Origin of the sequence: Streptomyces sp. NPDC093085 (genome assembly GCF_040683935.1) — a bacterium.
Lineage (GTDB): Bacteria > Actinomycetota > Actinomycetes > Streptomycetales > Streptomycetaceae > Streptomyces.
The window spans coordinates 402,357-631,562 of record NZ_JBFBFB010000001.1 but is presented as its reverse complement, the minus strand read 5'-3'; the positions used below and the strand labels follow the sequence as shown (position 1 = coordinate 631,562).

At 73.1% G+C, this 229,206-nt stretch carries 196 protein-coding genes and 3 pseudogenes (2 of these 199 running past the window's edge); 108 read left to right on the top strand and 91 right to left on the bottom strand.

The window, feature by feature from the left end:
* Positions 1-695: the 3' portion of an alpha/beta hydrolase-fold protein gene (locus AB0O07_RS02585; RefSeq protein WP_365625653.1), read on the top strand. It extends 601 nt beyond the left edge of the window; only the last 695 of its 1,296 coding nucleotides appear in the window; its start codon lies off the left edge, out of view; its stop codon occupies positions 693-695.
* On the opposite strand, the gene hydA is transcribed toward AB0O07_RS02585, so the two are convergent.
* The 5 genes from hydA to AB0O07_RS02560 form a co-directional block, all read right to left on the bottom strand.
* Complete coding sequence (gene hydA / locus AB0O07_RS02580) at positions 659-2,068, bottom strand: dihydropyrimidinase (RefSeq protein ID WP_365625650.1); 1,410 nt, start codon at positions 2,066-2,068, stop codon at positions 659-661. The two genes, AB0O07_RS02585 and hydA, sit on opposite strands and share 37 nt — an antisense overlap.
* Before the next feature lie 71 nt (positions 2,069-2,139).
* Positions 2,140-3,420: an aspartate aminotransferase family protein gene (locus tag AB0O07_RS02575; RefSeq protein WP_365625647.1), complete on the bottom strand. Its 1,281-nt coding sequence runs from the start codon at positions 3,418-3,420 to the stop codon at positions 2,140-2,142.
* Positions 3,417-4,259 (bottom strand): nitrilase-related carbon-nitrogen hydrolase, encoded by an 843-nt coding sequence (locus AB0O07_RS02570; RefSeq protein WP_365625644.1) that lies wholly within the window; start codon positions 4,257-4,259, stop codon positions 3,417-3,419. The genes AB0O07_RS02575 and AB0O07_RS02570 overlap by 4 nt, the downstream gene beginning before the upstream one ends.
* A 180-nt stretch (positions 4,260-4,439) precedes the next feature.
* A complete protein-coding gene (locus tag AB0O07_RS02565; protein ID WP_365625641.1) occupies positions 4,440-6,368 on the bottom strand; it encodes an ABC transporter ATP-binding protein in 1,929 nt (642 codons plus the stop codon).
* Complete coding sequence (locus AB0O07_RS02560) at positions 6,365-8,089, bottom strand: ABC transporter ATP-binding protein (RefSeq protein ID WP_365627934.1); 1,725 nt, start codon at positions 8,087-8,089, stop codon at positions 6,365-6,367. The genes AB0O07_RS02565 and AB0O07_RS02560 overlap by 4 nt, the downstream gene beginning before the upstream one ends.
* Positions 8,090-8,281: 192 nt before the next feature.
* Between AB0O07_RS02560 and AB0O07_RS02555 the strand changes: the two genes are divergently transcribed.
* Complete coding sequence (locus tag AB0O07_RS02555) at positions 8,282-9,103, top strand: helix-turn-helix transcriptional regulator (RefSeq protein ID WP_365625638.1); 822 nt, start codon at positions 8,282-8,284, stop codon at positions 9,101-9,103.
* Between the two features lie 30 nt (positions 9,104-9,133).
* On the opposite strand, the gene AB0O07_RS02550 is transcribed toward AB0O07_RS02555, so the two are convergent.
* On the bottom strand, positions 9,134-10,534 hold the full coding sequence (locus AB0O07_RS02550) for a hypothetical protein (RefSeq protein WP_365625635.1): 1,401 nt from the start codon (positions 10,532-10,534) through the stop codon (positions 9,134-9,136).
* A gap of 174 nt (positions 10,535-10,708) precedes the next feature.
* Complete coding sequence (locus tag AB0O07_RS02545) at positions 10,709-10,960, bottom strand: helix-turn-helix transcriptional regulator (RefSeq protein ID WP_365625632.1); 252 nt, start codon at positions 10,958-10,960, stop codon at positions 10,709-10,711.
* 108 nt (positions 10,961-11,068) lie between these two features.
* Between AB0O07_RS02545 and map the strand changes: the two genes are divergently transcribed.
* Positions 11,069-11,836 carry a type I methionyl aminopeptidase gene (gene map, locus AB0O07_RS02540; RefSeq protein WP_365625629.1) on the top strand — a complete coding sequence of 256 codons (768 nt, stop codon included), beginning with the start codon at positions 11,069-11,071 and terminating at the stop codon, positions 11,834-11,836.
* A 57-nt stretch (positions 11,837-11,893) separates the two neighbouring features.
* Here the strand turns inward: map and AB0O07_RS02535 are convergent, their stop codons facing one another.
* Both AB0O07_RS02535 and ggt read right to left on the bottom strand, forming a co-directional pair.
* Positions 11,894-14,863: a family 16 glycoside hydrolase gene (locus tag AB0O07_RS02535; RefSeq protein WP_365627931.1), complete on the bottom strand. Its 2,970-nt coding sequence runs from the start codon at positions 14,861-14,863 to the stop codon at positions 11,894-11,896.
* Positions 14,864-15,196: 333 nt separating this feature from the next.
* Positions 15,197-17,041, bottom strand: coding sequence for a gamma-glutamyltransferase (gene ggt, locus AB0O07_RS02530; protein WP_365625626.1), 1,845 nt, complete (start codon positions 17,039-17,041; stop codon positions 15,197-15,199).
* 138 nt (positions 17,042-17,179) lie between these two features.
* On the opposite strand from ggt, the gene AB0O07_RS02525 reads away from it, so the two are divergent.
* On the top strand, positions 17,180-17,965 hold the full coding sequence (locus AB0O07_RS02525; protein WP_365625623.1) for a hypothetical protein: 786 nt from the start codon (positions 17,180-17,182) through the stop codon (positions 17,963-17,965).
* 113 nt (positions 17,966-18,078) lie between these two features.
* On the opposite strand, the gene AB0O07_RS02520 is transcribed toward AB0O07_RS02525, so the two are convergent.
* The 15 genes from AB0O07_RS02520 to AB0O07_RS02450 all read right to left on the bottom strand — a co-directional run bounded on the left by AB0O07_RS02520 (position 18,079) and on the right by AB0O07_RS02450 (position 31,772).
* Positions 18,079-18,942: an amino acid ABC transporter permease gene (locus tag AB0O07_RS02520; RefSeq protein WP_365625620.1), complete on the bottom strand. Its 864-nt coding sequence runs from the start codon at positions 18,940-18,942 to the stop codon at positions 18,079-18,081.
* Positions 18,939-19,583 carry an amino acid ABC transporter permease gene (locus AB0O07_RS02515; RefSeq protein WP_365625617.1) on the bottom strand — a complete coding sequence of 215 codons (645 nt, stop codon included), beginning with the start codon at positions 19,581-19,583 and terminating at the stop codon, positions 18,939-18,941. The genes AB0O07_RS02520 and AB0O07_RS02515 overlap by 4 nt, the downstream gene beginning before the upstream one ends.
* Before the next feature lie 9 nt (positions 19,584-19,592).
* Positions 19,593-20,513, bottom strand: coding sequence for a glutamate ABC transporter substrate-binding protein (locus AB0O07_RS02510; protein ID WP_365627928.1), 921 nt, complete (start codon positions 20,511-20,513; stop codon positions 19,593-19,595).
* 38 nt (positions 20,514-20,551) lie between these two features.
* Positions 20,552-21,295 (bottom strand): amino acid ABC transporter ATP-binding protein, encoded by a 744-nt coding sequence (locus tag AB0O07_RS02505; protein ID WP_365627925.1) that lies wholly within the window; start codon positions 21,293-21,295, stop codon positions 20,552-20,554.
* Positions 21,296-21,456: 161 nt separating this feature from the next.
* Complete coding sequence (locus AB0O07_RS02500; RefSeq protein WP_365625614.1) at positions 21,457-21,894, bottom strand: DUF6278 family protein; 438 nt, start codon at positions 21,892-21,894, stop codon at positions 21,457-21,459.
* Between the two features lie 85 nt (positions 21,895-21,979).
* Entirely contained in the window at positions 21,980-22,759 is a 780-nt protein-coding gene (locus AB0O07_RS02495; protein WP_365625611.1) for an exodeoxyribonuclease III, read from the bottom strand.
* A 96-nt stretch (positions 22,760-22,855) separates the two neighbouring features.
* Positions 22,856-23,488, bottom strand: a complete 633-nt coding sequence (locus tag AB0O07_RS02490) for an MBL fold metallo-hydrolase (protein WP_365625608.1) — start codon at positions 23,486-23,488, stop codon at positions 22,856-22,858.
* A 91-nt stretch (positions 23,489-23,579) separates the two neighbouring features.
* Positions 23,580-24,875 carry a 4-carboxymuconolactone decarboxylase gene (gene pcaC, locus AB0O07_RS02485; RefSeq protein WP_365625605.1) on the bottom strand — a complete coding sequence of 432 codons (1,296 nt, stop codon included), beginning with the start codon at positions 24,873-24,875 and terminating at the stop codon, positions 23,580-23,582.
* A gap of 239 nt (positions 24,876-25,114) precedes the next feature.
* The gene (locus tag AB0O07_RS02480; RefSeq protein ID WP_365625602.1) at positions 25,115-25,912 is read right to left on the bottom strand and encodes an SAM-dependent methyltransferase; all 798 of its coding nucleotides are present in this window, start codon (positions 25,910-25,912) and stop codon (positions 25,115-25,117) included.
* Positions 25,913-26,044: 132 nt separating this feature from the next.
* Entirely contained in the window at positions 26,045-26,653 is a 609-nt protein-coding gene (locus AB0O07_RS02475; RefSeq protein ID WP_365625599.1) for a hypothetical protein, read from the bottom strand.
* The gene (locus AB0O07_RS02470) at positions 26,650-27,807 is read right to left on the bottom strand and encodes an ROK family glucokinase (protein ID WP_365625596.1); all 1,158 of its coding nucleotides are present in this window, start codon (positions 27,805-27,807) and stop codon (positions 26,650-26,652) included. Before AB0O07_RS02470 ends, AB0O07_RS02475 begins: the two co-directional genes overlap by 4 nt.
* A gap of 189 nt (positions 27,808-27,996) precedes the next feature.
* Positions 27,997-28,812, bottom strand: coding sequence for an ATP-binding cassette domain-containing protein (locus AB0O07_RS02465; protein ID WP_365625593.1), 816 nt, complete (start codon positions 28,810-28,812; stop codon positions 27,997-27,999).
* Positions 28,809-29,849 carry an ABC transporter permease gene (locus tag AB0O07_RS02460; protein ID WP_365625590.1) on the bottom strand — a complete coding sequence of 347 codons (1,041 nt, stop codon included), beginning with the start codon at positions 29,847-29,849 and terminating at the stop codon, positions 28,809-28,811. The genes AB0O07_RS02465 and AB0O07_RS02460 overlap by 4 nt, the downstream gene beginning before the upstream one ends.
* Entirely contained in the window at positions 29,846-30,862 is a 1,017-nt protein-coding gene (locus AB0O07_RS02455; RefSeq protein WP_365625587.1) for a sugar ABC transporter substrate-binding protein, read from the bottom strand. Before AB0O07_RS02455 ends, AB0O07_RS02460 begins: the two co-directional genes overlap by 4 nt.
* A 178-nt stretch (positions 30,863-31,040) precedes the next feature.
* A complete protein-coding gene (locus AB0O07_RS02450) occupies positions 31,041-31,772 on the bottom strand; it encodes a GntR family transcriptional regulator (protein ID WP_365627922.1) in 732 nt (243 codons plus the stop codon).
* 190 nt (positions 31,773-31,962) lie between these two features.
* Between AB0O07_RS02450 and AB0O07_RS02445 the strand changes: the two genes are divergently transcribed.
* Positions 31,963-32,979 carry a Gfo/Idh/MocA family oxidoreductase gene (locus AB0O07_RS02445; RefSeq protein ID WP_365625584.1) on the top strand — a complete coding sequence of 339 codons (1,017 nt, stop codon included), beginning with the start codon at positions 31,963-31,965 and terminating at the stop codon, positions 32,977-32,979.
* 70 nt (positions 32,980-33,049) lie between these two features.
* Here AB0O07_RS02445 and AB0O07_RS02440 read toward each other — a convergent pair whose 3' ends face one another.
* The 4 genes from AB0O07_RS02440 to allB all read right to left on the bottom strand — a co-directional run bounded on the left by AB0O07_RS02440 (position 33,050) and on the right by allB (position 37,796).
* Complete coding sequence (locus tag AB0O07_RS02440; RefSeq protein WP_365625581.1) at positions 33,050-33,742, bottom strand: response regulator transcription factor; 693 nt, start codon at positions 33,740-33,742, stop codon at positions 33,050-33,052.
* Entirely contained in the window at positions 33,739-34,971 is a 1,233-nt protein-coding gene (locus AB0O07_RS02435) for a histidine kinase (protein WP_365625578.1), read from the bottom strand. The genes AB0O07_RS02440 and AB0O07_RS02435 overlap by 4 nt, the downstream gene beginning before the upstream one ends.
* Positions 34,972-35,232: 261 nt before the next feature.
* Complete coding sequence (gene alc / locus AB0O07_RS02430; RefSeq protein ID WP_365625575.1) at positions 35,233-36,441, bottom strand: allantoicase; 1,209 nt, start codon at positions 36,439-36,441, stop codon at positions 35,233-35,235.
* Between the two features lie 2 nt (positions 36,442-36,443).
* The gene (gene allB / locus AB0O07_RS02425; protein ID WP_365625572.1) at positions 36,444-37,796 is read right to left on the bottom strand and encodes an allantoinase AllB; all 1,353 of its coding nucleotides are present in this window, start codon (positions 37,794-37,796) and stop codon (positions 36,444-36,446) included.
* A 312-nt stretch (positions 37,797-38,108) separates the two neighbouring features.
* Between allB and AB0O07_RS02420 the strand changes: the two genes are divergently transcribed.
* Positions 38,109-38,918, top strand: coding sequence for an IclR family transcriptional regulator (locus AB0O07_RS02420; RefSeq protein ID WP_365625569.1), 810 nt, complete (start codon positions 38,109-38,111; stop codon positions 38,916-38,918).
* Between the two features lie 231 nt (positions 38,919-39,149).
* Here the strand turns inward: AB0O07_RS02420 and AB0O07_RS02415 are convergent, their stop codons facing one another.
* Positions 39,150-39,470: a DUF5955 family protein gene (locus tag AB0O07_RS02415; protein ID WP_365625566.1), complete on the bottom strand. Its 321-nt coding sequence runs from the start codon at positions 39,468-39,470 to the stop codon at positions 39,150-39,152.
* 268 nt (positions 39,471-39,738) lie between these two features.
* Between AB0O07_RS02415 and AB0O07_RS02410 the strand changes: the two genes are divergently transcribed.
* From AB0O07_RS02410 to AB0O07_RS02395, 4 genes are all read left to right on the top strand, one after another.
* A complete protein-coding gene (locus AB0O07_RS02410) occupies positions 39,739-40,443 on the top strand; it encodes a nucleotidyltransferase family protein (RefSeq protein ID WP_365625563.1) in 705 nt (234 codons plus the stop codon).
* 113 nt (positions 40,444-40,556) lie between these two features.
* The gene (aceB, locus tag AB0O07_RS02405; protein WP_365625560.1) at positions 40,557-42,188 is read left to right on the top strand and encodes a malate synthase A; all 1,632 of its coding nucleotides are present in this window, start codon (positions 40,557-40,559) and stop codon (positions 42,186-42,188) included.
* A gap of 63 nt (positions 42,189-42,251) precedes the next feature.
* Positions 42,252-42,860 (top strand): TIGR03086 family metal-binding protein, encoded by a 609-nt coding sequence (locus AB0O07_RS02400; RefSeq protein ID WP_365625557.1) that lies wholly within the window; start codon positions 42,252-42,254, stop codon positions 42,858-42,860.
* Between the two features lie 270 nt (positions 42,861-43,130).
* Positions 43,131-43,889: a chitosanase gene (locus AB0O07_RS02395; RefSeq protein WP_365627919.1), complete on the top strand. Its 759-nt coding sequence runs from the start codon at positions 43,131-43,133 to the stop codon at positions 43,887-43,889.
* A gap of 66 nt (positions 43,890-43,955) precedes the next feature.
* Here the strand turns inward: AB0O07_RS02395 and AB0O07_RS02390 are convergent, their stop codons facing one another.
* From AB0O07_RS02390 to uraD, 3 genes are read right to left on the bottom strand one after another with little or no spacing between them, the layout of a single operon-like run.
* Positions 43,956-45,344, bottom strand: a complete 1,389-nt coding sequence (locus AB0O07_RS02390) for an 8-oxoguanine deaminase (RefSeq protein ID WP_365625554.1) — start codon at positions 45,342-45,344, stop codon at positions 43,956-43,958.
* Positions 45,345-45,403: 59 nt separating this feature from the next.
* Entirely contained in the window at positions 45,404-46,414 is a 1,011-nt protein-coding gene (gene pucL / locus AB0O07_RS02385; RefSeq protein ID WP_365625551.1) for a factor-independent urate hydroxylase, read from the bottom strand.
* Between the two features lie 5 nt (positions 46,415-46,419).
* Positions 46,420-47,331 (bottom strand): 2-oxo-4-hydroxy-4-carboxy-5-ureidoimidazoline decarboxylase, encoded by a 912-nt coding sequence (uraD, locus tag AB0O07_RS02380; RefSeq protein ID WP_365625548.1) that lies wholly within the window; start codon positions 47,329-47,331, stop codon positions 46,420-46,422.
* Between the two features lie 281 nt (positions 47,332-47,612).
* Between uraD and AB0O07_RS02375 the strand changes: the two genes are divergently transcribed.
* Positions 47,613-49,016 (top strand): glycoside hydrolase family 43 protein, encoded by a 1,404-nt coding sequence (locus AB0O07_RS02375; protein WP_365625546.1) that lies wholly within the window; start codon positions 47,613-47,615, stop codon positions 49,014-49,016.
* Between the two features lie 24 nt (positions 49,017-49,040).
* Here the strand turns inward: AB0O07_RS02375 and AB0O07_RS02370 are convergent, their stop codons facing one another.
* The 4 genes from AB0O07_RS02370 to AB0O07_RS02355 all read right to left on the bottom strand — a co-directional run bounded on the left by AB0O07_RS02370 (position 49,041) and on the right by AB0O07_RS02355 (position 51,089).
* Positions 49,041-49,397: a helix-turn-helix domain-containing protein gene (locus tag AB0O07_RS02370; RefSeq protein ID WP_365627916.1), complete on the bottom strand. Its 357-nt coding sequence runs from the start codon at positions 49,395-49,397 to the stop codon at positions 49,041-49,043.
* A 71-nt stretch (positions 49,398-49,468) separates the two neighbouring features.
* Positions 49,469-49,783 (bottom strand): thiamine-binding protein, encoded by a 315-nt coding sequence (locus tag AB0O07_RS02365; RefSeq protein ID WP_365625543.1) that lies wholly within the window; start codon positions 49,781-49,783, stop codon positions 49,469-49,471.
* A 118-nt stretch (positions 49,784-49,901) separates the two neighbouring features.
* Positions 49,902-50,405: a peptidylprolyl isomerase gene (locus tag AB0O07_RS02360; RefSeq protein ID WP_365625540.1), complete on the bottom strand. Its 504-nt coding sequence runs from the start codon at positions 50,403-50,405 to the stop codon at positions 49,902-49,904.
* 225 nt (positions 50,406-50,630) lie between these two features.
* A complete protein-coding gene (locus AB0O07_RS02355; RefSeq protein ID WP_365625537.1) occupies positions 50,631-51,089 on the bottom strand; it encodes a MarR family transcriptional regulator in 459 nt (152 codons plus the stop codon).
* 282 nt (positions 51,090-51,371) lie between these two features.
* On the opposite strand from AB0O07_RS02355, the gene pcaH reads away from it, so the two are divergent.
* From pcaH to pcaC (AB0O07_RS02335), 4 genes are read left to right on the top strand one after another with little or no spacing between them, the layout of a single operon-like run.
* Entirely contained in the window at positions 51,372-52,094 is a 723-nt protein-coding gene (gene pcaH, locus AB0O07_RS02350) for a protocatechuate 3,4-dioxygenase subunit beta (protein ID WP_365627913.1), read from the top strand.
* A complete protein-coding gene (gene pcaG, locus AB0O07_RS02345; RefSeq protein ID WP_365625534.1) occupies positions 52,094-52,714 on the top strand; it encodes a protocatechuate 3,4-dioxygenase subunit alpha in 621 nt (206 codons plus the stop codon). The genes pcaH and pcaG overlap by 1 nt, the downstream gene beginning before the upstream one ends.
* A complete protein-coding gene (gene pcaB, locus AB0O07_RS02340) occupies positions 52,711-54,165 on the top strand; it encodes a 3-carboxy-cis,cis-muconate cycloisomerase (protein ID WP_365625531.1) in 1,455 nt (484 codons plus the stop codon). Before pcaG ends, pcaB begins: the two co-directional genes overlap by 4 nt.
* Positions 54,162-55,466: a 4-carboxymuconolactone decarboxylase gene (gene pcaC / locus AB0O07_RS02335; protein ID WP_365625528.1), complete on the top strand. Its 1,305-nt coding sequence runs from the start codon at positions 54,162-54,164 to the stop codon at positions 55,464-55,466. Before pcaB ends, pcaC (AB0O07_RS02335) begins: the two co-directional genes overlap by 4 nt.
* A 12-nt stretch (positions 55,467-55,478) precedes the next feature.
* On the opposite strand, the gene AB0O07_RS02330 is transcribed toward pcaC (AB0O07_RS02335), so the two are convergent.
* On the bottom strand, positions 55,479-55,979 hold the full coding sequence (locus tag AB0O07_RS02330) for an Lrp/AsnC family transcriptional regulator (RefSeq protein WP_365625525.1): 501 nt from the start codon (positions 55,977-55,979) through the stop codon (positions 55,479-55,481).
* A 125-nt stretch (positions 55,980-56,104) separates the two neighbouring features.
* On the opposite strand from AB0O07_RS02330, the gene AB0O07_RS02325 reads away from it, so the two are divergent.
* From AB0O07_RS02325 to AB0O07_RS02315, 3 genes are all read left to right on the top strand, one after another.
* Positions 56,105-56,992, top strand: a complete 888-nt coding sequence (locus AB0O07_RS02325) for a TIM barrel protein (RefSeq protein WP_365625522.1) — start codon at positions 56,105-56,107, stop codon at positions 56,990-56,992.
* Between the two features lie 248 nt (positions 56,993-57,240).
* Positions 57,241-58,077 (top strand): hypothetical protein, encoded by an 837-nt coding sequence (locus AB0O07_RS02320; protein WP_365625519.1) that lies wholly within the window; start codon positions 57,241-57,243, stop codon positions 58,075-58,077.
* A 77-nt stretch (positions 58,078-58,154) separates the two neighbouring features.
* On the top strand, positions 58,155-58,712 hold the full coding sequence (locus tag AB0O07_RS02315; protein ID WP_365625516.1) for a GNAT family N-acetyltransferase: 558 nt from the start codon (positions 58,155-58,157) through the stop codon (positions 58,710-58,712).
* A gap of 35 nt (positions 58,713-58,747) precedes the next feature.
* Here AB0O07_RS02315 and AB0O07_RS02310 read toward each other — a convergent pair whose 3' ends face one another.
* Entirely contained in the window at positions 58,748-59,722 is a 975-nt protein-coding gene (locus AB0O07_RS02310) for an NmrA family NAD(P)-binding protein (RefSeq protein WP_365625513.1), read from the bottom strand.
* Between the two features lie 99 nt (positions 59,723-59,821).
* Here AB0O07_RS02310 and AB0O07_RS02305 point away from each other — a divergent pair, with 99 nt between their 5' ends.
* A complete protein-coding gene (locus AB0O07_RS02305; RefSeq protein WP_365625510.1) occupies positions 59,822-60,433 on the top strand; it encodes a helix-turn-helix domain-containing protein in 612 nt (203 codons plus the stop codon).
* Between the two features lie 81 nt (positions 60,434-60,514).
* Here the strand turns inward: AB0O07_RS02305 and AB0O07_RS02300 are convergent, their stop codons facing one another.
* Positions 60,515-62,269, bottom strand: a complete 1,755-nt coding sequence (locus AB0O07_RS02300; protein ID WP_365625507.1) for an AMP-binding protein — start codon at positions 62,267-62,269, stop codon at positions 60,515-60,517.
* The gene (locus tag AB0O07_RS02295; protein ID WP_365625504.1) at positions 62,266-64,038 is read right to left on the bottom strand and encodes an AMP-binding protein; all 1,773 of its coding nucleotides are present in this window, start codon (positions 64,036-64,038) and stop codon (positions 62,266-62,268) included. Before AB0O07_RS02295 ends, AB0O07_RS02300 begins: the two co-directional genes overlap by 4 nt.
* 104 nt (positions 64,039-64,142) lie before the next feature.
* On the opposite strand from AB0O07_RS02295, the gene AB0O07_RS02290 reads away from it, so the two are divergent.
* Positions 64,143-65,009, top strand: coding sequence for a helix-turn-helix transcriptional regulator (locus AB0O07_RS02290; protein WP_365625501.1), 867 nt, complete (start codon positions 64,143-64,145; stop codon positions 65,007-65,009).
* 41 nt (positions 65,010-65,050) lie between these two features.
* Here AB0O07_RS02290 and AB0O07_RS02285 read toward each other — a convergent pair whose 3' ends face one another.
* From AB0O07_RS02285 to AB0O07_RS02265, 5 genes are all read right to left on the bottom strand, one after another.
* Positions 65,051-65,467: a DegT/DnrJ/EryC1/StrS family aminotransferase gene (locus AB0O07_RS02285; protein ID WP_365625498.1), complete on the bottom strand. Its 417-nt coding sequence runs from the start codon at positions 65,465-65,467 to the stop codon at positions 65,051-65,053.
* A complete protein-coding gene (locus tag AB0O07_RS02280; protein WP_365625495.1) occupies positions 65,464-66,627 on the bottom strand; it encodes a hypothetical protein in 1,164 nt (387 codons plus the stop codon). Before AB0O07_RS02280 ends, AB0O07_RS02285 begins: the two co-directional genes overlap by 4 nt.
* A 241-nt stretch (positions 66,628-66,868) precedes the next feature.
* A complete protein-coding gene (locus tag AB0O07_RS02275; protein WP_365625492.1) occupies positions 66,869-67,552 on the bottom strand; it encodes a YdcF family protein in 684 nt (227 codons plus the stop codon).
* Between the two features lie 39 nt (positions 67,553-67,591).
* Positions 67,592-67,810: a DUF397 domain-containing protein gene (locus AB0O07_RS02270; RefSeq protein ID WP_365625489.1), complete on the bottom strand. Its 219-nt coding sequence runs from the start codon at positions 67,808-67,810 to the stop codon at positions 67,592-67,594.
* Entirely contained in the window at positions 67,803-68,606 is an 804-nt protein-coding gene (locus AB0O07_RS02265; RefSeq protein ID WP_365625486.1) for a helix-turn-helix transcriptional regulator, read from the bottom strand. The genes AB0O07_RS02270 and AB0O07_RS02265 overlap by 8 nt, the downstream gene beginning before the upstream one ends.
* Positions 68,607-68,750: 144 nt before the next feature.
* Between AB0O07_RS02265 and AB0O07_RS02260 the strand changes: the two genes are divergently transcribed.
* The 3 genes from AB0O07_RS02260 to AB0O07_RS02250 are packed head-to-tail and all read left to right on the top strand — an operon-like array spanning position 68,751 to position 69,849.
* A complete protein-coding gene (locus tag AB0O07_RS02260; protein WP_365625483.1) occupies positions 68,751-68,918 on the top strand; it encodes a hypothetical protein in 168 nt (55 codons plus the stop codon).
* A complete protein-coding gene (locus AB0O07_RS02255; RefSeq protein ID WP_365625480.1) occupies positions 68,915-69,349 on the top strand; it encodes a hypothetical protein in 435 nt (144 codons plus the stop codon). The genes AB0O07_RS02260 and AB0O07_RS02255 overlap by 4 nt, the downstream gene beginning before the upstream one ends.
* Positions 69,346-69,849 carry a hypothetical protein gene (locus AB0O07_RS02250; RefSeq protein ID WP_365625477.1) on the top strand — a complete coding sequence of 168 codons (504 nt, stop codon included), beginning with the start codon at positions 69,346-69,348 and terminating at the stop codon, positions 69,847-69,849. The genes AB0O07_RS02255 and AB0O07_RS02250 overlap by 4 nt, the downstream gene beginning before the upstream one ends.
* 18 nt (positions 69,850-69,867) lie before the next feature.
* Here the strand turns inward: AB0O07_RS02250 and AB0O07_RS02245 are convergent, their stop codons facing one another.
* From AB0O07_RS02245 to AB0O07_RS02235, 3 genes are all read right to left on the bottom strand, one after another.
* Complete coding sequence (locus tag AB0O07_RS02245) at positions 69,868-71,253, bottom strand: hypothetical protein (protein WP_365625474.1); 1,386 nt, start codon at positions 71,251-71,253, stop codon at positions 69,868-69,870.
* 252 nt (positions 71,254-71,505) lie between these two features.
* Positions 71,506-72,393: a hypothetical protein gene (locus AB0O07_RS02240; RefSeq protein WP_365625471.1), complete on the bottom strand. Its 888-nt coding sequence runs from the start codon at positions 72,391-72,393 to the stop codon at positions 71,506-71,508.
* On the bottom strand, positions 72,393-73,679 hold the full coding sequence (locus AB0O07_RS02235; RefSeq protein WP_365625468.1) for a VWA domain-containing protein: 1,287 nt from the start codon (positions 73,677-73,679) through the stop codon (positions 72,393-72,395). The genes AB0O07_RS02240 and AB0O07_RS02235 overlap by 1 nt, the downstream gene beginning before the upstream one ends.
* A gap of 214 nt (positions 73,680-73,893) precedes the next feature.
* Between AB0O07_RS02235 and AB0O07_RS02230 the strand changes: the two genes are divergently transcribed.
* Positions 73,894-74,940, top strand: a complete 1,047-nt coding sequence (locus AB0O07_RS02230) for a LacI family DNA-binding transcriptional regulator (RefSeq protein WP_365627911.1) — start codon at positions 73,894-73,896, stop codon at positions 74,938-74,940.
* A gap of 409 nt (positions 74,941-75,349) precedes the next feature.
* Here the strand turns inward: AB0O07_RS02230 and pucD are convergent, their stop codons facing one another.
* From pucD to AB0O07_RS02215, 3 genes are read right to left on the bottom strand one after another with little or no spacing between them, the layout of a single operon-like run.
* On the bottom strand, positions 75,350-77,908 hold the full coding sequence (pucD, locus tag AB0O07_RS02225) for a xanthine dehydrogenase subunit D (protein ID WP_365625465.1): 2,559 nt from the start codon (positions 77,906-77,908) through the stop codon (positions 75,350-75,352).
* Positions 77,905-78,522, bottom strand: a complete 618-nt coding sequence (locus AB0O07_RS02220; RefSeq protein WP_365625462.1) for a (2Fe-2S)-binding protein — start codon at positions 78,520-78,522, stop codon at positions 77,905-77,907. Before AB0O07_RS02220 ends, pucD begins: the two co-directional genes overlap by 4 nt.
* Positions 78,523-78,524: 2 nt before the next feature.
* Entirely contained in the window at positions 78,525-79,424 is a 900-nt protein-coding gene (locus AB0O07_RS02215) for an FAD binding domain-containing protein (protein WP_365625459.1), read from the bottom strand.
* Between the two features lie 284 nt (positions 79,425-79,708).
* Here AB0O07_RS02215 and AB0O07_RS02210 point away from each other — a divergent pair, with 284 nt between their 5' ends.
* On the top strand, positions 79,709-81,721 hold the full coding sequence (locus tag AB0O07_RS02210) for a PucR family transcriptional regulator ligand-binding domain-containing protein (protein ID WP_365625456.1): 2,013 nt from the start codon (positions 79,709-79,711) through the stop codon (positions 81,719-81,721).
* Positions 81,722-81,778: 57 nt separating this feature from the next.
* On the opposite strand, the gene AB0O07_RS02205 is transcribed toward AB0O07_RS02210, so the two are convergent.
* Positions 81,779-81,916, bottom strand: coding sequence for a hypothetical protein (locus AB0O07_RS02205; RefSeq protein ID WP_365625453.1), 138 nt, complete (start codon positions 81,914-81,916; stop codon positions 81,779-81,781).
* Between the two features lie 236 nt (positions 81,917-82,152).
* Here AB0O07_RS02205 and AB0O07_RS02200 point away from each other — a divergent pair, with 236 nt between their 5' ends.
* Complete coding sequence (locus tag AB0O07_RS02200; RefSeq protein ID WP_365625450.1) at positions 82,153-82,929, top strand: hypothetical protein; 777 nt, start codon at positions 82,153-82,155, stop codon at positions 82,927-82,929.
* A gap of 112 nt (positions 82,930-83,041) precedes the next feature.
* On the opposite strand, the gene AB0O07_RS02195 is transcribed toward AB0O07_RS02200, so the two are convergent.
* Positions 83,042-84,913, bottom strand: a complete 1,872-nt coding sequence (locus AB0O07_RS02195) for an ABC transporter ATP-binding protein (protein ID WP_365625447.1) — start codon at positions 84,911-84,913, stop codon at positions 83,042-83,044.
* Positions 84,910-86,736, bottom strand: coding sequence for an ABC transporter ATP-binding protein (locus tag AB0O07_RS02190; RefSeq protein ID WP_365625444.1), 1,827 nt, complete (start codon positions 86,734-86,736; stop codon positions 84,910-84,912). Before AB0O07_RS02190 ends, AB0O07_RS02195 begins: the two co-directional genes overlap by 4 nt.
* A 634-nt stretch (positions 86,737-87,370) precedes the next feature.
* Here AB0O07_RS02190 and AB0O07_RS02185 point away from each other — a divergent pair.
* The 7 genes from AB0O07_RS02185 to AB0O07_RS02155 all read left to right on the top strand — a co-directional run bounded on the left by AB0O07_RS02185 (position 87,371) and on the right by AB0O07_RS02155 (position 93,536).
* Positions 87,371-88,567, top strand: a complete 1,197-nt coding sequence (locus AB0O07_RS02185) for an ATP-binding protein (RefSeq protein WP_365625441.1) — start codon at positions 87,371-87,373, stop codon at positions 88,565-88,567.
* Entirely contained in the window at positions 88,564-88,974 is a 411-nt protein-coding gene (locus tag AB0O07_RS02180; RefSeq protein ID WP_365625438.1) for a roadblock/LC7 domain-containing protein, read from the top strand. The genes AB0O07_RS02185 and AB0O07_RS02180 overlap by 4 nt, the downstream gene beginning before the upstream one ends.
* Positions 88,971-89,351 (top strand): DUF742 domain-containing protein, encoded by a 381-nt coding sequence (locus AB0O07_RS02175; protein ID WP_365625435.1) that lies wholly within the window; start codon positions 88,971-88,973, stop codon positions 89,349-89,351. Before AB0O07_RS02180 ends, AB0O07_RS02175 begins: the two co-directional genes overlap by 4 nt.
* Complete coding sequence (locus tag AB0O07_RS02170; protein WP_365625432.1) at positions 89,326-89,916, top strand: ATP/GTP-binding protein; 591 nt, start codon at positions 89,326-89,328, stop codon at positions 89,914-89,916. Before AB0O07_RS02175 ends, AB0O07_RS02170 begins: the two co-directional genes overlap by 26 nt.
* 12 nt (positions 89,917-89,928) lie before the next feature.
* Positions 89,929-91,302, top strand: a complete 1,374-nt coding sequence (locus tag AB0O07_RS02165) for a cytochrome P450 (RefSeq protein WP_365625429.1) — start codon at positions 89,929-89,931, stop codon at positions 91,300-91,302.
* Between the two features lie 414 nt (positions 91,303-91,716).
* Positions 91,717-92,649 carry a cytochrome P450 gene (locus AB0O07_RS02160; RefSeq protein WP_365625426.1) on the top strand — a complete coding sequence of 311 codons (933 nt, stop codon included), beginning with the start codon at positions 91,717-91,719 and terminating at the stop codon, positions 92,647-92,649.
* Between the two features lie 119 nt (positions 92,650-92,768).
* Positions 92,769-93,536: an enoyl-CoA hydratase/isomerase family protein gene (locus tag AB0O07_RS02155; protein ID WP_365625423.1), complete on the top strand. Its 768-nt coding sequence runs from the start codon at positions 92,769-92,771 to the stop codon at positions 93,534-93,536.
* Here the strand turns inward: AB0O07_RS02155 and AB0O07_RS02150 are convergent.
* Positions 93,494-94,300, bottom strand: coding sequence for a GntR family transcriptional regulator (locus AB0O07_RS02150; RefSeq protein WP_365627908.1), 807 nt, complete (start codon positions 94,298-94,300; stop codon positions 93,494-93,496). The two genes, AB0O07_RS02155 and AB0O07_RS02150, sit on opposite strands and share 43 nt — an antisense overlap.
* Before the next feature lie 283 nt (positions 94,301-94,583).
* On the opposite strand from AB0O07_RS02150, the gene AB0O07_RS02145 reads away from it, so the two are divergent.
* Positions 94,584-95,432, top strand: coding sequence for a (2Fe-2S)-binding protein (locus AB0O07_RS02145; protein WP_365625420.1), 849 nt, complete (start codon positions 94,584-94,586; stop codon positions 95,430-95,432).
* Positions 95,433-95,643: 211 nt separating this feature from the next.
* On the top strand, positions 95,644-96,696 hold the full coding sequence (locus tag AB0O07_RS02140) for a DUF2637 domain-containing protein (protein WP_365625417.1): 1,053 nt from the start codon (positions 95,644-95,646) through the stop codon (positions 96,694-96,696).
* Positions 96,697-96,900: 204 nt separating this feature from the next.
* On the opposite strand, the gene AB0O07_RS02135 is transcribed toward AB0O07_RS02140, so the two are convergent.
* Positions 96,901-97,293, bottom strand: a complete 393-nt coding sequence (locus AB0O07_RS02135) for an ATP-binding protein (RefSeq protein WP_365625414.1) — start codon at positions 97,291-97,293, stop codon at positions 96,901-96,903.
* A gap of 233 nt (positions 97,294-97,526) precedes the next feature.
* On the opposite strand from AB0O07_RS02135, the gene AB0O07_RS02130 reads away from it, so the two are divergent.
* The 3 genes from AB0O07_RS02130 (at position 97,527) to AB0O07_RS02120 (ending at position 102,605) form a co-directional block, all read left to right on the top strand.
* On the top strand, positions 97,527-100,661 hold the full coding sequence (locus tag AB0O07_RS02130) for a glycoside hydrolase family 38 C-terminal domain-containing protein (RefSeq protein WP_365625411.1): 3,135 nt from the start codon (positions 97,527-97,529) through the stop codon (positions 100,659-100,661).
* Positions 100,662-101,001: 340 nt separating this feature from the next.
* Complete coding sequence (locus AB0O07_RS02125; protein WP_365625408.1) at positions 101,002-101,997, top strand: helix-turn-helix domain-containing protein; 996 nt, start codon at positions 101,002-101,004, stop codon at positions 101,995-101,997.
* Between the two features lie 125 nt (positions 101,998-102,122).
* Complete coding sequence (locus AB0O07_RS02120) at positions 102,123-102,605, top strand: DUF456 domain-containing protein (RefSeq protein ID WP_365625405.1); 483 nt, start codon at positions 102,123-102,125, stop codon at positions 102,603-102,605.
* Positions 102,606-102,750: 145 nt separating this feature from the next.
* On the opposite strand, the gene rsgA is transcribed toward AB0O07_RS02120, so the two are convergent.
* Positions 102,751-103,863, bottom strand: coding sequence for a ribosome small subunit-dependent GTPase A (gene rsgA / locus AB0O07_RS02115; RefSeq protein ID WP_365625402.1), 1,113 nt, complete (start codon positions 103,861-103,863; stop codon positions 102,751-102,753).
* 370 nt (positions 103,864-104,233) lie between these two features.
* On the opposite strand from rsgA, the gene AB0O07_RS02110 reads away from it, so the two are divergent.
* The 3 genes from AB0O07_RS02110 to AB0O07_RS02100 all read left to right on the top strand — a co-directional run bounded on the left by AB0O07_RS02110 (position 104,234) and on the right by AB0O07_RS02100 (position 108,619).
* A complete protein-coding gene (locus AB0O07_RS02110) occupies positions 104,234-105,115 on the top strand; it encodes a hypothetical protein (RefSeq protein WP_365625399.1) in 882 nt (293 codons plus the stop codon).
* A 170-nt stretch (positions 105,116-105,285) separates the two neighbouring features.
* Positions 105,286-107,187: a family 43 glycosylhydrolase gene (locus AB0O07_RS02105; protein ID WP_365625396.1), complete on the top strand. Its 1,902-nt coding sequence runs from the start codon at positions 105,286-105,288 to the stop codon at positions 107,185-107,187.
* A 1-nt stretch (position 107,188) separates the two neighbouring features.
* A complete protein-coding gene (locus AB0O07_RS02100; RefSeq protein ID WP_365625393.1) occupies positions 107,189-108,619 on the top strand; it encodes an RICIN domain-containing protein in 1,431 nt (476 codons plus the stop codon).
* A 156-nt stretch (positions 108,620-108,775) separates the two neighbouring features.
* Here the strand turns inward: AB0O07_RS02100 and AB0O07_RS02095 are convergent.
* A pseudogene (locus tag AB0O07_RS02095) lies at positions 108,776-109,000 on the bottom strand (helix-turn-helix domain-containing protein); the annotation flags it as partial.
* Between AB0O07_RS02095 and AB0O07_RS02090 the strand changes: the two are divergent.
* A pseudogene (locus tag AB0O07_RS02090) lies at positions 108,999-109,818 on the top strand (NAD(P)-dependent alcohol dehydrogenase). The pseudogenes AB0O07_RS02095 and AB0O07_RS02090 sit on opposite strands and share 2 nt — an antisense overlap.
* A gap of 43 nt (positions 109,819-109,861) precedes the next feature.
* On the opposite strand, the gene AB0O07_RS02085 reads toward AB0O07_RS02090, so the two are convergent.
* The 3 genes from AB0O07_RS02085 to AB0O07_RS02075 all read right to left on the bottom strand — a co-directional run bounded on the left by AB0O07_RS02085 (position 109,862) and on the right by AB0O07_RS02075 (position 112,315).
* Positions 109,862-111,580 carry an alpha-amylase family glycosyl hydrolase gene (locus tag AB0O07_RS02085; protein WP_365625390.1) on the bottom strand — a complete coding sequence of 573 codons (1,719 nt, stop codon included), beginning with the start codon at positions 111,578-111,580 and terminating at the stop codon, positions 109,862-109,864.
* A gap of 55 nt (positions 111,581-111,635) precedes the next feature.
* On the bottom strand, positions 111,636-111,929 hold the full coding sequence (locus AB0O07_RS02080) for a YkvA family protein (RefSeq protein ID WP_365625387.1): 294 nt from the start codon (positions 111,927-111,929) through the stop codon (positions 111,636-111,638).
* A gap of 92 nt (positions 111,930-112,021) precedes the next feature.
* The gene (locus AB0O07_RS02075) at positions 112,022-112,315 is read right to left on the bottom strand and encodes a hypothetical protein (RefSeq protein ID WP_365625384.1); all 294 of its coding nucleotides are present in this window, start codon (positions 112,313-112,315) and stop codon (positions 112,022-112,024) included.
* 65 nt (positions 112,316-112,380) lie between these two features.
* Here AB0O07_RS02075 and AB0O07_RS02070 point away from each other — a divergent pair, with 65 nt between their 5' ends.
* From AB0O07_RS02070 to AB0O07_RS02055, 4 genes are all read left to right on the top strand, one after another.
* Positions 112,381-112,914: a CGNR zinc finger domain-containing protein gene (locus AB0O07_RS02070; RefSeq protein WP_365625381.1), complete on the top strand. Its 534-nt coding sequence runs from the start codon at positions 112,381-112,383 to the stop codon at positions 112,912-112,914.
* 177 nt (positions 112,915-113,091) lie between these two features.
* Positions 113,092-114,258: a serine hydrolase domain-containing protein gene (locus AB0O07_RS02065; RefSeq protein WP_365625378.1), complete on the top strand. Its 1,167-nt coding sequence runs from the start codon at positions 113,092-113,094 to the stop codon at positions 114,256-114,258.
* A gap of 787 nt (positions 114,259-115,045) precedes the next feature.
* Positions 115,046-115,963: a S1 family peptidase gene (locus tag AB0O07_RS02060; protein ID WP_365625375.1), complete on the top strand. Its 918-nt coding sequence runs from the start codon at positions 115,046-115,048 to the stop codon at positions 115,961-115,963.
* A gap of 240 nt (positions 115,964-116,203) precedes the next feature.
* A complete protein-coding gene (locus AB0O07_RS02055; RefSeq protein WP_365625372.1) occupies positions 116,204-116,650 on the top strand; it encodes a VOC family protein in 447 nt (148 codons plus the stop codon).
* A 15-nt stretch (positions 116,651-116,665) separates the two neighbouring features.
* Here the strand turns inward: AB0O07_RS02055 and AB0O07_RS02050 are convergent, their stop codons facing one another.
* Positions 116,666-117,448 (bottom strand): helix-turn-helix domain-containing protein, encoded by a 783-nt coding sequence (locus AB0O07_RS02050; RefSeq protein ID WP_365625369.1) that lies wholly within the window; start codon positions 117,446-117,448, stop codon positions 116,666-116,668.
* A gap of 101 nt (positions 117,449-117,549) precedes the next feature.
* Between AB0O07_RS02050 and AB0O07_RS02045 the strand changes: the two genes are divergently transcribed.
* From AB0O07_RS02045 to AB0O07_RS02030, 4 genes are read left to right on the top strand one after another with little or no spacing between them, the layout of a single operon-like run.
* Positions 117,550-117,975 (top strand): CU044_2847 family protein, encoded by a 426-nt coding sequence (locus tag AB0O07_RS02045; RefSeq protein ID WP_365625366.1) that lies wholly within the window; start codon positions 117,550-117,552, stop codon positions 117,973-117,975.
* Positions 117,972-119,900: a trypsin-like peptidase domain-containing protein gene (locus AB0O07_RS02040; protein WP_365625363.1), complete on the top strand. Its 1,929-nt coding sequence runs from the start codon at positions 117,972-117,974 to the stop codon at positions 119,898-119,900. Before AB0O07_RS02045 ends, AB0O07_RS02040 begins: the two co-directional genes overlap by 4 nt.
* A gap of 58 nt (positions 119,901-119,958) precedes the next feature.
* On the top strand, positions 119,959-120,990 hold the full coding sequence (locus tag AB0O07_RS02035) for a MoxR family ATPase (RefSeq protein ID WP_365625360.1): 1,032 nt from the start codon (positions 119,959-119,961) through the stop codon (positions 120,988-120,990).
* Positions 120,977-124,840, top strand: coding sequence for an SAV_2336 N-terminal domain-related protein (locus AB0O07_RS02030; RefSeq protein ID WP_365625357.1), 3,864 nt, complete (start codon positions 120,977-120,979; stop codon positions 124,838-124,840). The genes AB0O07_RS02035 and AB0O07_RS02030 overlap by 14 nt, the downstream gene beginning before the upstream one ends.
* Here AB0O07_RS02030 and AB0O07_RS02025 read toward each other — a convergent pair.
* Positions 124,837-126,078, bottom strand: a complete 1,242-nt coding sequence (locus tag AB0O07_RS02025) for a YihY/virulence factor BrkB family protein (protein WP_365625354.1) — start codon at positions 126,076-126,078, stop codon at positions 124,837-124,839. The two genes, AB0O07_RS02030 and AB0O07_RS02025, sit on opposite strands and share 4 nt — an antisense overlap.
* 17 nt (positions 126,079-126,095) lie before the next feature.
* Between AB0O07_RS02025 and AB0O07_RS02020 the strand changes: the two genes are divergently transcribed.
* The 3 genes from AB0O07_RS02020 to AB0O07_RS02010 all read left to right on the top strand — a co-directional run bounded on the left by AB0O07_RS02020 (position 126,096) and on the right by AB0O07_RS02010 (position 130,044).
* Entirely contained in the window at positions 126,096-127,733 is a 1,638-nt protein-coding gene (locus AB0O07_RS02020) for an acyl-CoA dehydrogenase family protein (protein WP_365625351.1), read from the top strand.
* A 286-nt stretch (positions 127,734-128,019) separates the two neighbouring features.
* Positions 128,020-129,351, top strand: coding sequence for a GAF domain-containing protein (locus AB0O07_RS02015; RefSeq protein ID WP_365625348.1), 1,332 nt, complete (start codon positions 128,020-128,022; stop codon positions 129,349-129,351).
* Positions 129,352-129,471: 120 nt separating this feature from the next.
* Positions 129,472-130,044 (top strand): GNAT family N-acetyltransferase, encoded by a 573-nt coding sequence (locus AB0O07_RS02010; protein ID WP_365625345.1) that lies wholly within the window; start codon positions 129,472-129,474, stop codon positions 130,042-130,044.
* Positions 130,045-130,161: 117 nt separating this feature from the next.
* On the opposite strand, the gene AB0O07_RS02005 is transcribed toward AB0O07_RS02010, so the two are convergent.
* From AB0O07_RS02005 to AB0O07_RS01990, 4 genes and pseudogenes are all read right to left on the bottom strand, one after another.
* Complete coding sequence (locus tag AB0O07_RS02005; protein WP_365625342.1) at positions 130,162-131,370, bottom strand: methyltransferase domain-containing protein; 1,209 nt, start codon at positions 131,368-131,370, stop codon at positions 130,162-130,164.
* Positions 131,367-131,468: pseudogene (locus AB0O07_RS02000) on the bottom strand (ATP-grasp ribosomal peptide maturase); the annotation flags it as partial. The gene AB0O07_RS02005 and the pseudogene AB0O07_RS02000, both read right to left, overlap by 4 nt.
* A 407-nt stretch (positions 131,469-131,875) precedes the next feature.
* Complete coding sequence (locus tag AB0O07_RS01995; protein WP_365625339.1) at positions 131,876-132,106, bottom strand: DUF397 domain-containing protein; 231 nt, start codon at positions 132,104-132,106, stop codon at positions 131,876-131,878.
* Positions 132,099-132,980 (bottom strand): helix-turn-helix transcriptional regulator, encoded by an 882-nt coding sequence (locus AB0O07_RS01990; RefSeq protein WP_365625336.1) that lies wholly within the window; start codon positions 132,978-132,980, stop codon positions 132,099-132,101. The genes AB0O07_RS01995 and AB0O07_RS01990 overlap by 8 nt, the downstream gene beginning before the upstream one ends.
* 234 nt (positions 132,981-133,214) lie before the next feature.
* Between AB0O07_RS01990 and AB0O07_RS01985 the strand changes: the two genes are divergently transcribed.
* The 13 genes from AB0O07_RS01985 (at position 133,215) to AB0O07_RS01925 (ending at position 145,053) form a co-directional block, all read left to right on the top strand.
* Positions 133,215-133,637, top strand: a complete 423-nt coding sequence (locus tag AB0O07_RS01985) for an ATP-binding protein (protein ID WP_365625333.1) — start codon at positions 133,215-133,217, stop codon at positions 133,635-133,637.
* Positions 133,638-134,913: 1,276 nt separating this feature from the next.
* Positions 134,914-134,997: a putative leader peptide gene (locus tag AB0O07_RS01980; RefSeq protein WP_365627905.1), complete on the top strand. Its 84-nt coding sequence runs from the start codon at positions 134,914-134,916 to the stop codon at positions 134,995-134,997.
* A 119-nt stretch (positions 134,998-135,116) separates the two neighbouring features.
* Positions 135,117-136,814 carry a nitrite/sulfite reductase gene (locus AB0O07_RS01975; protein ID WP_365627903.1) on the top strand — a complete coding sequence of 566 codons (1,698 nt, stop codon included), beginning with the start codon at positions 135,117-135,119 and terminating at the stop codon, positions 136,812-136,814.
* A complete protein-coding gene (locus AB0O07_RS01970; RefSeq protein ID WP_365625331.1) occupies positions 136,811-136,990 on the top strand; it encodes a hypothetical protein in 180 nt (59 codons plus the stop codon). The genes AB0O07_RS01975 and AB0O07_RS01970 overlap by 4 nt, the downstream gene beginning before the upstream one ends.
* Entirely contained in the window at positions 136,987-137,703 is a 717-nt protein-coding gene (locus tag AB0O07_RS01965; protein ID WP_365625328.1) for a phosphoadenylyl-sulfate reductase, read from the top strand. The genes AB0O07_RS01970 and AB0O07_RS01965 overlap by 4 nt, the downstream gene beginning before the upstream one ends.
* Positions 137,688-138,329 (top strand): adenylyl-sulfate kinase, encoded by a 642-nt coding sequence (cysC, locus tag AB0O07_RS01960; RefSeq protein ID WP_365625325.1) that lies wholly within the window; start codon positions 137,688-137,690, stop codon positions 138,327-138,329. Before AB0O07_RS01965 ends, cysC begins: the two co-directional genes overlap by 16 nt.
* A complete protein-coding gene (gene cysD, locus AB0O07_RS01955) occupies positions 138,326-139,264 on the top strand; it encodes a sulfate adenylyltransferase subunit CysD (RefSeq protein WP_365625322.1) in 939 nt (312 codons plus the stop codon). The genes cysC and cysD overlap by 4 nt, the downstream gene beginning before the upstream one ends.
* A gap of 2 nt (positions 139,265-139,266) precedes the next feature.
* Positions 139,267-140,646 (top strand): GTP-binding protein, encoded by a 1,380-nt coding sequence (locus AB0O07_RS01950; protein WP_365625319.1) that lies wholly within the window; start codon positions 139,267-139,269, stop codon positions 140,644-140,646.
* The gene (locus tag AB0O07_RS01945) at positions 140,646-140,780 is read left to right on the top strand and encodes a hypothetical protein (RefSeq protein WP_365625316.1); all 135 of its coding nucleotides are present in this window, start codon (positions 140,646-140,648) and stop codon (positions 140,778-140,780) included. The genes AB0O07_RS01950 and AB0O07_RS01945 overlap by 1 nt, the downstream gene beginning before the upstream one ends.
* Positions 140,781-140,962: 182 nt before the next feature.
* The gene (locus AB0O07_RS01940) at positions 140,963-142,072 is read left to right on the top strand and encodes an aliphatic sulfonate ABC transporter substrate-binding protein (RefSeq protein WP_365625313.1); all 1,110 of its coding nucleotides are present in this window, start codon (positions 140,963-140,965) and stop codon (positions 142,070-142,072) included.
* A gap of 176 nt (positions 142,073-142,248) precedes the next feature.
* A complete protein-coding gene (locus AB0O07_RS01935; protein WP_365625310.1) occupies positions 142,249-143,049 on the top strand; it encodes an ABC transporter ATP-binding protein in 801 nt (266 codons plus the stop codon).
* Between the two features lie 304 nt (positions 143,050-143,353).
* Positions 143,354-144,205 carry an ABC transporter permease gene (locus AB0O07_RS01930; RefSeq protein WP_365627900.1) on the top strand — a complete coding sequence of 284 codons (852 nt, stop codon included), beginning with the start codon at positions 143,354-143,356 and terminating at the stop codon, positions 144,203-144,205.
* The gene (locus tag AB0O07_RS01925) at positions 144,205-145,053 is read left to right on the top strand and encodes a sirohydrochlorin chelatase (RefSeq protein ID WP_365625307.1); all 849 of its coding nucleotides are present in this window, start codon (positions 144,205-144,207) and stop codon (positions 145,051-145,053) included. Before AB0O07_RS01930 ends, AB0O07_RS01925 begins: the two co-directional genes overlap by 1 nt.
* 27 nt (positions 145,054-145,080) lie before the next feature.
* On the opposite strand, the gene AB0O07_RS01920 is transcribed toward AB0O07_RS01925, so the two are convergent.
* On the bottom strand, positions 145,081-146,097 hold the full coding sequence (locus AB0O07_RS01920; protein ID WP_365625304.1) for a 2-dehydropantoate 2-reductase N-terminal domain-containing protein: 1,017 nt from the start codon (positions 146,095-146,097) through the stop codon (positions 145,081-145,083).
* Between the two features lie 185 nt (positions 146,098-146,282).
* Here AB0O07_RS01920 and glnT point away from each other — a divergent pair, with 185 nt between their 5' ends.
* The 8 genes from glnT (at position 146,283) to AB0O07_RS01880 (ending at position 159,072) form a co-directional block, all read left to right on the top strand.
* The gene (glnT, locus tag AB0O07_RS01915; RefSeq protein WP_365625301.1) at positions 146,283-147,965 is read left to right on the top strand and encodes a type III glutamate--ammonia ligase; all 1,683 of its coding nucleotides are present in this window, start codon (positions 146,283-146,285) and stop codon (positions 147,963-147,965) included.
* Positions 147,848-148,717 (top strand): glutamine amidotransferase, encoded by an 870-nt coding sequence (locus tag AB0O07_RS01910; RefSeq protein ID WP_365627897.1) that lies wholly within the window; start codon positions 147,848-147,850, stop codon positions 148,715-148,717. Before glnT ends, AB0O07_RS01910 begins: the two co-directional genes overlap by 118 nt.
* The gene (locus AB0O07_RS01905; RefSeq protein WP_365625298.1) at positions 148,705-149,484 is read left to right on the top strand and encodes a glutamate synthase; all 780 of its coding nucleotides are present in this window, start codon (positions 148,705-148,707) and stop codon (positions 149,482-149,484) included. Before AB0O07_RS01910 ends, AB0O07_RS01905 begins: the two co-directional genes overlap by 13 nt.
* 151 nt (positions 149,485-149,635) lie before the next feature.
* Entirely contained in the window at positions 149,636-150,961 is a 1,326-nt protein-coding gene (locus tag AB0O07_RS01900; protein ID WP_365625295.1) for an FMN-binding glutamate synthase family protein, read from the top strand.
* Positions 150,958-152,196 carry an FAD-dependent oxidoreductase gene (locus tag AB0O07_RS01895; RefSeq protein WP_365625292.1) on the top strand — a complete coding sequence of 413 codons (1,239 nt, stop codon included), beginning with the start codon at positions 150,958-150,960 and terminating at the stop codon, positions 152,194-152,196. Before AB0O07_RS01900 ends, AB0O07_RS01895 begins: the two co-directional genes overlap by 4 nt.
* A gap of 163 nt (positions 152,197-152,359) precedes the next feature.
* Positions 152,360-153,781 carry an ammonium transporter gene (locus AB0O07_RS01890; RefSeq protein WP_365625289.1) on the top strand — a complete coding sequence of 474 codons (1,422 nt, stop codon included), beginning with the start codon at positions 152,360-152,362 and terminating at the stop codon, positions 153,779-153,781.
* A 106-nt stretch (positions 153,782-153,887) separates the two neighbouring features.
* The gene (locus tag AB0O07_RS01885) at positions 153,888-154,490 is read left to right on the top strand and encodes an XRE family transcriptional regulator (protein WP_365627894.1); all 603 of its coding nucleotides are present in this window, start codon (positions 153,888-153,890) and stop codon (positions 154,488-154,490) included.
* A gap of 298 nt (positions 154,491-154,788) precedes the next feature.
* Entirely contained in the window at positions 154,789-159,072 is a 4,284-nt protein-coding gene (locus AB0O07_RS01880; RefSeq protein WP_365627891.1) for a molybdopterin-dependent oxidoreductase, read from the top strand.
* A 90-nt stretch (positions 159,073-159,162) separates the two neighbouring features.
* Here the strand turns inward: AB0O07_RS01880 and AB0O07_RS01875 are convergent, their stop codons facing one another.
* Positions 159,163-160,560 carry an aspartate aminotransferase family protein gene (locus AB0O07_RS01875; protein ID WP_365625286.1) on the bottom strand — a complete coding sequence of 466 codons (1,398 nt, stop codon included), beginning with the start codon at positions 160,558-160,560 and terminating at the stop codon, positions 159,163-159,165.
* Positions 160,561-160,646: 86 nt separating this feature from the next.
* Entirely contained in the window at positions 160,647-161,123 is a 477-nt protein-coding gene (locus AB0O07_RS01870) for an NUDIX domain-containing protein (RefSeq protein WP_365625283.1), read from the bottom strand.
* 207 nt (positions 161,124-161,330) lie between these two features.
* Between AB0O07_RS01870 and AB0O07_RS01865 the strand changes: the two genes are divergently transcribed.
* On the top strand, positions 161,331-162,131 hold the full coding sequence (locus AB0O07_RS01865; protein WP_365625280.1) for an ATP-binding cassette domain-containing protein: 801 nt from the start codon (positions 161,331-161,333) through the stop codon (positions 162,129-162,131).
* Positions 162,132-162,263: 132 nt separating this feature from the next.
* Complete coding sequence (locus tag AB0O07_RS01860; RefSeq protein WP_365625277.1) at positions 162,264-163,265, top strand: helix-turn-helix domain-containing protein; 1,002 nt, start codon at positions 162,264-162,266, stop codon at positions 163,263-163,265.
* Positions 163,266-163,406: 141 nt separating this feature from the next.
* On the opposite strand, the gene AB0O07_RS01855 is transcribed toward AB0O07_RS01860, so the two are convergent.
* Positions 163,407-163,931 (bottom strand): hypothetical protein, encoded by a 525-nt coding sequence (locus tag AB0O07_RS01855; RefSeq protein ID WP_365625274.1) that lies wholly within the window; start codon positions 163,929-163,931, stop codon positions 163,407-163,409.
* A gap of 230 nt (positions 163,932-164,161) precedes the next feature.
* Between AB0O07_RS01855 and AB0O07_RS01850 the strand changes: the two genes are divergently transcribed.
* A complete protein-coding gene (locus tag AB0O07_RS01850; RefSeq protein WP_365625271.1) occupies positions 164,162-164,725 on the top strand; it encodes a WHG domain-containing protein in 564 nt (187 codons plus the stop codon).
* 44 nt (positions 164,726-164,769) lie between these two features.
* On the top strand, positions 164,770-165,966 hold the full coding sequence (locus tag AB0O07_RS01845; RefSeq protein ID WP_365625268.1) for a GDSL-type esterase/lipase family protein: 1,197 nt from the start codon (positions 164,770-164,772) through the stop codon (positions 165,964-165,966).
* 58 nt (positions 165,967-166,024) lie between these two features.
* On the opposite strand, the gene AB0O07_RS01840 is transcribed toward AB0O07_RS01845, so the two are convergent.
* Positions 166,025-166,579: a DUF1697 domain-containing protein gene (locus tag AB0O07_RS01840; protein WP_365625265.1), complete on the bottom strand. Its 555-nt coding sequence runs from the start codon at positions 166,577-166,579 to the stop codon at positions 166,025-166,027.
* Between the two features lie 115 nt (positions 166,580-166,694).
* On the opposite strand from AB0O07_RS01840, the gene AB0O07_RS01835 reads away from it, so the two are divergent.
* Complete coding sequence (locus AB0O07_RS01835; RefSeq protein WP_365627888.1) at positions 166,695-167,573, top strand: aminoglycoside phosphotransferase family protein; 879 nt, start codon at positions 166,695-166,697, stop codon at positions 167,571-167,573.
* 100 nt (positions 167,574-167,673) lie between these two features.
* Here AB0O07_RS01835 and AB0O07_RS01830 read toward each other — a convergent pair whose 3' ends face one another.
* The gene (locus AB0O07_RS01830) at positions 167,674-168,420 is read right to left on the bottom strand and encodes a 3'-5' exonuclease (RefSeq protein ID WP_365625262.1); all 747 of its coding nucleotides are present in this window, start codon (positions 168,418-168,420) and stop codon (positions 167,674-167,676) included.
* A gap of 145 nt (positions 168,421-168,565) precedes the next feature.
* Positions 168,566-169,798: an SAV2148 family HEPN domain-containing protein gene (locus AB0O07_RS01825; protein ID WP_365625259.1), complete on the bottom strand. Its 1,233-nt coding sequence runs from the start codon at positions 169,796-169,798 to the stop codon at positions 168,566-168,568.
* Positions 169,799-170,176: 378 nt separating this feature from the next.
* Here AB0O07_RS01825 and glgX point away from each other — a divergent pair, with 378 nt between their 5' ends.
* The 4 genes from glgX to AB0O07_RS01805 all read left to right on the top strand — a co-directional run bounded on the left by glgX (position 170,177) and on the right by AB0O07_RS01805 (position 176,877).
* Positions 170,177-172,297, top strand: a complete 2,121-nt coding sequence (gene glgX / locus AB0O07_RS01820; RefSeq protein ID WP_365625256.1) for a glycogen debranching protein GlgX — start codon at positions 170,177-170,179, stop codon at positions 172,295-172,297.
* An 87-nt stretch (positions 172,298-172,384) separates the two neighbouring features.
* Complete coding sequence (locus AB0O07_RS01815; RefSeq protein ID WP_365625253.1) at positions 172,385-173,227, top strand: GNAT family N-acetyltransferase; 843 nt, start codon at positions 172,385-172,387, stop codon at positions 173,225-173,227.
* A gap of 79 nt (positions 173,228-173,306) precedes the next feature.
* Positions 173,307-175,649 (top strand): malto-oligosyltrehalose synthase, encoded by a 2,343-nt coding sequence (gene treY / locus AB0O07_RS01810; protein WP_365625250.1) that lies wholly within the window; start codon positions 173,307-173,309, stop codon positions 175,647-175,649.
* 148 nt (positions 175,650-175,797) lie between these two features.
* A complete protein-coding gene (locus tag AB0O07_RS01805) occupies positions 175,798-176,877 on the top strand; it encodes a lytic polysaccharide monooxygenase (RefSeq protein WP_365625247.1) in 1,080 nt (359 codons plus the stop codon).
* A 222-nt stretch (positions 176,878-177,099) separates the two neighbouring features.
* Here AB0O07_RS01805 and AB0O07_RS01800 read toward each other — a convergent pair whose 3' ends face one another.
* Positions 177,100-177,648 (bottom strand): DUF1707 and FHA domain-containing protein, encoded by a 549-nt coding sequence (locus AB0O07_RS01800; protein ID WP_365625244.1) that lies wholly within the window; start codon positions 177,646-177,648, stop codon positions 177,100-177,102.
* Between the two features lie 303 nt (positions 177,649-177,951).
* Here AB0O07_RS01800 and treZ point away from each other — a divergent pair, with 303 nt between their 5' ends.
* Positions 177,952-179,739: a malto-oligosyltrehalose trehalohydrolase gene (gene treZ, locus AB0O07_RS01795; RefSeq protein WP_365625241.1), complete on the top strand. Its 1,788-nt coding sequence runs from the start codon at positions 177,952-177,954 to the stop codon at positions 179,737-179,739.
* 23 nt (positions 179,740-179,762) lie between these two features.
* Here treZ and AB0O07_RS01790 read toward each other — a convergent pair whose 3' ends face one another.
* On the bottom strand, positions 179,763-180,746 hold the full coding sequence (locus tag AB0O07_RS01790; RefSeq protein WP_365625238.1) for a hypothetical protein: 984 nt from the start codon (positions 180,744-180,746) through the stop codon (positions 179,763-179,765).
* 230 nt (positions 180,747-180,976) lie between these two features.
* On the opposite strand from AB0O07_RS01790, the gene AB0O07_RS01785 reads away from it, so the two are divergent.
* On the top strand, positions 180,977-181,363 hold the full coding sequence (locus tag AB0O07_RS01785; RefSeq protein WP_365625235.1) for a VOC family protein: 387 nt from the start codon (positions 180,977-180,979) through the stop codon (positions 181,361-181,363).
* Between the two features lie 127 nt (positions 181,364-181,490).
* On the top strand, positions 181,491-183,992 hold the full coding sequence (locus AB0O07_RS01780; RefSeq protein WP_365625232.1) for a GTPase-associated protein 1-related protein: 2,502 nt from the start codon (positions 181,491-181,493) through the stop codon (positions 183,990-183,992).
* Between the two features lie 112 nt (positions 183,993-184,104).
* Here the strand turns inward: AB0O07_RS01780 and msrB are convergent, their stop codons facing one another.
* The 4 genes from msrB to AB0O07_RS01760 all read right to left on the bottom strand — a co-directional run bounded on the left by msrB (position 184,105) and on the right by AB0O07_RS01760 (position 187,612).
* On the bottom strand, positions 184,105-184,512 hold the full coding sequence (msrB, locus tag AB0O07_RS01775) for a peptide-methionine (R)-S-oxide reductase MsrB (RefSeq protein ID WP_365625229.1): 408 nt from the start codon (positions 184,510-184,512) through the stop codon (positions 184,105-184,107).
* Between the two features lie 28 nt (positions 184,513-184,540).
* The gene (gene murC, locus AB0O07_RS01770) at positions 184,541-185,947 is read right to left on the bottom strand and encodes a UDP-N-acetylmuramate--L-alanine ligase (RefSeq protein ID WP_365625226.1); all 1,407 of its coding nucleotides are present in this window, start codon (positions 185,945-185,947) and stop codon (positions 184,541-184,543) included.
* Between the two features lie 60 nt (positions 185,948-186,007).
* The gene (locus AB0O07_RS01765) at positions 186,008-186,457 is read right to left on the bottom strand and encodes an indole-3-glycerol phosphate synthase (protein WP_365625223.1); all 450 of its coding nucleotides are present in this window, start codon (positions 186,455-186,457) and stop codon (positions 186,008-186,010) included.
* Positions 186,458-186,730: 273 nt separating this feature from the next.
* Entirely contained in the window at positions 186,731-187,612 is an 882-nt protein-coding gene (locus tag AB0O07_RS01760; protein WP_365625220.1) for a pyrimidine reductase family protein, read from the bottom strand.
* A 37-nt stretch (positions 187,613-187,649) separates the two neighbouring features.
* On the opposite strand from AB0O07_RS01760, the gene zapE reads away from it, so the two are divergent.
* From zapE to AB0O07_RS01740, 4 genes are all read left to right on the top strand, one after another.
* Positions 187,650-188,759: a cell division protein ZapE gene (gene zapE / locus AB0O07_RS01755; protein WP_365625217.1), complete on the top strand. Its 1,110-nt coding sequence runs from the start codon at positions 187,650-187,652 to the stop codon at positions 188,757-188,759.
* Positions 188,760-188,897: 138 nt separating this feature from the next.
* Positions 188,898-189,323: an OsmC family protein gene (locus AB0O07_RS01750; protein WP_365625214.1), complete on the top strand. Its 426-nt coding sequence runs from the start codon at positions 188,898-188,900 to the stop codon at positions 189,321-189,323.
* A gap of 191 nt (positions 189,324-189,514) precedes the next feature.
* Complete coding sequence (locus AB0O07_RS01745) at positions 189,515-190,882, top strand: alkaline phosphatase PhoX (protein ID WP_365625211.1); 1,368 nt, start codon at positions 189,515-189,517, stop codon at positions 190,880-190,882.
* Between the two features lie 113 nt (positions 190,883-190,995).
* Positions 190,996-191,853, top strand: coding sequence for a polysaccharide deacetylase family protein (locus AB0O07_RS01740; protein WP_365625208.1), 858 nt, complete (start codon positions 190,996-190,998; stop codon positions 191,851-191,853).
* 24 nt (positions 191,854-191,877) lie between these two features.
* Here the strand turns inward: AB0O07_RS01740 and AB0O07_RS01735 are convergent, their stop codons facing one another.
* Genes AB0O07_RS01735 through AB0O07_RS01725 form a run of 3 tightly spaced genes read right to left on the bottom strand, consistent with a single transcriptional unit; the run spans position 191,878 to position 194,307 of the window.
* Complete coding sequence (locus AB0O07_RS01735) at positions 191,878-192,549, bottom strand: ABC transporter (RefSeq protein ID WP_365625205.1); 672 nt, start codon at positions 192,547-192,549, stop codon at positions 191,878-191,880.
* Positions 192,546-193,607 carry an ATP-binding cassette domain-containing protein gene (locus AB0O07_RS01730; protein ID WP_365625202.1) on the bottom strand — a complete coding sequence of 354 codons (1,062 nt, stop codon included), beginning with the start codon at positions 193,605-193,607 and terminating at the stop codon, positions 192,546-192,548. The genes AB0O07_RS01735 and AB0O07_RS01730 overlap by 4 nt, the downstream gene beginning before the upstream one ends.
* Positions 193,608-193,629: 22 nt before the next feature.
* Complete coding sequence (locus AB0O07_RS01725; protein WP_365625199.1) at positions 193,630-194,307, bottom strand: AIM24 family protein; 678 nt, start codon at positions 194,305-194,307, stop codon at positions 193,630-193,632.
* 162 nt (positions 194,308-194,469) lie between these two features.
* Between AB0O07_RS01725 and AB0O07_RS01720 the strand changes: the two genes are divergently transcribed.
* Complete coding sequence (locus AB0O07_RS01720; RefSeq protein ID WP_365625196.1) at positions 194,470-195,255, top strand: peptidyl-tRNA hydrolase; 786 nt, start codon at positions 194,470-194,472, stop codon at positions 195,253-195,255.
* Positions 195,256-195,274: 19 nt separating this feature from the next.
* Here the strand turns inward: AB0O07_RS01720 and AB0O07_RS01715 are convergent, their stop codons facing one another.
* A complete protein-coding gene (locus tag AB0O07_RS01715) occupies positions 195,275-196,645 on the bottom strand; it encodes an MFS transporter (RefSeq protein ID WP_365625193.1) in 1,371 nt (456 codons plus the stop codon).
* A complete protein-coding gene (locus tag AB0O07_RS01710; protein ID WP_365625191.1) occupies positions 196,642-197,958 on the bottom strand; it encodes an ATP-grasp domain-containing protein in 1,317 nt (438 codons plus the stop codon). Before AB0O07_RS01710 ends, AB0O07_RS01715 begins: the two co-directional genes overlap by 4 nt.
* Positions 197,959-198,320: 362 nt before the next feature.
* Between AB0O07_RS01710 and AB0O07_RS01705 the strand changes: the two genes are divergently transcribed.
* From AB0O07_RS01705 to AB0O07_RS01665, 9 genes are all read left to right on the top strand, one after another.
* Positions 198,321-199,913, top strand: a complete 1,593-nt coding sequence (locus AB0O07_RS01705) for an FAD-dependent oxidoreductase (protein WP_365625189.1) — start codon at positions 198,321-198,323, stop codon at positions 199,911-199,913.
* The gene (locus tag AB0O07_RS01700; RefSeq protein ID WP_365625187.1) at positions 199,910-200,179 is read left to right on the top strand and encodes a phosphopantetheine-binding protein; all 270 of its coding nucleotides are present in this window, start codon (positions 199,910-199,912) and stop codon (positions 200,177-200,179) included. Before AB0O07_RS01705 ends, AB0O07_RS01700 begins: the two co-directional genes overlap by 4 nt.
* A 103-nt stretch (positions 200,180-200,282) precedes the next feature.
* On the top strand, positions 200,283-204,485 hold the full coding sequence (locus AB0O07_RS01695; protein ID WP_365625185.1) for an amino acid adenylation domain-containing protein: 4,203 nt from the start codon (positions 200,283-200,285) through the stop codon (positions 204,483-204,485).
* A gap of 132 nt (positions 204,486-204,617) precedes the next feature.
* Positions 204,618-204,851, top strand: coding sequence for an MbtH family protein (locus AB0O07_RS01690; RefSeq protein WP_365625183.1), 234 nt, complete (start codon positions 204,618-204,620; stop codon positions 204,849-204,851).
* A gap of 27 nt (positions 204,852-204,878) precedes the next feature.
* Positions 204,879-206,459, top strand: coding sequence for an amino acid adenylation domain-containing protein (locus AB0O07_RS01685; RefSeq protein WP_365625180.1), 1,581 nt, complete (start codon positions 204,879-204,881; stop codon positions 206,457-206,459).
* An 85-nt stretch (positions 206,460-206,544) separates the two neighbouring features.
* Complete coding sequence (locus AB0O07_RS01680) at positions 206,545-208,422, top strand: DUF885 domain-containing protein (protein ID WP_365625178.1); 1,878 nt, start codon at positions 206,545-206,547, stop codon at positions 208,420-208,422.
* 251 nt (positions 208,423-208,673) lie between these two features.
* Positions 208,674-209,528 carry a DUF4142 domain-containing protein gene (locus AB0O07_RS01675; protein WP_365625175.1) on the top strand — a complete coding sequence of 285 codons (855 nt, stop codon included), beginning with the start codon at positions 208,674-208,676 and terminating at the stop codon, positions 209,526-209,528.
* 314 nt (positions 209,529-209,842) lie between these two features.
* A complete protein-coding gene (locus AB0O07_RS01670; protein WP_365625172.1) occupies positions 209,843-211,216 on the top strand; it encodes a DUF692 domain-containing protein in 1,374 nt (457 codons plus the stop codon).
* 196 nt (positions 211,217-211,412) lie between these two features.
* A complete protein-coding gene (locus AB0O07_RS01665) occupies positions 211,413-213,185 on the top strand; it encodes an alpha/beta hydrolase (protein ID WP_365625169.1) in 1,773 nt (590 codons plus the stop codon).
* On the opposite strand, the gene AB0O07_RS01660 is transcribed toward AB0O07_RS01665, so the two are convergent.
* From AB0O07_RS01660 to hemG, 3 genes are all read right to left on the bottom strand, one after another.
* Complete coding sequence (locus AB0O07_RS01660; protein WP_365625166.1) at positions 213,137-213,718, bottom strand: snapalysin family zinc-dependent metalloprotease; 582 nt, start codon at positions 213,716-213,718, stop codon at positions 213,137-213,139. The two genes, AB0O07_RS01665 and AB0O07_RS01660, sit on opposite strands and share 49 nt — an antisense overlap.
* A gap of 326 nt (positions 213,719-214,044) precedes the next feature.
* Positions 214,045-214,761: a hydrogen peroxide-dependent heme synthase gene (gene hemQ / locus AB0O07_RS01655; RefSeq protein ID WP_365625163.1), complete on the bottom strand. Its 717-nt coding sequence runs from the start codon at positions 214,759-214,761 to the stop codon at positions 214,045-214,047.
* Positions 214,758-216,299, bottom strand: coding sequence for a protoporphyrinogen oxidase (gene hemG, locus AB0O07_RS01650; protein WP_365625160.1), 1,542 nt, complete (start codon positions 216,297-216,299; stop codon positions 214,758-214,760). The genes hemQ and hemG overlap by 4 nt, the downstream gene beginning before the upstream one ends.
* A 224-nt stretch (positions 216,300-216,523) precedes the next feature.
* On the opposite strand from hemG, the gene AB0O07_RS01645 reads away from it, so the two are divergent.
* Positions 216,524-217,567: a DUF4349 domain-containing protein gene (locus AB0O07_RS01645; RefSeq protein WP_365625157.1), complete on the top strand. Its 1,044-nt coding sequence runs from the start codon at positions 216,524-216,526 to the stop codon at positions 217,565-217,567.
* 63 nt (positions 217,568-217,630) lie between these two features.
* Entirely contained in the window at positions 217,631-219,010 is a 1,380-nt protein-coding gene (locus AB0O07_RS01640) for an FAD-dependent oxidoreductase (RefSeq protein ID WP_365625154.1), read from the top strand.
* A gap of 146 nt (positions 219,011-219,156) precedes the next feature.
* Here AB0O07_RS01640 and hemE read toward each other — a convergent pair whose 3' ends face one another.
* Complete coding sequence (gene hemE / locus AB0O07_RS01635; protein WP_365625151.1) at positions 219,157-220,221, bottom strand: uroporphyrinogen decarboxylase; 1,065 nt, start codon at positions 220,219-220,221, stop codon at positions 219,157-219,159.
* Between the two features lie 91 nt (positions 220,222-220,312).
* Between hemE and AB0O07_RS01630 the strand changes: the two genes are divergently transcribed.
* The 5 genes from AB0O07_RS01630 (at position 220,313) to AB0O07_RS01610 (ending at position 226,930) form a co-directional block, all read left to right on the top strand.
* Positions 220,313-220,981: a DUF3000 domain-containing protein gene (locus AB0O07_RS01630; protein WP_365625148.1), complete on the top strand. Its 669-nt coding sequence runs from the start codon at positions 220,313-220,315 to the stop codon at positions 220,979-220,981.
* A 388-nt stretch (positions 220,982-221,369) separates the two neighbouring features.
* Positions 221,370-222,029 (top strand): response regulator transcription factor, encoded by a 660-nt coding sequence (locus AB0O07_RS01625; RefSeq protein WP_365625145.1) that lies wholly within the window; start codon positions 221,370-221,372, stop codon positions 222,027-222,029.
* Between the two features lie 130 nt (positions 222,030-222,159).
* Entirely contained in the window at positions 222,160-223,449 is a 1,290-nt protein-coding gene (locus AB0O07_RS01620; RefSeq protein ID WP_365625142.1) for a ribonuclease D, read from the top strand.
* A gap of 137 nt (positions 223,450-223,586) precedes the next feature.
* Complete coding sequence (locus AB0O07_RS01615; RefSeq protein ID WP_365625139.1) at positions 223,587-224,807, top strand: acetyl-CoA C-acyltransferase; 1,221 nt, start codon at positions 223,587-223,589, stop codon at positions 224,805-224,807.
* Positions 224,804-226,930, top strand: coding sequence for a 3-hydroxyacyl-CoA dehydrogenase NAD-binding domain-containing protein (locus AB0O07_RS01610; protein WP_365625136.1), 2,127 nt, complete (start codon positions 224,804-224,806; stop codon positions 226,928-226,930). The genes AB0O07_RS01615 and AB0O07_RS01610 overlap by 4 nt, the downstream gene beginning before the upstream one ends.
* Before the next feature lie 187 nt (positions 226,931-227,117).
* Here the strand turns inward: AB0O07_RS01610 and AB0O07_RS01605 are convergent, their stop codons facing one another.
* A complete protein-coding gene (locus AB0O07_RS01605; protein WP_365625133.1) occupies positions 227,118-228,164 on the bottom strand; it encodes a hypothetical protein in 1,047 nt (348 codons plus the stop codon).
* Between the two features lie 99 nt (positions 228,165-228,263).
* Between AB0O07_RS01605 and AB0O07_RS01600 the strand changes: the two genes are divergently transcribed.
* Positions 228,264-228,653, top strand: coding sequence for an NTP pyrophosphohydrolase (locus tag AB0O07_RS01600; RefSeq protein WP_365627886.1), 390 nt, complete (start codon positions 228,264-228,266; stop codon positions 228,651-228,653).
* Positions 228,654-228,717: 64 nt separating this feature from the next.
* Here AB0O07_RS01600 and AB0O07_RS01595 read toward each other — a convergent pair whose 3' ends face one another.
* Positions 228,718-229,206, bottom strand: the final stretch of a protein-coding gene (locus AB0O07_RS01595; RefSeq protein ID WP_365625130.1) for an amino acid permease. 1,011 nt of this gene lie beyond the right edge of the window; only the last 489 of its 1,500 coding nucleotides appear in the window; the start codon falls outside the window, past its right edge — the gene reads right to left on this strand; the stop codon is at positions 228,718-228,720.

Here is a 229,206-nt window from a genome sequence, read left to right as displayed (position 1 = left end):
AGGGGCGGATGCAGCCGACCGTCATGGTGATGATCAGGCCGACGATCGCCCCGCCCCGGGACACCGAGTGCGTCAATGTGCCGGGCGGGCCGCAGACCGAGACCTTCCTCGCGAAGGACCTCCCGGAGGCCCTGAAGTCCGCGTACCGGGTGGGGCGCGACGCCAGTGCCTGGGGCGTCATGGGGTACTCCTCCGGGGGCAGTTGCTCCCTCCAGCTCACCCTGCGCGACCCGGGGGTGTATACGACGGCCGCCGCGCTCTCCCCCGACTACAAGGTGACGGACGACCCGACGACCGGTGATCTCTTCGGCGGCGGCCCCGGGCGGGCGCTCCGGGTCCGGGAGCACGATCTGATGTGGCGTCTGGGGCATCTGCCCGTGCCCCGGGTCTCCGTGCTGGTCGCCAACAGCAAGCACGGCGAGCGGGGTTATCCGCAGACCCGGGCGTTCATCAGGGCCGTGAAGCCGCCGATGCGGGTCGTGTCGATCCTGCCCGACCAGGGCAGCCACAACTTCCCGACCTGGGTACGGGAGATGCCGGCCGCCCTGACCTGGCTGGGCGGCCAGCTCACCTTCCCGCAGGATGTCGTGCCGCTCCACCGCCCGCAGGGGCAGGGGGGTCCCGGTGGGGCGGCCGCGAGTGCGGCGCCGGCGGGTGCTCACCCCGTGTACTGGCAGAGGCCGCGCGGCAGATAGGTCCCATGGCCCGGACTCCCCACGTACGTACGGCTGTCGATGACGGGGACGCCGCGCGAGAGCACCGTCTCCACCCGGCCCCGGACCCGCTTGCCCTCGTACGCCGAGTAGTCGACGTTCATATGGTGCGTGGCGGCGGAGATGACCTGCTCGGCCTCCGGGTCGTAGACGACCAGGTCCGCGTCGGCGCCCGGGGCGATCGTGCCCTTCTGCGGGTAGAGGCCGAACATCCGGGCCGGGGCGGCGCAGGCGAGGTCGATCCAGCGGCGGCGGCTGATCCGGCCCTCGACCACGGCCTGGTGGAGCAGGTCCATCCGGTTCTCCACCCCGGGCAGGCCGTTGGGGATCTTCGAGAAGTCGCCCCGGCCCAGCTCCTTCTGGCCGGTGAAGCAGAACGGGCAGTGGTCGGTGGAGACCACCTGGAGGTCGTCGGTGCGCAGCCCGCGCCAGAGGGCGGTCTGATGGTCCTGGGGGCGCAGCGGGGTGGAGCAGACGTACTTGGCGCCCTCGAAGTCCGGCTCCGCCAAGTTGTCGGTGGAGAGGAAGAGATACTGCGGGCAGGTCTCGCCGAAGACGGGGAGCCCCTTGTCGCGGGCGGCGGCGAGTTCGGCGAGGGCCTCCTCGGCGGAGACATGGACGACATAGAGCGGCGCCCCCGCGACCCGGGCGAGCTGGATCGCCCGGTGCGTGGCCTCGGCCTCCAGCAGGGCCTTCCGTACCTCGCCGTGGTAGCGGGGGTCGGTGTGCCCGGCGGCCAGGGCCTGCTCGACCAGGACGTCGATGGCGATGCCGTTCTCGGCGTGCATCATGACCAGGCCGCCGTTGTGCGCGGCGCGCTGCATGGCACGGAGGATGCGGCCGTCGTCGCTGTAGAAGACGCCCGGGTACGCCATGAAGAGTTTGAAGCTGGAGACGCCTTCCTGGACGAGGAGGTCCATCTCCTTGAGGGAGCTCTCGTTGACGTCCGACATGATCATGTGGAAGCCGTAGTCGATGGCGCAGTTGCCGTCGGCCTTGGCGAACCAGGCGTCGAGCCCTTCCCTGAGCGACTGCCCCGGGGACTGGATGGCGAAGTCGACGATGGTGGTGGTGCCGCCCCAGGCGGCGGCGCGGGTGCCGGTCTCGAAGGTGTCGGCGGCGAAGGTGCCGCCGAACGGCATCTCCATGTGGGTGTGCCCGTCGACGCCGCCCGGGATGACGTACTTGCCGGTGGCGTCGATCGTACGGGCGGCCGTCCATCCCGCCGCGAGGCCGGAGCCGTGCGCGGCGAGGGCGACGATCCTGCCGTCCTCGGCCAGCACATCGGCGTGGAGCTCGTCCGCGGCGGTGACGACGAGTCCGCCGCGGATCAGGGTGCGGGTGCTGCTGCTCATGGCGGTGGCGCTCCCTTGCGTACGGTCGGTGGTCCGGCGGCACCGGGCCCTGGCGGTCCGGCGCGGCGGAATCAGGCGGTGCGCAGGGCCTGTTCGAGGATGGCGGCGCCTTCCTCGGCCTCGGCGACGGTCAGGGTGAGGGGCGGGGCGATCCGGAGCACGCTGGTGTTGTGGCCGCCGCCCTTGCCGAGCAGCAGCCCGCCCTCGCGGGCCGCTTCGAGCACCGCGGCGGCGGTCTCCGGCGCCGCCGCTCCGGTCAGCGGGTCGACCAGCTCGATGCCGATCATCAGCCCCCGGCCGCGTACCTCGCGTACCGCGTCGACCCCGGCGCCGATCGCCCGCAGCCGCTCGATGAGGAGACCGCCGACCCGGCGGGCGTTGCCCTGGAGGTCGTGTTCCTGGAGATACGACAGGTTGGCGAGGCCGGCGGCCATGGTGACGGGGCTGCCGCCGAAGGTCGAAAGGGAGTTGGCGTCCAGGCAGTTCATGATGTCCGCGCGGGCCACCACGCCGCCGACGGACATGCCGTTGCCGATGCCCTTGGCGAAGGTGAGCAGGTCGGGCGGCCCGTTCTCGGCGTGCGCCTGCCACCCCCAAAAGTGGTCGCCGGTGCGGCCCCAGCCGGTCTGCACCTCGTCGCTGATCCACAGGATGCCGTGCCGGCCGAGGACTTCGCGGAACGCGGCGTACAGGCCGTCCGGCGGCGCGGTGAACCCCCCTACGCCCTGCACCGGTTCGGCGATCAGCGCGGCGGGGGTACGGGTGTGGCCGAGCAGGTCCTCCAGGTCGGCGACGCACGCCTCGATGAACCGCTCGTCGGTGAGGCCCGCGTACGGGCCCCGGTTGCGGACGCCGCCGTGCACATAGAGCGTCTGGAGCGGGGAGAGCCCGGTGGGCGACCAGCTCCGGTTGCCGGTGATGGAGACGGTGGAGAAGGACCGGCCGTGGTAGCTGTTGCGCATCGCGAGGATCTGCGAGGAGCCCCGGTGGGCGGTGGCGAGCAGCAGCGCGGTGTCGTTGGCCTCGGTGCCGGAGGTGGTGAAGAAGACCCTGGCGTCCGGGATGCCGGACAACTTGGCGATGCGTTCGGCGAGTTCGACCATCGGGCGGTTGAGGTAGAGCGTGGAGGAGTGGATGATCCGGCCCGCCTGCTCGCTCACCGCCTTGGTGACCTCGGGGAGCGCGTGGGCGGTCATGGTGGTGAGGATGCCGCCGAAGAAGTCGAGGTAGCGGTTGCCCGCCGCGTCCCAGACATGGCGGCCCTCGCCGTGGGTGATCTCGATGGGTTCGGCGTAGTAGAGCGCGAGCCAGTCGGGGAGGACGGCGCGGTGCCGGTCGAAGAGGTCGCTCATGGCCGCACCAGCCCCTCGTACGCGTCGGGGCGCCGGTCCCGGTAGAACGCCCACTGTTGTCGCACCTCGTCGATCAGCCCGAGGTCCAGGTCCCGTACGACGAGTTCCTCCGACTTGTCACTGGCGGGCTCGCCGACGAACTGTCCGCGCGGGTCGACGAAGTAGCTCGTGCCGTAGAAGTCGTTGTCGCCGTACTCCTCCTGGCCGACGCGGTTGATCGCGGCGACGAAGTACTCGTTGGCGACGGCGGCGGCGGGCTGTTCGAGCTGCCAGAGGTAGCTGGAGAGTCCGCGCGAGGTGGCCGACGGGTTGTAGACGATCTCCGCGCCGTTCAGGCCGAGTTGGCGCCACCCTTCGGGGAAGTGGCGGTCGTAGCAGATGTAGACGCCGACCTTGCCGACGGCGGTCTCGAAGACCGGCCAGCCGGCGTTCCCCGGCTTGAAGTAGTACTTCTCCCAGAACCCCTTGACCTGCGGGATGTGGTGCTTGCGGTACTTGCCGAGATACGAGCCGTCGGCGTCGATCACCACGGCGGTGTTGTAGTAGAAGCCGGAGCCCTCGATCTCGAAGACCGGGACGACGAGCACCATCCCGGTCTCCCTGGCCAGCTCGCGCATCCTGGTGACGGTCGGCCCGTCGGGGACGGGCTCGGCCCACCGGTAGTGCTCCGGTTCCTGCACCTGACAGAAGTAGGGGGCGTTGAAGACCTCCTGGAATCCGATGATCTCCGCGCCCTGCCGGGCCGCCTCACGGGCGTGTTCCTCATGTTTGGCGATCATGGATTCGGTCTCGCCCGTCCAGGTCGCCTGGACGAGCGCGGCACGTACGACTCGGGCCACGGGCTGCTCCTTCCGCGGGTGCTTCGGCGGGTGCTCCCGGCCGTCTCTACGCACGTAGAGACGGCACGTAGGAGGAGAACGTAGGCCGAGGTGCACACGGGGGCAAGACCATCGCCGTTAACCCGCAGAGTCGATCAAGTTTCATACCCGAGCGGTCGATATCGGACAGTTGCCCGGTGCTCAGGCCCGGTCCGGGGCGGCCGGTTCCGGGGTACGGCTCGACCAGGCCGACCAGAGTGCGGCATACCTCCCTCCCGAGGCGAGCAGCCGCTCGTGCGGGCCCTCCTCCACGATCCGGCCCGCCTCCAGCACGATCACCCGGTCCGCGGTGGCGGCCTGGGCCAGCCGGTGGGCGACCACCAGCGCCGTACGGCCGCGCAGCACCTCGCGCGCCGCCGTCTCCAGACCCCGCGCGCCCTCGCTGCCCGCCTCGGCCGCCGCCTCGTCGAGGACGGCGACCGGCGGATCGGCGAGCACCAGCCGGGCCAGGGCCAGTTGCTGCGCCTGTACGGGGCCGAGCGGCGTCCCGGCCGGGCCGAGCACCGTGTCCAGTCCGCGCGGCAGCGCCTCCGTCCAGGCGAGCGCGCCCGCCCGGTCCAGCGCCCCGCGCACCGCGGCCTCGTCCGCGTCGGGCCGGGCCAGCCGGAGGTTGCCCGCGACCGTATCGGCGAACACATGGGTGTCCTGGTCCAGCAGCAGTACGGCCGGCCGCCCCGCCGCTCCCCCGCCGTCCGTGCCGTCCCGACCGCCCCCGCCGCCCTCGCCGCCCGTGCCTTCCCGCGCCGCGATCCGTATCTCGCCCGCCGTCGGGGCGACGGCCCCGGCGACGATCCTGGCCAGCGTGGACTTGCCCGCCCCGCTGGCGCCGACGAGGGTGACCTGTTCGCCGGGGGCGATCCTCAGGTCCACCCCGTGGAGGACGGGGTGGCCGGGGCGGTACGCGTGCCGCACGTCCAGCGCGGAGACGGCGTACGGGGAGTCGGGGCACGGGGAGTCGGGGGCTTCCGGGGCGCGCGGGGCGGGGGACACGTCCGGCGCCGTATCACCGTCCCCCGGGGCGAGTTGGGCCACCCCGACCAGGCGGGCCAGGCCCGCCCCGGCCTCCTGGGCGCTGCCGGCCAGGGCCAGCAACAGGTTGACAGGATCGAAGAGACGGGTGAAGAGCAGCGCGGCGGCGGTGGCCTCACCGAGCCGGGCCCCGCCGGAGCCGACCAGGAGGTAACCGGTCAGCAGGATCAGCGAGAGCCCGGTGAACTCCGCGACATTGAGCCGCCCGAAGAACTTCGACCGCAGCACGGTGGCGCGGATCGCGAACTCCATGGCGGCGGCGGAGCGTTCGGAGATCCGCCGGGTGTGGTCGGCGGTCAGCCGGAAGGCCCGGACCGCCTCGGCGCCGGAGAGCGACTGGAGGATCTGCCGGGTGCGTTCCCCGCCCGCGACGCGCTGCGCCGCGTACAGCGGGGTGGAGTGGCGCAGATACCAGCGGAGCGTGGCCGCCTGGACGGGCAGCGCGCAGAGCCCGGCCAGCGCGAACCGCCAGTCCAGCGTGGCGAGTCCGAGCACCGTGAAGCCGATGGTGAGCCCGGCCCCCGCGATGCTCGGCACCGCCCCGCGCAGCGCCGTGGCGACCAGGGCCGCGTCGTCCCCGACGCGCGCCGCCAGGTCCCCGGCGCCGGCCGCTTCGACCCGCTGGGCGGGGAGCGCGAAGGCCCGGGCGATCACCCGTTCCCGCAGCTCGGCGAGGGCGCTCTCGCCGACCCGGGCGGTGAGGGCGCGCCCGGCCACCGTCAGGGCCGCCTGGACCAGGGCGGCGGCGAGCAGCACGGCGGCGGCCACGGTGACCGGGCCGCTCCCCCGCCCCCGCTGTACCGCGTCGACGATCCGGCCCAGCGCCAGCGGCCCCGCGAGGCCGACGGCAGCCTCGGCGACGAAGACCCCGGCGGTCACCAGCGCGAGGGCCCGCCGGGGGCGGAGCAGCGCGAGGGCGGCACGGGCGGTGGCGGCACCGGAGGCCGTGGGGAGCAGTTCGGGGGCGGCGGGCGGCTCGGGGGCGGGCGACGCGGTGGCGGGAATCCCGGAGGCGGGCAGCGGCCGGGGCGCGTCGGTCACGCGAACACCACCGCCCGGTAGGCGGCGTCCCGCGCGGCGAGCACGGCGTGCGGCGCGTCGGCCGCGACCTCCCCGTCCACCAGGAGGACCACCCGGTCGCAGGCGGCCAGCAGGGCCGGGGAGGAGGTGACGAGGAGGGTGGTCCGTCCGGTGCGCAGGGCTCTGACTCCTTCGGCGATACGGGTCTCGGTCACCGCGTCCACGGCGGTGGTGGGTTCGTGCAGCGCGAGCACCGGCGGCTCCGCACGGAGCGCGCGGGCCAGGGCGACCCGCTGGCGCTGACCGCCGGAGAGGAAGACCCCGCCCTCCCCGATCCGGGCGCCGGGCCCGCCGGGGAGCCCGTCGAGGACCTCGTCGGCCGAGGCGGCGCGCAGGGCCCGCAGGTCGGCGCCGTCGTCCGGGGCGGAGTGCGCGGTCCGTACGTTGTCGAGGAGGGTGCCGTCGAAGAGGTACGGGTGGTGCGGCGCGACCAGGAGCGCCGCCCTGGCCGCCGCCAGGGGGAGGTCGGGCAGCGGGGTCCCGTCCAGCCGTACGGTGCCGCGCTCGGGCTCCGCGTCCCCGTTCAGGCAGCTCAACAGGGCCCTGGCGGTGGCGGGTTCGGGGGTGACCACGCCCAGGTGCTCGCCCGGCGCGACGGTGAGGGAGAGTCCGCGGAGCCCCCTCGGCCCGCCGTACGCGACCTCGTGGAAGCGGAGTTCGCCGCGTACGGCACCCGCCGCCGGTGCGGCGTCCCCGGTCCCCGTGGTCTCCGTGGTCCTTGTGCTGTCCGCGCCCCCGGACCCGCCCGGTACCGGTGTGTCCAGCAGTGCGGCGACCCGTCGGGCGGAGGCGCGGGCGCGGGCGAGGTCGGGGCCGATCGCCATCAGGGTCTGGGCCGGGCCGATCAGGAACTGGCAGAGTCCGGCACAGGCGATCAGATCCCCGAGGCCGATCTCCCCGGCGACCGCGAGCCGCCCCGCCACCAGCGCCACCGCCGTGACCAGCACCCCGGCGAGCAGCACAGCGCCGCCGTCGAGCAGCGCCTCGGAGCGGGCCGCGGCGACGGTGGCGCGCAGACTCGCCCGGTTGGCCTCGGCGTACCGCGCGTAGGCGGGGCGTTCGGCGCGCAGGCCCTTGAGGACCCGTAGCCCGGCGACGAAGTCGACCGCGACCCCCGCCGCCCGTGCCGCCGCGGCCTGTTCGGCGGCGCCGCGCCGCTCCAGCGGACGGCCCAGGCGGTTCATGACCAGCAGCACGGCCGGCGCCCCGAGCAGCACGAGCAGCCCGAGCGGTACGGACATCCGGAGCAGGAGTACGGCGGCGAGGACGAGCGCGGCGAGCGCCCCGGCCGCCCCGGCGAGGGTGGCGTGGAACCTGCCGACCTGCTGGGCGTCGGAGGTGGCGACGGAGAGCAGCTCGCCCGGCAGCCGGTCCCGGCCCGCACCGCCGTCGGGTGCCAGCAGCCGGGCGGCGAGGGAGACCCGCAGGGTGTGCGCGGAGCGCTCGATCGCGGTGGCGGTGGCCCGGGAGCCGAACCGGAAGCAGAGCGAGAGCGCGGCGAAGTCCAGCGCGAGCGCCGCCAGCCAGAGCAGCAGCGACCCGCCGGACCCACCGTCCAGCGCCCGGTCCACGACGACCCCCACCAGCACCGGCACCAGCGCCTCGCACCCCTGGTGGCCGCTGATCAGGAGCACGGAGACGGCCAGCCGCCCGGCGACCTGGCGGGCCGCCCGGGCCAGCAGCGCGTCGGGGCTGGTGGCGGGCGGGGCGGTGGCAGCGGCGGCGGCGGTGTCCGCCGCCGTGGCCGTGGCGTCGGGTCTGGGCAAGGGGGACCCCTTTCGCGGCGCGGGGCAGGGGGGGCGGGGCGGCGGGAGGCCGTCGTCTCGACGCTAGGCGGCGTACGCCGTGACGTACATGCGATACGGTGCCGTTCCATGTCGCTGAACGGCCAACCTTCCGAGGGCGCTTCCGCCGGGGGCGCTTCCAGCGGAAGCCGGAGCGGGAACGGGGCCGGGGCGCTGCGGGTGCTCAACTTCGGCATGAGCCGGGGCCAGCGCTTCGGGGAGCACGAACACACCGTCCACCAACTGACCTGGGCCCCGGCCGGCGTGCTGACGGTCTCCGTGGCGGACGACTCCTGGGTGCTGCCGCCGACCCTCGCGCTCTGGATCCCCTCCCGGGTTCCGCATACGATCCTGGCCACCCGTCCGGCGCTGATGCGGAGCGTCTATCTGCCGCCCGAGGGCTGCCCGGTCCGCTGGGCCGAGCCGACGGTGGTGGCGGTGGGGCCGCTCCTGCGCGAGCTGGTGACGCATCTCGCGGCCCCGGACCCGGCCCTCGCCCCGGACCCGGCGGCCAGGGCGCGGGCGGAGGCGGTCCTCTTCGATCTGCTGCGGCCGGTCACGGTGACCACCGTCGAGCTCCCGATGCCCGCCGACCCGCGCGCCCGCCGGGTCGCCGAGGCGCTGCTCGCACACCCGGCCGACCGGCGTTCGCTGGCGGAGTGGGGGCGGGAGGTGGGCGCGGGTTCCCGTACGCTCGCCCGGCTGTTCGACGCCGGGACCGGGCTGTCGTTCGGCCGCTGGCGCACCCGGGCCAGGCTCCGCGCGGGGCTGGAACACCTGGCTGCGGGGCGGCCGTTGACGGCGGTGGCCCACCATGCCGGGTACGCCACGGCCAGTTCCTTCGTCGCCGCGTTCCGCCAGGAGACCGGCCGCACCCCGGGCGCCTACCTCACCGGCCGGCCGTCCCCGTAGGCCTCCTGGGTCTGCCGGCCGGGGGCGCGCTCACTCCGGCGCGATGCCCGCGACCCGCAGCGCGTGCACCACGGCGCGCTCGTGGGAGGTGGATACGGTACGGGCCGCTTCGAGGAGGTACGGGACGAGCCGCCGGGGGTCGCCCGCCGCCAGCCGGGCCGCGTCCTGGGCCGTACGCGCCTGGACGAAGGCGCCGAGCAGCGCCCGCGCCTCGTGTGCCAGGCCCGCGTCCCGCAGGGCGCCGGCCGCGTCGGCGATCTCCTCGGCGGGCCGTGCGACGCCCTGGCGCAGGAGCTGCCCGCAGTCCCCGTCCCGGCCGGCGGCGGCGAGCGCCCCGGCCGCTGCGGCGAGCTGGACGGGCGGCAGGAAGGCCGCCTCCCAGAGCAGCTCGGCCCAGTCGGCGCCGAGCCCGGCCCGGTCGAGCGCGTCGGCGAGCGGCGGAAGCTGCCGGGGCTGGCGCCGGGCGGCCTCGCAGAGGACGACATGCGCCTCACCGGTCCGCCCGGCGGCCCGCAGCTCGCGCAGGGCGGCGACGGTCTCGGCGGCGGCCCGGTGATCCTCCGGCGACGGCCCGGAGGGTACGGGGGACGGCGCGGCGGGACCGGTGGGGGCGCCGCCGAACCGGGCGCCGCGCGGGGCGGCGGGGGCTGCGTACACGGGGAGTACGGACGCGGGGGCGGGCGCCGTGACCTCCGTACGTACGCCGCCCCCGGTGCCCCCGGTGCCCCCGGCAGCCCCGTTCGTCCCCGCCGTTCCCGCCGTCCCTTCTGTCCCCGCCGTTCTCTCCGCCTCCTCCGTCTCCTCCGCCTCGTCGATCTCCAGACCGGCGAAGCGCGCCCCGCGCGGCCTGCGCTTCTTCGGCCGGGGCGCGGGCGCAGGGGCGGCCTCCCTCGCCTCCCCCGCCTCCCCCGCCTCCTCGCCCGGGTCCGGCAACGCCGCCAGCCGCGCGCCGAGTTCGGCGCAGCGGGAGGTGGCGCGGGCGAGGTCGTCCCGGGTCCAGGCCAGCTCGTGGGTGAAGCGCCGCTCGTCGGCCGAGCCCTCGGGGACGGTACGGAGCAGCCGTACCAGTTCCTCGGCCCGGCGCGCCGCCCGCAGCCGCTCCTGGTCCATCAGCCGCAGCCGGTCCTCCACCGCCCGGTGCCCGCCGGGGAGCCGGTCGGTGGCGGCGGCCGACGCCGTGTACAGCCGCCGGGCCCGCTCGGCCTCCTCGGCGACGGGGCCCCGGGCACGCCCGGCGGCGTAATCCTGGAGCAGGGACTCGACCACGTCCCAGGGCGGGATCTCGGTGCCGTCCAGGCAGGCCCGTAACCCCTCGGGGTCGCGGTGCAGGAAGACTCCGTACCAGCCGGCCCCGGGGTCGAGCAGTGCCGTCAGACCGGTCAAGTATCGCGCGAACGTCCCGGTCTCCACCGGGAGTTGCCGCACCGCCATCGCTGTCCCGCTCCTCCCGTTCCGAAGAGAACGCTTCGGTCCGAGGCATTTGACAGCAGTCGTGTTACAGGACGAATACGGAGAGTTTTCCGGGAGGGTGCGATGCCCTCATAGAACTCCCTTCCGTACCACCACAATTGACGGTACGTCAGAGTGAAATCGCCGGGCCGGACGTCAGACCGGTACGGGCGCGCAGCTCGCGGCGATCCGGTCCATCGACAGGCCCAGCGCCTCGGCGAGCGCCGCGACCGTGAAGAAGGCGGGGGTGGGGGCACGGCCGGTCTCGATCTTGCGCAGGGTCTCCGGGGAGATTCCGGCGGCGGCGGCGATCTCGACCATGCTGCGCGGGCCGCGCGCCTCGCGGAGCAGCCGGCCGAGCTGCTCGCCGCGCTCACGCTCTTCCGGGGTGAGGGGGGTCCGTACCATTCCGTCATTGTAATACCGCCCGGGAGATTCCCGGCCCGGCCGGAACCCGTCCACCGGTCCCTCGCCGGAGATTCCTGCACGCACCACTGACCGGTAAAGTTATTGGGCATGGTGGAGATCAAGAGCGACGCTTCCCTGGACGCCATGCGGGCCGCGGGCCGGGTCGTCGCCCAGGCGCTGGCGGCCGTGCGCGAGGCCGCCGCCGTGGGGGTCCCCCTCCGCGCGCTGGACGAGACCGCGCGGGCCGCCCTCCGTGCGGCGGGGGCGGGGTCGCCGTTCCTGGACTACCACCCGCACTGGGCGCCCACCCCGTTCCCCGCCGTCATCTGCGCCTCGGTCAACGACGCGATCGTGCACGGCATCCCGGGCTCCTACCGGCTGGCCGACGGCGACCTGGTGTCGATCGACTGCGGCGCGGTCCTCGACGGCTGGGTCGGGGACTCGGCGGTCAGTTTCACCGTGGGCCGGGCCCGCCCGGACGACCTCCGGCTGATCGACACGTCGTACGAGGCGCTGGCGGCGGGTATCGCGGCGGCCCGGGTCGGCAACCGGATCGGGGACATCGCGCACGCGGTCGGCCGGGTCTGCCGCGCGGCCGGGTACGGCATCCCCACCGGGTTCGGCGGGCACGGCGTGGGGCGCACGATGCACGAGGACCCGGGCGTCCCCAACGAGGGACGCCCGGGGCGGGGGCTGCTGTTACGGCACGGGATGGTGCTGGCGATCGAGCCGATGGTGACGAGCAGCGGTACGGACCGCAGCTTCACCGCCCGCGACGGCTGGACGCTCCGTACCCTCGACGCCAGCCGCGCGGCCCACACGGAGCACACGGTGGCGATCACCGACGACGGCCCGCGGATCCTCACGGAGCTCTGAGAACCGCCCCGGGCCGCCGCCCTTCTCCTCCTTCTTGCTTGTTCCCGGTCCCTCCGGTCAGGTGCGCGGCTCGATCCAGAGGTTCCGGAAGCGGACCTTGTTCCCGTGGTCCTGGAGCCGGATCGCCCCCGTGGCCGCCGATTCGGCGTCGCCGCCGCCGGTCGGGCCGTCCACCGCCACGTTGTCGTGGACCTTCACGCCGTTCCACACCACGGTGATCCGGGCGTCCTCGGTCTTCCGGCCCTCGCTGTCGAAGCGGGCGGCGCGGAAGTCGATGTCGTACGTCTGCCAGGTCTCGGGCGCGGTGGCGGCGTTGGCGTCGGCGGCCTTCTTGTTGTAGATCGCCGCGGCCTCGTCCTTGCCGAGCTTCGCCACCCCGAAGGAGTCCAGGATCTGGATCTCGTACCGGTCCTGGAGGTAGATACCGCTGTTGGCGCGGTCCTGCCCGGTGACGTCGTCCGGCAGGTCCGGCAGCCAGAACTCGGCGTGCAGGGTGAAGTCGCCGAACCCCTGTTTGGTGCGGATGTCGCCGCAGCACACCTCGATGGAGTCCTCGGGGGTACGCGGCCAGGTGGCGCTGCGCCCGTCGGTGTGCTGCCAGGCGGTGGAGAGGCTGCCGCCGGAGAAGAGGTCGATCCGGGTGCCCGGTTTCCGTACCTCGATCATGTCGAGGTTGACATGGCCGGTGTCCTCGGGGCGATGGATGTACGTGATGGTGTTGCGCCCCTTGTTCAGGGTGAGCCGCTCGGTCTTGGTGGACCAGCGGTTCCAGGGGCCGGTGGAGGGCAGGCTGGTCTGTTTCGCCTGCCCGCCGTTGACGCTGACCCCGAGGGTCTTCGTCCCGGTGAAGGGGTTGGGCCCGTTGGCGTACCGCAGGCCCACGTCGTAGGCGCCCTTCGCGGGGGCGGTGACCTCGACGGTGACGGAGGCGCCCGCCGTACCGAAGCCGTCGACGAAGCCGCCGCCGGTGTACCCGGAGTGCTCGGTGGCGATGCCCGCGCCGCCGGCCAGCTTCCCCGACTCGGCGTCGTACGAGGTGACCGGCTCCTCGGGGCCCGGGCGCGCGTTCAGGGTGTACCAGGCCTCGGTGGACCAGAGTTCCTCACCGGCGGCCGAGGCGAACGGGCGCGGGGAGCGGACATGGACCACCCGGTCGGTCTTGAGCCCCGGGATGGTGAGCCGGACCTTCTTGCGGTCGGCGGAGAGCTTGGCCGCCGCGACGGGCAGCACCTCCTCGTCGATCTTGGGGCCGCCGTACGCCGGGGTGGGGACGTACCGCCACTGCTCCACCGAGTAGGCACCGTCGGCCAGTTCGGCGGCGGTCTCCTCCGACAGCGGCTGGGTGTAGGTCAGTTCGAAGCCGTCGCGGGTGGCGCGCATGGTCTTGATGTCGAACGGGTTCTTCCCGTTGGGCGTGAGCTTCTGGAGGCCGTACCGGAGTTTGCCCTCCTGCCCCCAGTTGCCCTCGGCACCGAGGCCGCCCGCGTAGATCGCGCCGTCGGGGCCCGTGCTGATCCGGGTGATGCCGGCTTCGAGGCCCTGGGTGTGGCGGAAGACCGCGCCCTGGTACTCGCCCTTCACCTTCTCCAGGTCGGCACGTTGGAGCCCGCCGTAGGTGACGTCGCCGAAGACCATCTGCCCGGCGAAGGGTCCCTTCTTCAACACCATCGGGGTGCTCGGAGAGTTGGCGATCTCGTTCTGCGGCAGCCAGAGCACCGGCTTGGTGACGGTACGGTCGTCGAAGGGTCCGGCCGGTTCGGTGTAGTGGCCGAAGAACCGGTCCTTCTTGACATGGAGCAGCTTGGAGGCGGGCAGCCAGCCGCCCTGGTTGTCGGTGACGAAGAGTTCACCGTCCGGGCCCCGGCCGATCCCGTTGGGGGTGCGCAGGCCGCCGGCGAGGTAGGTGACCTTCCCGGTCTTCCGGTTCACCTTGACGGTGGTGCCGCGGTTCTCCGCGGGCTGCGGGCGGGTGGTCGCGCCGCCGAGGTTGATGGCGACCGACAGGTTCAGATAGAAGTCGCCGCCCTCGTAGAGCAGCCCGAAGGCGAACTCGTGGAAGTTCTTGCCGTACGGCCACTCGGCTATCTTGCGCCGCTCCTCCGGAGGGTTGGGTCCGTCGAGCCGCGACAACTCGGTGAGCTGGTGCTTCTCCGAGACGTACAGCTTCCCCTCGACGTACTTGATCCCCATCGGCTCGCGCAGCCCTTCGGCGATCTTCGTGTACGTGACCTTCTCCGGGCTGGTCTCCCCGGTGACATGGTCGAGTACGTAGACCTCGCCCGCCAGGTTGTCGGAGCCGCCCCAGGTGGTGATGGCGAGCCGGCCGCCCGGCAGCCAGTCCATCGCGGATATCTGCGGCTGGAACCCGGCGGGGCGCAGGTCGGTGAGGTCGTAGCCGGGGTTGACCGAGGTCAGCGGCAGCCCGTCGCCCGGGGTGTCGAAGGTGCCCTCGCACTCCTTGCGGCCGGGGGCGGTGACCCGGACCACCCCGGCTTCGGTGGAGAGCACGGAGTTGGGGACGAGGGTGAACGTGTCGGCGCCCGGCGGCTTCCACTGGAGGGTGACCTGCTGTTCGCCGTACCGGTCGAAGTGGTCGATACGGAGCGGGTGGTAGCCGGCGGTGAGGACGATCTCGCCGTCCTTGGGCTCGGCGCCGTGGAGCCCGTCGTGGTCGATGACCCTCTGGTCGCCGAGGAAGAGGCGCGAGCCGTCGTCGCTGATCAGCCGGAAGGCGTACGTACCGTTCTCCGGAACGTTCAGGTTGCCGGTGATCTGCGAGACGAAGAGGTCGTCGAAGCCGAAGCCCTCGGTGGAGGACCAGTCGATCGTCGGGATCAGTTTGTCGACGTTGGGGGTCTGCGCCGGTTTGAGGTCGCAGAGCTTGCTCAGCGGCGTCTGGATGTCGAAGACCCGGAGGGTGACCCCGGGTTCCTGGGGCGGCAGGTCCCCGAAGGGTTTCTCGTCCGCCTGGGCGGCGGGCGCCGCGAGCCCGCCGGCGAGGAGGGCCGCGAGAAGCGTCCCGACGATTCTCCGGGGGCCTCTGCGCGGACCTCTTCGGCGGTCTCCGGGGGATCCACCGCGCTGTCCGGGGCTGCTCAGGTGCGTGCGGGGCGTCACTCTGCCTCCTGCTGTGCGCTGCGGCGCAGCGCGGGCCGGGGAGCGGTACCTACCGTGCGAGAGCGACGCCCAGCGTACGAAGAGCGCACCGGACCGTCCATACTTTGTCCACGACGAGTTCAAACTCGCCGGGGGGTGTGTACGGACGGCCCGTACAGGTGACGCCTACCGGCCGTGCGTACGGGACCGGTGCGGCCGGATCGGCGCACCGGGATCACCGCGTACGGGACCGGCGTGACCGGATCAGTGCGTGCGGCCCGGCGACGGCTGGACGACCATCGCGGAGCCGCCGCCCCTGCGCACCTTCTCGGCCGCCGCGAGCCAGCGGCCGTCCGGCAGCCGCTGCACCCCGGTTGCGGCGCCGATCTCCGGGTTCTGGGTGAACGTGTGCCCCAGCGCCTCCAGTCGGCCCCGCACCGGGCTGTTCCAGAGGCCCGGCTCCAGCTCCGTGGCGGCCGTGTTGCGCTGGCTGGCGCGCGGCGCCGCGATCGCGTCGACGAGCGGCATCCCCCGGTCCAGCCGGTTGGTGAGGGTCTGGAGCACGGTGGTGATGATGGTGGCGCCGCCCGGTGATCCCACCGCGAGGACCGGCTTGCCGTGGCGGTCCAGGACGATGGTGGGGGAGATCGAGGAGCGGGGGCGCTTGCCGGGGCCCGGCAGGTTCGGGTCGTGGACCGCCGGGTTGGCCGGGGCGAACGAGAAGTCCGTCAGCTCGTTGTTGAGGAGGAAGCCCCGCCCCGGCACGGTGATGGCGCTGCCGCCCGTCGACTCGATGGTCAGGGTGTACGCGACGACGTTGCCCCACTTGTCGGCGACGGTGAGGTGGGTGGTGTTCTCGCCCTCGAAGGTGGTCGGCGCCGAAGTGCCGCCGCGGTCGCACGGCTTGGGGTCGCGGGGGTCGCCCGGGGCGAGCGGGCTGGTGAGCGCCTTCTGGCCGGAGATCAGGCAGGCGCGCGCGTCCGCGAAGCGCCGCGAGAGCAGCCCTTGCACGGGGACGTCCTCGAAGGCCGGGTCGCCAACCCAGCGGCCCCGGTCGGCGAAGGCGATCCGGCTCGCCTCGATGTACCGGTGCAGATACGCGGCCTGCGAGGCCCGTGAAAGGTCGGTGCGGCCGAGGATGTTGAGCGCCTCGCCGACGGTGGTGCCGCCGGACGACGAGGGCGCCATCCCGTAGACGTCGAGCCCCCGGTAGGTGACCTTCGTCGGCGCCTCCCGCTTGGTGCGGTACGCGGCGAGGTCGCGCTCCGTCAGATCGCCGGGGCGTACCGTGCGGGTCGCCGCGGGGTTCACCGGGGGCGTACGGACCGTACGGACGATGTCGCGGCCGAGGGCGCCCCGGTAGAGCAGCCCGGTGCCCTCGCGGCCCAGTTCGCGGTAGGTGCGGGCGAGGTCGGGGTTCTTGAAGACCGAGCCCACGACGGGGAGTCGGCCGCCGGGCAGGAAGAGCTTGGCGGTGTCGGGGAAGTCCGCGAACCGGGCCTGGTTGGCCTGGGTCTGGGAGCGGAAGGTCTCGTCGACGGTGAAGCCGTCCTTGGCCAGCCGTTCGGCGGGCTTGAGCACCTCGCCGAGGGAGCGGCTGCCCCAGGCGCGGAGCGCGGTGTCCCAGGTGGCCGGGGTGCCGGGGGTGCCGACGCTCAGTCCGCTGGTGACGGCCTGGTCGAAGGGGAGCGGGACGCCGTTCTCCAGGAAGAGCGAGCGGTCGGCGGAGGCGGGGGCGGTCTCCCGGCCGTCGATGGTCCGTACCGTACGGGACGTGGCGTCGTAGGAGACGAAGTAGCCGCCTCCGCCGATGCCCGAGGAGTAGGGCTCGGTCACCCCGAGGGCGGCGGCGGTGGCGACGGCCGCGTCCACGGCGTTGCCGCCCTTCCTGAGTATCTCGATGCCGGCGGCGGAGGCGTCGGCGTCGACGCTGGCGACGGCTCCCCCGTACCCCTCGGCGACGGGCACCTTCGCCGGTGGGTGGGGGGTGGTCCGGCCGGTGGGCGCCGAGGGGGCCGAGACCGCGGCGGGCGGCGCTGTGCCACCGGTCAGGAGCACTCCGGCGGCGATGGCCACGAGCGAGGTGTTGCGCACTGCGGAGCGACGCATCTGGTACCTCCAGTCAGCGGGTGGAGCGGTCGGCGCGGGACCCGTCCCAGCGCTCCGTACGCAGCGTAACCGCGTGGCGGCGGCCCCGTCAGGACCGCCCGGGACACCGGTGGCGCCCGGCCGCTACGATGCGCGCCCATGAGTGACGACATACGCAACATCGTGCTCGGTGCGGTCGCCGCGGGGGTCGGTGCCGCGCTCGGCTGGATCGCGCGCACCTACCTCTGGCGGCGCAGGCTCCGCAGGAAGCAGAGGTTCTTCGGGCTGCCCGCCAACTCGGAGTCCCTGCTGGTCGTCGACCGGAAGGCGGGCGGCGACGGGGCCGTCCACCGCAACGATGTCTCCGCCCTGCTGGAACTCTCCGCACTGATCAAGGAGTGCGGTGCCCACGCCGAGATCGTCCAGCACGACACCGCGCGCCAGGGCTTCGGGGAGCGTACGGAATTCTGCCTGGGCGGCCCTTCCTCCAATCGGCGGATGGCGGCCCATCTCTCCTCCCTGCTCCCCGGCGTCCGGGTGAACACCGACGCCGAGCCGGTCTCCGAGCGGGGCGCCTTCCGGATCGGGACCGACCGCTATCGCGCGGAGCCCGGCGTCAGCGAGTACGTCCTGCTGGCGCGGCTGACCGCCGGGGAGGGGGCGCGCCCCGTCTTCCTCTGCTGCGGCCAGCGGTCGGTCACCAACCAGGCGGCCACCCGCTATCTCGCCCGCCACCACGAGCGGCTGGCCCGCAAGCACGGCGACGGCTCGTTCGTTCTGCTGCTGAAGGTGGTCAACTCGGAGGCGTACGGCCCGGATGTGGCGGAGCTGGTCGCGGAGGTGACCCGGATGGCCAGGACCCCGCTGCCGGAGCCCGCCCCCGGGTCCGGACCGGCCGGGAAGACGTCCTCGGCGAAGAGCACAACCCGACCGGCAGACGGCTGACCTTCCTCCCGTGCGCCGGTTCCGGCCGGTGGGCCGGGTACCGCCGCCGTACGAGAAGTGATCTCCGGCTGTCTGCCGGGCGGGCCACTGCCCTTTCCCCTTCTTTTACGCCGCTACTGCCCGCCCGGCAGCAGCGTCCCTGGTGCGGCCGGGGCGGCTCCCACGGCCTCGGTTCTCGGGTTGCGCCGCTGCCGCCCGGCCAGCCAGTGGGCGAGCCAGGAGAGCAGCATGCACATCCCGATGTAGATCGGCGAAATCACCATCACCACGGGGATGAACGGCAAATCGTAGTCGAGATTCGAGGCGATGAGCTTTCCGGCATGGAGGAACTCCTCGTAGGTGATGAGATAGCCCAGCGATGTGTCCTTGAGCGCGACCACCAGTTGGCTGACGATCGTGGGAAGCATGGCCCGGACCGCCTGAGGCACCAGCACATGGGTCATGACCTGGGTCTTGCGCATGCCGAGCGCGTACGCGGCCTCGCCCTGACCGCGCTCCACCGCGTGGATGCCGGTACGGAAGACCTCGGCGAGCACGGAGCCATTGTAGAGGGCGAGCCCCGCCACCAGCGCGGGGAGCGGCTGGACCTTGAGCGCCACGAAGATGAAGAAGATCATCACCAGCACGGGCATGGCGCGGAAGAACTCCACCACCACGGTGGCGGCCAGGCGGACGGGGCGGTGTTCGGAGAGCCGGCCGCAGGCGAGGAGCGCGCCGAGCGCGAGCGAGAGGACCGCCGCGAGGGCGAACGCCTTGAGCGTGTTGGCGAGACCGCGCAGCAGCAGGTCCTGGATGCCCTGGTAGGTGAAGGGGTTCCACTTGGTGGCGGTGAACTGGCCGCTGTCGAAGAGCAGCCGGAGCAGGAGCGCGAGCAGGGCGAGGAGCACCACCGTCGTCACCACCCCGTAGAGGCGGTGCCGGCGCAGGGTGCGGGGGCCGGGGATGTCGTAGAGGGCGGTGGAGGGTCCCGCGCTCATCGGGCGACCCCCCAGCGCTTCTCCATCAGATGGAAGAGGGCGCTGATGGCGAGGGTGATGACGAGATACCCCACGGCGATCCAGATGAACGACCAGATGATGTTGTAGCCCCTCTCGCTGAGGACCTTGTAGGTGCCGAGGAGTTCGGTGACGCTGAACGCGCCGGCGATCGCGGAGTTCTTGGCGAGCGCGATCAGGGTGGAGCCGATGGGCGGGATGACGGTGCGGAAGGCCTGCGGCAGGACGACGCCGCCGAGCGTCTGGCCGAAGGTCATCCCGAGGCTGCGGGCCGCCTCGCCCTGGCCCTTGTGGACGGTGTTGATGCCGGAGCGCAGCACTTCGCAGATGAACGCGGAGGTGTAGCAGCCGAGGGCGAGGACCGCGAAGAGCTGGAAGGGCAGGACGAGTCCGAAGCGCGGCAGTCCGAGGACGACGGCGAAGAAGAGCAGCGTCAGCGGGGTGTTGCGGAGCACGGTGACCCAGACGGTGCCCACCGCGCGCAGCGAGCGCACCGGCGCCACCCGGAACGAGGCCATCAGGAAGCCGAGCGCGAGCGCCAGCAGCGAGGCGTACACGGTCAGTTCGAGGGTGCCGAGGAAGCCCCTGCCGTAGAGGGCGAAGTTGTCGGTGAGTACGTCCATGGCGTGGCCTCAGCTCGCCGGGTAGCGGTCGATGGGCGGGGGTGGGGTCGCCTTGCGGCCGGAGAGGCCGAGGGTGGCGTCGTATGCCCGCTGCCAGTCGCCGTTCCGCTCGTGGACGGCGAGCGCGTCGTCGAGGGCGAGCCGCAGGGCGTTGTCGGCGCGGGGGACGCCGATGCCGTACGGCTCCTCGGAGAACGGCTTGCCGACGACCTTGAGTTCGCGGGGCGCCTTGGCGGCGTACCCCTGGAGGATGGTGTCGTCGGTGGTGACGGCGGCGACCTGATAGGTGAGCAGGTTGTCCACGCAGATCGAGTAGGTGTCGTACCCGACGAGCTGGATGCGCGGGTACTCCTGCTGGATGCGCTGGTACGGGGTGGATCCCGAGGCGGAGCAGACGCGCTTCCCCGCGAGGTCCCGGGGCCCGTCGATGCCGTGTTCGTCGGTCCGTACGAGGAGGGACTGTCCGGCCAGGTAGTAGGGGCCGGCGAAGCCGACGAGCTTCTTGCGGTTCTCGTTGATGGTGTAGGTGCCGACGTAGTAGTCGATCTGGCCGTTCTGGAGGGCGGTCTCGCGGTTGGCGGAGGCGATGGTGCGGAAGCGGATGGTCTTCGGGTCGAAGCCGAGGGAGGCGGCCATCATCTTGGCGATCTCGATGTCGAAGCCGGAGTAGACGCCGGTGGCGGGGTCCTTCTCGCCCAGGTACGGCTGGTCCTCCTTGGCCCCGACGACCAGGTATCCGCGGCGTTGGGCCCGTTCCCAGGTGGGCGAGGCGGGGAGCCGGAATCCGGTGTCGACGTGGTAGCGGGGCAGTGCCTCGGGCCGGGGGCCCTTCACGGGCGGGCTGCCGGGCCTGCCGCAGCCCGCGGCCGGGAGGGCGAGCAGGGCGGCGAGCAGCGCGACGAGAAGGGCCCGCGGGGCGGAGAGGCGGATACGGAGGCCGAGTGGATGTCTCACGGAGCGCGCCCCCGTCAGTGCTTGAGGATCTTGGAGAGGAAGTCCCTGGCGCGGTCGGACTCCGGGGCGGTGAAGAACTCCTCGGGGGTGCGGTCCTCGATGATCCTGCCGTCGGCCATGAAGACGACCCGGTGGGCGGCGGAGCGCGCGAAGCCCATCTCGTGGGTGACGACCACCATGGTCATGCCCTCGGCGGCGAGCTGCCGCATGACATCGAGGACTTCGTTGATCATCTCGGGGTCGAGCGCCGAGGTGGGCTCGTCGAAGAGGAGCGCCTGCGGGTCCATGGCGAGCGCGCGGGCGATGGCGACCCGCTGCTGCTGGCCGCCGGAGAGCTGGGCGGGGAGCTTCTCCGCCTGGTCGGCGAGGCCGACCCGGTCGAGGAGTTCGAGGGAGCGCCGGTCGGCCTGGGCCCGGCCGCGCCCCCGGACCTTGATCTGGGCGAGGGAGACATTGGCGAGCACGGTCCGGTGCGCGAAGAGGTTGAACGACTGGAAGACCATGCCGACTTCGGTACGGAGCCGGGCGAGCCCGCGCCCTTCGGCCGGGAGGGGGCTGCCGTCGATGGTGATCCGGCCCGAGTCGATGGTCTCCAGCCGGTTGATGGTGCGGCAGAGGGTGGACTTGCCGGAGCCCGAGGGTCCGATGACCACGACGACCTCGCCCCGGTCGACGGTGAGGTCGATGTCCCGCAGGACGTGCAGACTCCCGAAGTGCTTGTTGACATTCCGCAGCTCGATCAACGGATCGCCGGCCATACGCTGCCCCACCCACTCACTCTCGGCTGTGTCGAGGTCAGCGCAAACTATCCAGCCGGAAAAGGGACTTCACGCACGACACGCACATATGGGGCATAAGCCGTATTTACTGCGGAGTGCCGGGGTCCTGGTCCGGGCCGGCCAGGGGCCGGGCGGCCGGGTCAGCCCTCGGCGGCCTCCGCGTAGACCTGGGAGAGTTCCGGCGCCCCGGTGGCCGCCCAGGCGACCCCGGCCTCCACGACCTGGATCTCCCGGCCCGACGCCAGCCGGACGACGGGGTGGCCGCCCGGCCAGACGCGCCAGGCGGCGCCGGGGACGGTACGGACGATGACCGTGCCCAGATAGAGGCCCGCGTCGTTGCCGAGCCAGGGCAGCTCCTCGGGGTCGTCGCGCCAGCGCGGGGGCAGCTGGTCGAGCGCGGCCAGCGAGGCCGGGGAGTCGTCCAGTTCCAGCCCGTGCTGCCCCGCCCTGACCCGGAGCAGCTCGCACTCGGAGAGCAGTTCCGCCACGCCTTCCCGGTCGCCGGCGGCGGTGGAGAGCGTCACGGCGTCCGCGCCCTCGTGGCGCTTGCGCCAGTTGTCCAGAAAGGAGAAATTCATACCGCTCAGGGTGCCACTCCCCCGGGCGCTCCACCACAGGGCGCGCGGGGGCGGCGGGTCCCGGCGGGACGGCTCGGCGCGCGGCTCAGACGTCCAGGTCGACCACGACCGGGGCATGGTCGGAGGCGCCCTTGCCCTTGCGCTCCTCGCGGTCGACATAGCTGTCCTTGACCGCCCCGGCGAACGGCCCGTTCCCGTACACCAGGTCGATCCGCATGCCCTTGTTCTTCGGGAAGCCCAGCTCCCGGTAGTCCCAGTAGGTGTACGGGCGGTCGTACTTCAGCGGGCGCGGCACCACGTCGGTCAGACCGCGCTCGCGCAGCGCGGCCAGCGCGGCGCGCTCGGCCGGGGTGACATGGGTGGCGCCCTCGAAGCGGGAGAGGTCCCAGACGTCCTCGTCGGCCGGGGCGACGTTGTAGTCACCGAGGACCGCGAAGGGGCGGGGGCCCGCCGCGTCCTCGCTCACCGCGTCGCGCAGCGCCTCGAACCAGCGGAGCTTGTACGCGTAGTGGTCGTGGCCGACCTCCCGGCCGTTCGGCACGTACACCGACCAGAGCCGGACCGGGCCGCAGGTCGCGGAGATCGCGCGCGGCTCCTCGGCCCCCTCGTACTCGGGGCCCCCGGGCAGCCCCTTGACGACATCGGCGAGCCCGGCCCGGGAGATCAGCGCCACCCCGTTCCACCGCCCCGTGGCGTTGACCGCCGACTCGTACCCCGCCTCGGCGAGCTGCTCGAAGGGGAACTGCGCCTCGGCGCACTTGGTCTCCTGGACGCAGAGCACGTCCGTGCCGCTGCTCTCCAGCCAGGCCAGCAGCCGGGGCAGCCGGGCGGTGATCGAATTGACGTTCCAGGTGGCGATGCGCATGCGTGACAGCCTATCGGCGGGGTCCGACAGTCGGGGTACGGCGCCCTCGACGCCCCCCGGGCCCGGCTCCGGCCCCGGCCCGGCCCCGGCCCCGGGCTACAGGTCGGCCGAGGCGCCCGGGGCGAGCCGGGCGTGCTCCGCGCCGCCCAGGTTGCCGATGTGGGTGTCGTAGACGGGCCGGGCGAGGTCGGTGAGGAGCGCGTCGTGGACGTCGAAGGCCCGCACCGGCTTCACCTCCCGTACATACTCGATGACCTCGGAGATCTTGCTCCAGGGGGCCTGGACGGGCAGCAGCAGCGTGTCGACGGGGTGGTCGGGGACGGTGAGGGCGTCCCCGGGGTGGAAGACGGCGCCGTCCACCAGGTAGCCGACGTTCGTGACGCGCGGCAGATCCGGGTGGATCACCGCGTGGAGCTCGCCGTACACCCGTACGTCGAAGCCCGCCGCCGAGAACGCGTCGCCGTGCCCCACCGTGTGGACCCGTCCGGGGAAGGCGGCGGACATCCGCTCCGCGACACTGCGCAGCGTCCACAGCTCGGCGCCCGGGTTCCCGGTGAGCCCGGCGCGCAGCCGCTCCTCGCTGAAGTGGTCGGGGTGCTCATGGGTGACCAGCAGAACGTCGGCGTCCCGGACCGCGTCCTCCTCGGTGAAGACGCCGGGGTCGATGACGAGCGCCCGCCCGTCCTTCTCCAGCCGCACACACGCGTGGGTCTTCTTGGTGAGCCTCATCACTGCCTCCCGCGCCGAACCGAACCGAACCGCATCGAACCGAACCGCATCGAGCCGAGCCGACCGCTCCCCGCTCCCCCCGCCCATCCTCCTACGCCTCCGGCCGGGTCTCCTCCTGGACCACGGTCCTGGCCACCCGGAACGCGGTGTTCGCCGCCGGGACGCCGCAGTAGACGGCCGCCTGGATGAGGACTTCCTTGATCTCCGCCGGAGTGAGCCCGTTGCGGAGCGCCGCCCGGGTGTGGAAGGCGAACTCCTCCATATGGCCGCCGGCGACGAGCGCGGTGAGCGTCACGGCGCTGCGGGTACGGCGGTCGAGCCCCTCCCTGGTCCACACCTCGCCCCAGGCGTACCGGGTCAGCAGCTCCTGGAAGTCGCCGGAGAACTCGTCGGCGGTGGCCATGGCCCGGTCCACATGGGCGTCGCCGAGGACCTGGCGCCGTACGAGCATCCCCGCGTCGTACGGGTCGACGCGCCCGGCGGCCACCGGCTGGGGCTGCTCGGCGGGGGCGATCTCGGCGACCGGGCCGACCGTCGCCGAGACCGAGGGCCCGGCCATCCGGTCGGGCATCACGGTGAGCCCGGTCGCGGTGTCGGACGGGTTGTACCAGGCGGTGGCGAAGTGGGTCACCAGCAGATCGGTGACGGCGGCGGGCTGCTCGACCGGGGCGAGGTGGGAGGCGCCGGGGACCAGCGCGAGGCGCGCGTCGGGTATCCCCGCGACCAGGGTGCGTGCCTCGGCGGGCCCGGTGACCTGGTCCTCCGCGCCGACCAGAACGAGGGTGGGCACGGAGATACGGCCCAGCTCGGCCCGGATGTCGAAGGCGGCCAGCGCCTCGCAGGCGGCGATGTAGCAGCCGGGGTCGGTGGTACGGACCATCTGGACCGCCCATTCGACGATGGCCGGCTGGGCGGCGGCGAAGCCGGGGGTGAACCAGCGCTCGGGCGCGGTCCTGGCCATCGGGTCGAGGCCGTTGGCCCGGACGATTACCCCGCGCTGGCGGAACTCGTCGGCCGTACCGAACCGGGGCGAGGCCGCGACCAGCGCCAGCGAGGCGATCCGGTCGGGGCGGCGCAGCGCCAGTTCGGCGCCGATGGCCCCGGCGATGGAGCACCCCACATAGCCGAAGCGCTGGATGCCGAGCCCGTCGAGGGTGTCGAGCAGCCGGCGGGCCAGCTCGGGGACGCTGGTGGCGGGGTGGGCCGGGGCGCCGCCGTGACCGGGGAGGTCGTAGCGGAACACCCGCCACTGGCGGGCCAGCTCGGGGACCTGACGGTCCCACATGTGCCAGGTGGTGCCGAGGGAAGGCCCCAGAATCAGGACAGGGGCGTCCTCCGGACCGTCCATGCGGTACTGAAGGGTCTTGGGGGGCGTTGTCTCACTCACCCGCTCACGCTCCCATATCTCACGATTTCCCATGGGAGGGGGGCGGGGGACTCCGCCAGACCTCCTCATCCTGTCCGGCGTATGTCCGGCCCCGGAGGATGATCCTCCACATCCCCCGGGGCATCGTAGTGGGCCGGGCGGTCGGCGGTGGCCGAGCAGAGCGAAGCCGGGGGCTGCTTCGAGCCATTCCCCGGACCGTCCAGCGACCAGCGGGGCCGTCGGCGCGGGCGGAGGGGGCGTCAGCCGTTCTTGCGGGCCACGCCCGCGTAGATGCCGATCTCCTCGGAGTGGGGCGGCGGCGGGCCGTCCGGGCGCCAGAACGGGACCTGGACCAGCCCGGGTTCGATCAGGCCGAAGTCGCCGAAGAAGCCCTCGATCTGGGCGCGGGGGCGGAGGTTCAGGGTGGCGGAGGCGTTGTCGTAGACGGCCACGGCGTCGCGGCGGTCCTGGAAGTCGTTGGTGACATGGGACAGGACCAGGAAGCTGCCGGGCGCCAGGGCGTCGCGGAGGGCGGCGACGACCTCCTCGGGCTTCTCCTCGTCGGTGAGGAAGTGCACGACGGCGACGAGGAAGAGGGCGACCGGCCGGTCGAAGTCGATGACGCGGCGGATGTCCGGGTGGTCCAGCACGGCCGACGGGTCGCGCAGGTCGCCGAGGACGATGCTGGTCGTAGCGGAGTCGCTGAGCAGCGCGTCGGCGTGGGCGCGGACGATGGGGTCGTTGTCGACGTACGCGACCCGGACGTCCGGCGCCGCCTCCTGGGCGACCTCGTGCACGTTCGGGGAGGTGGGCAGCCCGGTGCCGATGTCGAGGATCTGGCGGACGCCGCTGTCGACCACATGGCGGACGGCGCGGCGCAGGAAGGCCCGGTTGGCCTTGAGGCCGATCCGTACCTCGGGCGCGGCGAGTGCGAGCCGTTCGCCGGCCTGCCGGTCTATGTCGTAGTTGTCCTTGCCGCCCAGCAGATAGTCGTAGATACGGGCAGGGTGCGCCCTGCTGGTGTCGATGTCCTCGGCGCGGAGGCCCTGCTCTGACACGCTGTGCTCCTTCCGGCGGACCGCCCGGGGGCGCCCGGCCCGCGAATCGGCAGGCGACAGCTTTCCATATCAACTTCTTTACGGGCGAGCCCAGTTCGCCGAGAGCCGACTCCTCGCGGAGGAGCCGCCGGCTCACGGGGTCGTCGTGGAGACCACGTACACCCTCGGGAACCCGGGGTCGGTCAGGTCCACGACGACGTCCTGGCTGGGGCGCGGGCCCGGCTGCCGGTGCTGGACGCCCGCCAGGTGGTGTCCTGGCTGATCGAAGTCCCACCCCACGGTCTGCCGGTCGCGGGGGGTGATGGGGAGGGATCCGTCCACCAGGGCCGAGCGGCTGGTGCCGAGGTCGGTGAGGAAGGCGTCGAGCCGCCCGGAGGTCACGTCGAACTGGACATAGAGCCTGCTGGTCTTCCAGTTGCTCGTCTCGAAGTACCGCACCCGGGTGGCGCCGGGCGGGACCGGCACCTCGAAGACGCGCCGCTTCATCTTGGAGGGACGCAGGTCCTGGAGCCCGGTCGCGGCCGACTCGATCTCTTTGTTGCGGCCGCTGTCCCGGCTCTGCTCCGCCGAGACCACGAGATACCCGGCCGGGATCCCGATGAGCAGCACGATGACGATCGCGGTCAGCCAGCGGCGCCGGTTGCGGTGGCGCCGGTCCTCGGGCGGCCTGGCGGCGGGCTCCGCGGGCCCCGGCCGGTCCGGGCCGGGTACGGAGGGGGGGTGCGGCCGGTCCATGGTCATGACGGCGGCTCCTGGCCCGGCCGGGCGGTCCTGATGGCCTGTGCGTACCGCTCGTACCGTTCATGGCGCTCCACCCGGCGGCGGTTGGCGCGCCGGAAGCGCCGGGCGACGAGACGGGCGAGGTCCGCGGCGCCGACCATGCCCGCCTCGGGGCCGAGCTGGGCCTTGGCGATCCGGGCCTCGGGGCGGTAGCCGCGCCCGGTGAGATGGCGGCGGAAGGCGTCCCTGGCCGGGCCGATGAGGAGGTCGTCGGCGGCGCTGACGCCCCCGCCGATGACGAAGCAGGACGGGTCGAGGGCGGCGGCGAGGTTGGCGATGCCGACGCCGAGCCACTGCCCGATGTCCTGGAAGAGTTCGACGCACATGGCGTCGCCGTCCCTGGCCAGCTCGGTGATGAGCGGCCCGGTGATCTCCTGCACGTTGCCCTTGACGTGCTCGATGATGTTGTACGCGACCGGGGAGTCCGCGGCGGCCAGCTCCCGCGCCTCCCGGACCAGGGCGTTGCCGGAGCTGTACTGCTCCCAGCACCCCCGGTTGCCGCAGGCGCACCGGTGGCCGCCGGGCACGACCTGCATATGGCCGAACTCTCCGGCGACCCCGAACTTGCCGCGCTTGACCCGGCCGTCCTCCAGGATGGCCCCGCCGATGCCGGTGCCCAGCGTGATCATGACGAGGTGGTCCTCGCCGCGCCCGGCGCCGAAGCGCCACTCGGCCCAGGCGGCGGTGTTGGCGTCGTTGTCGACCATGACCGGGACGGCGAGCCGGGAGGAGAGCGCGTCCCTGAGGGGTTCGTCGCGCCAGGCGAGGTGCGGGGCGAAGAGCACCTTGGAGCGGTCGGCGTCGACCCAGCCGGCCGCGCCGATACCGACGGCGTGCACGTCGTGCCGGTCGGAGAGATCGAGGACCAGCTCGACGATGGTGTCCTCGACGACCCGGGGACTCTTCGACTTGTCGGGCGTCTCGGTCCTGATCTTCTCCAGGATGTTGCCGTCCGGGTCGACCACCCCGGCCATCACCTTCGTACCGCCGATGTCGATGCCGACGGTCGGGACGCGGGGCGCGGTCAGCAGGGAGCGGCGCTCCCGGGTGCCGACGGTCCGCAGGACGGTGGCGCGGGCGGTGCCCCGGTGGGCGAGGTCCCGGTAGGTGCTCATCGGCCCGCTCCTCGGGTGTCGTCCGTCGGATCGGTCGGGCCGTACCGAGTGGGCCTGGGTGCTCGCACGAGTCGTGGTGTCCCTGGGGGTCGGGGGCCGCCGGTCCCGGTCGGGCGGCGACGGCGGACCGGTGTCCGCCCTGCCAGATTGTGCCATCCGGGGCAGACGGGGGCACCGTGCGCCCCGGGGTCACTTCTCGTCCGGGGTGTCCTTGCGGCGCAGGTCGGGGGCGGGGGTGCGGGCCAGCTCGTGGGTGAGTTCGGCCAGCTCGGAGCCGCCCGCCATCTGCCGGGTCAGCTCGTCCAGGGTGATCGAGTCCTTGGTGTGGCTGCCGGCCATGGTGCCCCGCTTGAGCAGGACGAAGCGGTCGCCCACCAGGTAGGCGTGGTGCGGGTTGTGCGTGATGAGGACCACGCCGAGCCCGGCGTCCCGCGCGGCGGCCACGTATTTCAGGACCACCCCGGACTGTTTGACGCCGAGCGCCGCCGTCGGCTCGTCCAGCACGAGGACCCGGGCGCCGAAGTGGACGGCGCGGGCGATCGCCACGCACTGGCGCTGGCCGCCGGAGAGGGTGCCGATGGGCTGGTCGACATCGCGCAGCTCGATGCCCATCCGGCGGAGCTCGGCGCGGGTGGTGGCGCGCATCCGGGCCACGTCGAGCCGTTTGAAGGGCCCGCGCCCCTTGCGGGGCTCGGAGCCGAGGAAGAAGTTCCGCCAGACCGGCATCAGGGGGACGACGGCGAGGTCCTGGTAGACGGTGGCGATGCCCCGGTCCAGCGCGTCGCGCGGGGAGCCGAGCGCGGCAGGCTCGCCGTCGACGAGGAAGTCGCCCGCGTCGTGCCGGTGGAGCCCGGCGATGATCTTGATGAGGGTGGACTTCCCGGCGCCGTTGTCGCCCAGCACACAGGTGATCTCCCCGGCGCGTACCTCCAGGGAGACGCCCTCCAGGGCGCGGACGGCGCCGTAGTCCTTGCCGACGCCGGTCAGTTCGACGAGTGCGGTCATCGGGACGCCTCCGCCCGTGCGCGTACCCATGCGTTGAGCAGGGTGGCCAGCAGGAGCATCGCTCCGAGGAAGAACTTGAACCAGTCCGGGTTCCACTCGGCGTAGACGATGCCCTTGCTCGTCATGCCGAAGATGAACGCGCCGACGGCGGAGCCGATGGCCGAGCCGTAGCCGCCGGTGATCAGACAGCCGCCGATGACGGCCGCGATGATGTAGATCAGCTCGTTGCCGACGCCTTCCCCGGACTGGACGACGTCGAACGAGAGGAGCAGATGCTGCCCGGAGATCCAGGCGCAGAAGGCCACACCCAGGTAGAGGCCGATCCGGGTGCGCCGCACCGGGACGCCGACGGCGCGGGCGGCGTCCGCGTTGCCGCCCACCGCGAAGATCCAGTTGCCGAAGCGGGTACGGAGCAGGATCCAGGTGGCGAGCGCGACCAGACCGAGCCACCACAGGATGGTGACCTTCAGCGTGACGCCGCCGAGGGTGAGCTGGGAGGCGAAGAGCGCGCGGGCCGAGGCGAAGCCCTCCATGTCGCCGATGGACTTGGTGGAGACGGTGCCGCTGAGCAGCTTCGTCACCCCCAGGTTGAGTCCGGTGAGCATCAGGAACGTGCCGAGCGTGATGATGAAGCTGGGCAGCCGGGTACGGGTGAGCAGGAACCCGTTGAGGAATCCGAACCCGAGCGTGACCAGCAGCGACACCGCCACGCCGACCCATACGTTCGCGGTCATCTGGTAGCTGAACATCGAGGAGACCAGCGCCGAGCTGGTCACCATCACCCCGGCGGACAGGTCGAACTCGCCGCCGATCATCAGCAGGGCCACCGGGACGGCCATGATGCCGATGGTGGAGGCCGCGTACAGGACGGTGCCGAGGCTGGCGAGGCGGAGGAACGAGTCGGCGGTGAAGGCGAAGAAGAGGAAGACCGCGGCGGCGCCGACGACCGAGCCCAGCTCCGGCCGGCCGAGCAGGGCGCGGAGCGTGGCGGCGGGCGCCGCCCGCTCCCCGTCGGCCGGCGGGGCGGTCGCGGTCACCGGGTGCCCCGCTCGGTGTAGGCGGTGAGGGCCGCCGCGTCCTTCTTGGTGATGATCTGGGGTCCGGTGAGCACCGGCCGGCCGCCGCCGAGCGTGTCGGCGTTGTAGCGGTGGAGCCAGAGCAGGTCGACCGCCTCGTACCCTTGGAGGTACGGCTGCTGGTCGACGGCGAAGCCGAGGGTGCCGGCGGTCAGCGCGGTGGCGACCTTGGCGTTGAGGTCGAAGGTGTCGATCTCGGCCGTGCTGCCTGCCGTCCGCTTGGCCTGGACGGCGGCGTCAGCGAAGGGCGCGCCGAGGGTGACGACGGCGTCGATGGCGGGGTCGGCCTGGAGCTTGGCCTCGATGGACGCCTGGACGTCGGGCATGTTGGTGCCGTCGACATAGAGGTTCTGGAGGGTGCCGCCGAAGGTCTTCTCCGCCCCGGCGCACCGCTGCTCGTGGCCGACGTTGCCCTGCTCGTGGAGGACGCAGAGCGCCTTCTTCCTGCCGCGCTTGTCCAGTTCCTCACCGACGGCCTCGCCGGCGATGGTCTCGTCCTGGCCGATGTGGGTGAGGGCGCCGAAGCTCTTCGACTCGGCGGCGCCGGAGTTCACGGTGATCACCGGGATGCCGGCCCGGACGGCCTGGGCGACGACGTCCTTCATGGCGTCGGGCTTGGCGAGGGTGACGATCAGCCCGTCGACCTTCTTGTCGATGTACGACTGGACGAGCTGGGCCTGCTGCTGGCCCTCGTCGCTGTTGGCGTAGAGGAAGTTGATGTTGTCCTTGGCGGCGGCCTGCTTCGCGCCGTTCTGGACGATGTCCCAGAAGGTGTCGCCGCTGCCCGAGTGGGTGACCATGGCCACGGTCCACCGGGGCGTGTCCACGGCGGCCCGTCCCTGGGCGGCGCTCTGGCGGGCCCGTTCCTCGGCGCGCAGGCCGCCCGTACTGCTACAGGCTGTGAGGGCCGAGGCCCCGAGCACCGCCGCCAGTACGGCGCCCAGCGCGCGTACCCCTGTCCGAACCCTTGCCACGACGCCGTGCCCTTCTTGCGGTACTCCTCGGTGCGGCCGGGCATGGGTGTCGAAGGCCCGGCCGACCGATTATCCGTCATGGCTGGTCAGCGGTGGTCGGCGGGGCCACGTACGGGCTGCGCGCGGGCCACGTACAGGCGGCGTACGGGTTACCGGCGGGGTGCGGGTCGGGTGCGGGTCAGGCGCGGACGAGGAGCTGGAACTCGAAGGAGTACCGCGACGCACGGTAGATGTGCGAGCCGAACTCGACCGCGCGCCCCGTGTCGTCGAAGGCGGTGCGCTCCATGGTGAGCAGCGGCGCCCCGGCGGGCTCCCCCAGCAGTTCGGCCTCCGCGTCGGTGGCGGCCCGTGCCCCGACCGTCTGGCGGGCGCTGTGCAGGGTGATCCCGGCGTCGCGCAGCATCCGGTAGAGGCCGGTGGTCTGGAGGGTGTCGGTGGCGCAGTCGACGACGTCGGTGGGGAGGTGGTTGCGGAGGTACGCCATGGGTTCGTCGTGCGCGTACCGCAGCCGCTCCACCAGGATCACCTGGGTGCCCTCGGGGACCCCGAGGGCGGCGGCGACCTCGGCGGGGGCGGGGCGCAGGACGTTGCGGAGGACGCGGGTGGCGGGGCGCTGTCCCGCCGCCTCCAGGTCGTCGTAGAGGCTGCTCAGCTCCAGGGGGCGTTTGACCTGGCTGTGCACGACCTGGGTGCCGACGCCCCGGCGGCGCACCAGCAGCCCCTTCTCGACCAGGGACTGGATGGCCTGGCGGACGGTGGGCCGGGAGAGCCCGAGCCGTCCGGCGAGCTCGATCTCGTTGCCGAGGAGGCTGCCGGGGGCGAGTCTGCCGCGCTCGATGGCGCCTTCGAGCTGCTGGGCGAGTTGGAAGTAGAGCGGTACGGGGCTGGCGCGGTCGACGCCGAGCCGCAGCGGCGGGGCGTGCTCCGGCGCCCGGGCGACGGGGTCGGCCGGGCCGGTGGTCTGCTGTCCGGTGCGGAGAGCTCTCGGCTGCTGGGGCACGGCCCGAGCGTAGTCGCATGGCCTGTTGACGGGAAGTAGGGAAGTCCGATTGTCAGGACATAGCCTTGACAGGGTGATCGACTGGGGCAACCTAGTGGCCATGCGCATCGGACTCATCGGCACCGGCCGGATCGGCACCTTCCACGCGGATGTACTCAACCGCCATCGCGACGTCGGCAACCTGGTCGTCGCCGACATGGAGCCGGCCCGCGCCGCGCGGGTCGCCGACCGGATCGGGGCGACGTTCGCGCCCTCCGTGAACGAGGTCTTCGCCTGGGGGGTGGACGCGGTCGTGATCACCTCGGCCACCTCGGCGCACGCCGAGCTGATCAGCCGGGCGGCCCGCGCGGGGCTGCCCTGCTTCTGCGAGAAGCCCATCGCGGTGGACCTGCCGGGCACGCTGGCCGCGCTGGAGACGGTGGACCGGGCGGGCACGGTGCTCCAGCTCGGCTTCATGCGCCGCTTCGACGAGGGGTACGTGGCCGCGCGCGAGCTGGTCCGCTCGGGGCGGCTCGGCCGGCTGCACACCGTACGGGCGGTCACCTCGGACCCGGCGCCGCCGCCCGCCGCGTATCTGCCGCTCTCCGGCGGGCTCTACCGGGACTGTCTGGTCCACGACTTCGACATCCTGCGCTGGGTGACCGGGCGGGAGGTGGCGGAGGTCTACGCGACGGGGTCGGACGCGGGCCCGGCGGTCTTCGCCGAGGCGGGGGACATCGACACGGCGGCGGCGGTGCTGACCCTGGACGACGGGACGCTGGCGACGGCGACGTCGACCCGGTGCAACGGGGCGGGGTACGACGTACGGATGGAGCTGGCGGGCGAGCGGGACCAGTTCGCGGTCGGCCTCGACGACCGTACGCCGATCACCTCGACGGAGCCGAAGGGCCCGCCGCCCTGCGACAACCCGTGGCCGGGGTTCCTGGAGCGCTTCGCCCCGGCGTACGAGGCGGAGCTGGACGCGTTCGTGAAGGTCGTCATGGGCGAGCTGGCCAACCCGTGCGACGGCCGGGAGGCGCTGCACGCCCTGCGCATCGCCGAGGCGTGCGAACTCTCCCGCGCGGAGCACCGCCCGGTACGGCTGGCGGAGATCCCCGGGGGTGCCCCGGGCGCGTGAACCGGGTAGGTGCCCCGGGCGCGCAACCCACGAGCGTGCCCCGGGCGCGTGAACCGGCTCCCGGAGCGGGCTACTCCTCCCCCGCCAGGCCCGCGTCATGGACCAGGAGGGCGATCTGGACCCGGTTGTTGAGGTCGAGCTTGGCCAGGACGCGGGAGACATGGGCCTTGACGGTGGGGACGCTCATGTAGAGCCCGGCGGCGATCTCCGCGTTGGAGCGGCCGTGTCCGACGGCGAGCGCGACCTCCCGTTCCCGCTCCCCGAGGACCGTGAGCCGGTCCGCCGCGCTCCGCCGCCGGCGCGCTGCACCGTCGCCCGGCGGGAACCCCGGCTCCGTACCGCCGCCCGCGACATGGGTCATGAGCTGCCGGGTGACGGCGGGCGAGAGCACCGGATCGCCGGCCGCCACCCGCCGTACGGCGGTGACGATCTCGGCCGGCGGGGTGTCCTTGAGGACGAACCCGGCGGCCCCGGCGCGCAGCGCCCGCACCACCTGTTCGTCGGCGTGGAAGGTGGTGAGGACCAGGACCTCGGGGGCGCCCGAGGTCCGCCGGAGCCGTTCGGTGGCGGTCAGCCCGTCCACCGCCGGCATCCGGATGTCCATGAGGACCACGTCCGGCGCGCACCGTGCGACCAGGTCGGGCACCTCACCGCCGTCGGCCCCCTCCCCCACGATCTCGATGTCGTCGGCCCCGCCGAGCATGAAGGTCAGCCCGGCCCGGACCAGGGGGTCGTCGTCCACGATGATCAGCCTGATGGTCATACCGCCCACGGTAGCCAAGCGCGGACGGCGAATCCGCCGTCCCCGGTCGGTCCGTGCTCGAACCTGCCGCCCGCCAGCGCGGCCCGCTCGGTCAGCCCGATCAGCCCCTGCCCCGAGGAGGGCACCTTGACGACCTCGCCGGTGGGCGCGGTGTTGCGGACCTCGACGGTGAGCCCGTCGCCGGGGCCGCCGCCGACCCGGACGGTGGAGCCGGTGCCGGGGGCGTGTTTACGGGCGTTGGTCAGCGCCTCCTGGGCGATCCGGTACGCGGTGCGGCCGACGGCGGCGGGCACGGCGGCCGGCTCGGCGACCCGGTTGTCGAGGGCGACGTCCATACCGGCCCTGCGGGACTCGGCGATCAGGGTGTCGAGCGTGGCCAGGGTGGGCTGGGGGTGTTCGCCGTCGTCGCCGTCCGGGGCGCGCAGCACCCCGATGATCATGCGGAGGTCCTGGAGCGCCTCATGGGCGCTGTCCCGGATCACCCCGGCCGCGCGGGCGATCTCGGGCGCGGGGGCGTCCGGGCGGAACTCCAGGGCGCCCGCGTGGACGCTGAGCAGGGTGAGCCGGTGGGCGAGGACGTCGTGCATCTCGCGGGCGATGGCCTCGCGGGCCAGCCGCTGGGCCTGCTCGGCGCGGAGCGCGGCCTCGGCCTCGGCCCGCTCGGCCCGCTCGCGGAGCGCGACGACGAGCTGGCGCCTGGCCCGTACGAGCATGCCCCAGCCGACCGGCAGCAGGGTCACGATCGCCGTCGCGACGAGCTGGAAGGTGAGCGATGTGCCGGGGTCGGGGCGGAGGTAGAGCTGGCCGACCCCGGCGGCCAGGCCCAGCCCGAAGACGACGGCGACCGGCCGGAAGGGCCGGTGCACGGCGACGGAGAAGAGCGCGACGGTGGCGGCGCCGCCGGCCAGCGGGGCCACCGCGCTGAGTACGGCGAGCGCCGCCCCGAGCCCGACCGGCCACCGCCGCCGCAGCCAGAGGGCGGCGCAGGCGAGGACGCCCGCGAGGATGTCGAGGCCCTGGGCGAGATCGGATTGGTCCGCCTTGGCGATCTGGCCGAGGGTGAGCGTCGCCATGCCGGCGGCGAGCAGGAAGAGACAGGTGTCGATGGCCCAGTCGCGCACGGTACGGCGCGGCGGCGCCTCGCCCCCGTCCCCGGGCAGGCGGGGGCCGCGCTCGCCGGCCAGTTCCGCGGGGAGCAGCCAGGGGTGGTCCGTACGGGTCGCACTCATACGGAGAACATAGGCGCCCGGGCCGGACACGGGACGCCCGCGCCCGGCGCCCGATACCAAAGTCACGGCTTTCCCGGCTTCGGTCGCGCGCGCCACGACTTTCGCCGGTGCCGGGCCGTGTCCGGAACCGGTGCCGGGCCCGGCGCCGGCTGAGGGAGGCCGGGGCCGGGCCCGTGGAAGGCCCTCCGCGCCGCCCCGCACGGTGGCGGTCGCGGTGGGCCCGCTGGTTCCCCGGGGCGCCCGGGGCCATCCGTCCCCGGGCTATCCGTTCAGCTCCTGGTGGCGGGCGGCGAGGCGGGCGGCGCCGCGCTCGGTGAGGGAGCCGAAGAGGCGGAGCCGGGAGATCCCGCCGTCGGGGTAGATGTCGATCCGTACGTCGGTCGCGACCACCGGCTCCGGCAGGACGAAGCGGTGGTTGGTGTCGGGCTGGAGCCGGGTGCGCGGCAGCACCTCGGTCCAGCCCTCCGCCTCCGTACCCCCGTCGCCCCCGGCGCCCGCGCCCCCGCCGTCGCCCGCGTCCCGTACCGACAGCCTGGCCCAGCCGGCCGCGTTGCCCTTGAGGTACGCCGTGTCGATCTCGACGGCGCGGATCTCGCCCTGCGCGGCGAGCCGGTACCGGATCCAGTCGTTCTCCAGGTCGCGGCGGCGCCGGGTCTCCCAGCCGTCGTCCATCTTCTGGGAGCGCCCCGGGCAGATGGTGTTGGCCGGGGAGGAGTAGAAGCGGTCGGAGGCGTCCTCGGCGGTGCCGCCGTTCTCCAGCGCGAGCAGGTCGAAGGTGCCGAGCGCGGTGAGCCACCCGGGGTCGGGGACGACCTCGCCGTGCACCCGGAGCCGGGCGATGCCGCCGTCGGGGTGCTGGTTGACCCGCAGGTGGGTGAAGCGGCGCTCGGTGTCGACCGCGAAGCCGTTGGCGGCGTGGCCGCCGACGGCGGTACGGGGCACCAGCACCGTCCAGGCGACGCCCGGGTCGAGCAGTTCCTCCGGGGAGGGCGTGCCGGGCAGCGCGACCGCCTCGATGGAGACGGACTGCGGGTAGTTGCCCCGGAAGTGCGCGGTGTCGACGACGATGCCCCGGATCACGCCGGGGGTGCCGAGCCGGACCAGCGCCCAGTCGTGGTCCTCGGCGCCGGGGTGCGGCGCCTTGGCGGCCGTGCCGCGCCGCCGCCGGGTCTCCCAGCCGTCCATGACCTTGCCCTTGTGGCCGAAGTGCTCCGGGTCGAACTCGGCGGGTCCGGGCTTCAGCAGGTTCTCCCGCTCGGCGAAGAACTCGTCGTTGGCCGCCACCACCCCGCCGCCGAGCCGCCGGTCGGCGAGGTCGGGGAGGTGGGTGAAGGGGAGGTCCTCGGAGCGGTGGTCGGCGTACGGGTCGCCGCCGGCGTAGGGGCGGGCGTCGCCGGTGAAGCGCGCTTCGGGGAGCCGGTCGGCTCCGGGGTGCTGGGCGGAGTCGGAGTGCTGAGGAGCGTCGGACACGGTCAGTTGTTCCTTTCGAGCAGTCGTCCTGAGGGGCCGGCGAGGACGCCGTCCCGGTGGATCGGGGTGCCGCGCAGCCAGGTGGAGGTGACGACGCCGTACAGCGTCCGGCCCGCGTACGCCGTCACCTGGTTGCGGTGGTGGAGCCCCGCCGGGTCGACGGTGAAGCTCCGGTCGGGCGCGAGGACGGTGAAGTCGGCGTCGCGGCCGGCCTCGATGGCACCCTTCCCGGTGAGCCCGGCGAGCGCGGCGGGGGCGGTGGACATCCAGCGGGCGACGTCCTCCAGGGTGTGGCCGCGCCGGCGGGCCTCGGTCCAGATCGCCGGGAGGCCGAGCTGGAGGGAGGAGATGCCGCCCCACGCGGTGGAGAAATCGGGGGTCTTGAGGTCGGTGGTGCACGGGGAGTGGTCGGAGACGACGCAGTCGATCGTGCCGTCCGCGAGCCCCTGCCAGAGCGCGTCCTGGTTGGCGGCCTCGCGGATCGGCGGGCAGCACTTGAACTCGGTGGCCCCGTCGGGGACCTCCTCGGCGGTGAGGGTGAGGAAGTGCGGACAGGACTCCACGGTGATCCGGACGCCCTCGCGCCTGGCCTCCGCGATCAGCGGCAGCGCGTCGCTGGAGGAGAGGTGCAGTACATGGACCCGGGCGTCGAGCCGCCGGGCCTGGGCGATCAGATGGGTGATGGCGGTGTTCTCGGCGGCGCGCGGGCGGGAGGCGAGGAAGTCGGCGTAGGCGGGGCCGCCCCGGGCGGGCGCGGCGGCCAGCTCGTGCGGGTCCTCGGCGTGCACGATGAGCAGCCCGCCGAAGCCGGAGATCTCGGCGAGGGAGACGGCCAGCCGCTCCTGGTCGAGTTCGGGGAACTCCTCGACGCCGGACGGCGAGAGGAAGCACTTGAAGCCGAAGACCCCGGCGTCGTGGAGCGGGCGCAGGTCCTTCACGTTGCCGGGTACGGCGCCGCCCCAGAACCCCACGTCGACATGGGCCTTGGGGCGGGCCACGTCCTGCTTGACCCGGAGGTGGGCGGCGGTCGTGGTGGGCGGCAGGGAGTTGAGCGGCATGTCGAGCAGGGTGGTGATCCCGCCGGCCGCCGCGGCGCGGGTGGCGGTCCAGAACCCCTCCCAGGCGGTGCGGCCCGGGTCGTTCACATGGACATGGGTGTCGACGAGCCCGGGGAGGACGACCTGGTCCCCGGCGTCCTCGACCACCGGGGCCGGGCCCGAGGCGCCGTGCGGGGGCTCCGCGTCGTACGGGAGTACGGCGGCGATGGCACCGTCCGCGACGGCGATGGTGGCGGGGCGCGTCCCCTCCGGCGTGACGACGCGCGTGCCCCTCAGCAGGAGGCTGACCTCGGACATCCGTACTCCTCACTGGCCCCGGGGGCCTCGCGGGACCTGGCAGAACAGGGCGGGACAGGGCGTAGCAGAGTGGAACAGGGGGCGGTACAGGGCGGAACAGGGTCTATCATTTCCGTAGCGTGAAATTTTCCTTCCGCCAGACAGAACACCCTACTCAGCCGGGACGGCCGCGCAACCCCCGGACACACACCACTTGACCGGCGGAGACGTCCGGAGCCGGGCGGGGACGTCCCCTCGCCCCGGCCATCCGCCGTTTCGGCGCGTCCGGTATAGGCTGCCCTTTCGTCCGCCCGCCCCGAAAGGACCGTTGACGTGCCGTCGTCCAGCGCCAGCAGCACCGACGCCGCCAGATCAGCCACCGGCGCCGGTGGCGTCCAGTCCCTTGAGCGCGCCTTCGACCTGCTCGAACGCATGGCGGACGCGGGCGGCGAGGTCGGGCTCAGCGAGCTGTCCACGGCCAGCGGCCTGCCCCTGCCCACCATCCACCGGCTGATGCGCACCTTGGTGGCGTGCGGTTACGTACGCCAGCAGGCGAACCGGCGGTACGCGCTGGGGCCCCGGCTGATCCGGCTCGGCGAGTCCGCTTCGCGGCTGCTGGGCACCTGGGCCAGGCCGTATCTGGCCCAGCTCGTCGAGGAGACCGGCGAGACCGCGAACATGGCACTGCTCGACGGCGACGAGGTCGTCTATGTCGCGCAGGTGCCCTCGAAGCACTCGATGCGGATGTTCACCGAGGTGGGCCGCCGGGTGCTGCCGCACTCGACCGGGGTGGGCAAGGCGCTGCTCGCGCACATACCGCCCGCCGAGGTGCGCGCCCTCCTCGCCCGCACCGGGATGCCGGCCGCCACCGAGAAGACGATCACCACGCCGGACGGCTTCCTGGCGGCGCTGGAGACGGTGCGCAGGACGGGGTACGCGATCGACGACAACGAGCAGGAGATAGGGGTCCGCTGCCTGGCGGTCCCGGTGCCCGACTCCCCGACCGCCGCCGCGATCTCCATCTCGGGCCCGGCGGGCCGGGTGACGGAGGAGGCCACGGAGCGGATCGTGCCGGTCCTGATGGAGGTGGCGCGGGACCTCTCGACCGCGCTGGCGAACACGTCGGCGGGGCAGCAGGGCTGATCACGGGGCGGGAACGCGGCCGGTCCCGGGGCAGCGGGCCGGCGAGGCGGGGCTGCCGGGCGACGGGGCCGCCCGGAGACGGGCCGGTCGGAGACGGGGGCCGCCCGGAGACGGGCCGGTCGGAGACGGGGGCCGCCCGGAGACGCGGCCGGTCGGCCGGGCCACCCGTACCACCGGCACCACCCGTACCACCGGCACCACCCGTACCACCGGCACCACCGGTGCCGCCGGTCAGCAGGGCGGGCGCGGGGCGGCACCGAAGAGGTCGACGGCGTCCCGTACCTCCATCAGCGCGGGCCCCAGGGCGCTGACCGAGCCGATCGACCCGACGATCAGCAGCAGCGAACGGCGCATCCGGGCGGTCTCCGGGCTGCCGCCCGCCACCATCGCCGCGAGCGCGGCGAGTTCGTCCTCGGCTATCGCCCGGTCCCGGAACTCCGCCGGGTAGACGGCGAGTTCACGCCGGAGCCGGGCCACGGCGGCCCGCAGCCCCTCGACTCTCAGCTCCTCGCCCCGCTCCGCCACCGGCGCTTTCCCCACGCTCCGCAACAACGCTCCCCCTCGCTCGACTGAGCAGCACTCCCTGCTCGACTGAGCAGCACTCTCTGGACGGTTCCCCCTCGGCGGTGGTCAATCGCCGGGGTTCGCGGGCAAGTTAACGCCATCGCGGAGGGTAGGCGCCACTCCACGGACCGAATACGGTGGGAAGAAGGCCGTCCTACGGAAGGATTTCCCGGTGATCGTCCGCGCACGCGGAAGCTTCACCGCGCGGTGGGGTGCGCGGGGGCGTGGGGGCGCGCGATCGGGTAAGCAGGGAACCATGCCGGACACCCACCCCGTACACCCCGTACACCCCGCACCCCCCGTACGCCCCGTGAGCCACTCCCCTGATACCGGCGCGGCCCCGCCGGCCGTCGCCGGGCTGCTGCTCGCGGCGGGCGGGGGCCGCCGGCTGGGCGGCCGGCCCAAGGCGCTGCTGGCCCACCGGGGCCGCCCGCTGGTCGAGCACGCGGCGCGCGTCCTGCGGGCGGGCGGGTGCGCCCCGGTCCATGTGGTGGTGGGCGCGGCGGCGCCGGAGGTACGGGAGCGGGCCGTGCTGCCGGACGCCGTGCTGGTCGACAACCCCGGCTGGGCCGACGGCATGGGCTCCTCGCTCCGCGCCGGACTCGCCTCGCTCGCGGGTACGGGCGCGGGCGCGGCCCTCGTCCTGCTCGTGGACCAGCCGGGGATCGGCGCGGCGGCGGTGGCCCGGCTGGTGGCCGCGTACCGGGGCCCCGGGACGCTGGCCTCGGCGGCGTACGGCGGGCGGCGCGGCCACCCGGTCCTGCTCGGCGCGGAGCGGTGGGCGGCGGTGGCGGCGGACGCGACCGGCGACCGTGGTGCACGCGGCTATCTGAAAGAGCACGAAGACGAGATCCTGCTCGTCGAGTGCGCGGACATCGCGGAGCCGTACGACATCGACACCGAGGCCGACCTGTCCCATCTGGAGCAGACAACCGCCCCCGACATTGAACTTCCACGATAAGGAAACTAGTATCCACAGGTCAGAAGCGCCCGGCTCCGCCGGCGCGCTCGTCGCTACGCCGGTCGCCACGGCGCCCCATGCCCGCCGGCGCCGCTCGTGAAGGAGTGACAGTCATGTCCGCACCAGCGTCCTCACCGCTGGCCATCGTCGACGCCGAACCCCTGCCGCGCCAGGACGAGGTACTGACCGAGGCGGCCCTCGCGTTCGTGGCGGAGCTGCACCGGCGGTTCACCCCACGCCGTGACGAGCTGCTGGCCCGCCGGGGCGAGCGGCGCGCCGAGATCGCCCGTACCTCCACCCTGGACTTCCTGCCGGAGACGGCCGCCGTCCGCGCGGACGACACCTGGCGGGTCGCCCCCTCCCCGGCGGCGCTCGACGACCGGCGGGTGGAGATCACCGGGCCGACCGACCGCAAGATGACGATCAACGCGCTCAACTCGGGCGCACGGGTCTGGCTCGCCGACTTCGAGGACGCCTCCGCGCCCACCTGGGAGAACGTGGTCCTCGGCCAGCTCAATCTGATGGACGCCTACCGGCGCCGTATCGACTTCACCGACCCGCGCACCGGCAAGTCGTACGCCCTCAAGGACGCCGCCGAACTGGCCACCGTCGTCATGCGCCCGCGCGGCTGGCACCTCGCCGAGCGCCATCTCGTGGTGGACGGCGAGCCGGTGCCGGGCGCCCTGGTCGACTTCGGGCTCTACTTCTTCCACAACGCCGGGCTCCTGACCGAGCTGGGCAAGGGCCCGTACTTCTACCTCCCGAAGACGGAGTCCCACCTGGAGGCGCGCCTCTGGAACGACATCTTCGTCTTCGCCCAGGAGTACCTGGGCATCCCGCAGGGCACCGTCCGGGCGACCGTGCTCATCGAGACGATCACCGCCGCGTACGAGATGGAGGAGATCCTCTACGAGCTGCGCGACCACGCCTCCGGGCTCAACGCGGGGCGCTGGGACTACCTCTTCTCCATCGTGAAGAACTTCCGGGACGGCGGCGCGAAGTTCGTCCTGCCGGACCGCAACGCGGTCACGATGACGGCGCCGTTCATGCGCGCGTACACCGAACTCCTCGTCCGCACCTGCCACAAGCGCGGCGCGCACGCGATCGGCGGCATGGCGGCGTTCATCCCCTCGCGCCATGACGCGGAGGTCAACAAGGTCGCGTTCGAGAAGGTCAGGGCCGACAAGGACCGCGAGGCCGCCGACGGCTTCGACGGCTCCTGGGTGGCCCACCCGGACCTGGTGCCGATCGCGATGGCCTCCTTCGACGCGGTCCTCGGCGAGCGCCCGAACCAGAAGGACCGGCTGCGCGAGGACGTCTCCGTCGCCGCGGGCGATCTGATCGCCGTCGACTCGCTGGACGCCCGCCCCACGTACGAGGGGCTGCGCAACGCCGTCCAGGTCGGCATCCGCTATATCGAGGCATGGCTGCGCGGGCTGGGCGCGGTCGCGATCTTCAACCTGATGGAGGACGCGGCCACGGCGGAGATCTCCCGTTCGCAGATCTGGCAGTGGATCAACGCGGGCGTGGAGTTCGAGCACGACGGGCGTACGGTCCGGGCCACCCCGGAGCTGGCCCGCGCCCTCGCCGCCGAGGAGCTGACGGCGATCCGCGCCGAGACCGGCGAGGAGGCCTTCGCGGCCGGCCGCTGGCAGCAGGCGCACGACCTGCTGCTCACGGTCGCGCTGGACGAGGACTACGCGGACTTCCTCACCCTCCCGGCCTACGAGCAGCTCCGCGGCTGAGCGATTCGGCCGGGCGATTCGGCCGGGCGATGAGTCCGGGCGGCTCCGGCGGTCTCTCTCTGTATGGACACCACAGAGGACATCAGGGACAGCACGCCGGAGCCGTTCGACCTCGCCCCCGTCTGCCGGGAGACGGCGCGGGTGGCGGCCGGGATCACCGAGGAGCAGTTGGCCGGGGCCACCCCGTGTTCCGCCTACGCGGTACGGGAGGTGCTGGCGCATCTGCTCGGCCTGAGCGTGGCCTTCCGGGACGCCGCGCGGAAGGAGCCGGGCCCGACGACCGACACCCCGCCCGGCGCCGCCCTGCCGGTGCTGGATCCGGAGTGGCGCGCGGCCCTGCCCCGTGGCCTCGACGCACTCGCCGAGGCCTGGCGGGCGCCCGCCGCCTGGCAGGGGGAGACCCGGGTAGGCGGGGTCGGCCTGCCCGGCGCGGTGGCCGGGGTGGTCGCCCTCAACGAGGTGCTGGTCCACGGCTGGGACCTGGCCCGCGCCACCGGGCAGCCGTACCATCCCGCCGAACCCGGGCTCCGGGCCTCGTACGGGCTGCTGGCGCCCGGCACCCTCGGCCCGGACGCGCCGTTCGGCCCGCCGGTGCCGGTGGCCGACGACGCCCCGCTGCTGGACCGGGTGATCGGACTGAGCGGCCGGCACCCCGACTGGCGCCCCGAGTGATCTCCGGGGCCTCCTGACCGCCGGCCCTCCCCGTACAGCGGCGCCCCGTACAGCGGCCCTCCGTACAGCAGCGCCCCGCACGGCAGCGCTCCGTACAGCAGCGCCCCGTACCGCACGGTGCGTACGCCGCCCGCCGACGGGGGCCGGCGGGCGGCGGGGCTCACGTAACCTCGGGCCAGGACGGTGCGCCACCGGGGGCACCAGGGGGAAAGGTCCGCTCACGTGTTCCAGGCGCTCCGCCGTGTGCTGCTCGCTCTCGTCCTGCCGGTCCTGGCGCTCGCTTCCGGCTGTACGGCCGCGTCGGGGGCCTCGGCGGACCTGGACGACCCGGCGAAGAAGGAGACGGCGATGCGGCTGGTCTCCAGCGCGGAGAACTCCTCGCTGGACTGGAGGGCCCAGTACCGCTACATCGAGGACATCGACGACGGCCGGGGGTACACGGCGGGGATCGTCGGCTTCTGCACCGGCTGCGGGGATCTGCTGCGGGTGGTCGAGCGGTACACCCGGGCGCGGCCGGAGAACCCGCTGGCCCGCTTCCTGCCCGCGCTCCGCGAGGTGAAGGGGAGCGACGCCCACGACGGGCTCGGCAGGAAGTTCACCGCCGCGTGGCGCGAGGCGGCCGGCGACCCACTGATGCGGGAGGCGCAGGACGCCGAGCGGGACCGGATCTACTTCGACCCGGCGGTGAAGCGCGCGAAGGCCGACGGCCTGGGCGCGCTGGGGCAGTTCATCTACTACGACGCCTATGTGATGCACGGGTACGCCGACGCGAAGGGCACCGTCGGCTTCCGCACCATCCGCGCCGAGGCGCTCGCGGAGGCGGACCCGCCCGCGCGCGGCGGCGACGAGACGGAGTATCTCGACGCGTTCCTGGACGCCCGGGTCGCCGCGATGCGCACCGAGCGGGGCCACCACGACACCAGCCGGATCGACACGGCCCAGCGGGCCTTCCTGGAAGCGGGCAACCTCGGGCTCCGGCCGCCGCTGTCCTGGAAGGTGTACGGGGACACCTACCGCATCGGCGGGTGAGCGCACGCGCGGCCCGGGGCCCGGGGCCCGGGGCCTGAGGCCTGAGGCCTGCGGTAGGGCCCCCGGTCACCCCCCGGCGGCGAGCGTGGCGAGCCGGCGGGCCTCGGTGCGGGTGACCCGGGCGAGTTCGTCCTCGTCCACGGTGGTCAGCCGGCCGTCCTCGACCACGGGCTTCCCGTCGACCAGGGAGAGGGTGACGGGCGCGGGGGCGCCCAGCACCAGCGCGGCCACCGGATCGGCGATGGACGCGTGGGCGAGGGTGTCCATCCGCCAGAGCACCAGATCGGCGAGCTTGCCCGGTTCGAGCGACCCCAACTGGTCCGCCCGGCCCAGGACCTGGGCTCCGCCGTACGTGCCGAGGCGGAGCGCCTGACGGGCCGTCAGGGCCCGTTCCCGGTGCGGACCCAGCCGGCTGACCAGCAGGGTGTTGCGCAACTCGGTGTGGAGTTCGCCGGATTCGTTGGAGGCGGTGCCGTCGACCCCGAGGCCGACCGGGACCCCGGCGGCGAGCAGGTCGGGGACGCGGGCGATCCCGGCCGCCAGGCGGGCGTTGGAGGAGGGGCAGTGGGCGACCCCGGTGCCGGTCCGGGCGAAGGCCGCGATGTCGGCGTCGTTCATATGGACACAGTGGGCCATCCACACATCGGGGCCGAGCCACCCGGTCGACGCGAAGTACTCCGTGGGCCCCATCCCGAACCGCTCCGTACAGAACCGCTCCTCCTCCACGGTCTCACTGCCGTGGGTGTGCAGCCGCACCCCCTTGCGGCGGGCCAGCTCGGCGCCCTCGCGGAGGAGTTCGGTGGAGACGGAGAACGGCGAGCAGGGCGCGACGGCGATCTGCGTCATGGCGTCGAAGGAGGCGTCGTGGTGGGCGTCGATGGTCTCCTCGGTCGCGGCGAGCGCGCCGTCCAGCGTCTCGACGGCGAAGTCCGGGGGCAGCCCGCCGGCCGAGACGCCGAGGTCCATGGAGCCCCGGGCGAGGGTGAACCGTACCCCCGTACGCGCCGCGGCGCCGATGATGGCGCCGGAGAGGTCGCCGGAGCCGCGCGGGTGGACGTAGTGGTGGTCCATGGCGGTGGTGACCCCGCCGCGCGCCATCATCGCGAGGGAGCCGCCGGCCGCCGCGCCCACCATCGGCTCGTCGATCCGGGCCCAGGTCGGGTAGAGCGCGACCAGCCAGTCGAAGAGGTGGTGGTCGGTGGCGAGGCCCCGGGTGAGCCACTGGTAGAAGTGGTGGTGGGTGTTGACCAGGCCTGGGGTGAGCAGATGGCCGGTGCCGTCGACCCGGCGGACGACCCCGGCCAGACCTGCGGGGGCGGGCCCGGCGCCGACGGACTCGATCCGGTTGCCCGCGACGACGACATGGCCCGAGGCGTACTCGGTGCCGTGCGCGTCGACGGTCGCGACGGCGCAGTGCTCGATGACGGTGCGTGCGGCCGCCACGGCGGTCTCCATGGCGGTCTCCTCGGGGGGCGCGGGCTCGTGCGGGCCCATGGGGTGGTTCACGGGGCGGCTCACAGGGTGGTCAGGTCGTCCGGTATGAGCTGCTCGGCGCCCTCGCGCAGCACGGTCGCCTCGATCAGGCCGTACGGGCGGTCGGCGGCGAGATAGACGGCGCCGTCGGCCGACTCGTTGGTCAGCCCGAAGGGGGTGAGGTCGGCGAGGAAGTGGTGCTTGTTGGGGAGCGAGAAGCGGATCTCGTCGATCTCCGGACGGTGCTCGATGACCCGGGCACCCATCTGGTACAGGGTCTGCTGGAGCGAGAGCGAGTACGTCTCGGCGAAGGCCCGCAGGATGTGCTCCCTGGTCCGCGCGTACGAGGCGTCCCAGTCGGGCGGGGTGCCTTCGGGCGGGGTGCCTTCGGGCCCGGTGCCGTCGCCGCCGGTCCAGGAGTGGCGCCAGCGGGCGGAGACTTCGGTGGCGAGGATCCGGTCGTACGCCTCCTTGAGGGTGGTGTACCGGTCCTTGGCGTACCCCCAGAACTCGGAGTGCGTCGAGTTCAGCACGGTCAGGTCCTTGAGCCCGGAGACCACCTCCCAGCGCGCGCCGTCGAAGGTGATCTGCGCGACCCGCGTCTCCTGCCCCTTCCGGACGAAGGAGTGCCCCGGCCCGCCCCCGGCCCGCTCCCACGCGTACTCCTCGATCCGGATGCGCGCCCGGTGGATGGGCTCCTGGCTGGTCACGAAGTGCCGGGCGAGGTGGATGCCGAACTGCTCGGCGGATTCGATGCCGTACTCCTTGGCGAACGCGTACACCGTGTTCTTGGTGGTGTCGGTCGGCAGGACATGGGTGTTGGAGCCCGAGTAGTGGACGTCGTCCAGGTCGCCGGAGAGCGAGACGGAGACGTTCAGGTCCTTGATGTGGTGGGTGTCGCCGTCCCGGACGATCCGGACGACGCGGTTCTCCGCCTTGCCGTACTGGTTGGAGCCGATGCGGGCGGCGGAGCCGGTGGGCCCGGTCCGGGGCACGGCGCCGGTGCGGGTCGCCGGGCGTGCCCCGCCGGAGGGGCCGGAGAGGTCGGTCATGGGCGCTAGCTCCCTCGGTATACGGAGTAGCCGAACGGGTTGAGGAGCAGGGGTACGTGGTAGTGCTCGCCCGGGTCCACGGCGAAGGCCGCCGTCACTTCCGGGAAGAACGGCGCGCCGCCGTCCCGGTGTGCGAGATACGGCCCGGTCGCGAAGGCGAGCCGGACGTGGGCGGTACCGGGCGGGGGCGCCGGCAGCCCCGTACAGCGGCCGTCGGCGTCCGTGACGGAGCCGCCGATGACGGACCACTCGGAGTCGTCCCCGTCGGTACGTACGGAGAGGGTGACGGCGACGCCGGCGGCGGGGCGCCCGGCGCTGGTGTCCAGGATGTGCGTGGATACGGTGCAGAAACTTTCGGCGGCGGCAGGGTCCTCCGCGTACTCCGCACCCTCCCCGTACTCCCCGCCCTCCGCGAGCAGCCCGGCGAGCCGGATCCGGTTGATCTTCCCGAGTTCCGTACGGGCCACCTCCCGCTCCCGGTCCGGCGGGTGGCCGAGCCGGGTGAGCAGGGCGTCCCGCATCTCCTCGGCGGTGGCACCGGTGGCGCAGATCAGGAAGACATGGCCGAAGCGTTCCTCGTACGCGGCGTTCAACTCGGCCATATCGGCCCTGAGCCGCGCGCCGGCCCCGGCCATCCCGCGCTGCTCCCGGGCCGAGCGGGCGTCGCCCGGGTCGGGGCGCCCTATCCGGGGGTGCCCGGCCAGGGCCTCGGTCAGTTCCGCGCCGGTGAGCCGGGCGGTCGCGGTGTCTCCGGCGGCGAACAGGGCGTCCTCGGTGGCGTACGGGCGCCCGGCGAGCACCGCCCGCCCCCACCCGGGCGCCGCGCACACCTCGCGGAGCGCGGCCAGGGCGGCGGTGTCGGGGGCGGTGTTGAACCGTTCGAGGCCCGGCACCGGCCGGGCGGGGGACGTGGTCACAGCGGGGCCTCCGTGGGGCGCGGGGGCGGTGCGGATGCCGTGCGGGCTGCGCCCAGCTAACGCCCTTCGGCGAGGAAGGTCAACACTTTGTTGAACCGGCCCGTGCGGCGCGTCCGGCCGAGGACCGTCCAAACGATTGACGTGGACACGGCCACCCCCTACCTTCCTTCTGATCGATTTCCCGAACCTGGTTCGATATTCCGAACAGGCCGGGATGTAACGGTCCCGAACGCCGTACGTCACTCACCCGCTCCGTGCCCGCACGCCACCTGGAGACCCCCATGAGTGCACGCCCCCAGCCCCAGCCCTCCCGCCGCACCGTCCTCGGCATGGCCGCCGCCACCCCGCTCGCCATGACCGGCGCGCTGACCGGCGCGCTGAGCCTCGCCGCCGGGACCGCCCACGCCGCCGACTCGGCGTACGTGATGTGCTACTTCACCGAGTCGCCGAACGGCGACGGCACCGACTACGGCCTCCACCTCGCCGTCAGTACGGACTCGCTCAACTGGTCGCCGCTCAACCAGAACAACCCCGTGGTGACCCCGACCTCGGGCGCCCTGGGCCTGCGCGACCCGTTCATCCTGCGGAAGCAGGACGGCACCTTCGTCGTCGTCGCGACCGACCTCAAGGGCACCGACTGGAACTACGTCAGCCAGTACGTCCATGTGTGGAACTCCACCGACCTGCGCACCTTCACCGGCTACCACCGCCTGAAGCTCCACGACATGAACACCCACTCCTGGGCCCCCGAGGTCTTCTGGGACGCGGGGCGCGGCCAGTACGCGCTGATCTACTCGGCGGTCAACAGCACCGGACACAACGTCATCATGGTGAACTACACCACCGACTTCGTGACGGCCTCCGCCCCGCAGGTCTTCTTCGACCCGGGGTACGACGTGATCGACGGAAACATGACGGTCGGCGTCAACGGCGTCAACTACCTCTACTTCAAGAAGAACCAGACGCTGGTGGGCGCGCGCTCGGCCTCCCTCGACCCGGGCAGCTTCGCCGAGTTCACCGCGGGGGTCGCCCAGGGCGGCACCGAGGCGCCGGAGGTCATCAAGTCGCTGACGTCCAACACCTGGTACCTCTGGGGGGACACGTACACCCCCAACGGGGTCTTCTACGCCTGGCAGACCACCAGCCTGGCCGCCGGCACCTGGAGCGCGCTCGACCAGCGGACGTACACCCAGCCGGTCAACTCCAAGCACTGCGGCATCGCGACGATCACCGCGACGGAATACAGCAACCTGCTCGCCGCGTGGGGCGCGCCGACCTGGAACCGGCTCAAGTCGTACAACTATCCGGCCCGTTACGTCCGCCACTCCAACAACGTGGGCCGGATCGACACCTACCCCTTCGACCCGTACGCGGACTCCCAGTGGCAACTGGTCCCGGGGCTCGCGGACGGCTCAGGGGTCTCGTTCCGGTCGGTCAACTACCCGGCGCGCTATCTGCGCCACTACAACTACCAGCTCCAACTGGACGCGAACGACGGGACGTCGACGTTCGCGGCGGACGCGACGTTCTACCGTACGGCGGGGCTCGCGGACTCCGGCTGGGCGTCCTTCCGCTCGTACAACAACCCGACCCGGTACCTCCGCCACTCCGACTACGTGCTGCGCATCGACCCGGTCTCGTCCACGGTCGACCAGCAGGACGCGACGTTCCGGGTGGGCTACTGACGGCTGCGGCGCGGGCCCCGGCCGTCACGGGGCGGGATCATCCGCCGCCCCGTGCTCGCGTGCCCTGGCCCGCTGTTCGTCGGCGTAGTTGAGGTAGTTGTAGACGGTGAAGCGGCTGACGCCGAGCGCGGTCGCCACCGTCTCGACACCGTGCCGTACGACGAAGGCGCCGCGCGCCTCCAGGCTCCGTACGACGGACTGCTTGGTCTTCCGGTCCAGCTCGGCGAGCGGCCGGCCGTGGCCGCGCTCCAGCGCCGCCAGGAGGTGGTCCAGGGATTCCGCGAGCCGCGGCAGCCGTACGGCGACGACGTCCGCGCCCTCCCAGGCGAGGACGACATCGTCGGGCCCGGCTTCCCCGACCGGCACCATCCGCCCGCCCATGGCATCGACCAGCGGCCTGACCGCCGCGACGAATTCCTGACCGCCCTGCCCCGCCTGCCCGGCCGCCCCGCTCACCGGCCACCGTCCGCGACGGCGCCGCCCTCCGGGGCACCCCCGCTCCCCGTCCCGGTCCCGCTCCCGGTCCCACCCCCGGCCACATTGACCTGGAGCGAGATCCGGGTGGCGCCGGCCGCGAGCGAGCGGCGCAGGAGGGTGTCCACCGCCGCTAGTACGGCGTCGGCGCCGCCCTCCGCGGTGGTGCCGAACGGGCCGACATCCACCGCGTCGAGCCGCGCCTCCTCGACGGCCTCGCGCGCCGCCACCGCGTGCGCGGGCGGCTCGTCGAGGTCGAAGGGCTCGGTCGTGAACTCCACCCTCAGGCGCACCGTGGACCCACCGCCTTCGCTGCCTTCACCGCGGAAAGCCCGGCGGGTCCCGCTGCGGCCGTTCGGGTGTCCCGGTGCCCGGTGCCCCGGGCACGTGCTCGGGAGACGACCTTAGCCGTTACGCGGCCGGGACGGCACCGGAGGCGGCGATGGTGATCTTGGCCGAGGTGGCACCGGCGCGGGAGCCCAGCGACTCGATCTTCTTGACCAGGTCCTGGCCCTCGACGACCTCGCCGAAGACGACGTGCTTGCCGTCCAGCCACGACGTCACCACGGTGGTGACGAAGAACTGCGAGCCGTTGCTGTTCGGGCCCGCGTTGGCCATCGAGAGCAGGAACGGCCGGTCGTGCTTGAGCTGGAAGTTCTCGTCGTCGAACTTGTTGCCGTAGATGCTCTTGCCGCCGGTGCCGTTGCCGGCGGTGAAGTCACCGCCCTGGAGCATGAAGTCCGGGATGACCCGGTGGAAGCTCGACCCGGCGTAGCCGAAGCCGTGCTCGCCGGTGGCCAGCTCGCGGAAGTTCTGGGCGGTCTTGGGAACGACGTCGTCGAAGAGACGGAAGACGATGCGGCCGGCCGCCTCGCCGTTGATCGTGATGTCGAAGTACACGTTGTCAGTAGTCATGGCCCCCATTCTGTCAAAAGCCTCACCGCCCACCCCGACCGCCTCCGCCCGGCCCCGGAACGCAAACCTCACGCGCCGCCCCCGCCACGGGCGGCGCGCCTTACGGACGATGCCCGTCGCAGACCGCGCGGTGGGGCAGCCCGGGGAGGTAGGTCTTCCATTCGGACGGTGACAGTCCGGTGCCGACACGCCGGCACACGGCGTCGTCCGCCTGCGCCGGGCCGGTCAGTAGACGGCCGGGGTCGTCGGGTTGCGGAGGGATTCGGCCGCGGTGGAGACGCGCTGGAGGAGGTCGAAGAAGACGGTCTGTTCGTCCGGGGTGAGCGGGGCCAGGAAGACCTGGTTCATGCGGGCCGCGCGCACGGCGAGTCTGCGGTGGGTCCGTACGCCCTCCTCCGTGGGGCGGAGCAGGGAGCGGCGGCCGTCCTGGGGGTCGCGCACCTTGTCGACCAGGGCGCGGCGGTTCAGCCGGGTGATCACCTCGGCGATGGTGGAGCGGTCCAGGCCCACCCGTTCCCCGGCGGTGCGCTGGTCCAGGCCCGGCTCCGCGACCAGGGCGTTGAGCACGGCGAACTGCGGCGAGGTGATCTCCTCGGAGACCATCGTGGTCCACAGCAGGTAGTGCGCCTGCTGGAGGCGACGGGCCAGATGCCCGGGGTGTGTGGTCAGGTCCACCGCGGCCATACGCGCTCCTGGTGATTTCGTTGGTGCACTGAACGATACCCCGCCGCATGCGCTCGCCGTGCACCCCTTGACGTGCAATGGCGCGGGTGGCAGCTTGAGTGAAGCTTTCCGCAGATAGTCAGTGCCCTGAGTATCAGGGTATCTTGCCTGTCCTGCGTTCCGCGTCCCGTACCGTACCTACGGAGCCGTTTCATGCCCCATGCGCCTCATACGTCCCCTGATCGCCCCGCTCTCCGTCCTCCCCTGCCCGACGGGCTGAGCCAGCGCGAGATCGACGCCGCGATGGCCACGGCGGCGGCCGCACCGGGCGCGTCCGGTGTGCGGCACCATCCGGCGCGCGACTATCCGCCGTACCGCAGCAGCCACCTCCGCCATCCCAGGCAGCCGCTGATACCGGTCCGGGACCCGGAGGCCGTGGAGCTGTCGGGGCCCGCGTTCGGGGTCACGGATGTCACGGCGCTCGACTCCGATCTCACCCGGCACCACCAGGGCGAGCCGCTGGGCGAGCGGATCACCGTCACGGGGCGGGTGCTCGACCGGTCGGGGCGGCCGGTGCGGGGGCAGCTCGTGGAGTTGTGGCAGGCCAACGCCTCCGGGCGGTACGCGCACCAGCTCGACCAGCACCCGGCCCCCCTCGACCCGAACTTCACCGGGTTCGGCCGCTGCCTCACGGACGACCAGGGCACCTACCGGTTCACCACCGTCAAGCCGGGCGCGTACCCGTGGCGCAACCACGTCAACGCCTGGCGCCCCGCCCATATCCACTTCTCGCTCTTCGGTACGGCGTTCAGTCAGCGCCTCGTCACCCAGATGTACTTCCCGGGCGACCCGATCTTCCCGTACGACCCGGTTCTCCAGTCGGTGACCGACGCGGCGGCGCGGGAGCGGCTGGTGGCGGCGTACGACCATGACCTCTCCGTCGCCGAGTGGTCCCTCGGCTACCGCTGGGACATCGTCCTCGACGGGCCCGGAGCCACGCTCTTCGAGGAAGGCGGCGACCACTGATGTCCGCACAGACCGAACAGAACGCACGGGCCGGAGACGGCGGGACCGGGGTGCTTCCGCCCACGCCGTCGCAGACCGTCGGGCCGTTCTACGGGTACGCCCTGCCCTTCGCGGGCGGCGGCGAGATCGCCCCGGCCGGACACCCCGACACGCTCACGCTGCACGGGTACGTGTACGACGGCGCCGGCCACCCCGTGCCCGACGCGATCGTGGAGACCTGGCAGCCCGCGCCCGACGGCTCGCGCACCGGGCGGCCGGGATCGCTGCGCCGGGACCCGGTCACGGGCCGGGCCGTCGGCCGCAACGGGGTCGACTTCACCGGCTTCGGGCGGGTCGCGACGGACGCGGACGGACACTGGGCGGTCCGTACGCTGCCGCCGGGCGGCGTCCCGTACATCAGCGTCCTCGTCTTCGCGCGCGGGCTGCTGCACCATCTCCACACCCGGGCCTATCTGGCGGATGCCCTCGAAGGCGCCGGGGGCGACGCGGTGCTCTCCTCGCTGGACGCGGAGCGGCGCGCCACGCTGATCGCCACCGCCGAGTCCGCCGCGCCGCGCACGTACCGTTTCGACATCCGCCTTCAGGGCGAAGGGGAAACGGTCTTTCTGGAGTTCCGGTGAGCGACGACATCATCTCCGGGCCGCTCGATGCCGGGCCGCTCGATGCCGGGCTGCTCGCGCCGGGGCGGGCCGGCTCCCCCGCCGAGGCCGCCACCGGGGACCCGGCGTTCCTGCGGGCGATGCTGGACGCGGAGGCCGCGCTGGTCCGGGCCCAGGCGGCGGTGGGGCTCGCCCCCGCCGAGGCGGCGCGGGCGGTGGGCGCGGTCTGCGCCGCGGCCCGGCCCGATGTACGGGAGCTGGCAGTGCGGGCCCGGAGCGGCGGGAATCCGGTGATCCCGCTGGTGGCCGATCTGACCGCCGCCGTGCCCGCCGCCCACGCGCCGTACGTGCACCGGGGCGCGACCAGTCAGGACATCCTGGACACGGCGGCGATGCTGGTGGCGGCCCGGACGCTGGGGCCGGTCCTCGCCGATCTGGAGCGTACGGAACGGGCGTTGGCCCGGCTGGCGGCGGAACACCGCGACACCGTGCTGCCGGGCCGTACCCTCACCCAGCACGCGGTCCCGACGACCTTCGGGCTGAAGGCGGCCGGCTGGCGCAGCCTGGTGCTGGACGCCCGTGACCGGCTCCGTACGGTACGGGCCGGACTCCCCGCCCAACTGGGCGGCGCGGCAGGGACGTTGGCCGCCTTCGACGCGTACGGCCCGGAGGCGGGGGCAGTTGACGCCGGTGATGCCGGGGGCGTCGGGGACAGTGGCGCGGGGGCGGACGCGATGCGGTTGCCCGGGGTCTTCGCCGCCGAACTCGGCCTGGCGGAGCCCGCGTTGCCCTGGCACACGCTCCGTACCCCGGTCGCTGATCTCGCCGCCGCGCTCGCCTTCACCACCGGTGCGCTCGGCAAGGCGGCGGCCGATGTGCTCACGCTCTCCCGCACCGAGATCGGCGAGGTGGCGGAGGGCGCCGGGGGCGGCTCCTCCGCGATGCCGCACAAGGCGAATCCCGTACGGGCCACGCTGATCGCCGCCGCGGCCCGGCGCGCACCCGCCCTCGCGGCGACCCTGTTCGGCTCGCTGGCCGCCGAGGACGAACGGCCCGCGGGCGCCTGGCACGCCGAGTGGGAGCCGCTGCGCGAACTGCTGCGGCTGGCGGGCGGCGCGGCCCGGGACGCGGCCGAACTCGCGGAGGGGTTGCGGGTGGACGCCATCGCTATGCGGCAACACCTTGAACTCACTGGCGGGTTGATCGTCTCGGAGCGGCTCTCGGCCGTGCTGGCACCGCTGTTGGGGCGCGCCCGCGCGAAGGCACTGCTCACCGAGGCGGCGCGGCGCGTCCGTACGGAGGGCGCCCCGCTCGCCGAAGTCCTCGCCCCAGCGCTCGGCCGAGCCCTCGCGGACGAAAAGGACCTCACGGGACGGGACTTCGGCGGGATCGACCTCGCCGCACTCACCGACCCCACCCGGTACACCGGCAGCGCCGGTGCCCTCACCGACCGTGCCCTGGAGCGACGTTGACGACTTCGGACCACCCCGCGCCCACCCCCGCACCCCTGCTCCACCACCGCGTCGAAGGCCCTCCGTCCGCTCCCCCGCTTCTGCTCGGTCCCTCGCTGGGCACCTCGATGGCGCTCTGGGACCGGGTGGCGCCCGAACTCTCCCTCACGCACCGGGTCGTACGGTGGGACCTGCCCGGACACGGCGGCTCCGACGCCTCGCTGGTCGGCCCGGGGGCGACCGTCGCCGACCTCGCGGGGCTCGTCCTGGCGCTCGCCGACGCGCTCGGGCTCGAACGCTTCGCGTACGCCGGGGTCTCGCTCGGCGGCGCCGTCGGACTCCACCTCGCGACGCACGCCCCGGAGCGGGTGGCGCGGCTCGCCGTGGTCTGCTCCTCGGCACACTTCGGGGGCCGGGAGCCGTGGGAGGAGCGCGCGGCCACCGTACGCCGGGACGGGATGGGCGGGATCGCGGAGAGCGCGCCGGGGAGGTGGTTCACCCCGGGGTTCCTGGCGGCAGAGCGGCAGCCAGGGCGGGGGCAGGCCGCCGCCCTGGCGGAGGGGCAGGCCGAGCCCCTGGCGGGGCGTCTGCTGGCCGACGTACGGGGGACCGACCCGGCGGCGTACGCGGCCTGCTGCGATGCGCTCGCCTCGTACGACCTGCGCGGCCTGCTCCCCACCGTCGCCGCGCCGACCCTCGTCCTCGCGGGCCGGCTGGACCCGGCGACGCCGCCCGCGCACGCCCGCGAGATCGCGGACGCGGTGCCCGGCGCCACCCTGGTCGAGCTGCCCGGCGCCGCGCATCTGGCGCCCGCCGAGTGCCCGAAGGCGGTGACGGCCGCGCTGCGCACCCACCTCGGGGGCGCGCCGGCCTCCGGGATGGCCGTGCGCCGCGCGGTGCTGGGAGAGGCGCATGTGGCACGGGCGCAGGCCGGGACGACCGCGCTCACGGCGCGTTTCCAGGACTTCATCTCGCGCTACGCGTGGGGCGAGATCTGGACGGACCCGACCCTCACCCGGCGCGAGCGCAGCATGATCACGCTGACGGCGCTGGTGGCGCACGGCCACTACGACGAACTGGCGATGCATGTGCGGGCCGCGCGCCGCAACGGGCTCACCCCGGAGGAGATCGGCGCGGTGCTCCTCCAGTCGGCGGTCTACTGCGGCGTGCCCGCCGCCAACTCCGCGTTCGCGGTGGCCAAACGGGTCCTGGCGGAGGAGCCCCCGGCAGAGGCCCCGGAAGCCCCGCACACCACGCGAACCCCGGAAGCCCCGGAAGCCCCGGAAGCCCCGGAAGCCCCGGAAGCCCCGGGGAACGCGTAACCCAGCGCTCGCTCAGCGGCCGGCGGTCTCCTCCGGGGGTGTGGCGGGGCTGCCGGCCTCCGGGCTGTTGGGCAGCAGATGGGTGAGGGCGATGAAGCTGTTGGTCCGGGTGACGAACGGCTCGGCCCTGATCCGCTCCAGCACCTCCTCGAAGTGGTCGATGTCGGCGGCCCGGATGTGCAGCAGGGCGTCCGCCCCGCCGGTCACGGTCACCGCGGCGACCACCTCGGGGTAGGTGCGCGCGACCTCGGCCAGCCGGCGGGGCGGAGCCGCGCCGTCGCAGAAGACCTCGACATACGCTTCCGTACGCCAGCCGAGCGCCGCCGGGCGGACGACGGTGGTGAAGCCGGTGATCACCTCGGTCTCCCGCATCCGGTCGACCCGGCGTTTCACGGCGGGCGCCGAGAGTCCGACCGCGTGGCCGATCTCGGTGAAGCTGGTACGGGCGTTGGCGACGAGCGCGGCGAGAATGCGCCGGTCGAGGTCGTCCAGGACCGGCTGCTGATAGGTCACCCGAGTCTCCGTCTCTGGCCGTGGCCGTGGATTCCTTGACAGCACGGAAGCACACGAGGCAGCATTCCACTCATTCCATTAAGCAGAAATCATATTTCGCGATGCGGAAGGGGCCCGGACTCTCCATGTCTCATATCTCCCCGCTCTGGAGCGGTACAGAGCAGCGATTCGATGTGAATCTGTCCATCCTCTTCACCGAACTGCCGCTGCTGGAGCGGCCGGCCGCCGCCGCGGCGGCCGGGTTCACCGCGGTGGAGCTGTGGTGGCCGTGGACCGACACGCCCACCCCGCCCCGCGCGGCCCTGGACGACCTGCGGAAGGCCCTGGACGACGCGGGGACCCGGCTCGTCGGCCTGAACTTCTACGCGGGCCTGCTGCCGGGGCCCGACCGGGGCGCGCTCTCCGTCCCCGGCGAGGAGTCCGAGCGGTTCCGGGCCAATGTGCCGGTCGCGGCCGAGTTCGCCGCCGCCACCGGGTGCCGGGCGCTCAACGCGCTGTACGGCAACCGCGTCTCCTGGGCGGATCCGGCGGCCCAGGACGCCCTGGCCCTGGAGAACCTGGCGCTGGCGGCCCGCGCCGCCGACGAGGCCGGTGCCACGCTGCTGATCGAGGCGTTGAACCGGCCCGAGTCGCCGGACTACCCCTTGGTCGACGCGGAGTCGGCGGTCGCGGTCGTGGACCGGGTCAACGAGGCCACGGGGCTGGACAACGCGCGGTTCCTGCTGGACCTCTACCACCTGTCGTACCTGGCGGGCCCGACAGGTACGACAGGCCCGACAGGTACGACGACGTACGGCGCGAACCTGCCCGAGGTGATCGACCGGTACGCCGCGAAGTCCGGCCATGTGCAGATCGCCGACAACCCGGGGCGGGGCGCGCCGGGCACCGGGACGCTCCCCCTGGAGGAGCTGGTCGGCCGGCTGCGCACGGCGGGATACGCGGGGTGGATCGGCCTGGAGTACAAGCCGGGCGACCGCCCGTCCGCCGAGTCCTTCGGCTGGCTCGGCCACTGACCGGCCGCCGGCATGCGGCAGACAGGCCGCTGACCGGTCCATCCCTGCCCCCGGCCCCCTGAACGCCGGACGGCGGCGGCGCCGACACCCGTACGGTCGCGCCCGGCCCGCCGCCGTCCGGTCATCCCTTCCACCGCCCGGTCACCCCTTTCGCCGCCCTGGCGCCCTTTTCCGGGCCAGGCCCTCCCCCCGTTCTCGCTCTTGGTGGACGATGAAACACTGAGCGCGACCGAACGGAGGGGATCGTCATGGGTGAGAGCGTTCCGGTGTCCTGTCCGTCCTGCGGCGACGGCCACACCTTCACGGTGTCGGTCTTCACCTGCGCCTGCGGGGCTCCGGTCGCCCCGTCGCTCGCCGTGGACGCGCCACCGGAGCGGGTCACGCACCGTACCTGGGCCGAGGAGTGGGTGACCGTACGGTGCCAGGAGTGCGGGACGGCGTGCGAGCTGCCCCGGCCCGAGATGGGCTGTCCCTGCGGCACGGTGGTACGGATCCCGGTACGCGCCCCGGGGCCGCCGGCCGTCACCCGGGCACCCGAGACATCCGAGTCACCTGAGCCGCCTGAGGCACCCCAGCCGGCCGTCACCGAGACACCTGAGCCGCCCGCGCACGCCGAACACCCCGAACACCCCGAGCACCCCACGCACCCCACGCACCCCGAACACCCCGCGCACATCCCGCTCCCCAGGACCGCCGCCGCCCCGCGCCCCGCCTTCCGGCCGCTGACCATCCGTACCTCCCACGACGCGGTGACGGCGGCCGGGCTGTATCTGCGCTGGCTGGGGTTCAAGGGCGTCGTCCAGGCGGACGAGCCGGCCGTCCCCGGGATCGACCTGCGCGGCCCCGATGTGATCGCCCAGGTCGACCCGACGATGAACCCGGCGTCGGTACGCGCCGTCGAGTGCCTCTGGCTCAACGGGCTCAGCGCGTCGGCGGTGAGCGTCTACTTCTCCCTGGCGGGGTACGCGGACGACGCGCGGGCCCGCGCCGACGACCTCGGCCTGCCGCTCTTCGTCATGGACCTCTCGGGCTCCCCGACCCCGGTCAACGGCCCGGCCGACGAACTGGTCTCCTCGGGCGCCTGAGCCGTCCACGAGCGCGCCGCACCCGGGGCGGCGTAAACCCGTACCACGCCCCGGCCCCGCCCCGGCATACTCACCGCATGCTGTCCCGCTCCCCCGCGCCCCGGCCCCTGGTGATCCGGCCCGCCGCCCATGCCGACCTGCCGGTTCTCCAGGAGATCGAGGGCGCGGCCGGCGAGGCGTTCCGGGCCCTGGGCATGGCCGGGATCGCCGACGACGCGCCGCCCTCGCTCGCCGTCCTGGAGGGCTACCGGAGCAAGGAGGGTGCCTGGGTGGCCGGGCTCCCCGGCATCGGCGAGGGTGCCGGCCGGCCCGTGGCGTATCTGCTGGACGAGCCGGTCGACGGCGCCGCCCATATCGAGCAGGTGTCGGTCCACCCGGACGCCGCGCGGCTCGGGATCGGCCGGGCGCTCATCGACCACCTGGCCGTACGGGCCCGGGGCGCCGGGCTCACCGCCCTCACCCTGACGACCTTCGCGGCCGTACCGTGGAACGCCCCGTACTACGCACGCCTCGGCTTCCGCACCCTCCCCGAGGACCGGCTCACCGACGGCCTCCGCGCGATCCGCCGAGCGGAGGCGGCCCACGGCCTGGACCGCTGGCCCCGGGTCTGCATGCGCCGCGAACTGCCGTCCTGACACCCGAGACTGCCCTGACGCCCGAGGCCGCCCCGTCAGGCGGTGGGCCGCATGTGCTCGCGCGCCCATTCATCGAAGCTGGTGAGGGGGATGCCGAGGTCCCTCGCGTACTGCGGGCGGGCCGGCTGGCCGGTCACGTTCAGCCGCTCGTGCGTGGCGCCCATCTGCGGCATTCCGGCGGCCAGGGCCTGCTCCTCGGTCATGTCCGGCGCGGAGAGCCGGATGTCCAGCGCGCGGGAGAGAACTTCGGCGATCTCCGTCATCGACAGGTAGTCGCTCGCCAGCTCCAGTTCGACGCCGTCGAATCGCTCCGGCTCGGCGATGGCGGCGGCCGCCGCCGCGCCGATGTCGTCCACAGCGGCCAGGGAGAGCCGGGTCCCGGGCTTCACCACGCTCACCAGGCCGCCCGCTGTGCCGCGCGGGAAGAGAAACGCCATGGACGGGAGGAAGTTCTCCATGAAGAAGCCCGGCTTGAGCAGCGTCCAGTGGGGGAACCCGGCCGCGCGGACCCGGTCCTGGATCGCGCTCTTGGCGTCCAGGGAGGGCGCCGCCGATGCCCAGCGGCCCTCGGCCCAGCCGGGGTCCTCGGTGTGCTGCCCGGCGCCGGTGACGGAGGTGTGCACGAACTGCGGTACGCCGGCGGCCTTCGCGCCCTCGACGAGGTTGACGCCCTGGGCCACCTCCCCCTCGAAGTCGAAGCCTTCGGCGGTGATGGCGGGCATCTGCACGGAGAAGACGGCGCGGGCCCCCTGGGCGGCCCGGATCACGGAATCGCGGTCGTGGAGATCGCCGGTGACCAGCTCGGCGCCGCGCGCCTCGATGGCCTTGGCCCGGTCGGTGGCCGGATCGCGCACCAGGGCGCGGACCGGGACACCCGCCGCGAGCAGCGCACGGGCGGTGGCGCCGCCCTGCCTGCCGGTGGCGCCGGTGACCAGGACGGGCGCGGGTTGCGCGGAAGAACGTACAGAGGAACGTACGGCGGAAGGACGTACAGACGGGTGGGCGGACATGGCACTCCCTAAGGGTCGAGCATAAACGGCGGGGCCCGCCGTTTATGCTCGGCTACGATATGGCGGAGCCCGCCACTTATCAATCCCGGAGGTGATCCGATGCCCGAGCACCAGCGCGCGGATGCCCGGCGCAACTACACGCGCATCCTCGCCGTGGCGGAGGAGGAGGTGGCCGCCCAGGGCGCCGACGCCTCCCTGGAGCAGATCGCCCGCACCGCGGGGGTGGGCTCCGCGACCGTGCGCCGGCACTTCCCCACCCGCCGCGCACTGCTGGAGGCGGTCTCCAAGAACCGGATCGACGCCCTGTGCGCCCGCGCCCGGGAACTGGCCGAAGGCGCGCAGGAACCGGCCGACGTCCGGAAACCGGCCGACGTCCAGGAACCGGCCGGCAAGGACGGCAGCCGGGACGCGCTCCTGGAATGGCTCACCGACCTCACCGCCTACTCCGTCTCCGCCCGGGGGCTGGCCGCCGCGCTGGCCTACGACGGCCCGGTGCACGAGAACAGTTGCTCGGCGGTACTGGAAAAGGCGGCGGACCCCCTGGTGCGCCGCGCCGTACAGGACGGCGCGCTGGCGGCCGACGTCACCGTCGCCGATCTGATCACCCTGGTCGTCGGCATCGCCCTCGCCACGGAGCACTACCCCGACCCCACCGCCCAGGCGGACCGGCTGTTCCGGCTGGCCGTGGCGGGCCTCAGCCCACGGAGCTGAGCCCCCGGAGCCGAACAGGGCTCACGCCGACGAGAACAGGACTCACGCCGAGGACAGGACTCACGCCGACGAGGACAGGGCTCACGCCGAGAAGCGCTCCCGCAGCTCGACCTTCCGCACCTTCCCGCTGACCGTCATCGGAAAGCCGTCCACGATCTCCACCCGGCGCGGGATCTTGTAGTGCGCGAGCCGTTCCCGGCAGTACGCCCTGATCTCCTCCGCCGAGGGCGGCGCCGCCGGGTCGCGGGGGATGACGCAGGCCACGATCTCCTCCCCGTACCGTTCGTCGGGCACCCCGACCACCTGTATGTCGGCGACCTGGGGGTGGCCGTACAGAAACTCCTCGATCTCCCTCGGGTAGACGTTCTCGCCGCCCCTGATGATCAGGTCCTTGATCCGGCCGACGATCTGCGCGTATCCGTCCTCCCTGATCACCGCGAGGTCCCCGGTGTGCATCCAGCGCCCGGCGTCGACCACTTCGGCCGTGAGGGCCGGCTCGTCCCAGTAGCCGAGCATGACGCTGTAGCCGCGCGTGCACAGCTCGCCGGGGGTGCCGCGCCCCACGGTCACCCCGGTGGCCGGGTCGATCACCTTGACCTCGATGTGCGGGAGGGCCCGCCCGACGGTGCCGGTGCGGCGTTCCAGGTCGTCGTCGCGGCGGGTCTGGAGGGAGACCGGGGAGGTCTCCGTCATGCCGTAACAGATGGACACCTCCCGCATGTTCATCCGTTCGACGACCCGCTTCATCACCTCGACCGGGCAGGGCGAGCCCGCCATGATCCCGGTGCGGAGGGAGGTGAGGTCGTACGTGGTGAAGCCGGGGAGGTCCAGCTCGGCCAGGAACATCGTCGGTACGCCGTAGAGGGAGGTGCAGCGTTCGCGCTGGACGGCGTCGAGGGTCGCGGCGGCGTCGAAGGACGGGGCGGGGATGACGACGCAGGCGCCGTGCGAGGTGGCGCCCAGGTTGCCCATGACCATGCCGAAGCAGTGGTAGAAGGGGACGGGCAGGCAGATCCGGTCTTGTTCGGTGTAGCCGACCGTCTCCCCCACGAAATAGCCGTTGTTGAGGATGTTGTGGTGGGAGAGGGTGGCGCCCTTGGGGAATCCGGTGGTGCCGGAGGTGTACTGGATGTTGATCGGATCGTCGCAGGAGAGCCCGGCCGCGCGCGCCGCGACCTCCTCCGCCGCGACCCGTCCGCCCTCCGCCAGCAGCCGGTCCCAGCCCGGGTCCCCGAAGTAGTGCACGGAGCGCAGCCCGGGACACTCCCCGCGCACCTGCTCGACCAGGGCGCGGTAGTCGCTGGAGCGGTGGCCCGGCGACGCGAAGAGGACGGAGATCCTCGACTGGTTGAGGACGAACGCGACCTCGTGCGCGCGGTACGCGGGGTTGATGGTGACCATGATCGCGCCGATCCGGGCGGTGGCGTACTGCACGAGCACCCACTCGGGGCAGTTGACCGCCCAGATCCCGACCCGGTCGCCCTTGGCCACCCCGCGCCCGAGCAGCGCCCGCGCGAGCGTGTCGACGTCGGCGCCGAACTCCGCGTACGTCCAGCGCCGTCCGGAGGGGACGTCGACCAGCGCCTCGCGGTCGGGGAAGGCGGCGACCGTACGGTCGAGATTGCCGCCGATGGTGTCGCCGAGCAGCGCGGTGTCCCCGGTGCCGTGCACGTACGACGGCACGGGGCCGGCGCCCGCCACCCCGGAGCCACCCCCCGCCACCGGCACGCCCGCCCCGGGACCGCCGCCCGCCACCGCGTTCACCGGCCCAAGGCCGTCCCCCGCCACCGGCACACCCATCTCGGGACCGCCCGCCCCGGGACCGCCGCCGGTCACCGGAGTTCCCCCTCGTCGTACTCCCCGGCCCCGGAGCCCTCCGCCGTCAGCCGGCGCAGCTCGATGCGGCGGATCTTGCCGGAGACCGTCTTGGGCAGGTCGGCGAATTCCAGCTTCCGGATCCGCTGGTACGGCGCGAGCACCGCGCGCGAGTGGGCGAAGAGCGCCTTCGCCGTGCCGGGCCCCGGTTCCCACCCCTCCGCGAGGACCACGTACGCCTTCGGGACGGCGAGGCGTACCGGGTCGGGGGCCGGGACGACGGCGGCCTCGGCGACCGCCTCGTGCTCCAGCAGGGCGCTCTCCAGCTCGAACGGCGAGATCTTGTAGTCCGAAGACTTGAACACATCATCGGATCTGCCCACATACGTGATGTACCCGTCGGCGTCCCGCGAGCCGATGTCACCCGTCCGGTAGTAGCCGCCCGCCATGGCCCGCTCCGTCAGCTCCGGGTCCCCGTGGTACCCCGTCATCACCCCCACCGGCCGGTCCGCGAGCACCAGCGAGATCTCGCCTTCCCGCGCCCCCGGCTCGCCCGTCACCGGATCCAGCAGCTCCACCCGGAACCCGGGCGTGGGCCGCCCCATGGAGCCCGCCTTCAGCAACTGCCCCGGCGAGTTGGCGACCTGCACCGCCGTCTCGGTCTGCCCGAACCCGTCCCGGATCGTCACCCCCCACTCCCGCCGTACGGTCTCGATGACCTCCGGGTTCAGCGGCTCGCCGGCCGCGACCGCCTCGCGGGGCGCGGAACGGAGCAGGGAGAGATCGGCCTGGATCAGCATCCGCCAGACGGTGGGCGGCGCGCAGAAACTCGTCACCCCGGCCGCGTCCATCTCCGCCATCAGCCGCCCCGCGTCGAACCGGCCGTAGTTGTGAATGAACACGGTCGCCTCCGCGTTCCAGGGGGCGAAGAGATTCGACCAGGCGTGCTTGGCCCATCCGGGTGAGGCGATGTTGAGATGGACGTCGCCGGGGCGCAGCCCGATCCAGTACATCGTGGCGAGGTGGCCGACCGGGTACGAGACATGGGTGTGCTCGACCAGTTTGGGGCGGGCGGTGGTCCCGGAGGTGAAGTAGAGCATCAGGGGGTCGCTCGCGCGGGTGACACCGTCCGGGGTGAAGTCGACGGACCGCTCCCGGGCGTCCTCGTACGCGCACCACCCGTCCGGCGCGCCCCCCACCGCGATCCGCGTGAAGTCGCCGGGCACTTCCGCGAACTTGCCGGTGTCGACGGACCGGACGAGAACATGCCGGGCCCGCCCCCGTTCCACCCGGTCCCGCAGGTCGGCGGGGCCGAGGAGAGGTGTGGCGGGGATGACGACGGCCCGCAGTTTCATGGCGGCAAGGGCGGTCTCCCAGAGCTCCGCCTGATTCCCGAGCATGACGACGATACGGTCCCCGGCCCGCACCCCCACCTCGCGCAGCCAGTTGGCCACCTGGTTGGAGCGGGCGGCCATCTCGGCGTATGTGACGCGGGTACGGCTGCCGTCCTCCTCGACGATATGGAGCGCGAGCCGCGCGTTCCCCCGCCCGTCGGGCCCTTCGGCGACCCGGTCGAACCAGTCCAGCGCCCAGTTGAAGAACGCGGGGCGCGGCCAGCGGAACCCGTCGTACGCGGCCTGATAATCCTCCCGGTGAGCCAGAAGAAAATCCCGGGCGCCCCGGAACTCCTCGGTGGCGCCACCTACAGCAGCCCCGTCACGCCCCCTCACCCCCCTCGCCCCGCTCGGGCCACTCACCCCGCTCGACCCGGCGGATGTCCTTGCCGTCATGTGTCCTCCTCATTGCGCCACCGTTCACTAGCATCGTGTAATCAGTGACGCAGGTCTCACCACCCCCGAACGGGGGTAGTGGCGACGCGGCGGAGGGAACGGGCATGGCCGAAGAGCGCGGAGCCGGGGGTGCCGAACCGGCGGAGGCCGTGGAAATGCGGGCCGCACTAGGACAGCTCCGCCGAGCCACCGGGCTGCCGGTGGCCTTCGGCGGCCTCCTCCCCGAAACGGGAAACCTCCGGATCGCGGAGCTGAACGGCACGGCGACCAGCGCACTGCGCTCCCTGGCGATCTCCACGGGGAACGGCCTGGGCGGCAAGTCCATGGCCCTCTCCCGCCCCTGCGCGGTGACGGACTACACGACGGCCCGGCACATCAGCCACGAGTACGACGCGGCGGTGTCGACGGAGGGCCTGCGCTCCGTCCTGGCGGTCCCGGTGGTGGTACGGCGCAGAGTGCGCGGCGTACTGTACGGCGCCCTCCGCACCGCCCTGCCGATCGGCGAACGCACCTTCGACGCGGCGGTGGCGGCGGCGCGCGACGTGGAGCAGGCCCTGGTGGTACGGGACGAGGTGCGCCGCCTGCTCACGGTCACCCGGGAACCGGCGGCCGGCCCGGGCGCCTGGGAGGAGGTCCGCGCGGCCCACAGCGAACTCCGCGCCCTGGCCCCCCGGATACTGGACAAGGCCCTGCGCCAGGAACTCCTCACGGCCTGCGCCCGCCTGGCCCAAGCCGCGCCCCCACCTTCCCCTGGCCCCCCGGGCCGCCTCCCCACCACCGCCCTGGCCCCCCGCGAACTGGACGTCCTGGCCTGCGTGGCGGCCGGCGCGACCAACGCCAGAGCAGCCGCCCTCCTGGGCCTCCGCCCGGAAACGGTGAAGGGCTACCTCCGCTCGGCCATGCGCAAACTGAGCACCCACACCCGCCTGGAGGCGGTGGTGGCGGCGCGCCGGGCGGGGCTGCTGCCGTAACGAAGCCGGACCTCCGGGCGGGAGCGGGCTCGCTCCCGGGCTCAGCCCCGCAGAACCGGCAGTTCAGGCGGTCCGCCCCCGACGCCACACCGCCAGAGGGCCGCGCACATCCGCCCTGCGCTGGCCGCCCGCCCGGTCGGATACCCCTCAAGCCGGGGCAGTTGGGCAGGGGAGAGGGCGGCGGCCAGCGGGGGGATGCGTAACTTCAGCACCATTCCGGTGACGGCGTAGGGCGCGAGCGCGTGGCCGGTGGAGCCTACCGCCCGCCCGTCCCAGGTCGCGCCGAAGGCGTGCGAGCCGTCTTCCAGCAGCTTCAGTCCGTGGCGCCCGGCGAAGGCGGTGAGCCTGTCGGTGTCCTCCGGCACTCCCCACAGGTGGACGGCGACGACAGCCTTCGTACGGAGGGTGACGCGGCACCAGGCGTCCTCCATCGAGCCGGCCTGCCTCGTCGGCCTCACCGCGCGGCATACGTTCCCGGGTCGTCCGGCTGGTCGCCCCCGTGAACACGATCAGGACCAGTGCGCATGTGGTGCGCGAGGATCTCGCGCAGCCACGGGCTGCGGACGGTCGGCAGCCGGACCAGAACGCGCCAGAACACTTCCGGGTCGGCCCGGAACAGGTGACGGGGGCGCGGCGCGGGCGGGTCGAAGTCGTCGCGGAGGACGCCGATGGGCAGGGCGCCGGACCTGGGGACGGGCAGGTCGGCGTCGGGGAAGGCCAGCCATAGCCACACTCCGAACGGCAGCGGCACCAGGTACGGTGCCGGGTCGGCTGGGGCCCAGGTCTTCCCCGTCTGAGGATGGGACGGCACGAGGAGGATGGAGACGTCTACGCTGGGAGCCGGCAATCCCGGGCCGGCCAGAACGGCGCACCGCGCCTGCGGACCCGCGGGCAACAGAGCATCGAGCGCGCGTTGGAAGACCTCCCCGACCAAGCCGTCCGGGACGAGCACTGGTTGGCCCTCCGAAGCCGCCAGCAGGTGGGCGAGCGCTTGGCCCGCCGCAGCCTCCCACTGCGGGCTCCACGACCACCAGTAGTTGGACCAGTGGCCCGCCGCCATACGCGACCCCCATGCGGCGATCGGCTCAAACGGGGGCGTGCCCATGCCTTCCGCCATCAGTTGGGACCAGGAAAGCGGCGCGGCGCCGAGGCCGGCGATGGGAAGGCGGCGTACGGCGTTCGGGGCGAGCCACATCGCCTGCCAGAGCGAGCAGTCGTCGATCCGGCTCGCCACAGGCAGGGCACACTCCGCGCAGGCCACGTTCGGGCCGTCAGCACCGTCGAGGCCACAGCAATAGCCGCCTCCGTGATTTCCCGGGATCAGCACCGTGCCGCTGGCGTCGCCTGGTGCGATGACGATCGCGCCAGGCGCGCCGTCGGAGAGGGCGTACACCGGCGCGTAAACACCGCGGGCGGTCGCCTCGTCCGGCGGGATCTCCTCCCACCTCCGCCACGGCGGCCCCCAAGGCTCCGGGTCCACGGCGAACGTGCCCGACTCCATGAGCACCGGGAGCTGGACCCCGTTCCCGTACTTCTGATGAGCGTGGGCCGGCAGCGCGACCTTGGACAGCGGGATGGTCAGCCTGGCGCCACAACCAGCACACACGAAGACGAACAAACATCCTCCGTAAGACAAGCGGAGGGCATCGTCGCAGCTCAGAGGTGGACCAGCCAACGTTTTTTTCACCCGCTGCGCGAGACCGTGTCGCCGATGATGCGAGCGAGGGCCCGGTGGCGCGGGCGTGGAGGCTGGGCAGATCCTCCCGCCGGACAGCGTCGAGCCAGGCCGGCAGGTGTTCGCCTTGGCGCTGGGCGAGCATGACCGCGAAGGAGCGGACGTGTCGGTGAGGGCGTCGAGCTCAGGACAGGGCCGCTCGGGTTCCTACATCCCCGTCCCCACCGAGGAGCCGGCTCGTGAAGCCGCGCGACACGAGCCGCCCGTATGCCCGCGTCACGTCATCGGGCACGTCCTGCGGGATCGTGAAGCCCTGCGCCGGGTAGAGCAACAGGCGTTGCAGGGAGCCCACCAGCATGTCGACTACGAGTCGCGGGTCCCCGATCGTGGCGACGTAATCGGGGAGCGTCATCGGGGTCGAAGCGCTGACGAACTCCACCCCGGGCCAGAGCTTCCGGGCGGTGGCGCAGGCCCGCCGTTCCTCGTACGGCTTGCTGATCAGCAGCACCGAGTCCACCGCGAACCCGCGCGCTTCGAGAAGGGCGCGGGACAGGGCGATGTTCTCCCCGGTGTTGCGTGCGCGCGGCTCCACGAGGACGGCGTCCGCCGGAACGCCCAGTTCGAGCGCGCGCGTCCGGTAGTGCTCGGCCTCACCGCGCGGCATACGTTCCCGGGTCGTCCGGCTGGTCGCCCCCGTGAACACGATCAGGGGCATCATGCCGCGCCGGAACAGGCTCACGGCCGTATCGGCCACGCCCAGGTCGTGGCTTCCCAGCCCGATACCTACGGAACAGGGGCGAGGTTCATGGCCCATCCGCTGGTACGCCCAGAGCAGCCGGGCGTCCGCCCAGTCCTGTTCCGCGATCACGCCGAGCCGTCCTCGTGCTTGCCGTGGCCCCCGCCCGCCTCAGGAGAGGAAGCCACCCTGCTGGACACCACCGACAAAGCCCGCCCACGCGCCCGGCGCGAACAGGAGGGCGGGTCCGTGCGGAACCTTGCTGTCACGGACGGGCACGGCCCCGGCGTAGCCGTCCGTGACCTCCACGCAATCGCCCTGTTGCGCGCCACTGAAGGAGGACTTCCGCCAACCGCTCAGCGTGGACGCGTCCTTGATGCGTTCAGCCATGATTCCTGTGTTCCTTCGCTATTTCCCGCAAGCGGGCTACGGACACCTGAAGCGGCAGCGCCTCACCTAGAGCAAGATCGTAAGCCCCCTGGATCTCTTCGACCACGGCAGGGGAGTCGTGAACCTTACCCATGCGCATCCCCTCCGCGTACGCGATCGGTGGCTGGTCCTCGAACCACATCAGTTTCAGATAGCCGTCCAGCAACGGGTGCGGCCCCGCGCTGAACGGTACGATGTGCACGCGGATACGTCCCGACTCGGCAAGCGCGGCGATGCGGTCCAACTGATCGGCCATGACCGCATGGCCCCCTATGGGCCGGTGCAGCACCGCCTCGTCCATCATCGCCCACACTGCCGGGGTGAGCGGGTTCTCAAGCAACTTGGCCCGCTCCAGCCGTGTCACCACGGCTCTTTGACGCTCCTCTTCGCTCTCCCGTGGGTATCCGGAGTCAATAACCGCCGTTGCGTAGGCCTCGGTTTGCAGGATGCCGGGCACGTATGACAAGCCGTACTCACGGATCATCGTGGCCTGCTGCTCGAACTCGCGCGCCTTTTCGAACCAGTAGGCAACCGGCTTGCCGTTCCGATTTTGGCCCGGCCTGAAAGTGACCAGCACGGTTCCCGTATCCAGCGCCAGGTCAAGACGCTTCGCGTCCTCTTCGCTGGGGTAGCGGGAACCGTTCTCAATGGCCGCGATGAGAGAGCGCGACATGATCGCGGTGTCCGCTAGCTGCTGCTGTGTCCAGCCCTTCGTTTGGCGAGCCTCCTTCAACCACTCGCCATAAGTCATAGCCAAAGCTCAACGCTCCCTTGTCACGTTGTCCTTGTGACAAGGATGCCAGTAGCGAGGGCTGCTGAAGCCGCCGTTACCTGGGAAAGGAGCGAATCAACCACGGACGGCGGACAGATGGCCAACACCAGCGCACGGAATGACGAGCACTTGACGTACCCCCCGACCGATTCCGCCCCGTCGCCCGGGTGCGACCTGTGCGACTGGTGGCGTCGGCGTCGGGAGAACGCCCTGCGCGGGATCGCCGCCGCCACCCCCGAGGAGTGCGCCCGGGAGATCGCGGCGCATCCTCATCGGCGGGCCGGTGGTGCCGTATGACGCACGGACTCCGGCTCGGCATGGCCGTGTTCGACCGCAGGACGGACATGCCGGGGGTGATCAGGTCGTTCGCCGGGGACCTGGTGCTCCTGGTCCGGCCCTCGGGGCACATCTGGCAGGCGTCCCTGTACTCGGTACGGCCCGCGACCGAACGGGAACAGCTTCAGCTCCGCGCCCTCGCGCGGCTCCACCGGCAGCAGCGGCGCCCGCGAGATCGCCCGGCCGAACACCCGTCGCCGGAGCGCCAGTCGTCGGAGCGCCCGAAGGGGGAACGGGCCGCGTCGGAGCGACCGCACGAGCGCCCGGCGAGGGAACGGGACGAGACGGAACGCCCCGCGCCCGAGCGCCCCGCGACGGACGCGGCCCCGTCCGGACGCGCACCCGCCCAGCGGCCCCCCGCGGGCCGGCCCGTCGGCCGGTGGTGGCGATGAGTGCGCGGCGGTATCAGGTGACCGTCCTCGGCGAGGGCCCGGTCAACGGAACGTGGGCCCGGGTCGTGCTCGCCACGCGGGAGACGGTGTCGCCCGATGACGCCCTGCTCTTCCTGCGCCGCCAGGCCCGCCGTATCGCCAACGGGCTCGACCCCGGACCTTGTTCGGGCTGGTTCCCGCCGGGCGCGTCGGCCCGTATCGAGGAGCGCGGGCCCGACGCGCCGACCCAACTGCGGCTCTGGTGCACGGACTCCGCCGCGCAGGAGGCGGCCCGGAGCAAGCTGGTCGCGGGAACGGACTTCACCCTGACGGCAGCCGACGCCGAGGGGCACTTCACCCTCCGGGCGGTACCGATCGCCCCGTACATCCCGCACCGCATACCGCGCCTCCCCGCCCCCGAGAGGGCCGCACCCGCGCTGCGCACGGGCCTGGTCGTCGCCGCCACCCTGGCCGCCTACGCCGTACTGGGCTGGCTGCTGGCCGTACCACCGCCCCGGTAGAACCCGGGCCGGGCCCCCTCACCCCCAGTCGGTGTCCGCGGGGGACCGGTGGGGAGGTGCGGGGCGTGGGGCGCCGAGTGAGCGGTAGTGCCAGGTGAAGCCGATCACGATGGACGTGACGACCAGCACCGCGTGCTGGAGGAAGTCCTGTGTGCCCATGGTCCGGCTCTGCGTCAGCATCGGGAGCGACACGAACACCGCGCAGCCGAGCAGCAGGGCGACCCTCGGGTGGACGTGCGGGCGGTAGCGGCTGTAGCGGATCTCCCGGACCCGGCGCTCGGGGGCGGACTGGGCCATGCGGCGGTGCGGGTGGCGCTCCAGGTGGTCCACGACATGGCCAAGGGGGGTGGCGCACCAGAGGAGTTCGTCCTTGTCGGTGACGAAGACCAGTCCGTACGGTTCCTTGTCCGGCCCCCGCCAGGTCCGCTCCCAGAACAGCCAGCCCTCCTGGCCCGCCAGGTCCAGGCCGGCATCGCGGGCGTCGGTGTGGGCGGGGACGGCCACGTCGATCTCCTGGGCCGGGCCGGACACCGGGACCAGGCGCAGACAGTGGTGCGGGGTGTCGCGTCGCTGCCGGAGGAGCGAGTCCTTGTCGGCCGGGGCAGCCGCGACCCGGCATCGCAGGCCCACCACATGTTCCGGGCGGGCGGCGGAGCGGCGCAGCGGTGCGGTCCTGCGCGCGGTGACCCACGGCCGGTACAGGAGGCTGATGAGACCCGTGGGGATCAGGGCCATCAGGATGAGGAAGATCGCAATACCCCCGTTCGCATCCCAGTCCACGGGGTCCTTCGGCTCCCTGACCACGCCCAGCCCCGGCTGGTCCGGGGCGTAGAGGATCTCGGTCGTGTCGCCGACCTGCGGGCGTTCCCGCATCACCTGTGCCGCGAGACGGACGGTCCGCGCTCCGCCGGTGTAGGGGACCTCCACGGTGATGTCGCTCCGCCAGTAGGAGCGGTTCTGGCGGCCCTCCCGGCGCTCGAACCGGGTCACCGGCCCCAGTTCGGTGATGGGCAGGTTCCGGGTGACGCCGCCGGCCCGGGTGATCCGGACGACCGGGTCGTGGACCGGGTCGGGCGGTGCGACGGGAAGCGTGGCCATCGTGAACAGGTACAGCACGGTGAGCGCGACCCTGACACAGCGCGCGAACCCGAAGTGCCCTGGAACGCGGGGCAGTCGGGCCGGGATCAGCGGCCGGAGGTACTGGCCCCCGAGGACGCCGCCCGAGGGCGTCTCCACGCGCCGGTGGTAGAAGCGCATCCAGGCCAGGCCGAGGAGGGCGGTCACCGCCAGCGGTACCAGCACGTCCCATCGGGGCGCCGGGGCGAAGAATTCGACGTTCTTGGTCCCCAGGGTCACCACCGCTCCGGCGATGGTGGCCCAGCCGAGCCAGGTGCCCTGCCGCACGGCCCGCCGGTACGGAAATCTCCCCGCTCCGGCTCCCGTTCCCCAGGAACCCCTGGATCCGTCAGATCCGTCGAATCCGTCGTATCCCCCGGATCCGTCGTATCTCCCGGGTCTCCCGGCCGTCCCTCGTCGCTCCATACGCTCCCCCCGAGGCGTCTGTTGTCGCGCGCACAGCATAGGCCGGGAACGAAGAGGGGCGGCCCGGGGTGTGTCCCCGGGCCGCCCCCGTCGTCGGGTCGTGTGCGGCGTGCGTTACGCGGACCCGCTCCGGGCCGGGCGGGCCAGGGTGTAGCCGGCTATGCCGGTGAGCGCGGCGATGACCGCGCCGGCCAGGGTCCAGAGCCAGCGGTCGGTCCACCAGCCGCCGGACCAGCCGCCCTCGGGTTCCACGCCGGAGGCGGCGAGTTGGGCGCCGGCGGTGGAGGCGTTGCCGTCCGCCTGGGAGACGGTGGTGCGGCCGGGGGTGAGGGGAACCGACAACTTGCCGTCGACGGCGTGGGCGCCTCCCTGGTCGGGGGTGTCGGCCTCGATCTCGGCGGAGATCGGCAGGCCCAGGTCCTCCTTCTGCGCGTTGAGGACCGTGAGGCGGACGAAGTAGCTGCCGGGCAGGGGGTCGTTGGACCAGGGTTCGGCCCAGGACCGTACCGTGCGGAGGACACAGCGGACCTCGACGGTGTCGGCCTCGGCGGCGAGCGCCTTCGTCTGCGTGCCGTACACGCAGGGCTGGCGGCGGCGCAGGCCGTCGTAGATGTCGACCTGCCACGTGGTCGAACCCTTGCGCGCGGCGGCCGACTTGGCGATCTTCACCTTGGCGGTGACGGCGGCGCGCTGGCCCGCGTCGACCGGGAAGACCCAGTAGAGGTAGTCACCGGAGGACCCCTCGGCCGTGGCGCGCTGGCCGGGGCGGAACGCCGTGGCCGTACGGAACGAGGTGCCGGCCTCGGTGGGGGCCTGCGCCTCCTCGTCGTCCGTGGCGGTGGCCGAGGGCGAGGGGGTCTCGTCGGCGGTGGCGGGGGTCGCCGTACCGAGGAGGGCGGAGGCCGCCAGGAGCGCCGCCGCCAGGAGGGTGCGGACCGCTGACCCGCCGGGGGCTCCGGTGCGGGGCGCGGCCGAGCGGTCGAATATGCCTGTTATACGCATCAGTTGGTGCTCCAGACGATCCGCAGCCGCGAGATCCAGCCCCACAGCAGGCCGGCCAGCAGACCGGCGACGGCCAGCGTGCCGAGGAACCACCAGCCGCGTCCCAGGCCGAAGGCGGCCGGGTCGGCGGCGGCGCTCGGGGCGTCCACGAGGTCGACGGTGAGTTCGAGGGGGAGGCCCGGGGTGGTCTTGACGCCCGCCGGGGCCGAGAACGCGTTGCTGACCTGGAGACAGACCGTCTCGGCGGCCGGTTCGCCGACGTCACTCGAACTGTCCCCGCTGTCCTGCTCGGGCTTCGGGTAGCGGATGCCGGACGAGATCACGTCCGTACGGCCGTCGCCCGACTCCGCGCCACGGACGATCTCCCGACCGTGGACGGTCAGGGCGCGGAGCAGGACGCCGTAGTCGCGGTCGACGGCGCGGTCGGCGCCGACGCTCACCGAGGCGCGCAGCTCCTGGCCCGGCAGGACGTCGACCCGGTAGAAGCGGTGCTCGGAGAACTTCTCACGGTCGCTGTAGAGGCCCGGCTTGATCGACGGGGCGTCGGCGCAGCGCGCGGCGCCCTCGGTCGCCACGGGGGTGACGACGGGGTCGGCGGCGCGGTCCACCAACTGGGTGACGCGGCGGGAGAGGTCCTTGGTGTGGCGTACGGAGGTGAAGGTGCCGCCGGTCGCCTCCGCGATGCAGGTGAGCTGCGCGCGGGTCTTCTCGTCGGGGACGAGCCCCAGGGTGTCGATGGTGAGGTGGATGCCCTGGGCGGCGATGTCGCGGGCGACCTCGCAGGGGTCGAGCGGGGCGCAGGTGTCCTCGCCGTCGGTGATCAGGACGATGCGGCGGGTGGCCTCCTCGTCCCCTTCGAGGTCCTTGGCGGCGGCGATGAGGGCGGGACCGATGGGCGTCCACCCCGTGGGGGCGAGGGTGGCGACCGCGGTCTTGGCCTCGGTGCGGTCCAACGGCCCTACCGGGTAGAGCTGTTCGGTGTCCTCGCAGCCGACCTTGGTGTCCTTCCCCGGGTAGTTGGCGCCGAGCGTACGGATGCCCAGCTCCACCTCCTCGGGGACGGAGTCCAGGACGTCGTTGAACGCCTGCTTCGCGGCCGCCATCCGGGTCTGGCCGTCGATGTCCCGGGTCCGCATCGAACCGCTGACATCGAGCACCAGATCGACCTTGGGTACGGGCTGACCTGCTGGTTCATCGGCGGCGACAGCGGCTGAGGGGAGGAGCCCTACGGCCAGAGCGGCCACGAGAGCGCACACGGCGGCTGCCGGCCGTCTACTTATGATCATCGCCGGATGATAGTGATAACCCACCCGGGGGGACAAACGAAAGCTGACGGGCCGTCAAATCTTCTCTCATCAACTCTTCATAGCGATGTGATCCCAGGGGTGGGAGCGCTCCCAGAGATCGGGTGACAATGGGGACGACAGTGATTGGATGGCTGGAGCCCGTGGACCGCGCACCGATCGGACCGGGCTCAGGCTGACTGGAGGTCGCACGATGGTGACGAAGGCACGCACGGGCCAGCCCACCCTGGAGGAGGTCGCCGCGCTCGCCGGCGTCGGCCGGGGCACGGTCTCCCGCGTCATCAACAACTCCCCGCGCGTCAAGGAAACCACCCGGCATCTTGTCGAGCAGGCCATCGCCCAGCTCGGCTACATACCCAACCGCGCCGCCCGCGCCCTCGCCGGCAGCCGTACGGACGCGGTGGCGCTGGTCATCCCGGAGACCGAGAAGCGGTTCTTCGCCGAGCCGTACTTCTCCGACATCGTGCACGGCGTGGGCGACGGGCTCGCCGACACCGATCTCCAGCTCCTGCTCACCCTCGTCCGCACGGAGAGCGAGCGGCAGCGCTTCCTCCAGTACGCGCGGGCCCGCCGGATCGACGGCGTCCTGCTGGTCTCCGTGCACGGCAGCGACCCGCTCCCCGATCTCCTCGCGGAGATGGAGATGCCCACGGTGCTCAGCGGGCGGCGCTCCGCCGACGAGCCGGTCTCGTACGTCGACTCCGACAACGTGGGCGGCGCCCGCGCGGCCGTACGCCACCTCTGGGAGTCCGGGCGGCGGGCGATCGGCACGATCACCGGGCCGCTCGACATGTACGTGGCGCAGTGCCGGCTCCGGGGGTACGAGGAGGCCGTACGGGGGGTCGGAAACGGGGACGCCGGAGCCTCCGTCCCGGGAGCGGGGCCCTCCTGGGTGGCGCACGGGGACTTCACGGAGGAGAGCGGGCGCCGCGCGATGGCCGAACTCATGGCCAGGAACCCGGAGATCGACGCGGTGTTCGCCGCCTCCGACCTGATGGCGGTGGGCGCCCTGCACGCGCTGCGGGCGGCGGGCCGCCGGGTCCCGGAGGACGTGGCGGTGGTCGGGTTCGACGACTCCCCCGTGGCCCGCCACACCGACCCCCAGCTCACCTCCGTACGGCAGCCGGTGGCGGAGATGGGCCGCACGATGGCCCGGGTGCTGCTGGAGACGATCAACGACTCGTCCGCCGCCTGGCAGCATGTGGTGCTCCGGACGGAGCTGGTGCGGCGCGCCTCGGGGTGAGGCGCCCTCCGGCCGGCGCCCCCTGGCCGATTCGCGTACCGCCCGAACCGGCCCCGCCCGAACCGGCCCCGCCCGCACCGCCCTTGACAATGACCTGCGGCTCGACAAGGCTCATGGGAGCGCTCCCACATCGGAGAAGGCGGTGCCGACATCGCCGCCCCGCTCGGACCGCCGCACCCCGGCGCGGGAGCGCACCCCCGCCCACCAGGCGGGGCCGGGCCACCGCCGTGTCCCGCATCCGTGGGGGACGCGGGACACGGCGGCGGCCCGTCGAAGCCGCCGGAGCCCCGTGCGCCGGGGCCGCTGCGGCCGAGTCCGTTCCCGTACCGCCGGGGCCACCGGAGCCGCCCGGGCCGAGTCCGCCCCGTACCGCCGAAGCCCCTTTCACCGGCGGCGAGTTCGGCCCCGCTCAGCCCCCGGTGAGGTGTTCCGGCCGTACCGGTGTGCGGTTCAGCTCCAGCCCCGTCGCGGCCCGGATCGCCGCCAGGATCGCGGGAGTCGCCGAGAGGGTCGGGGCCTCGCCGACGCCGCGTACCCCGTACGGCGCCCGGTGGTCGGCGAGTTCGAGGAGGTCGACCGGCATGGACGGGGTGTCGAGGATGGTGGGGATCAGATAGTCGGTGAAGGACGGGTTGCGCACCCGCGCCGTGACCGGGTCGACCACGATCTCCTCCATCACCGCGATGCCCAGCCCCTGTGTCGAGCCGCCGTGGATCTGGCCGAGGACGGAGAGCGGGTTGAGCGCCTTGCCGACGTCCTGGGCGACGGCGAGTTCGACCACCTTGACCAGCCCGAGTTCGGTGTCCACCTCCACCACCGCGCGGTGCGCGGCGAACGAGTACTGGATATGGCCGTTCCCCTGCCCGGTCCGCAGGTCGAAGGGTTCGGTCCGGCGGGGCCGCCACTCGCGCTCCACCTCGACCGTCTCGTCCCCCAGCACCTCCGCGAGGTCCGCCAGCACCTCGCCGCCGTCGGTGACGACCTTCCCCCCTTCGAGCAGCAGCTCGGCCGTGGCCCAGGCCGGGTGGTACGTGCCGAAGCGGCGCCGCCCCAGCTCCAGGACGCGCTCCCGGACCTGCTCGCACGCGTACTTGACGGCGCCCCCGGTGACATACGTCTGGCGGGAGGCCGAGGTGGATCCCGCCGAGCCGACCCGGGTGTCGGCCGGGACGATGGTCACCTGGGCGACGCCGAGTTCGGTCCTGGCGATCTGCGCGTGGACGGTGACCCCGCCCTGCCCGACCTCGGCCATCGCCGTGTGCACGACGGCGACCGGCACCCCGTTGACCGCTTCGAGCCGGACCCGCGCGGTGGAGTAGTCGTCGAAGCCTTCCGAGAACCCGACGTTCTTGATGCCGACCGCGTAGCCGACGCCCCGGACCACGCCCTCGCCGTGGGTGGTGTTCGACAGGCCGCCCGGCAGCGCCCGCAGGTCCGGCTCCTCCCCCGCCACCAGCCACTGGCGCTCCGGCGGCAGCGGCCGGGCCTTGACCCGGCGCAGCAACTCCGCGACGGGCGCCGGGGAGTCGACAGGCTGGCCGGTGGGCAGCAGGGTGCCCTGTTCCATGGCGTTGATACGGCGGAACTCCACCGGGTCCATCCCGAGCGCGGCGGCCACCTTGTCCATCTGCGCCTCGTACGCAAAGCACGCCTGGACGGCGCCGAAGCCGCGCATCGCGCCGCAGGGCGGGTTGTTGGTGTAGAGCGCGAGCGCCTCGATGTCGACGTTCTCCACGGCGTAGGGACCGGCCGAGAGCGAGGCCGCGTTGCCGACGACGGCCGGGGAGGAGGAGGCGTACGCGCCGCCGTCGAGGACGATCCGGCACTTCATATGGGTGAGCCGGCCGTCCCGGGTCGCGCCGTGCTCATAGTGGAGCCGGGCGGGGTGGCGGTGGACATGGCCGAAGAAGGACTCGTAGCGGTTGTACACCATCTTGACCGGGCGGCCGGTGCGCAGGGCGAGCAGGCAGGCGTGGATCTGCATGGAGATGTCCTCGCGGCCCCCGAAGGCCCCGCCGACGCCGGAGAGCGTCATCCGGACCTTCTCCTCGGGCAGCCCGAGAACGGGCGCCATCTGTTCGAGGTCGGCGTGGAGCCACTGGGTGGCGACGTAGAGGTCGACGCCACCGTCCTCGGCGGGGACGGCGAGCCCGGACTCCGGGCCGAGGAACGCCTGGTCCTGCATGCCGAAGACATAGTCGCCGGTGACGATCACATCGGCGCGCTCGGCCGCGCGGGCCGCGTCGCCCCGTACCACCGGCTGCCGGTGCAGCACGTTGGGGTGCGGGACATGGGCGGCGTACGGGTCGGTGCGGGCCTCGTGGATCAGGGGGGCGCCGGGCGCGGTCGCGGACTCCTCGTCGGTGACGACGGGCAGCGGCCCGTAGTCGACCCGGATCTTCGCGGCGGCGCGGCGGGCGGTCTCGGGGTGGTCGGCGGCGACGAGGGCGACGGGCTCGCCGTGGTGGCGGACCCTGCCGTGGGCGAGGACGGGGGTGTCCCTGAACTGGAGGCCGTAGTGGGTGACGGCGGCAGGGAGGTCCTCGTACGTCACCACGGCATGGACGCCGGGGGTGGCCAGTGCCTCGGAGATGTCGAGGGCGCGGATCTCGGCATGGGCGGTGGTGGAGCGCAGGGTGTGGCCCCAGAGCATGTCGGCGTGCCAGAGGTCGGAGGCGTAGGCGAACTCCCCGGTGACCTTGAGGGTGCCGTCGGGGCGGAGGGTCGACTCTCCGATTCCGCCTCGGGTGGGGGACGCCTGGGTGAGGCTGGTGGGGGTGTTGAGGGGGGTGTTGACGGGGGTGGTCGTTTGGGTCTCGTCGGAGGCCTTGGCGGGTGTGGGGGCGGTGTCCGCTGTGGGGGCGGGTGTGGCGGCAGTGGCGATGACCGCTGTGGCGGCGGGGCTGGTGACCGCCGCGGGGCCGGGTGTGGCGGCCCGTACGGGGGCGGGGGTTTCCGGTGCCGTCATGGCCGGGCCCCTTCCGTACGGTCCCGTTCCTGTTCCTGCCGGGCGGCGGCGAGCCGGACGGCGTCGAGGATCTTCTCGTACCCGGTGCAGCGGCAGAGGTTGCCGGAGAGCGCCTCCCTGATGTCCCCGTCGCTCGGCGACGGCACCCGCTCCAGCAGCTCGTCGGCGGCGACCAGCAGCCCGGGGGTGCAGAAGCCGCACTGGACGGCACCGGCGTCGATGAACGCCTGCTGGACGGGGGCGAGCGGGGCGGGATCCGGCTCGGGGCCCGGGCCCTCCGGTGGGGCGGCGCCCACTCCCGGCCCCCCGCCCGGCCCCGTGTCCGCGCCCCCGCCCGGCCCACGCGTCGCCCCCCGCTCCCGCCGCCCCGCGTACGCCGCCAGCCCCTCGACGGTGAGGATGTCGCGCCCCTGCGCCTGGCCTGCGGCGACCAGGCAGGCGCAGACCGGGACGCCGTCGAGCCGTACCGTACAAGAGCCGCATTCGCCCTGCTCACAGGCGTTCTTGGGGCCCGCTATCCCCATCCGCTCGCGCAGCACGTACAGCAGACTCTCGCCCTCCCAGACGTCGTCGGCCTCCCGCACCCGCCCGTTCACCGTCCATCGCACGCGCATGATCAGGCCGCTCCTTCGCCTCCGCCGGCCAGCGGGCCGGCCTCCCGGTACCGTTCCCAGGCCCAGCCGAGCTGGCGGCGGGCGAGCACGCCGACCGCGCGCCGCCGGTAGGAGGCGGTGCCCCGGACGTCGTCGATGGGGTTGCAGGCGCCCTCCGCGAGCGCCGCGAACTGCCGTACGACGGACGGCGCGAGGGGCCGTCCGCTCTCCCAGTAGCCGTCCTCGTCGAGCGCGGCGGCCAGGAACGTCTCGGCGTCCCGGGCCCGCACCGGGGTGGGCGCGGCCGAGCCGATGCCCGTCCTGACCGTACGGGTGGCGGGGTGCAGCGCAAGACCGAAGGCGCAGACGGCGATGACCATGGCGTTGCGGGTGCCGACCTTCGCGTACTGCTGCGGCCCGTCCGCCTTCCGTATGTGGACCGCCCGGATCAGCTCGTCGGGCGCGAGCGCGTTCCGCTTCACCCCGGTGTAGAACGCGTCGATCGGGATGCGCCGGGTGCCCCGTACGGAAGCGGCCTCCACCTCCGCGCCGGCGGCGAGCAGCGCCGGGTGCGCGTCGCCCGCCGGGGAGGCGGTGCCGAGGTTGCCGCCGACGCCGCCCCGGTTCCGTATCTGCGGGGAGGCGACGGTGTGCGAGGCGAGCGCGAGACCGGGCAGCTCGGCGCGGAGGTACGCCATGATGTGGGCGTACGGGACGGCGGCGCCCAGCGTCACGCGGTCCGCGCCGATCTCCCACTCGGCGAGTTCGCCGATCCGGTTCAGGTCGAGGAGCTGGTCGGGGCGGCGGTGGTCGAAGTTGATCTCGACCATGACATCGGTGCCGCCCGCGATGGGCACGGCGGCGGGGTGCGCGGCCTTGGCGGCGAGCGCCTCGTCCCAGCTCGCGGGGCGTAGGAAGTCCATGCGTGGCTCTCTCCTCGACCGTCGTGATCATGCGTGATCATGGTTGGCCCCGTCGCCCCGTCCCCTCAGTACACAAGGGGCGGAGGGGGCGGGTGCAGTCACGGAAACCATGAAGAGTTGGCTGGCCCACCACTCAGTCTTGTAGATTCGAACGAATGATGGGGTTCCGGTAACCGAAAGGTCTTCCCATCGCAACGTAAGACATTTCCGGTGGGGCGGCAGCGGGGACCGCGCCGCTCTCCGGACCGGACGACGACGGACGAGATCGGCGGCGACACGACACGATGCGGCTGCGCGCACTGCTGAAGACCGACGCGCTGGGGCTGCGGCTGCTCGGTGGCGAGGACGAGCTGGACCGGACCGTACGCGGGGTGATGACCACCGATCTGCGCGACCCGAGCCGCTATCTCTCCGGCGGTGAGCTGGTCCTCAGCGGGCTGGCCTGGCGCCGGGAGGCCGCGGACTCGGAGCCGTTCGTACGGATTCTCACGCGGGCCGGGGTGGCCGGGCTCGCCGCGGGCGAGGCGGAGCTGGGCGTCATACCCGACGACCTGGTGGCGGCGTGCGCCCGGCACCGGCTGCCGCTCTTCGCGGTGCACGAGAAGGTCGCGTTCGCGACGATCACCGAGCATGTGGTGCGCCAGGTGTCCGGGGAGCGCGCCGGGGACCTGGCGGCGGTGGTGGACCGGCACCGCAGGCTGATGACCTCGGGCCCGGCGGGCGGCGGCCCCGAGGTGGTGCTCGACCTCCTCGGCTCCGACCTCGACCTGCGGGCCTGGGTGCTCTCCCCCACCGGCCGGCAGGTCGCGGGGTCCGGCGCCCCGCTGCCGCCCGCGCGGGCCGCCGTGCTCACGGGGGAGCACCTCGCGGCCGTACGGGCGGGGGTGCGGCCGCCGTACCGTACGGCCGTCGACGGTACGGCGTACGCGCTCTTCCCGGTCCACGCGCACCAGCGGGGCGAGACGTTCCGCCCGGCGCCGGGCGGGGCGGGGGCGCGCGGAGGCGGAGCGGCGCGCGGGGCCGGAGCGGCGCGCGGGGCGGCGCTGGCGGAGTGGCTGCTCGCGGTCGAGGCGGACGCGGAGGAGTGGCCGGAGGCCCGGCTCGACCTGCTCCAGGGCGTGACGCAACTGATCGCGGTGGAGCGCGAACGGCGGGACACGGCGCGTACGGTACGGCGCCGACTCGCCCAGGAGGTCCTGGAACTGGTACAGGCGGGCGCGGCCCCCGCGGAACTGGCGGCCCGGCTGCGGGTGGCGGCCCCGGTGCTGCTGCCGGGGGCGGTCGGGGCCGCGCCGTACTGGCAGGTCGTGGTGGCGCGGATCGAGTGGACGGAGCCCGGAGGCGGGGAGGCCCGGGAGGCCGACGGGTCCGGCGAAAGCGGGCGCGGGGGCGAGGGAGAGGGCGAGGGCGGAGGCGGCGTACCGGGTGCGCCGGTGGTCCAGGCGCTGCTGGAGGAGATCCTGACGGGCGCGGTGGGCGCCGGGGGCCCCGATCCGGCCGAAGGCCCGGCCGCCGCCGGGGACCGGATCGCGGTGGCCCATCTGGGTGACGAGGCGATCGCCCTGATCCCCCTGATACCGGAGCCGCCCGCCGAGCGGACAGAGGAGACGGGGGCCACCGGGTCCCTGGAAGCTGCTGGGTCCGGCCGTCAGGGGGTGGGGGCGACCGCCGGGAACACCGTGACCGGTGGGGCTGGTGGGGCTTCTGCTGCTGGGGCGGCTCCCATGCCCGGCACGGCCACCGTGCCCGGTGGGGCTCCCGTGTCCGGTGGTCCCGGTGGGGTCTCCGGCTCGTCGGGGCCCGGGCTGCACGCGGACGCGTTGCTGGCCGCTGTGCTGGGGCCGCTGGGTGCGGGGCTCGGGGACGAGGGGCGGCTGACCTTCGGGGTGAGCGCCGCGGTGCACTCGGCCGAGGGGCTCAAGGGCGCCCTGGAGGAGGCCCGGCACGCCCGCCGGGTCGCGAGCGCCCGGCCCGGCCGGGTCTGCGCGGCGGGCCACCACGAACTGGCCTCGCATGTCCTGCTGCTGCCGTTCGTCCCCGACGACGTGCGCCGCGCCTTCACCGCGCGGCTGCTCGACCCGCTCCGCGCGTACGACAGCCGGCACCGCGCCGAGCTGATCGACACGCTGGAGGCGTTCCTCGACTGCGACGGCTCCTGGACCCGGTGCGCGGCCCGGCTCCATCTGCATGTGAACACATTGCGGTACCGGGTGGGCCGGATCGAGCAGTTGACGGGCCGCGACCTGTCGCGCCTGGAGGACAAGTTGGACTTCTTCCTCGCCCTGCGCATGACCTGACGGCAGCGGCCCGGCCGGCCCGGCTCGGCTCGGCTCGATCCGGCCCTGTCCCCCGGTTCAGCCCCGGCGGAAGCTGTCCACCGGGCCGCCGAAGCCGCCCTCGGGCCCGGCCCAGTCGATGGCGAGGGCGTCCGCACCCTTCATCGTGACGCTGCCCGTGCCGCGCCCGCCGTCGTCGCCGCCCGCGCAGGTCAACAGCCGCTGGTCAGCGCCGTTTCCGTGGATCCGCCGGACGGTCCGTCAGCTTCGGTTGACCGCCGTCACCCGGCCGGATCCGGCGCCGTGCGCCCCCTCTTACCACCGGGAATCCCCCAAGCGATTGTGAAATTTTTCACCTGACCTATTGGCCCGGCGCGGTGATCCATGCTGAGATGCGTCCACACTCAGAGCACAATGGCGCGCTAGGGGAGGGCAATGTGGCGTTTACCGCCATGTCTGGTTCCGGAACCACCGCTGGTGACGACCCTCTCCAGACCGCCATATGGCGGCTGCGCTCGCGCGGTTGCTGGGTCGACGCGGCGGCCCTGCTCGTCCCCCATGCCGCCGTCCCCGCCGCCGCGCTCCAGCGGGCGGCGCTGCTCGTGGAGCGCTGTCTCTTCACCGGCGAGGGGTGGGCGGAGGCCGAGGAGGCGCTGAGGGCGGCGGAGGCCGCGGCCCGCGAGGACGCCGAACGGGGCGCCGCCGCCTGCGAACGCGGCCACCTCGCCTACGCGGCGACCGTGCTGGGCGTACGGGACCGGGTGGACGAGGCCCGCTCGGCGCTGGGCCGGGCGGCAGCGCTGCTGGAACCCACGGCACCGGACCGCGCCCTGCTCGACTTCCGGCGCGGGCTGCTCGCCGAGCATCTGTCGGACTCCCCGGAGTCGGCCCGGGCCGCGTACCGCCGTGCCCACGCCACGGCGACGGCCCACGGCCAGACTCTTCTGCTCTCCTTCACCTGGCGCCATCTTGCCGGGCTCGCCCTGCGGGAAGGAGAGATGGCGGAGGCCCGGCACGGCTTCGGCGAGTCGCTGCGGATCCGGGAGGAGCTGGGCTATCTGATCGGCACGGCTCCGGCGCTGGCCGCCCTGGCCGAGGTGGAGCCGGAGCCGGAGGCCACCCGGCTCCGTGCCGAGGCGACCCGGCTCTTCCGGCTGCTGGGCGGCGTCCCGAGCTGGCTGGCCGGCCAGCTCACCCCGTTACCGCCGCCCTCGGCCCCCGCGGTCTGAGGGCTCTTCACACCCTCCCCTCCCTCTCGCTTCCCTCCCTCTCACTCTTCGACTCCCCTTCCCCCCCGGCCCTCCCGCCGCCGCTCCACCGCTCCGTCTCCTGTCGCCCGTCTCACATCGCCCGTATTCCGTCGCCGGTCTCCCCGTGCCACGAGCGCCACAGCCGGGCATACGCGCCGCCCTCGGCCACCAGGGCGTCGTGCGTGCCGAGTTCGGTGAGGCGGCCGTCGTCCAGCACGGCGACCCGGTCGGCGTCGCGGGCCGTCTGGAGGCGGTGGGCGATGGCGATGACCGTACGGCCTGCCAGGACCGCCGCAAGGGCCCGTTCCGTGTGGCGGGCGGTCGTGGGGTCGAGGAGGGCGGTGGCCTCGTCGAGGATCAGGGTGTGCGGGTCGGCCAACACGACGCGGGCCAGGGCCAGTTGCTGGGAACGGGCGCCGTCGAGCACGGTGCCGCCCGGGCCGAGTCCGGTGTCGAGGCCGGCCGGCAGGCCGTCCGCCCAGTCGGCGCCGACGGCCGCCAGCGCCGCCCGTATCCGGGCGTCCGTGGCGTCGGGCGCGGCGATCAGCAGGTTGTCCCGGAGGCTGTCGAGGAAGACATGGTGCTCCTGGGTCACCAGGACGACCTGGCGGCGCAGTTGCTCGGGGGCGAGCGAGGCGATGGGGACGCCGCCGACCGTCACCGTGCCGGCGCGCGGGGGTTCGATGCCCGCCAGCAGCCGGCCGAGCGTGGACTTCCCGGCGCCCGACGGGCCGACCACCGCGAGCCGTTCGCCGGGCCGTACGGTCAGATCGACCCCGCGCAGCACATCGCGCCCGCCGTCGTACGCGTACCGCACACCGCCGACCTCGATCCGGTCGTCGGCCGGGACGGGGGCGGCGGGCCGCGCCCCGGGGGCCTCCGGGGCATTCGCGGCGTCACGGTCCGGCGCGATCCCCTCCACGCGGGCGAACGAGGCGCCGCTGCTCTGTAGTTGCTCCGTCCACCGCAGGATGTCGTCGAGCGGCTGGTCGAGCTGGCGCAGATAGAGCGCGCAGGCGACGACGGCGCCCAGGCTCACCGCCCCCTGGTCGTGCAGCGCGCCGCCGACAAGCAGCACGGCCACCACCGGGACGGCATACGAGGCGTCGACCACCGGGAAGAGCACGCTGCGCAGATGGAGCGTCCGGGTACGGGTACGGACGCACCGCCCGACGGCCGCCTCGCAGGTGTCGAGGCGGCGCCGCTGGAGCCCGAACGCCTCGACCGTACGGGCGCCCTGTGCCGTGGCGGAAAGCACCTCCGCCAGTGCCGAGTTGGCCGCGCCCTCCGCCAAGTACGCGCCGCGCGCGCGGCGCAGGTACCAGCGGGCGGCGAACCAGATGGCGGTCAGGCCGAGCAGTCCGCACGCGCCGAGCAGCGGGGCCACCAGGAAGACCGCGCCCACGACGAAGCAGACCTGGATCACCGCGATGAAGACATCCGGGCCCGCGTCGCGCAGCGTGGTGCCGACGGCGGTCACATCGGTGGTGCCGCGCGCCGTCAGATCGCCGGTACCGGCCCGCTCCACCACGGCGGTGGGCAGCCCGAGCGCCCGCTCGGCGAACTCTTCCCGGATCCGGGCCGAGGTCCGTTCCCCGAAGCGGTGCCCGATGAAGCGGGCGTACCGGGCCAGCAGGAGCTGGGCGAGCGCCCCGGCCAGGAGGAGCAGGGCGTACCGGTCCACGGCGGCCACCCCGCCGCCGGCCCGGACCGTGTCGACGATACGGCCGAGGAACCAGGGCCCGGCCAGTGCGGCCCCGGCGGCCAGCGCGTTGAGGAGGACGGCGGCGGCGAAGGCCCTGGGGTCCCGGCGCACCAGCCGCAGCGCGGCCCGGCGGACCTGTGCCGAGGAGGCGACGGGGAGCGCGTGCGCACCGCCGGTGCCGTCGTCCGCGCCGTCGCCCCTGCCGTGGTCCCTGCCGTCGCCCGTGCCGTCTGTCGTGTTCGTGGCGCCCGTGGTCATCGCACAACCTCCTCGGAGCGGCCCGGCTCACCCGGTTCGCCTGCCGCACCCGGCCCGCCCGGACTCGCACCCCCCGGGTCCTCCACGTCCTCCACGCCTTCCGCGTCCTCCACGCCGCGCGACACCAGGGCGCGGTATCCCGGCCGGTCCGCGAGGAGTTGGCGGTGGGTGCCGGTTGCCTCCGTACGGCCGTCGACCAGGTAGTGGACGGTGTCGGCGTGTTCCAGCATCAGCGGGGAGGTGCTGGTGACCAGGGTGGTGCGGCCCGCGCGGTGGGCGCGGATCCCGGCGGCGAGCGCCGCCTCCGTATGGGCGTCGACGGCCGAGGTGGGTTCGACGGTGATCAGCACCTCGGGGTCGGCGAGCAACGCCCGTGCCAGCCGGACCCGTTGGCGCTGGCCGCCGGAGAGATCGCGGCCCTGGCCGAGGAGTTCGGCGTCGAGTCCGCCGCGCAGGCCCAGCACGACGTCCCGGGCGCCAGCCGCGTCGAGCGCCGCCTCGACGGCGGACTCCTCGCGGTCCCAGCGGCCCTGGACCGCGTCGCGCAGGGTGCCCGCGAAGAGGTCGGCCTCGTTGTCGGCGACCAGGATCCGGTCGCGTACCTCGCCCAGCGCCACCGCGTCGAGCCGTACCCCGCCCCAGGTGGCGTCCGAGGCGGTGAACCTGCCGAGCCGGTCGGCGACTTCGGCGGCTTGCGCGGGGTCCCCGCTGACCAGGACCGTGAGGGACCCCGGCGCCACCTCGACCCCGGAGGCGGGGTCACGGAGCGGCGCGGGCGCCCCGGGAGCCGGTACAACGGCCAACTCCGCGCCGCCGTCAGCGAGTTCCCCCTGTTCGGGCGTCAGCTCCAGGAAGTGGAGGACGCGGCGCGCGCAGACCAGGCCGCGGCTCACGTCGTACGCGCCCTCGATGAAGAACCAGACGGGGACGACGAGGACGGCCGTATAGCCGTAGACCGCGACCAGTTCGCCCGGCGAGATCTCCCCGCGCGCCGCCGACCGCGCGGCCAGCCAGACCACGGCGGCCAGGAAGAGCGCGGGCAGCCCGACCCCGAGGGCGTCGATCCAACTGGTCACCGACCCGACCCGGTACCCCTCCTCCCGCAGCCGCCCGGAGTCCCGCCGGTAACGGGCCGCGTACGCCTCCTTGCCGCCGAGTCCGCCGAGCACCCGCAGCCCGCCGACGATGTCGGTGAAGCGCGCGGCCAGGGCGCCCTGCCGTTCCCGGTACGCCGCTTCCCTCCCCTGCAACCGCCCCAGCAGCGGGCCGAGGACGAGCGCGAGCAGCGGGACGCCGAGGAGCACCACCGCGGCGAGCAGTGGCTCCACGGCGAGCAGGAGCCCGGCGACGATGACATAGGCGACGACCGCGCCCACCCCGGGGCCGGTGACGGTGAGGGCCTGGCTCATGGCCATGACGTCGGAGAGGCCGATGGTGACGACCTCGCCCGCGGTGAGGTGGCGCGGCAGGGTGGCGCCGAGCCGGGTGGCCTGGCGGACCACGACCCGTACGGTGCGGAAGGTGGCGTCCATCCGTACCCGGGTCATGGTGCGGTGGCGGGCCAGGCCGACCAGCGCGTTGGCGAAGCCGACCGCGAGCAGGGCGCTGGTCCACCCCCACAGGGCGGTCCTGTTCCCCGGGGCGAGGCCGTCGTCGATCGCGCGGGAGAGGAGGTACGGCGGGAGGGTCAGCCCGGCCATCCAGGCGCTGCCCCAGAAGGTGCCCGCCGCCGCGCGTCCGCGCTGACTGGTGACAAGCCACCAGAGGTAGCGGGCCGCGCTCCGCCGGTCCGGGGTACCGGGATCGCTGTATATGTCAGCCATTCCCCGGAGCCTAACGAGCGGCGCACGGGCTTTCCTCTCCATTACGTACGGCCGGTTCGCCCGGCGCCGGCGCCGGTGCCGGGAGTGGCCTCGGGGCCCGGCCCCCACACCCGCCCACACTCCCCCACACGATTACTCGCGAACACACGCGCACGCACACACCCGCACAACCTCCCCACATCCTTATCGGCTCGTTACGCATGTGCCACGGGCACATGCACGGGGTTCGGAGCGAAAGGGGCGTCGCACCACAAGCGGGCACAGAACAGTGCCGCAGAGGCGGCCGAGGGCGACCACCTAACGATCATGAACGCACCCAAAAGGGATAGGCCGCTGAATTGGCGTCAGACGCCAGAAAGAGAGCAGAACGCCCTGGCCACCGGCACATGCCATGGTGCTAAGATCACCAAGCTTGCCAAAGTGGTGCCCAACCCGCTATGGCATAAAAGAAAGTCAGCGCATCGGCCCAGAATTCCGCCACCCCGGGGAGAACTATGCCATTAGCCGGGCCTTTCGAGGCATTCCGGCAGGCGAGCATGGGCGGCCGATCCCGTATGTCTGAGACCGCCGGCTCACCCCAACGCATTCTCCAGACATTCAGCACCCGGTGGCCCACTCGCCCGAAGAGAGCCTTATGACGCAATATCTCCAGGATCCAGCGGTGTGGGGTCTCATCGCCGGTACTCCTGTCGCCGCAACCGCGATCATTCGCGGCAGAAAGTCGATCGCCGAGCTGAAGAAGGAGAAACAGGAGCTCAAGGCGCATTACGCGAACCTTGAGGAGCATTACGCCGAGGCCGTCGAAGAGGCCAAGGACCGGGCGGAAGAAGACACGAAGACCGCGCTGAAGTCGGCCATGCGCACGCTTCAGGGTCTGGCCAGCGAACAGCAGCTCGCCATTACGAAGCTCCAGGACAAGTACGGGGAACTCCAGATTCTCCAGGATCTCCTGGACATCGACCACATGAACTCGCAGTTCGCCCGGCGTGCTCAGTCCATCGCCGTGCTCTGCGACGGCTGGCTGGGCCGGCAGCGCGCCGCCGCCTCGCTCTATGACGTGGTCCGCAGCGCCAAGGGCCGTATTCGCCACTTCACCCGTGTGGAGATCCGCGCCCAGAGTAATTTCGCCATCGTCAGCCGGGCCGTGGAGCCCGTCGCGCTCACGCTCGCGGAACTGCTCGACAACGCGACCAGTTACTCCGCCCCGGAAACGATCATCGAGATCAATATCCGGCCCGTTCCCAAGGGCGTCTGCATCATCGTCGACGACGCGGGTGTCGGCATGAACGAGGAGGAGAAGAGCCGCGCGGCCAAGCTCCTCTCGGCCGAGCGTTCGCCCGGTGTGTCGGGGCTCGGCAACCCGCCGCAGTTCGGCTTCACCGTGATCGGCGTGCTCGCCCAGCGGTACGGCTTCACCGTCTCGGTGGACTCCACCTCCCCCTACGGCGGCGTCCGCGCGGTCGTCCTGCTCCCCGACGAACTGCTCACCGCCATGCCGGAGCCCGAGGCCAAGCCCGCTCCCCGGGCGGCCAGGCAGCCCGAGCTCAAGCCCGCGCCCGCGCCCCAGCCCGAGCCCAAGGAGTTCCCCACCGTGGCAGCGTCCTCCCCGATGCCGCCCGAAGAGACTCCGGCGGCCCCTTCGACCACCTTCGGCGGCCTCCCCAAGCGCCGCCGCCGCGGGGCGATATCGATCGTGCCGACCGCCGAGACCACCGAGGCGCCCGTCCGCGACAGCGAGCAGGCCGCGTCCGTCATGGGTGCGTTCCAGCGCGGAACGCAATCCGGCCGTCGTTTCAACAACACAAGCAGTGAAGGGCATGAGAATCAGTGAATTACGATCTGTCATGGATGCTTGACAGTGCTCTGGAAGTGCCCGAAGCACGTCACGCGATTCTCGTATCCGCCGACGGCCTGCTCATGGCCCGTTCCAAGGAAGTCGGCAAGGATCACGCCGACACTGTCGCCGCCGCGATGAGCGGTATGCAGTCACTGAGCCGCACTCTGGCCGACTTCTGCGGCGCCCAGCCGGGCCACCGGGCCCAATGGCGGCAGACGGTGGTCGAATTCGACCACGGCTGGGTGTTTCTCATCTCCGCCGGCGAGGGCGCCTATCTGGGCGTCTCGGCAACGCTGGAAGTGGATATGGCCGAGGTCACCTTCCGTATGCAGCAACTCGTCGGCCAGCTCGGCAAGTCCTTGACCAGTCCCCCTCGCGAGATTGCTGACACGAAGGCATGACCACACCAGAAGAGCCGGATCAGGAACCAGAAGCCCCGCAATTAGTACGTCCGTACGTCATCACCAATGGTCGCAGTCTGCTCGAAGACCACGAGTTCTCGCTGATCACTCTGGTCACCATGGCTCCGGACGCCCCGAGGACGGGACATCTGGATCCTGAGAAGCGCGATCTTCTGGAGCTGTGCACGGGCGGTCATCTCTCCGTCGCAGAGATTGTCGGACATACCCACCTACCGGTCGGGGTCGTGAAAATCCTGCTGTCCGATCTCACGCAGGAGGGGTACGTGGTCACACGTGCCCCGATTCCCCCCGCGAAGCTGGTCGAACGGCACATACTTGAGGAGGTGCTGAATGGCCTTCAAGCCCGTTTTGGATGACGGCGCCTATCTTCGCGAGTCGGTACAGACCGCCGCGAAGATTCTTGTCGTCGGGCATTTCGCCGTCGGCAAGACCACATTCATCGGGACGATGTCCGAAATTCCTCCGCTGCGTACCGAAGAGGTGATGACGCAGGCGGGCGAAGGGGTCGACGACCTCAAGGGCACCCCCGGCAAGACCACCACGACGGTGGCGATGGACTTCGGCCGGCTCACCCTCAGCGAGCGGCTGGTCCTCTACTTGTTCGGGACACCGGGACAGCAGCGCTTCGTCCAGGTGTGGGAGGACATGTCCCGGGGTGCGCTCGGCGCCCTGGTCCTGGTCGACCCGGAGCGGCTCGAAGAGTCCTTCCCCGTGATGGACCTCGTCGAGCACTACGGGATCCCGTACGCGATCGCGGTGAACCGTTTCGACGACGGTGCCGACCATCCGGACCAGGAGATCCGGGAAGCGCTCGACCTGCTCCCCGAGACGCCGCTCATCACCTGTGACGCGCGCGACGAGCGTTCCTCGGCGAACGCCCTCATCTCGCTCGTCCGTTACCTTCAGTCACGCCTCAACTAGGAGCCCCGGCAGATGTCTTCCCCTTCGGACTTCCCCTCCCCCCCGCCGGGGTGCCCAGCGCACAACAGCGGCAAGGGCATCCCCATGTACACGCAGGAGTTCGCGAGGGATCCGGACGCCTTCTACGACTACATGAGGCACTTCGGCCCGGCCGCCCCGGTCGAACTCGCCCCGGGCGTGGAGGCGTCGCTGATCACGGATTACGCCGCGGCCCTGCACGTCCTCCAGAACCCCGACACCTTCGTCCGCGACTCGCGCCGCTGGAAGGCGCTGAACGAGGGCCGGGTCCCGCTGGACAGCCCCATCGTGCCGATGATGGCGTACCGCCCCAACTGCCTCTTCGCCGACGGCGCCGAGCACATGCGGGTGCGCCAGGCGGTGACGGAGTCGCTCGGCCGGATCGACTCCCACCGGGTCAGCCGCCATGTCGACCGCGTCGCCCGCTATCTGATCAGCCAGTTCACCAGCCGGGGCCGGGTCGACCTGGTCACGGACTACGCCCAGCTCGTCCCGCTGCTGGTCTTCAACGACCTCTTCGGCTGCCCGGCCGAGATCGGTGACCGGCTGGTCTTCGGGATCGCCAGTCTCATGGACGGCGTCGATGTCGAGAAGGCGAACGAGGTGACGACACAGGCGCTGATGGAACTGGTCTCCCTCAAGCGCTCGCAGCCCGGCGACGACATCACCTCCTGGCTGATGCAGCACCCGGCGCGGCTGACGGACGAGGAGATGATCCACCAGCTCATCACCCTCGTCGGGGCGGGCAACGAGCCCACCCAGAACGTGATCGGCAACGCCCTGCTCCTCCTGCTCTCCGACGACAAGTACGCCGGTGACCAGAACGGGTCGGGTCTGCTGGTCGAGGACGCCATCAACGACGTCCTGTGGAACAGCCCGCCGATCGCCAACTACGCCGTGCACTACCCGGTGTACGACGTGGACCTGTCCGGAAGCAAGCTGGACGCCGGCGACCCCGTGGTGATCAGCTTCGCGGCGGCGAACACCGACCCGAGCCTGTCGGTGAGCCGGCAGACGCTGAGCAAGCGGGCGCACCTGGCCTGGGGCGCAGGACCGCACGCGTGCCCGGCGAAGGACCTCGGGATGCTCATCTCCGTCCTGGCGATCGAGAAGCTCCTCAACAGCCTGCCCGACGTGGAACTGAGCGTGCCCGGCGAGAACCTGACCTGGCGTCCGGGTCCGATCCACCGGGCGCTCAATACGCTCCCGGCCCGGTTCACGCCCGTACGGAAAGAGGAGGCGCCGTCACCTTCCCGTAACACTTACGGGCGTCCGGGCCTCCCCGCCCCCCAGGTATCCGAACAGCAGCGGGGGCGTGGGCAGAAAAACGGTTTCTGGAGCGGCTTCCTCACGTGGTGGAAAGCGTGAGATTCGCTACACCGGCAAGTTACTGACTGCTGCATAGGCATTACTCAACGGGGGTAGACACGGCAGGCGAATCACGCGTGATCTCTTCGAGAAAGAGTCCTCATGGATCCCTCCCCGGTCGACCGCCGAGCCTTGACCTCTCTGTTCTCCCGGCTTCGCAAACCACGCGGACAAGCGAACCCCCTGCCCCTCTATTCGGAATTGAGGGGACTGGGTGATGTCATCTCCACCCCTTGGGGCGGACACCTGGTGACCTCGTACGATCTCTGCGACCAGGTGCTGCGGAGCCGGGAGTGGAAAGTCCCCGACGCCGCCTGGCGTGCCAGTCAGACAAACGACGCACGCTGGAACTCGCCCGCCTCACAACAGGCGGCCAGAACGCTCCCGATGCTGAATCCGCCGCACCATACCCAAATGCGGCAGTCCGCCGCCAAGCTCTTTGGACGCGGATTCCTCCAGGACATACGAATAACCATCGAGCGGACCGTCGAGGACCTTCTCGACGCGTTCGAGAAAGAGACACTTCAGGAGGGCTCGGCGGATTTCAACTCGCTCGTCGGCGAACAGCTCCCCATCATGACGATCGGCGGATGGCTTCAATTGCCTTCCGCCGATTACCCGTTGCTCAGGTCGCTCGTCAACAAGCAGGTCCTCACCCAGGAGTTCTTCCCGCAGCCCAGCGACATCGGCAATTCCGACAACGCGACCCAGCGGCTCCGGGACTACTTCGGCGAGGTGGTACGGGAGCGCCGCGCCGCCCCCGGGGACGACCCGGTCTCCCTCTGGATCCGCGCCTGGGACGAGATGGAGCCCGACCGGGAGAAGGCCGACGCGGCGGTCCACTCGCTGGCCTTCTTCGTCCTGGAGGCCGCCCTGGAGACCACGACGCACCTGCTCAACGGTGTCACGTTGATGCTGCTCAAGCGCCCCGAGCGGTACGCCTGGCTGCGCGCCCACCCCGAGCAGATACCCAACGCGGTGGAGGAGTCCCTCCGTTACGACGCGCCGATCCATATGATCAGCCGGATCGCGCCGGAGGATCTGACGCTCGGCGGAGCCCCGGTCCAGGCCGGCGAGATGGTGCAGCTCATGGTCGGTGCCGCGCACCACGACGAGCGCAGGTTCGAGGAACCGCAGGACTTCGACATCCAGCGCCAGCCGACCCACCTGGCCTTCAGCAGCGGAATGCACTACTGCCTCGGCGCGCCACTGGCCCGAATGGAGGGGGTGGCGATGCTCACCTCATTGCTCGCGCGTATGCCAGGACTCCGTATCGCGCAGTCGCCCACCTGGGCCGGACAGGTGACTTTCCGCCGGCTCACCTCATTCCGGCTCGCCCTCGACTGAAGCCGGCCGAGGAGAACACGGCACCCGCACACCCCGTCGTCACAGCATCGTTTCGGCCATTCGGCACCCACCTCTCCTGTCCCGTTCCAGCCATACGAAACACGTCACCAAGGACGTCCATGTTCGACGATCTCAAAGCCCTTCAGGTCATTCACGACGGACCGTCGCTCACGGTGCGGTTCAACGCCCCCGAGACCGGCAACGCCATTTCCGGCCTTCTTCTCGATGAACTCCTGGCCGTTCTCGGCGCGTTGGACGACCACCCGGACATACGGGTGCTGATACTCGCCGCCGCGGGGGACGACTTCTGCCTCGGCGGGGACCGGGCGGAATTCCCCTCGCTGATCTCCTCCCAGGAGGGCCAGGCGGCCATGCGCGCGCTCGGCAACAAGGCCCGCCGGGTCTGCGACCTGCTCGCGACCACCGGGGTGGTCACCATCGCCCGGCTGCACGGCGCGGTGGTCGGCGCCGGCGTCGGGCTCGCGGTCCTCTGCGATCTGCGGGCCGGGGCGGAGAACTGCCGGTTCCGCCTGCCCGAGCTGGGCCTCGGGGTCCCGCCGGCCTGGGGCGGGATCATGCCCCGGATGCTCTACGAGTCCGGTGCGGCGCGCCTGCGCGAGCTGGTCCTCACCGCGGAGAACTTCGACGCCCGCAAGGCGGCCGAACTCTCCATCCTCCACAAGGTCGTCCCCGAGGAAGAGCTGGACGCCACGATCGACCGCTGGACCAAGCCGCTGCTCCGCCGCTCCCCGGCGGCCCTGCGCACCGCGAAGGCGATGCTCAACTCCTACGCGGGCGCCCACCGGCTCGGCGACGGCACCCTGCTCGACACGGAGTTGCTGACCTACGCCGTCGCCGCCCGCGAGGTGTCCAGGTCACCCCGCTGACCCGTGATATGCCCGGTCGCCAGCGCCCCCACCCGTACGGGATCGCCCGCCGCCAGCGCGTCCAGCAGCGCCAGATGCTCGGCGGCGTGCGCCAGCAGCTCCGCGCGGCGGACGGCGGGGGCGCCGGCCGGGGGCCACTGGGCGCGGCGGTGTACGTCGTCCGCGACCGCGACAAGTTGCCGATTGCCGGAGAGGGCGAGGAGCGCACGGTGGAAGGCGCGGTCCGATTCGGCGTAAGCGGCGCGGTCGCAGTGGGCCGCCGCGGTGCTCGTGGCCTCCGCCAACGGGCGTATCTCCGCCCACCGTTCGGCGGGGACGGTACGGGCGAGCCGCCGCAGCACCGGCACTTCGAGCAGGGCCCGCACCTCGGTGAGTTCGGCGATCTCACCGGGGGTGCGCAAGGTCACCCGGAACCCCCGGTTGGGCACCGTCTCCACCGCGCCCTCCAGGGTGAGTTGCTGCATGGCCTCGCGTACGGGGGTGGCGGAGACCCCGAAGCGGGCGGCGAGCACCGGCGCCGAGTAGACCTCGCCCGGCACCAGTTCGCCGCCGACCAGCGCGTCCCGCAGGGCGGTGAGGATCTGGCCGCGTACCGAGTGCCGCCGTACGGAGGAGGCGGGGGCCCCGATCGGGTGGTGTTCGGCGGAGCCGGTGACGGTACGGCCCCGGGGCGGCGCCGGGGGCTGCCCGGTCGCTGGCTGGTCACTGTGCGTGTGCTCCCCGCGCGCCGGCTCGCGCGCGTCCGAACGCGCCTGCCCCGGCACCCGAGGGGCTCCGGACGCCCCCGCCTCCGCCCCGCGTACGGCGGCGCGCCGCTCGCTCTTCTCGGGTGCCGCCCCCCTGGGCTGGGGCGTTGCCGGCGCGGTGGCCTCACGCGCGCTGCCCTGCTCCACTCGGGTCCTCCTCGGCCGTCCGGTCAGCCCGGCGCGCGAGCGGGCCGGGTCCTCCCTGTGCACGATAGGCGGAACCGGGGCGCGGTTCACACCTCGATCACATCGGGTAAGGTAAGGCTTACCTGCAAACGATCCCGATTCGGTGGTCCCCTGCATGACCCTCCCCGCTGTGCTCCCCGGCCTTCTCGCCTCTCCCCTGACGGACGCCTACGCCCGTCTGACCGAGGTGTTTCCCGCGCTGAGCATCGAACTCCTCACCGAGGGTGAGCAGCCGCCCAGCGGCGGCGGCTGGGTGGGCGCCGCCGATCTGGCCGCCGGGGGCCCGGCCCTCGACACCTTCCTGGCCTGGGACGAGGCGCAGGTCCTGCGCGACTACGGGCAGCCGGCCCGGCCGGATGTGATCGCCAGCTTCGCCCTGCACCGCTACGCGTGGCCGGCCTGTCTGCTGATCACCGTGCCGTGGTTCCTCCACCGCCGGGTGCCCCGCTATCCGGTCGAGTCGGTCTCGTTCCAGCGGGCGCTGGGCCGGATGACCGTCCGGGTGCCGGAGTTCGCCTGTCTGCCGGGGGACCCCGCCGCCGCCCTGCCCGGCGCCCGGGTCGTACCGGACGAGGAGGCGCTCCGCACCGAGGTGCGGGAGGCCGTCGCCGAGCAGCTCGGGCCGGTGCTGGACGGGTTCGCCCCGCGCATGCGGCGCGGCCGGCGTGCGCTGTGGGGGATGGCGACCGACGAGATCGTCGAGGGGCTGTGGTACATCGCCCATCTGCTGGGCGAGGAGCGGCGGGCGATGGCGGAACTGGAGCTCCTGTTGCCCGGGGCGACCAAACCCTATGTCGGCGGTGCGGGTTTCCGGGAGTTGACGGGGGCTCGGGGCGAATCTTTGCCGACCCGTGACCGAGCGAGTTGCTGCCTTTTCTACACGTTGCGCCCCGAGGACACCTGCGTCACCTGCCCCCGTACCTGCGACGACGACCGGGTCCGTAAGCTCAGTACCACCGTCTGACCCTCCGTCACCCGTGGATTCCACGCCCCCCGCCGGGGTGATATTAATCGAACATGACAGCCACCTGCCGAACGGCAGCTCTAGCCGATCGTGCATATTTGTGTGCCACATCGCCTCGTTGGTGTTCTCTTGTCCCAAAACCCTCTGAGGGGCACCACGCTTCCGTCAAAATGGCGTCCCAAACGCCCTACTGCGATGCAAGGAACACCGCATGCGACTGACTGACATATCGCTGAACTGGCTGATTCCCGGCGTCGTGCTGATCGTCGGGGCCCTGGTGACGGTGGCGGTACTCGCCGGAGGCAAGCGCGCCAAGGAGAAGCCCGCCGTGGAGGACTCCTGGGAGCGGAGCGAGGAGCGCCGCAGGCGGAAGGAGGCCATCTACGGGATAGCCTCCTACGCGCTGCTCTTCTGCTGTGCCGCCGTGGCCGCCGCGCTCTCCTTCCACGGCCTGGTCGGCTTCGGCCAGGAGAACCTGAACCTCTCGGGCGGCTGGGAGTACCTCGTGCCGTTCGGTCTCGACGGCGCCGCGATGTTCTGCTCGGTGCTCGCGGTGCGCGAGGCCAGCCACGGTGACGCCGCCCTCGGTTCGCGTCTGCTCGTCTGGACGTTCGCCGGTGCCGCCGCCTGGTTCAACTGGGTACACGCGCCCACGGGTCTCGGCCACGAAGGCGCCCCGCAGTTCTTCTCCGGCATGTCCCTCTCGGCCGCGGTGCTCTTCGACCGCGCGCTGAAGCAGACCCGCCGGGCGGCCCTCCGCGAACAGGGGCTCGTCCCCCGTCCGCTGCCGCAGATCCGGATCGTACGGTGGCTCCGGGCACCGCGCGAGACCTTCGGCGCCTGGTCGCTGATGCTCCTCGAAGGCGTGCGCACGCTGGACGAGGCCGTCGACGAGGTGCGCGAGGACCGGCGCCAGAAGCAGCAGAGCCGGCACCGCAGGCGCGAGCAGGGGAAGCTGGAGCGGGCGCAGATCAAGGCGCTCAACCGGCAGCACCGCGCCTGGGGCCGCGGGCGCGGCGGCCGTCAGGTCGCCCTGCCCTCGGCGAACGCGGGGTCGGGTTCGCCGCCGGCCGTCGAGGCCGCAGCGGAGCCTGCCATAGGAGAGCAGCCGCAACTTCCCCAGCGTTCCCGGCTCTCTCTTCAGGCCGTGAAGGGTACTGAGGCCCGCACCGTGGACCTCACCGCCGAGGACGACACCCAGGCCCTGCCGAGGCTCGACTCCCTGGAGCGCAAGCTCAAGGAGATGGAGCGTCAGTTCGGCTGAGCGCCCGCCGCTCACCCCGGCACGACCCGCACCACCAGCACCACCCGTAGGACCCGCACCACAGGCGACGCCCGCGCAAGGCTGTGCAACGGCACCGTGAGGACCGGCGTGACGGACCCCCGTCGCGCCGGTCCTCCGCTGTCCGGGCCATGGTCCGGGCCGTACGTCGCCCCGTATCCCGGGCCGTGGTTCAGGCCGCACTCGCTAGGCCGCCTCGCACTTCAGCTCGAACCAGACCACCTTGCCCAGTGGCCTCGCCCGTATCCCCCAGTCGTCCGCCAGGCTCCGGACCAGGGCGAGACCCCGGCCGTGCGTGGCGTCGTCGGGGACCGGACGCGGCGGCTCCGGAGGCGCGACCGGGGCGGAGACGAAGTCCCGCACCTCCACCCGCAGCCGCGAGTCCGCTACCGTCGCCGTCACCACCGCTCCCGTCTCGGTGTGCACCAGCGCGTTCGTCACCAGTTCGCTCATCAGCAGCTCGGCCACCGCCGCGGAGTCCCCCTCCCGCCAGTGGACCAGCATCTCCCGTAACGCGTGCCTCGCCTCGGGGACGGCCGCCATGTCGGCGCCCGCCACTCTGAGCCGTAGCCCAGTCATCACCCTGTCCCCCCGCTCGTTCCGTCTGTCCCCCGCCGGAATGGCTCGCTGCGCATGCGTACAAGAGGTGTATTCCCCTTGCCGGAATCGGCCACTCATGGTGTTCGTCACGTGTTGCCTTCCCCGCCGCCGCCGTACGGGCGCCGTAGGGCATGACCGGCGCCCCGGGGGGTGCGCCCGCCCTGACCGGGGAAGTTTCGGGGGGAGCGATTCCGAGAGAGCGAGGAGCCCCGATGCACGACGACCGCACTCAGGTGGAAGGGCGGCTGGAGCGCGCGCTGCGCCAGTTCATCCGCCCCGCGCAGTACGCGGCGCGGCAGCCGCTGACGCTCACCGTCTGGCACGCCCCGGGCGAACCGGTCCCGGTGGAGCAGGCGTTGCGCGGTTCGTACGAGCCGTTCGCCGCCGGTACGGAGTGGGGTTCCCCGTGGTCGACGAGTTGGTTCCGGCTGACCGGCACGGTGCCCAGGGAGTGGGCGGGGCGCCGGGTGGAGGCGGTGATCGACCCCGGATTCACCGGTGAGGGGCCCGGGTTCCAGGCCGAGGGGCTGGTGTACGACGCGGCGGGCGTGCCGCTCAAGGGCATCCATCCGCGCAACCGGTACATCCCGGTGGCCGCGCCGGCGGCGGGCGGCGAACCTGTCGAACTGCTGCTGGAGGCGGCGGCCAACCCGGCGGTGCTCCACCACTTCGAGCCGACGCTCCTCGGGGATGTGCTGACGGCGGGCGACCGCCCCCTCTACCGCTTCGCCTCGGCCGAACTCGCCGTCCTGGACGAGGAGGTGTGGCATCTCGTCCTCGACATCGAGGTGCTCTCCGAGCTGATGGCCGAGCTGCCCGCCGACCGCTCGCGCCGCCACGAGATCCTGCGCGCCCTGGAGTCCGCCCTCGACGCGCTGGACCTGCACGACGTGGCGGGCACGGCGTCGGCCGCGCGCCGGGAGCTGGCGGAGGCGCTGGCCCGCCCCGCCTCGGCGAGCGCCCACCGGCTCTCGGCGGCCGGGCACGCCCATATCGACTCGGCGTGGCTCTGGCCGCTGCGGGAGACCGTACGGAAGGCGTCGCGGACCTTCGCCAATGTCACGGCGCTCGCCCAGGAGTATCCGGAGCTGGTCTTCGCGTGCTCGCAGGCCCAGCAGTACGCGTGGGTGCGGGACCATCAGCCGCACATCTGGCGCCGTATCAAGGAGGCGGTGAAGAACGGGACCTGGGCGCCGGTCGGTTCGATGTGGGTGGAGTCGGACGCCAACATGCCCGGCGGTGAGGCGCTGGCCCGGCAGATCGTGCACGGCAAGCGCTTCTTCCGGGAGGAGCTGGGGGTGGAGACGGAGGAGATCTGGCTGCCGGACTCCTTCGGATACACCGCGGCCTTCCCGCAGTTGGCGGAGTTGGCGGGGGTGAAGTACTTCCTCACGCAGAAGCTGTCGTGGAACCAGTCGAACAGGATGCCGCACCACACCTTCTGGTGGGAGGGCATCGACGGCACCCGGGTCTTCACCCACTTCCCGCCGGTCGACACCTACAACGCCCAGTTCCACGGCTCCGAACTGGCGCACGCGGAGCGGAACTTCGCCGACAAGGGGGTGGCGACGCGCTCACTGGTGCCGTTCGGCTGGGGCGACGGCGGGGGCGGCCCGACCCGGGAGATGGTGGAGAAGGCGCGCCGGCTGAAGTCCCTGGAAGGTTCGCCCCGGGTGGAGATCGAGCATCCGTCGGCGTTCTTCGCGGCGGCCTGGGAGGAGTACGGGCGGCGGGCGCCGGTCTGGTCGGGCGAGCTCTACCTGGAGCTGCACCGGGCCACGTACACCACCCAGGCCAAGACCAAGCAGGGCAACCGGCGGAGCGAACACCTGCTGCGGGAGGCGGAGTTGTGGGCCTCGGCGGCGGCGGTACGGGCCCGCCGCGCCCCGGGGGCGGCGCGCGGGACGCGGCGCGGATCGCGGCCGTACACCTACCCGTACGAGGCGCTGGACCGGATCTGGCGGACGGTGCTGCTCCACCAGTTCCACGACATCCTCCCCGGGTCCTCGATCGCCTGGGTGCACCGGGAGGCCCGCGCCACCTACCGGGCGGTGCGGGAAGAGTTGGAGGGGATCATCGCGGAGGCGGTCGCGGCGCTCGGCGGCGGTCGGCCCGCCGTGCTCAACGCGGCGCCGTTCGCCCGCCGGGAACCTGTCGAGTTCGCCCCGGCGGATGTCCCCGCCTCCGTACGGACCCAGCCGCTGGCGGACGGGCGGGTGCTGGCCGCCGCGTTCACCCGGTCGCTGGCGACGGGTTCCTTCACCGGCGCCCTGGACCGTTCGGGGGTCACCGCCACCGCCCAGGACGGCACGATCACCCTCAGGAACCAGGTGGTCGAGGTGGTGATCGACGCGGACGGGCTGCTCTCCTCCGTACGCGACCTGGTGGCGCGGCGCGAGGTGCTCGCCCCCGGCACCCGGGGCAATCTGCTCCAGCTCCACCCCGACCACCCCAACCAGTGGGACGCCTGGGACATCGACAAGCACTACCGGCACCGGCACACCGACCTCACCGCCGCCACCTCCGTCGAGCTGACCGAGACCGGCCCGCTGCGGGCATCGGTGCGTGTGGTACGGGAGTTCGGGGCGTCCCGGATCGTCCAGGAGCTGCGGCTCACGGCGGGCAGCAACCGGATCGACGTCCTCACCGACATCGACTGGCACGAGTCGGAGAAGGTGCTCAAGGCCGCGTTCCCGCTCGATGTGCACGCCGAACGCTCCACGGCCGAGATCCAGTTCGGCCATGTGCACCGGGCCACCCACGACAACACCGGCTGGGACGCTGCCCGGTTCGAGATCTGCGCGCACCGCTGGCTGCGGGTGGCCGAGCCGGGGTACGGCGTCGCGGTGCTCAACGACTCGACGTACGGCCACGATGTCACCCGGGTGCCGCACCGGGACGGCCTGGGCACGACCGTACGGCTGACCCTGCTGCGCGCCCCGCACTCGCCCGACCCGGAGACCGACCAGGGCCGCCACCGTTTCCGGTACGCGCTGCTGCCGGGCGCCACGGTGGAGGAGACCGTACAGGAGGGTCTTGCGCTCAACCTGCCGCTGCGGGTGGCGCCCGCGCCCGAGCTGGCGCCGCTGGTCGATGTCGACAACGCGGCGGTGACGGTGGAGGCGGTCAAGCTGGCGGAGGACCGGAGCGGCGAGGTGATCGTACGGCTCTACGAGTCGGCCGGCGGCCGGGCCGACGCCACGCTGCGGCTCGGCTTCCCGGTGGCGGCTGCGCGGGTGACCGACCTGCTGGAGCGGCCGCTGCACGACGCGGAGCGCGGCGAGGAGGGCGTACGGCTCCGGCTGCGCCCCTTCCAGATCCTGACGCTGCGCCTGACCCCGGCGTAACGGCAGGGAGCCGGGGCCCATGCTGCCCGGCCGTACCGGGGAATGAGTCCGCCGGGCGACCCCACCCCCCACGGGAAGGACGCCCGGCGAACGGCTCCGGGGACCCGGTCGGCCGCGCGCGGAGGCGGCGGGCCCGCGCCGGTGGGCGCATATGACCGGGACTGTTGCTGCTGTGATGGCGCCCACCATGACAGAGTGCCGGGCCTCCGGGGGATGATGTGCGCGGCGGGTTTACGCCGTGGCCGGTATCCGCCACGGCGGGCCGGGTACCCGTGCGTCCCAGGAGGTCGCGCGGGGTGAGCGCGGGGTGTACGGGGCGTGTGGGGAGGAGCCGGGCAGGATGCTGGGAGCGATAGGTCTTGACGAGAGACATGAGGCCGCCTATCGGGCGCTGGTGGCGATCGGCGCCGGGGAGGTGGCGGACCTGGCCCACCGGCTCGCCCTCCCCGAGCCGGAGACCGAACAGGCGCTGCGGAGGCTGGAGCGGCAGGGGCTGGCCGCCCAGTCCTCCTCGCGGGCGGGCCGCTGGGTCGCCGCGCCGCCCGCCGTCGCGCTGGGCGCGCTGCTGACCCAGCACCGGCACCGGCTCGAACAGGCGGAGCTGGCGGCGGTGCTGCTCGCCGAGGAGTACCGGGCGGAGGCGGCGGAGCCCGCCGTACACGACCTGATCGAGGTGGTGACCGGCGCCGACGCCGTCGCGCACCGTTTCCTCCAGCTCCAGCTCGGTGCGACGGAGGAGGTGTGCGCGCTGGTCACCGGCGAGCCGGTGGCCGTGACGGGCCAGGAGAACGAGGCGGAGGACCGGGCGGCGAGCCGGGGCGTCGGCTACCGGGTGGTGATCGAACGGGAGGTGCTGGCGGAACCGGCCGCGCTGGCCGAACTCTCCGCCGCGCTCGGCCGGCAGGAGCGGGTCCGGGTCACGGAGCGGCTGCCGACGAAGCTGGTGATCGCGGACCGCACCCTGGCGATGGTGCCCCTGACCGGGCGGGGGGCGGCTCCGGCGGCCCTGGTGGTCCACGCCAGCGGGCTGCTGGAGTCGCTGATGGGGCTCTTCGAGGCGGTGTGGCGGGAGGGGCTGCCGCTGCGGCTCGGCGCGGACGGCACGACGGTACGGGAGGACGGCGCGCCCGGCCCCGACGCCATCGACCTGGAGATCCTCTCGCTGCTGCTCGCCGGGATGACGGACGCGAGCGTCGCCAAACAGCTCGACCTGGGGCTGCGGACCGTACAGCGCCGGGTGAAGGGGCTGATGGAGCTGAGCGGGGTGACCACTCGGCTCCAGCTCGGCTGGCACGCGTACGAGCGCGGCTGGGTGGCCCGCACCCCCGGCACCTGACCCCCGCCGCTCCGGTACGGCCGCGCCCCTCCGGTGCTCCGGGCTCCGGGCCGCCGGCCCTCCCGTACTCCGGTACGGGCGCGGCGCGACCTGCGGGAACGGGGGGCGTCCTGCACAGTTGGCGGATGGAAGTGTGGCAGCTCGTGCTGGTCGCCCTCGTCATGGTGCTCGGACTGTTCGGCGTGCTCGTGCCCGGGGTGCCGGGCCCGGCGATCGTCTGGGCCGCCGTGCTCTGGTGGGCGCTGACGGACACCACGCGCACCGCGTGGGGCCTCCTGATCGGGGCGACCGCGCTGCTCCTCCTCAACCAGGCGCTCAGGCCGCTCCTCCCCGCCCGCCGGACGAGCCGGACGGGCGTCCCCCGCCGCACCCTGCTGACCGGTGGCGTCACCGCGATCGTCGCGTTCTTCCTGATCCCGGTGGTGGGCGGGATCCTGGGTTTCGTCGGCGGGTTGTACGGAGCGGAACGCGTCCGGCTGGGCAGCCACCGCGACGGCTGGGCCTCGACCCGCACGGTCCTCCGCACGGCCGGGGGCTCCCTGCTGGTCGAGTTGTTCGCCTGCCTCCTGGTGGTGGGCGCGTGGCTGGCCGTCCTGCTCTGGTCCTGACGGGGCGGGGCGGACCGGCACCCCGCCCGGCCCGGCCCGCCCCGGCCTCGTACGCGGCGCACGCCCGTACGCCCTTACGCCCGTACCGCCCGTACGACGCGAAGAAGCCCCGTCAGCGCGGCCCGTACAAGGCGCGCGAGCCCCGTCAGCGCGGCCGGCCGCCGCGCTTCGCCTCCATGGCGGCGCGCCCCTCCGCCCCCTTGCGCTTCCACTCGCGGCGGATCTCGCCGCGGAGCCGGGCGTCGGTCTTGGCGACGATGTACTGGTTCTCGCGGAGCAGCTTGCGGTAACTCGCCAACCGCCGTTCGGAGAGCGCGCCGTCCTCGACGGCCGCCAGCACCGCGCACCCCGGTTCCGCCGTATGGGCACAGTCCTGGAAGCGGCAGGCCTCGGCCAGCTCCTCGATCTCCGAGAAGACCTGGCCGACCCCGGTCCCCGCGTCCCAGAGCCCGACGCCGCGCAGCCCCGGGGTGTCGATGAGGACGCCGCCCCCGGGCAGGACGAGGAGGTTCCGGGTCGTGGTGGTGTGCCGGCCCTTGCCGTCCACGTCCCGCGTGGCCTGGACCTCCATCTCCGCCCTCCCCAGCAGCGCGTTGGCGAGCGTGGACTTCCCGGCGCCGGAAGCGCCGAGCAGCACGCTCGTACCGCCGGAGAGCACCGCGGAGAGCACGTCGACCCCGTCCCCGGCCGCCGCGCTGACGGCGAGGACCTGCACCCCGGGCGCGGCGTTCTGGACGTCCTCGACGAGATGGGCCCGGACGGCCGGGATGTCGACGAGGTCGCTCTTGGTGAGCACGATGACCGGCAGGGCCCCGCTCTCCCACCCGAGGGCGAGGAAGCGTTCGATCCGCCCCAGGTCGAGTTCGACCGCCATGGAGACGGCGATGACCGCGTGGTCGACGTTGGCGGCGAGGATCTGCCCCTCGGAGCGCTTGGAGGAGGTGGAGCGCACGAAGGCGGTACGGCGCGGCAGATACGCCCGGACGAAGCGCGGGTCGCCGTCCGGGTCGACCACGGCCCAGTCCCCGGTGCAGATGACCCGGAGCGGGTCGTGCGGGGTGACGAACTCCGTATCGGCCCGCACGACCCCGGCGGCGGTGGCCACGTCGCACTGCCCCCGGTCGACCCGGACGACCCGCCCGGGGAGCAGACCACGCTCCGCGTACGGAGCGAACGCGGCGGCCCAGCCGGTGTCCCACCCGTACGAGGTGAGCGGGTGCAGGGCGTGCGGAAGCGAAGACAAGCTGAGAGAAGACAAGGGAAACCCTTCAAAGGGTGGCCCCGGCACGCCCGCACGGGCGTGGAACAGCGAAGAGAGGTCAGCCGGAGGCCACGGAGGCGGAGGTGGGAGCGGAGGTGGGAATGGTGAGCTGCTGAAGCTGGGCGGCGCCCAGGACCGTGACCGTCATCAATGTCCTCACCTCTTACTCACGTGCTCTGCTCATGCTCTGCGGGCGCGCGTGCGGCGCGCCCAACGGCTGACGGAGTCACCATAACCGGGCCTCGGGAGAGGGTGCGAGCGAATTACGGGCGGGCCGTCGGAGCAACCTCTCGGGGGCCGGTGGAGACCTGGGGGTGGAGGGGGTGTGTGCCTCCTCTGTTCTTCACCCCCCACTGGAAGGGTCGTCATGGTGTTGCGTTCGATCCGAAGAGCCTTGGTCGCGCTGGTCGTCGGCGCGCTGGGTGTGCTCGGGCTCGTCACCCCCGCGGGTGCCGTGGCCGTGCCGCCGTCGGTTTCCGTGTCCGGCTCCGGGTCCGGGGTCGCGGCTGATTGGAATCCGCCCGCGCATCTGGTGCAGCCGCTCGACGAGGTGTGGCGGCATGTCGAGTCCACGTATCCGGACCTGTACGGGTTCCGCAACTACGGGTGGGACCAGGTGATGGCGAACTCCGGGCGGATCGCGTACTGCGTCCGCTGGGAGTCCGACCAGCCGGTCTCGGCGCAGTTGCGGGACGAGATCCATGCCGCGCTCAAGCGTCAGTCGAAGAAGTGGGCGGACACCGTCGCGGGCTTCGAGGGGTTCCCCTACCAGAACGTTCCGGTGGACATCGTCGGGTGGGCCGTCAAGGACCGGGCCACGCTCCAGTGGAGCGACAGCTCCGTGGACATCTACACCAATGTGCTGGACGGCGGGGGCGCGCCGCAGTGCGCGCCGGACTGCGGGCGTTTCTTCCATCAGAACGGTGACTACTCCCGGTGTCCCGGGGGTGCCGCGCGCCACTACGACCAGTCGCTCTGGCTGACCAAGGGGTTCCAGGGCGGCGCCGGCGGGGACTGGGGGCAGCGGATCGGCAGTGAGTACATGGTCGGCGCGCGGTTCCAGGAGGACATCCACATCCTGGAGCACGAGATCGGGCATACGTACGGGCTCGACGACTTCTACGACTGGACGCCGACCGGGGTCGGCGGCTTCCTGATGAAGGCGGGGAGCGCCACGTACATCACCGAGTTCGACATGTGGATGTACCGGGACTTCTGGCGGCATGTGAAGGGCCGGTACGGGCTCTGAGGAGATGACGGGGCGGGCGGAGGGGCCGGTTCAGGTTCGTCTCGTCCGCCCCGTTGACCTCCCTGTAACCCACCTCTACGGTTTCGGCGTTCGGAATCACAGATGGTGTTCGAGATCTCGTACGACGCGACCCTCTGTCCCGGAAAAGCCTTCCCGGAAAGGGAGACTGCATGAGCCGCAGTGATGTCCCCAGCCGCCGCACGCTGTTGAGAGGGGCGCTCGGTGCGGGCGCCCTCGCCGCCCTCCCCGGCACCGCCCTCCCCGGCACCGCCTTCGCCGCCCCGGCACCTTCGGGTGGTCCGGGCGAGCGGGGGGCCGTCGCCGCCGCGTACCGTAATCCGCTGGTGGAGCAGCGGGCCGATCCGTTCATCCACCGGCACACCGACGGCCGTTACTACTTCACGGCGACGGCGCCGGAGTACGACCGGATCATCCTGCGCCGCGCCACCACCCTCCAAGGGCTCTCCACCGCCCCGGAGTCGGTGATCTGGCGCCGGCACACGAGCGGCGACATGGGTGCGCACATCTGGGCGCCCGAGCTCCATCACATCGACGGGAAGTGGTACATCTACTTCGCGGCGGGGCGCACCGACGATGTGTGGAAGATCCGGATCTGGGTGCTGGAGAACTCCAACCCCGATCCCTTCCAGGGGAGTTGGACGGAGCGGGGGCAGATCACCACCGCCTGGGACACCTTCTCCCTCGACGCGACGACCTTCACCCACAACGGGACCCGCTATCTCGCCTGGGCCCAGCACGAGCCCGGGCTCGACAACAACACGGGTCTGTTTCTCTCGGCGATGGCCGATCCGTGGACGCTGCGAGGCCCTCAAATACGGCTCTCCACACCGGAGTTCGACTGGGAGAACGTCGGTTTCAAGGTGAACGAGGGGCCTGCGGTCATCCAGCGCAACGGCCGGGTCTTCCTCTCGTACTCGGCGAGCGCCACCGACCACCACTACTGCATGGGGCTGCTCACCGCCCGTGCGGGCAGTGATCTGCTCGACCCGGCCTCCTGGTCGAAGTCGCCCACCCCGGTCTTCGTCAGCAGTGAGGAGAACCGGCAGTACGGGCCCGGCCACAACTCGTTCACGGTCGCGGAGGACGGGCGTACGGATGTCCTCGTCTACCACGCCCGGCAGTACAAGGAGATCACCGGCGACCCGCTCGACGACCCGAACCGGCACACCCGGATCCAGCCGCTGGGGTGGCGGGCGGACGGGACACCGGAGTTCGGGGTGCCGGTGGCCGACGCGGCGGCGACGGCCGGCCCGGCGGCGGTGACGCGGTACACGATGACGGCGTTCACCAACTCCAGCGAGTCCAACATGTACGTGTACGAGTCGTCGGACGCGCTCGCGTACAACCTGCTGAAGGGGCCCGCCTACACCCCGCCGACCGGGCTGATCCGGGACCCGAGCCTGATCCGGCACACCGACGGGCTCTACTACATCGTGTACACCACCAACTGGACCGGGAACACGATCGGCTTCGCCCGCAGCTCCGACCGCGTCAACTGGCAGTACTACGGGCAGCACACGCTGCCGGTGGCCGGGCTCGCCCGTACCTGGGCGCCCGAGTGGTTCGTGGACGCGGACGGCAGTACGCATGTCATCGTCTCGCTCGACACGACGGACAACTACATCTTCCGGCCGCACCTGCTGACGGCCACCAGCTCTTCGCTGCTCAACTGGACGACCCCGACGCCGATTTCGGGGCTCGCCAACTCGAACTACATCGACACGTTCGTCGTACGGCACGGCGGCAAGTACCACGCGATCACCAAGCAGGAGACGACGAAGTATCTGGAGCACGCGGTCGCGGACCGGCTCGCGGGCCCGTACACCTTCACCGGCACCGGGAACTGGGCGGGCTGGGGCAGTTGGCGCGAGGGGCCCGCGCTGGTCCAGCTCGACAACGGCGGCTGGCGGATCTACTTCGACGGCTACGCGGAGGGGAAGTACTACTACAGCGACAGCCTGGACGGGCTGAACACCTGGACCCCGATCCGGGAACTTCCCGGACTCTCGGGCTTCGCACGGCACTTCACCGTCCTGAGGGAGAGTGTCTGAGATGGCCCGGCTCCGTACGTTCCTGGTCTCCCTGCTCGCCCTCTGTCTCTCCGCCGCCGGGCTCCTCCTCCCGGCGACGACGGCCACCGCCCTGGAGGCCGGGCCCGTCTCCGTCACCAACGGCGGCCAGTTCACCGACACCAGCGGCCAGTTGGTGCACGCCCATGGCGGCGGGGTCATCAAGGCCGGGTCGTACTACTACTGGTTCGGCGAGAACCGCAACGCCGACAACACCTTCCGGTACGTGTCGGCGTACCGCTCCACCGACCTGAAGACCTGGGAGTTCCGCAGACATGTGCTGACCCAGGCCACCGCTCCGGAGCTGGCCGCCGCCAACATCGAGCGCCCGAAGGTGATCTACAACGCGGCGACCGGCCGGTACGTGATGTGGATGCACAAGGAGAGCGCCACGGACTACAGCCAGGCGCGGGCCGCCGTGGCCACGTCCGCCACGATCGACGGCGACTACACCTGGCAGGGCAGCTTCCGCCCGCTGGACACGCACATGTCGCGGGACATCACACTCTTCACGGACACCGACGGCGCCGGGTACATGGTCTCGGCGGCCCGGGAGAACTACGACCTGCACATCTACCGGCTCACCGCCGACTACACGGGTATCGCGAGCCTGGTCGCCAACCCCTGGCCGGGCGGCCACCGCGAGGCGCCGGCGCTCTTCAAGCGCGGCAGTGTGTACTTCATGCTGACGTCCGGGGCCACCGGATGGAGCCCCAACCAGCAGCAGTACGCCACCGCGACCTCGCTCGCCGGGCCGTGGAGCGCCATGCGCAACGTGGGCGACTCGACGGCGTACAACTCCCAGACGGCGTACGTGCTTCCGCTCCAGGGCACGGCCGGCACCTCGTACCTGTACATGGGCGACCGGTGGGGCAACTCCTTCGGCAAGCAGGTCAACGACTCGCGGTACGTGTGGCTGCCGCTCTCCTTCCCGACCACCACCACGATGACCATGGAGTGGTACCCGGAGCTGACCATCGACACGACGGCCGGCACCGTGACGGGGTCCGGCGGCCCGTTCGAGACGCTGACGGCGCGGCACAGCGGCAAGTGCGCCGACATCCCCAACCAGTCGATCCTGGACGAGGTCGGGCTCACCCAGTACACCTGCAACGGCGGCGGCAACCAGCGGTTCTGGTTCCGTGACACCGGTGACGGCTATGTGCGGTTGATGGCCCGGCACAGCTCGCTCTGTCTGACGGAGACCTCCGCCGGGGTGGTGCAGCGCGCCTGCGGATCCACCACCGACCAGCAGTGGCGGGTGACGACGAACGCGAGCGGCTACACCACGCTGGCTGCGCGGGCGAGCGGCCAGTGCCTCGATGTCGTCTCGGCGTCGGCGGACAACTCGGCGCGCGTCATCACGTACACCTGCTCGGGCGCCACGAACCAGCAGTGGACGCGCGGGACATGACCGGACCGGAGGACGGACTGCCGTAGCCTCGCGGGGTCGTCGGGCTCAGGTGTCCGGGCTTACGGGTCCGGCTTACGGGTCCGGCACACGAGTCCGGGTTACGGGGCCGACGCGTCCCACGTGGCGCAGAGGCGGTCCAGGTCGAGCGGGGCCGGGGGCGGCAGCCGCGTCCACGACCGCGGCACAGTGCCCGAGCTGGTCCGCGAACGCCTCGGTGACCAGCGACTCCTTGGTCGGGAAGCGCCGGTAGAGGGTGGCGGCGCCGACCCCGGAGCGCCGGGCGATCACGGACATCGGTACGTCGAGCCCGCGCTCGGCGAAGGTCGCGCGGGCCGCCGCGACGATGCGCTGACGGTTCTCGCGGGCGTCGGCGCGGAGCATCCGAGAGGGTTCGGCGGCGCTGTACGACCGTTACGGACCCCCCGAGGTGCTCTATGTGGGCACGGTGCCCACCCCCGTCGCCGGGCCCGGCGAACTGCTGGTGCGGGTGCACGGCATCAGCGTGAACGGCGGCGAACTCGCCGCACGGGCCGGGAAGCTGGGCATCGTGGCGGGCCGGAAACTCCCCCGGCGCACCGGCGTCGACTTCACCGGTGAGGTCGCGGCGACGGACCCCGGCACGGCAGGGCCCGCCGTGGGCGCCCGGGTGTGGGGCATCCTGCCGCGCGGCGAGGTCATCCGGGGGACGGCCGGCAGCGCGGCCGAGTACGTCACCGTACGCCCCCGGCAGGTCTCCCTCGCCCCGGACGGCCTGGACCTGGTCGAGGCCGCCGCGCTGCCCGCCGTCGGTACGACGGCGGTCACCGCGCCGCGCGACAAGGCCGCGCTCCGGCCGGGCGAACGGCTGCTCGTCCGGGGCGCGAGCGGCGGGGTCGGCTCCGTCGCCGTCCAGCTCGGGAAGGCGTTCGGCGCCCGGGTCACCGCGCTCGCGGGCGCCAAGAACCGCGACTGGGTACAGGAGTTGGGCGCCGACAAGGCGTACGGCTACGCTCGCCTCCGTCGTCCACGGCCCCCGGCGCGTCCGGGCCTTCAGCGGCAACCCCCTGCACCAGGACTTCGTGGATCTGGCCGGCTATGTGAAGAGCGGGGCGATGCGCCCGCTGGTGGACACCGTGTTCCCGCTCGCGGAGATCGCGGCGGGGCACCGGGCGATGGAGGCCGGCGGGGTACGGGGCAAGCATGTCATCCGGGTGATCTGACGCCCCGTACCTCCATCCTCAACTCCCCCTGCGGAAGGGCCGCTCAGCCCCGCGCGTCGAGCCAGACGGCGGTGTCCGGGGCGAGCACCGGCGCGGCCCCGCCGTCCGTGCTGTGCGTGCCATCCGTGCCGGGCTCCGGCGCGCTCGACAGCAGCGGTACGGCGCCGGTGGGCAGCGGCAGCGGTACGCCGGAGAAGTTCACCCGGCACTCCAGCCCGGCGCCCTTGCGGAACGCCAACTCGCCCTCGGCCGACGGCAGCCAGCGGAAGCCCTCGTCGCCCCGGAACTCCCGGCGCAGGGCGAGCGCGGCGCGGTACAGCTCCAGGAAGGAGCCGGGGCGGCCGGTCTGCTCCGCCACCGCGTACCTCCCCCAGCCGGCCGGCTGGGGGAGCCAGCTCCCGCCGGGGCCGAAGCCGTACGAGGCGCCGGCCGCCGTCCACGGGAGCGGCACCCGGCAGCCGTCACGGCCCTTGACGGTGTGTCCGGTGCGCTCCCACATCGGGTCGCGCAGCGCGTCGGCCGGCAGGTCGGCGACCTCGGGGAGGCCCAGCTCCTCGCCCTGGTACAGGTAGGTCGTACCGGGCAGGGCGAGGGTCAGCAGCGCGGCGGCGCGGGCCCGCCGCCGCCCCCGCGCCTCGTCGGGCACGGGGGCCGGAGCGCCGTCTCCGCCGCTCATCAGCCAGCGGCGGGTGTCGGTGCCGTCGGGGAGCGCGTACCGGGTGAGGTGGCGGACCACGTCGTGGTTGGAGAGCACCCAGGTCGGCAGGGAGCCGGTGGGCGCGGCGCCGGTCAGGGAGGCGTCGATGACCTCGCGGAAGGCGTCGGCGCCCCAAGGGCAGCGCAGATGGAAGAAGTTGAACGCCTGGTGGAGTTCGTCGGGCCGGGTGTAGAGCGGCAGCCGGGCGGCGCTGACGCCCGCCTCCGCGACCATGATGCGGGGCGGCGCGTACGAGTCGGTGATCTTGCGCCAGGCGCGGTAGATGTCGTGGACCTCGTCGCGGTCCCAGAAGGGGTGGTCCTCGCCGCTGGGCGGGGCGTTCAGGGGCGCGGTGTCGCCGCCGCGCGTGTCGCGGAGCGGCGGGGTGAGGTCCTTGCGCAGTCCGTGCGCCACGTCGATCCGGAAGCCGTCGACGCCGAGGTCGAGCCAGAACCGCAGGGTGCCCTCGAAGTCGGCGATGACATCGGGGTTCTCCCAGTTCAGATCGGGCTGCTCGGCGGCGAAGATATGCATGTACCACTGGCCGTCGGGGACCCGGGTCCACGCGGCGCCGCCGAACTTGGACTGCCAGTCGGAGGGCGGCTCGGCCCCGTCGGGCCCGCGCCCGTCCCGGAAGACGAACCGGTCCCGTTCGGCCGAGCCGGGCCCGGCGGCCAGCGCCTCGGCGAACCAGGGGTGCCGGTCGGAGCAGTGGTTGGGCACGATGTCCACGATCGTACGGAGCCCGAGCTCGCGGGCGCGGGCGAGCAGCGCCCGGAAGTCGTCCAGGGTGCCGTGCCGGGGGTCGACGTCCCGGTAGTCGGCGACGTCGTACCCGCCGTCGGCGAGCGGCGAGGGGTAGAAGGGCGTCAGCCAGACGGCGTCGGCGCCCAGCTCCGCGATGTGCCCGAGGCGGTCGGCGATCCCCCGGAGGTCGCCCATGCCGTCGCCGTCGGCGTCGGCGAAGCTCGGTACGTAGATCTGATAGACGACCGACTCCCGCCACCAGTCGCCGCCACTGTCCGCTATCGCGTACGGGTTCTCCGGGGTCGCGTGCTGAGTCACTGGAGCCTCTCGTGCCGGGTGGTCACCAGGCTGAAACTCTAGTGGCGCGGTGCGATCAAGGGATGATCTTCTCTGTCTTCGGCAGCGCCTCCTCCGCCGAGTGCAGCGAGCGGAGCGCCATCAGCAGCACCCCGATGTCGTCGATGTAGATGGGGTCGGGCAGCACGTCGAACGGCAGGACCAGATAGGCGAGCGCCCCCCAGAACAGCCACTTCTTCGTCATCGGGACGCCCGCGTTCGTCAGTGCGGACCGCGCCTTGAACAGCCGCACGGCAAGGTAGATCGCGGTGCCCAGGGTGACGACCACCACGACGACGGCCACGGCGGTGAGTACCTGGAGTTCGCTCACGGCGCTCTCCTCCTCGGGGCTCGGGGGTTGGGCTGAGTACTCGGGGGCGTACGTTCCCCCTCCACCTGACCGGATACCCGCCCGGAGCCATGTCACCGCCGCCGCGCCAGGACCTTCGCCAGCCCGCCGTCGACCAGGATCACCACACCGCCGCAGGGGCAGGCGCAGTACTCGACCACCCCCTGCGAGGTCCGGTGCCGGGACAGCAGCGACCAGCGGGCCTCGTCCGCCGCGCCCGCCCGGTCGCACACCGCGCACCGGTCGGCGCACCGGTCACCGAACGGGTCACCGAACTGGTCACCAAACGGGTCACCGCCCGGGTCGTCGCCGCCGCAGCCGGCGCCACAGGGTTCACCGGGCCCACAGGATCCAAGGGGTCTCCGCATACCCCTCAGCCTGATGTCACGCCCTAGAGCAGTTCAACCCTTACATCCGGGGCTAGGGTGGCCCCATGCAGTTCACCCACTACGGCGGCGAGGCCGCGCTGCTCGCCGTGGACCTCGTCAACGCCACCGTCACCGGCGCGCCGTTCACCCCCGAGAGCCTGGCGCCGCTGCTCGCCGCCCACGGCACCGACCGGCGCCCGCTGACCGCCGGGGAGGCGGCCGAGGTGGCGGAGTGGAGCCAACGGCTCCGCCCCTGCTTCGGGCCGCAGGATCCGGCGGGGCGCCGCGACGCGGTCAACCGCCTGCTGACGGAGGCCGCCAGCAAGCCGTACATCACGGTCCACGACGGCCATGCCCCGCACCTCCACTACGCCGACCCCGCCCTCGGCCTGGTCGCCCATATCCGCGCCATCACCGCCGCCGCCCTGGCCCATGTGATCTGCTTCGCCGGCCAGAACCGCCTGGGCCGCTGCGCCCGCGCGCGGTGCGGCCTCGCCTTCGTGGACACGTCGCGCAACGGCCGGCGCGCCTACTGCTCCGTGCGGTGCGCGAACAACGACGCGGTTGCCCGTCACCGCAGCCGCGCCGGCGCCCCGTGAGCCCTGCGGAACCCATGAGGTCCAGGGGGTCCATATGACTTAAGAGACTCAAGGGACTGATAACCCCATAAGCCCCCGCACCGCCCTCTTCCCCTGGATACGCCCAGTCGTTACCTTTCTCGGCCTACCGGGTCACAGGGGGCATCCGGCGCCCCGCCCGGAAATCGGGGAGGCGTCATGGTGCGGGCCGTACCGGATGTGCAAGGCCACTGCGACCAGCGGTTCGACGCGGTGCGTGCCGCGTTCGAGGAGAACTTCCGGGCGCGGGGCGAGCTGGGCGCGGCCGTCACCGTGGAGGTGGCGGGGGACCGGGTGGTCGACCTGTGGGGCGGCTGGGCCGATCCCACGGCCACCCGGGCCTGGGGGCGCGACACCGTGGTCACGGTGTGGTCGACCACCAAGGGGGTGGCGGCGCTCTGCGCCCATCTGCTGATCGACCGGGGACTGCTCGACCCGGAGGCGCCGGTCGCCGCGTACTGGCCGGAGTTCGCGGCGGCCGGCAAGGAGTCCGTCACCGTACGGCAGACGCTGGCGCACCGAGCGGGGCTGGCCGGTCTGCGCGAGCCGCACTCGCTCGCGCAGCTCTACGACCGGGAGCTGACCACCGCCCGGCTCGCGGCCACGGAGCCCTGGTGGGCGCCGGGGACCCGGTCCGGCTATCACGCGGTGACGTACGGCTTTCTCGTCGGCGAACTGGTCCGGCGGATCGCGGGGGTGCCGCTCGGGGTGTTCCTGCGCCGGGAGGTGACCGGGCCGCTCGCCGTCGACTTCACCATCGGGCTGCCCGAGCCCGAGGCGTACCGGGCCGCCGAACTGGTCCGGCCGCCCGTCGAGATCACCCCGGAACTGGCGGCGAGATACGAACAGTTGACCCCGGTGGCACTGGCGGCGCTGGGCAACCCCGCGACGAGCGCGGCGGACGCGTACACCCCGGCGTGGCGGGCGGCGGAGCTCCCGGCGGTCAACGGGCACGGCACGGCGCGCGCGGTCGCCGCGCTCTACGGCATCCTCGCCGGACGCGGCCGGTACGGGGGCCGCCGCGTCCTCTCCCCCGGCACCGTCGAGCTGGTCCGTACGGGGCAGGGGCGCGGCCGGGACCTGGTGCTGGGTCCGCTCGTCGGGCGGGACACGGAGGCGGGCCTGGGGGTCTGGCTCAGCGGGCCCGACCGGATGTACGGGCCGAATCCGAGGGCGGTCGGCCATGACGGTCTCGGCGGCTCGTTCGGGCTCGCCGACCCGGAGGCGTCGCTTTCGATGGGGTACGTCATGAACCGGATGGGCCCGCACATCGCGGACGACCCACGGAAGACGGCGCTGATCGACGCGGTGTACGAGGCGCTGTAGGGCGCGGCGTACGGGGCACCGCAGGGGGCGTCGGCGCCGTAGGGGGCGTCGGCGCCGTAGGGGGCGTCGGCGCCGTAGGGGGCGTCGGCGCCGTAGGGGGTGTCGGGGCGCCGTAAGGGGGTGTCGGGGCGCCGCAGGGCATGGCCCCGCCCGCACCACGGAAACCCCACCGACGCAAGAGCGCCCCTCCGGCCACATCCGGGGGTGGCGCCGCGCCGTTCCACAGCCGCCTCCCAGGAAATCGAAAGGTTTCAGCCATGATCATCTGATGGGCATTTCATCGTACGCCGCCGCCAAACGGACGTTCTACGCGCAGAGATTCGAAGCTTTCGGCCGCGAATGCCGGGGAGCCGCGACCTGTTACGTCACCCATCCGCCACCCACCGTGAACCATGTGTGTTCGTGACGGCCTCCAGCGTGGCCGAATGCCGTCGCCTTCCCCATCTCCCCCGCTCAGCACGGGTGCTGACGTACCGTCACTCACTTCCTCACCCGCCGCGACGGCCTTTGCAGGAGTTCACCCGTCCGGGTCCGCCCGGCGCGCCGCGCCGACAGGGACTCCGCGCGGCGCCCGGCCGTTCCGCCGCCTCGGGCCGGGATCCGGGGCGGCGGAACAGTCCCGTGCCCCGGGTCCTGAAGTCGGCCTTGTCTCACCGGCGAACGCCCCCAAGGATGCTCAGCGTGCGTTGACAGGTTCACGATCAACACCGGTGGCCGTCGGACCTGCGCACATCAGCGGGCCGCAACCCAACGGCCCGCGAAGTTCCCCCACTCTCTGGAGGACGTAGTGACCATCAAGCGCTTTTCCCCCCTCGGCGCGGTGTCCAGACGAGCCCGGCTCCTCGCCGTCGCCTCGGGTCTGGCGACCGCCGTCGCGCTTGCGGCCCCGAGTGCCGTCGCCGCCCCGGCGCCGGCCCCCGCTCCTTCCGCCGCGCAGCTCACCGCCGCGAGCGAGGCGATCGGCGCCGCCGACATCGCCGGCACGGCCTGGTACACGGACAAGGCGTCCGGCAAGGTCGTCGTCACCGTCGACAGCCGGGTCTCCGACGCGGAGATCGCCGAGATCAAGCAGTCCGTGGCGGACGCCTCCGCGGACGTCACCATCAAGCACACCGAGGGCACCTTCAACAAGCTGATCGCGGGCGGCCAGGCCATCTACGCGAGCGGCGGCCGCTGTTCCCTCGGCTTCAACGTGCGCAGCGGTTCGACGTACTACGCGCTGACCGCGGGCCACTGCACCAACATCGGCTCCACCTGGTACACCAACTCGGCGAACACCACCGTGCTGGGCACCCGGGCCGCGTCCAACTTCCCGACCACCGACTACGGCCTGATCCGCCACTCCAACTCGGCGGCGGCCGAGGGCCGTGTCTCCCTCTACAACGGCTCTTACCAGACCATCACCTCGGCCGCCAACCCCTCGGTCGGCCAGTCCGTGCGGCGCAGCGGCTCCACCACCGGGGTCCACTCCGGCACGGTCACCGGGCTCAACGCGACCGTCAACTACGGCGGTGGCGACATCGTCTACGGCATGATCCAGACCAACGTCTGCGCCGAGCCGGGCGACAGCGGCGGCTCGCTCTTCTCGGGCAGCACGGCGCTGGGCCTGACCTCGGGCGGCAGCGGCAACTGCACCTCCGGCGGCACGACGTTCTTCCAGCCGGTCGTGGCGGCGATGAACGCGTACGGCGTGAGCCTCGCCTGATCCGGACCCGAGCCGGGCTGATCCAGGCCCGGATCCGGGCCCGAGCACCACTCCGGGCCTGACACGTCCCATCCGTACGACCGTATGAACCGCACGGGCGCCCCACCCCCGTGCAGGCACCACCGGTGACCGGCGGGCCGCGCAGCATCTGCGCGGCCCGCCGTGTCGTTTCCCGGCGGGCGGCGATCACGTCCGATTCGTTCAAGACCGGCCCGCCGTCCCCTTCCTAGGCTCGGCCCCATGACAAGCACCTCCAGCCCCAGCCCCACCTCCTCCGGATCCGCATCCGCCCCGGGGTTCGACGCGATCGGCCTGGTCGTCTCCGACATGGCCGCCTCCCTCGCCTTCTACCGCCGCCTCGGCCTCGACCTGCCCGCCGTCGCCGACACCGCGCCGCACGCCGAGGCGACCCTGCCGAGCGGGCTCCGGGTCCTCTGGGACACGGAGGAGACCGTACGGTCGTACGACCCGGGGTGGACCCGGCCCGGCGGCGGCGGGCGCGTCGGGCTGGCCTTCCGGTGCGCGGACCCGGCGGCGGTCGACGCCACGTACGCCGCGCTGACCGGGGCCGGCCACCGGGGGCATCTCCCGCCGTGGGACGCGGTGTGGGGGCAGCGGTACGCGGTGATCCTGGACCCCGACGGCTGCGAGGTCTCCCTCTTCGCGGACGCGGGGAACAGCGCCTGACCAGAGGCCCGACCATCAGCCCGTGGGGAACGCCCGCCGGTACGCCCGTACGTAGCCGCCCAGCGTGAGCCCGGTCAGCGCGCGCGTCTCCCGGGCCAGGTGCGCCTGGTCGGCGCAGCCCGCGGCGAGCGCGGCGGTCCCGTACGGTACCCCGCGCCGTACCAGCTCCAGCGCGCGCTGGAGCCGCAGCACCCGGGCGAGCGTCTTGGGCCCGTAGCCGAAGGCGTCCAGGGAGCGGCGGTGGAGCTGCCGGGCGCCGAGTCCGACGGCGTCGGCGGTGGCGGCGACCGGGCGCCCCGCGTCCAGCCCGGCGACGACGGCCCGCAGCAGCGGATCGGGCGGCGGCGCCCCGGCCGCGCACCGCAGCGCCGCCGCCTCCAGGCCGGCGGCCGGGTCACCGGTCGCGGCGGTGGCACGGGCGGTCAGCCCGGCGAGGGCGCGGGCCTTCGCCGGGGACCACAGGTCGGCGAGATCGACCCGCAGGTCGCGCAGTTCATGGGCCGGTACGCCGAGGAGCGCGGGCGCGGTGCCGGGCGCGAAGCGCACCCCTACGAGCCACCCCGGACGGTCCGGACCGTCCGGACCGTCCGGACTCTCGGGGAGGTACGCGTGGGTGTCGGGCCCGGCGACGAACAGCCGGTCGCCGGTCCACAGCAGGTCCATACAGCCGTCGGGGAGCACGGGGTACGGGTCCTCCGCCGTACCACTGTTCCGGTCCTCCCGGTCCGCCCCGCTTCCCGGGTCCCCCTTGCGCCAGACGACCGCGCCGTCCAGCCGCGACACCCGTTCCTCATACATACGAATGAGGCTAAAGCCTCGCCCCGCCGAGGGCCGCTGATCCAGAATGGACGGTCGCGGGGTGTCCGGACCGGGATACCGCGGGTTCTATCGCGGGGGCGATGATGACAGCACTGATGGAGTTCACCACGGACAGCGGGGCGACGGTCACGGTCGAGGTGGCGCAGGACGCGCCCGGGGCCCGGCCGGTCTCCCGCTCCAACTCCCTCACGCAGGCGAGCCGTACCTTCGACGCGGCCCTCCAGGGGATCCGGTCGGCGGCCGAATCGGCGCTCACGGTCTTCCGGGACGGTTCGCTCCGGCCGGACGCGGTGGAGCTGGAGTTCGGGGTGAAGATCATGGCCGAGGCGGGCGCGGTGATCTCCAAGACGGCCGGCGAGGGCCATCTCACGGTGAAGCTCTCCTGGAACCCGGGCGCGCAGGGCGCGACGGATCCGGAGCAGGGGTCCGGGGCGGCGGCACCGACACCGCCACCGGCACCGGCACCGGCCCCAGCGGGTGACACGCGGGCGGCGGGCGACCAGTGACGCGCTCGCCCGCCTGGCACGCCCGTATCGACATCGCGGGGGCGGCGGAGGGCTCGGGCTTTCTCGTCTCCGACCGTACGGTGCTGACCTGCGCCCACGTCCTGCTCCACCACGACCGGGCCGAGGCGGTCTTCCCCGGCGCCCCCGGGCTCGCCCCGCTGCCCGCCCGGGTGGTGGCCCGGGGCACCTGGGCCGGCGGCGACCGCGACCGGGGCGATCTCGCCGTACTGGAGCTGGAGCGGCCGGTGCCCATCGCGCCCGCGCGCTTCGCCGCGCCCGACGCGGCACACGGCACACCGGCGCGGAAGCTGGTGGCGTACGGCTTCCCCTACGGGTACGACGTCGAAGGCGTCCAGAGCGAACTCCTCGTCACATCAAGGCAGTTGATCGCCGACGAGTGGGCCCAGCTCGAATTCCCCCGGGGGCACGGACAGCAGACCGACCAGGGTTTCAGCGGCGCCGCGGTGATGGTGGAGGACGGTGGCACGGTGGCCGGGATGGTCGTCTCGCACGACCCGGTGACCCGCAACGGCCGGATGATTCCGGCGGCGGTGCTGGCCCGGCACTGGTCGCCGCTGGGCGAGCTCGTCCCCACCCCCGGCTATCCGGCCGAAGAGAAGCGCGGTCTGCGGCAGTTGGTCGACCGCTCGCCCGCCGTCCCCGCACCGCTGGGCCAACTGCTGCGGGACGCCGTGGGCCCGCTCTGGGCCGACCTGCCGCCGGAGCCGCGCTCGCTGTGGGAGGCGGTCTGGTACCTGCTGTCGGAGTCGAGACCGGCGGTGGGCATGCTGCCGCTGGCGGAGCTGACGGTACGGCTGAGCGGGCTGGTCGGCGACGAGGCGCTCGCCCGGGAGCTGCGGCAGTGGGCGCAGGCCCACCGGGCCCGGCACGACGCGCCGTGGAGCACGGGGACGGGCACAGGGACAGGCACGGCGGCGGGGATGGGGTCGGGCACGGGGTCGGGGACGGGACCGCCGACGGCGACGGCGACGGCGTTCACTGCGGCGGCCACGGCACCGGCCGTACGTACGCCGTACACCGCACGGGCGGTAGATACGGTCCCCGTACCGGCGACGGCGCCCACCCCTTTACCGATGCCGGTGCCGGTGCCGTCCGTACGCCGCTGGTCGCCCATCCTGGTCGAGATCAGACGCAGCGGCGCCGGGCGCAACGCGCTGCTGGTGGAGGTCTCGGCGTACCGGGACGGCAGACGCCGGCTGGTGGGTGAGGAGCGGCTGGCGGAGCGGGAGGTGCGCGCCTGGGTGCTCGACCGGATCGATGACGCGTTCGCGGAAATCGACACGGAGGGACGCGAGTTGATCGCGTTCGCCCTGCCGCGCTCCTGGCTGAACAGACCGGTCGACCAGTGGACGGGGCGCAAGGCGATGAGCACCCCGCTGGGGTGTGTGGCCCCGGTGGTGGTGATGGACCACGACCGGCGCGACAGCAACCGGCTCCAGTTCCGGCTGAGGAAGATGTGGGAAGTGCTCGACGGACAGCCGGGCTCCGCCGTGCACCGGATCTCCTGCGCACGGCCGGTCAGACCCGAGCGGCTTGCCGTACAACTCCAGGATGTGACGGGCCCGGTGGCGCTCACCCGGCCGCCGAAGGCACCGCGCGACCGCGCGCTGCACGGCGCGGTGCTGGACGCCCCGGCGCCGATCGTGCTCTGGCCGCGCACCGGGTGCCCGGGCGGCGCGGAGTGTGACGGCGGATGCCGCGGGGAGGATTTCCTGGACGCGCTGGCCGACCGTCTCGCGGCCCTGCCGCCGGGCGAACTGCCGGAGGAGGTCTTCACGTTGCGCAAATCGGCGTTCGCCCACGAGGGCCCCGAGCCGCACTGGGCGGCGGACCTGTCCCTCGTCTGGGAGGACCCCCGCTGGATCCCCGCCGTCCCCCGGCTGAGCGGAACGCCGGTGGCCTGATGACTCCCCGCTTCCTCCTCTCTCCGCCCTGACCCTCCCTACGAGCTGGAGCCCTCGCATGCCCCTGTGGCCGGTGTACACCGGAGCCGACCAACCGCACGACGGCGTACGGCAGTTGCCCGCGCCTCCGCCGTGGCGCGACTTCGACGGCGGCCCCGTCGTCGAGCCGCCGCCGGACGGCGAGGTCTCCTCACCGGACCGCGAGCACCGGGCGCGGGCGTACCGGGCGACGGAGGAGAGTGTCCAACTGGTCAACGCGGCCCTGTACTTGCGCCGCCCGCTGCTGGTGACGGGGCCGCCGGGCAGCGGCAAGTCGAGCCTGGCGTACGCGGTGGCACGGGAGCTGCGCCTCGGCCCCGTACTCCGCTGGAACATCACCAGCAGGTCCACCCTGAGCGACGGGCTCTACCAGTACGACCCGCTCTCCCGGCTCTACGCGGCGGGCCGGCAGGAACAACAGGGACAGCGGGGCGGCGGGGCCGGGGACACCGGACCGGGCGGGAATGTCGAGGACCACCTCCGGCTGGGCCCGCTGGGCACGGCGCTCCTGCCGTACGAGCGGCCGAGGGCGCTGCTGATCGACGAGATCGACAAGAGCGACCTGGACCTCCCCAACGACCTGCTGAACGTCATGGAGGAGGGCCAGTACGAGATCCCCGAGCTGGTCCGGGCCGCGCGGACGCGCCCCCGGTCGCGGGTGCTGACCGCCGATGCCGACCGGCCGGCGGCGGTGGAGCGGGGCCGGGTGCGGTGCCGGGCGTTCCCGTTCGTGGTGCTGACGAGCAACGGGGAGCGCGAATTCCCGCCCGCGTTTCTGCGGCGGTGTGTGACCCTGGAGCTGAAGCAGCCGGTCGCGTCCCATCTGGCGGAGATCGTCCGGGCCCACCTCGGCGAACTGGACCAGCAGGGGCTGGAGTTGGTCCGTACGTTCCTGGAGCGGAGCAGCGGCGGCGAGCTGGCGACGGACCAACTGCTCAACGCCATCTATCTGACCCGGGCTTCGGGGGTGGCGGGGGCGACCCGGGAACAACTGGCGGACCATCTCATGCGCTATCTGAGCCAGGCACCGGGCACCGATGACGACTTCTGACGCTTCCGGCTCTTCCGGCTCTTCCGGCGCCGGTACCGGCGGCGCGGAGGGCCACCCCGAAGCCTTCCCCGAACTGGACGCGCTGCGCGAGCTGTTGACGGCGGCGGGCACGGAGCCGCCCACCGGCCGGGAGCTGGCGGAACTGCTCTGGCTGGCCGCGCAGACGCACCCGGAGGCGGCACCCCCGGCGCCCGTGCCGGAGTCCCCTCGGGGCGCCCCGTCGGGGGTCGCCCCGGCGGGACCTCTGGCGCGGCATCCCGGGCACCCCGGGGAACGCCGGTCCTTCCCCTGGCACCCCCGCAAGGGGAAGGGCCCCCGCACCGTGCCCCCCGTGGTCCTGCGCTCCCCCGCCCCCGCGTCCGGCTACCCCCTGCCCGGCTCCGCCGCCGTACCCCCGCCCCCGGCGGAACCGGCCCCGGAACGGCCGCCCGAGGTGCTGGCGCCCGCGCCGCCGATGCTCTCGCGCCCGCTGACGCTCCAGCGGGCCCTGCGTCCGCTGCGCAGAACCGTGCCGTCGGTGCGCGAACGGGAGCTGGACGAGGCGGGTACGGCGTACCGCATCGCCTCGCTCGGCGCGCACCGCGACCAGTGGCTCCCCGAACTCCGCCCGACGCGCGAACGGTGGCTGCATCTGAGGCTGGTGGTGGACGAGGGGCCGACGATGGCCATGTGGCAGCCGCTGGCCCACGAGCTCTTCACGGCGTTCGGGCAGACGGGTGCGTTCCGTACGGTGGAGGTGGTGCCGCTGGGCGCGGACGGCATCGTACCCCCGCGCCCCTGGACGGCCGGGCGGACGCTGACCCTGGTCGTCAGCGACGCGATGGGCCCCCAGTGGCGGGAGGGTCCCGCAGGCCGGTGCTGGTACCGGACCCTGCGGGGGTGGGCCCGGCGGATGCCGGTGGCGGTGCTCCAGCCGCTGCCGGAGCGGATGTGGCAGCAGACCGCGCTCGCCCCGGTGCCGGGCCTGTTCACGACGCCGGGCCCCGGCGCGCCCAACACCGCGCTGCGCTTCGCACCGTACGACGGCCCCGCGTACGGCATCCCCGTACCGGTGCTGGAGCCGGCCGCCCCCTGGCTCACCCACTGGGCGGACCTGGTGGCCGCGCGGGGCGGGGGCCCGGTGCCGGGGGCCGCCGCGCTGCTGCCGCCCGGGGACGCGTACGCGCTCCCGGACGGCGGGGTCGACGACGACGCAGACACGTCAGAAGCGTCGGACGCGTCGCACGGGCTGCTCCCCGGGCAGGTCTCCGCCACCGACCTGGTCCTGCGGTTCCGCTCGGCCGCCTCCCCGCAGGCGGCCCGGCTGGCCGGGCATCTGGCGGTGGGCCCGGCGCATCTGCCGGTGATGCGGCTGGTCCAGGCGGCCGTCGAGGAGCATCCGCAGCCGCAGCATCTGGCGGAGGTGGTGCTGAGCGGCATGCTCCGCTCCGTACCGGGCCCGCCCGGCTCGTACGACTTCCGCCCCGGGGTCCGCGAGGTCCTGCTCAACACACTGCCCCGCACCAGCCTGGCCCGTACGGTGGGCCTGCTCGACCGGGTGGGCGCGGAGATCGAGTCGCGGGCGGGCGCCGCCCGGGGCGAGTTCCGGGCGCTGCTGGACGACGGGGCGGGCGGCGGGGCGGGCGGCGGTGTGGGCGGCGGCGCAGGCGGCGAGCCGTTCGCGCTGGTGAGCCGGGAGAGCCTGCGGCTGCTGCGGGGGCCGGAGGTGCCGGAGCGGGAGACGGGGCCGGTGTCGCCGCCCCCGATGCCGCAGACGGCGCCGCAGACGAAAGCGGCGCCCACGCCCGTACCCACCCCCGCCCCCACGCCCGTACCCACCCCGACTCCCCCTGGACGCAAGGTGGTGGCCGGCCGGTACGAGTTGCTGGAGGTCGTCGGGCGCGGCGGGAGCAGTACGGTGTGGCGGGCGTACGACAGGACGGAGCGCCGCTCCGTCGCGGTGAAGTGGATGCGCGGGCCCGGCGTGGAAGTCGACGCGGTCTCCACCCGGGCCCGGTCGCGGTTCCTCCACACGATGCGCGTGGTCGCCGAATTGCGGCACCCGAACATCATCGAGATCCACCATTTCGGTACGGACGACGACGGCGCCTCGTATGTGGTGATGGAGCTGGTGACGGGCCGCACCCTCGACGCGCCGGCGGCGGACCCCGACGACCACGGGCACCGCGCGCGGCTCTCCGTGGCCGAGATCGCCGTCATCGCCCGGCAGGTGATCGCCGCCCTCACCTACGCCCATGACCAGGGCGTCTGGCACCGGCATCTCTCACCGGCGAGCATCCTCCTGCGCGTGGACGGCGTCGTGAAGGTCGGCGGCTTCGGGCTCACGCGCACCGGCCTCGACTCCACGCGCACCTCGCAGGCGGTCCGCAGGCCCACGGCCGTGGGGACCCCCCAGTACATGTCGCCCGAGCAGATCGCCGGCGGCGAGGTCGACCAGCGCAGCGACCTCTACTCGCTCGGCTGCGTCCTGTACGAACTCGCCACCGGGGAACCGCCGTTCGCGTACCCGGACATCTGGCAGACGCTCACCGCCCACCGGCACGAGCGCCCCCGGCCGCCCGGGGAGCTGAGGGCCGACCTGCCCGCCGCGCTGGAGGACGCGATCCTGGATCTCCTGGCCAAGAACCCTGAGGAGCGCTGGCGCGGCGCGGACAGCCTGGCCTCGGAGATCCTTCCGGAGTCCACCTGGCAGTACGGCGTCCTGGGGCGGCTCCGGGCCACCCACGGCGGGCGGGACCGTACGCCGAGAACACCCGCCGGACGGGTTGTCCTCAGCAGACTTCTGCTGTCCGGTGGCACCACGGTCTCCGTCCGGGATCTGAGGCTGGCTCTGAGCGGCGATCCCTCGGTGCGGACGGATGTTCTGGTCACCGCAGGCATCGATGAACTTCTCGCGAGCGGACACAACATCGTGGAAGCCGAAGGCGGCTACCGTCTGCGGCACTTCTCGGAGTTGGACCTCATCACGGTCGAAGAACTGGCCCGGACCGCAGCGAACACACGTGACCTCAGGAAACTTGCCGTGTTGTATCAGGCGGCGCTGGATTACTGGCGCGGCGAACCACTCGCCAACGTCGAGGGCGCATGGGCCGAGCGGCAGCGCGAAGAACTGTCCGCGTGGAAGCGCTCGCTGGAGGCCGCGCGCGACATCGCTCGCGACGGGGCGGCCGCTCCCCTCCCCTCCCCCGGGAACGCCGTCCGCTCCCCCGGGAACGCCGTCCGCCTCACCATCGGCGGCGCCGAGTTGTACAGCGTGCCTCCGCGCGGCCGGCCCGCCGCCCAGGCCGTCTTCCTCCCCCTGCTCCGGCAGGCCTGCCGGGAGGCCTTCGGCTCGTCCGGCACCTTCGTCGGCCTCGGGGACCGGCCTCACCAGCCCACGATGACGTTCCGGGTGACGGCCGACCCCGCGTACACCGTGCCCGAAGTGCTGAACCGGCTCGCCGGCCCGTTCGCCGAGGCACTCACGGCAGGCATGTCGTCGCTCTTCTTCCCGCTGACCGTGCTGCTGACCGTGCTGGTCGACGTGGGAGAGCCCGAGGAGGCGGCCAGAGCGGTGGAGGGGCGTTTCCCGGCGCCCGTGGAGGTGGGCGGCTCCCGGCCCGGGAAGATCTCGATGATGGTGGGGATGCGCGACGAGGTGTACCGGCAGAGCGGCGTGCCCGGGGACTTCGTACGCCGGGACACGGAAGGGCCGGACGGCATCGCGCGCCCCGTCTGGTATCTGACCCTCGGATATCCGCCGGAGCCGCAGGCCCCGAAGGCGTCCTGGTTCCGCAGACTGCTCGGCGGTGGCGGCGGTGGCGACACGAACCCACCGGGGACGACACCACCGTCAGGCGGGCCGCGCTAACCCTCCGTCCCCGTCTCCGACCCCGTCCCCTTGGGATTCCCGCCGCCCCCAGTACCTCCCCCACCACTCCCGCCATTCACGCCTCCACCGTTCACGCCCCCACCCGGCTTCGTACGCGCCCGGGATCCCCGCAGCCCCCCCGCCATCCGCGCCTTGACGTCGTCCGGGGGCAAGAACTTGGACCAGCGTTCCGGGAACTCCGAGGGCATGTCCGGGTCGCCGTCGTCGTCGCGGGGCGGGTCGGTGGTGGCCCCCGCGCGGGCGACGAGTTCGGCGGCGTGGGCCGCGCGCAGGCGCTCGTTCGCGGCGCGGGCCGCCGCCGTGGAGACCGAGGGCCAGACCCGGTCGATCGCCGCGTTGACCGCCGCGCCCACCAGGACCGCGAACGCGGAGACGCCGATCCACAGGAGGACGGCGATGGGCGCGGCCAGCGAGCCGTAGATGGTGGGGCCCTCGACCGTGTTGGTGAGGTAGATACGGAGCAGGAAGCTGCCCAGCACCCACATCCCCAGGGCGACCAGCGCGCCCGGCATGTCCTCTATCCAGCGCGACCTGACCGGCACGGAGACGTGGTAGAGCGTGGTGAGGAAGGCGATGGACAGGACTATGACCACCGGCCAGTACAGGATGCTGACGACCTCCGTGCCCCACGGGATCCACTCGACCACCCGGTCGGGGCCGACCACCGCGAGCGGCAGCACCACCGCGCCGATCACGATCGCGACGACGTAGAGCAGGAAGGCGAGCAGCCGGGTGGCGACGATGCCGCGCCGCCCGTCGAGGCCGTACATGACCGTGATCGTGTCCACGAAGACGTTGACGGCACGCGATCCGGACCAGAGGGCGATGGCGAAGCCGATGGAGATGACGTCGGGGCGGCCCCCGTGGGTGATGTCCGCGAGGAGCGGTTTGGCGATCTCGTCGACGCCGCGCGCGGAGAGGACCGTACCGGCGGCGGCGAGGATGTTCCGTTCGATGGAGGCGACGGTGGTGGTGTCGGTCCAGTCGTCGACGTAGCCGAGCAGCCCGATCAGGCCGAGGAGCAGCGGCGGGAGGGAGAGCAGCGTGAAGAACGCCGCTTCGGCCGCCAGTCCGAGGATCCGGTATTCGATACACGAATTGACCGTGTCCTTCAGCAGCAGCCAGGCCATCTTCCGCTTGGATACGTTGCGGTAGAGGACCCGCGCTCGGTGGAGTCGGCCAGTCGGCCGCTCAGGTGTTTCTTTTGCTGCCTGCACCTCCTTACCGTATCGGCATGGCAGCCAGCACCCATACAGTGACCAACCAGGTTCCGCCCCTGGTGGGGTACGACGTCTTCCGCGCCGACCGGGCCCTCGGCGAGGCGGTGGAGCGGCACTCCACCCCCGCGCTGCTCGACACGGCGCGCACGGAGCTTTCGGCGCTCGGCCGGGCGGCCGGGTCGGCGGAGGTCCAGGAGTGGGGGGTACGGGCCAATGAGCATCCCCCGGCGCTGCGCACCCACGACCGGTACGGGAACCGGATCGACGAGGTCGGCTTCCATCCGGACTGGCACCGGCTGCTGGACCGGGCGGTGGCCGCCGGCCTGACGGACGCGTGGGGCGGACCGGACGGTCATGTGCGGCGCGCGGCCGGTTTCCTGGTGTGGAGCCAGGTGGAGGCGGGGCATCTCTGTCCGGTGTCCATGACGCACGCGGCGGTGCCGGCGCTGCGGGCGGATCCGGCGCAGGCGGCGGAGTGGGAGCCCCGGCTGACCTCGCGCACGTACGAGCCGGGGCTGCGGCCCGCCGCCGGGAAGGCCGGGGCGCTCTTCGGCATGGGCATGACGGAGAAGCAGGGCGGCAGCGACGTACGGACGAACACGACGGCGGCGGAGCGCCTGGCGGCGGCCGGGGAGTACGTACTGACCGGGCACAAGTGGTTCTGTTCCGCGCCGATGTCGGACGGCTTCCTGGTCCTCGCGCAGGCGCCGGGCGGCCTGAGCTGCTTTCTCCTTCCGCGCGTGCTGCCGGACGGGGAGCGGAACGTGTTCCGGATCCAGCGGCTCAAGGACAAGCTGGGCAACCGCTCCAACGCCTCGGCGGAGGTCGAGTTCGACGGGACGTGGGCCCGGCTGATCGGCGAGGAGGGGCGCGGGGTCCGTACGATCATCGACATGGTCGCGGCGACCCGGCTGGACTGTGTGCTGGGGTCGGCGGCGCTGATGCGGCAGGCGGTGGCGCAGGCGGTGCACCACGCGACGTACCGTACGGCGTTCGGCGGCGAGCTGATCGACAAGCCGCTGATGCGGAACGTACTGGCCGATCTGGCGCTGGAGTCGGAGGCGGCGACGACGCTGGCGGTGCGGCTGGCCGCCGCGTACGACGCGGAGACCGAGGAGGAGCGGGCGTTCGCGCGGCTCGCGGTGCCGGTCGCGAAGTACTGGGTGACGAAGCGGGCCGCGCCGCTCGCCGCCGAGGCGCTGGAGTGCCTGGGCGGCAACGGGTACGTGGAGGAGTCGGGGATGCCCCGGCTGCTCCGCGAGGCGCCGCTCAACTCGATCTGGGAGGGCTCCGGCAACGTACAGGCGCTGGATGTGCTGCGGGCGCTCCAGCGGGAACCGGCGGCGCTGAACGCGTTCCTCCAGGAGGTGGGGCGGGCGCGGGGCGCCGATCACCGGCTGGACGGGGCGATCAAGGACCTGCTGACCGAACTGGCGGACCTGGCCGGCATCGAGGCGCGGGCGCGGCGGCTGGTGGAGCGGATGGCGCTGGTGCTCCAGGGGTCGCTGCTGGTGCGGTGGGCGCCGCCGGAGGTGGCGGACGCGTTCTGCGCGTCGCGGCTGGGGCGGGAGTGGGGGACGGCGTTCGGCACACTGCCGCACACGCTCGACCTGGCGGCGGTGGTGGAGCGGGCGCGCCCGGTGCACGAGTGAGAGGGCCGGACGAGTCGGCCGGGGATCCGGGCGGACCGGGCGGGGATCCGGGCGGATCAACCAGGGACCAGGGCGGGGATCCGGGCGGGTCAACCAGGGACCAGGGCGGGGATCCGGGCGGGTCAGAGGTGGTGCCGCGCCGACACGGCGCCACCTCTGACTCCTGGTCACTTTTGCCTACCTGTCAGGGATCCGCCAGGGTTGCAGGCCGTTGCAGAAGAATCGATACGGCGCCTGGAGAATCGACACAGCGCCCCCAACACTCCTGGTGGGCGGGGAGACCCCGATGAAGGACACTCCACTGGACAAGCACAGCACCGCCGAGCCGAACCTCCCCCCACTCCCCCCACTTCCCCCACTCCCCCGGTACGCCAAGGCCGCCCCGTACGCCCAGGCCGCCCCGGCCGGCGAGCGGCCCCCGGCGGCGCCCCGCCCGGAGATCGACGCGTCGTGGCGGCGGGCGATCAGGATGGGGCTCGACCCCGGCCGTGGCCCGGCAGAGGGCGGGGAGTTACTCGACCGGGACGAGTTGGAGGAGCGGCGGCAGGCCTCGGAGCTGGGCGCGGTGTTACGGGCGCTCGGCGCGGGGCCGGGCGGTCAGGGCGGGATGGTGGACGCGTCGACGCAGATCATGGTGGTCAGCGATGACGAGGGCCGGGTGCTCTGGCGCGAGGGGGGCGCGGGGGTGCTGCGCCGGGCGGACGCGATCCGCCTGGAGGAGGGCGCCAACTGGTCGGAGCGGGGTACCGGGACCAACGCCATCGGTACGGCGCTGGCGCTGCGGCTGCCCGTACGGGTGCACTCGGCCGAGCATTTCGCGCACGCGCTGCGCGCCTGGACCTGCTCGGCGGCCCCGGTGCACGACCCGCGCGACGGGCGGCTGCTCGGGGCGATCGATGTGAGCGGTCCTGCGCCCGGGTTCCATCCCACGACGCTGGCGCTGGTCAGCTCGGTGGCCCGGCTCGCGGAGGGCGAGCTGCGCGAGCGCCATGGGCGGAGCGTGGACCGGCTGCGTTCGGTGGCGGCGCCGATCCTGTGCCGGGTGGGCGGGCGGGCGCTGGCGGTGGACCCGCACGGGTGGGCGGCGGCGGTGACCGGGATGGCCCCGGTGGACCGGCTGCCGCTGCCGAAGTCGCTCCGGCCGGGCCGGATCTGGCAGCCGTCGCTGGGCATGTGCACGGTGGAGCCGCTGCCGGGCGGCTGGCTGATCCGGGTGGACGAGGAGAGCCGCCAGGAGGAGGCGCGGGAGGGGGCGCCGGGCCGGGTGGTGCTGGATCTGAGCCACCCCCGGCGCTGGTCGGTGACGGTCTCGGGCCCGGCCGGCGACTGGACCCAGGCGCTCACCCCGCGCCACGCCGAGCTGCTGTACCTCCTGGCCACGCACCGCTCGGGGCGCAGCGCGGCGGAGCTGGCCCTGGACGTCTTCGGGGACCCGACCCGTACGGTGACGGTACGGGCCGAGATGTCCCGGGTACGCCGCCACCTGGCCGGGGTCCTGGCCCACCGCCCGTACCGCTTCACGGAGGAGATGGAGGTACAGGTGATCCCCCCGCCGGCCCCGGCCGACCTCCTCCCCCACTCGACGGCCCCGGCGGTGGTACGGGCCCGGGGCGCGTGAGGCGGGGCCGGTGCGCGTGAGGCGGGGCCGGCGGGCGCACCCTCAGGGACTGAGGGCCCCTGAGGGGCCCTGCGGGACCCGCCCCTCCTCCCCCTCCCACCCCTGTGTTCTCCTGACCCCATGAGCATCACCGTGACGACCTGGTCCCTGGAACAGACCTCCCCCGCCGACCTGCGCCCCGCCACCGGGTCCCCGGACGGGGTCGGGATCGTACGGGCGGCGACGCCGTCCCCTGAGTTCAGCCGCTTCCTCTATACGGCGGTGGGCGGGGACGTGGCCTGGACGGACCGCCTGCCGTGGACGTACGGCCAGTGGTCGGGCCATCTGTCCCGCCCCGGGGTGGAGACCTGGGTGGCGTACGAGCACGGCACCCCGGCGGGCTACCTGGAGCTGGAACCGCAGGCGGAGGGCGCGGTGGAGATCCTCTACTTCGGCCTCCTCCCCGCCTTCCGGGGCCGCCGCATCGGCGGCCACCTCCTCGCGTACGCCACCGCCCGCGCCTGGGACCTCCCCACCCGCTGGCCGGACCTCCCCCCGGTCAAGCGCGTCTGGCTGCACACCTGCACGAAGGACGGCGACCACGCCCTGGACAACTACCTGCGCAGGGGCTTCCGCCTCTTCGCCACAGAAACGGAGGAGGAACCGGAATCCGCACCCCCGGGCCCATGGCCGGGCGCACACCCGGCGGTCTGACAGCCCCGCGGGGCGGGAACCGAGGGTGGGAACCCAGGGTGGGCCGCTTCTTCGCCGTACGGCACGGGGCGGGCGGAGCCGAGCGACAGGAAACCGCACCAGTTATGCGGGCCTCTCTCAGAGATCCCAGCGCCATTCCCGCCCGTCCGGGGCCGTGTACGCGACCGTCTGCCGGTCCGGCGCGGCGTGGAGGGTGAACCACTCCCGGCGGGGCCGGTGCAGGCCGAGCCAGTGCGCGTGTGCCTTCTCGATCGGCTCCCACAGGTCCCGGCACCCCGAGGTGAGGACCGTGGCACCGGGGCCCGACGGGTGGTCGGTGACGCGCGCGTACGAGTTGTCGAGCGGGTCGAAGAGCACGGTGACGTGGGTGCCGTCCGGCCCCTGGCGGAACGAGCGCACCGTACTGGCCGACAGGTGCAGGTACGCGAAGAACGAGAACGTCCAGTCGTCCAGCACACTGCCCGAGAGCTCCGACACCCGACGCACACTGCCCACCTCGGCCTCCGGGACCTCCGGGGTTTCCGGAATCTCCGGGGGCGTCGGGGCGCTCTGCGGTCCGGTCAGCAGCGGCATGAACGCGGCCGGTGTGTGCAGGAACCGTCCCACGGCCGTCCCGTCGGCACGCTTCTGGAGCCAGGCGATCGCCCCTCCTGCGAGGGCCCCCTTCACCGGGACGACCATAAGCCCGCCGGGCGCGCACTGGTCGAACCAGGCCGCCGGGACCCGCCGTACCGAGCAGGTCGCGACGACCCTGTCGAACGGCGCCTCCTCCGGGGCACCTTCCGCACCGTCGGCGCATCCGACCGTGGGGGCCATCCCCAGCGCCTCCAGCCGGTCACGGGCCGTGTCGGTGAGCCGCTTCGAGCGGTCCACGGTGGTGACATGCGCTTGGCCCGCGAGCCGGCACAGCAGTGCCGCGTTGTATCCGGAGCCGGTGCCGATCTCCAGCACGCGCGTGCCCTGGCGCACATCCAGGGCGTCGAGCATGTCCGCCATCAGGCCCGGGGCGGTGGACGACGACGTGGGCACGCCCGTGACGGGGCCGGGCCCGGCGTCCTCGGCGTGGACACCGTCCACCTCCGTGATCAGGGAGTCGTCCGCGTACACCTGGGCCAGCCAGGCCTCGGTGTACGGCCGCGTACCGGCCCAGGGGCTGAACCGGTCCCCCTCCCTGCGGTAGAAGACGGGGACGAACGGTTCCCGGGGCACATTGAGGAACGCCTCGGCCATCCGGGCCGACAGCACGAGGCCGCCCCGCTCCATGCTCCGCACCAGGCCGACACGGGCCGCGAGAACCCGTTGCCGCTCCGCCGAGAGACCGGTCACGCCTCCCCCTCCAGGTAGTCGGCGATCGCGGCTGTAATGGGCAGGCCGGTCGCCACCTCGACAAACCCGTACTGCCCGGACGGATTCACCTCAAGAAACACCACCGGTGAGCCCGGCGCCGGCTGCCGGGCTCACTCCGTCGCCCCGCACGTCCGCAGCCTCCGGAAGGCATGTCGGCCGAGGCGAAGAAAGTCGCGGAGCGGGAAGCCCGGCAGGGCTTCGGCGGTCTGCTGAGGCGAGCGGGCCGGTCCCGTTCGCTTTTCGCTGTCCGGAGCCGGTGCGGTCAGCTCCGGCAGAACCTGAGCCGCGCCCTGCTCCAGCGGAAACCGGCCCTCCGGCCGCTGCAAGAGGGCGACATTCTCGGTGTACGCACAATCGCCGCGCGCTTCCACAGCCACGGCCCCTCCCGATCCTGCGATCCTGCGATCCCTGGAGACGAATGCCCGTCATCAGCGCTCTCTCCTCTGCCAGGGCGGGCGCCCCGGGGCGGTGGCCGAGGGCCCGGTCAGCTCCGGCCGAGGGCGTCGGCGGCGACGGCGGTGACGAAGGCGGACCAGGCGGCGCCGGAGACCCGGGCGGCGGGGAGGGCCCGGTCCTTGGTGTCGCGGAAGGCGAAGCCGGTGGCGGCGGGGAGGGGAGCGACCTCGACGCAGTTGCCGTTGCCAGCGGTGTAAGAGCTTGTGCGCCAGGCGGCACCCGCAAGGTCGACCGCGTGATGAACGGCCAGCTCATTCATTCAGGATCAGCTCTTTCTCGATGCTCTCGATCAGCTCGCGGCTATCGTCCTCCGAGAGCGCAGCATCGGACAAGTTCCTGAACAGACGGTTCAGACGCTTGAGCGTCAAAGGGTTGTCCTGGTACGCGGTGGTGTTCTCCGCCGACTCGATGAAGGCGACCTCGGCTTCGACGTCTCGTCCTGAGGCGAAGAGCAGAAAGGCACCCGTACTCGCTCCCTTCTCCCCTGCCCGGAAGGGGATGACCCTGAACCTGACGTTTTCGAGCCGGGAGACGTCGATCAGGTGCCTCAACTGCTCCCGCATCACCCGGACTCCGCCCACGAGCAGATGCAGGGCGGCTTCGGTGACGACCGCGTCGATCACCAGTGGTTCGTCCTCGCGCAGTCGTTGCTGCCGCTTCATCCGCACCTCGACGAGGCTGTCCACCTGATCAGGGCCGAGTGCCGTGAAGCCGGTACCCGTCACCGCCCGCGCATAGTCGGACGTCTGCAAGGGACCCGGAATCAGCAGAGGCTGGAACTCGTAGCACTCCACCGCCTCAGCCTCATAGGCAAGGAACTCCTCATAGTTGGCGCTGATCACGTCGTTGAACGCGTACCACCACGGGGGCACCCGCTGCCGCCCCTTGATCATCAGGGCCTTGAGTTCGGAGAGTCTGGGCTCCTCCACCCCGAACAGTTCCATGAGTCCGTCGAAGTCTTTCTTCGTGCAGGCCCGTTTGGCGTTCTCTATGCGGCTGACCTTGGAGTTGTGGCAGTTGAGATGCGCCCCCACCTCTTCGGTGGTCAGTGCGTGCTGGTCACGCAGCATCCGCAGGGCGGCACCCAGCCTTCGGCGTGCGGTGAGCGGGCTCACGCTGGCGACAACGGTCACGACGACTCCATCTCCCTTGTATGCGAATGCGGTTGAGAGTACCGCTTCGTCCCCCTTGTTCGATCAGGTCTCCCCGAACGGGGGATATCAGAGCATGATTCTGGCAATCTGCCACTCATCGGCTTGACCTAAAGATGTCGCCAGCAACATCATGCTGCCAGATACGCGGAGCAACCACTCCGCGACGGATCGTTGATCAACCCTGCCCCGAACACGAAGGGGCCTGGAGGCGACGTGACACCCCCACATACGCAACGCCCGGACCACCAGTACCGCTTACCACTGACCGTCCGCCCGTACGAACTGCCCCGCATCCGCAGCAAGACCGCCGACCGGCTGCGACTCTGGGGCCTGGAACACCTGGCCGACCACGCCTGCGTGATCGTCACGGAGCTGCTGGTCAACGTGTACCGGCACGCGGACGGCAGGGCGGTGCTCCTGCTCCAGGGGTGGCCGCCGGGCCGGCTCCTGATCACCGTCAGCGACCGTTCCGCCGCGCTGCCCGTCGCCAAGGAGCCGGACTGGGAAGCGGAATCCGGCCGGGGCCTCTGCATCGTGGAGGCCCTGGCCGACTGGTGGCGGGCCGAACCCACCACCACGGGCAAGGACATCACCGCGTCACTGATTCACCCGGGGCGAGCCCGGGCCCTGCCATGAGACTCCGGAGCAGCCAGAGCAGGAGAACCCCTGACCGTGCGACAGGCGATTGCCGTGACGCTCTGCGCCGCCCTCTGGATCACCGCCATAGCGATCGCCGCGAGCCGTCTATAGAGAGGGAGACGTGACATGCCGCCACAGCCCCCGGAGTACGCCCGGAACCGGCTGCGCATCGGAATGATCGTGTTCGATAGACGCCAGGACATGATCGCCCGGATCGTCGCTTTCTCCGGCCCCCTGGTCCACCTGATCCGCCCGTCCGGCCTCACCTGGCAAGCATCCGGTACATCTCTACGCCCGGGAACCCCATACGAACAACGCCAGTTCGCAGCCCTGGGCAAGCTTCACCGCCAACGGCGCCCGAGACCGCCGGAGCCGCACTGAAGCCCCTGGCACGCCACGATGGCCCCCGGCAATTACCTGGGCACAGCACTGGCCGCCCAAGAGCCAGGCCATTCCCCGCGCACGTGGGGCATCACCATCTCCCTTGCCCCGAATGCGAGGGCCAACCCCGCGTGCGCGGGGAGCGGTCCTTGCGCTTGGGCGAGGTGCCGTACTTCTCGGGGACACCCCCGCGTGCGCGGGGAGCGGTCCTCGGTGACCGTCGAGATCGAGTTCTCCCCGGGGACACCCCCGCGTGCACGGGGAGCGGGCGGTGATCGTCCCGTTCGGGAAGACCGCCACGGGGACACCCTCGCGGGCGCGGGGAGCGGCTGCATCGCCCCGCCCGGGATGAACTTCCGAAAGGGGCACCCCCGCGTATGCGGGGAGCAGTCGACCGCGGCGCCGGACCGTACGAGGTCGTTGGGGACACCCCCGCGCGTGCGGGGAGCAGCCTGGTTGGTCTGGGGCTTTGCTAGGCACAAAGGGGGGTTCTAGCAATCTTCAGCGATTCCGGCATATAGGACATAACACCTCCCCCATCTCGCCTCGCCCTCTCCGTGGCGGCCCCCCTGGCCGCACCAACGGCCCCACGTGCGGACCAGAGGGCGAGCGAGCGTCGCGGGCCGGTACGACCGTACTCGTGGTGAGGGGTGGGGTGGGATGGGGGATGCGCGATCGCCTACCTCCGTCCTCGCGTTCGATTCGGCGCCGAAGGGGCTGCGTGGTTGCGCTTGACGATCATGGGGGCGCGGCCGGCGATTGGTCGGCCGGATCAGGGGTTAAACCCCGACAGGCCGTGACAGACGACACACTGTCTTGCATAGTGGTACGTTATAGTCCACATACTGGATAACAGTGGACTGGCCTGAGATCTCCGTGCCACGCTTCCGTCATGTCCTGCTCTGGAATTGCCTTGGTGAGTCGGCGGCACGTCGATCTCTGCCGCATGTCCAGCGCCATCTGTCCGGCGAGCTGAGAGCCCCAGCACCCGCCGTTCTCCACTGATCGCTCCCCTCTGCCGCGCACCACCGTGCCCCTCGTGTGAGTGTGCTGCTCAGAGCCGCCCTCACGCATGTCTGAATGGACGTAACCGCCATGGCCGCCTCCCCGGAACAGCCGTCCCCCGCCACGCCCCGCCGCAAGGTGAGCCGTCACCGCGGCGAGGGGCAGTGGGCTCGGGGTCACTTCACTCCGCTCAACGGCAATGAGCAGTTCAAGAAGGACGACGACGGTCTCAATGTGCGGACACGCATCGAGACGATCTACTCCAAGGCCGGGTTCGACTCGATCGACCCGAACGATCTGCGGGGGCGGATGCGCTGGTGGGGTCTTTACACCCAGCGTCGGCCCGGGATCGACGGCGGGAAGACCGCCGTGCTGGAGCCTGAGGAGCTGGACGACGAGTATTTCATGCTGCGGGTGCGGATCGACGGGGGGCGGCTCACCACTGAGCAGTTGCGGGTCGTCGGGGAGATCTCGCGGGAGTTCGCCCGGGGGACCGCCGACATCACCGACCGGCAGAACATCCAGTACCACTGGATCCGGATCGAGGACGTCCCGGAGATCTGGCGGCGGCTCGAAGCCGTCGGGCTGTCCACCACCGAGGCCTGCGGAGATACGCCTCGGGTGATCCTCGGGTCGCCGGTTGCCGGGATCGCCGAGGACGAGATCATCGACGGTACGCCCGCCATCGACGAGATCCAGCGGCGTATCGTCGGCAATCCTGAGTTTTCGAACCTGCCTCGTAAGTTCAAGTCGGCTGTCTCCGGGTCGCCGTCGTTGGATGTGGCGCACGAGATCAACGACATCGCGTTCGTCGGGGTGAACCACCCCGAGCACGGGCCCGGCTTCGACGTCTGGGTGGGCGGCGGGCTCTCCACCAATCCCAAGATCGGGCAGCGGCTCGGGGCCTGGGTGCCGTTGGGGGAGGTGCCCGATGTCTATACCGGGGTCATTTCTATTTTCCGTGACTACGGGTACCGGCGGCTCCGTACGCGCGCCCGGCTGAAGTTCCTGCTCGCCGACTGGGGCGCCGCCAAGTTCCGCCAGATCCTGGAGGACGAGTACCTGGAGCGGAAGCTGATCGACGGGCCCGCCCCCGAGCAGCCCGTCGAGCGGTGGCGTGACCACGTCGGGGTGCACCGTCAGCGCGACGGGCGCTTCTACGTCGGGTTCGCGCCGCGCGTCGGGCGGGTCGACGGTACGAAGCTGGTCGAGATCGCCGCGCTCGCCGAGGCACACGGCTCGGGTCGGCTCCGTACCACCGCCGAGCAGAAGATGATCGTCCTCGACGTCGCCGAGGACCAGGTGGACTCCCTGGTCGCCGGCCTGGAGGCGCTGGACCTGCCGGTGCGGCCCTCGCCGTTCCGGCGTTCCACCATGGCCTGCACCGGCATCGAGTTCTGCAAGCTCGCCATCGTCGAGACGAAGGAGCGCGGCGCCACGCTCATCGACGAGCTGGAGCGCCGTATCCCGGACTTCGACGAGCCGATCACCATCAACATCAACGGCTGCCCCAACGCCTGCGCCCGCATCCAGACCGCGGACATCGGTCTCAAGGGGCAGTTGATCATGGATGCGGACGGTCACCAGGTGGAAGGTTTCCAGGTGCATCTGGGCGGCGCGCTCGGGCTGGAGGCCGGGTTCGGGCGCAAGGTGCGCGGGCTCAAGGTCACCTCCCAGGAGCTGCCCGACTATGTCGAGCGGGTCCTCGGGCGGTACGCCAAGGAGCGCGAGGACGGCGAGCGCTTCGCCACCTGGGTCGCCCGGGCCACCGAGGAGGCCCTGTCATGAGCGAGCGCGCGGCCCCCTTCCACTGCCCCTACTGCGGCGACGAGGACCTGCGCCCCGGCGAACAGGGCCATGGCGCCTGGGAATGCGGGGCATGCAATCGAGCCTTCCAGTTGAAGTTCCTCGGGCTCCTCGCCCGGGGGCTGACGCGTGGTGACGGAAGGGGAGAGACGGCATGACGACGGTTCGGACGGAGAACGCGGAAGCGGAAGTCGAGCGGCTCAAGGGACTTGCCGAGGCGGCCGGGCGGGAGCTGGAGGACGCCTCCGCGCTGGAGATCCTGAGCTGGGCGGTGGAGAACTTCGGCGAGCGGTTCTGTGTGACCTCCTCCATGGAGGACGCGGTGGTGGCCCATCTCGCCTCCCGGGTACGGCCCGGCGTCGACGTGGTCTTCCTCGACACCGGCTACCACTTCCCCGAGACCATAGGGACCCGGGACGCCGTCGACGCGGTCATGGACGTCAACGTCATCACGCTCACCCCCCGGCAGAGCGTCGCCGAGCAGGACGCCGAGTACGGTCCCCGGCTCCACGACCGCGACCCGGACCTCTGCTGCGCCCTCCGCAAGGTCGGGCTGCTCCAGGACGGGCTGACCGGGTACGACGCCTGGGCGACCGGGCTGCGCAGGGACGAGTCCCCGACGCGGGCCGGCACGCCGGTCGTGGGGTGGGACGAGAAGCGCCGCAAGGTGAAGGTCTCGCCGATCGCGCGGTGGACGCAGGAGGACGTGGACGCGTACGTGACCGAGCACGGCGTGCTCACCAACCCGCTGCTGATGGACGGGTACGCCTCCGTCGGCTGCGCCCCCTGCACCCGCCGGGTGCTGGCCGGCGAGGACGCGCGGGCGGGGCGCTGGGCGGGGCGGGCCAAGACCGAATGCGGGTTGCACTGATGACCATCGAGCAGGGCACTGGCCAGCGGGGAGAAGGAGTGGAGGAACGTTTGAGCGCGACGGAGGAGAGCGGCGTGGGACGGGGTGCTGTCGAGCGGGGGGCCACGGTCTGGCTCACCGGGCTGCCCAGCGCCGGCAAGACCACCATCGCCACCGCGCTCGCCGGGCGGCTGCGCGGCGAGGGCCACCGGGTGGAGGTGCTGGACGGCGACGAGATCCGGGAGTTCCTCTCCGCGGGCCTCGGCTTCAGCCGCGCCGACCGCCACACCAACGTGCAGCGCATCGGCTTCGTCGCCGAACTCCTCGCGGCCAACGGCGTCAAGGCGCTGGTCCCGGTGATCGCCCCGTACGCGGAGAGCCGGGAGGCCGTGCGCAAGCGGCACGAGGGCGAGGGCACCAGATATCTGGAGGTGCATGTCGCGACGCCGGTCGAGGTGTGCTCCGTACGCGATGTGAAGGGCCTGTACGCCAAGCAGGCGGCCGGCGAGCTGACCGGGCTGACCGGGGTGGACGACCCCTACGAGGCCCCCGAGGCGCCGGACCTGCGGATCGAGTCGCACCAGCAGTCCGTCGAGGAGTCCGCCGCCGCGCTCCACGCGCTGCTCACCGAGAGGGGTCTCGCGTGACCACCACCGTCGCCGCCGTCACCGAGGGCACGGACGCCCCGTACGCGCTGAGCCACCTGGACTCGCTGGAGTCCGAGGCGGTGCACATCTTCCGCGAGGTCGCGGGCGAGTTCGAGCGGCCGGTGATCCTCTTCTCCGGCGGCAAGGACTCCATCGTCATGCTGCATCTGGCGCTGAAGGCGTTCGCGCCCGCCGCGGTGCCGTTCGCGCTGCTGCATGTGGACACCGGGCACAACTTCCCGGAGGTGCTGGCGTACCGCGACCGCACCGTCGCCCGGCACGGGCTGCGGCTGCATGTGGCCTCCGTACAGGAGTACATCGACGCCGGGAAGCTGCGCGAGCGTCCTGACGGCACCCGCAACCCGCTCCAGACCGTGCCGCTCACGGAGAAGATCCAGGCCGAGCGGTTCGACGCGGTCTTCGGCGGCGGGCGGCGCGACGAGGAGAAGGCGCGCGCCAAGGAGCGGGTGTTCTCGCTGCGCGACGAGTTCTCGCAGTGGGACCCGCGCCGCCAGCGCCCCGAGCTCTGGCAGCTCTACAACGGGCGGCACGCGCCCGGCGAGCATGTCCGGGTCTTCCCGCTCTCCAACTGGACCGAGCTGGACGTCTGGCAGTACATCGCCCGGGAGGGGATCGAGCTGCCGGAGATCTACTTCGCCCACGAGCGCGAGGTGTTCAGCCGTAACGGGATGTGGCTGACCGCCGGGGAGTGGGGCGGCCCCAAGGAGTCCGAGCCCGTCGAGACGCGCCAGGTGCGCTACCGCACGGTGGGCGACATGTCCTGCACCGGCGCCGTCGACTCCGGCGCCACCACGCTGGACGCGGTGATCACCGAGATCGCCGCCTCCCGGCTGACCGAGCGCGGCGCGACCCGCGCCGACGACAAGATGTCCGAGGCCGCCATGGAAGACCGCAAGCGCGAGGGGTACTTCTAGCGATGACGACCACACCGACCCCGCACGCGGGGACCGCCGACGGGCCGCTCGCGGCCACCACCCTGCTGCGCTTCGCCACCGCGGGCTCCGTCGACGACGGCAAGTCCACCCTGGTGGGGCGGCTGCTGCACGACTCCAAGTCGGTGCTGACCGACCAGCTGGAGGCCGTGGAGCGGGTCTCGCTCGGCCGCGGCCAGGAGGCGCCCGACCTGGCGCTGCTCACCGACGGGCTGCGCGCGGAGCGGGAGCAGGGCATCACCATCGATGTCGCCTACCGCTACTTCGCCACGCCCCGGCGGCGGTTCATCCTCGCGGACACCCCGGGCCATGTGCAGTACACCCGGAACATGGTGACCGGCGCCTCCACCGCCGAGCTGGCCGTGGTGCTGGTCGACGCGCGGAACGGGGTGGTCGAGCAGACCCGCCGGCACGCGGCGGTCGCCGCGCTGCTGCGCGTCCCGCATGTGGTGCTCGCCGTCAACAAGATGGACCTGGTGGAGTACGCGGAGCCGGTCTTCGCGAAGATCGCGGAGGAGTTCACGGCGTACGCGGCCTCGCTGGGCGTACCCGAGATCACGGCCATCCCGATCTCGGCACTGGCCGGGGACAATGTCGTGGAGCCGTCCGCGCACATGGACTGGTACGGCGGCCCGACGGTGCTGGAGCACCTGGAGACCGTCCCGGTCAGCCATGACCTGACCGGCTGCCACGCCCGTTTCCCGGTGCAGTACGTGATCCGGCCGCAGAGCGCGGAGCACCCGGACTACCGGGGGTACGCGGGGCAGATCGCGGCGGGCACCTTCCGGGTCGGCGAGGAGGTGACCGTACTGCCGTCGGGCCGTACGTCGAAGGTCGCCGGGATCGATCTGCTGGGCGAGCCGGTGGACGTCGCCTGGACGCCGCAGTCGGTGACGCTGCTGCTGGCGGACGACATCGACATCTCGCGGGGCGATCTGATCGTGCCGTCCGGTGACGCGCCCGCCACCACCCGGGATGTCGAGGCGACCGTCTGCCATGTGGCCGACCAGCCGCTCGGGGTGGGCCAGCGGGTGCTGCTGAAGCACACCACCCGTACGGTCAAGGCGATCGTGAAGGAGATCCCGTCCCGGCTGACGCTGGACGACCTCTCGCAGCACCGGGCGCCGGGGCGGCTCGTCGCCAACGACATCGGCCGGGTCGTGGTCCGCACGGCCGAGCCGCTGGCGCTGGACGCGTACGCGGACTCGCGGCGTACCGGATCGTTTCTGCTGATCGACCCGGCCGACGGGACGACGCTGAGCGCCGGGATGGCGGGGGCGGCGTTCGCGGACGGTACGGGCGCGGGGGCGCAGGCTCCGGCCGGGGCCGCCGGGGCGGCCGACGACGGGGGCTGGGACTTCTGATGGCGGGGGTACGGGTGGGGGTGCTCGTGTACGCCTCCTTCGCGGACGTCTACGCGACCTTCGCCAAGGAGGGCGGCCGGGTGGGCAGCGGTGCGCTCGGCGCGGGTACGGGCGGGGTGGCGCGATGTGCGTGATGACGTACGCGCACCGCATGCGCGCCCTTGAGGTCCCCGGGTCCGTACGGGCCGTAGGACCCCGCCCGTACCGCCAGCTCCACCCGTACCACGCGTCTCATCGAAGATCTGCCGAACTCCCGGCCGCGCCCCCGTATCCGTAACAGGGCGCGAGCACCGGGCCAACGAGAGGAACCCCTCCCGTGTCTGCCTCCCGCACCGCCCCGCGCCGCCGGCTCGCCGCCCTGGCCGCCCTGCCGCTGCTCGCCGTCGTGCTCACCTCCTGCGGTTACGGTTCCGCCGCCGACTCCTCGAAGGAGTCGAGCGCCGCCCCCACCGGCAAGGCGCTCTCGGCGGACACGGTGCGCCTGGGGTACTTCCCGAACCTGACCCACGCCACCGCGCTGGTCGGCACCGAGAAGGGCATCTTCCAGCAGGAGCTGGGCGGTACGAAGCTCACCGCGACCACCTTCAACGCGGGGCCCTCCGAGATCGAGGCGCTCAACGCGGGCTCCATCGACATCGGGTACATCGGCCCCTCCCCCGCCATCAACGGCTACACCCAGACCGGCGGCAAGGGACTCCGGATCATCGGCGGCTCCGCGTCGGGCGGGGTGAAGCTGGTGGTGAACCCGGCGAAGATCAAGAGCCTGGCGGACGTCAAGGGCAAGAAGATCGCCACCCCGCAGCTCGGCAACACGCAGGACGTGGCGTTCCTCAACTGGATCTCCGACCAGGGGTGGAAGGTCGACGCGCAGTCCGGCAAGGGCGATGTGTCCGTCATCCGTACGGACAACAAGACCACCCCCGACCTCTACAAGTCCGGCTCGATCGACGGGGCGTGGGTGCCGGAGCCGACGGCGTCGAAGCTGGTCGCCGAGGGCGCCAAGGAGATCCTGGACGAGTCGACGCTCTGGCCCGGCCGGCAGTTCGTGATCACGAACATCATCGTGTCGCAGAAGTTCCTGAAGGAGCACCCGGATGTCGTCGAGGCGTTCCTGCGCGGCTCGGTGAAGACGAACGAGTGGATCCACGCGCATGACGCCGAGGCGAAGGCGACGGCGAACGAGGCGCTGAAGAAGCTCTCCGGCAAGGCGCTGCCCGCCGATGTCCTGGACCCGGCATGGAAGTCCATCAAGATCACCGACGACCCGCTGGCGGCGACGCTCCGCTCGGAGGCGGATCACGCGGTCAAGGCCGGGCTGCTGAAGAAGCCGGACCTGGCCGGGATCTACGACGTGGCGCCCCTCAACAAGGTGCTGAAGGCGGAGGGGAAGAGCGAGGTCGCGGACGCGGGGCTGGGGGCGGAGTAGGCCGTACGTACCCCGCCGTATCCGGGTCCCCTCGTGTCCCACGTATCGCGCGCCCCGTACGGCGCACTCCGTGCCTCGTGCCTCGCGCCGTGTCCAGCGAACAGACCGCACCACCGCCACCGCACGAAACGCCGTACCGACCACCGCACCCGCACCGTTCCCAGGAGGTGACGACCGTGGCATCCACTCTCGCCAAGGCCGCCGAGGCCGCCCAGGCCACCCCGGCGGTGGACCACGCCGCCCGTATCGCGCACGTCTCGAAGTCCTTCGAGACGCCCGCGGGACGGCAGCTCGTCCTGGACGACATCACGCTCGATGTCGCGCCAGGTGAGTTCGTCACCCTCCTGGGGGCCTCGGGGTGCGGCAAGTCCACGCTGCTCAACCTGGTCGCCGGGCTCGACAAGCCGTCCGCCGGGGAGATCGCGACGCCCGGCGGCCGGCCCGCGCTGATGTTCCAGGAGCATGCGCTGTTCCCGTGGCTGACGGCGGGCAAGAACATCGAACTCGCGCTGCGGCTGCGCGGCGTACCCAAGCAGGAGCGGCGCGGCGAGGCGGAGCGGCTGCTCGGCCTGGTCCGGCTGGACGGGGCGTACGGGAAGCGGGTGCACGAGCTCTCCGGCGGGATGCGGCAGCGGGTCGCGCTGGCCCGCGCGCTCGCCCAGGACAGCCAACTGCTGCTGATGGACGAGCCGTTCGCGGCGCTGGACGCGATCACCCGGGATGTGCTGCACGACGAGCTGACCCGGATCTGGCGGGAGACCGACCTGTCGGTGCTCTTCGTCACGCACAACGTACGGGAGGCGGTACGGCTCGCCCAGCGGGTGATCCTGCTCTCCTCGCGCCCCGGCCGGGTGGCCCGCGAGTGGCGGGTGGACATCCCGCAGCCGCGCCGTATCGAGGACACCGCGGTCGCGGAGCTGTCCGTCGAGATCACCGAAGAACTGCGTGGGGAGATCCGCCGCCATGGCCAGCACTGAGACGACGCGGGAGCAGCAGTCGGAGGGCGCGGAGGGTGCGCGGGGCTCCGGGGGCGGGACGGGCGCCGTGACGGGCGGGGCGTCCGGGGCGCCGGAGGCGTCTGCGACGCCCGGGACCGCGCCGGGTTCCGGGACCGCAGCCGCAGCCGCGACCACGACCACGAAGGGGTCGTCGGCACCGGCGTCCGGATCGGGATCGGCGTCCGGATCGGGATCGGCGTCCGGATCTGCGTCCGGATCGGGATCGGGATCGGCTTCGGGATCGGGATCGGCTTCGGGATCGCCGTCCGAGGGGCACGGCGATCTGGCCGGTCTGGAGGCCGGGCTCGACGCGCTGGAGACGACCGCCACGACCGGCCGGACGCCGCTGCGCCAGACCCTCGTGGGCAAGGTGCTGCCGCCGGTGATCGCCGTCGCGCTGGTGCTGGCGGTGTGGCAGGTGCTGGTGTGGGCCAAGGTGACCGACGGCTACAAGCTGCCCTCGCCGGGCGCGGTGTGGGACGAGGTCGCCGAGGCGTGGGTGCAGGGCACCCTGCTCGGCTATATCTGGACCAGCGTCTCGCGCGGTCTGCTGGGCTTCCTGCTGGCGCTGGTCATCGGCACCCCGCTGGGGCTGCTGGTCTCCCGGGTGAAGGTGGTACGGGCGGCGATCGGCCCGATCCTCTCCGGGCTCCAGTCGCTGCCGTCGGTGGCGTGGGTGCCGCCGGCCGTCATCTGGCTCGGCCTGAACGACTCGATGATGTACGCGGTGATCCTGCTCGGCGCGGTGCCGTCGATCGCCAACGGGCTGGTCTCCGGGGTCGACCAGGTGCCGCCGCTCTTCCTGCGCGCCGGGCGCACGCTGGGCGCGACGGGGCTGCGGGGCACCTGGCACATCGTCATGCCGGCCGCGCTGCCCGGCTATCTGGCGGGGCTGAAGCAGGGGTGGGCGTTCTCGTGGCGCTCGCTGATGGCCGCGGAGATCATCGCCTCCTCGCCCGATCTCGGGGTGGGTCTCGGGCAGTTGCTGGAGAACGGCCGTACGGTCGGCTCCATGCCGATGGTCTTCCTGGCGATCTTCCTGATCCTGATCGTGGGCATCGCCATCGATCTGCTGATCTTCAGCCCGCTGGAGCGGCGGGTGCTGCGCGGGCGCGGCCTGCTGGTGAAGGGCTGATGCCGGTGCGCCGCGTCGTCCTCCCCCGCCGCGCCGGGTCCGCCGCCGAGCACTCCGCCGGGCCCGCCCGCCCCGGCGCGCCGGTACGCCCGGTGCTGCTGGTCGTCGCGCACGGCAGCCGCGATCCGCGTCACGCGGCGACCGTGCACGCCCTCGCCCGGCGGCTGCGCTCGCTGCGTCCCGGGGTACGGGTGGAGACGGGCTTCCTGGAGTTCGACTCGCCGTCCGTGGCGAGCGTGCTGGACCGCCTCGCGCGGCAGGGCGTACGGGACGTGGTGGCACAGCCGCTGCTGCTGACCCGGGCCTTCCACGCCAAGACGGACATCCCCGGGGTGCTCCGCGCGGCGACCGGACGCCATCCCGCCCTGCGGATCCGGCAGGCGGCGGTGCTCGGCCCTTCACCGCTGCTGGGCGCGGCGCTGGAGCGGCGGCTGTACGAGGCGGGGCTGACGCCCGCCGACAAGCGCTCGACCGGGGTCGTCCTGGCCTCGGCGGGCTCCTCCGACCCGGAGGCGATCGCAGTGATCGCTGAAATCGCGCGGGAGTGGCGGCACACCGGTTGGTGCGCCGTGCGGCCTGCGTTCGCCTCCGCATCCCTGCCCCGTACCGAGGACGCGGTACGGGAACTACGGGCGGCCGGCGTCCGGCGGGTGGCGGTGGCCCCGTACGTCATCGCCCCCGGCCGCCTCCCCGACCGCATCGCGGCGGGGGCCCGGGAGGCGGGCGCGGACGTGCTCGCCGAGGTGCTGGGCCCGTCCCCCGAGGTCGCCGCGCTCCTCCTGCGCCGCTACGACCAGGCGGCCGAGGCCCCCGTACCGCCCCTGGGGCTGCTGGCGGGCCACGCGTAGGCGGCGGGGGCCGGCGGGGAGGGGCGTTCAGCCGGCGGCAGCGGCGGCCGTGTCCACCAGTGCCGTCAGGTCGGCCACGCTCATCGAGCCCGCCGTGCGGCGTTCGCGGGCGAAGAGGTTGGCCGTTTGCTGGAGTGTGGCGTTGACCGGGGTGGGGATCCCGTGGAGGCGGCCCAGCAGGGTGATCTCGCCGTTCAGGTAGTCCGCTTCGATCGTGCCCGTCCCCCGGCTGAGGCTCTGCCAGGACGAACCGCGCCCGCGCGGGAACCCGTTGGCCTCGGGGAAGGTGATGTGGTCGGCCCGTGTCTCGGCCTGCTCCTCCGGGCTCACATAGGGGATGCCCGCCGCTTCGAGCACGGCCGCGCCCTCCGCCGTGGCGCGGCGGACCAGCTCCCAGGTCGCCTCGCCGATCGGCCCCGCGACGGCCTCGACCGCGTTGGTCAGGTTGGCCAGCAGCTTGGCGTACTTCCAGCGCATCACATCCGCCACCACCGGGGCGAGCAGCCGGTCCGTGGTGAGCCCGGCTCCGATCGCCTCCGCCGTGGCGTCCGTGCCGGAGGGGTAGCGGCCGAGGTGGAGCATGCCGGTGTACGGGACGCCTCCGGCGCTCACCGCGCCCGGTTCGGCATAGGTCGCCGGCAGCCATACGCACATCCCGTACACCTGGCGGAACCGGCGCAGCGCGAGCCGCTCGCTCTCCACCCCGTTCTGCGCGCAGACCAGCGGCAGCGCCTCGCCCGCCGTGGCGCCGGAGCCGCCCGCGACCGGCCGGGCCGACCAGGCGTCCAGGGCCGCCGTGGAGTCCTGGGTCTTCACCGCGAGCAGCAGTACGTCGTCCGGGCGCAGCTCGATGTCCTCGGGCCCCTCGGCCACCGGCAGCCGGTGTGTCCGGGTGCCGTCCGGTGTGGTCAGCCGCAGGCCGCCCGCGCTCAGCGCCGCGTGGTGCGCGCCCCGGGCGACCAGGACCACCTCCTGGCCGGCCTCGGCGAGCCGGCCGCCGATACTGCCGCCGACCGCCCCGGCCCCGATGATGACGTAACGCATCCCGCCCCCCTTCCCGTGTCCGGCGCCCAGCATAGGCGAGCCCTCCGGCACCGCCCCAGGCCGCGAACCGGAGGGCCGCGCGCGTAACAGGACGCTGCCCCCGCCGAAACGGGGCCGCAACGCGAGGACTGTCTACTACGGGGCAACGTCGATTCACGCCATGAAACATCATGTCGGGAGTGCTCATGCCGATTGACACCGCCGCCGCCCCGCTCGCGGCCCTCGCCCCGGTCGCTCCACCCGTCCAGGCCCCGGCCACCCCCGTGCCGTCCGATGCCGCGCCCGCCCCGGAGCCGGCGGACCTCGCCGAGCTGGCCCGCGGGGACGGTGTCAGGTTCCTCCTGGCCGTCTTCGTCGATCTGGCCGGCAAGCCCTGCGCCAAGCTCGTCCCCGTCGAGGCCGTCGAGGAACTCCGCGACAACGGCGTGGGGTTCGCCGGGTACGCCGCCGGGCTGCTCGGCCAGCGCCCCAGCGACCCGGACGTCGTCGCCCGCCCCGACGTCTCCTCGTACACGCCGCTGCCGTTCGTACGTCCCGGACTCGCCCTGGTCCACTGCGACCCGTACGTCAACGGGGAGCCGTGGCCGTACGCCCCGCGCGTCATCCTGCGCGGTCTGCTGCGGCGGGCCGCAGAGCGGGGGCTGTCGCTCGCCGTCGGCGCGGAGATCGAGTACTTCCTGGTACGGCGCGACGCGGACGGCGCGCTGTCCGTCGCCGACCCGGGCGACACGGCGGCGCGGCCCTGTTACGACGCGCGGGGGCTGACCCGGATGTACGAGCACCTGACCGCCGTGTCCACCGCCATGAACGCGCTGGGCTGGGGCAACTACGCCAACGACCACGAGGACGGCAACGGCCAGTTCGAGCAGAACTTCGCCTACGCCGACGCCCTGACCACCGCCGACCGGGTCATCACCGCGCGGTACCTGATCTCCGTACTCGCCGAACAGCGCGACATGACCGCGACGTTCATGCCGAAACCCTTCACCGACCGGACCGGCAGCGGGATGCATCTGCACCTCTCGCTCTGGCGCGGCGCCGAACCGGCCTTCCCGGACGCCGCCGACCCGCGCGGGCTCGGACTCTCGCCGCTCGCCTACGCGTTCATCGGCGGCCTCCTGGAACACGCCGGCGCGCTCCAGGCCGTTCTCGCGCCGACCGTCAACTCGTACAAGCGGACCGGCGCCGTCTCGACCCGTTCCGGCGCCACCTGGTCACCGCGCAGGGCGGGTTACGGCGGCAACGACCGTACGCACTTCCTGCGCGTCCCGGACGAGCACCGCGTGGAGCTGCGCGGCGGCGACGGCTCCGCCAACCCCTATCTCGCCGCGGCGGCGGCGCTGGCCGCCGGTCTCGACGGCATCGAGCGCTCCCTCGACCCGGGCGAGCCCGGTGACGCGCGGGCCACCGCCCTGCGGCCCGAACTGCCGCCGACGCTGCTGCACGCGGTGGAGGCGCTGGCCGGCGACCCGGTGGTCAGCGGGGCGCTGGACGTGGCGCCGGGCCGGGGGTCGCCGCGTACTTCGGGGAGGCCAAGCGCGAGGAGTTCTTCACCTGGCACGGCACGGTCGGCCCCTGGGAGGTGGACCGCTATCTCACGGCGTTCTGACCCCACCCCGTTCTGGCCCCACACCGTTGCGGCCTCGCCGCTTTCCGGCCCCACCGCTTTCCGGCCCCATCCATCGGCATCCCCGAAGCACTTCCACGGACAAGGAGACAGGAACCCATGTGCGGAATCGTCGGGCTCCATCTGCGGGAGCCCGCCCTCCATCCCCGGCTCGGCGAACTGCTCACCGCCATGCTCGGCCAGGTCGTCGAGCGCGGCCCCGACTCGGCGGGCGTCGCGGTCTACGGCGACCCGGAGCTGACCCCGCCCGGCCGGGCCACGGTCTCGCTGCTCGACGCCGGGGACGATCCGCGCGCCGTCGAGGCGGCCCTGCGCGGGCGGGTCCCGGGGGCCGTGGCGATCGCCGCCGACGCCACCACCGTCGTCCACGCGCCGGTGGGCGCCGACGCGCTGACCGCCGCCGTCGGCGCGGCGCTTCCGGGGGCCCGGGTCATCGGCTCGGGCACGGACGTCGCCGTGCTGAAGGGCACCGGCCACCCGGACGCGCTGGCCGCCTCCTTCCGCCTCGCGCGGGTGCGGGGGTGGCAGGGCGTCGGGCACACCCGGATGGCCACCGAGTCCGCCGTGACGGCCGAGGGGGCCCATCCGTTCTCCGTCGGGCCCGACCAGTGCCTCGTGCACAACGGCTCGTTCGCCAACCACGCCACGATCCGCCGTGAACTGCGCGCCCAGGGCGTCGTCTTCGACAGCGACAACGACTCGGAGGTCGGCGCCCGGTTCGTCGCGCACCAGCTCGCCCAGGGCGTGGAGCTGGAGAAGGCGCTGCGCCTGCTGTGCGAGCGCTTCGACGGCTTCTACACCCTGCTCGTCGCCACCGGCGACTCCTTCGCCGTCGTCCGCGACGCCATCGCCTGCAAGCCCGCGCTGATCGCCGAGACCCCCGAGTGGGTGGCGATGGCCTCGGAGTACCGGGCGCTGTCCGTACTGCCCGGTGTCGCGTCCGCCCGCATCTTCGAACCCGAACCGGAAGAGGTGTACGTATGGCAGCGCTGACCGGAACCGTCCCGGACGCGCCGGACCCCACCCGCGCCCCGGCCCACGCGACCACCCGCGCCCCCGGCCGGGCCGGCCCCGGGCCGGCCCCGGCCACCGTCGTGGACCTGTCCGTCTCCTCCGTCCGCGCACTGAACCAGGCACTCCACGCGCCCGGCGCCGCCGCGCGCTGGCGGGTGCTGGAGCCGCGCGGCGCGCACAACGTCGCCTGTGGCATCGGCCAGGAGATGACCGTCGACATCGAGGGCCACGCCGGCTACTACTGCGCGGGCATGAACCAGCGCGCGAGCGTGACCGTGCACGGCAACGCCGGGGTGGGCGTGGCCGAGAACATGATGTCCGGCACGGTCCGGGTACGGGGCAGCGCCTCCCAGTCCGCCGGGGCCACCGCCCACGGCGGGCTGCTGGTCGTCGAGGGGGACGCGGCGGCGCGCTGCGGGATCTCCATGAAGGGCGTGGACATCGTGGTGGGCGGCAGCGTCGGCCACATGAGCGCCTTCATGGGGCAGGCCGGGCGCCTGGTCGTCTGCGGCGACGCGGGCGACGGGCTCGGGGACTCGCTCTACGAGGCCAGGATCTACGTCAAGGGCACGGTCAGGTCGCTGGGCGCCGACTGCGTCGAGAAGCCGGTACGGGACGAACACCTCCTGGAGCTGGCCGAGTTGCTGAAAGCGGCCGGTCTGGACGAGGACCCGGCCGCGTTCCGCAGGTACGGGTCGGCCCGCGAGCTGTACCACTTCCGGGTGGACAACGCCGGCGCCTACTGACCCGTCTCCGGTCGTCCCCCCTTCCCGACCACCCGTTCCCGACCACCTGTTCCCGACCACCTGTTCCCGACCACCTGTTCCCGTGCGGCCGCCCCCCGTCCCCGCTTCCGCACCCGTACGCGTACCACCCTCACCCCGTCCGGAGGACACCATGAACGACGACCTGTCGGCCCTCGGCCTGCGGGAGTCCGCCACGTTCGACCGCGCCGCCATCCACGCCATCCAGCGGGCCGCCGCCACCGGCGTCTACGACATCCGCGGCTGGGGCGCCAAGCGGCGGCTGCCGCACTTCGACGATCTGCTCTTCCTCGGCGCGAGCATGTCCCGCTACCCGCTGGAGGGTTACCGCGAGAGCTGCGGCACCGACGTCGTGCTCGGCACCCGCCACGCCAAGCACCCGCTCCGCCTCGACATCCCCGTCACCATCGCCGGGATGAGCTTCGGCGCGCTCTCCGCCAACGCCAAGGAGGCGCTGGGCCGAGGCGCCGACGCGGCCGGGACCTCGACCACCACGGGGGACGGGGGCATGACGCCCGAGGAGCGCGGCCAGTCCAAACGCCTCGTCTACCAGTACCTGCCGTCCCGTTACGGCATGAACCCCGACGACCTGCGCTCCGCCGACGCCATCGAGGTGGTCCTCGGACAGGGCGCCAAACCGGGCGGCGGGGGCATGCTGCTCGGGCAGAAGATCACGGACCGGGTGGCCGGGATGCGCACCCTGCCGGTCGGTGTCGACCAGCGCAGCGCGTGCCGCCATCCGGACTGGACCGGGCCCGACGACCTCGCCATCAAGATCCTCGAACTGCGGGAGATCACCGACTGGGAGAAGCCGGTGTACGTCAAGGTCGGCGCCACCCGGACGTACTACGACGTGAAGCTGGCCGTGCAGGCCGGTGCGGACGTGGTGGTGGTCGACGGGATGCAGGGCGGCACGGCCGCCACCCAGGACGTGTTCATCGAGCACGTCGGGATCCCCACCCTGGCCGCCCTCCCCCAGGCCGTCCGCGCCCTCCAGGAGCTGGGCGTCCACCGTGAGGTGCAGCTCGTCGTCTCCGGCGGCGTCCGGACCGGCGCCGATGTCGCCAAGGCGATCGCGCTGGGCGCGGACGCGGTGGCGATCGGCACCGCCGCGCTGATCGCGCTGGGCGACAACAGTCCCGCGTACGACGCCGAGTACCGGGCTCTCGGCTCGGCGGCCGGCCGCTACGACGATTTCCAGGACGGCCGCGACCCGGCCGGTATCACCACCCAGGACCCCGTACTCGCGGCCCGGCTCGACCCGGTGGAGGGCGGCCGGCGCCTCGCCAACTACCTGCGGGTCCTCACCCTGGAGGCGCAGACCCTCGCCCGCGCCTGCGGCAAGGCCCATCTGCACCACCTCGAACCGGAGGACCTGGTCGCCCTGACCGTCGAGTCCGCCGCCATGGCCCGGGTACCGCTGGCGGGCACCGCGTGGATCCCGGGAGCGGGGCTGTGACCCGCCGGACCGAGGTCGTGGTGGTCGGCGCGGGACTGATGGGCGCCGCCACGGCCTGGCAGCTCGCCCGGCGGGGCCACGGGGTGACGCTGATCGAGGCGTACGGGATCGGCCACCGGCGGGGCAGTTCGCACGGCACCTCCCGGATCTTCCGGCGCGCCTACGCCGATCCGTTCTACGTGGAGCTGACCGGCCGGGCCGAGGCCCGCTGGCGCGAGCTGGAGGACGATACGGGCACGGCCCTGCTGCGCACCACCGGCGGCCTCGATCTGGGGGCGGAGCGCGACCCGGCGGGGCTGGCGGCGGTGCTGGGCGCGGCCGGGGTGGAGTGTGCGCTGCTGGGCGCGTGGGAGGCGGCGGAGCGGTGGCCGTTCATCCACTTCGACGGACCCGCGCTGTACCACCCGCGGGCGGGGGTGATCGACGCGGACGCGGCCGTCGCTGCGAGCGTCCGGCGCGCCGCCGCGCTCGGCGCGGAGGTCCTCACCGGGACGCGGGTACGGGGGATCGCGGCCCGGGGCGACGGGCGCGCGGCGGTCCGTATCGGCGAGGGGGAGGCCGAGCGGGAGGGCGCGGGCAAGGTGCGGGGTGCGGGGCGGGAGGAGGCGGAGATCGTCGCGGACGCCGTGGTGGTCGCGGCGGGCGCGTGGCTGCCGGAGCTGGCGCCGGAGATCGGGGTACCCGGCGGTGGCGGGGGCGACAGCGGCGGCGGGGGCGGCGGGCTGGGGCTGCCGCCGCTGACCGTCACGCAGCAGCAGGTCTTCCACTTCGCGCAGCGCGACCCCGGCGCGGCCTGGCCGGTCCTGGTGGCCAAGGACGCCCTCCAGCTCTTCGGCCTGCCGTCGGGCGCGGACGGCGGTCCGGTGCCCGCCGTGAAGGTCGCCCAGCACAACGACGGCACCCCGACGAGCGCCACCGCGCGCAGCGGTGTCGTGGACCCCGTCTCCCGCGCGACGGTCGCGCGGTGGGTGGCCCGGTCGCTGCCGGGCCTCGATCCGCGTCCGGTCGCCGAGTCGACCTGTCTCTACACGACCACGCCGGACGAGGATTTCGTGCTGGACCGGGTCGGACCGGTCGTGGTGGTCTCGCCCTGCTCGGGCCACGGCGCCAAGTTCGCGCCGCTGATCGGCGCGATGGCCGCCGATCTGGCCCTCGGTGAGGCGCGGGCGCACCCGCGCTTCGCGCTGCGCCGAGGGCTTCAGCACGTACCCATTCAGTCGGAAACCAGGCGTTAACGCACAGCCGCGTACCACCGTAACGCCCCTTGAGTTCACTCTCGCGATATGGCGATTCCTCTCATGACACGCCTCAGGGCGCTCGTCCGGGCACTCGTCAGGGCACTCTCCTGAGCCGAGGGTGCCGGTCGCCGCCTCCCCTCTCTCCCCTCACGGAGCACCGATGGACTCTGGAAGCACCGCCTGGATCCTCGCCAGCACCGCCGCCGTCAGCCTGATGGTCCCCGGACTGGCCCTCTTCTACGGTGGCATGGTCACCGCCAAGAGTGTGCTGAACATGATCATGATGACGTTCGGCTCGGTCGCCGTCGTCGGCTGTATCTGGATCCTCTACGGATACTCGGCCGTCTTCGGCAACTCCCTCGGCGGCGCGGGCCTGCTCGGCGACGTCGGCGAGTACCTGGGGATGAAGGGCGTCATCGCGGACGATCCGCACGCCGTGATCCCCGCCGCCGTCTTCGCCGCGTTCCAGGCGCTCTTCGCGGCGCTGACCACCGCGCTGATCTGCGGGGCGATCGCGGACCGGATGAAGTTCCGGGCCTGGATGGTGTTCTCCGGCGTCTGGGTCACCCTGGTCTATCTGCCGGTCGCGCACTGGGTGTTCGCGTTCGACGGCAAGGGCGTGGTCGGCGGCTGGATCGTCAACAAACTGCACGCCGTCGACTTCGCGGGCGGCACCGCCGTCCACATCAACGCGGGGGCCGCCGCGCTCGCCCTGGTGCTCGTCCTCGGCAGACGCGTCGGCTGGCCGGCCCGGCTGTCCCGGCCGCACAACCTGCCGTTCGTGATGCTGGGCGCTGGCATCCTGTGGTTCGGCTGGTTCGGCTTCAACGGTGGCTCCGCTCTCGCGGCGGGCAACGCCGCCTCCGTTGTCGTGCTCAACACCTTCGCCGCCACCTGTTCGGCGCTGCTGGCCTGGCTGGCCGTCGAGAAGATCCGGGACGGCCATGCCACCAGCCTCGGCGGCGCCTCCGGCGCGATCGCCGGACTCGTCGCGATCACCCCCTCCTGCGGGGCGGTCTCCCCGGTCGGGGCGCTCGTCCTGGGCGCGATCGGCGGCGCGGTCTGCGCCCTCGCCGTCGGCCTGAAGTACCGCTTCGGCTTCGACGACTCGCTGGACGTCATCGGCGTCCACCTCGTCGGCGGGGTCGTCGGCACCGTGCTCATCGGGGTGCTCGGTACGGCGCAGGCGCCCAGTGGCCGCGACGGACTGCTGTACGGCGGCGGGCTCGCCCTGCTCGGGGAGCAGACCGTCGGCGCCCTCGCCGTGCTCCTGTACTCGTTCGGCGTCACCTGGCTGATCGCCAAGGCGCTCGACAAGGTGATGGGGGGCATCCGGGTCTCCCCGGAGACGGAGCGGGAGGGACTCGACATCCGGCTGCACGCCGAGAGCGCCTACGAGTTGACCGGCGCGCCGGGTACGGGCGCCGTGCCGCGCGAGGCACCGCACCCGGCCGGCGCGGTGGCGTCCACGGCCGGGGAGGGCGCGCGGGCGGGGGCCGTGCCCGCCGCCGGGGAGGGCGCCCCGGCGGGCGGCCAGGAGGGCTCCCCGGCGGGCGACCTGACCTCGGCGGCGCCCTCCTGAGCCGCCCTGATCCGGCCGCCGGGCGTCGGGCAGAATGACCGCCATGGCCACCGATGACGACCTCGACGACCTCCACCGGCGCGCTGTCGGTCTGCCGGAGCGCGAGATGGACCCCGGTCTCGCCCGGCAGCCGGTGGACCTGGAGGCGAGCATCGCCCGCCAGGTGCGGCGCTACCGCGTCGCGGCGGGGCTGTCCGTGGCCGAGATGGCCGCCCGCGTCGGCATCTCCAAGGCCATGCTCTCCAAGATCGAGAACGCCCAGACCTCGTGCAGTCTCACCACCCTCGGCCGCCTCGCGACCGGCCTCGACGTCCCGGTCACCGCCCTGTTCCGGGGCGTGGACGCCGAACGCGAGGCGGTCTACGTACCGGCGGGGCACGGCGCGCGGATCGTCCGGCGCGGCAGCCGGGTCGGCCACCTCTACGAGCTGCTCGGCGCGCTGCGCGGACCGCACAAGCGGATGGAGGCGGTGCTCGTCACGCTCACCGAGTCCAGCGAGGTCTTCCCGCTCTTCCAGCACCCCGGTACCGAGCTGCTCTACATGCTCGAAGGCACCATGGTCTACGGCCACGGCGAGGCCCAGTACACGATGCGGGCCGGTGACGCGCTCCAGCTCGACGGCGAGGGCCCGCACGGCCCCCAAGAACTGGTCGAACTCCCCATCCGCTTCCTGTCGGTGACGGCGTACGGCGACCACGGCGGCGAGTGACCCCTCGGGCGGCGAGCGCCCCCACCCGCGACGGGTGCCCCCTGTCCCGCACACTCACCCGCTCTCCCCGCACTCCCCTGCTCGCTCCCGCTCGCTCCGGCTCCTCACCGGGCCGCGCCGGCCGCTGTGTGACAGGCGTAACCCCTCGCGCGCGCCCGATGTGACGTGCGGGTAACGGGCGCTCCGTACCGTGGGGCTCCCCCGCCCCGCGCCCCCGTCGCGCCCCGGAGAGAGGCCGCCCGTGACCGCAGCACGACCCCACGACGACCCCACCGGCACCACCGCCACCACCACCCGGATGCGGACCGTCTGCTCGTACTGCGGTGTCGGCTGCGGGATGCTCCTCGACATCGGCGCGGGCCCCGATGGCGCGAGAACCGTCCTCAAGGCGTCCGGCGACCCGGCCCACCCGGCCAACCGGGGGCGGCTCTGCACCAAGGGCGCGACCTCCGCCGCCCTGCTCACCGCCCCGGGCCGGCTGACCACCGCGCTCGTACGGGAGGAGCGCGGCGAGGCGCCCGTACCGTCGCCGACCGAGGCCGCCGTGGCGGAGACGGCGCGGCGGCTGCGCGCGATCCTCGACCGGGACGGGCCCGACGCCATCGCCCTCTATGTGTCGGGGCAGATGTCGCTGGAGGCCCAGTACCTCGCCAACAAGCTCGCCAAGGGCTTCCTCCGCACCAACCGCGTCGAGTCCAACTCCCGGCTCTGCATGGCGAGTGCGGGCAGCGGCTACAAGCTGTCGCTCGGCGCGGACGGCCCGCCCGGCTCGTACGAGGACTTCGAGCACGCGGATGTCTTCCTGGTCACCGGCTCCAACATGGCCGACTGCCACCCCGTCCTCTTCCTCCGCATGATGGAGCGGGTCAGGGCGGGCGCCAGGCTGATCGTGGTCGACCCCCGGCGCACCGCCACCGCCGCCAAGGCCGGTCTCTTCCTCCAGATCCGGCCGGGCACCGATCTCGCCCTGCTCAACGGTCTCCTCCACCTGCTGGTGGAGAACGGCCGTACGGACCCGGAGTTCATCGCCGAACACACCGAGGGGTGGGCGGAGATGCCCGCCTTCCTCGCCGCGTACCCGCCCGCCGAGGTCGCGGAGATCACCGGCATCCCGGAGGCCGACATCCGCCGCGCCGCCGAGTGGATCGGGGACGCGGGCGCCTGGATGAGCTGCTGGACGATGGGGCTCAACCAGTCCACCCACGGCACCTGGAACACCAACGCCCTGGTCAACCTCCATCTCGCGACCGGCGCCATCTGCCGCCCCGGCGCCGGCCCGTTCTCCCTCACCGGCCAGCCCAACGCGATGGGCGGCCGCGAGATGGGGTACATGGGGCCGGGGCTGCCGGGCCAGCGCTCGGTGCTCGTGGCGGAAGAGCGGTCGTTCACCGAGGAGTTGTGGGGCGTGCCGCCGGGAACGATACGGCCCGACGGCTTCGGCGAGGGAACGGTGGACCTCTTCCGGCGCATGGCCGACGGCGACATCAAGGCGTGCTGGATCATCTGCACCAACCCGGTCGCCTCCGTCGCCCACCGCGCGACGGTCATCGAGGGGCTGGAGCGCGCCGAGTTCGTCGTCACCCAGGACGTCTTCGCCGAGACGGAGACCAACGCGTACGCGGACATCGCGCTCCCCGCCGCCCTCTGGGCCGAGTCCGAGGGCGTCCAGGTCAACTCGGAGCGCACCCTCACCCTGAGCCGGCGGGCCGTCGAGCCGCCGGGGGAGGCGTGGCCGGACTGGCTGATCATCGCGCGGGTCGCCTGCGCGATGGGGTACGAGGACGCCTTCGGCTACGGCAGCGCCGAGGAGATCTTCGAGGAGATCAAGCGCGCCTGGAACCCGAAGACCGGCTACGACCTGCGCGGGGTGAGTTACGAGCGGCTGCGCGGCGGCCCGGTCCAGTGGCCCAGCGCCACCGCCGACGGCCCCGACCGCAACCCGGTCCGCTACCTCAACGACGGCGTCAGCCAGAGCCTCGCCGTAGGGGCCGACGGCAGCCGCCCCCGGCTCGCCTTCCCCACCCCCTCCGGCCGGGCGGTCTTCCATCCGCGTCCGCATCTGCCGGCCGCCGAACTCCCCGACGACGACTTCCCGTTCGTCCTCAACACCGGCCGGCTGCCGCACCAGTGGCACACGCTGACGAAGACCGGGAAGGTCGCCGAGCTCAACAAGCTCGACCCCGGCCCCTTCGTGGAGATCCACCCCGACGACGCACGGGACCTGGGCATCGCGGAGGGCGACGCGGTGGAGGTGGCCTCGCGGCGCGGGCGCGCGGTGCTGCCGGCGGTGGTGACGGAGCGGGTACGGCCCGGCGGCTGCTTCGCCCCGTTCCACTGGAACGACCTCTTCGGGGAGTACACCTGCGTCAACGCGGTCACCAACGACGCGGTCGACCCGATCTCCTTCCAGCCGGAGCTGAAGGTCTGCGCGGTGTCGCTGACGCGGCTCGCGGCGGGGGCGGAGGGTGCGGCCGGGGGTGCGTCCTCCGGCGACGGCCACGACGCCCACGACGGTCACGACCGTCAAGTGGCCGCGCTGGCCGGGGTGTTCGGTACGGAGGCACCGCCTGTGCTCGGTCCGGAGGAACGCCGCTATCTGGCGGGGTTCCTCACGGGGCTGGGGGCGGGTCCTGGTGTGCGGGAGGCGCGCGGGGTGCCGGTGCTGCCGGTGCACGCGCCGTTCACCCCGGCGCACGCCCTGTGGGTCAACGGGGTGCTGGCCGGGATGTACTCCCGTACGGTCGCGGGGGCCGGGGCCGCCGAGGTGGCCGAAGTGGCCGAAGCGCGGGTCGCCGCCGGCGCTCCCGGGGGTGAGGTGGTCGTCCTGTGGGCCTCCCAGACCGGCAACGCCGAGGAGGCCGCCGCCCTGGTGGCCCGGCGGCTGACCGAGGAGGGCCACCGGACGCGGCTGCTCAGCATGGCCGAAGCGGCGGCCGACACGGTCGGGCAGGGCGCGGCCCTGCTGGTGGTGACCAGTACATACGGGGACGGCGAGGCGCCCGACAACGGCAGCCGGTTCTGGGAGACGCTGAGCGGACCCGGCGCGCCCCGGCTGGAGGGCGTACGGTACGCGGTCCTCGCCCTCGGGGATTCGTCGTACGACGACTTCTGCGGCCACGGCCGACGGCTCGACGCCCGCCTGGGCGAACTGGGCGCCGTACGCCTGGTGGAGCGCGCCGACTGCGAACCGGAGTACGAGCGGCCCGCCGGCGAGTGGCTCGACCACGTACGCGCGGCCCTGCGTACGGAGACGGGAGAGGGAGCGGGAGCAGGAGCGGGAACGGGAACGGGAACGGGAACGGGAACGGCGGAGGCAACGGGAGCGCCGAAGGAGCCGGGTGAGGCGGGTGAGGCGGCCGGTACGGACCCGGACCGTACCGGCGGTGCCCCGGTGTCCGTACGGTCCGTACCGGCCCCCGCCCTCTCCTCGGCCGCATCCTCCTCGGCCGCCTCTCCCCCGGCCGCTCCCCCGCCCGTCACCGCCCGTCTCACCGGCAACCGTCTGCTCAGCCTCCCCGGGGCCGCCAAGGAGGTGCGCGAGTTCACCTTCGACGCCTCCGACAGCCCCGTCCCGCTCCGGTACGAGGCGGGGGACGCGCTCGCCGTGCACCCCGTCAACTCCCCCGGTCTCGTGGCCGAATGGCTCGCCGTCACCGGGCTCGACCCCGCCTCCCCCGTCACGTTGTCCGGCCTCGGCCCGGTGGCGCTCGGGGAGGCCCTGCACCGGCATCTCGACATCGCGGCGGTCACCCCCGCCCTGCTCCGCCTCGTCCTGGACCGGACCCGCGACCGCACCCTCGGCAAGCTCCTCCGCCCCGACAACAAGGGCGAACTCGCCCAGTGGGCCTGGGGGCGCCAGGGTGTCGACGTGCTGGCCGAGTTCCCCGTACGGGCCACGGCGGAGGAATGGGCGGCCACCCTCAAGCGGCTGCGGCCCCGCCCGTACTCCATAGCGTCCAGCCCGCTCGCCGACCCGGGTCTCGTCCGGCTGACGGTCTCGGTGATCCGGTACGAGAACCGTCAGGGCCGCCCGCGGCAAGGCGTCGCCTCGGCGTTCCTCGCGGACGCGGCGCCCGGTACCCCCGTACCGGTGCGGGTACGGCGCTCTCCGCACTTCCGCCCGCCGGCCGACCCCGCGGCCCCGCTGGTGATGGTCGGCCCCGGTACCGGGGTGGCGCCGTTCCTCGGCTTCCTCCAGGAGCGGCGGGCCCGGGGCCACCGGGGGCCCAACTGGCTCTTCTTCGGCGAGCAGCGGCGCGCCACCGACTTCTACTACCGGGAGGAACTCGCCGCGCTGCGCCGTGACACCACCCTGACCCGGCTGGACACCGCCTTCTCGCGCGACCAGCGGGCCAAGGTGTACGTACAGGACCGGATGCGCGAGCACGGCGGCCGGCTCTGGTCCTGGCTCCAGGACGGCGCGTACTTCTCGGTCTGCGGCGACGCCTCCCGGATGGCCGGGGACGTGGACCGGGCGCTCCGCGAACTCGCCGTGGTGCACGGGGGGCTGGACGAGGAGGGGGCCGCCGCGTACGTCGAGCGGCTGGCGGCGGAGAAGCGGTACGTACGCGACGTCTACTGAGCGGGACCCCCCGCTCCGGGAGCGGAAGGCTCCCGGAGCCCCCGCCGAACCCCCGCGCCGCAAGCCCCCCCCGGGGCGAAGCCCCCCGCGTCAGCCTGCGGCGTGGGCCTCGCCGATCGCCTGGTCCAGGATGGTGAGGCCGAGGGAGAGTTCCTCCTCGGTCGCGGTCAGCGGCGGCGCGATCCGGAAGACCCCGCCCATGCCGGGGAGTTGGACGATGTTCATATGCAGTCCGAGTTCGAGGCAGCGCCGGGTGACCCGGGCGCCCAGCTCGTCCGAACTCTCCTTCGTCTCGCGGTCGGTGACGAGTTCGAGCCCGGCGAGCAGCCCCCGGCCCCGGATGTCGCCGACGACCTCGTGGCGCGTGGCGAGCTCCGCCAGGCCGTTCCGGAGGAACTCGCCGAGCGAGCGCGCGCGTTGGTCCAGCTTCTCGTCGGTCAGGACGTCCAGGACGGTGTTGCCGACGGCGGCCACCAGGGGGTCGGCGACATGGGTGGTGAAGAAGAGGAACCCGCGCTCGTACGCCTCCCGTTCGATCTCGGCGCTGGTGACCACGGCAGCGAGCGGCAGTCCCGCACCGAGTGTCTTGGAGAGCGTGAGGATGTCGGGGACGATGCCGTCGCGTTCGAACGCGTACCAGGTCCCGGTGCGGCAGAGGCCGGTCTGCGCCTCGTCGAGGATCAGCAGCATGCCGCGTTCCCGGCACTTGTCGCGCAGCGCCGCGAAGTACCCGGCCGGTGGTTCGATGATCCCGCCGGAGCTGAGAATCGGTTCGACCAGGCAGGCCGCCAGGCTGCCGGTCGACTGGGCGTCGATCAGGTCGAAGGCGAAGTCGAGCTGGCGGCGCCAGTCCAGCGCGCCGTCGGGCGTGGTGAAGTCGGGCCGGTAGGTGTTGGGGACGGGGATGGCGAAGTTGCCGGGCGCCGCGGGACCGTACCCCTTCCGTCCCGCGCTGTACGTGGCGGAAGCGGCGGCCTGCGTCATGCCGTGCCAGGAGCGGGCGAACGAGACGATCTCGTGCTTCCCGGTGACGAGCTTGGCCATCCGGATCGCGGCTTCGTTGGACTCGGCGCCGGTCGTCAGGAGCAGCGCCTTGTCCAGCGGGGCGGGCAGCGTGCCGGCGAGCCGCCGGGCGAGATCGACCACGGGGCGGCTGAGCATGCCGCTGTAGAGATGGTCGAGGGTCGCGACCTGCCGCTGGACGGTGGCGACGATCTCGGGGTGCGAGTGGCCGAGGATCGCGCTCATCTGGCCGGAGGTGAAGTCGAGGATCTTCCTTCCCTCCGCCGTGAACACGAAGCTGCCCGAGGCGCGTTCGATGATCTCGTGGGTGAACTCGCCGCCGTAGCGCACGAGATGCTTTCCGGCGTCGGACCAGAAGGTCTCGGCGGAGCGCGCCCCGGAGGTCGCGTCGGAGGAGACGGCGGAGGAGGACGTGGTCGCGCCGGAGGCGGTGGCCGGGGTCGGAGCAGAGGTCGAGGCTGTCATGGTCCCGACCGTAGGCCGGGGGCGGGGACACGTCCATCGGTGGCCTGGCCGCGGGCGCCGGCGACTGCGGCCGGGGACGGCCGTCCTCAGGGCGCCGCCGTGCCCAGCCGGAGCAGCGGCAGTACGTGGTCGCGTACGGCGGGGGCCAGCGTCAGGTCCTCCTCGTCGCCGGTCACCCAGCGCAGCGCGGCGAGTTCGGCGGCGGGGCGCGGGGTGCCGCTGATCCGGGTCTCGAAGACCGTCATCCGCAGGGGCACCCCCTCCAGCGCGGCGACCGACGCCACCTCCGCCAGGAACCGGGGCTCCTGCGGTACGACACCCAGTTCCTCGTCCAGCTCCCGGACCAGCGTGTCCGTCAGGGACTCGCCGGGATCGGGTTTGCCGCCGGGCAGACAGAAGACGTCCGGGGCCGCCTTCTTGCTGACGACCATCAGCCGGCCCGCTCCGACGATCACGGCGGCCACGACGGTCAGGGGCTCCGGCGCGGTCCCCGGCTCGGGCTCCCGGCCGGTCCCGGGCTCGCTCGCGGTCCCGGGACCGGTCGCGGATTCCTCTGCGGTCATGGGCGGCATTCTGCCAGCCGGTAGGATCAGGTGTATCGGCCATGAATACCTTTCGGCGCCGATCGGTTCGAGCGGGCACCCTCCCTGACCGGGACAGTTCGGTGCACGACGCTCGCCCTCTCCCCTCCCCCTCTCCCCTCTCTCCGCCCGCCGGAGCTCCGTTCCGCCGGGCCGACCTGCTCGAACTGCTCGAAGGAGTACCCGCTGATGACGGACGTGGTGGTACGCGCGGACGACGTGGATGTCGTACGGGACGGAAAGCTGCTGCTCGACTCGGTCTCCCTGACCGTGCGCGCCGGGGAGCACTGGGCGCTGCTCGGGGCCAACGGGGCCGGGAAGAGCACGCTGCTCGGAATGGTCGGCGCGGTCACACACCCGACGCGGGGCACGGTCGAGATCCTGGGCGAGACCCTGGGCCGGGTCGATCTGCGGGAGCTGCGGACCCTGCTGGGGCATGTGAACCCGCGCCATCCGCTCCGTTCGCCGCTGCGGGTGGGCGATGTGGTGCTGACCGGGCTCACCAACTCCGTGGAGCCGCTGCCGCGCTGGTCGGCCTCGGCCGAGGAGCGGGAGCGGGCGGGGCGGCTGCTGGCGATGCTGGGCATGGGCGGCAAGGAGGACGCGCGGTGGCCGACGCTCTCGCAGGGCGAGCGGGGCCGTACGCTCATCGCGCGCTCGCTGATGCCCCTGCCCCGGCTGCTGCTGCTGGACGAGCCGGCCACCGGGCTCGACCTGGCCGCACGCGAGCAGTTGCTGAGCGCCCTGGACGCGCTCAGGTCGGCCCATCCCGAGCTGGCGACGGTGCTGGTCACGCACCATCTGGAGGAGCTGCCCGCGTCCACCACGCACGCGATGCTGCTGCGCGCGGGGCAGTGCGTCGGGTCGGGCCCCGCCGACGACGTGCTCACCACGGACCAGGTCAGCAAGTGCTTCGACCACCCGGTCCGGATCTCCCGTACGGAGGGACGCTGGTCGGCCCGCGCGGACCGCGCCCCGGCACCGCTGTAGCCGCCGTTACGCCGCCATGACAGCCACCGTTATTCGGACAACCCTCCCCATCCCGGAACCGTCGGTCATCTCCGGCCCGTCTGCTTCAACGGTGTGTCACGGGGGCGGACGCGCCGCGGGGACGTGGGGGACATGCTGCGGATCGGCTTCGGCACGGACGATCTCAACCGGCTGCGGGTGGCGGCGGCCGGCGACTTCATGTGGGAGGTGGTCCTCAGCCTGCATCTGCTCCAGAACCGGCACGCGGCCCTGGTCTTCGACCCATGGCGGAGGCAGGTCCGCGAGGGGCTGGCGCGAGCCGGACTGCTCCGGACGACCCGGGCCCTGATGGAGGTGAACCCGTGCGCCTCCTACTTCCCGGACTTCCTCACCCCCGGCCTCGGCAGCCCCGACCCGGACACCGGAGTGGACGCGGTGCTCTCCACGCCCCGGCGGCGCTTACGGTACGAACTCGCCCGGCTCTACCCGGACCGGCCGATGCCGGCGGGCGTCCGCCGGATCGCCGAGGGCGGGAGCGAGGCGCTGCACCGGCTGGGGGCCGCGGTGCGCGCGTACCACGCGGTGGCGGTGGCGCCGTACAAGACGGTCATCGACCGGGCCATCGGCGCCGACCTGGCGTTACGCTCGGGCTCGGCGCTGGCGGCGGGGGCGGAGGGGCTGCTGGGCAGCTACCAGCCGGAGCTGCTGTCGTGGCGGGACGGCCGGCTCGAATGCGGCTACCCGTTCGACCGGGGCCTGGAGCTGAACGGCCGCCCGCTGACCCTGATCCCGTCCTTCTTCTGCATCCGGCAGCCGGTCGCCCTGACCGCGCCCGACCTCCTCCCCGTCCTGGTGTATCCGCTGCCGCTCGCACCGGGCTGTCTGACGGGGACCGGGCCGGGCGGCGCACCCGGTGGGCACTCCGTGGACCGGCTGCACCGGCTGCTGGGCCCCACCCGGGCCCGCGTGCTGGAACTGCTCGGCCGCCCGATGTCCACCAGCGGCATCGCCGCCGCCCTCCACCTCTCCCCGGCCAACGCCAGCCGCCATGCCACGGTGCTGCGGGAAGCGGGGCTGGTCGGCTCGTTCCGGGACGGGCACCGGGTGCTGCACCGGCGGACGGGGCTGGGCGAGGCGCTGCTGAACGGGCAGTGAGTGCGGGGGGCCAGTGGGTGCGGGGCAGCGAGGACGGGGCGGCGAGAGTGCGGGGCGGCGCGTGCGGCGCCGCACGCGCGAGCGCCCGCCTCGGGCCGGGCTGCGGCCGTGCGGCGGGCGCCATGTGGTGCGGCGTGCGGATCAGCAGTTCTTGATCTTCCAGATCGGGTCCCAGTTCCACCACGAGGGAGCCGTGTCGCGCGCGGTCGACGTGTAGTAGACCCCGCCACTCCCGTTGTAGAACGTGGCCACCGTGCCGGTGGTCTGGTAGTTGTAGAAGCCGCCGGTGCCACCCCAGTAGGACAGCGAGTAGGTGGCGCAGCGGTACAGGTCGAACACCTTGTACGTGCCGCGGGTCGGATCCCATACACGGGCGCACAGCCGACCGGTCGCGCAGTCGTAGGTGTTGCCGGATACGTACCGGATGTTTTCAGCGGCCGGCGAGATCGTCGGAGAGGTCGCCAGCACACCCGCTTCCGCCCGCGTACCCGCGTTCCGCTCAGTGGCGCCGACCGTCTGGGGCGCCGCCTGCGGAGCAGTGTCGGCCGCCTGCGCCGGCACCACGCCCAGCAGCGCGGTGAGCACCAGTCCCGCCGCCGCGGCCACCCCCGCCAGCCTTCGAGATCTCAGATCCATCCGGAACAACCGCATCGTGCTGCCCTCCATGTCCCATGTCCTGGTTTCACTCCGTAAAGCGGGTCATCCGCTCGCGCCCCATCGTGGTGCGGCCCGTGCGGGGCAAACGAAACATTCGACGAATACGCAATCAAGGCGGCGGATACGCCGGTTTCCGGACGGGCGCCCATCTCCCGGCTAAAGTGTTTTCGCATTTGCCTATAGGTTGTAGGCACATGCATAATCACTTCAGGCTGGGCGAACGAAGGGACCGGACGACCATGGCGCGCGTAGGACTGACGACGGAGCGGCTGGTGCGGGCGGGGGCCGAGCTGGCGGACGAGGCCGGGTTCGGCGAGGTGACCGTCTCGGCGCTGGCCAGGCGGTTCGGGGTCAAGGCGGCGAGTCTCTACGCCCATGTGAAGAGCTCGCACGACCTCAGGACCCGGATCGCCCTGCTCGCCCTGGAGGAGCTGGCCGACCGGGCCGCGCTCGCACTCGCCGGGCGGGCCGGCAAGGACGCCCTGATCGCCTTCGCCGACGTCTACCGGGGGTACGCCCGCGAGCACCCCGGGCGGTACGCGGCGGCCCAGTACCCCCTCGACCCGGAGGCCGCGGCGGCCAGCGCGGGCGGGCGGCACGCGCAGATGAGCCGGGCCGTCCTGCGCGGCTACGGCCTGGCGGAACCGGACGAGACACACGCCGTCCGGATGCTCGGCAGCTTCTTCCACGGCTTCGTCAGCCTGGAGCTGGCGGGCGGCTTCAGCCACAGCGCCCCCGGCTCGGAGGAGTCCTGGCGGTGGCTCCTGGACCGCATCGACGCCCAGCTACGCGCAGAGCGATAGACGAGCACGACCGGACAGACCCGACAGAACAGAAGCGAGAACTCATGCATCCCACCAGCCCCACCACCTCTGCCACCCCCCTCCGCACCACCCCCGTCACCGCCGAACTGCTGCGCGGCGCCATCGAGGTGGAGCGCACCGGGCGCGGCGGCGTCCTGCCGCACCGGCTGCCCGCGTGGGCCCGCGCGCAGTGCGCCGACGGACAGCTCGCGATGGCCGAGTCCCAGCCCGCCGGGGTACGGCTCGCCCTCCGCACCCCGGCCACCGTCCTGGAGCTGGACACCGTGCCCACCAAGCGGGCGTACGTGGGCGTGCCGCCCCGTCCCGACGGCCGGTACGACCTGTTCGTCGACGGCCGCCCCGCCGGGCAGGCGACGGCGGCCGGCGGGAACACCCTGACCATCGACATGTCGGCCGGAACCATGGAGACGACCACCGGCCCGGCCGCCACCGTCCGCTTCGACGGGCTGCCCGAGGGCGTCAAGGACATCGAGATCTGGCTGCCGCACGACGAGACCACCGAACTCCTCGCCCTGCGCGCCGACGCCCCTGTCGAGCCCGCGCCCGCGACAGGGCGCCGGGTCTGGCTCCACCACGGCAGTTCGATCAGCCAGGGCTCCAACGCCGCGAGCCCCAGCGGCACCTGGCCCGTCCACGCCGCCGCGCTCGGCGGGGTCGACGTGGTCAACCTGGGGTTCGGCGGCGGCGCGCTGCTCGACCCGTTCACCGCCCGTACGGTGCGCGACACGCCCGCCGATCTGATCAGCGTCAAGATCGGCATCAATCTGGTCAACGCCGATCTGATGCGGCTGCGCGCGTTCGGCCCGGCCGTCCACGGGTTCCTCGACACCATCCGCGAGGGCCACCCGGAGACCCCGCTGCTGGTGATCTCCCCGGTGCTCTGCCCGATCCACGAGGACACCCCGGGCCCCAGCGCCCCGGACCTGTCGGGGATCGCCGAGGGGCGGGTGGGGTTCCGGGCGACCGGGGACCCGGCGGAGCGCGCGCAGGGGAAGCTCACCTTGGGGGTCGTACGGGAGGAGCTGGCCCGAATCGTGGCGGCGCGGGCGGCCGGGGACCCGTATCTGCGGTATCTCGACGGCCGGGCGCTCTACGGCGAGGACGACTCCGCCGCGCTCCCGCTCCCGGACGACCTCCACCCGGACGCCGCCACGCACCGCCTCATGGGCGAGCGCTTCGCCGCACTCGCCTTCGCCCCGGAAGGCCCGTTCGCCGGCTGAGGCGAACCACGGGCCGGGGGCGCCGGTCAGGGGACGGCGCGGCCAGGGAGGGCGCCGGTCAGGGGGTGGCGCCGGCCATCTCGATCAGTTTGGTGACGGTGTTCCAGTTACGGCTGGTGACCGTCATGCCCCGGAAGAAAGCGGGCCTGCCGAGCGCCTCGCCCAGCTTGGAGCGGCCGAGGCCGTCGGGCGCGTACAGATAGAGCGCCCGGTCGCCGAGCCGGAACTCCTCCGGGAGGTATCCGGCCGGGTCGAGGGAGGCGAACCTCTCGGGGTCCGCGGGCCCGGAGAGGCAGATCAGATGGAGCTGCTTCCCCGCCAGTTCCCCGGCGGGGAAGGGGCAGGCGTCGGCCACGGCGCTCAGGTAGGCGGCGCTCCGTACAAGGCAGTCGACGGTGAACCCGAAGCGCTCCTCGATGGCCCGCTCCAGCCCGGCGGCGAGTCCCCGCTCGTCCTCGGAGTCGCTGGTGAAGACGGCGTTGCCGCTCTGGAGGTGGGTACGGACGGCCCCGTGCCCGAGGCCGGTGAGCAGCGCCCGGAGGTCGGCCATCGGGAGCTTCCGGTGGCCGCCGACATTGATCCCGCGCAGCAGCGCCACATAGGTCGTGGTCATGGGCCCACGATAGGACGGTGCCCGACGGCGGTCCCGGGCCGGGTGGGAGACTGCTCGGTGGCAGGGCGCGCGGCGGACCGCGCGCCGTGGGCGACCGGGAGTGAGTGAGCGGACGATGGACGAGGCGCGGGCACGGAGGGTTCTCGCCGCCGCCGGGCTGGCGCGCGGCACGGCGGAGCTGCTGGCCCTCGGCGAGAACGCGGTGTTCGGGACGGCGGACGGCCTGGTCGTCAAGGTGGGCAGGGACGCCAGGGACCACCCCGAGCTGCTGGCGCGGGCCCGGCGCGAGGTCGCCCTGTCCTCCTGGCTCGCGGAGTCCGGGGTGCCGGCGGTACGGGCGGCCGAGCCCGCCGCGCGGGAGGTGGAGGGCCATCCGGTCACCGTCTGGCACCGGCTGCCCGAGGCCGTACGCCCGGCGGCCCCGGCCGATCTCGCCGCGCTGCTCCGGCTCGTCCACGCACTGCCCGCGCCCGACCCCGCGGTGCTCACGCTGCCCCGGCGGGAACTGCTCGGCGGGGTCGAGCGGTGGCTGCGGATCGCGGGCGACACGATCGACCCCGCCGACGCCGACTATCTGCGCGGGCGCAGGGACGGCTTCGCCGAGGCCGCCGCCACCCTCACCCCCCATCTGCCGGTCGGCCCGATCCACGGCGACGCGCTGCCGCGCAACGTCCAGGTCGGCCCGGACGGGCCCGTCCTGGTCGACCTGGAGACCTTCTCCGCGGACTTCCGGGAACACGACCTGGTGGTCATGGCGCTCTCCCGGGACCGGTACGGGCTGGCCCCCGAGGCGTACGACGCGTTCACCGAGGGGTACGGCTGGGACGTACGGGCCTGGTCCGGCTGCCCGGTCCTGCGCGGCGCCCGCGAAACGGCGAGCTGCGCCTGGGTGGCCCAGCACGCCCCGGTCAACCCGAAGGCCCTGGCGGAGTTCCGCCGCCGGGTGGCCTCCCTCCGCGAGGACGACCCCGAGGTCCGCTGGTACCCCTTCTGACCGACAGCCCCAGCACCCCGGCACTTCCTCCCCCGTACGGGACCGGAACGGGACACCCCGTCGTACAGACCCCGTCGGACCGCCCCGGTCGGGCGCCCCGTCAGGAGGCCCGGGGCGCTGCCTCCGTCGTCGCGCCCGTCGCCGCCGTCCCCGTCGCCGCCGGCCCGCGCAGTGGCCACCCCGTGTCGACCACCGCGTCCTCGTTGCCCTTTCTCCGCAGGAAGCGCTGGAAGTCCGCCGCCCACTCCTCGTACCAGGTGATCTGACGCTCGTGCAGCTCCGCCGGGGTCAGCGCGGCCACCGAAGCGTGCCGCTCGGCTATCGCGGTGGCGACCCGCGCCGCGGCCAGCGCGTCCGCGCCCGCGTCGTGCGCCGCGTCCAGCACCACGCCGTACTCCCCGCAGACCGCCTCCAGATTCCGCTTGCCCCTGCGGTACTTGTCGACGGCCCGGTCGATCGTGTACGGGTCGATCACCGGGCCGACCGGGCCGAGCCCCGGCAGTCCGTGGCGGCGCAGCTCCGCGGCGAGCAGCGTGAGGTCGAACGGCGCGTTGTACGCCACGACCGGCACCCCGCGCGCCCAGTAGCCGCGCAGCGCCGCCGCGATCTCGCCGGCCACCTCGGGCGCCGGGCGGCCCCGTGCCGCCGCGTGCTCGCTGCTGATGCCGTGCACCGCGGAGGCCTGGGCCGGGATCCGGATGCCCGGGTCCGCGAGCCAGCTCCGCTCCCGTATCACCTCGCCGCGCCGTACCTCGACGACCGCCGCCGTGACGATCCGGGCCTCCAGCGGCTCCGTACCGGTGGTCTCCAGGTCGAATCCGACCAGCGGTTCCCCGTGCCAAGTCATCGTGTGGCCCTCCTTCGTGGTGCGGTGGTGCGTTCCCCCGCCTCCCCCGCGCGGTCTCCCCGTCGGAGTACCACCCTGACACGCGCCACTGACAACGCCCGGTCAGGAGGGCACCGGGAGAGCAGGGGAGAGCGCCGGGAAGCCGTCAGGAGACCGGCCGGGAGTCGGTCCAGACCGACTCGAACTCCTCGCGGTAGGTCTGGAAGAGCCCGGTCTCGGTGTCCTGCCCCGCCCGGACGACCTCACGCCCCCCGCCGCGCAGCACCAGCACCGGCGCCTCCATGCCGCGCGCGCGGCGCAGATACGACTGGACGACGGCGAGCCCGTCCGGGCCGTCCCCGTCGACCAGGTAGGCGGTGAAGCGGGGCGTCTCGTCGAAGACATGGATCTCGAAGGCGCCGGGGTCCCGGAGTTTGGAGCGCACCCGGCGCATGTGGAGGATGTTCATCTCCACGGAACGGCTCAGCTCCCCCTTGCGGAGCCCCAGCTCGCGCTCGCGGCGCTTGACCGCGCTGCTCGCCGGGTTGAGGAAGACCAGCCGGGTGCGGCAGCCGGACTCGGCGAGCCGGATGAGGCGCCGTCCGGAGAAGTTCTGCACCAGCAGGTTGAGCCCGATGCCGATGGCGTCGAGCCGCCGCGCGCCGCCGAAGAGGTCCTCGGCGGGGAGCTGCCGCTGGAGTCTGACCCGGTCGGAGTGGACGGAGACGACATCGCCGTACCGGTCGCCGACCAGGTCCTCGACCGCGTCGACGGGGAGCCGCTGGACGGCGGGCGGGGAGCTGCCGGCGCCGAGGATCTCCAGCAGCCGGGCCGAGGCGCGCTCCGCCTGGGCGAGGACGGTCTCGGAGAGGGCCCGGTTGCGGGAGACGACGTTCCGGGCGACCTCCAGTTCGTCGAGGGCCAGCTCGACATCGCGGCGGTCGTCGAAGTACGGCTCGAAGCACGGCCAGTGCTGCACCATCAGCTCTCTGAGCTGCGGCAGGGTGAGGAAGCTGAGCACATTGTCGTCGGCCGGGTCGAGGAGGTACCCCTTGCGGCGGGAGACCTCCCGTACCGCGACGGCCCGCTGTACCCACTCCTGCCCGGCCGGGCCCGCGGCGGCGACGACCCACTCCTCGCCGTGGACGGGCTCGTAGATGGGGCGCAGGACGGCGGCCACGACGGCGCGGAGCCGTTGCTCCACCAGATTCAGCCAGATGTAGGCCCGCCCGGCCCGCTGGGCGCGCGTACGGACCTCGTTCCAGGCGTCCGCGCCCCAGTCCAGTTCCGCCCCGATCTCCATCGGTCGCGCGAGCGAGACCGCTCCGGGCGGGATGTCGCCGAATTCCCCCGCATGACCTGCGTCACCGGGGGGCAGCTCCAGCCCTCCCCCGCTCACCCGCGCACCCGCCTTCTCTCCCTTTTCAACGATCAAGGAAGGGTACTCCGCCGACCGGACAAGGTGCAGCAGGATGCGCAGGCTCCTTTCTCAACTCCCTTGATCGTGAGGCTTGTTCCTGGCGCCGACTTCGCCCGGAGTGAGATGGTTCATAGCGGTAACGCCTGGTCCTCACCCTCGCCGGCCGGGGCGCGGGGAGCCTGCCGGGGCGGCTGAGCAGGTTGACCGGTCCGGGCGACCCCACGATGCACAGGATTGACCGCCGTGGGGCTGGAAGTGCCGAGAATGTCCCGAGTTGCTAGGTCGTCGCCCTCCTTTCGGGGAAGATCTGGCCCAACAGCCCGCTCCACCCGGATCAGAAATGGAAGAGTCCTATCTATGCAGGTCTGGCCGGGACAGAGATATCCCCTCGGCGCCACGTACGACGGCGCCGGTACGAACTTCGCCGTCTACTCCGAGGTCGCGCACCGGATCGAGTTGTGCCTGCTGCACGACGACGGTTCGGAGACGGCGGTGGAGCTGCGCGAGACCGACGCCTTCGTGCGCCACGCCTATCTGCCCGGCATCATGCCCGGTCAGCGCTACGGCTTCCGGGTGCACGGCCCGTACGAGCCGGAGCGCGGCCACCGCTGCAACTCCGCCAAGCTCCTCCTCGACCCGTACGCGCGTGCGATCAGCGGCTCCGTCGAGTGGGGTGAGCCGGTGTACGGCTATCACTTCGGCAAGCCGGACTCCCGCAACGACATGGACTCGGCCCCGCACACCATGTCCTCGGTCGTCGTCAATCCGTACTTCGACTGGGGCGACGACCGGCGCCCGCGTACCGACTACCACCGGACGGTGCTCTACGAGGCCCATGTGAAGGGTCTGACGATGCTCCACCCGGCCCTCCCCGAGGAGCTGCGCGGCACCTACGCCGGGCTGGCCCACCCGGCGGTGATCGAGCATCTGACCGAGCTGGGGGTGACCGCGCTGGAGCTGATGCCGGTGCACCAGTTCGTCAACGACCACCGGCTGGCGGACGCGGGGCTCGCCAATTACTGGGGGTACAACACCATCGGCTTCTTCGCCCCGCACAACGCGTACGCCTCCTGGGGCGACCGGGGCGAGCAGGTCCTGGAGTTCAAGCAGGCCGTACGGGCGCTCCACCAGGCGGGCATCGAGGTCATCCTCGACGTGGTCTACAACCACACGGCCGAGGGGAACCACCTGGGACCCACGCTCTCCTTCCGGGGGCTGGACAACGCGCAGTACTACCGGCTCTCCGAGGACCAGCGGTACTACACGGACACCACCGGCACCGGGAACTCGCTGCTGATGCGGAGCCCGCATGTGCTCCAGCTCGTCATGGACTCGCTGCGGTACTGGGTGACCGAGATGCATGTGGACGGCTTCCGCTTCGACCTCGCGGCGACGCTCGCCCGCCAGTTCCACGAGGTGGACCGGCTCTCGTCCTTCTTCGACCTGGTCCAGCAGGACCCGGTGGTCAGCCAGGTCAAGCTGATCGCGGAGCCGTGGGACGTCGGCGAGGGCGGCTACCAGGTGGGGAACTTCCCGCCGCTGTGGACCGAGTGGAACGGGAAGTACCGCGACACCGTGCGGGACCTGTGGCGCGGCGAGCCGAGGACGCTCGCCGAGTTCGCCTCCCGGCTGACCGGCTCCTCCGACCTGTACCAGGACGACGGGCGCCGGCCGCTCGCCTCCATCAACTTCACCACCTGCCACGACGGCTTCACCCTGCACGACCTGGTCGCGTACAACGACAAGCACAACGAGGCGAACGGCGAGTCCAACCGGGACGGCGAGAGCCACAACCGGTCGTGGAACTGCGGGGCGGAGGGCCCGACCGAGGACCCGGAGATCCTGGAGCTGCGCCACCGCCAGATGCGGAACTTCATCGCGACGCTCATGCTCTCGCAGGGCGTGCCGATGCTCAGCCACGGCGACGAGTTCGCCCGTACGCAGGGCGGCAACAACAACGCGTACTGCCAGGACAACGAGGTCTCCTGGGTGCGCTGGCCGGAGCCGGGCGCGGAGACCGACCGGACGATGCTGGCCTTCACCCAGGCGATGGTCTGGCTCCGCAGGGACCACCCGGTCTTCCGGCGCCGGCGCTTCTTCCACGGGCGCCCGGTGGAGGGCACGCACGACGAGCTCTCGGACATCTCGTGGTTCACCCCGGAGGGTGAGGAGATGACCCAGCAGGACTGGCAGGCGGCGCACGCGCAGGCGATGACGGTCTTCCTCAACGGCTCCGCGATCTCCGAGCCCGGCCCGCGCGGCGAGCGGATCTCCGACGACTCCTTCCTGCTGATGTTCAACGCGGGCGGGCAGGAGGTGGAGTTCCGGGTTCCGGTGAACCACGGGCGGCAGTGGCAGGTGGTGGTGGACACGGCGCGGCCGGAGGGCGTGGTGCGGGGGCAGGGCGAGAAGGTCGCGGGCGGCGAGCGGCTGAAAATGATCGGCCGCAGTATGACGGTGCTCATGCGCCCGGCGTGAGGGCGGGGATACGCGCTCGCACGCCCCGGGCCGTACGCCCTCGGAAACCCGGTTGCCGGGGCCGCGCGCGGGTGGTCCAGTGGCCGGATGGATCACTCTCGGCGCACCCGCCCCCAGGACCTGGACCGTACGGCCGTACTGGCCGCTTTCGACCGTCAGGTACGGCGGGACGCGCGGCCCGAAGGACCCGGCGCCCGGATCGAGCGGGACGGCCGGGTCGTCCGCCATGTCGGCGACGCGGACACCTGGAACGGCGTGCTCTGGTCGGACCTCGGCGGCCTGGACGGCCCCGCCGTGGACGCCGTGATCGCCGCCCAGCGGGACCGCTTCGCCGCGCTCGGGCTGGAGTGCGAGTGGAAGCTGTACGAGCACGACCGCCCCGCCGACCTCGGCTCCCGGCTCCGTGCCGCCGGGTTCGTCCCGGAGCCCACGGAGACCCTGATGGTCGCGGAGTGCGCGGCCCTGACCGGCGCCTTCGACGCCGCCGGTGCCCCGGGCCCCGCCCTGCCCGAGGGGTTGCGGCTGCTCCCGGTGACCGACGCGGCCGGGGTGGAGCTGCTGGTACGGGTCCACGAGGCGGCGTTCGGGCCGGACCGCTCCCGGGTCGGGGAGCGCCTCGCCGCCCGGCTCGCGAGCGCCCCGGAGACCGTCGCCGCGAGCGTCGTCCTGGCCGGTGACACCCCGGTGAGCGCCGCCCGGCTCGAACTCCGGCCGGGCACCGACTTCGCCGGGCTCTGGGGCGGCGGCACCGTACCGGAGTGGCGTGGCCGGGGGCTCTACCGCGCGCTGGTCGGACACCGCGCCCGGATCGCCTCGGCGCGGGGTTTCCGCCATCTCCAGGTCGACGCCTCGGAGCTGAGCCGCCCCATCCTGGAGCGCCTGGGCTTTGTCGCGCTCACCACGACCACCCCGTTCGTCCGGACGCCGTAGGCCACAGGCCCTACCGTGGAGGCGGAACACGCGCCACCCTGATGACACAGAATCAGAGAAGCGGGGTACGTACGACCGTATGACGCCCACTGCGACCTACCGGCTCCAGCTCCAGCCGGAATTCCCGTTCTCGGCCGCCGAGAGAGCCGTGCCGTATCTCGCCGCGCTCGGGGTCTCGCATCTCCACCTGTCGCCGGTGCTGGAGGCCGTCCCCGGCTCCCCGCACGGCTACGACGTGGTCGACCACTCCGCCGTACGGGCCGAGCTGGGCGGCGAGGAGGGGCTGCGGCGGCTCGCCGGGACCGCCGGCGAGCACGGGATGGGGCTGGTGGTGGACATCGTGCCCAACCACATGGCCGCCGATCCCGCCCACAACCACGCCCTGTGGGAGGTGCTGCGGGAGGGCCCGGACTCGCCGTACGCGCGCTGGTTCGACATCGACTGGGCGGCGGGCGACGGCAAGGTGCTGCTGCCGGTGCTGCCCGCGCCCGTCGGCGACGAGCTGGCGGCGGGCACGCTGCGTGTGGTGGACGGGGAGCTGCGCCATGGCGAGCGGCGCTTCCCGCTCGCCGCCGGGAGCGAGGAGCTCGAACTGCCCGCGCTGCTCGACGCCCAGCACTACCGGCTCGCCTGGTGGCGGCTGGCCCGTACCGAGCTGAACTACCGGCGGTTCTTCACCATCCCGGAGCTGATCGGGGTCCGGGTGGAGGACCCGGAGGTCTTCACCGCCACCCACGCCAAGATCGTCGAGCTGGTACGGGACGGGGTCGTCGAGGGGCTGCGGGTCGACCACCCGGACGGGCTCGCCGACCCGGAGGGGTATCTGCGCCGGCTCAACGAGGCGACCGGCGGCTGCTGGACGGTGGTGGAGAAGATCCTCGCCGACGACGAGGTGCTGCCCGCCGGGTGGGCCGTCGCGGGCACCACCGGCTATGACGCGCTGCGCCATGTCGACGGGGTGTTCACGGACGGCGCGGGCGCCGAGGTGCTGGAGCGGCGGTACCGCGATGTGGTGGGCCCCGCCGGTGACCGGGGCGGCTACTGGAACGGGACGGCGCGGCGCGCCGCGTACAAGGTGCTCTACCACGAACTGGCCGCCGAGACCGCCTTTCTGGTCCGCACGGCCCAGCGGATCTGCGCCGCCGACCCGGCGCTCCGCGACCACGCGCCGTGGGCGCTGCGCACCGCGATCCGCGAGCTGCTGGTCCGGGTGCCGGTCTACCGCCCGTATGTGACGGCGGGCGGGCCCTGCCCGGCGGCGGCCGAGGCGGCGGTCTCCGAGGAGGCGGCGCGGCAGGCGAAGACGGCGTTCACGGTGGAGCGGGAGGCCGCCGCCGTGGATGTCGTACGGGAGCTGGCGCTCGGGCGGCTCGGCGCGGGCGAGGACCAGGCGGCGTTCTGCGCCCGGTTCGCGCAGACCGCGTCCGCGCTGCGCGCCAAGGCGCTGGAGGACACCGCGTTCTACCGCTACACGCCGCTGATCTCGGCGAACGAGGTGGGCGGCGACCCGGGCAGCCCGGCGGTGTCCCCGGAGCGGTTCCACGCGTACTGCCTGCGGCTCGCGCGCGACTGGCCGTCCACCGGCACCGTACTGACGACGCACGACACCAAGCGGAGCGCTGACGTCCGGGCCGGGATCGCGGTGCTCGCCGAATGCCCCGAGCTGTGGGACCGGCTGCTGGAGCAGGTGGCGGGGGTGGCGGCGCCGGATCCGCAGGTGGCCTGGCAGGCGTGGCAGACGGCGGTGGGGTTCACCCCGGCCGTGGACGGGGCGCCGCCGGACGGGGCGCGGATGGTGCCGGCGGTGCTGAAGGCGGTCCGGGAGGCGGGGCTGCGGACGAGCTGGACGGAGCCGGATCCGCTCTACGAGCAGGCGGTGGCGGCGTTCGTGGAGGCGGGGCCCGCGGGCCCGGCGCGCCGTACGGTCACGGCGCTCAACCGGGCGCTCGCGCCGTACGTACGGGCCGGGGCGCTGGGCGCGGCGCTGGTTCACCTGACGATGCCGGGGGTGCCCGACCTCTACCAGGGCACGGAGCGTACGTACTCGGCGCTGGTGGACCCGGACAACCGGGGCCCGTTCCGCACCGGGCCGCCCGACGACCGTACGGTGGTCACGACGGCGGCGCTGCGGCTGCGCAGGGAGCGCCCCGAGGTCTTCGCCGAGTCCGGTACGTACACCCCGCTGCGCGCGGCGGGCCCGGCCGCCGCGCATGCGCTGGCCTTCGTCCGTACCGGCGCCGTGGTGACGGTGGCGACCCGGCTGCCGTTCGGCCTGGAGCGCGCGGGCGGCTGGCGCACGACGGAGCTGGCGCTGCCGCCGGGGCGGTGGCGGGATGTGCTGACGGGGCGTGAGACCGAGGGGACGGTACGCCTCGCGGAGCTGCTGGACCGGATGCCGGTGGCGCTGCTGACGGGGGTGTGAGGGGCGGGCACGCCGTCCGGCGGCCTGTTACCGGAAGTTCGGCCCGTGCCGTTTACAGGGTGGCCCAGGCGCGCTACGTTCCGGAATGGGAGCGCTCCCACTCACCCGCCTCCCATCGCTTTGTCATGATCATGCTGAAGGGACCCGCATGATGACCCGCACGAAGGAACACCCCCCACTCTCGCCGCACCACCGCCGCAGAGCCGTCCTTCTCGCGCTGCTCGCCGTCCTCCCCGCCCTGCTGCTGGTCTTCACGGACAGCGCGCCCTCCGCCGCCCACGGCACCCCGATGCAGCCCGCGAGCCGTACGTTCATGTGCTGGCGCGACGGTCTCACCAGCACCGGGGAGATCAAGCCGGTCAACCCCGCGTGCCAGGCCGCCGTCGCGGAGAGCGGTACGACCCCGCTCTACAACTGGTTCTCCGTGCTCCGCTCCGACGGGGCCGGGCGGACCCAGGGCTTCATCCCCGACGGCCAGTTGTGCAGCGGCGGCAACACCACCTTCAACGGCTTCAACAAGGCCCGCGCCGACTGGCCGCTCACCCATCTGACCTCGGGTGCCTCGCTCGACTTCTCGTACAACGCGTGGGCCGCGCACCCGGGTTGGTTCTACGTCTACATCACCAAGGACGGCTTCGACCCGACGAAGACCTTCGGCTGGGACGACCTGGAGTCCACTCCGTTCATGACGATCGACCACCCGCAGGTCACCGGCCAGGTCGGCACGGTGGAGGGCGCGTACAAGTGGACCGGGAACCTGCCCTCGAACAAGAGCGGCCGGCACATCATCTACATGGTGTGGAAGCGCTCCGACTCCACCGAGACCTTCTACAGCTGCTCCGACGTGGTCTTCGACGGCGGCAAGGGCGAGGTGACCGGCGTCGGCGAGCCCGGCTCCCCGTCCGACCCGCCGAGCGACCCGCAGGCCACCTGCACCGCCACCCGGAAGACCACCAACTCGTGGTCGGGCGGGTACCAGGCTGAGGTCACCGTCACCAACACCGGCGCCAACCCGATCCTGGGGTGGATGGTCGAGTTCACCCTGCCGACCGGCCAGAAAGTCGACAGCCTCTGGAACGGGAACGCGACATACAACGGGCAGGCGGTGATGGTGCACAACGTCGACTGGAACGGGTCGCTGGCGGCCGGTGCCTCAGCGACCTTCAGCTATGTCGTCAACGGCGGCGCGGCGGACGCGACCACGTCGCAACTCTGCACCGTGCACTGACGCGGGGCGCGTGAGTCCGGTTACGAGAACGGTACGTCCGCGCGCCGAGCGTCCGCGTGACTCCGGCCCCGGCCCCACACGGTGGCCGGTCAGTCCCCGGCCCGCCGCCACACCCCCCACACCGGGCGGCGGGCCGGGGCATGCGCGTGCCCGGGGCACGGGCGGGCATGGGGCACGGGCGGACATGGGGCATCCGCGAGGGCGTACGGGGCGGGACCCGGCTCAGCCGGAGGAGAGCCGGAAGCTCATCTGTCCGAAGGTCACCAGGTCCCCGTCGCGGACGACCACCACCGAGGTGACGCGCTGTCCGTTGACGGTGGTGCCGTTGGTGGAGCCGAGGTCGCGCAGGATCCACCGGTCGCCCTGCCGGCTCAGCTCGGCGTGGAGCCGGGAGACCGTGTCATGGCTGAGCCGCAGCCCGTTGACCGGGTCGCGTCCTATCCGCAGCGGGTACGGGCCGGGCGGCGGCAGCAGCAGTTTCGGCAGCCGCTCGGCCCGCCACGCGCTGCTCAGCCGGTGCGAGAACGCCGAGATCCGGCCGACCGCCCCGAACACCCGGCGGGACCAGCGTCCTTCGGGCTCCAGGTCCGCGGTGAGCAGCTTCAGCTCACTGGCCTCACGGGCGGCGAGCGCCAGATCCGTCCGGCGCAGAAAGGTGTCGTGCGACAGCTTCCCCTGCGCCATACCGTCCCTGAGCACCGCGAGGACCCGGTCGCGCTCGGCGTCGGAGAGCCGCGCGGGGTAGGCCTGGGGCTCGAAGGAGGACGTCACAGACGTGATTGTCCTTCCGAAAGCCTTGACGTGTCCAGACGGTTCCCCACAGTCAGCCCCATGGCTCACGCCACAGCCGGCCCACACCAGGCCCACAGCCCCGCCCCGCGCTCCGTACCGTATCCGGGTCGCACCCGCGCCGTATGCGCGCCTGACGTCAACACGCCCCACTCCCGGTTCACTCTCGGAGCGCCGCCCCCGCCACTGGATCCGCCGCGACCGGCGCGCCCGGGGGCCTCCTCCTTGCCACCATGAAAGGGACACGGCCAGAGGGGCCGGTGCCGGAGACAAGGGGGATCGCCCGTGCGGTTCGAGGTGTGGGCGCCGAAGGCGCGGGAACGGGTGGACCTCCATCTGAGGAGCGCACCCCCGGACACGGCCCCGGAGACCGTACTCCCGATGGACCGGGATCCGGCCCGCCCGGGCTGGTGGACGGCGGATCCCCCCGAGGACCCGGCCCCCGGCACCCGGTACGGCTACGCGCTGGACGAGGGCCCCGTACGCCCCGACCCGCGCTCGCGCCGCCAGCCGGAGGGGCCCGACGGCCTCAGCGCGGTCGTCGACCAGGAGGCGTACGACTGGCGCGTGCCCTGGGCCGGGCGGCCGCTGGCCGGCGCGGTCCTGTACGAGCTGCACATCGGGACGTACACCCGCGAGGGCACCCTCGACGCGGCGGCGGCCCGGCTCGGGGAGCTGGCCGAGCTGGGCATCACGCATGTCGAGCTGATGCCGGTCTGCCCGTTCCCCGGGACGCACGGATGGGGGTACGAGGGGGTGTCGCTCTGGGCGGTCCACGAGCCGTACGGGGGCCCCGAGGCGCTGAAGCGCTTCGTCGACACGGCGCACGGCCTGGGGCTCGGGGTGGTCCTCGACGTCGTCCACAACCACCTCGGCCCGGCCGGCAACCATCTGCCCGCGTACGGCCCGTACTTCACCGACACCCACCACACCCCGTGGGGCGCCGCCGTCAACCTCGACGCCCCCGGCTCGGACGAGGTCCGCGCGTATCTGCTGGGGAGCGCGGTGGCCTGGCTGCGGGACTTCCGGCTGGACGGGCTGCGGCTGGACGCGGTGCACGCGCTCGCCGACGACCGGGCGCTGACGTTCCTGGAGGAGCTGACGGCTGCGGTCGACGCGCTCGGCGCCGACCTGGGCCGTCCGCTCTTCCTGATCGCCGAGTCCGATCTCAACGACCCGCGCACCACCACGCCCCGGGCGGAGGGCGGGATCGGGGTGCACGCGCAGTGGAACGACGACTTCCACCACGCCCTGCACGCCGCCCTCACCGGCGAGTCCCAGGGGTACTACGCCGACTTCGCCCGCGCCCCGCTGACGGCCCTGGCCAAGACGCTGACGCACGCGTTCTTCCACGACGGTACGTACTCGACCTTCCGGGGCCGTACACACGGGCGCCCCGTCGACCGGCGGCGGACCCCCGCGCGGCGCTTCCTCGGCTACGCGCAGACCCACGACCAGATCGGCAACCGGGCGCGGGGCGACCGGCTCTCGGCGACCCTCTCCCCCGGGCTGCTCGCCTGCGCGGCCACGCTGGTGCTGACCGGGCCGCACACGCCGATGCTCTTCATGGGCGAGGAGTGGGGGGCCGGCACGCCGTGGCAGTTCTTCACCGACCACCCCGATCCGGTGCTCGCGGAGGCCGTACGGAGCGGACGGCGCCGGGAGTTCGCCGCGCACGGCTGGGCGGCGGAGGAGATCCCGGACCCGCAGGACCCGGCGACCCGCGACCGTTCCTGTCTCGACCGTACGGAGCGGGAGCGCGCCCCGCACGACCGCCTGCTGGCCTGGCACCGCGAGCTGATCGCCCTCCGCCACGCACACCCGGACCTGACCGACCCCGACCTGGCGGCGGTCCGGGTCGCCTACGACGAGACGGCCCGCTGGCTGGCGTACCGCAGAGGCGACCTCCGCGTGGCGGTGAACCTGGCGGCCACCCCGGCCCACCTCCCCCTGGGCCCCCACCCGGCCGCCCCGCCCCGGATCCTGGCCACCTGGAATCCGGTCCGGCCGCCGGGCCCGGACGGGGTGCTGAGCCTGCCCCCGGAGTCGTGTGCGGTCCTGACGGACGGGTGAGGGCGGGGCCGTGCGGCGGGGGGTCAGTCGGGGTGGTGTGGTCGGTCCGGGGGCGGAGTGTCCCGGGCGAGGTGGTCCAGGAGGTCCTGGAAGGCGTCGTCGGCCACCAGGCGGAGGCCGTCGCCGTCGTCGTCGGACTCGCTGAGCTGTGTGAGTGTGCCGGCGCGCCACCAGTAGACGTACGGGCTGATCGCGCCCGGGGCGTCCTCGTACCGGGTGGCGGCGAAGTTGGCCAGCGCGTTCAGGGACGGGACCATCGTCAGGTCGCGGATGGTGTGGAAGGCGAGCTGGTGCCGGAAGGGCAGCGCGACCAGCGCGCCGGCCGGGCCGATCGGCTCGCCGGTGACCTTCCGGACCACCGTGTCCAGGGCGAGCACCCTGCTGGCCGTGTAGAAGGAGTCGCCGAGGACCACCTCGAACCGCGTCCCGTGGATGTTCCGGTCGGTGACGGTCTCGCACTCCTCGATGGGCAGCTCCCGCAGATTGCGCAGCGCCCGCTCGCGCAGCGCACGGACCTCGCCCAGCGGTTCCAGCGCCTCGTCGGTGAGCATCATGACGCTCTCCGGGAGGTCGAGCGCGAGCACTTCGTAGAGGCCGGGGGCGACCGAGCGCGCGTAGCCGAACGCCTGGGCGTCGAGCCCGTCCTCGCTGATCACCCGGGGGTAGAGCTGGGCCCGGATCTGCTCGGGCGGCAGCGCTTCGAGCGCGGAGGGGCCGTCGAGGGTGCGGAGCACCATGCCCGCGTGGCGGCGCGCGAGATCGCCCCAGACGCGCGGCCCGCGGTCGTCGTTGTGGCAGACGGCGGCGAGGTCGCCCAGCGGGAAGCGGCGGCCCGAGCTGTCGGTCACCGCGTCCGCGTAGAGCGTGACCTCCAGGCCGTGCTCGGCGAACGCCTCGCGGACCTGGCCGCGGAAGAGCGCCGCCTCGTCCACCGAGAAGAACGAGAACGCGGGGTCCCGGGGCGCGTCACGCCCGTCCCGCCTCGGCCCGCGCCGGAACAGCCCCACACCATCGCCTCCGCCCGTTTCCGTTTCGCTTCCGTTTCCGGATCCCGTGTCGTGATCGATCCCGTGTCGTGATCGTCTGTCTTCCGACTCTAGTCCTCGGGTGCGACAACCCGGTACGGGCGGCTTTCCTGGCCCGGTACGGGCGGCTTTCCGGACCCGTGCGCTGTCCTGGTGCGGCTGGCTCGTCCGCGCGCATTGCCAGGACCCCGTGGTACGTATAACTTCGCCGTATGTCCCATATCGCTCTGGTCACCCTGGTCGTCGACGACTACGACCGCGCCATCGCCCACTACACCCAGGCCCTCGGCTTCGACCTGGCCGAGGACACCGACCGGGACGACGGCTCCCGGTGGGTCGTGGTCCGCCCGCGCGGCGGCGGGGCGACCGGGCTGCTGCTGGCGCGGGCCAAGGACGACGCGCAGCGGGCGAGCATCGGCGCGCAGACCGGCGGCCGGGTCGGCTTCTTCCTGTACACCGACGACTTCGCCGGGGACCACGCCCGGATGACCGCCGCCGGGGTCCGGTTCGTACGGGAGACGCGCCAGGAGCCGTACGGCACCGTCGCCGTCTTCGAGGACCTGTACGGCAACCTGTGGGATCTCCTCCAGCCCGCGTAGCCGACGGGGGTGTGGTGCGCGGAGGGGGGCGCGGGGCGGTACCTTCGTGCTGCGGAAATCCGGCGCGCCTTCCATGAGTTCCTGGTGGGCGCGGGCCGGACCAGCCAGGAACGAAGGGGGCCGGCCCATGGGCCTGGCGCAGTTGCACCACACCTCGGGCCCGCCGGGCCAGGACGGGCCGGGCACCGGCTTCGTCGCCGTCACCCCGGGGATACCCCGGGCGGTGCTGGACGAGGCGGAGCCGCTGATCGGGTACGAGCCGCCCGAGGGTACCCCCGCGCACCCCACGGACGCCGAACTCGCCGCGCTCCCCCAGGCGTTCAGCCACAGCGTGCTCTCCGACGGCAGCCGGCTGCTCGCCCGTACGGTGCCGGTGGGCTCGGGCGGCGGCGGGCACGGCGCCCACACCCACGCGGTGGTGCTGCCCCGTGACGGCGCCCTGCCCGGCGGCGGGCTGCCCATCTCCGCCTGGAACTCGGTCCGTTGGGCCACCTCCGCACCGGCGAGCCCGACCCCGGCCACGCTGGAGTCGCTGCCCCCGCTGGGGCTCTTCGGCCGGGATGTGCTGACCGGGTTCGCCGCCGCGCGCGCCCCGTGGCTCGCGCCGTTCTTCGCCGGGCTGCGGGCGCGAACGGACGGTCCCGGCCCCCGGCTCGCCCTGGTCGAGCGGAGCAGCGCCGATGTCGCCCAGTGGATCGCGCTCGCCTGCGCCGTGCTGCCGCGCGAGCACGCGGAGCCGCTGACGTTCACCACGTACACCCGGCGCCCCCGCGCGGCCCGGCAGACGATCGTCGGCGTACTGCCGGACGGCGCACGGGAGTTGTCCGACTCCGCGACCGGGCCGGCGCCGGACCTCCGGGTGCTCGACTGCACCGGGCGCCCGCCCGCCCCGGCCACCGCAGACCCTTCCGCCGCCCCCGGCGAGGCCCATCTCCCTCTGATCTGGGGCGAGATCGTCGCCCGGATCTGGCTCGGCAGGGCGCCCGAGGTCTTCACGGAGGCGGCGGCGGAGCCGGGCGGGGTGCTCTCCCCCGGCGCGCTGGCGGCCACCGCCCTCCGCGCTCAGGTCGCCCTGGGCCCGGAGGGCCGTACGGCGGCGGCGACTTGGGCGTACGAGCAGCTCCGCACCCTCACCCCGGACCGGCTGCACCATCTGGCCGGAGCCCTCGCCGCCCCGCCCGGGGAACCCCGTACGGCGGCCGAATGCGCGGCCCTGGCACGGCTGTTCACCGCCCTCGGCAGCCGGGCGAGGGCAACGGGCCCGGACGGTACGCGCGCCGCCGCCACCCGGGACAGGCTCGGCGCGCTGGTGCTGACCACGGCCGTACGCATGGAGAGCGCGCCCCACGAGCCGCTCCCCGAGCCGGAGTTGTCCGCCCTGCCGGACGAGGTCAGACACCGGCTCGCGGCCGAACTCTCCCCGGCCCTCCTCGCCGGCATCGCCGACGACCCGCCCGCCGGCTCCTCCCCCACAGCCATCGCCCGCCCGGTGGAGCTGCTCCGGATCGCGGGGATCCTCGGCGTGGAGTGCGCGGAGGTGCTGCCCGGCCTCGCCGCCCGCCTCGCGGACGCCCTCTCCGCCGACCCGGGGACGGCGCACATCCCGTCCGTACGGACCGTGCTGGAGGACCACTTCGAGCTGCGGACCGCCGTGCTCGGCGCCCTCGACGGCCACGCCGCCGCCGATCCCCCCGCCGCCGCCCGTCTGCTGGCGACGGTCGCCCTCCCGCTCGGTGCCGTACAGACCCTTCCCCACCTCCGTATGTGCGCGGGCGCCCCCTGGACCACGGAGCCCGGGGCCGACGGCCTCAGCGCGGTCCACGCCGCGCTCAGGGCCGGCGGGGTCTCCGTCTTCACCGACCCGCTGGTGCTCCGTACGGCCCTCACCCTGGTCTGGAACGGCGCCGCCCCCGCCCCCGGCGAGGCGGCGCGGCTGCTCGGCGAGACGGGCTCGGACGCGCACCGCGCGGCGGGCACCTGGGCCACCCTGGTCCGCGCCGCGCTCGACAGCCCGCCCGGCGACCCGGACGCCCCGGCCCTCGCCCACGACCTGCTGCGCTGCTTCCCCGACAAGCTGGAGCCGAGGGCCAAATCCGCCCTCCTGCTCCTGGACTTCCTCCGCGACCTCGAAACGGCCCGGGCCGCACCCCCCTGGATCGAGCGCGCCCTGACCCTCCGCGCCGACGCCGAACCCATGGAACCGCCCCTGCTGGAACGGACCTTGGAGACCCTGAGCCGCCGGCTCCTCTCCGAGGAGCGGCCGGAGGGCGAGCTGTACGCCCTGATCCACTGCGGCGAGCCCGCCCTGCTCACGGCCTACGCGACGGCGGCCCGGGCCCCCGCCACCACGGACCGGCTCAGCACCTCCCCCGCCTACGTGGCCCACTCCTTCGTCGCCTGGACCTCGCTCCCCGGCGCGAGCCAGGAGTGGGACACCACCCGCACCACCCTCCTCGACAAGGTCCTCCGCCCCACCGTCCGCGCCCTCCCGCCCCAGGACATCGCGGCCGTCGAACACCACCTGGAACAGGTCGGAGCCCACCGGGCCGAGGAATTCCGCACCTGGCACCGCTCCTCCCCCCTCACCCGCCTGACCAGACGCTTCGGCACGCTCGGCCGCCGGCGCTGACGGCGGGCGGCGGGGCCGGGAAGCGGCGGACAGCGGACATACGACGCGCCGGGGACCCCGTGGGTCCCCGGCGCGCGGTGTCCCGGCCCGTCAGCCGGTCAGCGGTGCTCCGTCACCCCTCGTCCGGTGCGAGCCGCAGCGAGATGGAGTTGATGCAGTAGCGCTGGTCCGTGGGGGTCGGGTACCCCTCGCCCTCGAAGACATGGCCCAGGTGGGAGCCGCAGCGGGCGCAGCGGACCTCCGTGCGGAGCATGCCGTGTGAGCGGTCCTCGATGAGTTCGACCGCGTCGGTGTCCTTCGGGTCGTAGAAGGAGGGCCAGCCGCAGTGGGACTCGAACTTCGTGTCGGAGCGGAAGAGTTCGGCTCCGCAGGCGCGGCAGGAGTAGACACCGGCCGTCTTGGTGTCCGTGTACTCGCCGACGAACGCGGGCTCCGTGCCCGCCTCGCGGAGGACCTTGTACTCGGCAGGGGTCAGCTCGGCGCGCCACTGCTCTTCCGGCTTGTCGATGTCGTACGCCATGGTTCGTGCCTTCCGGTCGTCGGGCTGATCAGTCGGCCAGGCGGGCCAGGATCAGCGGGCCGAGGTCGGTGACGTCGCCCGCGCCCATGGTGAGAACGAGATCGCCGGGGCCCGCCATTCCCGCCACCGCCTCGGGGACGGCGGCCTTGTCGTGGAGGGCCTTGACCGTGGCGTCCGCCGCCTGGGCGGCCTGGATGACCAGGGCGCTGGTGACCCCCGGGACCGGCTCCTCGCGGGCCGGGTAGATGTCGAGGACGAGGGAGGCGTCGGCGAGGGCGAGCGCCCGGCCCATCTCGGCGCCGAGTTCCCTCGTACGGGAGAACAGGTGCGGCTGGAAGACGACGAGCAGCCGCTGGCCGGGGCCGACCGCGGCCCGCATGGCCTCCAGGTCGGCGGTCATCTCGGTGGGGTGGTGCGCGTACGAGTCGATGACCTGGACGCCCGCCGCCTCGCCCTTGAGCTGGAGGCGGCGCTTGACCCCGGTGTACGTGCCGAGCGCGGAGGCCAGGTTGTGCGCGGGGAGGCCGAGGGCGACGCCCGCGGCGAGGGCGGCGACCGCGTTGAGCGCGTAGTGACGGCCGGGCACCGAGACGGTGAAGGTGAGCAGCCGGCCGTCGAGCAGGACGGTGACCTCGCTGGTCAGCCCCCGGGCGGCGATCTTGTGGACCCGTACGTCGGCGTCCTCGGCCTCCCCGTAGGTGACGACCTTGACCGTGGCGAGGTCGCGGACCCGCGCGGTCAGCTCCACGGCGCCGGGCTGGTCGGCGGAGATCACCAGGGTGCCGCCCGGGACGATCTTGCCGGCGAAGGTCTCGAAGGACTCGTAGATCTCGTCCATCGAGGCGTAGTTGGCGTGGTGGTCCAGCTCGACGTTGAGGACGATGGCGACCTCGGGGTCGTACTTCTGGAAGCTGCGGTCGCTTTCGTCGGCCTCGGCGACGAAGATCTCCCCGCCGCCGTGGCGGGCGTTGGTGCCGGGGCCCGCCAGGTCGCCGCCGATCGCGTACGACGGGTCGAGGCCCAGCTCGGTGAGGGCGACGGCGAGCATGGAGGTGGTGGTCGTCTTGCCGTGGGTGCCGGCGACCGCGATGGCGCGCAGTCCGCCGCCCATCAGCGCGGCGAGCGCGTCGGAGCGGTGCACCACGGGCACCGACAGTTCGGCGGCGCGCACCAGCTCCGGGTTGTCGGGGCGGATGGCGCTGGAGACGACCACGCACGAGGCGTCGTCCGCGAGGTGGTCCGCGGCGTGGCCGATGTGCACGGTGGCCCCCAGCGCCCGGAGCGCCTCGGCGGTCCCCGACTCCTTCGCGTCGCTGCCCGCGACCTTCGCGCCGCGCTGGGCGAGGATCTTCGCGATGCCCGACATCCCGGCCCCGCCGATACCGATGAAGTGCGGCCGTTCCATGGTGTCGGGGATTCCGGTAGCGGGTGCCATGCGTGTTTCTCCAGGTGCTCGGGGTGAGGGGACGGCTCGGGGGGGTGGTGCCGGGTCAGCCTATTCTCTGTGGGCGAAGAGTTTGAGCACCGGGACGCCGACCTTGTGGCGGGCCCGGGAAGCCCAGTCGCGGTGGAAGAACTCCTCGACGTAGTGCGGCTCCGTCAGCACGATCACCTCGTCGGCCGACGCCTCCTCCACCACGGTTTTGAGCAGGTCCAGCGGGTGGTCCTCGATCACCTGCCCGACCGCCTGGGAGCCGGCCTCGCGGAGGGCTCTCAGAGAGTGTTCGAGCGCCAGTTCGGCGGGTTCCCCGGCGGCGTCCTCCGTCCGGCCGCTCTCCCGGGCGGCGTCCCTCAGCTCGCCGAGAGCCACGTCGTCGATGGCGCGCAGCAGGACGTCCGCCTGGTCGCCGCGGGGTTGCATGAGCACCACGAACGAGACCGCCTCGTCGCCGTGGAGGGTGGTCACGAACTCCACGTCCTCCGGGGTCAGGGGCTTCTCGATCATCAATACGCTTGTGAACACGGCAGGTGCCCTTCTGTTCCACTGAACCGCCCTGAGCCGCTCTGAGCGCCCCGGGGCAGAGCTGATGCTGTTCTGCCGGGCCTCCGCGGCCCGCCGCGACCCCGCTGCGGAAACCATCCTTCCCCGTGCCCGCGCGGGTTCCCGTGTAGCTAAGTCTGCCCGCCAGAAGCTAACCGGAACGGAGAATTCCGCTGATTGCCGAAGCCTGTTTCGCCGGGGCCAGCGCGGCCGGGCGTCCGGGCGTGCCGGAGGGCGTCAGGGGCGGCGGTACCGGGTGAAGAGGAAGCCGTCCTGCTCCAGCAGGGAGGCCAGGGCGAACCGCTCGGGGACGGCGAGCGCGGGGCCGCTCGCGATGCGCGGCGCGTCTCCGGCGGTGAGCGCCGGGGAGAGCGTCAGGCAGAGTTCGTCCAGGGCGCCCGCCGCCACGAACTGGCCGAGCAGCCGTGGCCCGCCCTCGGTGAGCAGCCGGGTCAGTCCGCGCTCCGCCAGCGCCCGTACGGCACGGACCGGGTCCACCCCGCTCCCCTCGCCCGCCACGACCACCACGGCGCCCGCCCGCTCGGCGGCGGCGACCCGGTCGGGCGGCGCGGCGGAGCCGGTGAGGATCAGGGTGGGGACGGCGGGCGCGGTGAAGAGGGGCGCCGCGAGATCCAGGTCGAGGCCGGCGGTGACGACGGCGATCACCGGAGCGACGGGCTGGCCCGCCGCCGCGCGCCGCCCGGCGAACGCCGCCCGGACCCGGGCCGGCCGGTACCCCTCCCGGCGAACCGTTTCCGCGCCCACCACCACCGCGTCGGCGAGGCCGCGCAGCACCCCGAAGATCCGCATGTCGGCATCGGAGGAGAGGGCGTGCGAGAGGCCGTCGTGGTGGGCGGCGCCGTCGAGGGTGGTGACCATGTTCGCCCGGAGCCAGGCGCCGGTCTCCCGGTCGCCCGCCGGAGCCGGAGCCGTGGCCGAGGACGTGGCCGGGACCGGGGCCGAGGACGTGGCCGGGTACGCGTACGCCTCCGCCAGTTCGTCCAGCGTCCATTCGCGGTCGGTGCCGAGGTCAGCGGGGGTGCCGGGGGAGGTGGCCGACGGTGTGCCGGGCGGTGTGCCGGGGCGTGTCTGATCGGTCACAGGGAACAGGCGTCGCATGTCCAGCAGTCTGGCACGGAGCATAGAGTGGGGGGTTGTGTCGCCCTCCACCACCGCCTCAGGTCACGCCCCGACAGCCGAGTCGGCCCCCCTCGCCCTCTGCGCCCGCGCGCCGCACGTCCCCGCCGACCGGCTGGTCGCCGAGATGGTGCCGCCGCCGCGCTTCGACTCCGTACGGTTCGACACGTACGTACCGGACCCGAACCAGCCGAGCCAGTCCGAGGCCGTCACCGTGCTGGCGGGGTTCGCCGCCGGGCTCGGCGGCGGCGCGCACCCGGCCGGGGGCGCGGGGAGCGGCGGCGGGATACGCCGCTGGTTCGCGAAGAAGCCCGCTGCACCGGCCGGACCGCGCGGGGTCTATCTGGACGGGGGCTACGGCGTCGGCAAGACGCATCTGCTCGCCTCGCTCTGGCACGCGACCCCGGCCCCGGCCGAGCTGAAAGCTTTCGGCACCTTCGTGGAGCTGACGAACCTCGTCGGCGCGCTCGGCTTCCAGCAGACCGTGGCCACCCTCGGTGACCACCGGCTCCTCTGCATCGACGAATTCGAACTGGACGATCCGGGCGACACCGTCCTCGTCTCCAGCCTTCTCTCCCGTCTCGTCGAGCGGGGCGTGGCGCTCGCCGCCACCTCGAACACACTGCCGGGCAAGCTCGGCGAGGGCCGGTTCGCCGCCGCCGACTTCCTCCGCGAGATCCAGGGACTCTCCGCGCGTTTCCGGCCACTCCGTATCGACGGCGAGGACTACCGCCACCGGGGGCTGCCGGAGGCGCCGGCGCCGTACTCGGACGAGACGGTGACCCGCGCCGCCTACGCCACCGAGGGCGCCAGCCTGGACAGCTTCCCCGCGCTGCTCGACCATCTCGCCTCGGTCCACCCCAGCCGGTACGGGGCGCTCACCGAGGGCGTACGGGCGGTCTGTCTCACGGATGTCGTCCCGGTGCCCGACCAGTCGACGGCGCTGCGGCTGGTGGTCCTCGCCGACCGGCTCTACGACCGGGAGGTGCCGGTGCTGGCCTCGGGGGTGCCGTTCGACCGGCTGTTCAGCGAAGAGATGCTGAACGGCGGTTACCGCAAGAAGTATTTCCGGGCGATCTCGCGTCTCACCGCGCTGGCGCGGGACGCGAAGGGACTGGCCACCCAGTAGGTTTCGGTACGCCGGGTGTTCCGGGGGCCGGGGGTCCGAGGAGTTCCGAGGAGCTGCGAGAAGTTCCGGGGAATTTCCGCGGTGTCCCGGGGCCCCGGGCGCGTCCGGCACCGTTGACCACCGTTGGAAGGAACCATCATGGCCACTGTCCGTACCGCTCACACGGTCTGGGAAGGCGAGCTGCTCAAGGGGTCGGGCACCGTCACCTTCGACTCCTCCGGCATCGGTGAGCAGGCCGTCTCCTGGCCCTCGCGCGCCGAGGCGGCCAACGGGAAGACCAGCCCGGAGGAGCTGATCGCTGCGGCGCATTCGAGCTGCTTCTCGATGGCGCTGTCGCACGGTCTGACCGGCGCGGGCACCCCGCCCGCCAAGCTGACCACCAAGGCCGATGTCACCTTCCAGCCGGGCGAGGGCATCACCGGGATCCACCTCACGGTGGAGGGCGAGGTCCCGGGCGTGGACGCCGAGGCGTTCCAGGCCGCCGCCGAGGGCGCCAAGGCCAACTGCCCGGTCAGCCAGGCGCTGACGGGGACGACCATCACGCTGAGCGCCACGCTCGTCTGACACGACGCGGTTCCTGAGCCGACACCCCGCCGGTCCGTGCCGAAAACCGCAGGCCGGCGGGGTGGTACGGGCGGCGGGTGCGGCCCCGTGGCACGGGCGGCTCGCCGGGCAGGGCGTAGTTCCCGCGCCCCCAGGACACGTGGTAGACACATGCGGGTCACTTTTCCTGTCCGCCAGCAGGGAGTTGCCTCATGTCAGCGACACGACGTCAGATCCTCGCCCGCGGTGGTGCAGCCACCGCGGGCATCGTCTTCGCCGGGGCCGTGCCGGAGCTGTTCGCCGGTACCGCCACCGCGCGCACCATGGGCCGCACCGGGTACGGCCCCCTGGTCACCGACCCCGACGGGCTGCTCGACCTGCCCAAGGGGTTCCGCTACAAGGTCCTCTCCCGGGAGGGCGACCCGCTCCGCTCCGGCGAGGGCCGCGTCCCCAGCAACCATGACGGCATGGCCGCCTTCGCGGGCCGTCACGGCCGGGTCCATCTCGTACGCAACCACGAGAACCGGGTCGGCGCGGAAGTCCCCGTTCCGGTGATCGACGGCATCACGTACGACCCGATGGGCAAGGGCGGCTGTACGGCGCTCGAACTCGACGGGCGCGACAACGTCCTGGGCGAGCGCGTCGCCATCGCCGGTACCGCCGTCAACTGCGCGGGCGGCCCCACCCCTTGGGGGACCTGGCTGACCTGCGAGGAGACCGAGGACAGAGCGGGCACCAACGGGTACACCAAGGACCACGGCTTCATCTTCGAGGTGGACGGGGCCGACCCGCGCCGCAGCGGGGCCGTGCCGCTCACCGCCATGGGCCGCTTCCAGCACGAGGCCATCGCGATCGACCCGGCCACCGGCATCGTCTACGAGACGGAGGACGCGTTCGAGAAGCCGTTCGGCCTCTTCTACCGCTTCCTGCCGGAGAAACCGGCCGGCGGGCTCGGCTCGCTCCGGGCGGGCGGCGCGCTGGAGGCGATGCGGGTGCCGGGGGTGCCGGATCTCTCGTCGGTCAGGGAGATCGGCGCCGTCTTCGACCGGATCGAGTGGGTCCCCGTACCGGATCCGCTGGCGCGCGAGACCCCGATCCGCTTCCAGGACTTCGGGCCCCGGGGCATCACCCACGCGCAGAAGCTGGAGGGGTGCTACTGGGGTGACGGGGTGGTCTACTTCGTGTCGAGCTTCGCGCACAGCGCGGAGGGGTCGGCGGGCGACCACTACGGCCAGGTCTGGAAGTACGAGCCGCGCAGGCGGCGGCTGACCCTGGTGATCGTCTTCGGCCCGGACACGGACATCCAGCTCCCCGGCGAGTCGCCCGACAACATCTGTCTGGCGCCCAGCGGCGGGCTGATGGTCTGCGAGGACGGCGGGGGCGCGCAGTACGTGTTCGGGCTGACCAGGAAGGGCGAGGTCTACCCGATGGCGAGGAACGCGAACGCGGTCGACCCGGATGCGGCGGAGCCCGAGTGGGGCGAGTTCGCGGGGGTGACCTTCTCGCCGGACGCCGCGACGATGTACGTCAACTGCTACAAACCGGGGACGACGTTCGCGGTGCGGGGCCCCTGGCACTGACGCCTCTTCCCGCCAGTACGGAACCGGCGCGTCCGGTGGCCACGGGTGTGGTCACCGGACGCGCCGTCCTGTAGTGCGCCGGTTATAGATAAATCATCCTATATTTTTCCCATGTGAACACTTATGCGCGTACGCTCACCGCCCTGGGCGCCCTCGCCGCCCTCGGGGCGCTCTCCGCCTCCCTCACCGGCTGCGCGGACACCGAACGCACCGGCCCCGGCTCCTCCCCCGGCGCCCCCGCGGCGCCCCGCTCCGCCGCCGCCCCCGAGGGCCCGCCCACCCTGGCGCCGGGGCCCGACGGGCTCACCCCGGTCTTCGAGCACGGGGACCCCGCCAAGGGGAAGCGGGTGGCGCTCACCTTCGACGCCGACATGACGGCCGACCAGGGGCCGCGCGCCGCGCGGGGGGAGCGTTTCGACAACCCCTCGCTGATCGCGCTGCTGCGCCGGCTCGACGTGCCGGCCACCGTGTTCATGACGGGCCGCTGGGCCGAGGAGTACCCGACCCAGGCCAAGGCGATCGGCACGGACCCGCTCTTCGAGATCGCCAACCACTCGTACAGCCACTACGCCTTCACCGGCGACTGCTACGGGCTGCCGGTCCTCGGCAAGGAGCGGATGGCCGACGACGTACGGCGCGCCTTCGCCGCGTTCCGTACCGCGGGGGCGCGCAATGTCGTCCCGTACTTCCGCTTCCCCGGCGGCTGTTACGACAAGGCGACGCTCCGCGCGCTCGCCCCGGAGAAGGTGACCGCCGTCCAGTGGGACGTGGTCAGCGGGGACGCCTTCGCCACCGACCCGGACGCCGTCGCCGACGAGGTGCTGAAGGGGGTGAAGCCCGGCTCGCTGGTGGTGATGCACTGCACGCGGAGCGCCGCACCGGTGACGGAGGACGCGGTCCGGCGCATCGTGCCCGAGCTGCGCGAGCGCGGCTACCGCTTCGTCCGGGTCTCGGAGCTGATGGCGAAGTGACCGGAGCGGCGGCCCGTACGGCGCTCAGTCGTCCCGTACGGCGCTGAGCAGGATCGCCACCGCGGCCGCCGCGCCGGCCAGGGCGGCGGCGGCCAGCAGCGCCGTCGCCGGGGTGGGGGCCTTTCCGGTCAGTGAGCCGGTCACCAGACCGGTGACCGCGTTCCGCGCCGGGGAGCCGCTGGTCACCAGCGCCAGCAGGGAGACCGCCGCCGTCGCCACCACCGACCAGCCCCGGGTGCGCAGCAGCGGCCGGTTGCAGAGCGCGCCGACGGCGGCGCCGACCAGCAGACAGACCAGCGCGGCGAGCAGCCCGGCCGCCCCCGCCGCCCCCAGGTCCACGCCCACCGTGAAGTCCGCGTTCTTGGGTTCACTGATCAGGAGGACGATCCCGGTACCCGCCACGCCGATCACGCCCGCGCAGACCACGGCGGCCAGCAGCGCGGAGAGATGCGCGCGGCGGGGCCCGGTCACCGCGCCGACGACGGCACGGGAGGCGGCGGGTTCCTGGGTGACACAGATCCGTACCAGCCAGGCGGTGACCGGCAGCAGCACGGCCGACGCGTACCCGAGCGAGTCGAGGACCGGCTGGCCCGCCTGGACCCCGACGACCAGGAAGATCCCGTAGAGCAGGACCGGCGGGAGCCAGTGCTGCGAGCGGAGCAGCAGGGCGATCTGATAGCTGAGCAGTGCGGTCATGAGGAGAGGCGCTCCGTCTCCGTGGCGGCGGAATCGGGCAGGTCGGCGTCGGGCAGGTCGGCGTCGGACGGGGCGGAATCGAACGCGGCGGAATCGGACGGCGCGGCGTCGGACCGGGCGGCGTCGGGCGCGTCGGTACGGGCGGAAGCCGGCCGGCCGGTGTCCGAGGAAGGGGCGGCGGGGGTCTCGGCGACCTCCCTGATGTGCCAGGGCGGGGCGGCCGTGAGGAGCGCCCGCAGCAGCGCGTCGGAGTCGGCGGCGGACGCCGTCAGCAGGACGGCGCCGTCCTCGCCCCGTACCTCGTACGCAGGTGCCCCGGGCAGCTCCGCCACCGCGGCCTCCGTGGGCGCCTCGCCCGGCGGCGCCTGGGCGAGGATCCGTATCCGCGCCGCCGACCGCCCGCCGGGGCCCGCACCGTCGGCGGGGTCGTCGGCGGGGAGCGGGCGTTCCTCACGCGGCTCCAGGGCGCCGCCGGTCACCGCGTACAGCGCGTCGGAGGCCCCGGCGAGCCGGCGCGGGTCGTGGTCGACGAAGACGACCGTGCCGCCCGCGGCGACGCGTTCGGTGACCGCCCGGTCCAGTTCCGCACGGGCCGCCATGTCGAGCCCGGTCCACGCCTCGTCCAGGATCAGCAGTTCGGGCCCGGCGAGCAGGCCCTGCGCGACGGCCACCTTCTGGCTGGTGCCCTTGGAGAGTTCGGCCATGGGCGTACGGGCGTGCTCGGCCGCCCCGAAGCGCTCCAGCCACTCGACCGCGCAGGCCGCCGCGACCCCGCGCCGCAGCCCGTGGATCCGGCCGAGGTGCATCAGATAACCGGCGGCCGTGAAGGGCAGCGCGACCGGGAAGCGCTCGGGGACGTACGCCGTACGGGGCCGGCCGGTGACCCGGCCCTCGGTCGGCGCGTCGATGCCCGCGACCAGCCGCAGCAGGGTCGATTTTCCGCTGCCGTTCACGCCCTCGACCCGGACCAGGGCGCCGGCCGGGATGTCGAGGTCGACCCCGCGCAGCACCCAGGGTCCCTTGAGGCCGTAACGGCGGCCCACACCTTGGAGGTTCATCGGGGCATGATCTCAGCTCGGGTCAGTGCGCGGTGGGCTTCTGGGCAGTCGCCTCGCTCGGCCGTACGATCACGAAGCCCTCGCCCTGGAGCATCAGTTGCACCGCCTCGCCGGAGCCGCCGCGCAGCATCGAGCCCACGGACTGGGAGCGGTGCAGGGAGGTGCCGAGCTGGGCGCTCCACCCGACGACCGCGTCCGTGTCGACATAGACGGGGGACTGCGGGGTGACCGGAATCACTATCGGGTCGCCCTCACAGATGACGCCGAGCTTGCCGTAACCGCTGAAGACGCTGTTGAAGAGACCGCCCCCGGTCATCCCCGCGCCCTTCACCGTCTTGATCTCGTAGCTGAGGGTGGGGTCGAAGCAGAGGACGTTGCGGCCGTTGATGGTGAGCGCGTCGCCCTGGTCGATGTCGACGATGAAGCAGTGGGCGGCCTCCTGCGCGAACCACGCCTCGCCCTGGCCCTTCACCGTCATCAGCGGCAGCCCCTCGCCGGTGACGGCGCGCTTGAGCAGTCCGCCGAGGCCCTGGCCCTTCCGCTCGAACTGGAGCGAGCCGCGAAAGGCGACCATCGAACCCTGTCGCGCGTACATCTCGCCGTTGACCGCGTACTTGATGGATTTGGCGTTCTGGAGCGTCATCCCGGGCTCGGTGGCCGGCTGCGCCATGTGCTGCGTGGAGAAAAGGTCGCTCTTCATGGAGCGCATCGTCGCCCGGAAGGCAGCGTTCCGCCAAGGAGGAAGGGGCGGGGAGGCGGTGAACAGGAGGGGGCGGGCGGCGACGCGCGGGGGAACCGGGAGCGGGCGGGGAGCCCCCGGGCGGCGGCGGAGGGCGGTGGGCACGGCTGGCAGACTGGGGCCATGAGCAGCGAGAACGGCGAGCACGGCGAGAACACTGCGGCCGGTCACGGCAGTACCCCGCGGTATGTGCTGCCGCTGGTGGTCCGGATCGAGAAGGACGCGCCGCCATCCCGTACCGACGCGCTGGAGACGGCGGCCCGCGCGGTGCTCACCCTGCTCTCCGACCCGCGTGCGGGCGGCACCGGCGACGCGGAGGGCGAGTGGGCCCGGGCGGTGCGGGAGTGGGACGACTCCCAGATCCGGAAGGTGGTGCGCCGGGCGCGCGGCGCGGAGTGGCGGCGGGCCGGCACGCTCCCGGGGATCACGGTACGGGGCGGAGGCGCGCCCGGGGGCGGGGGCGCGGGCGCGCCGGACACCGCCGGTGGAGGGCCGTCCGGTGCCGCGGAGGTACGGGTCTTCCCGCCCGTGCCGCTCGACGGCTGGCCGAAGGAGCTGCGGAAGCTCCAGGTCTCCGGTACCGAACTGGACGACCCGGTGGAGCCGCCCCCGGCCGACCCCGCGCACCCGGTGCTGTGGCTGAGCCCGCACCTCGCCCTCTCGGCGGGCAAGGCGATGGCCCAGGTCGGCCACGGCGCCCAGCTCGCCTGGTGGGAGCTGCCGGAGCGGGCCCGCGCCGCCTGGCGCGCCGCGGGGTTCCCGCTCTCCGTACGGACCGCCGAACCGGCGCACTGGCGGCGCCTCCTCGCCGCCGGGGTGCCGGTGGTGCGCGACGCCGGGTACACGGAGATCGCCCCCTCGGACACCGTGGCGGTGGAGGGGTACGAGCGGGTCCGCTCCCTGGTCTGACCAGGCAGGCCGGCTCCGGCTAGGCGGGCTCCTGGTCCAGCCGGTCCGGCCGCTCCTCCGGGGGTGCGAGGGCGCGCCGGGGCGGCAGGCAGAGCTGGGCGGAGAGCAGCCCCGCCGCGCCGACCACGATCCAGAGGGCCCACGGGTGGTACGCGTAGACCGCGCCGCCGATGAGGGGGCCGACGCCGGTGCCCAGGGTGAAGGCGGCGCCGTACAGGCCCTGGTAGCGGCCGACCATGTGGTCCGGGGAGAGCCCGCCCAGATAGGCGTTGGCGACCGACGAGTACATCATCTCGCCGAGCGTCCAGAGCACGACGGTGGCGCCGAGCCAGAGCATGTCGGTGGCGAAGCCGGTGAGCGCGAGGCCGAGCCCGGTCAGCAGGTTGCCGACGGCGAGGACATGGGTGGCCTTGCGCTTCACCACCACTCCGGCGACGGGGAGTTCGCAGACGAGGACCAGCACCCCGTTGAGGCCGATGAGGGTCCCGAAGTCGGCGGCGGTCAGCCCGACGGCGGTGACATGGAGCGGCAGCCCGACGGTGGACTGGATGTAGACGAACTCGGCGATCACCGTCATGACGAGGAACCGGCGCAGCCTGCGGTCGGCGAGCGCCTTGCGGTAACTCCCCTTGTCAGCGGGCTCCTCGGTCTCGCGGGACTCCAAGGGCTCCTTGGTTTCTCCGGTCTCCGCCGTCTCCGTGTTCCCCGTGGTCCCCGTCGTCTCCGTGGTCTCCGTGGTCCCCGTCGTCTCCGTGGTCTCCGTGGTCTTCCGCGCGCCCCGGGGCAGGTCCCGGAGCAGCGCGACCGCGATGACGGCGAAGAGCAGGCAGGCGAGGGCGTTGCCGAGGAAGAGTTCGGTGTACGAGTGGGTCGCCAGCCGCCCGCCGGCGAGGCCGCCGACGGCGGCGCCGATGTTCATGGCGAACCGGAAGACCGCGAAGGCCGCCACCCGCTGCTGGTTGGTGGTCACGGAGTCCATCAGCAGCGCGGCCGCGGCAGGGCGGTAGAGCTGGGACGCCGTGCCGACCAGGCCGACCACGGCCATGATCGACGGAAGGCCGTCCAGGGCGGGGACCGTCGCCGTCAGGGCCGCGCTGAGGGTCCCGGAGAGCACGATGGTCCACCGCCGGCCGAGCCGGTCGGCGAGCGAGCCACCGATGGCGTTGCCGAGGACGTTGCCGAGCCCGGCGGCGCCGAGCACCAGACCCGCGGTGCCCGGCGAGTGGCCCCGGCCGATCAGGTAGAGGACGATGAAGACCGGCAGGAAGTTGCCGCACCGGTTGACGAGGATGCCGAAGCTGACGATCCAGACCCGGGCGGGCAACTCCCGTACGGTGTCCCGGAAGCGGGGCTCGCCGCCGTCCCGCCGCTCGGTGGCCTCCGTACTCACGCGACCGGCTCCGCGCCGTCCGGCCCGGTTCCCGTCGGCTCCGTATGGATCGGCTCCACATGGATCGGCTCCGTATGGATGCGTACGGCCGCGCGGAGCCGTTCGGCGTGGGCGATCGCCTCCTCGGCGGTGGCGCCCCGGGCGATGACATGGCCGACCCGGTCGTCGCTCCAGGTGAGCGGCGGGACCAGGTCCCCTGGTTCGACGGAGACGACCAGGTCGACCAGGGCGGGGTCGGCGGCGATCGCGTCGGCTCCGGTCACCTCGGTCACCCGGCCCGGCGGCGGGGTGAGGAAGCGGATCGCGGCGCCCGCCACCGGCTCGGGCGGTGCCCGGAGCGGTTCGACCAGACCGAAGCGGGCGCCCAGCGCGTACCGCTCCATGTCGACGCCGTACGCGATCTCGGTCAGCTCGCCGATCCGGTCGCCGCCGACGCGGTTGTGCGACTCGACGACCACCGGGCCGCGCGGCGTCAGCTTGACCTCGGTGTGCCCGGGGCCGTGCCGGAGGCCGACCGCGTCCAGGAACTCCACCACGAGGGCGCGGGCGGCGGCGAGGACGGGGGCGGGGTGGCGGCTCGGCTGGGAGTGGCCGGTCTCGACGAACGCCTCGTCGGTGCTGGTCTTGTCGGTCACGGCGACGACCACATGGCGGCCGTCGAAGCTGAGCGTCTCGACGCTGATCTCGGGGCCTTCCAGGTACTCCTCCATCAGGAACCGGTCGAGGCCGCCCGCCAGGTCCTTCGGGTCGAGCTGCTCGCGGAGGGCGTGGAAACGGGCGACGACGGAGGGGAGTTCGGCGGCCTCGCGCGCCAGGAAGACCCCGATGCTGCCGGCCTCGTCCACCGGTTTCACCACGACCGGGTAGCCGTGCGCCTCGGCGAACTTCCGTACCTCCTCCTCGGTTCTGCCGACCTCGGCGGCGACCGGGCTGATGCCGAGCGCGGCCAGGCGGGCGCGCATTCTCGACTTGTCCATGAGGAGTTCCACCGTCTCCAGAGAGTTGCCGCCGAGCCCCAGCTCGTGGTCGATCCTGGCGGCCGGCAGCAGCCCGAGCTCCCAGAGCGAGATGACCGCCTGGAACGGGTACGCGCGGTGGAGCGCGCGGATCAGCGGGAGCGTCCGGCCGGTGTCGGCGTAATCGACGAGGAGCGCCTGGTCGACATGGGGCCAGTGGGCGCGGTCGTACGCGTCGGGGTGCTGGATGTACACGACGCGCAGCCCGAGTTCGCGGGCCTTTCTGACGATCTTCTGCTTTCCTCCGACCACGGCGATCGTCGGCGGCGCCGCGGCGCCCAGCGGATCAGATGACAAGACCGTTCCTCTCTCGAATTCGCGGTGACGGCACGGCCTTCGAAGGTACTCCGGTTTCCCGCTCCCGGTCTCCGGATTCCCGCATTCAGCTTCCGGATTCCGACCCTCCCCTTCCGGATTCCCGATCCCGGCCTGTTCGATTTCCCTGCGCGTACCTCGCACGCCCCTCGCACGCGGCGGAATATACAATTCAACCACATTCCAGGACCACTTCAGGGAAGCGCGCATTCCTGTAGAGCCAATTCACCCCCATTGGTCTTGCGTCAATTTTCTTCTTGCGACACGCCGGACTCCAGGCGTAACGTCGTCCGGGAATTCACGCACCCGCTTTCCCCGTACCCGCATAAGGGGGATTTCCGAAAGTGCAGGAAGCCAAGGAAACCAAGGCAGTCAAGGAAACCAACGAAGCCTTACGCACGGAAAGGCCGGCGCGGGCCGATGTCGTCATCGTCGGCAACGGCGCGCTGGGCCTGTTCCTGGCCGACGAGTTGATGGAGCGCACCATGGGCTCCGTCGTCGTGGTGGGGCCGAGCGCCCGTGAGGCGGGGGCCAGTCAGTCGGCCGGCGCCATGCTCGGCTGCTTCGGCGAGACGACCACCGAGTCGTTGCGCACCGACCCGGCCCGCATCAGATTCGAACTGGGCGTCAACGCGCACGACCGCTGGCCCGCCGTCCTGACCAGGCTGGAGGAGTTCTCCCGTACGGGGCGCCCGCTCCTCTCCGCGCCCGACACCCATGTCGTCCTCAACTCCATCGGCGCCGAGCTGGACACCGTCAACTTCCAGGCGATGCTGGCCGCGCTGGACCAGTACGGCAAGCCGTGGGAGGACGTGGACCCGAAGGAGATCCCGGGGTTCAACCCGCGCCTCGACACCCGCCCGCTCCGCGCCGTCCATCTGCCGACCGAGGGCGCCGTCGACGCGCGCGGGGTGCTGGCCGCGCTGGAGGCCCGCCTCACGGCGGCGGGCACGGTCTTCGTGGACCAGACCGTCAACACCCTGCTCGGGGACGCGGACGCGGTGACCGGCGTCGAGCTGGACGACGGCCATGTCATCGAGGCGGGCACGGTCGTGGTGGCCGCCGGTATCCACAGCGAGTCGCTGGTGCGGACGGTCGCCGAGGACATGGACCTGATCCCCATGTTCCCGGGCCTCGGCTTCGCGATGATCGCCCAACGCACGGGCGGCGACCCGTTCCGCAGCGTGGTCCGCACCCCCAACCGGGGCTTCGCGTGCGGGCTGCACGTGGTGCCGCAGGGCGACGGGCTGGAGTACTACGGCGCCACCAACCGTCTGGTGGACACCATCTCCGGGGTCACCTGGATGGCCGACGTCCGGTTCCTCTCCCAGTACTCGATGCAGCAGTTGGACGAGCGGGTCGCGGGCCACGAGGTCGTACGGTGGCTCTCCGGGAACCGCCCGGTGACGCTGGACGGCTTCCCGCTGATCGGCTGGCTGCCGCCGTCGGGGCTCTACCTCATGACCGGCACCTACCGCGACGGGTTCCACTGCGCGCCGCTGCTCGCCGAGCATGTCGCCAACCAGTTGCAGGGCAAGCCGGGCATCATCGACCCGATGTTCGACCCGACCCGCGAGCCGGTCGTCACCCGGACCATCGAGTGGTCGATCGGCGAGTACGTCGAACACACCCTCGCCGCCTGGTTCGAGACCGGCGCCGAGGCGGCCCCGCAGATGACGACGGCGCAGCTCGCCGAGTACTACCGGACGCGGTGCGTGCAGGCGTACGAGCAGCTCGGCATCGACTACGCGCTCGGCCCGGACATCCTCTGGTACGCGCAGGGCAGCCTGCTCGGGGCCCGCAGGGTCCGGCGCTATCTGCGGCGGCACGGCAGCGGCGGATCCGGGGGCGGATCCGGGTCCGCGTCCGGGTCCGGGGGCGCGAACGGCGGCGCCCGGGGCCGGTCGGTGACGGCGGGAAGCGGGGACGCCCGATGAACCACCCGGCCTCGCCCGCCTCCTCCACGGCGGAGGGCGTACGGAAACTCGTCGCCCAGCAGCTCAACTTCCACACCGACTTCGAACTCCGCGATGACGACGACCTGTGGAACCTCGGCATGACCTCGCTGACCTGCCTGGGCCTCATGTTGAGCATCGAGGAGACCTTCGGCATCGAACTGCCGGAGAAGGCGCTCAAGGAGGCCACGTTCCGCAGTGTCGACGCGATAGTGGCCGCCGTCGACGGGGCGCTGAGCCCCGCCTGACGGAGCCGCACCGCACACCTGACGGAGCCGCGCCGCACAACGGAGCAGCACCGCATGACCGTACGTACGCCTCCGCCTCGCAGGAAGGGATCCGCAGGTCGCCATGGAGAGAGCCGAGCCCCGTCCGGCCAACCCGTTCCCGCTGGAGCGCGCGTCCGCTCCGGTCGTCCCGCTCTCGGCGGGGCAGGAGCGCCTGTGGTGGCTGCACCAGCGGGCGGCGTCGTACGAGTACCACATCACCGGGGGGTGGCGGTTCCCGGACGGGGTGGACCGCCACGCGCTCAGGGCCGCGGTGGCGGGCCTGGTCCGCAGACACCGGATTCTGCGGACCAGGTTCGTCCTGCGGCCGGACGGCACCCTCGCCCAGGAGGCGGCCGGCGAGCTGGACGTGCCCGTCTCCTGGGCCGGGCGGCGGTGGCGGGCGGCCGTGGACCGGGCGGTGCGCGAGCCGTTCGACCTCGCCCGCCCGCCGCTGCTGCGGGTCGTCGCCGCCGAACTGGACGACGGTCCCGCGGTCCTGACGGTGCTGCACCACATCGTCACGGACCGCTGGTCGATGGATGTCCTCGCCCGGGACCTCTTCGAACTGTACGAAGCGGCACGGGAGTCCAGGGCGCCCCGGCTGCCGGAGCTGCCCGTGCAGTACGGCGACTACGCGGCGTGGCAGCGCCGCTTCCTCGGCAGCGGGGCGCTCCGGCCCCGCCTGGACCGGTGGGTGCGGACGCTGCGCGGAGCGGAGCGGCTCGAACTCCCGCTGGACCGGCCCCGCGGCTCGGGCCACGACGGCGGCGACGGCAGTGGCAGCGACAGCGGCAACGGCAGCGGCAACTCCGCTGCGGCGGCCGGGGAGGCCGTCGTCGTGGAGCTGTCGCCCGAGGCCACCACGGCGCTGACCGCGCTGGCCTGGCGGGCCCGCGCCACCCCGGTCGCGGTGGTGACGGCGGCCCTGGCGGCGGTGGCCGGCGCGTACGGCGGCGGGCGCGACATCGTCCTCGGGGGGATCGTCTCCGACCGGCCGCACCCCGCGCTCCAGGACCTGATCGGGTACTTCATCAACACGGTCCCGCTCCGTATCGGCCTGTCGGGGGCCGGACCTTCGGGGGCCGAGCCGACCTTCCGTGACCTGGTCGTCCGCGCCCGGGACGCGTGGCTGGCCGCCGACGCGGGCCAGGACGTGCCGTTCGAGGAGATCGTGGGCGCCCTGGGGGCCGGTACGGACGCGGGGCGCCATCCGCTCTTCGACATCGTGGTGAACCACGCGGGCGACCGGGTGAGCCTCGCCGAGGCCCCCGGCGCGCCCGTCTGGTGGCGCCCCGAGACGCCGGTGACCGCGCGTTTCGATCTCTCGCTCACCACACAGGTGGTGGACGGGCGGCTGCGCGCCACCTTCGTGTACCGCACGGAGCTGCTCGACCGGGCCCCGGTGGCCGCGTTCGCAGCGAGCTATGCACACCTGCTGGAACAGGGCATACGCACCCCCGACCGGCCCCTGCACCGGCTCGCGCTGACCGGCGAGGCCGAGCGGAAGCCGCTGCTCGGCGCCAACGACCCGACGCCCGCGCCGGAGGCCACCGTCGTCGAACGCGTGGAGGCGTGGGCGGCGCGGACCCCGGACGCCCCGGCGGTCTCCGACGCCGCCGGGGTCCTCACGTACCGGCAGCTCAACGAGCGCGCCAACCGGCTGGCGCGACGGCTCCGTGCCTACGGGGCGGGCCCCGGCCGTACGGTCGCGGTCTGCCCGGCCCTGACGGCCGACCGGTTCGTGGTCCTGCTGGCCGTGGCGAAGGCGGGCGCCGCCTACCTCCCCCTCGACCCGGCCCACCCCGCCGACCGGCTCCGCCTCGTCCTCAGCGACGCGGGCGCCGTCCTCACCGTCGTCTCCCCCGGCTTCCGCGACCGCCTCCCGGCGGACACGGCACCGGTACTGGTCCACGGGGCGGAGGGCGACGGCGAGATCGCCGGGACGGAGGAGGCGGACGAGGCGTACGGGGCGGACGAGGCCGACGGGGCGGATGCCCCGGCCGGGGACGACGCCACCGCCCCGGCGGAGGACGACGCCGCCGATCCGCCGCTCGCCGCCCGCCCCGACGATCTCGCCTATCTCATCTCCACCTCCGGCTCGACCGGCGCCCCCAAGTCCGTGGCCATCCCGCACCGGGCGCTGAGCAGGCTGGTGGCCGGGGCACCGCGCTATCTCGACATCGGGCCCGGTACGGCGTTCCTCCAGTGCGGGCCGCTCACCTTCGATGTCGCCGTCCTGGAGTGGGCGCCCCTCGCACACGGCGGCCGGACGGTGGTGACCGGCACCGGCACCCTGCTCGACCGGCTGGGCGAGGTGGTCCGCGAGCACGGGGTGACCACGCTCAAGGTGGTCTCCCCGCAATTGGACCTGCTGGTGGAGCGCGGCACCGGGGCGCTCCCCGAAGGCCCGCCCCCGGGACCGTCCCTGGGACCACCCCCGGGGCTGTCCCCGGACCTGTCCGAGGCGCTCTCCGGGGTGCGCGGGCTCGTCGTCGGCGGCGATGTCGTCAACCCGAAGAGCTTCGCCGCCGCCCGCGCCGCGCTCCCCGGCTGCCGCGTCATCGCCTCGTACGGGCCGACCGAATCGACCGTGCTGGCCACGGTGTTCGACGGCGGCAGCTGGACCGGCCGGGTGCCCATCGGGCACGCCCTCGCCCATACCCGGGTGTACGTGCTCGACCGCGACCTGCGCCATCTGCCGGTCGGCGCGCGCGGCGAGATCCATCTGGCGGGCGACGGGCTCGCCCGGGGGTACCACGGCCGCCCCGGGGCGACCGCCGCCGCGTTCGTACCCGACCCGTACGGGCCGCCCGGCTCCCGGATGTACCGCACCGGCGACCTGGGACGGTATCTGCCGGGCGGGGCCGTCGACTTCCTCGGCCGGGCCGATGCCCAGGTGAAGATACGGGGGTTCCGGATCGAGCCGGGCGAGGTCGAACACGTCCTGCTCCGCGAGCCGGCCATCACCTCGGCGGTGGTGGTGCGCGCCGAGACCGGGACCGGGCCCGCACTGGTCGCGTACGTCGTGGCGGACACCCCGGTCGACCCGGCGGCGCTCCGCGCCCGGCTGGCCACCGCGCTCCCCGCGTATCTCCTCCCCGGCCATGTGGTCCAGGTGGACCGGATCCCGCTGACCGCCCACCAGAAGGTGGACCGCGCCGCGCTGCCCCCGGTGACCGCGACCGCCTCGGGCACCGATGAGGCGGATGAGGCCACGGAGGCGCCCGCGACGGGGCTGGAGGCGCGCGTGGCGGAGGAGTGGTCCGCGGTGCTGGGCCGGCCGCTGCCCGCCACCGGGGACTTCTTCGCGCGGGGCGGCCACTCCCTGCTCGTCCCCCGGGCGACCGCCGCGGTCCGGCGGCTGCTCGGCCGGGAGATCCCGCTGCGGCTGATGCTGACGCACCGTACCCCCGCCGCGTACGCCACCGCGCTGCTGGCCGAGCGCGCCCCGGACACCCCGGACGGCGCCTCCCCGCCGCGCGGGACCACCCGGGAGAGCTGGACGGGGCGGGCGTTCCCCGGCGAACGGCGGCTCGACCTCTTCATCACGGAGGGGGCGGCGGACGGGGCCGCTTCCGGGGTGTCCGAAGCCCCTGCCCCCGCCCCTCGGACCCTGATCGTCCTCGACGGCGCCGAGTTCGTGGACATCATGCGGCTGCCCGCGATCCTGGACCGGCTGGCCCGCGCGGGCCGGATCCCCGCCACGGCGGCGCTCTTCGTCTCCCCCGCCGGCTGGGCGGCGCGCAACCGGGAGCTGCTGGACGAGGCGTTCGTGGACACCCTCGCCGACGAGCTGGTGCCGTACCTCTGGGAGCGGCTGGAGGACCGGTGGCCCGGCGGGCGTACGACGACTCCGTGGCGTACGACGGTGCTCGGCGCCAGCCTGGGCGCGGTCGCCGCCGTACGCGCCGCGCTCCGCCGCCCGGACCGCTTCGACGGCGCCGTAGGCCTCTCCGGCCCGCTCACCGACCACCGGCTCACGGCCACGGCGACGGGCTCAGGCACGGGCACGGGGACTGGCACTGGCACTGGCACGGCGGAGCGGGAGCCGTACCCGGCCCGGTTCTACCTCGCGGCCGGTCTGGAGGAGCGCGCGGCCGTCCTCGACCACGGCATCACCCAGCTCGACGCCACGCGCCGCACCGGCGAGGAGCTGACCGCGCGCGGCCACACCGTCCGGTGCGCGTACGGGGAGGGCGGCCACACCTACGCCGCGTGGGAGGCGATGCTCCCGGAGGCGGTGGCCTGGGCGCTGGGCACCGGAGAGCGTCCACGGACGCGATGAGCACGGCAGGCGCGACGACCCCGACGAGCACAACCGGCACAACCGGCACAACCGGCACGACCAGCGCAGCCGGAACGACCGGCACAACCGGCACGACAAGCGCGAGAACGCGACGAGAGGGCGGTGACCGGCATGTTCGACGACGAGGACCGTGAGTTCAGGGTCGTGGTCAACCACGAGGAACAGCACTCGATCTGGCCCGCCGACCGGGAGCTCCCGGCGGGATGGCGCGCCGAGGGGTTCGACGGCGACAGGGCGGCGTGCCTCGCCCATATCGACCGGGTCTGGACCGACCTGCGCCCGCTGAGCCTGCGCACCACCGCCCGGGCGGAACGACCGGACGCCGACGTTGCCGCCGGAGAGTGACCACCGAGGGAGTCGGAGGAGAAGCAGATGCTGGAGTACCGGCCGCGCACGCTGGTCGACCTGTTCGAGCGCCAGGTACGGGAGCGGCCGGACGCCCCGGCCGTACGGACACGCGAACGCACCTGGAGCTACGCCGCGTTCGACCGCGCGACCGCCGCCCTCGCGCACCGGCTGCGCCGCGCCGGGGCGGGCCCCGGCACCGTCGTCGGGGTGCACGCGCCGCGCGGCGTGGCCGCGCTGACCGCTCTGGTCGCCGTCCTGCGCTGCGGCGCCGCGTGCCTGCCGCTCGACCCGGACGACCCTCCCCGGCGCAACCTGGAGGTGCTGGCGGACGCGGGGTGTACGCAGGTCCTCGTCACGGCGCCCACCCCCTGGTACCCCGGCGCGCTGCTGATCGAGGAACCCGGCACGGCCCCCGGGCAGCCCCCGGCCGAGTCCCGACTCCCCTCCCCGTCTCCCCCGTCCTCCCCTACCTCCCCTTCCTCCCCGTTCTCCTCCCCGTCCTCCTCCTCTCCCTCCTCCCCCTCTCCCCTCGATCTCGCGTACGCGATCACCACCTCGGGCTCGACCGGGCGGCCCAAGATCGTCGGAGTGCCGCACGAGGGGATCCTCAACCTGATCGTCGCCTCCATCGAGGACCTGGATCTGATCAGGCCCGACGATGTCGCGCTGTGGACGACAGCGCCGACGGTCGACAGCACGATGCACGATGTGCTGATGCCGCTCTGCGCGGGCGCCTGCGTCGCGATCGCCGACGGCGGGGAGCTGCCCGCGAGCCGGATCCCGGCCGCCGTGCGCACGCTCGGCGTGACCGTGCTGGAGATCCCGGCGGCCGTGCTCGGCCCGTACGGAGCCACGCTGCTCCCCCGGCTGGCGCGGGCGGGGGTGCGGCTGGTCATCACCGGCGGCTCCCAGCTCGACGGCGCGGGCCTCGCGGACTCCGCGCCGCTGGTGGTGGCCAACGGGTACGGCCCGACGGAGGCTTCGGTCGCCCCGACCTGGCACCGGTGTACGGCCGCCACGCCCCGCTGGGTGCCCATCGGCCGGCCCATCCGGGGCGTACGGACCTATGTCCTGGACGACGAGGCGCACCCCGTACCGGCGGGTGACGAGGGCCAGTTGTTCCTGGCGGGCGCCGGGCTCGCCCGGGGATACCTCGGGCTGCCGGGCCGTACGGCGGCGGTGTTCCTGCCGGATCCGTTCGCACGGACCCCCGGGGCGCGGATGTACGCCACGGGCGACCGGGTACGGCTGCGCCCGGACGGGGAGCTGGTCTATCTGGGCCGGATCGACGACCAGGTGAAGATCCGGGGGTTCCGGGTCGAGATCGGCGAGATCGAACACGCGCTGCGGGCCTGCCCGGGGGCGGTGGACGCGGCGGCGCTGCTCCGCGAGGACGCGCCGGGCGGGGCGGCGGTGGCCGCGTTCCTGGTCGGCGAGCGCTCCCCGGACGAGGAGCTCACCGGCCTGCTGCGGGACCGTCTGCCGCGCCATATGGTCCCCCGCTTCTTCGTCTGGCTCGACGAACTGCCCCTGAACCGCGCGGGCAAGGTCGACCGCAAGGCGCTCGCCACGCTGCCGGTCATGGACCGGGTCCGGCGCGGGTGAGGGGGCGCCGCGAAGAGCCGCGAAGAGAGGTCCGGGGAGGGCCGCGCGCGGGGATCCCCGCGCCGTAACCCGTGAGGAGGAGACCATGGGCGAGAGAGACACCGCCATGGGCGGCACGGAGGCCACACCACCGCGCGGAACGGCTGGACCGCCCGGCGCGCCCGGCGTCGGCGGGACACCCGGTGGGCCCGGCCCCGGCGGCCCACCCGGCGCCCAGGGCCATGGCGAGCCCGACATCGCCCGGACGCCCGGCGGGACCCGCCCCGGCGGCACGACCGGCACCTGCGAAGGGCCCGGTGTGCACGCCGTGTGTGATGCCTACGTGGACGACTACGCGCGGCTCAACCCCCTCGCCGCCACCGAGTTCGGCATCGGCGGCCACGACGACCGGCTCCCCGACCTCTCCCCCGAAGGGCATCGCGCCCGCGCCGAACTCGCCGCCGCCGCGCTGGCCGCCATGGCGGCGGTCCCGGTGACCCCGGCGGCCGGCCGGAGCGAGCGCGCCGCCCGCGCGGTCTTCTCCGAACGGCTCGATGTGGAGGTCGAGTCGCACCGGGCCGGGCTGCCCGCCGCGGCGCTGAACATGACGGCGAGCCCGGCCCAGGACATCCGCTGGGTCTTCGACCTCATGCCCACCGCCACCCCCGAGGAGTGGGCGGCGGTCGCCCGCCGGCTGGCCGCCGTGCCGGAGGCGCTGGCCGGCTACCGGGCCTCCCTGGCGGACGCGGCCGGCCGGGGCGACCGGCCCGCCGTACGCCAGGTGCGCCGGGTGGCCGCCCAGTGCGCGGCCTGGTCCGGCGCGGACGGCTTCTTCGCCACGTTCACCCGGCCCGCCGACGCGCTGCCCGGGGTGGCCGGTGCGGTACGGGCCGACCTGGACGCCGGGGTACGCGCCGCCCGGCGCGGCTACGCGGAGTTCGCCGGCTTCCTCCGCACCGGACTCGCCCCGAAGGCCCGGGAGGAGGACGCCGTCGGGGCGGACGTCCACGCCCTCTGGTCCCGCAAGTTCCTCGGCGCCCGGCTCGACCCGCGCGAGGCCTACGCCTGGGGGTGGGACGAATTCGCCCGTGTCGAGGCGGAGTTGGCGGAGGTCGCGGACCGGGTCAGCGCGGGCGCCTCACCGGCGGAAGCCGCCGCCGTACTCGACGCGGACCCCCGGCACCAGGTCGCGGACCCGGCCGCGTTCCGGGCGTGGGCCCAGGAGTTGTCCGACCGGACGGTGGACGCCCTGCGCGGGACGCACTTCGACATCCCGGACGCGCTGCTGCGGCTGGAGTGCCGACTCGCCCCGCCGGGCGGCGGGCTGGGCGCGTACTACACGGGCCCTTCGGACGATCTCGGCCGCCCCGGCACCATGTGGTGGACCCTGCCCGGGACCCGGCACCCGCTCCCCACCTGGCGCGAGGCGAGCACCGTCCACCACGAGGGCGTGCCGGGCCACCATCTCCAGATCGGCACGGCGGTGACCGCCCCCGGCCTCAACCGGTTCCAGCGGCTGCTCTGCTTCATCGACGGCCACGGCGAGGGGTGGGCACTCTACGCGGAGCGGCTGATGCGGGAGTTCGGCCGGCTGGACGACGGCCATCTGCTCGGGATGCTGACGAAGAGCCTGTTCCGCGCGGCCCGGGTCGTCGTCGACATCGGGATGCATCTGAAGCTGGAGATCCCGGCGGGCACCGGCTTCCACGAAGGGCGGCGCTGGACCCCCGAACTGGGCCGGGAGTTCCTGCGCACCCGTACGCTCATGGACCCGGTGCGCGCCGTGGACGAGATCGACCGCTACCTCGGCTGGCCGGGCCAGGCCCCCGCGTACAAGCTCGGCGAACGGCTCTGGCTCTCCCTCCGCGAGGAGAGCAGGGCGCGGCAGGGCGGCCGGTTCGATCTCAGGGAGTTCCACCTGCGCGCGCTGCGGAGCGGCCCCGCCGGCCTGGACACCCTGCGCGCCCTGCTGGCGGAAAGCTGAGCGGAGAGCCGGGCGGGGAGCCGGACGGACGAAGAGCCGCACGGGAAGCTGGACGGAGAGCTGGACGGAGAGCGGGACGGAGCCCGTGACCAGCCACTTCTCTTCTCCCGCTGCCCGATTGAACACATCCGGTGTCCCGTGCGTACTCTCCAATACCGCCACGCGGGTCGGAACTGGCGCACTCTCAGCGGCAGATCAGGCAGCGGTCGATTCGACGGTGACAGTTTTTCGGTACGGGAGGCAGCACATTGTTGCGACGCATCAACGGTTCGGCGCTCATCATCGTGGGGCTGGTCGCCACAGTAGCGGCACTCGCCTTCCCCGTATGGTCATATGCCGACCGTTCCGGGACGGGCCAGGCCAACCTGGCCGCGTCGACCGTCTCCACCCAGTGGGGCCCGTTGACGGCCACCGACCGTGACCTGCTGGTCAAGGTGCGGCTCGCGGGGCTCTGGGAGCTGCCAGCGGGGCAGCAGGCCATCGAACGCGCGCCGACCGACGCGATCAAGGAGTGCGGCGACCACCTCGTGGTGGGCCACACCGACCTCGACAAGCGCGCCCGCGACGTCGCGGCGAAGCTCGGCGTCGAACTGCCGAACCAGCCCAACGAGCAGCAGCAGGGGTGGCTCAGGGAGCTGTCCGAGGCGACCGGCGAGGAGTACGAGCAGAAGTTCGCCAACCTCCTGCGGGACGCCCACGGCAAGGTCTTCTCGGCCATCGCGCTGGTACGGCACACCACCAGGAACACCCTGATCCGCCAGCTCGCGAGCGACGCCAACATCACCGTTCTCGACCACATCACCATGCTGGAGGCCACGGGCCGGGTCGACTTCGACAGGATCGCGATGGAGGCGGCCGGCACCGCGACGGCCAGCCCGACCGGCCCGCCGGCGCCGAACGGCAACCTGCCCCCGGCGCCGCAGCCGGTGGAGCCGACCGGGAACCAGACGTTCTCGTCGGAGCCGTCCACCGGCCCCGGCGCGCCGACCTCGATCAACACCAACCGCCCCGACCCCGGCGAGCCGGAGGCCGGTCAGCAGGGCCAGCAGGGTCAACAGGGCCAGCAGGGCGCCGGCCAGCAGGAGCCCCAGCCCAGCCAGAGCTGAGCCCGCGCCCGGCCCGCCGGGCCGCCCCGCCGGCCAGGCCCGCCCCGCCGGCCTCCCTCACGGTGCCTCCCCATGACCTGCTCACCGCCTGCTCATGGGGAGGCACCGTGTTTCTCCGCGGGGTGCGCGGAACGGCGCGAAACCCCACATCACCGGAACCTCAAATCATCCTCTGAACGTCCCAATCCAAGGATTCACCGGGCCCCGGCCGGGTCATCACCCCCACGACCGGGGGCGGGGCCGCACGGAGGAGTCCACGAGGCACGGCGGAGACAGCGGGAACCGGCACGGAACGGCAGGAGCAGGGGGAGACCATGGAGCACACCACACCACGCCTGGGCACCGGCATCGGCTGGCGCCCCGAGATCGCCGACACGGTGGAGGAGCTGCCGGGGATCGACTGGGTCGAGGCGGTCGCGGAGAACATCTGCCCCGGCCATCTCCCCGACTCCCTGGTACGGCTGCGCGAGCGCGGCGTCACCGTCGTCCCGCACGGCGTCTCGCTCGGCCTCGGCGGCGCCGACCGCCCCGACCCCGGCCGTCTCGCGAACCTCGCGGAGCGCGCCGAGGCGCTGGGTTCCCCGCTGGTCACCGAGCACATCGCGTTCGTACGGGCGGGCGGGCCGCTCACCGCGTCCCCGGTGCTGGAGGCGGGCCATCTGCTGCCGGTGCCGCGCACCCGGGACGCGCTGCGGGTGCTCTGCGAGAACGTACGGATCGCCCAGGACGCGCTGCCCGTACCGCTCGCCGTGGAGAACATCGCCGCGCTGATCTCCTGGCCGGACGAGGAGCTGACCGAGGGGCAGTTCCTCGCCGAGCTGGTCGAGCGCACCGGGGTCCGGCTGCTGATCGACGTCGCCAACCTGCACACCAACCATGTCAACCGGGGCGAGGACCCGGCGCGGGCCCTGGACGAACTCCCGGTCGAGGCCATCGCGTACGTCCATGTCGCGGGCGGGATCGAACGCGACGGCGTCTGGCACGACACCCACGCCCACCCGGTCACCCGCCCCGTGCTCGACGTCCTCGCCGAGCTCTGCGCACGCGTGGCGCCGCCCGGGGTGCTGCTGGAACGGGACGACGACTTCCCGCCCGCACCCGAGCTGGCGGGCGAACTGGACCTGATACGGGAGACGTTGGCGGCGGGAACGCGAGGCAAGGCGGAGCCGACGCCGGCCCCGGCGGGCACGGCGGAGCGGGCGGGAACGCCGGCCCCGGCCCCGGCACAAGCACAAGCACAAGCCCAGACCGACTCCCCGGCGGACGCCGACACCGCGCGTCAGCGGCTGGCGCTCGCGGAGACGGCGCTGCTCTCGGCGCTGGTCGCCGGCACCCCCGTACCGGAGGGGTTCGACCGGCGCCGGCTCCGGGTGCAGAGCCGGGCGCTCGCCGCCAAGCGGGCCGATGTCGTCGCCAAGGTGGCGCCCGAACTGCCCGGGATCCTCGGCGAGGGGTACCGGCCCGCCTTTCTCGCCTACGCCGGGCGGTCCCCGATGCGCGCCGGGTACCGCAGGGACGCGCTGGACTTCGCCGAGGCGCTGCTGACCGGGGGTCATCCGGCGGACCCGGCGGCCCGGCGGCGGCTGGACCAGTGGTGGCGTGACCGCGCGGGCTCGCGGCCGCCGCACCGTGCGGTACGGCTCGCGAGGGCGGCCCGCGCCGCGCTGGTCCCCCGCGCCCGGGGCTGAGCAACACCCCTCCCGTACGCCGAGGCCCGCCCCTTCGCACACTCCGGGCCGTTCCGCACCCCGGACGGTGCCGGGGAGTGGCGGGCGGGCGCATCGGGGTCATCGCCCGCCGACACCGTTCCCCGGTCCTTGCCCCGCCCCGGGCCGCCGCCGACCCTCGTGCCGTACCTCACCCGTACGCACGAAAGGGAACGCGATGAGAGCAGCGGCAGGAGCGAAGTACGGAGCTCTCCGGTACGGGAGGCCGCGGTTCGGGGCTCTCCGGTACGGGGCGCTCTCGGCCCTCGGCTCCCTGGTCCTCTCGGCCCTCGTCGCCGCCCCCGCCGACGGCGCGACCCCCGCGCCCACCGCGCCCACCGCCCCCGACGCCGCTCCCGCCGTCTCCCCCGCGGCCGCCGCGGGAGCCGCCGAGGCGCGCGGCGTCGAGATCGCGGCGGCGCGCGCCCAGGCCGCCGGGATCGCCTTCGCGGCGTGCCCCGAGGCCGAGTCGCTGCCCGCCCCGGTCACCTGTGGCACCGTCACCGTCCCCCTCGACTACGCCGAGCCCGAAGGCCGGACGATCTCCCTCACCGTCAGCCGGGTCCCCGCGAGCGGTCCCGCCGGCCGACGGCAGGGGGCGCTCGTCTTCAACCCCGGCGGCCCCGGCGCCTCCGGCATGTACTTCCCGCTCGCCGCCGAGGTGGACCAGTGGAAGCGGATCGCCGCCGCGTACGACCTGGTCGGCTACGCGCCGCGCGGGGTCGGCCGCTCGGCGCCGCTCTCCTGCCAGGGGGCGGCCGAGTACGCGAAGGCGCCGACCCAGGCGCCCACACACCCCTCCGCCTCGTACAAGCGGGAGCGGATCGCGGAGGCCAAGGCGTACGCGCGGGGGTGCGCCGAGCACGCGGGGGACGCGCTGCCCCACTACAACTCCCTGAACAACGCCCGCGACCTCGATGTCCTCCGCGCCGCGCTGGGCGAACCGCGGCTGACCTTCATGGGCGCCTCGTACGGCACGTACTACGGCGCCGTCTACGCGACGCTCTTCCCCTCGCACGTACGGCGCATGGTCTTCGACTCGGCGGTCGACCCGACGCCCGACCGGGTCTGGTACCGGAACAACCTCGCCCAGTCCGCCGCGTTCGAGCGGCGCTGGGCGGACTTCCGGGCCTGGGCCGCCCGCCATGACGCCACGTACCACCTGGGCACCGACGCCGCCCAGGTGGGGCGGGGTTACGAGCGGGTACGCGCCGGGGTCGCCCGGGAACCGGCGGGCGGCAAGGTCGGCCCGGGGCAGCTCCACGCGGCGATGCTCGGCGTGGGGTACTACGACGGCTACTGGGCGCCCCGCGCCGCCGCGCTCTCCGCGTATCTCCAGGGCGACCCGGAACCGCTGATCTCGCAGGCGGCGCCGCGCACCGGGGCCGCCGCGAGCGGGGAGAACGGCAACGCCGTCTACACGGCCGTCGAGTGCAACGACGCCCCGTGGCCCACCGAGTGGCCGGTGTGGGACCGGGACAACTCGGCGCTCGCCGTCCAGGCCCCCTTCGAGACCTGGGACAACGCCTTCATGAACCTGCCCTGCGCCTACTGGCCCGCGCCCCGGCAGCGACCGCTGGACGTCCGCACCGCTCCGGGGCAGCTTCCGCCGACGCTGATCCTGGCGGCCGAGCGGGACGCGGCCACCCCGTACGAAGGCGCGCTGGAGCTGCACCGGCGGCTGAGCGGCTCGGCGCTGGTCACGGAGCGGGACGCGGGCACCCACGGGGTCTCCGGCGGCGGCAACCCCTGCGCCGACGCCCACCTGGAGACGTACCTGCTGACCGGGAAGACCCCGGCGGCCCCCGCCGAGTGCGCCCCGCACCCCGAGCCGACGCCGAGCGCCTGGAGCAGAGCGTACGGGGCGCGGGGTTACGGGGTACGGGGCGCGGGGTACGGGCGTCAGTCCACCGTCAGCACGCCGCCCGCCGGGGCGAGGCCGCCGTCGTAGTGGCCCGCCGTCCCGGCCGCCGGGCGGACGCCGAAGTACCCTTCCACCTCGGCCCGTTCGGCCGCGTTCGGGTACGGGTTGGTGCACGAGGTGCCCGCGCTGGAGCCGGACATCAGGCTGGTGCAGGGGCCGGGCTTGCGGTCCGGGAGGCCCAGGATGTGGCCGAGTTCGTGGGAGGAGATCCGGATCGTGTTGTGGCCCTCGTCGACCGCCTGCCGCCCGATGTAGACGGTTCCGTTGCCCAGGGAGGTGGTGATGGCGCGGGGCCAGCCGTTGTCCGCCAGGACGCGGATGTTGGCGCGCTGTCCGGCCGCGACCGGGACCAGCTCGACCGCGTCGACGCTCTCGTTCCAGATCTCCGCGCCCCGGTCGACCGCGGACCTGAACTCCGCGGAACCACTGGCGTCGTAGGTGACCACCCGGGCCGCCGCGACACTCTCCGCGCCGGGGGCGGCCAGGGCCTCGCCGCCCATCAGGGAGAAGGTCAGGGCCAGGGCGGCGGCGAATCCGCCGGTCACCTTGCGGACATGCATGGTCGGCCTCCAGAGGGGGGTTAGTCGTGCACATGACATGACGTGCCCTGTCCCTGCCCCGTACGGCACAACCCCAACCCGCCCCGGAGACACGGGAGATGGAGGGATACGGGTGACAGGAACATACGGAGGTACCGACCCAGGTTCCCTCGGCCACGGCCCGCGCGGGAACGCGGGCGTCGTCGGCGGCCGAGGGGAACCCGGGGTCGAGCCCGGTGTCGCTGGACGGACGCGCGGACAGCAGGCGGCTGCCGGAGCGTCGTCTGATCTTCCGGGCGGGGTGCCCGGGCCCGTACGGTGGCGGGCCCGGTCACCACGTCTTCAGGTCAGGCCAACCCTGCCACGAGATCCGCGACCGACTTGCGGCGCCCCGTGTAGAACGGGATCTCCTCGCGCACGTACAGCCGCGCCTTGGAGCCGCGCAGATGGCGCATCAGGTCGACGATACGGTGCAGTTCGTCCGCCTCGAAGGCGAGGATCCACTCGTAGTCGCCGAGCGAGAACGACGCCACCGTGTTGGCCCGTACGTCGGGGTAACCGCGCGCCATCTTCCCGTGGTCCGCGAGCATCGCGCGGCGCTCCTCGTCGGGCAGCAGGTACCAGTCGTACGAGCGCACGAAGGGGTAGACGCTGACATAGTCGCGGGGCGTCTCGTCGGCCAGGAAGGCCGGGATGTGCGACTTGTTGAACTCGGCGGGGCGGTGCAGCGCCATGTTCGACCAGACCGGGTCGAGCGCGCGGCCGAGCCGGGTGCGGCGGAAGCGGTTGTACGCGTCCTGGAGCTCGTCGGCGGTCTCCGCGTGCCACCAGATCATCACATCGGCATCGGCACGGAGTCCGGAGACGTCGTACGTGCCGCGCACGGTGATGTCCTTGGCGGCGAGCTGGTCGAAGAGCTCCTGGACCTCCTCCGCGTAACCGGAGCGGTCCTCGGGCAGCGCGTCGCGCAGCCGGAAGACGGACCACAGGGTGTAGCGGATGACCTCGTTGAGGTCCTTGGCCTTCTTGCCCGCGTTCGGGGTCTTCTCGGGAGCAGCAGTCATGGCGTCCATTCTCCCGCGCCCCGACCGGTGCCCGGCGCCAGGGTGGACGTGGCGATGATCTCGTCGGCGGCGCGCCGCGCGCTCGCGACACAGGCGGGGACGCCGACACCGTCGTACGCCGCGCCGCAGACCCGTACCCCGGGGAGGGCGGCGAGGGCGGTACGGATCCTGGCCACCCGCTCCTGGTGGCCGACGGGGTACTGGGGCAGGCCGTCGGTCCAGCGGGTCACCTGGTGGGCGACGGGGCGGGCGGTGAGGCCGGTGGCGGCGCGCAGATCGGCCAGGGAGACATCGAGGAGGCCGGCGTCGTCGCGCTTCAGGATCTCCTCCTCGCCGTACCTGCCGACCGAGGTGCGGAGCACGAAGAGTTCGGGCGCGGAGCGCTCCACCCACCGCCACTTGCGGGTGGAGAACGTCGACGCCTTGATGGTCCGGCCCTCGACGGGCGGGACGAGGAAGCCGCTGCCGTCGGGGAGGGCGTCGGCGTCGGCGCGCCGGAAGGCCATGGTGACCAGGGCCATCGACGCGTACTCGACGGCGGCGAGTTCGGCGGCGACGGACGGCGCGGCGCCGGCGAGGAGCCGGGCGGCGACGGGCGCGGGGACGGCGAGGACCACGCCCCCCGCGGTCAGGGTCTCCTCCCCGGTACGGACCTGCCAGCCCTCGGCGGTACGGGTCAGGGCGAGGACCGGGGTCCCGGTACGGAGGGTGCCGCCCCCGGCCCGAACCGCGTCGGCGACGGCGCCGGGGAGCCGCCCCACGCCGCCCTCGATGGACGCGAAGACGGGGCCGGCGCCGGGCCCGGCCGTCCGCTCCTGGAGCGCCCGGACCCCGGCCAGCAGCGAGCCGTGGCCGCCCTCCCGGTCCCCCGCGCCGTCCCGGGCGCCGTCCCCGCCGCCGTCCCGGGCGGCGTCCCGGGCCGCGTCCTGGGCGAGGCGGAAGAGCTGGGGGACGGCCGCCTTCATCGAGAGGCGGTACGCGTCGCCCGCGTAGACCCCGCCGAGCAGCGGCTCCACCAGCCGGTCGACGACCTCCCGGCCGAGCCGTTCCGCGAGATACCCGCCGACCGCGACATCGTCGCCGACCTCGGTGGGCGGCAGCCCCGGCTCCTCGGCGAGCCGGGCGAGCCCCCGTTCGGAGAGGAGCCCGGCGAGGGCGGCGGGGTCGCCGGGCACGCCCATCACATGGCCCTTGGGCATGGGCCGCAGGGCGCCCCCGGTCCAGAGCGAGGCGGTGGTGGCGGTGGGCGGCTGGAGCGCGTCGCCGAGCCCGACGGCCCCGGCGAGGCCGACGGCCTCGGGGCGGCGGGCGAGCAGGGATTCGGCGCCGAGGTCGACCGGGACGCCCTCGATCTCGCCGGTACGGAGCTTCCCGCCGAGCCGGCCGGACGCCTCCAGCACGGTGACCCGGATCCCGGCCCCGGTCAGCCGGTGCGCGGCGGTGAGACCGGCGATGCCCCCGCCGATGACGACGACATGGCCCGGTGGGGTGTCCACCCGGCCCAGGGGGGTGTCCGCGTGCGGTGTGCTCGACTCCATCCCCCCACTCTCTCAAACGCCCCTGCCCGGGCGGCAGCGCGTCCCGTCCGTACCGAGTCCCGTCCGTACCGAGTCCCGTCCGTACCGAGTCCTGACCGTGACCGCTTCGGAACCGGGGCGCGGCAACCCTCTCGGGGGCCCCGCACGTCGAACCTGCGACGGCGGGCCACGGAGTCACCGGCCCCGCCGGCACCAGTCGCATTCCATGAATTCCAGGGGGGACCATGCGTACGAAATCCGTGGTGGCGGCGGCCCTGCTCGCCGTGTCGCTCACGCTCACCGGATGCAGCGCGGGCGGTGCCCAGGACACGGCCTCGTCCAAGGCGGCCCGCCCCGTCGAACAGCAGCGGGATCAAGGCCAGGGCAATGACCAGGCATCCGGCGCGGGAGGCGGCGCCGCCGTCACCTCGGGCGCCGAGGGCGAGGACGGCAAGAGCGCCACCCCGGCCGGCACCCATGTGATCCGGACCGCCGAACTCTCCGTACGGGTCAAGGACGCGCAGCAGGCGCTGGTCACGGCGCGGACGGCGGCCACGGACGCGGGCGGCCTGGTGGAGGACGAGGTCACCCAGTCGGACCCGGACGGCGGCGTGACCTCGCAGGTCGTGCTGCGCGTCCCGCAGGACTCGTACGACCAGGTGCTCTCGCGACTCGCGGGCACCGGCAAGCTGCTCTCCCGGAAGGCGAACGCGAAGGACGTCACCGACCAGGTCGTGGACGTCAACAGCCGGATCGCCTCGCAGCGGGTGAGCGTCGCACGGGTACGGGAGCTGATGGACCGGGCCACGCGGCTCAGCGATGTGGTCGAGCTGGAGGGCGAGCTGAGCAGCCGTCAGTCGGCGCTGGAGTCGCTCCTCGCCCAGCAGGCGTCGCTGAAGGACCGCACCACGCTGGCGACGATCACCCTCCACATATCCGAGAACCCGGTCGTCGTGAAGGCCGAGAAGAAGAAGGAGGAGGACCCGGGGTTCCTGGACGCGCTGGGCGGCGGCTGGGACGCGCTGGTGACGACGGTGCGGTGGATCGGGGTGGTCCTGGGCGCGGTGCTGCCCTTCGCTGCCGTCTTCGGGGCGCTCTTCGTGCTGTGGCGGCTGCTCCGCCGCTTCCTCCCCGGGGCGGGCGCGGCCCAGGCCCCGGCCCCGGCCGGCCTCCCCGCCGAGCAGGCACCTGAAGAGAACCGGACGGACCGGACCGACCAGCCGGTCCCGGCGGCCGGGGAGGGCGAGGCGGACCAGGGGGCCGCTGCGGGGCGTTCCGGCCCGGCGTAGCGTTCCTTCCCGGTACGGCGTACGACCTGACGCCGTACCGGGAACGGAGCGGAGGGACGCGGCATGGCGGCGGAGCGCGTGGTGGTCATCGGGGGCGACGCGGCGGGCATGTCCGCGGCGTCGCGGGCCCGCCGGGGCAGGACCCCGGAGGAGCTGGAGATCGTCGCGTTCGAACGCTCCCGCTTCACCTCGTACTCCGCGTGCGGCATCCCGTACTGGGTGGGCGGCGATGTCCCGGCGCGCGGCGCGCTGATCGCCAGGACGCCCGAGGAGCACCGGGCGCGCGGCATCGGCCTCCGTACCCGTACCGAGGTGACGGAGATCGACCTGGCCGGCGGCCGGGTGCGCGCCCGCGACCTGGAGGCGGGTACGGAGGCGTGGACCGGCTTCGACCACCTGGTCGTCGCGACCGGCGCCCGCCCGGTACGGCCCGCCCTGCCCGGGATCGGCGCGCCGGGCGTGCACGGGGTGCAGACCCTCGACGACGGCCAGGCGCTGCTGGACTCCCTCGCCGCCACGCCGGGCGGGCGCGCGGTCGTGGTCGGCGCCGGGTACATCGGCGTGGAGATGGCGGAGGCGCTGCTCAAGCGCGGGTACGAGGTGACGGTCGTGCACAGCGGCGAGCAGCCGATGGCGACGCTCGACCCGGACATGGGGCGGCTGGTGCACCGGGCGATGGACGGCCTGGGCATCACGACGGTGGGCGGCGCCGCGGTGACCGCGCTCCGCACCGGCGCGGACGGGCGGGTCCGCGAGGTGGTCACGGAGAACGCCGCGTACCCGGCGGACGTCGTGGTCCTCGGCATCGGTGTCGAGCCGGAGACGGAACTCGCCCGCGCCGCCGGGCTGCCGGTGGGTCCGCACGGCGGGCTGCTCACGGATCTCTCGATGCGGGTACGGGGGCACGGCAACGTCTGGGCGGGCGGCGACTGTGTGGAGGTCCTCGACCTGGTCTCGGGGGCCACCCGCCATGTGGCGCTGGGGACGCACGCGAACAAGCACGGCCAGATCATCGGCGCCAACCTGAGCGGCGGCTACGCCACCTTCCCCGGGGTGGTGGGGACGGCCGTCAGCAAGGTCTGCGATCTGGAGATCGCGCGGACGGGGCTGCGGGAGAAGGACGCGCACCGGGCGGGGCTCCAGTACGTGACCGCGACCGTCGAGGCGACCAGCCGCGCCGGATACGTCCCGGGCGCTGCGCCGATGACGGTGAAGATGCTCGCGGAGCGCCGCACCGGACGGCTGCTGGGGGCGCAGATCGTCGGGCGGGAGGGCGCGGCGAAGCGGGTGGACATCGCGGCGGTGGCGCTCACCGCCGGGCTGACGGTGGAGCGGATGATCACCCTGGACCTGGGGTACGCGCCGCCGTTCTCACCGGTCTGGGACCCGGTGCTGGTCGCGGCGCGCCGGGCGGACGCGGCGGTCAGGGCGGCGGGCTGGTGAACGGCGGCGCCGGCCGCAGCCGCCGAGGCCGGAGCCGGCCGGCTCCGTGACGGAAGGGGCGGGTGGGGCGGGGGTCGCCGACCGGGACGAATCGCCCCGCGCCCACCAGCGGCTTTCGGCCAATCCCCGTCAGCGGCCAATCCCGGTCAGCGGGCGGTCTCGGTGTGCACGTACTCGACCAGCCGGGTCAGCGCGTCCGGGTCCATGGACGGGAGCACCCCGTGGCCCAGGTTGAAGACATGGCCCTCCAGACCGGCCGCCGCGTCCAGCACCTCGCGGGCCTTGGTCTCCACCGCCGGGGTGGGGGCGAAGAGGACGGCCGGGTCGAGGTTGCCCTGGAGCGCCTTGCCGGGGCCGACCCGGCGGGCCGCCTCGTCGAGCGGGACGCGCCAGTCGACGCCGACGACATCGGCGCCCGCCTCGCCCATCAGGCCGAGGAGTTCGCCCGTACCGACCCCGAAGTGGATGCGGGGCACGCCGTACCCGGCGACGGCGTCGAAGACCTTGGCGGAGGCGGGCAGCACGGAGCGGCGGTAGTCGGCGGGGGCGAGGGCGCCCACCCAGGAGTCGAAGAGCTGGACGGCGCTCGCGCCCGCCTCGATCTGCACGGTGAGGAAGGCCGCCGTGATGTCCGCGAGCCGGTCGAGCAGGTCGGCCCAGAGCTCCGGGTCGCCGTACATCATGGCCTTGGTGTGCTCGTGGTTACGGGACGGGCCGCCCTCCACGAGGTAGCTGGCGAGGGTGAAGGGCGCCCCGGCGAAGCCGATGAGCGGGGTGGCGCCGAGTTCACCGGTGAGCAGGCCGATGGCCTCGGTGACGTACCAGACGTCCTCGGGGGTGAGGTCGCGCAGCCGGTCCAGGTCGGCGCGGGTGCGGATGGGCTCGGCGACGACGGGGCCGACGCCCGGCTTGATGTCCAGGTCGAGGCCGATGGCCTTGAGGGGGACGACGATGTCGCTGAAGTAGATCGCCGCGTCGACCTTGTGGCGCCGCACCGGCTGCATGGTGATCTCGGCGACCAGGTCGGGCCGCATGCAGGAGTCCAGCATGGCGATGCCCTCGCGGACCTTCAGATACTCGGGGAGCGAGCGCCCCGCCTGGCGCATGAACCAGACCGGCGTGTGCGGGACGGGCTCCCGTCGGCATGCCTGGAGAAAGGCCGATTCGTACGTCTTCGTCTGCTGGCCCGGGGGGCGTTCGTCGGTGCTCACGCACAGAATCTTCCCATGTACGGGGAAGCCGCCGACGCGGGCCGGGTGTCTCTCCCCGCACGGAGCGCGGGTTCCGCCTACTCTTCCCGGCATGGCTGCGGCTCAGGGACAGTTTTCCGATCATTCCAACGGCACCGGCAGAGCGGGCGGCGCGGAGGGCGGCTCCGTCCCGCCCGCGTTCCGCACCGCCGTCGACGCGCTGCGGGCGGCGCGCCCCCGGCCGGGCGTCGAGATCGAGCCGACCCCGCCGCCGAAGCGCCTCGCGCCGTACGCCTACGCGCTGGAGGCGACGGTGCCGGACGGGGACGACGACCTGGCCGACGGCCGTCTGGTGCTGCTCCACGACCCGTCCGGGCACGACGCCTGGCGGGGCACCTTCCGGCTGGTGACGCTGGTACGGGCGGAGCTGGAGCCGGAGATGGCGGCGGACCCGCTGCTGCCCGAGGTGTGCTGGTCCTGGCTGACGGGGGCGCTGGAGGCGCGCGGGCTCGGGTACGGGGAGACGAGCGGCACCGTCACCCGGGCCGGGTCGCACTACTTCGGCGGGCTCGCGGAGCGGAGCCCGGTGCACCAGATCGAGATCCGGGCCTCCTGGACCCCGCGCGAGGGCCTGGGCGGCCCGCCGGACGCGGCGGCGCATCTGGCCGCGTGGTGCGAACTGCTCTGCCAGGTCGCGGGCGTGGAGCCGGGCACCGGGGAGACCACGGGCGGCGCGGGCGTGGTCTCGCTCCCGCAGCGCCGGGGCCCGCAGAGCCCCTGACCCGCGCCCCCCCTGCGCACGACGGGCCCCGTGATACGCACGGGGCCCTTCGTGCGTACGGGGCCCGTCGTGCGTCTGGGGCCCACGAGGCTTGTCGTACGCACGGGGCCTGTGACACGCGCATATCCCCTGACGGTCTTTCACCTCTCCCCCACACCTTTTCCGCCAGGTGTCCGCCACTCGCTCGCCACGCTCCCCCATCCGGGGGACCACTCGTAGGATGATCGATCACGCTTCCGAATTGCCCGAATTGTTACTCATCAATTCGTGATCATTCTCTAAAGGCGAGCGGGATTGCTGCCGAAGAGGTCAGTGACCCTTCCAAGACGGTTCGCCCCGGCGGCGCCCCGCGCGGCCGGCCCGTCCCGCACCTTCCCCAGGAGGCCTGGTGTCCGTTCTCCTTGAGCAGCCCGCAAGCCTGGTCGCCTACCGCCCGAACAAGCCGACGGCCATGGTCGTCGTGGCCGACCCGCGCGTCCGCTCCACCGTCACCCGCCACCTGTGGGCCCTTGGAGTACGTGACGTCATCGAGGCGTCGTCCATCGCGGAGGCCCGCCCCCGCGTCGGCAACCCGCGCGACATCTGCGTTGCCGACGTCCACCTGCCCGACGGCTCCGGGCTGACCCTGCTGTCCGAGACCCGGGCGGCGGGCTGGCCCAACGGCCTCGCCCTCTCCGCCGCCGACGACATCGGCGCCGTACGCAACGCCCTCGCCGGCGGTGTGAAGGGGTACGTCGTCACCGGCACCCGGACCAACATCGGCCACCCGGGACGCCCCGGCGCCGCCGTCCTGGGCGCCAACCCGCGGCTGCACCGCCGCCCCCCGGGCGCCCCCAACCACCCGGGCGGCTACCGCGAGCTCTCCGGCCGCGAGGTCGAGGTGCTGCGGCTGGTCGCCGAGGGCCAGTCCAACAAGGCCATCGGCGTCTCCATGGGCCTCTCCGCACTCACCGTCAAGAGCCACCTCGCCCGGATCGCGCGCAAGCTCGGCACGGGCGACCGGGCGGGGATGGTCGCCGTGGCCCTCCGTACCGGAATCATCCACTGAGCCCGAGCCGGCCACACCCCCCGAACCGGCCATACCACCGCAGACGACCCCTGACCGCTTCTCGCCCCCGGCGCCCGTCGACGGAACGTTCCGTCGACGGGCGCCGTCCGTTCACAGATACCCTTGACAGGTGACCGACGCCCAAGAGACCGCAGCAGAGCCAGCACTGCGAACCACCGGGAGCCCGCGGCCGGAGTCGCCCGCGTCACCGCCCCCGGACGACGTCGAAGCGGCGCCGACCCCCTTGCTGGAGCCCCGCGAGGGCATTCCACCGGTGGTCGCCACCGACGCCGCGCTCGCCGAGGTGATCGCCGCCTTCGCGGCGGGCACGGGCCCGGTGGCCGTCGACGCGGAGCGCGCCTCCGGCTACCGGTACGGTCAGCGCGCCTATCTGGTCCAGCTCCGCCGCGCGGGCGCGGGTACGGCTCTGATCGACCCGGTGGCCTGCCCCGACCTCTCCGGTCTCGGCGAGGTCCTCAGCGGTACGGAGTGGATCCTGCACGCGGCCACCCAGGACCTGCCCTGCCTGCGGGAAATAGGCATGGTCCCCACGTGTCTCTTCGACACCGAGCTGGCGGGCCGCCTCGCGGGCTTCCCCCGGGTCGGCCTCGGCGCGATGGTCGAGAACGTCCTCGGATACGCCCTGGAGAAGGGCCACTCGGCCGTCGACTGGTCGACCCGGCCGCTCCCCGAGCCCTGGCTGCGGTACGCCGCGCTCGATGTGGAGCTCCTGGTCGACCTGCGGGACGCGCTGGAGAAGGAGCTGGACCGGCAGGGCAAGCTCGACTGGGCGCACCAGGAGTTCGCGGCGATCTGCGCGGCACCGCCCGCCCCGCCGCGCAAGGACCCGTGGCGCCGCACCTCCGGCATGCACAAGGTGCGCAGGCGCCGGCAGATGGCGGTGGTGCGCGAGCTGTGGACGGCCAGGGACCGGGTGGCGCGGCGCCGGGACGTCTCGCCCGGCAAGGTGCTCAGCGACACCGCGATCGTGGAGGCGTCGCTCTCGCTGCCCGCCACGGTGCAGGCGCTCACCGCGCTGCCCGGGTTCGGGCACCGGATGGGCCGGCGCCAGCTCGAACAGTGGCAGGCGGCGGTCGACCGGGCCAAGGCGCTGCCGGACACCGAGCTGCCCCAGCCCGGCCAGCCGCTCGCGGGCCCGCCGCCGCCCCGCTCCTGGGCGGACAAGGACCCGGAGGCCGCGGCGCGGCTCTCGGCGGCCCGCGCGGCCGTCTCGGAGCTGGCCGAGCGGATCGCGATGCCGCAGGAGAACGTGATCACGCCGGACACGGTGCGCCGGGTCTGCTGGGAGCCCCCGGCGGACCCCTCGGTGGAGAACGTGGCGGCGGCGCTGACCGGGTACGGGGCGCGGCCCTGGCAGGTGGAGCTGGTGGCGCCGCTGCTCGCCAAGGCGCTGGTCTGAGGGGCGTCTCCCCGAAGGGTTCGAAGGGAAGGGCGGTCAGGGGTGGGCAGGGTGGTTACCGGTAAGTAGCATGGGGGTGGGAGCGCGCCGACGGCGTGCCCCGCAGTGCTACCCCGCACCCCTGGAGGAGAGCCATCGTGCCTCGTACCGTCAGGGATGTCGTCTTTGTCGACGGCGTCCGCACCCCGTTCGGCAAGGCGGGCCCGAAGGGCATGTACCACGAGACCCGCGCCGACGATCTCGTCGTCAAGGCGATCCGGGAGCTGCTGCGGCGGAACCCGGATCTCGACCCGGCCCGGATCGACGAGGTGGCCGTCGCGGCGACCACCCAGATCGGTGACCAGGGCCTGACGCTCGGCAGGACCGCGGGGATCCTCGCGGGCCTGCCGGAGTCCGTGCCCGGCTACTCGGTGGACCGGATGTGCGCGGGCGCGCTGACCGCGGTGACCTCCACCGCGGGCTCCATCGCGTTCGGCGCGTACGACGTGGTCGTGGCGGGCGGGGTCGAGCACATGGGGCGCCACCCGATGGGCGAGGGCGTCGACCCGAACCCGCGCTTCGTCTCCGAGAAGCTGGTCGACGAGTCGGCGCTCTTCATGGGCATGACGGCGGAGAACCTGCACGACCGCTTCCCGCACCTGACCAAGGAGCGCGCCGACGAGTACGCGGTGCGCTCGCAGGAGAAGGCCGCCAAGGCGTACGCGAACGGCGCGATCCAGCGGGACCTGGTGCCGATCTCCATCCGCCGCACCGACCCGTCGACCGGGGAGACCGGCTGGGGCCTGGCCACCGCCGACGAGCCGATGCGGCCGGGGACCACCCGGGAGATGCTGGCCGGGCTGAAGACCCCGTTCCGGCCGCACGGCCGGGTCACGGCGGGGAACGCGGCGGGGCTCAACGACGGCGCCACCGCCGCGCTGATCGCCGCCGAGGAGTTCGCCCGCGAGCAGGGCCTGCCGGTCCGGATGCGGCTCGTGTCGTACGCCTTCGCGGGTGTCGAGCCCGAGGTGATGGGGTACGGTCCGATCCCCTCGACCGAGAAGGCGCTCGCCCAGGCGGGGCTGTCGATCGGGGACATCGGGCTCTTCGAGATCAACGAGGCGTTCGCCGTGCAGGTGCTGGCCTTCCTCGACCACTACGGCATCGCGGACGACGACCCGCGCGTCAACCAGTACGGCGGCGCGATCGCCTTCGGCCACCCGCTCGCCTCCTCCGGGGTCCGGCTGATGACCCAGCTCGCCCGGCAGTTCGAGGAGCACCCCGAGGTCCGCTACGGCCTGACCACGATGTGTGTCGGCTTCGGCATGGGCGCCTCGGTCATCTGGGAGAACCCGCACTTCGACGGAGGCACCAAGTGAGCACCGCTGAACTCCTGAAGGGCGCGGCCGGGCTCTTCCCCGGCGAGCTGGTCACCGAGGCGCACGTACGCCACTTCGAACTCCCCGCGGGCGCGGGCCGGTTCGCCCTGATCACGCTCGACAACGGGCACGACCACAAGAAGCCGACGACCTTCGGCCCGCAGTCGCTGGCCAACCTGGACGCCGCGCTCGACCAGGTGGGCCGGGAGGCCGCCGACGGGGAGATCGTCGGGGTCGGGATCACCGGCAAGCCGTTCATCTTCGCGGTCGGCGCCGACCTCAAGGGCGTGGAGCTGCTGAAGCGGCACGAGGACGCCCTCGCCATCGGCCGGGGCGGCCACGAGGTCTTCCGGAAGATCGCCGCGCTGCCGGTGCCGACCTTCGCGTACTACAACGGCGCGGCGATGGGCGGCGGCGTCGAGGTCGGGCTGCACTGCACGTACCGTACGGTCTCCTCGGCGCTCCCCGCCTTCTCGCTGCCGGAGGTCTTCCTCGGCCTGGTGCCCGGCTGGGGCGGGTGCACGCTGCTGCCCAACCTGATCGGTGCGGACCGCGCGGTCACGGTGATCATCGAGAACTCCCTCAACCAGAACCGGCAGCTCAAGGGCGGTCAGGTCTACGACCTGGGGATCGCGGACGCGCTCTTCGACGGCGCGGACTTCCTGGAGCAGTCGCTGGTGTGGACGGCGGCGGTGCTCAAGGGCGAGGTGGCGGTCGAACGCCCCGAGGCCGACCGGGGCGAGGCGTGGGACCAGGCGGTGGCGCGCGGGCGCGCCGTGGCCGACGCCAAGGTGCACGGGGCGGCCCCGGCCGCGTACCGGGCGCTGGACATCATCGCGGCGGCCAAGGACGGCGACGTCCAGACCGGGTTCGACGCCGAGGACCAGGCGCTCGCCGACCTGATCATGGGCGGTGAACTCCGCTCCGGGATCTACGCGTTCAACCTGGTGCAGAAGCGCGGCAAGCGGCCGGCCGGGGCGCCGGACAAGTCGCTGGCCCGTCCGGTGACCAAGGTCGGCGTGGTGGGCGCGGGGCTGATGGCCTCGCAGCTCGCGCTCCTCTTCCTGCGCCGTCTGGAGGTGCCGGTCGTGCTGACCGACATCGACCAGGCGCGGATCGACAAGGGCGTGGCGTATGTCCACGAGGAGATCGACAAGCTGCTGCTGAAGTCCCGTATCAACGCGGACCGGGCGAACCGGCTCAAGGGCCTGGTCTCCGGTGTGCTGGACAAGGCGGAGGGGTTCGCGGACGCGGACTTCGTCATCGAGGCCGTGTTCGAGGAGATGAGCGTCAAGCAGCAGGTCTTCGCGGAGGTGGAGGCGGTCGCCCCGGCGCACGCCGTTCTCGCCACGAACACCTCCTCGCTCTCGGTCACGGAGATGGCCTCGCAGCTCAAGAACCCCGAGCGGGTGGTGGGCTTCCACTTCTTCAACCCGGTGGCGATCCTGCCGCTGCTGGAGATCGTGCGCGGCGAGCGGACCGACGACGCGGCGCTGGCCACGGCGTTCGGGGTGGCGCGGAAGCTGAAGAAGACGGCGGTGCTGGTGAAGGACGCCCCGGCGTTCGTCGTCAACCGGGTGCTGACCCGCTTCATGGGCGAGATCCAGAACGTCATCGACGAGGGCACCCCGGTGGAGGTCGCCGAGCGCGCGGTGGAGCCGCTGGGGCTGCCGATGTCGCCGCTGGTCCTGCTGGAGCTGGTCGGCCCGGCGATCGGGCTCCATGTCTCCGAGACCCTGCACGGCGCGTTCCCGGAGCGGTTCACGGTCTCGGAGAACCTGGCGGCGGTGGTGAAGGCGGGCAAGCGCGGCTTCTACGTCCACGATTCCGGCAAGCCGGAGCTGGACCCGGAGGTCGCGGCGCTGCTGAAGCAGGGCGACACGGTCCTGACGGAGGAGCAGACCCGCGACCGGGTGCTGGACGCGGTGGCCCAGGAGATCGGCCTGATGCTGGAAGAGGGCGTCGTCGCCGAGGCCCAGGACATCGACCTCTGCCTGATCACGGGCGCGGGGTGGCCGTTCCATCTGGGCGGGGTCACGCCGTACCTGGACCGCGAGGGCGTCTCGGAGCGCGTGAACGGGAAGCGGTTCCTGGCTCCGGGCGTGGCGAGCGTGCCCGCGTGAGGCGCTGACCGGCGCCGGGAGCGCCTGGACGCGGTGAGGTGACACGGACGGGCCGTACGGGATCTCCCCGTACGGCCCGTTTCGCATGGGGAAGCGGGGAAGCGCGGAGGGGGCGGCACGGGTGCGCGTGTACGGTCGCCGTACGGGGCCGTGCCGGTCCCGGGGCGGGGCGTTCCCGCACGGCGCGTCAGACCGTGCGCCAGGCCTCCAGGGCGAGCCCGGACTCGTCCTTCTGGCGGGTGACGCGGAGGGTGCCGTCGAGAGCGACGGCGGCGAGGACCACCCGGCCGGTGCCGTCGAGGGCGAGTGCGGGGACGCCGGCGCAGGGGGTGCCGGTGGGGGTCCAGTCGAGGCCCGCGTCCTCGTCCTCGGTGGGGTAAGCGGCGACCTGGGGGCGTCCGTCGGGGCCCCGGCCGGCCAGGATCGTGCAGTCGTATCCGTCGACGGGGGTACGGAGCGGGGCGAGCGGGCCCGTGCCGGGGCCGCCGAGCGGGGCGGGGGCGGCGCCGGGGCGCCAGGCGCGGACGGTGGTGTCACCGGCGTCGCGCCAGAAGCGGGTGAGCCGCCCGGTGCCGGTGCACTCGGCGGTGACGGTGCCGGGGGCGACGGCCGCCGTGGGTTCTTCGTCGGCGCGCTCCAGTTTGGCGTCGGGTCTGGGGCGCAGCCAGCGCACGGCGGCGCCTTCGGCGGGGACGAGGATGTCGATGGCGCCGCCGTCGGTGGTGGCGGCGGCGGTCTCACCCGTGAGGGTGGTGTTCTCGGCGTTGGCGCCGCCCCAGGGCTGCCACCGCCCGGTGGGCGACTGGTGCTTGGCCGAGAGGCCGCCGTTGGCGTTCCGTACGAAGAGGTGGACGGAGCCCGTGGTGTCCAGCACCAGGGAGGGCAGCCCGATCCGGGCGCCCTTGGCGCGGTCCTTGCCGTGCGGGTTGCCCACCGACTGCCAGTCGCGGAGCGGCCGGCCGGTCTGGTACTGGACGGCGTGGACGAGATCGCGCTCCGTGGCCTCCCCGGAGCGCGCCCGGTCCCGTACCCCCAGCAGATGGACGTACCCCTCGGCGCTCCGGGCGAGGGCGACATACGGGAGCAGTCCGGGCAGGGGCAGCTCCCTGGGGCCCTCCCAGTCGGGGCCGCCGGGGCGGGTCTCGGTCCAGCGGAGGACGGCGCCGGGGGTGGCCGCGTACGCCGTGAGCCTGCCGTCCCTGCCGCGCAGCAGCCATCCGGTGGTCGGTGTCATGGCCTGCCGCCACCTCCCGGGCGCGAGAAGAATCCCGTACCCGATCGTACGCGCGGGCGGGGCGGCGCCCGTGGCCGGCTGTGGCACGCTGCGGGGGTGCTGAACAGAGTGATCGTCGACGCGGCGAATGTGGTGGGGTCCGTCCCCGACGGATGGTGGCGGGACCGGCGCGGGGCCACCGAGCGGCTGCGGGACGCGCTGGTGCCGTTCGCCTCGGCCGGGGTGGCGGGCGAGCCGGGACCGGTCGAGGTGGTGCTGGTCGTGGAGGGCGCGGCCCGGGGCGTGACGGCGGTGCCGGGGGTACGGGTGGAACCGGCGCCCGGCAGCGGCGACGACCGGATCGTGGAGCTGGCCGAGGAGGCGGCGCGGGACGGCGTGGGGTGTGTGGTGGTCACGGCCGACCGCGAACTGCGGCTGCGGGTCACGGGGTACGGCGCGCGCTGTGTGGGCCCCAGGACCGTACGGGAGCCTCCGGACGAGCCCGCGTGAGGGGTGGACGCCCGCTCGCGGGCCCGTCCGGACCCGCACGGGGCCCGGACGGGTCGGCGGAGGGTCAGCGGGGGGTGTTGATACGGCTGTGGCGGCGGCCGTACACGAAGTAGACGACGCAGCCGATGACCATCCAGATGGCGAAGCGGAGCCAGGTCTCGGCGGGCAGGTTGATCATCAGCCACAGGGAGGCGAGCACGGAGGCGATCGGCACCCAGGGGACCAGCGGGACCCGGAAGGAGCGCGGCAGGTCGGGGCGTTTGCGGCGGAGGATGATGACGCCGAGGGCGACCACGACGAAGGCGAACAGGGTGCCGATGTTGACGAGTTCGGCCAGTTCCTCGATGGAGGTGAAGCCCGCGACGATCGCGACGATCACGCCGAGGAGGAGGGTGGAGCGGTAGGGCGTGGCGAATTTCGGGTGGACCTGGGAGAAGGTGCGCGGCAGCAGCCCGTCCCGGCTCATCGCGAAGAAGACCCGGGTCTGGCCGAGCAGCAGGATCATGCAGACCGAGGTGAGCCCGACCGCCGCGCCGAAGCTGATGAGACCGGC

What these genes read in the sequence shown, in the direction of transcription:
- AB0O07_RS01805 (WP_365625247.1), top strand. Translation starts at nt 175,798, where the DNA reads ATGATGACCCGCACGAAGGAACACCCCCCACTCTCGCCGCACCACCGC.
- AB0O07_RS02030 (WP_365625357.1), top strand. Translation starts at nt 120,977, where the DNA reads ATGACGACTTCTGACGCTTCCGGCTCTTCCGGCTCTTCCGGCGCCGGT.
- AB0O07_RS02545 (WP_365625632.1), bottom strand. Translation starts at nt 10,960, where the DNA reads ATGGTACGGACCCCCCTCACCCCGGAAGAGCGTGAGCGCGGCGAGCAG.
- AB0O07_RS02200 (WP_365625450.1), top strand. Translation starts at nt 82,153, where the DNA reads ATGTCTGGTTCCGGAACCACCGCTGGTGACGACCCTCTCCAGACCGCC.
- AB0O07_RS01765 (WP_365625223.1), bottom strand. Translation starts at nt 186,457, where the DNA reads ATGATCGAGAAGCCCCTGACCCCGGAGGACGTGGAGTTCGTGACCACC.
- ggt (WP_365625626.1), bottom strand. Translation starts at nt 17,041, where the DNA reads ATGCGTCGCTCCGCAGTGCGCAACACCTCGCTCGTGGCCATCGCCGCC.
- AB0O07_RS02555 (WP_365625638.1), top strand. Translation starts at nt 8,282, where the DNA reads ATGTCGCTGAACGGCCAACCTTCCGAGGGCGCTTCCGCCGGGGGCGCT.
- AB0O07_RS02135 (WP_365625414.1), bottom strand. Translation starts at nt 97,293, where the DNA reads ATGACTGGGCTACGGCTCAGAGTGGCGGGCGCCGACATGGCGGCCGTC.
- AB0O07_RS02360 (WP_365625540.1), bottom strand. Translation starts at nt 50,405, where the DNA reads ATGACTACTGACAACGTGTACTTCGACATCACGATCAACGGCGAGGCG.
- AB0O07_RS01700 (WP_365625187.1), top strand. Translation starts at nt 199,910, where the DNA reads ATGAACCACCCGGCCTCGCCCGCCTCCTCCACGGCGGAGGGCGTACGG.
- AB0O07_RS01845 (WP_365625268.1), top strand. Translation starts at nt 164,770, where the DNA reads ATGCATCCCACCAGCCCCACCACCTCTGCCACCCCCCTCCGCACCACC.
- AB0O07_RS02045 (WP_365625366.1), top strand. Translation starts at nt 117,550, where the DNA reads ATGATGACAGCACTGATGGAGTTCACCACGGACAGCGGGGCGACGGTC.
- AB0O07_RS02520 (WP_365625620.1), bottom strand. Translation starts at nt 18,942, where the DNA reads ATGAGCGCGGGACCCTCCACCGCCCTCTACGACATCCCCGGCCCCCGC.
- AB0O07_RS01830 (WP_365625262.1), bottom strand. Translation starts at nt 168,420, where the DNA reads ATGACTTGGCACGGGGAACCGCTGGTCGGATTCGACCTGGAGACCACC.
- AB0O07_RS02140 (WP_365625417.1), top strand. Translation starts at nt 95,644, where the DNA reads ATGCGACTGACTGACATATCGCTGAACTGGCTGATTCCCGGCGTCGTG.
- AB0O07_RS02235 (WP_365625468.1), bottom strand. Translation starts at nt 73,679, where the DNA reads ATGATCATAAGTAGACGGCCGGCAGCCGCCGTGTGCGCTCTCGTGGCC.
- AB0O07_RS01920 (WP_365625304.1), bottom strand. Translation starts at nt 146,097, where the DNA reads ATGCGTTACGTCATCATCGGGGCCGGGGCGGTCGGCGGCAGTATCGGC.
- AB0O07_RS02190 (WP_365625444.1), bottom strand. Translation starts at nt 86,736, where the DNA reads ATGGCTGACATATACAGCGATCCCGGTACCCCGGACCGGCGGAGCGCG.
- murC (WP_365625226.1), bottom strand. Translation starts at nt 185,947, where the DNA reads ATGGCACCCGCTACCGGAATCCCCGACACCATGGAACGGCCGCACTTC.
- AB0O07_RS01640 (WP_365625154.1), top strand. Translation starts at nt 217,631, where the DNA reads ATGGCGGCGGAGCGCGTGGTGGTCATCGGGGGCGACGCGGCGGGCATG.
- AB0O07_RS02055 (WP_365625372.1), top strand. Translation starts at nt 116,204, where the DNA reads ATGACAAGCACCTCCAGCCCCAGCCCCACCTCCTCCGGATCCGCATCC.
- cysC (WP_365625325.1), top strand. Translation starts at nt 137,688, where the DNA reads ATGCGGGTTGCACTGATGACCATCGAGCAGGGCACTGGCCAGCGGGGA.
- aceB (WP_365625560.1), top strand. Translation starts at nt 40,557, where the DNA reads ATGTCCGCACCAGCGTCCTCACCGCTGGCCATCGTCGACGCCGAACCC.
- AB0O07_RS02075 (WP_365625384.1), bottom strand. Translation starts at nt 112,315, where the DNA reads ATGCGGAGACCCCTTGGATCCTGTGGGCCCGGTGAACCCTGTGGCGCC.
- AB0O07_RS01605 (WP_365625133.1), bottom strand. Translation starts at nt 228,164, where the DNA reads ATGACACCGACCACCGGATGGCTGCTGCGCGGCAGGGACGGCAGGCTC.
- AB0O07_RS02355 (WP_365625537.1), bottom strand. Translation starts at nt 51,089, where the DNA reads ATGGCCGCGGTGGACCTGACCACACACCCCGGGCATCTGGCCCGTCGC.
- hydA (WP_365625650.1), bottom strand. Translation starts at nt 2,068, where the DNA reads ATGAGCAGCAGCACCCGCACCCTGATCCGCGGCGGACTCGTCGTCACC.
- AB0O07_RS01875 (WP_365625286.1), bottom strand. Translation starts at nt 160,560, where the DNA reads ATGACAGCCTCGACCTCTGCTCCGACCCCGGCCACCGCCTCCGGCGCG.
- AB0O07_RS02010 (WP_365625345.1), top strand. Translation starts at nt 129,472, where the DNA reads ATGAGCATCACCGTGACGACCTGGTCCCTGGAACAGACCTCCCCCGCC.
- AB0O07_RS02290 (WP_365625501.1), top strand. Translation starts at nt 64,143, where the DNA reads ATGGCCGAAGAGCGCGGAGCCGGGGGTGCCGAACCGGCGGAGGCCGTG.
- AB0O07_RS01680 (WP_365625178.1), top strand. Translation starts at nt 206,545, where the DNA reads ATGGGCGAGAGAGACACCGCCATGGGCGGCACGGAGGCCACACCACCG.
- AB0O07_RS01630 (WP_365625148.1), top strand. Translation starts at nt 220,313, where the DNA reads ATGGCTGCGGCTCAGGGACAGTTTTCCGATCATTCCAACGGCACCGGC.
- AB0O07_RS02435 (WP_365625578.1), bottom strand. Translation starts at nt 34,971, where the DNA reads ATGAGTGCGACCCGTACGGACCACCCCTGGCTGCTCCCCGCGGAACTG.
- pucL (WP_365625551.1), bottom strand. Translation starts at nt 46,414, where the DNA reads ATGACCGACCTCTCCGGCCCCTCCGGCGGGGCACGCCCGGCGACCCGC.
- AB0O07_RS02495 (WP_365625611.1), bottom strand. Translation starts at nt 22,759, where the DNA reads ATGCGCATCGCCACCTGGAACGTCAATTCGATCACCGCCCGGCTGCCC.
- pucD (WP_365625465.1), bottom strand. Translation starts at nt 77,908, where the DNA reads ATGACGGCACCGGAAACCCCCGCCCCCGTACGGGCCGCCACACCCGGC.
- AB0O07_RS02020 (WP_365625351.1), top strand. Translation starts at nt 126,096, where the DNA reads ATGGCAGCCAGCACCCATACAGTGACCAACCAGGTTCCGCCCCTGGTG.
- AB0O07_RS02575 (WP_365625647.1), bottom strand. Translation starts at nt 3,420, where the DNA reads ATGAGCGACCTCTTCGACCGGCACCGCGCCGTCCTCCCCGACTGGCTC.
- AB0O07_RS02445 (WP_365625584.1), top strand. Translation starts at nt 31,963, where the DNA reads ATGCGCATCGGACTCATCGGCACCGGCCGGATCGGCACCTTCCACGCG.
- AB0O07_RS02065 (WP_365625378.1), top strand. Translation starts at nt 113,092, where the DNA reads ATGGTGCGGGCCGTACCGGATGTGCAAGGCCACTGCGACCAGCGGTTC.
- pcaH (WP_365627913.1), top strand. Translation starts at nt 51,372, where the DNA reads ATGGCCACGGCGGCGGCCGCACCGGGCGCGTCCGGTGTGCGGCACCAT.
- AB0O07_RS01880 (WP_365627891.1), top strand. Translation starts at nt 154,789, where the DNA reads ATGCGGACCGTCTGCTCGTACTGCGGTGTCGGCTGCGGGATGCTCCTC.
- AB0O07_RS02240 (WP_365625471.1), bottom strand. Translation starts at nt 72,393, where the DNA reads ATGCGTATAACAGGCATATTCGACCGCTCGGCCGCGCCCCGCACCGGA.
- AB0O07_RS01690 (WP_365625183.1), top strand. Translation starts at nt 204,618, where the DNA reads ATGTTCGACGACGAGGACCGTGAGTTCAGGGTCGTGGTCAACCACGAG.
- AB0O07_RS02505 (WP_365627925.1), bottom strand. Translation starts at nt 21,295, where the DNA reads ATGGCCGGCGATCCGTTGATCGAGCTGCGGAATGTCAACAAGCACTTC.
- AB0O07_RS02490 (WP_365625608.1), bottom strand. Translation starts at nt 23,488, where the DNA reads ATGAGGCTCACCAAGAAGACCCACGCGTGTGTGCGGCTGGAGAAGGAC.
- AB0O07_RS02515 (WP_365625617.1), bottom strand. Translation starts at nt 19,583, where the DNA reads ATGGACGTACTCACCGACAACTTCGCCCTCTACGGCAGGGGCTTCCTC.
- AB0O07_RS02170 (WP_365625432.1), top strand. Translation starts at nt 89,326, where the DNA reads ATGGCCTTCAAGCCCGTTTTGGATGACGGCGCCTATCTTCGCGAGTCG.
- AB0O07_RS02255 (WP_365625480.1), top strand. Translation starts at nt 68,915, where the DNA reads ATGACGCACGGACTCCGGCTCGGCATGGCCGTGTTCGACCGCAGGACG.
- AB0O07_RS01760 (WP_365625220.1), bottom strand. Translation starts at nt 187,612, where the DNA reads ATGCGACGCCTGTTCCCTGTGACCGATCAGACACGCCCCGGCACACCG.
- allB (WP_365625572.1), bottom strand. Translation starts at nt 37,796, where the DNA reads ATGTCCGAGGTCAGCCTCCTGCTGAGGGGCACGCGCGTCGTCACGCCG.
- AB0O07_RS02525 (WP_365625623.1), top strand. Translation starts at nt 17,180, where the DNA reads ATGAGTGACGACATACGCAACATCGTGCTCGGTGCGGTCGCCGCGGGG.
- AB0O07_RS02440 (WP_365625581.1), bottom strand. Translation starts at nt 33,742, where the DNA reads ATGACCATCAGGCTGATCATCGTGGACGACGACCCCCTGGTCCGGGCC.
- AB0O07_RS01645 (WP_365625157.1), top strand. Translation starts at nt 216,524, where the DNA reads ATGCGTACGAAATCCGTGGTGGCGGCGGCCCTGCTCGCCGTGTCGCTC.
- AB0O07_RS01860 (WP_365625277.1), top strand. Translation starts at nt 162,264, where the DNA reads ATGCTGCGGATCGGCTTCGGCACGGACGATCTCAACCGGCTGCGGGTG.
- AB0O07_RS02470 (WP_365625596.1), bottom strand. Translation starts at nt 27,807, where the DNA reads ATGAGCACCTACCGGGACCTCGCCCACCGGGGCACCGCCCGCGCCACC.
- AB0O07_RS02035 (WP_365625360.1), top strand. Translation starts at nt 119,959, where the DNA reads ATGCCCCTGTGGCCGGTGTACACCGGAGCCGACCAACCGCACGACGGC.
- AB0O07_RS02145 (WP_365625420.1), top strand. Translation starts at nt 94,584, where the DNA reads ATGACCCTCCCCGCTGTGCTCCCCGGCCTTCTCGCCTCTCCCCTGACG.
- AB0O07_RS01870 (WP_365625283.1), bottom strand. Translation starts at nt 161,123, where the DNA reads ATGACCGCAGAGGAATCCGCGACCGGTCCCGGGACCGCGAGCGAGCCC.
- AB0O07_RS01975 (WP_365627903.1), top strand. Translation starts at nt 135,117, where the DNA reads ATGGCCGCCTCCCCGGAACAGCCGTCCCCCGCCACGCCCCGCCGCAAG.
- AB0O07_RS01720 (WP_365625196.1), top strand. Translation starts at nt 194,470, where the DNA reads ATGAGCAGCGAGAACGGCGAGCACGGCGAGAACACTGCGGCCGGTCAC.
- AB0O07_RS02550 (WP_365625635.1), bottom strand. Translation starts at nt 10,534, where the DNA reads ATGGCGGTGCGGCAACTCCCGGTGGAGACCGGGACGTTCGCGCGATAC.
- AB0O07_RS01925 (WP_365625307.1), top strand. Translation starts at nt 144,205, where the DNA reads ATGCCGGTGCGCCGCGTCGTCCTCCCCCGCCGCGCCGGGTCCGCCGCC.
- msrB (WP_365625229.1), bottom strand. Translation starts at nt 184,512, where the DNA reads ATGGCGTACGACATCGACAAGCCGGAAGAGCAGTGGCGCGCCGAGCTG.
- AB0O07_RS02125 (WP_365625408.1), top strand. Translation starts at nt 101,002, where the DNA reads ATGCTGGGAGCGATAGGTCTTGACGAGAGACATGAGGCCGCCTATCGG.
- AB0O07_RS01905 (WP_365625298.1), top strand. Translation starts at nt 148,705, where the DNA reads ATGGCAGCGCTGACCGGAACCGTCCCGGACGCGCCGGACCCCACCCGC.
- pcaG (WP_365625534.1), top strand. Translation starts at nt 52,094, where the DNA reads ATGTCCGCACAGACCGAACAGAACGCACGGGCCGGAGACGGCGGGACC.
- AB0O07_RS01890 (WP_365625289.1), top strand. Translation starts at nt 152,360, where the DNA reads ATGGACTCTGGAAGCACCGCCTGGATCCTCGCCAGCACCGCCGCCGTC.
- glgX (WP_365625256.1), top strand. Translation starts at nt 170,177, where the DNA reads ATGCAGGTCTGGCCGGGACAGAGATATCCCCTCGGCGCCACGTACGAC.
- AB0O07_RS02155 (WP_365625423.1), top strand. Translation starts at nt 92,769, where the DNA reads ATGTTCGACGATCTCAAAGCCCTTCAGGTCATTCACGACGGACCGTCG.
- AB0O07_RS01750 (WP_365625214.1), top strand. Translation starts at nt 188,898, where the DNA reads ATGGCCACTGTCCGTACCGCTCACACGGTCTGGGAAGGCGAGCTGCTC.
- AB0O07_RS01885 (WP_365627894.1), top strand. Translation starts at nt 153,888, where the DNA reads ATGGACCCCGGTCTCGCCCGGCAGCCGGTGGACCTGGAGGCGAGCATC.
- AB0O07_RS02465 (WP_365625593.1), bottom strand. Translation starts at nt 28,812, where the DNA reads ATGACCGCACTCGTCGAACTGACCGGCGTCGGCAAGGACTACGGCGCC.
- AB0O07_RS02130 (WP_365625411.1), top strand. Translation starts at nt 97,527, where the DNA reads ATGCACGACGACCGCACTCAGGTGGAAGGGCGGCTGGAGCGCGCGCTG.
- AB0O07_RS01815 (WP_365625253.1), top strand. Translation starts at nt 172,385, where the DNA reads ATGGATCACTCTCGGCGCACCCGCCCCCAGGACCTGGACCGTACGGCC.
- AB0O07_RS01660 (WP_365625166.1), bottom strand. Translation starts at nt 213,718, where the DNA reads ATGCATGTCCGCAAGGTGACCGGCGGATTCGCCGCCGCCCTGGCCCTG.
- AB0O07_RS02475 (WP_365625599.1), bottom strand. Translation starts at nt 26,653, where the DNA reads ATGACCATGGACCGGCCGCACCCCCCCTCCGTACCCGGCCCGGACCGG.
- AB0O07_RS01685 (WP_365625180.1), top strand. Translation starts at nt 204,879, where the DNA reads ATGCTGGAGTACCGGCCGCGCACGCTGGTCGACCTGTTCGAGCGCCAG.
- AB0O07_RS01865 (WP_365625280.1), top strand. Translation starts at nt 161,331, where the DNA reads ATGACGGACGTGGTGGTACGCGCGGACGACGTGGATGTCGTACGGGAC.
- AB0O07_RS02305 (WP_365625510.1), top strand. Translation starts at nt 59,822, where the DNA reads ATGCCCGAGCACCAGCGCGCGGATGCCCGGCGCAACTACACGCGCATC.
- AB0O07_RS02015 (WP_365625348.1), top strand. Translation starts at nt 128,020, where the DNA reads ATGAAGGACACTCCACTGGACAAGCACAGCACCGCCGAGCCGAACCTC.
- hemQ (WP_365625163.1), bottom strand. Translation starts at nt 214,761, where the DNA reads ATGACTGCTGCTCCCGAGAAGACCCCGAACGCGGGCAAGAAGGCCAAG.
- AB0O07_RS01670 (WP_365625172.1), top strand. Translation starts at nt 209,843, where the DNA reads ATGGAGCACACCACACCACGCCTGGGCACCGGCATCGGCTGGCGCCCC.
- AB0O07_RS02315 (WP_365625516.1), top strand. Translation starts at nt 58,155, where the DNA reads ATGCTGTCCCGCTCCCCCGCGCCCCGGCCCCTGGTGATCCGGCCCGCC.
- AB0O07_RS01665 (WP_365625169.1), top strand. Translation starts at nt 211,413, where the DNA reads ATGAGAGCAGCGGCAGGAGCGAAGTACGGAGCTCTCCGGTACGGGAGG.
- AB0O07_RS02070 (WP_365625381.1), top strand. Translation starts at nt 112,381, where the DNA reads ATGCAGTTCACCCACTACGGCGGCGAGGCCGCGCTGCTCGCCGTGGAC.
- AB0O07_RS02120 (WP_365625405.1), top strand. Translation starts at nt 102,123, where the DNA reads ATGGAAGTGTGGCAGCTCGTGCTGGTCGCCCTCGTCATGGTGCTCGGA.
- AB0O07_RS02370 (WP_365627916.1), bottom strand. Translation starts at nt 49,397, where the DNA reads ATGGGCGGGCGGATGGTGCCGGTCGGGGAAGCCGGGCCCGACGATGTC.
- AB0O07_RS02050 (WP_365625369.1), bottom strand. Translation starts at nt 117,448, where the DNA reads ATGTATGAGGAACGGGTGTCGCGGCTGGACGGCGCGGTCGTCTGGCGC.
- AB0O07_RS02210 (WP_365625456.1), top strand. Translation starts at nt 79,709, where the DNA reads ATGCGGCTGCGCGCACTGCTGAAGACCGACGCGCTGGGGCTGCGGCTG.
- AB0O07_RS02215 (WP_365625459.1), bottom strand. Translation starts at nt 79,424, where the DNA reads ATGGACTTCCTACGCCCCGCGAGCTGGGACGAGGCGCTCGCCGCCAAG.
- AB0O07_RS02160 (WP_365625426.1), top strand. Translation starts at nt 91,717, where the DNA reads ATGCGGCAGTCCGCCGCCAAGCTCTTTGGACGCGGATTCCTCCAGGAC.
- AB0O07_RS01900 (WP_365625295.1), top strand. Translation starts at nt 149,636, where the DNA reads ATGAACGACGACCTGTCGGCCCTCGGCCTGCGGGAGTCCGCCACGTTC.
- AB0O07_RS01995 (WP_365625339.1), bottom strand. Translation starts at nt 132,106, where the DNA reads ATGAATGAGCTGGCCGTTCATCACGCGGTCGACCTTGCGGGTGCCGCC.
- AB0O07_RS02390 (WP_365625554.1), bottom strand. Translation starts at nt 45,344, where the DNA reads ATGGAGACCGCCGTGGCGGCCGCACGCACCGTCATCGAGCACTGCGCC.
- AB0O07_RS01780 (WP_365625232.1), top strand. Translation starts at nt 181,491, where the DNA reads ATGGGCCTGGCGCAGTTGCACCACACCTCGGGCCCGCCGGGCCAGGAC.
- AB0O07_RS02110 (WP_365625399.1), top strand. Translation starts at nt 104,234, where the DNA reads ATGGTGTTGCGTTCGATCCGAAGAGCCTTGGTCGCGCTGGTCGTCGGC.
- AB0O07_RS01695 (WP_365625185.1), top strand. Translation starts at nt 200,283, where the DNA reads ATGGAGAGAGCCGAGCCCCGTCCGGCCAACCCGTTCCCGCTGGAGCGC.
- AB0O07_RS02105 (WP_365625396.1), top strand. Translation starts at nt 105,286, where the DNA reads ATGAGCCGCAGTGATGTCCCCAGCCGCCGCACGCTGTTGAGAGGGGCG.
- AB0O07_RS02410 (WP_365625563.1), top strand. Translation starts at nt 39,739, where the DNA reads ATGCCGGACACCCACCCCGTACACCCCGTACACCCCGCACCCCCCGTA.
- AB0O07_RS01950 (WP_365625319.1), top strand. Translation starts at nt 139,267, where the DNA reads ATGACGACCACACCGACCCCGCACGCGGGGACCGCCGACGGGCCGCTC.
- AB0O07_RS02400 (WP_365625557.1), top strand. Translation starts at nt 42,252, where the DNA reads ATGGACACCACAGAGGACATCAGGGACAGCACGCCGGAGCCGTTCGAC.
- AB0O07_RS01730 (WP_365625202.1), bottom strand. Translation starts at nt 193,607, where the DNA reads ATGAACCTCCAAGGTGTGGGCCGCCGTTACGGCCTCAAGGGACCCTGG.
- AB0O07_RS02295 (WP_365625504.1), bottom strand. Translation starts at nt 64,038, where the DNA reads ATGACGGCAAGGACATCCGCCGGGTCGAGCGGGGTGAGTGGCCCGAGC.
- AB0O07_RS01980 (WP_365627905.1), top strand. Translation starts at nt 134,914, where the DNA reads ATGTCCTGCTCTGGAATTGCCTTGGTGAGTCGGCGGCACGTCGATCTC.
- AB0O07_RS01835 (WP_365627888.1), top strand. Translation starts at nt 166,695, where the DNA reads ATGGACGAGGCGCGGGCACGGAGGGTTCTCGCCGCCGCCGGGCTGGCG.
- AB0O07_RS01850 (WP_365625271.1), top strand. Translation starts at nt 164,162, where the DNA reads ATGGCGCGCGTAGGACTGACGACGGAGCGGCTGGTGCGGGCGGGGGCC.
- AB0O07_RS02310 (WP_365625513.1), bottom strand. Translation starts at nt 59,722, where the DNA reads ATGTCCGCCCACCCGTCTGTACGTCCTTCCGCCGTACGTTCCTCTGTA.
- AB0O07_RS02195 (WP_365625447.1), bottom strand. Translation starts at nt 84,913, where the DNA reads ATGACCACGGGCGCCACGAACACGACAGACGGCACGGGCGACGGCAGG.
- AB0O07_RS02250 (WP_365625477.1), top strand. Translation starts at nt 69,346, where the DNA reads ATGAGTGCGCGGCGGTATCAGGTGACCGTCCTCGGCGAGGGCCCGGTC.
- AB0O07_RS01745 (WP_365625211.1), top strand. Translation starts at nt 189,515, where the DNA reads ATGTCAGCGACACGACGTCAGATCCTCGCCCGCGGTGGTGCAGCCACC.
- AB0O07_RS01945 (WP_365625316.1), top strand. Translation starts at nt 140,646, where the DNA reads ATGGCGGGGGTACGGGTGGGGGTGCTCGTGTACGCCTCCTTCGCGGAC.
- glnT (WP_365625301.1), top strand. Translation starts at nt 146,283, where the DNA reads ATGCCGATTGACACCGCCGCCGCCCCGCTCGCGGCCCTCGCCCCGGTC.
- treY (WP_365625250.1), top strand. Translation starts at nt 173,307, where the DNA reads ATGACGCCCACTGCGACCTACCGGCTCCAGCTCCAGCCGGAATTCCCG.
- AB0O07_RS02270 (WP_365625489.1), bottom strand. Translation starts at nt 67,810, where the DNA reads ATGGCTGAACGCATCAAGGACGCGTCCACGCTGAGCGGTTGGCGGAAG.
- AB0O07_RS02165 (WP_365625429.1), top strand. Translation starts at nt 89,929, where the DNA reads ATGTCTTCCCCTTCGGACTTCCCCTCCCCCCCGCCGGGGTGCCCAGCG.
- AB0O07_RS01785 (WP_365625235.1), top strand. Translation starts at nt 180,977, where the DNA reads ATGTCCCATATCGCTCTGGTCACCCTGGTCGTCGACGACTACGACCGC.
- AB0O07_RS01725 (WP_365625199.1), bottom strand. Translation starts at nt 194,307, where the DNA reads ATGAAGAGCGACCTTTTCTCCACGCAGCACATGGCGCAGCCGGCCACC.
- map (WP_365625629.1), top strand. Translation starts at nt 11,069, where the DNA reads ATGGTGGAGATCAAGAGCGACGCTTCCCTGGACGCCATGCGGGCCGCG.
- AB0O07_RS02325 (WP_365625522.1), top strand. Translation starts at nt 56,105, where the DNA reads ATGTCTCATATCTCCCCGCTCTGGAGCGGTACAGAGCAGCGATTCGAT.
- AB0O07_RS01840 (WP_365625265.1), bottom strand. Translation starts at nt 166,579, where the DNA reads ATGACCACGACCTATGTGGCGCTGCTGCGCGGGATCAATGTCGGCGGC.
- AB0O07_RS02185 (WP_365625441.1), top strand. Translation starts at nt 87,371, where the DNA reads ATGACGCAATATCTCCAGGATCCAGCGGTGTGGGGTCTCATCGCCGGT.
- AB0O07_RS01855 (WP_365625274.1), bottom strand. Translation starts at nt 163,931, where the DNA reads ATGGAGGGCAGCACGATGCGGTTGTTCCGGATGGATCTGAGATCTCGA.
- AB0O07_RS01970 (WP_365625331.1), top strand. Translation starts at nt 136,811, where the DNA reads ATGAGCGAGCGCGCGGCCCCCTTCCACTGCCCCTACTGCGGCGACGAG.
- AB0O07_RS02175 (WP_365625435.1), top strand. Translation starts at nt 88,971, where the DNA reads ATGACCACACCAGAAGAGCCGGATCAGGAACCAGAAGCCCCGCAATTA.
- hemG (WP_365625160.1), bottom strand. Translation starts at nt 216,299, where the DNA reads ATGGAGTCGAGCACACCGCACGCGGACACCCCCCTGGGCCGGGTGGAC.
- AB0O07_RS02500 (WP_365625614.1), bottom strand. Translation starts at nt 21,894, where the DNA reads ATGAATTTCTCCTTTCTGGACAACTGGCGCAAGCGCCACGAGGGCGCG.
- AB0O07_RS02375 (WP_365625546.1), top strand. Translation starts at nt 47,613, where the DNA reads ATGAGTGCACGCCCCCAGCCCCAGCCCTCCCGCCGCACCGTCCTCGGC.
- AB0O07_RS02220 (WP_365625462.1), bottom strand. Translation starts at nt 78,522, where the DNA reads ATGCGCGTGCGATGGACGGTGAACGGGCGGGTGCGGGAGGCCGACGAC.
- AB0O07_RS02320 (WP_365625519.1), top strand. Translation starts at nt 57,241, where the DNA reads ATGGGTGAGAGCGTTCCGGTGTCCTGTCCGTCCTGCGGCGACGGCCAC.
- AB0O07_RS02100 (WP_365625393.1), top strand. Translation starts at nt 107,189, where the DNA reads ATGGCCCGGCTCCGTACGTTCCTGGTCTCCCTGCTCGCCCTCTGTCTC.
- AB0O07_RS01735 (WP_365625205.1), bottom strand. Translation starts at nt 192,549, where the DNA reads ATGACCGCACTGCTCAGCTATCAGATCGCCCTGCTGCTCCGCTCGCAG.
- AB0O07_RS01965 (WP_365625328.1), top strand. Translation starts at nt 136,987, where the DNA reads ATGACGACGGTTCGGACGGAGAACGCGGAAGCGGAAGTCGAGCGGCTC.